General features: G+C 57.3%; 207 protein-coding genes and 6 pseudogenes (2 of these 213 only partly in view). 126 read left to right on the top strand and 87 right to left on the bottom strand.

Annotated features, from left to right (window positions below):
* The 3 genes from AB4P97_RS24410 to AB4P97_RS24400 all read left to right on the top strand — a co-directional run.
* Positions 1–438 carry the 3' end of a diguanylate cyclase gene (locus AB4P97_RS24410; protein ID WP_395601718.1) on the top strand. It extends 1626 nt beyond the left edge of the window, so only the last 438 of its 2064 coding nucleotides appear in the window; the start codon falls outside the window, past its left edge; the stop codon is at positions 436–438.
* Between the two features lie 99 nt (positions 439–537).
* Positions 538–1320, top strand: a complete 783-nt coding sequence (locus AB4P97_RS24405) for an N-acetylmuramoyl-L-alanine amidase (protein ID WP_042556948.1) — start codon at positions 538–540, stop codon at positions 1318–1320.
* A gap of 76 nt (positions 1321–1396) precedes the next feature.
* Positions 1397–3010 carry an EAL domain-containing protein gene (locus AB4P97_RS24400; protein WP_395602968.1) on the top strand — a complete coding sequence of 538 codons (1614 nt, stop codon included), beginning with the start codon at positions 1397–1399 and terminating at the stop codon, positions 3008–3010.
* On the opposite strand, the gene AB4P97_RS24395 is transcribed toward AB4P97_RS24400, so the two are convergent.
* Complete coding sequence (locus AB4P97_RS24395) at positions 3007–4797, bottom strand: KinB sensor domain-containing domain (protein ID WP_042556946.1); 1791 nt, start codon at positions 4795–4797, stop codon at positions 3007–3009. The two genes, AB4P97_RS24400 and AB4P97_RS24395, sit on opposite strands and share 4 nt — an antisense overlap.
* 10 nt (positions 4798–4807) lie before the next feature.
* Positions 4808–6154, bottom strand: a complete 1347-nt coding sequence (algB, locus tag AB4P97_RS24390) for a sigma-54-dependent response regulator transcription factor AlgB (RefSeq protein ID WP_042556945.1) — start codon at positions 6152–6154, stop codon at positions 4808–4810.
* Between the two features lie 427 nt (positions 6155–6581).
* Here algB and AB4P97_RS24385 point away from each other — a divergent pair, with 427 nt between their 5' ends.
* The 5 genes from AB4P97_RS24385 to AB4P97_RS24365 all read left to right on the top strand — a co-directional run bounded on the left by AB4P97_RS24385 (position 6582) and on the right by AB4P97_RS24365 (position 11038).
* On the top strand, positions 6582–6866 hold the full coding sequence (locus AB4P97_RS24385; RefSeq protein ID WP_042556944.1) for a hypothetical protein: 285 nt from the start codon (positions 6582–6584) through the stop codon (positions 6864–6866).
* Positions 6867–6940: 74 nt separating this feature from the next.
* The gene (locus AB4P97_RS24380; protein WP_042556943.1) at positions 6941–7105 is read left to right on the top strand and encodes a DUF1328 domain-containing protein; all 165 of its coding nucleotides are present in this window, start codon (positions 6941–6943) and stop codon (positions 7103–7105) included.
* Between the two features lie 2 nt (positions 7106–7107).
* Complete coding sequence (locus AB4P97_RS24375; RefSeq protein ID WP_042556942.1) at positions 7108–7572, top strand: inhibitor of vertebrate lysozyme family protein; 465 nt, start codon at positions 7108–7110, stop codon at positions 7570–7572.
* Between the two features lie 701 nt (positions 7573–8273).
* Positions 8274–9605 (top strand): glutamate/aspartate:proton symporter GltP, encoded by a 1332-nt coding sequence (gene gltP, locus AB4P97_RS24370; protein ID WP_042556941.1) that lies wholly within the window; start codon positions 8274–8276, stop codon positions 9603–9605.
* A gap of 203 nt (positions 9606–9808) precedes the next feature.
* Positions 9809–11038, top strand: a complete 1230-nt coding sequence (locus AB4P97_RS24365) for a nucleoside recognition domain-containing protein (RefSeq protein ID WP_042556940.1) — start codon at positions 9809–9811, stop codon at positions 11036–11038.
* 103 nt (positions 11039–11141) lie between these two features.
* On the opposite strand, the gene AB4P97_RS24360 is transcribed toward AB4P97_RS24365, so the two are convergent.
* From AB4P97_RS24360 to AB4P97_RS24315, 10 genes are all read right to left on the bottom strand, one after another.
* Positions 11142–11768 (bottom strand): ABC-type transport auxiliary lipoprotein family protein, encoded by a 627-nt coding sequence (locus AB4P97_RS24360; protein WP_261735434.1) that lies wholly within the window; start codon positions 11766–11768, stop codon positions 11142–11144.
* Positions 11765–12703 carry an MlaD family protein gene (locus AB4P97_RS24355; RefSeq protein WP_047299189.1) on the bottom strand — a complete coding sequence of 313 codons (939 nt, stop codon included), beginning with the start codon at positions 12701–12703 and terminating at the stop codon, positions 11765–11767. Before AB4P97_RS24355 ends, AB4P97_RS24360 begins: the two co-directional genes overlap by 4 nt.
* Position 12704: 1 nt before the next feature.
* Positions 12705–13508 carry an ABC transporter ATP-binding protein gene (locus AB4P97_RS24350; protein WP_042556937.1) on the bottom strand — a complete coding sequence of 268 codons (804 nt, stop codon included), beginning with the start codon at positions 13506–13508 and terminating at the stop codon, positions 12705–12707.
* Positions 13505–14653, bottom strand: coding sequence for an ABC transporter permease (locus AB4P97_RS24345; protein ID WP_042556936.1), 1149 nt, complete (start codon positions 14651–14653; stop codon positions 13505–13507). Before AB4P97_RS24345 ends, AB4P97_RS24350 begins: the two co-directional genes overlap by 4 nt.
* Positions 14654–14707: 54 nt before the next feature.
* On the bottom strand, positions 14708–15736 hold the full coding sequence (locus AB4P97_RS24340) for a DUF5924 family protein (RefSeq protein WP_042556935.1): 1029 nt from the start codon (positions 15734–15736) through the stop codon (positions 14708–14710).
* Between the two features lie 112 nt (positions 15737–15848).
* On the bottom strand, positions 15849–17228 hold the full coding sequence (locus AB4P97_RS24335; protein WP_042556934.1) for a pitrilysin family protein: 1380 nt from the start codon (positions 17226–17228) through the stop codon (positions 15849–15851).
* Positions 17229–17396: 168 nt separating this feature from the next.
* Positions 17397–19055 carry a Na/Pi cotransporter family protein gene (locus tag AB4P97_RS24330; protein WP_042556933.1) on the bottom strand — a complete coding sequence of 553 codons (1659 nt, stop codon included), beginning with the start codon at positions 19053–19055 and terminating at the stop codon, positions 17397–17399.
* A gap of 391 nt (positions 19056–19446) precedes the next feature.
* Positions 19447–20214 carry a TerC family protein gene (locus AB4P97_RS24325; protein ID WP_042556932.1) on the bottom strand — a complete coding sequence of 256 codons (768 nt, stop codon included), beginning with the start codon at positions 20212–20214 and terminating at the stop codon, positions 19447–19449.
* Between the two features lie 85 nt (positions 20215–20299).
* Complete coding sequence (locus AB4P97_RS24320; protein ID WP_042556931.1) at positions 20300–21607, bottom strand: CitMHS family transporter; 1308 nt, start codon at positions 21605–21607, stop codon at positions 20300–20302.
* A 370-nt stretch (positions 21608–21977) separates the two neighbouring features.
* A complete protein-coding gene (locus AB4P97_RS24315; RefSeq protein ID WP_115147892.1) occupies positions 21978–22304 on the bottom strand; it encodes a DOPA 4,5-dioxygenase family protein in 327 nt (108 codons plus the stop codon).
* An 82-nt stretch (positions 22305–22386) separates the two neighbouring features.
* Here AB4P97_RS24315 and AB4P97_RS24310 point away from each other — a divergent pair, with 82 nt between their 5' ends.
* Complete coding sequence (locus AB4P97_RS24310; RefSeq protein WP_047299187.1) at positions 22387–23049, top strand: NAD(P)-dependent oxidoreductase; 663 nt, start codon at positions 22387–22389, stop codon at positions 23047–23049.
* A gap of 4 nt (positions 23050–23053) precedes the next feature.
* Here the strand turns inward: AB4P97_RS24310 and AB4P97_RS24305 are convergent, their stop codons facing one another.
* Positions 23054–24004, bottom strand: coding sequence for a choline sulfate utilization transcriptional regulator (locus tag AB4P97_RS24305; RefSeq protein ID WP_395601717.1), 951 nt, complete (start codon positions 24002–24004; stop codon positions 23054–23056).
* Positions 24005–24118: 114 nt separating this feature from the next.
* Between AB4P97_RS24305 and betC the strand changes: the two genes are divergently transcribed.
* From betC to AB4P97_RS24290, 3 genes are all read left to right on the top strand, one after another.
* Complete coding sequence (gene betC, locus AB4P97_RS24300) at positions 24119–25633, top strand: choline-sulfatase (protein WP_395601716.1); 1515 nt, start codon at positions 24119–24121, stop codon at positions 25631–25633.
* Between the two features lie 16 nt (positions 25634–25649).
* Positions 25650–26570: a choline ABC transporter substrate-binding protein gene (gene choX, locus AB4P97_RS24295; RefSeq protein WP_047299184.1), complete on the top strand. Its 921-nt coding sequence runs from the start codon at positions 25650–25652 to the stop codon at positions 26568–26570.
* Positions 26571–26826: 256 nt separating this feature from the next.
* Positions 26827–28395, top strand: coding sequence for a SulP family inorganic anion transporter (locus tag AB4P97_RS24290; protein ID WP_042556925.1), 1569 nt, complete (start codon positions 26827–26829; stop codon positions 28393–28395).
* Positions 28396–28513: 118 nt separating this feature from the next.
* Here AB4P97_RS24290 and aroE read toward each other — a convergent pair whose 3' ends face one another.
* Both aroE and hemF read right to left on the bottom strand, forming a co-directional pair.
* Positions 28514–29335, bottom strand: coding sequence for a shikimate dehydrogenase (gene aroE / locus AB4P97_RS24285; protein ID WP_395601715.1), 822 nt, complete (start codon positions 29333–29335; stop codon positions 28514–28516).
* Positions 29336–29344: 9 nt separating this feature from the next.
* A complete protein-coding gene (hemF, locus tag AB4P97_RS24280) occupies positions 29345–30259 on the bottom strand; it encodes an oxygen-dependent coproporphyrinogen oxidase (protein ID WP_395601714.1) in 915 nt (304 codons plus the stop codon).
* A gap of 163 nt (positions 30260–30422) precedes the next feature.
* On the opposite strand from hemF, the gene AB4P97_RS24275 reads away from it, so the two are divergent.
* Positions 30423–31400, top strand: a complete 978-nt coding sequence (locus tag AB4P97_RS24275; protein WP_042556922.1) for a quinone oxidoreductase — start codon at positions 30423–30425, stop codon at positions 31398–31400.
* Positions 31401–31407: 7 nt separating this feature from the next.
* Here AB4P97_RS24275 and AB4P97_RS24270 read toward each other — a convergent pair whose 3' ends face one another.
* The 8 genes from AB4P97_RS24270 to AB4P97_RS24235 all read right to left on the bottom strand — a co-directional run bounded on the left by AB4P97_RS24270 (position 31408) and on the right by AB4P97_RS24235 (position 39577).
* Complete coding sequence (locus AB4P97_RS24270) at positions 31408–32706, bottom strand: phenylacetate--CoA ligase family protein (RefSeq protein WP_395601713.1); 1299 nt, start codon at positions 32704–32706, stop codon at positions 31408–31410.
* Positions 32696–33964 carry an aminotransferase class I/II-fold pyridoxal phosphate-dependent enzyme gene (locus tag AB4P97_RS24265; RefSeq protein ID WP_273877442.1) on the bottom strand — a complete coding sequence of 423 codons (1269 nt, stop codon included), beginning with the start codon at positions 33962–33964 and terminating at the stop codon, positions 32696–32698. The genes AB4P97_RS24270 and AB4P97_RS24265 overlap by 11 nt, the downstream gene beginning before the upstream one ends.
* Positions 33961–35055: a DUF3419 family protein gene (locus AB4P97_RS24260; protein WP_395601712.1), complete on the bottom strand. Its 1095-nt coding sequence runs from the start codon at positions 35053–35055 to the stop codon at positions 33961–33963. Before AB4P97_RS24260 ends, AB4P97_RS24265 begins: the two co-directional genes overlap by 4 nt.
* A gap of 42 nt (positions 35056–35097) precedes the next feature.
* The gene (locus AB4P97_RS24255) at positions 35098–35832 is read right to left on the bottom strand and encodes an iron-containing redox enzyme family protein (protein WP_395601711.1); all 735 of its coding nucleotides are present in this window, start codon (positions 35830–35832) and stop codon (positions 35098–35100) included.
* Positions 35810–36478: a hypothetical protein gene (locus tag AB4P97_RS24250; protein WP_042556919.1), complete on the bottom strand. Its 669-nt coding sequence runs from the start codon at positions 36476–36478 to the stop codon at positions 35810–35812. The genes AB4P97_RS24255 and AB4P97_RS24250 overlap by 23 nt, the downstream gene beginning before the upstream one ends.
* Positions 36479–36757: 279 nt before the next feature.
* Complete coding sequence (locus tag AB4P97_RS24245) at positions 36758–37315, bottom strand: L-threonylcarbamoyladenylate synthase (protein ID WP_042556918.1); 558 nt, start codon at positions 37313–37315, stop codon at positions 36758–36760.
* Between the two features lie 55 nt (positions 37316–37370).
* Positions 37371–38468: a DNA-processing protein DprA gene (gene dprA / locus AB4P97_RS24240; protein WP_395601710.1), complete on the bottom strand. Its 1098-nt coding sequence runs from the start codon at positions 38466–38468 to the stop codon at positions 37371–37373.
* A gap of 83 nt (positions 38469–38551) precedes the next feature.
* A complete protein-coding gene (locus AB4P97_RS24235) occupies positions 38552–39577 on the bottom strand; it encodes a LysM peptidoglycan-binding domain-containing protein (protein ID WP_042556916.1) in 1026 nt (341 codons plus the stop codon).
* Positions 39578–39736: 159 nt separating this feature from the next.
* Here AB4P97_RS24235 and def point away from each other — a divergent pair, with 159 nt between their 5' ends.
* The 5 genes from def (at position 39737) to AB4P97_RS24210 (ending at position 44462) form a co-directional block, all read left to right on the top strand.
* Positions 39737–40243: a peptide deformylase gene (gene def, locus AB4P97_RS24230; RefSeq protein WP_042556915.1), complete on the top strand. Its 507-nt coding sequence runs from the start codon at positions 39737–39739 to the stop codon at positions 40241–40243.
* Between the two features lie 71 nt (positions 40244–40314).
* Positions 40315–41274, top strand: a complete 960-nt coding sequence (fmt, locus tag AB4P97_RS24225) for a methionyl-tRNA formyltransferase (RefSeq protein ID WP_395601709.1) — start codon at positions 40315–40317, stop codon at positions 41272–41274.
* Complete coding sequence (rsmB, locus tag AB4P97_RS24220) at positions 41271–42581, top strand: 16S rRNA (cytosine(967)-C(5))-methyltransferase RsmB (protein WP_395601708.1); 1311 nt, start codon at positions 41271–41273, stop codon at positions 42579–42581. The genes fmt and rsmB overlap by 4 nt, the downstream gene beginning before the upstream one ends.
* A gap of 22 nt (positions 42582–42603) precedes the next feature.
* The gene (gene trkA / locus AB4P97_RS24215; protein ID WP_042556912.1) at positions 42604–43980 is read left to right on the top strand and encodes a Trk system potassium transporter TrkA; all 1377 of its coding nucleotides are present in this window, start codon (positions 42604–42606) and stop codon (positions 43978–43980) included.
* A 167-nt stretch (positions 43981–44147) separates the two neighbouring features.
* Positions 44148–44462 (top strand): tetratricopeptide repeat protein, encoded by a 315-nt coding sequence (locus AB4P97_RS24210; protein ID WP_042556911.1) that lies wholly within the window; start codon positions 44148–44150, stop codon positions 44460–44462.
* Between the two features lie 15 nt (positions 44463–44477).
* Here AB4P97_RS24210 and AB4P97_RS24205 read toward each other — a convergent pair whose 3' ends face one another.
* The 3 genes from AB4P97_RS24205 to tag form a co-directional block, all read right to left on the bottom strand.
* Positions 44478–44717: a PilZ domain-containing protein gene (locus AB4P97_RS24205; protein ID WP_042561928.1), complete on the bottom strand. Its 240-nt coding sequence runs from the start codon at positions 44715–44717 to the stop codon at positions 44478–44480.
* A gap of 121 nt (positions 44718–44838) precedes the next feature.
* Positions 44839–45726 carry a lysophospholipid acyltransferase gene (locus AB4P97_RS24200; RefSeq protein WP_064389687.1) on the bottom strand — a complete coding sequence of 296 codons (888 nt, stop codon included), beginning with the start codon at positions 45724–45726 and terminating at the stop codon, positions 44839–44841.
* A 40-nt stretch (positions 45727–45766) separates the two neighbouring features.
* A complete protein-coding gene (gene tag, locus AB4P97_RS24195) occupies positions 45767–46324 on the bottom strand; it encodes a DNA-3-methyladenine glycosylase I (RefSeq protein ID WP_261735449.1) in 558 nt (185 codons plus the stop codon).
* Between the two features lie 81 nt (positions 46325–46405).
* Between tag and glyQ the strand changes: the two genes are divergently transcribed.
* From glyQ to AB4P97_RS24175, 4 genes are all read left to right on the top strand, one after another.
* Complete coding sequence (gene glyQ, locus AB4P97_RS24190) at positions 46406–47359, top strand: glycine--tRNA ligase subunit alpha (protein ID WP_025112261.1); 954 nt, start codon at positions 46406–46408, stop codon at positions 47357–47359.
* Positions 47356–49410 (top strand): glycine--tRNA ligase subunit beta, encoded by a 2055-nt coding sequence (gene glyS / locus AB4P97_RS24185; protein WP_042556908.1) that lies wholly within the window; start codon positions 47356–47358, stop codon positions 49408–49410. Before glyQ ends, glyS begins: the two co-directional genes overlap by 4 nt.
* A 4-nt stretch (positions 49411–49414) precedes the next feature.
* Entirely contained in the window at positions 49415–49954 is a 540-nt protein-coding gene (gmhB, locus tag AB4P97_RS24180) for a D-glycero-beta-D-manno-heptose 1,7-bisphosphate 7-phosphatase (protein ID WP_164488102.1), read from the top strand.
* An 83-nt stretch (positions 49955–50037) separates the two neighbouring features.
* The gene (locus AB4P97_RS24175) at positions 50038–50817 is read left to right on the top strand and encodes a 1-acyl-sn-glycerol-3-phosphate acyltransferase (RefSeq protein WP_047303479.1); all 780 of its coding nucleotides are present in this window, start codon (positions 50038–50040) and stop codon (positions 50815–50817) included.
* A 168-nt stretch (positions 50818–50985) separates the two neighbouring features.
* Here the strand turns inward: AB4P97_RS24175 and AB4P97_RS24170 are convergent, their stop codons facing one another.
* Positions 50986–52518 carry a sensor histidine kinase gene (locus AB4P97_RS24170; RefSeq protein WP_395601707.1) on the bottom strand — a complete coding sequence of 511 codons (1533 nt, stop codon included), beginning with the start codon at positions 52516–52518 and terminating at the stop codon, positions 50986–50988.
* A 168-nt stretch (positions 52519–52686) separates the two neighbouring features.
* Between AB4P97_RS24170 and AB4P97_RS24165 the strand changes: the two genes are divergently transcribed.
* Positions 52687–53406, top strand: a complete 720-nt coding sequence (locus AB4P97_RS24165; protein WP_042556904.1) for a response regulator transcription factor — start codon at positions 52687–52689, stop codon at positions 53404–53406.
* Between the two features lie 63 nt (positions 53407–53469).
* On the opposite strand, the gene gyrB is transcribed toward AB4P97_RS24165, so the two are convergent.
* Genes gyrB through dnaA form a run of 4 tightly spaced genes read right to left on the bottom strand, consistent with a single transcriptional unit; the run spans position 53470 to position 59677 of the window.
* Positions 53470–55887, bottom strand: a complete 2418-nt coding sequence (gene gyrB / locus AB4P97_RS24160) for a DNA topoisomerase (ATP-hydrolyzing) subunit B (protein WP_042561927.1) — start codon at positions 55885–55887, stop codon at positions 53470–53472.
* Positions 55888–55892: 5 nt separating this feature from the next.
* A complete protein-coding gene (recF, locus tag AB4P97_RS24155) occupies positions 55893–56996 on the bottom strand; it encodes a DNA replication/repair protein RecF (protein ID WP_042556903.1) in 1104 nt (367 codons plus the stop codon).
* Between the two features lie 14 nt (positions 56997–57010).
* Entirely contained in the window at positions 57011–58114 is a 1104-nt protein-coding gene (gene dnaN, locus AB4P97_RS24150; RefSeq protein ID WP_042556902.1) for a DNA polymerase III subunit beta, read from the bottom strand.
* Between the two features lie 39 nt (positions 58115–58153).
* Positions 58154–59677 (bottom strand): chromosomal replication initiator protein DnaA, encoded by a 1524-nt coding sequence (gene dnaA / locus AB4P97_RS24145; protein ID WP_042556901.1) that lies wholly within the window; start codon positions 59675–59677, stop codon positions 58154–58156.
* 566 nt (positions 59678–60243) lie between these two features.
* On the opposite strand from dnaA, the gene rpmH reads away from it, so the two are divergent.
* The 27 genes from rpmH (at position 60244) to AB4P97_RS24010 (ending at position 89462) form a co-directional block, all read left to right on the top strand.
* Positions 60244–60378 carry a 50S ribosomal protein L34 gene (gene rpmH, locus AB4P97_RS24140; RefSeq protein ID WP_003213577.1) on the top strand — a complete coding sequence of 45 codons (135 nt, stop codon included), beginning with the start codon at positions 60244–60246 and terminating at the stop codon, positions 60376–60378.
* Positions 60379–60394: 16 nt separating this feature from the next.
* The gene (gene rnpA / locus AB4P97_RS24135) at positions 60395–60796 is read left to right on the top strand and encodes a ribonuclease P protein component (protein WP_042556900.1); all 402 of its coding nucleotides are present in this window, start codon (positions 60395–60397) and stop codon (positions 60794–60796) included.
* Positions 60789–61034: a membrane protein insertion efficiency factor YidD gene (gene yidD, locus AB4P97_RS24130; protein ID WP_010465488.1), complete on the top strand. Its 246-nt coding sequence runs from the start codon at positions 60789–60791 to the stop codon at positions 61032–61034. Before rnpA ends, yidD begins: the two co-directional genes overlap by 8 nt.
* A 2-nt stretch (positions 61035–61036) precedes the next feature.
* Positions 61037–62719 (top strand): membrane protein insertase YidC, encoded by a 1683-nt coding sequence (yidC, locus tag AB4P97_RS24125; protein WP_042556899.1) that lies wholly within the window; start codon positions 61037–61039, stop codon positions 62717–62719.
* Positions 62720–62800: 81 nt separating this feature from the next.
* Entirely contained in the window at positions 62801–64171 is a 1371-nt protein-coding gene (gene mnmE / locus AB4P97_RS24120) for a tRNA uridine-5-carboxymethylaminomethyl(34) synthesis GTPase MnmE (protein WP_261735451.1), read from the top strand.
* Positions 64172–64725: 554 nt separating this feature from the next.
* Positions 64726–66624 (top strand): tRNA uridine-5-carboxymethylaminomethyl(34) synthesis enzyme MnmG, encoded by a 1899-nt coding sequence (gene mnmG, locus AB4P97_RS24115; protein ID WP_042556897.1) that lies wholly within the window; start codon positions 64726–64728, stop codon positions 66622–66624.
* Entirely contained in the window at positions 66621–67265 is a 645-nt protein-coding gene (rsmG, locus tag AB4P97_RS24110; RefSeq protein WP_042556896.1) for a 16S rRNA (guanine(527)-N(7))-methyltransferase RsmG, read from the top strand. Before mnmG ends, rsmG begins: the two co-directional genes overlap by 4 nt.
* A gap of 18 nt (positions 67266–67283) precedes the next feature.
* Positions 67284–68081, top strand: a complete 798-nt coding sequence (locus AB4P97_RS24105; protein WP_007911909.1) for a ParA family protein — start codon at positions 67284–67286, stop codon at positions 68079–68081.
* A gap of 9 nt (positions 68082–68090) precedes the next feature.
* On the top strand, positions 68091–68963 hold the full coding sequence (locus tag AB4P97_RS24100) for a ParB/RepB/Spo0J family partition protein (RefSeq protein ID WP_047303468.1): 873 nt from the start codon (positions 68091–68093) through the stop codon (positions 68961–68963).
* 148 nt (positions 68964–69111) lie between these two features.
* Complete coding sequence (locus AB4P97_RS24095; RefSeq protein ID WP_008084411.1) at positions 69112–69519, top strand: F0F1 ATP synthase subunit I; 408 nt, start codon at positions 69112–69114, stop codon at positions 69517–69519.
* A 16-nt stretch (positions 69520–69535) separates the two neighbouring features.
* Entirely contained in the window at positions 69536–70405 is an 870-nt protein-coding gene (gene atpB, locus AB4P97_RS24090) for a F0F1 ATP synthase subunit A (protein ID WP_042556894.1), read from the top strand.
* Positions 70406–70538: 133 nt separating this feature from the next.
* A complete protein-coding gene (gene atpE, locus AB4P97_RS24085) occupies positions 70539–70796 on the top strand; it encodes a F0F1 ATP synthase subunit C (RefSeq protein ID WP_003097235.1) in 258 nt (85 codons plus the stop codon).
* Between the two features lie 59 nt (positions 70797–70855).
* The gene (locus AB4P97_RS24080) at positions 70856–71326 is read left to right on the top strand and encodes a F0F1 ATP synthase subunit B (protein WP_016772403.1); all 471 of its coding nucleotides are present in this window, start codon (positions 70856–70858) and stop codon (positions 71324–71326) included.
* Between the two features lie 12 nt (positions 71327–71338).
* Positions 71339–71875, top strand: coding sequence for a F0F1 ATP synthase subunit delta (locus AB4P97_RS24075; RefSeq protein WP_042556893.1), 537 nt, complete (start codon positions 71339–71341; stop codon positions 71873–71875).
* 21 nt (positions 71876–71896) lie between these two features.
* Positions 71897–73441: a F0F1 ATP synthase subunit alpha gene (atpA, locus tag AB4P97_RS24070; protein WP_042556892.1), complete on the top strand. Its 1545-nt coding sequence runs from the start codon at positions 71897–71899 to the stop codon at positions 73439–73441.
* 50 nt (positions 73442–73491) lie between these two features.
* On the top strand, positions 73492–74352 hold the full coding sequence (gene atpG, locus AB4P97_RS24065) for a F0F1 ATP synthase subunit gamma (RefSeq protein WP_042556891.1): 861 nt from the start codon (positions 73492–73494) through the stop codon (positions 74350–74352).
* A 27-nt stretch (positions 74353–74379) separates the two neighbouring features.
* The gene (atpD, locus tag AB4P97_RS24060; RefSeq protein ID WP_042556890.1) at positions 74380–75759 is read left to right on the top strand and encodes a F0F1 ATP synthase subunit beta; all 1380 of its coding nucleotides are present in this window, start codon (positions 74380–74382) and stop codon (positions 75757–75759) included.
* 45 nt (positions 75760–75804) lie between these two features.
* The gene (locus AB4P97_RS24055; RefSeq protein WP_042556889.1) at positions 75805–76230 is read left to right on the top strand and encodes a F0F1 ATP synthase subunit epsilon; all 426 of its coding nucleotides are present in this window, start codon (positions 75805–75807) and stop codon (positions 76228–76230) included.
* 117 nt (positions 76231–76347) lie between these two features.
* Positions 76348–77715 (top strand): bifunctional UDP-N-acetylglucosamine diphosphorylase/glucosamine-1-phosphate N-acetyltransferase GlmU, encoded by a 1368-nt coding sequence (gene glmU / locus AB4P97_RS24050; RefSeq protein ID WP_115147906.1) that lies wholly within the window; start codon positions 76348–76350, stop codon positions 77713–77715.
* A gap of 160 nt (positions 77716–77875) precedes the next feature.
* Positions 77876–78652 carry a DeoR/GlpR family DNA-binding transcription regulator gene (locus AB4P97_RS24045; RefSeq protein WP_042556887.1) on the top strand — a complete coding sequence of 259 codons (777 nt, stop codon included), beginning with the start codon at positions 77876–77878 and terminating at the stop codon, positions 78650–78652.
* Between the two features lie 2 nt (positions 78653–78654).
* Entirely contained in the window at positions 78655–80487 is a 1833-nt protein-coding gene (gene glmS / locus AB4P97_RS24040; RefSeq protein ID WP_042556886.1) for a glutamine--fructose-6-phosphate transaminase (isomerizing), read from the top strand.
* Positions 80488–80768: 281 nt separating this feature from the next.
* A complete protein-coding gene (locus AB4P97_RS24035; protein WP_024014928.1) occupies positions 80769–81623 on the top strand; it encodes a TnsA endonuclease N-terminal domain-containing protein in 855 nt (284 codons plus the stop codon).
* Positions 81620–83788, top strand: a complete 2169-nt coding sequence (locus AB4P97_RS24030) for a Mu transposase C-terminal domain-containing protein (RefSeq protein ID WP_158830528.1) — start codon at positions 81620–81622, stop codon at positions 83786–83788. The genes AB4P97_RS24035 and AB4P97_RS24030 overlap by 4 nt, the downstream gene beginning before the upstream one ends.
* Positions 83785–85245, top strand: a complete 1461-nt coding sequence (locus AB4P97_RS24025; protein WP_024014926.1) for an ATP-binding protein — start codon at positions 83785–83787, stop codon at positions 85243–85245. The genes AB4P97_RS24030 and AB4P97_RS24025 overlap by 4 nt, the downstream gene beginning before the upstream one ends.
* A 16-nt stretch (positions 85246–85261) precedes the next feature.
* Positions 85262–86929: a TnsD family Tn7-like transposition protein gene (locus AB4P97_RS24020; RefSeq protein ID WP_047292956.1), complete on the top strand. Its 1668-nt coding sequence runs from the start codon at positions 85262–85264 to the stop codon at positions 86927–86929.
* A gap of 381 nt (positions 86930–87310) precedes the next feature.
* Positions 87311–88942: a TniQ family protein gene (locus tag AB4P97_RS24015; RefSeq protein WP_024014924.1), complete on the top strand. Its 1632-nt coding sequence runs from the start codon at positions 87311–87313 to the stop codon at positions 88940–88942.
* A gap of 187 nt (positions 88943–89129) precedes the next feature.
* Positions 89130–89462, top strand: a complete 333-nt coding sequence (locus tag AB4P97_RS24010; RefSeq protein ID WP_034115581.1) for a DUF2790 domain-containing protein — start codon at positions 89130–89132, stop codon at positions 89460–89462.
* Positions 89463–89767: 305 nt separating this feature from the next.
* Here AB4P97_RS24010 and AB4P97_RS24005 read toward each other — a convergent pair whose 3' ends face one another.
* From AB4P97_RS24005 to AB4P97_RS23980, 6 genes are all read right to left on the bottom strand, one after another.
* The gene (locus AB4P97_RS24005) at positions 89768–90235 is read right to left on the bottom strand and encodes a DUF411 domain-containing protein (protein WP_212550281.1); all 468 of its coding nucleotides are present in this window, start codon (positions 90233–90235) and stop codon (positions 89768–89770) included.
* Positions 90225–91028 (bottom strand): cytochrome c, encoded by an 804-nt coding sequence (locus AB4P97_RS24000; RefSeq protein WP_034115532.1) that lies wholly within the window; start codon positions 91026–91028, stop codon positions 90225–90227. The genes AB4P97_RS24005 and AB4P97_RS24000 overlap by 11 nt, the downstream gene beginning before the upstream one ends.
* 9 nt (positions 91029–91037) lie before the next feature.
* Positions 91038–92012, bottom strand: a complete 975-nt coding sequence (locus tag AB4P97_RS23995) for a copper resistance protein B (protein WP_034115531.1) — start codon at positions 92010–92012, stop codon at positions 91038–91040.
* On the bottom strand, positions 91984–92232 hold the full coding sequence (locus tag AB4P97_RS23990) for a hypothetical protein (RefSeq protein WP_143024556.1): 249 nt from the start codon (positions 92230–92232) through the stop codon (positions 91984–91986). The genes AB4P97_RS23995 and AB4P97_RS23990 overlap by 29 nt, the downstream gene beginning before the upstream one ends.
* A gap of 12 nt (positions 92233–92244) precedes the next feature.
* Positions 92245–94221, bottom strand: a complete 1977-nt coding sequence (locus tag AB4P97_RS23985; RefSeq protein WP_158830531.1) for a copper resistance system multicopper oxidase — start codon at positions 94219–94221, stop codon at positions 92245–92247.
* 177 nt (positions 94222–94398) lie between these two features.
* Positions 94399–94605, bottom strand: coding sequence for a co-regulatory protein PtrA N-terminal domain-containing protein (locus AB4P97_RS23980; protein WP_034115528.1), 207 nt, complete (start codon positions 94603–94605; stop codon positions 94399–94401).
* Between the two features lie 383 nt (positions 94606–94988).
* Here AB4P97_RS23980 and flgB point away from each other — a divergent pair, with 383 nt between their 5' ends.
* Positions 94989–95402 carry a flagellar basal body rod protein FlgB gene (flgB, locus tag AB4P97_RS23975; RefSeq protein ID WP_034115527.1) on the top strand — a complete coding sequence of 138 codons (414 nt, stop codon included), beginning with the start codon at positions 94989–94991 and terminating at the stop codon, positions 95400–95402.
* Positions 95403–95512: 110 nt separating this feature from the next.
* Here the strand turns inward: flgB and AB4P97_RS23970 are convergent, their stop codons facing one another.
* Positions 95513–95713, bottom strand: a complete 201-nt coding sequence (locus tag AB4P97_RS23970; protein ID WP_047292961.1) for a heavy-metal-associated domain-containing protein — start codon at positions 95711–95713, stop codon at positions 95513–95515.
* A 363-nt stretch (positions 95714–96076) separates the two neighbouring features.
* Between AB4P97_RS23970 and AB4P97_RS23965 the strand changes: the two genes are divergently transcribed.
* The 4 genes from AB4P97_RS23965 to AB4P97_RS23950 are packed head-to-tail and all read left to right on the top strand — an operon-like array spanning position 96077 to position 97881.
* A complete protein-coding gene (locus AB4P97_RS23965) occupies positions 96077–96352 on the top strand; it encodes a metal/formaldehyde-sensitive transcriptional repressor (RefSeq protein WP_060480355.1) in 276 nt (91 codons plus the stop codon).
* An 18-nt stretch (positions 96353–96370) separates the two neighbouring features.
* Entirely contained in the window at positions 96371–97285 is a 915-nt protein-coding gene (gene dmeF, locus AB4P97_RS23960; protein ID WP_060480356.1) for a CDF family Co(II)/Ni(II) efflux transporter DmeF, read from the top strand.
* A 39-nt stretch (positions 97286–97324) separates the two neighbouring features.
* Positions 97325–97696 carry a hypothetical protein gene (locus tag AB4P97_RS23955; RefSeq protein ID WP_060480357.1) on the top strand — a complete coding sequence of 124 codons (372 nt, stop codon included), beginning with the start codon at positions 97325–97327 and terminating at the stop codon, positions 97694–97696.
* Positions 97697–97698: 2 nt separating this feature from the next.
* Positions 97699–97881 (top strand): DUF1289 domain-containing protein, encoded by a 183-nt coding sequence (locus AB4P97_RS23950; protein ID WP_081016709.1) that lies wholly within the window; start codon positions 97699–97701, stop codon positions 97879–97881.
* A 37-nt stretch (positions 97882–97918) separates the two neighbouring features.
* Here AB4P97_RS23950 and AB4P97_RS23945 read toward each other — a convergent pair whose 3' ends face one another.
* From AB4P97_RS23945 to AB4P97_RS23935, 3 genes are all read right to left on the bottom strand, one after another.
* Complete coding sequence (locus AB4P97_RS23945) at positions 97919–100276, bottom strand: heavy metal translocating P-type ATPase (RefSeq protein WP_395601706.1); 2358 nt, start codon at positions 100274–100276, stop codon at positions 97919–97921.
* 181 nt (positions 100277–100457) lie between these two features.
* A complete protein-coding gene (locus AB4P97_RS23940; RefSeq protein WP_019816982.1) occupies positions 100458–100991 on the bottom strand; it encodes a plastocyanin/azurin family copper-binding protein in 534 nt (177 codons plus the stop codon).
* 157 nt (positions 100992–101148) lie between these two features.
* Positions 101149–101502, bottom strand: coding sequence for a co-regulatory protein PtrA N-terminal domain-containing protein (locus AB4P97_RS23935; protein ID WP_024616841.1), 354 nt, complete (start codon positions 101500–101502; stop codon positions 101149–101151).
* Positions 101503–101706: 204 nt separating this feature from the next.
* Here AB4P97_RS23935 and AB4P97_RS23930 point away from each other — a divergent pair, with 204 nt between their 5' ends.
* From AB4P97_RS23930 to AB4P97_RS23875, 12 genes are all read left to right on the top strand, one after another.
* Positions 101707–102393, top strand: a complete 687-nt coding sequence (locus AB4P97_RS23930; protein ID WP_019816984.1) for a heavy metal response regulator transcription factor — start codon at positions 101707–101709, stop codon at positions 102391–102393.
* Positions 102393–103781 (top strand): heavy metal sensor histidine kinase, encoded by a 1389-nt coding sequence (locus AB4P97_RS23925; RefSeq protein ID WP_070411942.1) that lies wholly within the window; start codon positions 102393–102395, stop codon positions 103779–103781. Before AB4P97_RS23930 ends, AB4P97_RS23925 begins: the two co-directional genes overlap by 1 nt.
* A gap of 360 nt (positions 103782–104141) precedes the next feature.
* Positions 104142–104534, top strand: coding sequence for a copper homeostasis periplasmic binding protein CopC (copC, locus tag AB4P97_RS23920; protein WP_395601705.1), 393 nt, complete (start codon positions 104142–104144; stop codon positions 104532–104534).
* Positions 104535–104537: 3 nt separating this feature from the next.
* A complete protein-coding gene (copD, locus tag AB4P97_RS23915; RefSeq protein ID WP_158830534.1) occupies positions 104538–105476 on the top strand; it encodes a copper homeostasis membrane protein CopD in 939 nt (312 codons plus the stop codon).
* A gap of 73 nt (positions 105477–105549) precedes the next feature.
* On the top strand, positions 105550–105891 hold the full coding sequence (locus AB4P97_RS23910; RefSeq protein ID WP_074759366.1) for a hypothetical protein: 342 nt from the start codon (positions 105550–105552) through the stop codon (positions 105889–105891).
* Positions 105892–105991: 100 nt separating this feature from the next.
* Entirely contained in the window at positions 105992–107248 is a 1257-nt protein-coding gene (locus AB4P97_RS23905; RefSeq protein ID WP_034115515.1) for a TolC family protein, read from the top strand.
* On the top strand, positions 107245–108729 hold the full coding sequence (locus AB4P97_RS23900; protein WP_034115514.1) for an efflux RND transporter periplasmic adaptor subunit: 1485 nt from the start codon (positions 107245–107247) through the stop codon (positions 108727–108729). The genes AB4P97_RS23905 and AB4P97_RS23900 overlap by 4 nt, the downstream gene beginning before the upstream one ends.
* On the top strand, positions 108726–111869 hold the full coding sequence (locus AB4P97_RS23895; protein WP_034115513.1) for an efflux RND transporter permease subunit: 3144 nt from the start codon (positions 108726–108728) through the stop codon (positions 111867–111869). The genes AB4P97_RS23900 and AB4P97_RS23895 overlap by 4 nt, the downstream gene beginning before the upstream one ends.
* A 352-nt stretch (positions 111870–112221) precedes the next feature.
* A complete protein-coding gene (locus AB4P97_RS23890) occupies positions 112222–113388 on the top strand; it encodes an SAVED domain-containing protein (RefSeq protein WP_060480363.1) in 1167 nt (388 codons plus the stop codon).
* Positions 113389–114639, top strand: a complete 1251-nt coding sequence (locus tag AB4P97_RS23885) for a nucleotidyltransferase (protein WP_158830535.1) — start codon at positions 113389–113391, stop codon at positions 114637–114639.
* Positions 114623–116407 (top strand): ThiF family adenylyltransferase, encoded by a 1785-nt coding sequence (locus AB4P97_RS23880; RefSeq protein WP_086794037.1) that lies wholly within the window; start codon positions 114623–114625, stop codon positions 116405–116407. The genes AB4P97_RS23885 and AB4P97_RS23880 overlap by 17 nt, the downstream gene beginning before the upstream one ends.
* Positions 116404–116886: a Mov34/MPN/PAD-1 family protein gene (locus AB4P97_RS23875; protein WP_034115605.1), complete on the top strand. Its 483-nt coding sequence runs from the start codon at positions 116404–116406 to the stop codon at positions 116884–116886. Before AB4P97_RS23880 ends, AB4P97_RS23875 begins: the two co-directional genes overlap by 4 nt.
* Before the next feature lie 28 nt (positions 116887–116914).
* Here the strand turns inward: AB4P97_RS23875 and AB4P97_RS23870 are convergent, their stop codons facing one another.
* Positions 116915–117463 carry a 3'-5' exonuclease gene (locus AB4P97_RS23870; protein WP_158830536.1) on the bottom strand — a complete coding sequence of 183 codons (549 nt, stop codon included), beginning with the start codon at positions 117461–117463 and terminating at the stop codon, positions 116915–116917.
* Positions 117464–117690: 227 nt separating this feature from the next.
* Here AB4P97_RS23870 and AB4P97_RS23865 point away from each other — a divergent pair, with 227 nt between their 5' ends.
* Positions 117691–118323: an antitoxin Xre/MbcA/ParS toxin-binding domain-containing protein gene (locus tag AB4P97_RS23865; RefSeq protein ID WP_080963325.1), complete on the top strand. Its 633-nt coding sequence runs from the start codon at positions 117691–117693 to the stop codon at positions 118321–118323.
* A gap of 288 nt (positions 118324–118611) precedes the next feature.
* Here the strand turns inward: AB4P97_RS23865 and AB4P97_RS23860 are convergent, their stop codons facing one another.
* Complete coding sequence (locus AB4P97_RS23860; RefSeq protein WP_042562261.1) at positions 118612–119019, bottom strand: helix-turn-helix domain-containing protein; 408 nt, start codon at positions 119017–119019, stop codon at positions 118612–118614.
* 95 nt (positions 119020–119114) lie between these two features.
* Between AB4P97_RS23860 and AB4P97_RS23855 the strand changes: the two genes are divergently transcribed.
* Entirely contained in the window at positions 119115–119555 is a 441-nt protein-coding gene (locus tag AB4P97_RS23855) for a disulfide bond formation protein B (RefSeq protein WP_042561910.1), read from the top strand.
* Positions 119552–120196 carry a thioredoxin domain-containing protein gene (locus AB4P97_RS23850; protein ID WP_042561909.1) on the top strand — a complete coding sequence of 215 codons (645 nt, stop codon included), beginning with the start codon at positions 119552–119554 and terminating at the stop codon, positions 120194–120196. Before AB4P97_RS23855 ends, AB4P97_RS23850 begins: the two co-directional genes overlap by 4 nt.
* 81 nt (positions 120197–120277) lie before the next feature.
* Here AB4P97_RS23850 and AB4P97_RS23845 read toward each other — a convergent pair whose 3' ends face one another.
* Positions 120278–120802 (bottom strand): hypothetical protein, encoded by a 525-nt coding sequence (locus AB4P97_RS23845; RefSeq protein ID WP_162184570.1) that lies wholly within the window; start codon positions 120800–120802, stop codon positions 120278–120280.
* On the opposite strand from AB4P97_RS23845, the gene AB4P97_RS23840 reads away from it, so the two are divergent.
* The 4 genes from AB4P97_RS23840 to AB4P97_RS23825 all read left to right on the top strand — a co-directional run bounded on the left by AB4P97_RS23840 (position 120744) and on the right by AB4P97_RS23825 (position 125020).
* A complete protein-coding gene (locus AB4P97_RS23840) occupies positions 120744–122837 on the top strand; it encodes a heavy metal translocating P-type ATPase (RefSeq protein WP_395602967.1) in 2094 nt (697 codons plus the stop codon). The genes AB4P97_RS23845 and AB4P97_RS23840 overlap by 59 nt on opposite strands.
* Before the next feature lie 177 nt (positions 122838–123014).
* Positions 123015–123392, top strand: a complete 378-nt coding sequence (locus AB4P97_RS23835; RefSeq protein WP_208101337.1) for a zf-TFIIB domain-containing protein — start codon at positions 123015–123017, stop codon at positions 123390–123392.
* A 136-nt stretch (positions 123393–123528) separates the two neighbouring features.
* On the top strand, positions 123529–124443 hold the full coding sequence (locus AB4P97_RS23830) for a cation diffusion facilitator family transporter (protein ID WP_042561907.1): 915 nt from the start codon (positions 123529–123531) through the stop codon (positions 124441–124443).
* Positions 124444–124504: 61 nt separating this feature from the next.
* Positions 124505–125020, top strand: a complete 516-nt coding sequence (locus AB4P97_RS23825) for an ATP-dependent zinc protease (protein WP_395601704.1) — start codon at positions 124505–124507, stop codon at positions 125018–125020.
* Positions 125021–125259: 239 nt separating this feature from the next.
* Here AB4P97_RS23825 and AB4P97_RS23820 read toward each other — a convergent pair whose 3' ends face one another.
* Both AB4P97_RS23820 and AB4P97_RS23815 read right to left on the bottom strand, forming a co-directional pair.
* A complete protein-coding gene (locus AB4P97_RS23820; protein WP_158830538.1) occupies positions 125260–126945 on the bottom strand; it encodes a phosphoethanolamine transferase in 1686 nt (561 codons plus the stop codon).
* Positions 126946–127001: 56 nt separating this feature from the next.
* Positions 127002–127145: a hypothetical protein gene (locus AB4P97_RS23815; RefSeq protein WP_155401178.1), complete on the bottom strand. Its 144-nt coding sequence runs from the start codon at positions 127143–127145 to the stop codon at positions 127002–127004.
* 952 nt (positions 127146–128097) lie between these two features.
* On the opposite strand from AB4P97_RS23815, the gene AB4P97_RS23810 reads away from it, so the two are divergent.
* Positions 128098–128775, top strand: a complete 678-nt coding sequence (locus tag AB4P97_RS23810) for a heavy metal response regulator transcription factor (protein ID WP_047297377.1) — start codon at positions 128098–128100, stop codon at positions 128773–128775.
* A gap of 596 nt (positions 128776–129371) precedes the next feature.
* On the opposite strand, the gene AB4P97_RS23805 is transcribed toward AB4P97_RS23810, so the two are convergent.
* Positions 129372–130811 (bottom strand): heavy metal sensor histidine kinase, encoded by a 1440-nt coding sequence (locus tag AB4P97_RS23805; protein ID WP_042561904.1) that lies wholly within the window; start codon positions 130809–130811, stop codon positions 129372–129374.
* On the bottom strand, positions 130808–131482 hold the full coding sequence (locus AB4P97_RS23800) for a heavy metal response regulator transcription factor (protein WP_080896080.1): 675 nt from the start codon (positions 131480–131482) through the stop codon (positions 130808–130810). Before AB4P97_RS23800 ends, AB4P97_RS23805 begins: the two co-directional genes overlap by 4 nt.
* 352 nt (positions 131483–131834) lie before the next feature.
* Here AB4P97_RS23800 and AB4P97_RS23795 point away from each other — a divergent pair, with 352 nt between their 5' ends.
* The 5 genes from AB4P97_RS23795 (at position 131835) to AB4P97_RS23775 (ending at position 138451) form a co-directional block, all read left to right on the top strand.
* The gene (locus AB4P97_RS23795) at positions 131835–133121 is read left to right on the top strand and encodes a TolC family protein (protein ID WP_140396034.1); all 1287 of its coding nucleotides are present in this window, start codon (positions 131835–131837) and stop codon (positions 133119–133121) included.
* Positions 133122–133209: 88 nt separating this feature from the next.
* Positions 133210–134433, top strand: coding sequence for an efflux RND transporter periplasmic adaptor subunit (locus AB4P97_RS23790; protein WP_042561903.1), 1224 nt, complete (start codon positions 133210–133212; stop codon positions 134431–134433).
* Positions 134434–134459: 26 nt separating this feature from the next.
* On the top strand, positions 134460–137627 hold the full coding sequence (locus AB4P97_RS23785) for a CusA/CzcA family heavy metal efflux RND transporter (protein ID WP_158830539.1): 3168 nt from the start codon (positions 134460–134462) through the stop codon (positions 137625–137627).
* A gap of 142 nt (positions 137628–137769) precedes the next feature.
* Positions 137770–137967, top strand: coding sequence for a co-regulatory protein PtrA N-terminal domain-containing protein (locus AB4P97_RS23780; RefSeq protein ID WP_042561901.1), 198 nt, complete (start codon positions 137770–137772; stop codon positions 137965–137967).
* Positions 137968–138118: 151 nt separating this feature from the next.
* Positions 138119–138451 (top strand): DUF2790 domain-containing protein, encoded by a 333-nt coding sequence (locus AB4P97_RS23775; RefSeq protein WP_042561900.1) that lies wholly within the window; start codon positions 138119–138121, stop codon positions 138449–138451.
* Between the two features lie 373 nt (positions 138452–138824).
* Here the strand turns inward: AB4P97_RS23775 and AB4P97_RS23770 are convergent, their stop codons facing one another.
* Positions 138825–140150 (bottom strand): OprD family porin, encoded by a 1326-nt coding sequence (locus AB4P97_RS23770; protein WP_042561899.1) that lies wholly within the window; start codon positions 140148–140150, stop codon positions 138825–138827.
* A gap of 327 nt (positions 140151–140477) precedes the next feature.
* Here AB4P97_RS23770 and AB4P97_RS23765 point away from each other — a divergent pair, with 327 nt between their 5' ends.
* The 3 genes and pseudogenes from AB4P97_RS23765 to AB4P97_RS23755 all read left to right on the top strand — a co-directional run bounded on the left by AB4P97_RS23765 (position 140478) and on the right by AB4P97_RS23755 (position 141852).
* Positions 140478–140651 carry a hypothetical protein gene (locus AB4P97_RS23765; RefSeq protein ID WP_230679402.1) on the top strand — a complete coding sequence of 58 codons (174 nt, stop codon included), beginning with the start codon at positions 140478–140480 and terminating at the stop codon, positions 140649–140651.
* A gap of 141 nt (positions 140652–140792) precedes the next feature.
* Positions 140793–141352 (top strand): annotated as a pseudogene (locus AB4P97_RS23760) (arsinothricin resistance N-acetyltransferase ArsN1 family B).
* Positions 141353–141459: 107 nt separating this feature from the next.
* A complete protein-coding gene (locus AB4P97_RS23755; protein ID WP_140396033.1) occupies positions 141460–141852 on the top strand; it encodes a DUF6957 family protein in 393 nt (130 codons plus the stop codon).
* 545 nt (positions 141853–142397) lie between these two features.
* Here AB4P97_RS23755 and AB4P97_RS23750 read toward each other — a convergent pair.
* The 5 genes from AB4P97_RS23750 to AB4P97_RS23730 all read right to left on the bottom strand — a co-directional run bounded on the left by AB4P97_RS23750 (position 142398) and on the right by AB4P97_RS23730 (position 146981).
* Complete coding sequence (locus tag AB4P97_RS23750; protein WP_122543417.1) at positions 142398–142766, bottom strand: antibiotic biosynthesis monooxygenase; 369 nt, start codon at positions 142764–142766, stop codon at positions 142398–142400.
* 76 nt (positions 142767–142842) lie between these two features.
* Complete coding sequence (locus AB4P97_RS23745; RefSeq protein ID WP_395601703.1) at positions 142843–143553, bottom strand: glutamine amidotransferase; 711 nt, start codon at positions 143551–143553, stop codon at positions 142843–142845.
* 37 nt (positions 143554–143590) lie between these two features.
* Positions 143591–144652, bottom strand: coding sequence for a 2Fe-2S iron-sulfur cluster-binding protein (locus AB4P97_RS23740; RefSeq protein WP_395601702.1), 1062 nt, complete (start codon positions 144650–144652; stop codon positions 143591–143593).
* Positions 144649–145611, bottom strand: coding sequence for a diiron oxygenase (locus tag AB4P97_RS23735; protein ID WP_042561895.1), 963 nt, complete (start codon positions 145609–145611; stop codon positions 144649–144651). The genes AB4P97_RS23740 and AB4P97_RS23735 overlap by 4 nt, the downstream gene beginning before the upstream one ends.
* Before the next feature lie 155 nt (positions 145612–145766).
* Complete coding sequence (locus tag AB4P97_RS23730) at positions 145767–146981, bottom strand: MFS transporter (RefSeq protein WP_261735457.1); 1215 nt, start codon at positions 146979–146981, stop codon at positions 145767–145769.
* 260 nt (positions 146982–147241) lie between these two features.
* On the opposite strand from AB4P97_RS23730, the gene AB4P97_RS23725 reads away from it, so the two are divergent.
* Positions 147242–148540 carry a serine hydroxymethyltransferase gene (locus tag AB4P97_RS23725; protein ID WP_395601701.1) on the top strand — a complete coding sequence of 433 codons (1299 nt, stop codon included), beginning with the start codon at positions 147242–147244 and terminating at the stop codon, positions 148538–148540.
* A gap of 30 nt (positions 148541–148570) precedes the next feature.
* The gene (locus AB4P97_RS23720; RefSeq protein ID WP_395601700.1) at positions 148571–148747 is read left to right on the top strand and encodes a hypothetical protein; all 177 of its coding nucleotides are present in this window, start codon (positions 148571–148573) and stop codon (positions 148745–148747) included.
* Here the strand turns inward: AB4P97_RS23720 and AB4P97_RS23715 are convergent.
* Entirely contained in the window at positions 148744–150240 is a 1497-nt protein-coding gene (locus AB4P97_RS23715; protein WP_200612926.1) for a PLP-dependent aminotransferase family protein, read from the bottom strand. The genes AB4P97_RS23720 and AB4P97_RS23715 overlap by 4 nt on opposite strands.
* Before the next feature lie 136 nt (positions 150241–150376).
* Between AB4P97_RS23715 and serC the strand changes: the two genes are divergently transcribed.
* The 5 genes from serC to glyA all read left to right on the top strand — a co-directional run bounded on the left by serC (position 150377) and on the right by glyA (position 156177).
* Entirely contained in the window at positions 150377–151459 is a 1083-nt protein-coding gene (serC, locus tag AB4P97_RS23710; RefSeq protein ID WP_395601699.1) for a 3-phosphoserine/phosphohydroxythreonine transaminase, read from the top strand.
* A 123-nt stretch (positions 151460–151582) separates the two neighbouring features.
* A complete protein-coding gene (locus AB4P97_RS23705; protein WP_395601698.1) occupies positions 151583–152836 on the top strand; it encodes a benzoate/H(+) symporter BenE family transporter in 1254 nt (417 codons plus the stop codon).
* Positions 152836–153681, top strand: a complete 846-nt coding sequence (locus tag AB4P97_RS23700) for a YggS family pyridoxal phosphate-dependent enzyme (protein WP_395601697.1) — start codon at positions 152836–152838, stop codon at positions 153679–153681. The genes AB4P97_RS23705 and AB4P97_RS23700 overlap by 1 nt, the downstream gene beginning before the upstream one ends.
* A 23-nt stretch (positions 153682–153704) precedes the next feature.
* The gene (locus tag AB4P97_RS23695; RefSeq protein ID WP_261735458.1) at positions 153705–154886 is read left to right on the top strand and encodes an aspartate aminotransferase family protein; all 1182 of its coding nucleotides are present in this window, start codon (positions 153705–153707) and stop codon (positions 154884–154886) included.
* 25 nt (positions 154887–154911) lie between these two features.
* Positions 154912–156177 carry a serine hydroxymethyltransferase gene (glyA, locus tag AB4P97_RS23690; RefSeq protein ID WP_115146697.1) on the top strand — a complete coding sequence of 422 codons (1266 nt, stop codon included), beginning with the start codon at positions 154912–154914 and terminating at the stop codon, positions 156175–156177.
* Positions 156178–156259: 82 nt separating this feature from the next.
* Here glyA and AB4P97_RS23685 read toward each other — a convergent pair.
* Positions 156260–156495, bottom strand: a pseudogene (locus AB4P97_RS23685) (acyl-CoA dehydrogenase); the annotation flags it as partial.
* A gap of 262 nt (positions 156496–156757) precedes the next feature.
* Between AB4P97_RS23685 and AB4P97_RS23680 the strand changes: the two are divergent.
* From AB4P97_RS23680 to AB4P97_RS23645, 8 genes are all read left to right on the top strand, one after another.
* Positions 156758–158470, top strand: coding sequence for a copper resistance system multicopper oxidase (locus AB4P97_RS23680; RefSeq protein WP_395601696.1), 1713 nt, complete (start codon positions 156758–156760; stop codon positions 158468–158470).
* 10 nt (positions 158471–158480) lie between these two features.
* The gene (locus AB4P97_RS23675; protein WP_395601695.1) at positions 158481–159344 is read left to right on the top strand and encodes a copper resistance protein B; all 864 of its coding nucleotides are present in this window, start codon (positions 158481–158483) and stop codon (positions 159342–159344) included.
* A 56-nt stretch (positions 159345–159400) separates the two neighbouring features.
* A complete protein-coding gene (copC, locus tag AB4P97_RS23670) occupies positions 159401–159784 on the top strand; it encodes a copper homeostasis periplasmic binding protein CopC (protein ID WP_395601694.1) in 384 nt (127 codons plus the stop codon).
* Between the two features lie 3 nt (positions 159785–159787).
* A complete protein-coding gene (copD, locus tag AB4P97_RS23665; RefSeq protein WP_395601693.1) occupies positions 159788–160723 on the top strand; it encodes a copper homeostasis membrane protein CopD in 936 nt (311 codons plus the stop codon).
* A 311-nt stretch (positions 160724–161034) separates the two neighbouring features.
* Complete coding sequence (locus AB4P97_RS23660; protein ID WP_395601692.1) at positions 161035–162234, top strand: Fic family protein; 1200 nt, start codon at positions 161035–161037, stop codon at positions 162232–162234.
* A gap of 10 nt (positions 162235–162244) precedes the next feature.
* Positions 162245–163171, top strand: a complete 927-nt coding sequence (locus AB4P97_RS23655) for a LysR family transcriptional regulator (protein ID WP_047304336.1) — start codon at positions 162245–162247, stop codon at positions 163169–163171.
* 105 nt (positions 163172–163276) lie between these two features.
* Positions 163277–163903, top strand: coding sequence for a glutathione S-transferase family protein (locus AB4P97_RS23650; RefSeq protein ID WP_042561885.1), 627 nt, complete (start codon positions 163277–163279; stop codon positions 163901–163903).
* 45 nt (positions 163904–163948) lie between these two features.
* A complete protein-coding gene (locus tag AB4P97_RS23645) occupies positions 163949–165979 on the top strand; it encodes a pyridoxamine 5'-phosphate oxidase family protein (protein ID WP_395601691.1) in 2031 nt (676 codons plus the stop codon).
* Between the two features lie 39 nt (positions 165980–166018).
* On the opposite strand, the pseudogene AB4P97_RS23640 reads toward AB4P97_RS23645, so the two are convergent.
* The 8 genes and pseudogenes from AB4P97_RS23640 to AB4P97_RS23605 all read right to left on the bottom strand — a co-directional run.
* A pseudogene (locus AB4P97_RS23640) lies at positions 166019–166523 on the bottom strand (glycosyltransferase); the annotation flags it as partial.
* A 30-nt stretch (positions 166524–166553) separates the two neighbouring features.
* Positions 166554–167684, bottom strand: coding sequence for a glycosyltransferase family 4 protein (locus tag AB4P97_RS23635; RefSeq protein ID WP_395601690.1), 1131 nt, complete (start codon positions 167682–167684; stop codon positions 166554–166556).
* Complete coding sequence (locus AB4P97_RS23630; protein ID WP_042561883.1) at positions 167668–169044, bottom strand: glycosyltransferase family 1 protein; 1377 nt, start codon at positions 169042–169044, stop codon at positions 167668–167670. Before AB4P97_RS23630 ends, AB4P97_RS23635 begins: the two co-directional genes overlap by 17 nt.
* Positions 169041–170306, bottom strand: coding sequence for an ABC transporter ATP-binding protein (locus AB4P97_RS23625; protein ID WP_395601689.1), 1266 nt, complete (start codon positions 170304–170306; stop codon positions 169041–169043). The genes AB4P97_RS23630 and AB4P97_RS23625 overlap by 4 nt, the downstream gene beginning before the upstream one ends.
* A complete protein-coding gene (locus AB4P97_RS23620) occupies positions 170306–170863 on the bottom strand; it encodes an ABC transporter permease (RefSeq protein ID WP_115146688.1) in 558 nt (185 codons plus the stop codon). The genes AB4P97_RS23625 and AB4P97_RS23620 overlap by 1 nt, the downstream gene beginning before the upstream one ends.
* A pseudogene (locus AB4P97_RS23615) lies at positions 170864–171268 on the bottom strand (cupin domain-containing protein); the annotation flags it as partial.
* Positions 171253–171525 (bottom strand): annotated as a pseudogene (locus AB4P97_RS23610) (GDP-mannose 4,6-dehydratase); the annotation flags it as partial. The pseudogenes AB4P97_RS23615 and AB4P97_RS23610, both read right to left, overlap by 16 nt.
* A 54-nt stretch (positions 171526–171579) precedes the next feature.
* Positions 171580–171936: pseudogene (locus AB4P97_RS23605) on the bottom strand (NAD-dependent epimerase/dehydratase family protein); the annotation flags it as partial.
* 384 nt (positions 171937–172320) lie between these two features.
* Here AB4P97_RS23605 and AB4P97_RS23600 point away from each other — a divergent pair.
* The 6 genes from AB4P97_RS23600 to AB4P97_RS23575 all read left to right on the top strand — a co-directional run bounded on the left by AB4P97_RS23600 (position 172321) and on the right by AB4P97_RS23575 (position 180477).
* The gene (locus AB4P97_RS23600) at positions 172321–173949 is read left to right on the top strand and encodes a glycosyltransferase (protein ID WP_047304381.1); all 1629 of its coding nucleotides are present in this window, start codon (positions 172321–172323) and stop codon (positions 173947–173949) included.
* Entirely contained in the window at positions 173943–175247 is a 1305-nt protein-coding gene (locus AB4P97_RS23595) for a glycosyltransferase (protein WP_042561878.1), read from the top strand. Before AB4P97_RS23600 ends, AB4P97_RS23595 begins: the two co-directional genes overlap by 7 nt.
* Positions 175244–176131 carry a bifunctional 2-polyprenyl-6-hydroxyphenol methylase/3-demethylubiquinol 3-O-methyltransferase UbiG gene (locus AB4P97_RS23590; RefSeq protein ID WP_042561877.1) on the top strand — a complete coding sequence of 296 codons (888 nt, stop codon included), beginning with the start codon at positions 175244–175246 and terminating at the stop codon, positions 176129–176131. The genes AB4P97_RS23595 and AB4P97_RS23590 overlap by 4 nt, the downstream gene beginning before the upstream one ends.
* A 40-nt stretch (positions 176132–176171) precedes the next feature.
* Positions 176172–177005, top strand: coding sequence for a bifunctional 2-polyprenyl-6-hydroxyphenol methylase/3-demethylubiquinol 3-O-methyltransferase UbiG (locus AB4P97_RS23585; protein WP_042561876.1), 834 nt, complete (start codon positions 176172–176174; stop codon positions 177003–177005).
* Between the two features lie 162 nt (positions 177006–177167).
* Positions 177168–178355 (top strand): DUF3142 domain-containing protein, encoded by a 1188-nt coding sequence (locus AB4P97_RS23580; protein WP_395601688.1) that lies wholly within the window; start codon positions 177168–177170, stop codon positions 178353–178355.
* The gene (locus AB4P97_RS23575; protein WP_395601687.1) at positions 178342–180477 is read left to right on the top strand and encodes a hypothetical protein; all 2136 of its coding nucleotides are present in this window, start codon (positions 178342–178344) and stop codon (positions 180475–180477) included. The genes AB4P97_RS23580 and AB4P97_RS23575 overlap by 14 nt, the downstream gene beginning before the upstream one ends.
* Here the strand turns inward: AB4P97_RS23575 and AB4P97_RS23570 are convergent.
* Positions 180474–181103, bottom strand: coding sequence for a LysE family translocator (locus tag AB4P97_RS23570; protein WP_042561873.1), 630 nt, complete (start codon positions 181101–181103; stop codon positions 180474–180476). The two genes, AB4P97_RS23575 and AB4P97_RS23570, sit on opposite strands and share 4 nt — an antisense overlap.
* A 144-nt stretch (positions 181104–181247) precedes the next feature.
* Here AB4P97_RS23570 and AB4P97_RS23565 point away from each other — a divergent pair, with 144 nt between their 5' ends.
* A complete protein-coding gene (locus tag AB4P97_RS23565) occupies positions 181248–181721 on the top strand; it encodes an Lrp/AsnC family transcriptional regulator (RefSeq protein ID WP_042561872.1) in 474 nt (157 codons plus the stop codon).
* A 126-nt stretch (positions 181722–181847) separates the two neighbouring features.
* On the opposite strand, the gene lpdA is transcribed toward AB4P97_RS23565, so the two are convergent.
* A complete protein-coding gene (gene lpdA / locus AB4P97_RS23560; RefSeq protein WP_395601686.1) occupies positions 181848–183248 on the bottom strand; it encodes a dihydrolipoyl dehydrogenase in 1401 nt (466 codons plus the stop codon).
* Positions 183249–183460: 212 nt separating this feature from the next.
* Between lpdA and hflK (AB4P97_RS23555) the strand changes: the two genes are divergently transcribed.
* From hflK (AB4P97_RS23555) to cfaB, 8 genes are all read left to right on the top strand, one after another.
* The gene (gene hflK / locus AB4P97_RS23555; protein ID WP_395602966.1) at positions 183461–185422 is read left to right on the top strand and encodes a protease modulator HflK; all 1962 of its coding nucleotides are present in this window, start codon (positions 183461–183463) and stop codon (positions 185420–185422) included.
* Positions 185419–186459 carry a protease modulator HflC gene (gene hflC, locus AB4P97_RS23550; protein WP_115146681.1) on the top strand — a complete coding sequence of 347 codons (1041 nt, stop codon included), beginning with the start codon at positions 185419–185421 and terminating at the stop codon, positions 186457–186459. The genes hflK (AB4P97_RS23555) and hflC overlap by 4 nt, the downstream gene beginning before the upstream one ends.
* Positions 186456–187517: a protease modulator HflK gene (gene hflK, locus AB4P97_RS23545; protein WP_395601685.1), complete on the top strand. Its 1062-nt coding sequence runs from the start codon at positions 186456–186458 to the stop codon at positions 187515–187517. The genes hflC and hflK (AB4P97_RS23545) overlap by 4 nt, the downstream gene beginning before the upstream one ends.
* Positions 187514–189421 carry a heavy metal translocating P-type ATPase gene (locus AB4P97_RS23540; protein WP_395601684.1) on the top strand — a complete coding sequence of 636 codons (1908 nt, stop codon included), beginning with the start codon at positions 187514–187516 and terminating at the stop codon, positions 189419–189421. The genes hflK (AB4P97_RS23545) and AB4P97_RS23540 overlap by 4 nt, the downstream gene beginning before the upstream one ends.
* Before the next feature lie 110 nt (positions 189422–189531).
* Positions 189532–189783: a membrane protein gene (locus AB4P97_RS23535; RefSeq protein ID WP_042561866.1), complete on the top strand. Its 252-nt coding sequence runs from the start codon at positions 189532–189534 to the stop codon at positions 189781–189783.
* A 64-nt stretch (positions 189784–189847) separates the two neighbouring features.
* Positions 189848–190693 (top strand): DUF692 domain-containing protein, encoded by an 846-nt coding sequence (locus tag AB4P97_RS23530; RefSeq protein WP_200612865.1) that lies wholly within the window; start codon positions 189848–189850, stop codon positions 190691–190693.
* Positions 190684–191472 (top strand): DUF2063 domain-containing protein, encoded by a 789-nt coding sequence (locus tag AB4P97_RS23525; RefSeq protein ID WP_395601683.1) that lies wholly within the window; start codon positions 190684–190686, stop codon positions 191470–191472. The genes AB4P97_RS23530 and AB4P97_RS23525 overlap by 10 nt, the downstream gene beginning before the upstream one ends.
* 85 nt (positions 191473–191557) lie before the next feature.
* Entirely contained in the window at positions 191558–192745 is a 1188-nt protein-coding gene (gene cfaB, locus AB4P97_RS23520; protein WP_047304294.1) for a C17 cyclopropane fatty acid synthase CfaB, read from the top strand.
* A 40-nt stretch (positions 192746–192785) separates the two neighbouring features.
* On the opposite strand, the gene cls is transcribed toward cfaB, so the two are convergent.
* On the bottom strand, positions 192786–194225 hold the full coding sequence (gene cls, locus AB4P97_RS23515; protein ID WP_395601682.1) for a cardiolipin synthase: 1440 nt from the start codon (positions 194223–194225) through the stop codon (positions 192786–192788).
* Between the two features lie 131 nt (positions 194226–194356).
* Between cls and AB4P97_RS23510 the strand changes: the two genes are divergently transcribed.
* Complete coding sequence (locus AB4P97_RS23510; protein ID WP_047304291.1) at positions 194357–194875, top strand: DUF3617 domain-containing protein; 519 nt, start codon at positions 194357–194359, stop codon at positions 194873–194875.
* Between the two features lie 77 nt (positions 194876–194952).
* Here AB4P97_RS23510 and AB4P97_RS23505 read toward each other — a convergent pair whose 3' ends face one another.
* The 7 genes from AB4P97_RS23505 to AB4P97_RS23475 all read right to left on the bottom strand — a co-directional run bounded on the left by AB4P97_RS23505 (position 194953) and on the right by AB4P97_RS23475 (position 200733).
* Positions 194953–196284, bottom strand: a complete 1332-nt coding sequence (locus AB4P97_RS23505) for a dihydroorotase (protein WP_047304288.1) — start codon at positions 196282–196284, stop codon at positions 194953–194955.
* Positions 196285–196287: 3 nt separating this feature from the next.
* A complete protein-coding gene (locus tag AB4P97_RS23500) occupies positions 196288–196848 on the bottom strand; it encodes a DapH/DapD/GlmU-related protein (protein ID WP_047304287.1) in 561 nt (186 codons plus the stop codon).
* On the bottom strand, positions 196845–197720 hold the full coding sequence (locus AB4P97_RS23495; protein WP_210623250.1) for a metal ABC transporter substrate-binding protein: 876 nt from the start codon (positions 197718–197720) through the stop codon (positions 196845–196847). Before AB4P97_RS23495 ends, AB4P97_RS23500 begins: the two co-directional genes overlap by 4 nt.
* Before the next feature lie 11 nt (positions 197721–197731).
* Positions 197732–198598, bottom strand: a complete 867-nt coding sequence (locus AB4P97_RS23490; RefSeq protein WP_200612853.1) for a metal ABC transporter permease — start codon at positions 198596–198598, stop codon at positions 197732–197734.
* Positions 198598–199266, bottom strand: coding sequence for a metal ABC transporter ATP-binding protein (locus AB4P97_RS23485; RefSeq protein ID WP_042561856.1), 669 nt, complete (start codon positions 199264–199266; stop codon positions 198598–198600). The genes AB4P97_RS23490 and AB4P97_RS23485 overlap by 1 nt, the downstream gene beginning before the upstream one ends.
* Positions 199263–200159, bottom strand: coding sequence for a GTP cyclohydrolase FolE2 (gene folE2, locus AB4P97_RS23480; RefSeq protein WP_395601681.1), 897 nt, complete (start codon positions 200157–200159; stop codon positions 199263–199265). The genes AB4P97_RS23485 and folE2 overlap by 4 nt, the downstream gene beginning before the upstream one ends.
* A gap of 196 nt (positions 200160–200355) precedes the next feature.
* Positions 200356–200733 carry a hypothetical protein gene (locus AB4P97_RS23475; protein WP_042561855.1) on the bottom strand — a complete coding sequence of 126 codons (378 nt, stop codon included), beginning with the start codon at positions 200731–200733 and terminating at the stop codon, positions 200356–200358.
* A gap of 221 nt (positions 200734–200954) precedes the next feature.
* Between AB4P97_RS23475 and zigA the strand changes: the two genes are divergently transcribed.
* Complete coding sequence (gene zigA / locus AB4P97_RS23470; RefSeq protein ID WP_395601680.1) at positions 200955–202160, top strand: zinc metallochaperone GTPase ZigA; 1206 nt, start codon at positions 200955–200957, stop codon at positions 202158–202160.
* The gene (locus AB4P97_RS23465) at positions 202160–202810 is read left to right on the top strand and encodes a DUF1826 domain-containing protein (protein WP_395601679.1); all 651 of its coding nucleotides are present in this window, start codon (positions 202160–202162) and stop codon (positions 202808–202810) included. The genes zigA and AB4P97_RS23465 overlap by 1 nt, the downstream gene beginning before the upstream one ends.
* 4 nt (positions 202811–202814) lie before the next feature.
* Here the strand turns inward: AB4P97_RS23465 and AB4P97_RS23460 are convergent, their stop codons facing one another.
* Complete coding sequence (locus tag AB4P97_RS23460) at positions 202815–203171, bottom strand: hypothetical protein (protein WP_042561852.1); 357 nt, start codon at positions 203169–203171, stop codon at positions 202815–202817.
* Positions 203172–203212: 41 nt separating this feature from the next.
* On the opposite strand from AB4P97_RS23460, the gene AB4P97_RS23455 reads away from it, so the two are divergent.
* A complete protein-coding gene (locus AB4P97_RS23455; protein WP_395601678.1) occupies positions 203213–204178 on the top strand; it encodes a CobW family GTP-binding protein in 966 nt (321 codons plus the stop codon).
* Between the two features lie 87 nt (positions 204179–204265).
* Here AB4P97_RS23455 and AB4P97_RS23450 read toward each other — a convergent pair whose 3' ends face one another.
* Positions 204266–204679, bottom strand: coding sequence for a DUF3301 domain-containing protein (locus AB4P97_RS23450; protein WP_042561850.1), 414 nt, complete (start codon positions 204677–204679; stop codon positions 204266–204268).
* Positions 204680–204796: 117 nt separating this feature from the next.
* Between AB4P97_RS23450 and pdxY the strand changes: the two genes are divergently transcribed.
* Complete coding sequence (gene pdxY, locus AB4P97_RS23445) at positions 204797–205669, top strand: pyridoxal kinase PdxY (RefSeq protein WP_395601677.1); 873 nt, start codon at positions 204797–204799, stop codon at positions 205667–205669.
* A 102-nt stretch (positions 205670–205771) separates the two neighbouring features.
* Here pdxY and AB4P97_RS23440 read toward each other — a convergent pair whose 3' ends face one another.
* The gene (locus AB4P97_RS23440) at positions 205772–206254 is read right to left on the bottom strand and encodes an acyl-CoA thioesterase (RefSeq protein ID WP_003229693.1); all 483 of its coding nucleotides are present in this window, start codon (positions 206252–206254) and stop codon (positions 205772–205774) included.
* Positions 206255–206535: 281 nt separating this feature from the next.
* On the opposite strand from AB4P97_RS23440, the gene AB4P97_RS23435 reads away from it, so the two are divergent.
* Positions 206536–208299, top strand: coding sequence for a cation:proton antiporter (locus AB4P97_RS23435; protein WP_042561849.1), 1764 nt, complete (start codon positions 206536–206538; stop codon positions 208297–208299).
* A gap of 21 nt (positions 208300–208320) precedes the next feature.
* Here AB4P97_RS23435 and AB4P97_RS23430 read toward each other — a convergent pair whose 3' ends face one another.
* The 3 genes from AB4P97_RS23430 to uvrD all read right to left on the bottom strand — a co-directional run bounded on the left by AB4P97_RS23430 (position 208321) and on the right by uvrD (position 212218).
* The gene (locus AB4P97_RS23430; protein ID WP_003187120.1) at positions 208321–208728 is read right to left on the bottom strand and encodes an SMI1/KNR4 family protein; all 408 of its coding nucleotides are present in this window, start codon (positions 208726–208728) and stop codon (positions 208321–208323) included.
* Between the two features lie 138 nt (positions 208729–208866).
* The gene (locus AB4P97_RS23425) at positions 208867–209739 is read right to left on the bottom strand and encodes a Tim44 domain-containing protein (RefSeq protein WP_047304270.1); all 873 of its coding nucleotides are present in this window, start codon (positions 209737–209739) and stop codon (positions 208867–208869) included.
* Positions 209740–210034: 295 nt separating this feature from the next.
* Positions 210035–212218, bottom strand: a complete 2184-nt coding sequence (gene uvrD, locus AB4P97_RS23420; RefSeq protein WP_042561847.1) for a DNA helicase II — start codon at positions 212216–212218, stop codon at positions 210035–210037.
* A gap of 256 nt (positions 212219–212474) precedes the next feature.
* On the opposite strand from uvrD, the gene AB4P97_RS23415 reads away from it, so the two are divergent.
* The 3 genes from AB4P97_RS23415 (at position 212475) to AB4P97_RS23405 (ending at position 216738) form a co-directional block, all read left to right on the top strand.
* Positions 212475–215348, top strand: a complete 2874-nt coding sequence (locus AB4P97_RS23415; RefSeq protein WP_395601676.1) for a putative bifunctional diguanylate cyclase/phosphodiesterase — start codon at positions 212475–212477, stop codon at positions 215346–215348.
* A 127-nt stretch (positions 215349–215475) separates the two neighbouring features.
* Complete coding sequence (hexR, locus tag AB4P97_RS23410) at positions 215476–216342, top strand: transcriptional regulator HexR (RefSeq protein ID WP_042561845.1); 867 nt, start codon at positions 215476–215478, stop codon at positions 216340–216342.
* A 183-nt stretch (positions 216343–216525) separates the two neighbouring features.
* Entirely contained in the window at positions 216526–216738 is a 213-nt protein-coding gene (locus tag AB4P97_RS23405) for a PA3496 family putative envelope integrity protein (RefSeq protein WP_047304266.1), read from the top strand.
* Here AB4P97_RS23405 and AB4P97_RS23400 read toward each other — a convergent pair.
* A complete protein-coding gene (locus AB4P97_RS23400; protein WP_042561844.1) occupies positions 216680–217642 on the bottom strand; it encodes a LysR family transcriptional regulator in 963 nt (320 codons plus the stop codon). The genes AB4P97_RS23405 and AB4P97_RS23400 overlap by 59 nt on opposite strands.
* A gap of 190 nt (positions 217643–217832) precedes the next feature.
* Between AB4P97_RS23400 and AB4P97_RS23395 the strand changes: the two genes are divergently transcribed.
* Entirely contained in the window at positions 217833–219248 is a 1416-nt protein-coding gene (locus AB4P97_RS23395) for an acetyl-CoA carboxylase biotin carboxylase subunit (RefSeq protein ID WP_042561843.1), read from the top strand.
* Between the two features lie 101 nt (positions 219249–219349).
* On the top strand, positions 219350–221158 hold the full coding sequence (gene oadA, locus AB4P97_RS23390) for a sodium-extruding oxaloacetate decarboxylase subunit alpha (RefSeq protein WP_042561842.1): 1809 nt from the start codon (positions 219350–219352) through the stop codon (positions 221156–221158).
* Positions 221159–221321: 163 nt separating this feature from the next.
* On the opposite strand, the gene AB4P97_RS23385 is transcribed toward oadA, so the two are convergent.
* From AB4P97_RS23385 to AB4P97_RS23375, 3 genes are all read right to left on the bottom strand, one after another.
* Complete coding sequence (locus tag AB4P97_RS23385) at positions 221322–223682, bottom strand: autotransporter domain-containing protein (protein ID WP_395602965.1); 2361 nt, start codon at positions 223680–223682, stop codon at positions 221322–221324.
* A 252-nt stretch (positions 223683–223934) separates the two neighbouring features.
* Entirely contained in the window at positions 223935–224771 is an 837-nt protein-coding gene (locus tag AB4P97_RS23380; RefSeq protein WP_210623231.1) for an amino acid ABC transporter permease, read from the bottom strand.
* Positions 224768–225589 (bottom strand): ABC transporter substrate-binding protein, encoded by an 822-nt coding sequence (locus AB4P97_RS23375; RefSeq protein WP_273877389.1) that lies wholly within the window; start codon positions 225587–225589, stop codon positions 224768–224770. Before AB4P97_RS23375 ends, AB4P97_RS23380 begins: the two co-directional genes overlap by 4 nt.
* A gap of 113 nt (positions 225590–225702) precedes the next feature.
* Between AB4P97_RS23375 and AB4P97_RS23370 the strand changes: the two genes are divergently transcribed.
* Positions 225703–226602 carry a homocysteine S-methyltransferase family protein gene (locus AB4P97_RS23370; protein ID WP_395599677.1) on the top strand — a complete coding sequence of 300 codons (900 nt, stop codon included), beginning with the start codon at positions 225703–225705 and terminating at the stop codon, positions 226600–226602.
* Between the two features lie 93 nt (positions 226603–226695).
* Here the strand turns inward: AB4P97_RS23370 and AB4P97_RS23365 are convergent, their stop codons facing one another.
* The 3 genes from AB4P97_RS23365 to AB4P97_RS23355 are packed head-to-tail and all read right to left on the bottom strand — an operon-like array spanning position 226696 to position 228460.
* Positions 226696–227367: a GNAT family N-acetyltransferase gene (locus AB4P97_RS23365; RefSeq protein ID WP_395601675.1), complete on the bottom strand. Its 672-nt coding sequence runs from the start codon at positions 227365–227367 to the stop codon at positions 226696–226698.
* 12 nt (positions 227368–227379) lie between these two features.
* Entirely contained in the window at positions 227380–227826 is a 447-nt protein-coding gene (locus AB4P97_RS23360) for a GNAT family N-acetyltransferase (protein ID WP_047304252.1), read from the bottom strand.
* 10 nt (positions 227827–227836) lie between these two features.
* Positions 227837–228460 carry an FMN-binding negative transcriptional regulator gene (locus AB4P97_RS23355; RefSeq protein ID WP_042561835.1) on the bottom strand — a complete coding sequence of 208 codons (624 nt, stop codon included), beginning with the start codon at positions 228458–228460 and terminating at the stop codon, positions 227837–227839.
* A 91-nt stretch (positions 228461–228551) separates the two neighbouring features.
* Between AB4P97_RS23355 and AB4P97_RS23350 the strand changes: the two genes are divergently transcribed.
* A protein-coding gene (locus AB4P97_RS23350; RefSeq protein WP_200612775.1) for a PLP-dependent aminotransferase family protein crosses the window boundary here: on the top strand, positions 228552–229575 show its 5' portion. Its footprint extends 530 nt past the window's final position; 1024 of the gene's 1554 nt are visible here — the first part of the coding sequence; it begins with the start codon at positions 228552–228554; its stop codon lies off the right edge, out of view.

Genomic DNA, 229575 nt, shown 5'->3' with positions numbered 1-229575 from the left:
GAACGTCTCGAGCATGAGATCAAGCAATGGCAGCAGCACGGCAACACACTGAGCCTGGCAATGCTCGACCTTGATCACTTCAAGCGAATCAACGACAACTACGGCCACCTGGCCGGTGACAAAGTCCTGAAGATCATTGCCACGGTGTTGCGCAAACGCCTGCGCGGTTCCGATTTCATCGCACGTTTCGGCGGCGAAGAGTTCGTTCTGCTGATGCCGGCCACCCCGCCAGCGGTCGGTGCAAAACTGTTGGAAACCCTGCGCGCAGCGATCGAAGCGTGCCCGTTCCATTTCAAGGGTGAACGGGTGACGATCACGATTTCCATGGGGCTGGCATCGTTCAAGCCAGGAGAACACAGCGATCTGGTGCTTAAAAGAGCCGATCAGGCGCTATACCGGGCTAAAAATGGCGGGCGCAATCGAGTTGAGCTGGGCTGATAATTTGTTCCATTTTGTTTAAATCCGCTCGCTGACCGTCTGGACCCAAGGCAGTACGTTACACTGTTGCATTACTGTCTTGTGTAATTGCCCTCTGCCATGAAATTTTTTGCTCTCCTCGCGTCGCTACTCGTTCTGGCCGGTTGTGCCAGCGGTCCGCGTTATGACACCAGCCATCCTTCCGCCAACTACGACAGCCGTATCCAGTTCGTGGTCGTGCATTACACCTCGGCTTCCCTCGAGCGTTCGCTGCAGTTGCTGACCCACGGTGAAGTCAGCAGCCACTACCTGATCGGTGACGACCAGCGCGCCACTGTCTACAAGCTGATGGACGAAAACCAGCGCGCCTGGCACGCCGGTGAGAGCCAATGGCAGGGCCGCACCTGGCTCAACTCCAGCTCCATCGGTATCGAAATCGTCAACCCTGGTTTCACAGACACCCCAACCGGGCGCCTGTGGTATCCCTACAGCGAAGCGCAGATTCAAGCGCTGATCGTCCTGCTCAAAGACATCAGCAAGCGCAACGGCATCAGCCCGCAGCACATCATCGGTCATAGCGACATCGCGCCCCTGCGCAAGCTTGATCCAGGGCCACTGTTCCCGTGGAAGCGTCTCGCCGCCGAAGGTTTGGGCATGTGGCCGAACGAACAGGCCGTAGCGCGCCAGCAAGCGTTGTTCACCAGCGGCGAGCTGCCAAGCATCAGCTGGTTTCAGGCGCAGTTGGCCCATCTGGGCTATGAGACGCCGCAAACTGGCGAGCTGGACGTCGCGACGCGCCACGTCCTCGCCGCGTTCCAGATGCACTTCCGTCCTTCGCGGTTTGACGGCACCCCGGACGCGCAAACGGCGGCGTTGCTGCTGGTTCTAAATCAGACAAAATAATGACGCCCGCCCGACGGTCAGGGCGAACTTCCAATCAGCAGCTATAACTCATTGGTAATTCTTCGGATATTCCATGATGGTTGCTACCCGAGCGACGCTGCGTAGCTGGTTTTATCGCCCAGGGTTTTTGGCGATGATCGCGGCCGTCCTCAGTGCAGGCCTGTTATTCAGCGGCGCGATGTTCGTGGCGATGCGCCAGGTCGAACAAAGTGAAAGCCAGATAATGAACGCTCAGGGCGAGCGCTTTCTCGCCCGGCTCGAGCAGTTGTTCGGACAACTACGCGAAAGCCTCGACGACCTCGAAGCCCAGCCGTTGCGCAGTTGTGACGACGAGATGATCGCCACGCTGCGGCAAGTCACCTTCAACTATCGCTTCGTCTATGAAGCGGCTTATATGGACGCCTCGCGAGTCTGCTCCAATCGTCCGCGCGAAGAGGGTCTGTCGGTTAACCGCGCGCCGGACATCAAAGGCCCGACCTACAGCTACTGGCTGAACACCACAACCGAACCCGACGAAAACCGCGCAGCATTGATGCTGGGGCGCGGCAATTTTCGGGTGGCTACATCACGCGGGCATTTGACCGACATGGTCGACCTGTCGCCCGGCAGCAGCCTGCTGGTGGTGCTGGACCACGGCTCCCGCGCCATTCCGGTGCTCGGCACTGCGCAGACATGGCCACCAGCGGAACCCTGGCCGCCAAAAAGCCGCGACGCCCTGCAAGTCACCCAGAATCGGTTGATCTACCGCATGCCCACCGACAACCCGGAATATCAGTTGGTGCTGATCACGCCGCGCACCGGCATGCAGATCCCCACCATCTGGTGGTGGATAGTCCCGGCCTGCCTGGTGCTGGGCGCTGTCGTGGGGTTCTGCATATTTTTGCTGGTGCGCCAGCGCCAGTCACTGGATGCCGAACTGCACGGCGCCATCCGCCGCGGCGAACTGCAAGTGCTCTATCAACCGATCTTCGACCTCGACAGCCGCAACTGCGTCGGCGCTGAAGCCTTGCTGCGTTGGCGCCGTCCGGACGGCACATTGACCAGCCCGGACCTGTTTATCCCGATGGCGGAAAATACCGGGCAGATTCGCCAGATGACCGACTTTGTCCTTCAGCGCCTACTGGAGCAATTGGGGCCAGTGTTGCGCGCCAATCCGCAGCTGTATATCTCAGTCAACCTTGCCGCATGCGACGTGATGGTGCCGCGCATCGGCCCGGTCATGGCGCGGCTGCTGGCCCTGCACAGAGTGGCAGCCAAGCAGATTGCCTTCGAAGTCACCGAGCGCGGCTTGATTGATGTGGTGGTCGCCCGGGATAACCTGCAAGCGCTGCGCGATCTGGGCCATCAAGTGCTGATCGACGATTTCGGCACCGGCTATTGCAGCCTCGCCTACCTGCAAACCCTGCCGGTGGATTGCCTGAAAATCGACAAGGCGTTCATCGACGCGCTCGGCCATGACGCCGCCAGCAGCGGCGTCGCTCCGCACATCATTCACATGGCGCAGGCCCTGGATCTTAAGGTGATTGCCGAAGGGATCGAGCTGGAATCGCAAGCCGAACTGCTCAGCAGCGAAGGCGTGAAGTTCGGTCAGGGCTGGCTGTTCGCCCATGCCCTGAGTGCAGTGCAGTTCATCGAACTGATCACCCGCGGACGGCGAATTGCAGGGCGCCGGATGGATGACGAAGCCTAAACCGCCAAAGCCATATAAAACTGCGTGCCCTGCCCCGGCCGCGAATAAACGCCCATCCGTCCACCATGCAACTGAACAATCTCCTTGCACAGCGCCAGACCGAGCCCGGCCCCGCCCTTCTTGCGCCCGACCTGAACGAACGGCTCGAAGATCCGTCCTTGCTGGCCGTAGGCAATGCCTTCGCCATTATCTTCGACGCTGATGATCACCCGCTCGCCATGGCGACGTGCCTGCAAACGGATCTGGCCGTCCCGGGCGGTATGACGCAAGGCGTTATCGATAAGGTTGTCGAGCACCCGATCAAGCTGCGCCTGGTCAGCCTGCAAGCGCGGCAATGGTCCTTGTACTTCCACAGTCAAATCGATGCCTTTTTCCGCCGCCAAATCGGCAAAGCGTAATTGCGCCTGCGCCAGCAAATCTTCGATGGAACACGGCGCGAGCGTCAGTTTCTGCAAGCCATTCTGGTAGCGCGAGAAGTTGAGCAAGTCATTGATCAATTGCATCAGGCGCTGCATTTCTTCGTTGACGGTGTCGAGCAGGTCGGCCTCGCGAGATTCCGGCGCAAACTTCGCCCGCTCGCGGAACAGCCCGAACGCCATGTGCATGCCGGTGACCGGCGTTCGCAGTTCATGGGACGCGCGCAGCACAAACTCGCTGCGCACCCGCTCAAAGGCTCTTTGCTCGGTGACATCGTGCAACACCATCACCGCGCCAAGAATGTGACCTTGAGTGTGGCTGACCGGGGTCAGGCTATAAGTCAGCAGGCGCGACTCGCCATCGACCTCGATACTCAAATCTTCCGGCGCCCGCTCCAGCGTGCCGCCGCGCAACACCAGTTGCAGCTGCTCATCCAGTTCCGGCCGCTCAAGTGCGCTGCCCAAGCCCTGGCCGAGACGGTCGTCGTCCCAGCCCAATTGGCGCTGGGCGACCGGGTTGAGGTGCTCGAGATGGCCTTGGCGGTCGATCATCAACAAGCCGTCGTCGATGCTGTCGAGCACCGCCTGCAAGCGTTGCTGACCGGCCAGTAGCTCATCAACGTTAGTGGCCTGATGCTCGCGCAGCGCCTCAGCCATCAGCCCGAACCGGCGCGAGAGCAAATTCACTTCCATCGCCGAGGAGATCGGCAGCGTCACTTCGAAATTGCCCTGGCCGATGTTATCGGCCGCTTTGGCCAGCGCCTCGATGGGCGCACCAAAGCGCCGGGAAATCCCGTGCGCGGTAATGAACCCGATGATCAACACCGCCAGCCCGACCAACCCGAGCAGGCTCGCAATCAGCAACGCCCGGTCGCGGGCCGCGTGCTGTACAGAATTAATGTTGTCGAGCGCGTGCTTGTGCTCGGCGATCAAGCCATTTCGCAAGGTATTGAAACGCTCACGAAGGTCACTGTTGCCACTCAGGGCTGAACCCGGGTCACGGGACTGATCAAACACCTGGAGAAACTTCAGGTAATCGGATTTGGCCTGCGAGAACCCGTAATGACGGCCATCACCCTTCTCCTCCTGAGCAATGCCTTCGTCAAGCAACTGGAAATAATGTTGTTTGGACGCTTCGAACGCCTCCGGGTCAGGCTTCTCGGCAAGCATCATGATCAGCTGATCGCCGAGGGTCTGGCGCAGTTTCAGCCCCAGGTCGAGGGTGACAAAGTTGTTGCGGATCAATGTTTCCTGAGTGCCGGCCATCTGCATCACGCTGACCAGCCCGAGCAACAGCCCAAGCAGGGCCACGGTGATGAGCGCGGAAATGCTGAGGAACAACCGGGTCCGCAACTTCATCGCCAGTTTCATCGTCGGGCACTCACAGGTTGTACTGCTTGCGCTTGCGATACAGCGTCGAGGCGTCGATGCCCAGGGTTTTCGCGGCTTGATCCAGAGTACCGGCGGTGGCGAGTACTGCGCCGATGTGGGCTTTCTCCAACTCGTCCAGGCTCAGCGCGGCACCGACGCGTGGCGCATTGTTGGCCGGTTGCTCAGCCATGCCCAGGTGAGTGATCTCCACCCGTTCCTGCGGGCAGATGATGCTCGCCCGCTCGACCACGTTGCGCAGCTCGCGAATGTTGCCTGGCCAACGGTAGCCGAGCAGCGCTTCACGGGCCTCGTCACTGAAACCGCGCGCCGGGCGTGCGTACTCTTTGACGAAGCGCGCGAGGAAGCGATCGGCCAGCGTCAGAATGTCCTCGGCCCGCTCGCGCAGCGGTGGCAGGTGCAAGGTGATGACGTTGAGGCGATACAGCAAGTCTTCACGGAAGCGACCATCGCGCACCATGTCTTCGAGGTTGAGGTTGGTCGCCGCCAGAATCCGCACATCGGCGCGGCGAGTCACCGGGTCACCTACCCGCTCGTATTCCTTGTCCTGAATGAAGCGCAGCAACTTGGGTTGCAACGTCAGGGGAAAATCGCCGATCTCGTCGAGAAACAGTGTGCCGCCGTCTGCCTGGTTAACTCGACCCAAAGTACTTTCGCTGGCGCCGGTAAACGCCCCGCGACTGTGACCGAACAACTCGCTTTCCATCAACTCGGCGGTCAGCGACGGGCAGTTGATGGTCACACAGGATTTCTTCTCGCGTTTGCTCCAGCCGTGAATAGCTCGGGCCAACTCACCTTTACCGGTGCCGGATTCGCCAAGAATAAGAATGTTGGCATCGGTACCCGCCACTTGCCGCGCGGTTTCCAGGACGACTTTCATCGCCGGGCTATGGGAATCGAGGCCGTCCTTAGGCTTGCGGATTTCGCCTTCCAGCGCTTCAAGACGCGCCGAGAGTTGGCGCACTTCCAATTGCTTGGCAGTCGCCAGCCGCAATTGGTCCGGGCTGCACGGTTTGACCAGGTAGTCGGCGGCGCCGGCCTGGATCGCATCCACGGCCGTGTCTACCGCCGAGTGAGCGGTGACGATCACCACCCGCATCCACGGTGCCTGAATGCGCATCTGCGCCAATACATCGAGGCCGTTGTCTTCGCCCAGACGTAAATCAAGGAAGCACAGGTCGAAGACCTGACGTTGCAGCAGTGCCTCGGCCTGAGCCGCGCTGTTGGCGGTAGCCACCGTATAGCCTTCGTCTTCGAGGCAATAGCGGAAAGTTCGCAGGATGGCGGATTCATCGTCCACCAGCAGAATGCGGCCTTGTTGCTCAGTGGCAGATTCCATTTTTCCTACGCTCCATAGTGATTGATCTTGAGTTAGTCCCGGAAAAATCGGGCAAGTTGCATGGTTGATTCTGAACGATGCCAGCCATAGGAGGGTAGCCCTCTCCTGCCTTTACGGCTAATCCACTGATTTTGTTGAATTTTTAAACAATCACTGCCTTGCAGGCATTTACCTGCGTACTTTTCTGACATCTGCGCCCTGCTCTCAATTCCATAAGAATGAATTCTCCTACGAAAAAATCGTGCAATGCGCACGACCACAGATGCTGCATCGTGCAGGATGCGTCCCGTGGATTTTCTCAGTTCAATGTAAGCTATTGATTTTATTGATTATTTTTTAGATAAAAAACTGGCATGCAGGCTGCAATACCTTGTTCATCCCGGGCAGATCAGAACTGCCCCAACCGAATAAGCGTGAGGAACCCAGGATGACTCGCCAACGTGCCGCCCAAATGCGTATCTCGCCTCTGCATATCCAGCAAGGTCTGTTTGGCGTGCTCGCGCTGTTGATCACCCTGATCGCGTGTCAGCAATACCTGAGCTGGGAAAACAGCCAGAAGCCTGAGCCGCTGATCTCGATCCAGCACAGCACGCAGAAGCACTTCAGTGCCGTCAGCAACACTGCGGCCGAGAGCGCTTCGATGCGCATGATGGACGTCGACCAGGCGCAGCCAATGGATCAGCTGCCGCGTGAAGAGCGCTGGGTCTTTTAATTGAATTAACCGGATTCGGGCGCGATGCGCCTGAACACGCAACATCCCTAAATAGAGAAGTAAGGAGAATCACCATGTTGAGTTGGGCAATCACATTCTTGATCATTGCCATCATCGCTGCGGTACTGGGCTTCGGTGGTATCGCGGGCACCGCCACGGGTATCGCCAAGATTCTCTTCGTCGTGTTCCTGGTGATGTTCGTTGTGTCGTTCTTCATGGGCCGTCGCGGCCGAGGTTGACGATGAGCGTTTCGAAGACACTGGCAGCCGCCCTGATTCTGGGCGGTAGTGCCATGGCGATGGCGGCCAACGACGGCCAGGCGCGGGTCAACGAACTGTTGAGTTCAGACTCGCAGTACAGGGAAACCTGGCAAGGCGTGGTGAAGAAGGAAGAACGCCTGCCGGAATGGGTGATGAACCTGTCCGGCACTTCCGAACAGCAGATGAATGCCGTGGAAGAAGATGGCGACAAATACCTTGTTGGCCCGCTCTGCGAAAATGCAGACAAGTGCCTCAATCACCGCTTGATCGTTGCGTTCAGCTTCGACAAGGACGATGCCTACGGCATGCTGGTTGATGTGCCCGAAGGTCTGCCGTCCGACAAGTCGCCAACGCGACATGCCACTTACAGGTTCTTCGGCAAGCCTGATCAGGGCATGCAGGATCTGTTGATGGAAACATTGAAAAAAGATCCGAAGTGGTACTGAGTTTGAACATGAGGGCAGCGCCTGCGCTGCCCTCTATTGCGCCCACCCGATGAAGGTCGGCGCATGACCAGGGGGCCGGGACGTTCTGACTGCTACAGAGTCGGAGTGACCTACGGGTACAGGGAGTGCCTGCGCAAGGGCCGGGTCAGGGTAAAAGCTGCCGCAAGTTCGTCAATCCAAAGGGGTTCGACGGGCTTGCGCCAAGCTTTCATTCAAGCAAAACGTTGATCCAGAGCGTTCAGCCCCTTCTTTTTATCGCCCACACTGCGCGCGAAAACATTACGCGGTGTTTCCTGGCGACCGTATATCGAGAAAGAGACCTTTTAAACAGTCGGACTTCGGGTCTCGATATGTAGGCTTTTTCCTGAAATTTCCGTCGAAATTCCTCGCTCAAAAAATAATCAATTTACGCTGCGATGGCCGGTTCACGGCACTTATGCCGGCCGAAATGTCACAATCGAACCGGTTGGGACGCCAGTTTCATTTAAAAAAGCTCATGCCGATTCGGCATAGGGTAGGCGTTTACGGCATTAGACGGCGCAACCTTGCATCGGAATAGTTGCGCCTTTTTTCGCCTGCCGAAGAGCCGTCAATACGCGCTTCGGGGCACCTTATACGGAGGCAGATGCACAGACTTTTCCGCTAAAGAGCGTTCCAGTTCCTGCATGTGCCTGAGTCAAACGCAAGTAAGGGTAAAGATAATGAAGAAGGCAAGAATTAGCCTCGCCTGGCAGATCCTCATCGGTCTGGTTCTGGGGATTGCAATCGGCGCGTTGCTCAACCATTTCAGTGCCGAGAAGGCCTGGTGGATCAGCAACGTCCTGCAACCGGCAGGCGATATCTTTATCCGTCTGATCAAGATGATCGTGATCCCGATTGTCATCTCTTCCCTGATCGTTGGCATCGCCGGCGTGGGCGACGCCAAGAAACTCGGGCGTATCGGACTGAAGACGATCATCTATTTCGAAATCGTTACCACCATCGCCATCGTCGTCGGTCTGGTGCTGGCCAACCTGTTCCATCCGGGTACCGGCATCGACATGAGCACCTTGGGTACGGTGGACATTTCCAAGTACCAGGCGACTGCTGCCGAAGTACAGCATGAACACGCGTTCATCGAGACCATCCTCAACCTGATCCCGTCGAACATCTTTGCGGCCATGGCCCGCGGCGAAATGCTGCCGATCATCTTCTTCTCCGTGCTGTTCGGTCTCGGTCTGTCGAGCCTGCAGTCGGACCTGCGCGAGCCGCTGGTGAAGATGTTCCAGGGCGTCTCGGAAAGCATGTTCAAAGTCACCCACATGATCATGAACTACGCCCCGATCGGCGTATTCGCACTGATCGCGGTGACCGTGGCCAACTTCGGCTTCGCTTCCCTCGTACCGTTGGCCAAACTGGTGATCCTGGTTTACGTCGCCATCGCCTTCTTCGCCTTTGTGGTGCTGGGCCTGATCGCCAAGCTGTTTGGCTTCTCGGTGTTGAAGCTGATGCGCATCTTCAAGGATGAACTGGTACTGGCTTACTCCACCGCCTCCTCGGAAACTGTGCTCCCGCGCGTGATCGAGAAGATGGAAGCCTACGGCGCGCCGAAAGCCATCTGCAGTTTCGTGGTACCGACCGGTTACTCGTTCAACCTCGACGGTTCGACCCTGTACCAGTCCATTGCCGCGATCTTCATTGCCCAGCTGTACGGCATCGATTTGTCGATCAGCCAGCAACTGCTGTTGGTGCTGACTCTGATGGTCACCTCCAAAGGCATCGCCGGCGTACCGGGCGTGTCCTTCGTGGTGCTGCTGGCGACCTTGGGCAGCGTTGGTATTCCGCTCGAAGGCCTGGCGTTCATCGCCGGTGTCGACCGCATCATGGACATGGCCCGTACCGCGCTGAACGTGATCGGCAACGCTCTGGCCGTGCTGGTTATCTCCCGCTGGGAAGGCATGTACGACGACGCCAAGGGCGAGCGCTACTGGAACTCCCTGCCGCACTGGCGCAGCAAGGAAAAACTGCCGGCCGGCGAGATTTCCAAGCAGTAATCCAAGACCCTGTGGGAGCTGGCTTGCCAGCGATGAGGCCAGCACATTCAACATCTTTGTTGACTGACACACCGCCATCGCGGGCAAGCCCGCTCCCACAGGGATCACCGCCAGCCGTTATAAACAAACCCCGGAGAAATCCGGGGTTTGTCGTTTCTGGCGACCCCGTTATCATTCGCCGCATCTTCCGGGGGATTTGACTGATGCTTAATGGCCTGTGGCTTGGCTTCTTCATCGTGGCAGCCGTGTCGGCGCTGGTGCAGTGGCTGGTCGGCGGTAATGCCGGGATTTTTGCGGCGATGGTGGAAAGCATTTTTGCCATGGCCAAGCTCTCGGTCGAGGTCATGGTGCTGCTGTTCGGCACGCTCACCCTGTGGCTGGGTTTCCTGCGCATTGCCGAAAAGGCCGGGATCGTCGACTGGCTGGCCAAGGTGTTGGGGCCGTTGTTTCTGCGCCTGATGCCTGAGGTTCCGCCCGGCCACCCGGCCCTCGGCCTGATCACCCTGAACTTCGCCGCCAACGGTCTGGGTCTGGACAACGCCGCCACGCCGATCGGCCTCAAGGCCATGAAGGCGTTGCAGGAACTCAACCCCAGCGCGACCATCGCCAGCAACGCGCAAATCCTTTTCCTGGTGCTCAACGCTTCCTCCCTGACCCTGCTGCCGGTGACGATCTTCATGTACCGCGCCCAGCAAGGCGCGCCGGATCCGACCCTGGTGTTCCTGCCGATTCTGCTGGCGACCAGTTGCTCGACCATCGTCGGCTTCCTGTCGGTAGCCTTCATGCAGCGCCTGCGGATCTGGGACCCGGTGGTGCTGGCGTATCTGATTCCCGGCGCGCTGATCCTCGGCGCGTTCATGGCACTGCTGGGGACAATGTCGGCCACGGCGTTGGCGGGGCTTTCGTCGATCCTCGGCAATCTCACGTTGTTCGGGCTGATCATGCTGTTTCTGGTGATCGGTGCTTTACGCAAAGTGAAGGTTTACGAGGCGTTCGTTGAAGGCGCGAAGGAAGGCTTCGACGTTGCCAAGAACCTGCTGCCGTATCTGGTCGCAATGCTCTGCGCCGTTGGCGTATTGCGCGCATCCGGGGCGCTGGATTTTGGTCTCGACGGGATTCGCCATTTGGTCGAATGGGCCGGTTGGGACACGCGCTTCGTTGATGCGCTGCCCACAGCGATGGTCAAACCGTTCTCCGGCAGCGCTGCGCGGGCGATGCTGATCGAGACAATGCAGACCTCCGGCGTGGACAGCTTCCCGGCGCTCGTCGCGGCGACGGTGCAGGGCAGTACCGAGACGACGTTCTATGTGCTGGCGGTGTATTTCGGTGCGGTGGGGATTCAGCGCGCAAGGCATGCCGTGGGTTGCGCGCTGTTGGCGGAACTGGCCGGCGTGATCGGCGCCATCACCGTGTGCTACTGGTTCTTCGGCTGATAGAGACCCCTGTGGGCGCTGGCTTGCCAGTGATGAGGGCAGCACATCCAGAACCTCTGGTGACTGACTCACCGCCACCGCTCCCACAGGGATTGTGTCGAGCTCAGGGTCTTTGGGGGGCCAGTTTCTGACCTTGGTCCACGGCCCACGCGACGACTTTGGCGGTGAGACGATCACTGGCCTGGCCAAACCCGGCGACCACCGCCGGCACTTGCACATCGCTCAGCGGCTGACGTTCTTCAAACCGGCGACTGGCCAGGATTCGCTGGTCATAGCCGCGCACCAGTAACGCATCGAGGCGCACGACGACGCTGGCCTGGGTGCCCTGATACTCGGTCTGAAACGCCTGCAAATTCCCGCCCAGCTCCAGATCCGCCTGAAAGTTGCTGTCATCGGTGCTCAGCAACGTCACCCGGCCATCGCGCTGAAAACCATCGAGTAGCCGATTGCGCAGCAATACCGGCGCCGGATCGCTCCAGCGCGAAGCCTTGTAGCTGCTGATCACGTCACCCTGCGGGATCACTGCGATGGTCGGCCGGTTCAACACTTCGCTGGCCTGCAACTTGTTCAAGCGCAGCGACCACTGCTGTGTCGCCGCCGAACCGCGCGAGGCGGGCGCCTGTGCTGCCGGCAAGCGGTAGACGTCCAGCGGCTCGGATTCGGGGAAGATCGTGCACGCGCTGATCAGCGTAAGGCCAGTGGCGAGGAGGGCGAGGCGGGTCAGCTTCATGGCGTGAACTCCTTGTTCTTGTCACTGCCCAGCAGGTAACCGCTGGGGTTGGCCTCCAGACGTTGGGAAATGGCCCGCAGCGAAGACAGGGTTTCGCGCAGTTCGCGGATCGCCGGCGCCAGGCCGTTGAGGCCCTGCATGCCGCTGTCGAGGGAGTTCTGGTTCTTGTTCAGCAACGCATTGATGGTGACGCTGCTGTCTTCCAGCGACTTCATTGCCTGCTCGGCGCTGCCCAGCGCCTGTTTGCCCTGATCGTTGAGCAGGCCGTTGGCGTTACGCATCAACGCCGAGGTCTGTTCGAGCATGCTGCCGGCCTGTTTGCCGACGCTCGCCAGTTGCTGCATGGCCTGGCGAATGTCGCCGCGCTGATCGTTGATGGTGCCGGTGGTCTGTTCGAGATGGGCGAGGGTCCTGCTGACGCGTTCGACGTTATCCTCGGAGAACATCTGATTAGCATTGTGCAGCAGGGCACTGATGCCGCTCATCAAGTCGTTGCTGTCATTGAGCAACCGCGAGATAGGCGAGGGCGACGCGATGATCACCGGGAGCTTGCCGTCATGCCCCTTGAGGGTCGGGCTCTGCGGCGTGCCGCCGCTGAGCTGGATGATCGACGTGCCAGTGATCCCGGTCAGCGCCAGTTTGGCCTGGGTGTCTTCCTTCACCGGCGTGTCGCCGCCGAGACGGATCCGCGCCAGCACCCGCCGTGGGTCCTGCGGATCGAGGCGCAGGCTGACCACGTCGCCGACCTTGATCCCGCTGTACTGCACCGAACTGCCCTTGGACAGGCCACTGACCGCCTCGTTGAACACCACCTCGTAATCCTTGAACTCGGTGTCGACGCTGGATTTGGCCAGGAACAGGCCGAAGAGCAGGGCGCCGGCCACCACCAGCACGGTGCACAGGCCAATCAACACATGATGCGCTCGGGTTTCCATGTCAGACCTCGTTGAGCAGTTTGGCGGCGTCCAGCGCCGAGCGGCCGCGCGGGCCGTGGAAATATTCGTGAATCCACGCGTCATCGGTTTCCGAGACCACGTCGATGGCATCGGCCACCAGCACTTTCTTCTGCGCCAGCACCGCCACGCGGTCGGTGATGGTGTAGAGCGTGTCGAGGTCGTGGGTCACCAGAAACACACTCAGACCCAACGCATCACGCAGGGTCAGGATCAACTGATCGAACGCCGCAGCGCCAATCGGATCGAGACCGGCGGTGGGCTCGTCGAGAAAAAGAATGTCCGGATCCAGCGCCAAGGCCCGGGCCAGAGCGGCGCGCTTGATCATGCCGCCGGACAGCGACGCCGGGTATTTGTCTGCCGCCGACAGCGGTAACCCGGCCAGCGCCAGTTTGACGGCGGCCAGATGCTCGGCGTCTTCGCGGCTCAGGCCCGCGTGTTCGATCAGCGGCAGGGCGACGTTTTCGGTCACGGTGAGCGAAGAGAACAGCGCACCTTTCTGAAACAGCACGCCAAAACGTCGTTCGATCAACGAGCGCTCATGCTCCGCCAGGCTCGGCAGATTCTGGCCGAACACTTTGACGATGCCCTCGCTGGGCCGGCGCAGGCCGACAATGCTGCGCAGCAGTACCGATTTGCCGCTGCCGGAGCCGCCGACCACGGCGAGAATTTCGCCTTTGTACAAATCCAGATCGAGGTTCTCGTGCACGCTCTGCGTACCGAAGCGGTTGCACAGGTTACGGACTTCAATCACCGCCTCCGAGGGCGCACGGGGTAGACGACTCACCAGCCCATCTCCATGAAGAACAGCGCAGCCACCGCGTCGAGCACGATCACCACGAAAATCGACTGCACCACACTCGACGTGGTGTGTGCGCCGACCGATTCGGCGCTGCCACTGACCTTGAAGCCTTCCAGGCAGCCAATCGCCGCAATCAGAAACGCGAAGATCGGCGCCTTCACCAGGCCGACCAGAAAATGCTGAACGCCGATGTCGCTTTGCAGCAGCGAGAGGAACATCGCCGGCGAGATATCCAGCGACACCGCGCAGACCACGGCACCGCCGATGATTCCGCAGATCATCGCCAGAAAGGTCAGCAGCGGCAGCGCCACCAGCAACGCCAGCACGCGCGGCACCACCAGCAGCTCCATCGGGTCAAGGCCGAGGGTGCGAATCGCGTCGATTTCCTCGTTGGCCTTCATCGACCCGATTTGCGCGGTGAACGCACTGGCGGTGCGCCCGGCCATCAGGATCGCGGTGAGCAAAACACCGAACTCACGCAGGAAGGCAAAACCCACCAGATCGACGGTGAAGATGCTCGCGCCAAAACTGGCCAGCACCGTCGCGCCGAGAAACGCCACCACAGCCCCCACCAGAAAGGTCAGCAACGCCACGATCGGCGCGGCGTCGAGACCGGTCTGTTCGATGTGCGCGATCATCGGCGTGATACGCCAGCGCTTGGGCCGAAACAGGCCACGAGCGATGGTTTCCAGAATCAGGCCGACGAAGCCGAGCAGTTGCAGGGTGTCTTGCCAGACCGTGTCGACGGCGCGGCCGATGCGCGTCAGCAATTGCACGCTGACGCTGATTTCCGGTTCCTTGATCGGCACGCAGAAATCGGTCAACGACTGATACACGGTCTGCAGCAGCGCGCGGTCGGCGCTGGAGATTGTGCAATCGGGATGTTCGGCGGACTTGCCGAGGCGCTCGGAACCGAGCAGTTCCACCAGCAATGACGCGCCAGCAGTGTCGAGGGCGCCGAGGCCATTGAGGTCGATGGGCGTGTCGGTGTCGTACTGGCCGCGCAGGGTTTCGCTCAGATGTTTGAGCTCGGTGTAATGGGCAAGCGTCCAGTCTCCGCTGATCCGCAGGCGGGCAGGGGTGTTGGACGTGTCCAATTGGGCGCTGCCTGTCATCGAGCTGCTGGTCATAAGCTCCGTGCTTGTTCGGCTTCTAAGCGAACTAACGTAATAGCACGAACCGGATTACTTTTCTTTGACCGGTGTGCTGTCGGTGATTTCAAAGCGCAGCACACCGATCAGTTGGCCATCCTCGGTCAACACCCGCACTTGCCATTTGCCCGCCGGGTTGCCGGGGAAATTCTGTTTGTGCGTCCACGCCCGGTAGCCTTCCTTGCGCCCGCCGTGGATGTCGAGGGCGATGCGATCGACCTCTTTGCCGTTGAACTGCCAGACGTGATAAATCCGCTCATCGAGCCCGCGCGGTGCATTGATCGCGGTGTAGGCGTAGAGGCCGCCGTTGCGGATCTGCTCGGCGCTGACCTTATCGAGACTGGCGCCAGGGGTGCGATCCTGCATTTGCGTGCTGATTGCCACATCGGTCATCCATAGCGTCGCCGGCGGCACCCACGAACGCAATGCCCAGCCGACGCCACCGATGCCCACGGTGATGCACAGAATCGCCAGCGCGTTGCGTACGGTGCGGATCGGGAAGATCGACGCCAGGCTCGGGAACGACAGCAGCACGGCAATCCCCAGCGCCCATTTGAAACTTTGCGAGGTGGTCAGGTGCATGATCACCGGCAACGCCGTGAGCAGGGCGGCGAACAGGGTCAGGGTGTGCAACGCGAGAAACGCCCAGCGCCGTGGCGCCAGCCATTTGTAATAGAGCGGGTCGACGATGGAGATCAGCGCGGCGACGCTGAGCAGGCCGGTAAAGATCAGTTGGCTGCTGTTCCACGTCGTGGTGATGAAAAAGAACGGCAGGACAAAAAACAGGCTTTCCTGATGGATCATCTGCGTCGCATAACGCAGCAGCGGTTGAGGAATTTCCCGTTTGAACACCCGCGTGAAGAGGCCGGTGAGGGTGTTTTCCAACATCAGCCAGATCCAGCTGAGCAGCATGATCACCGTGATCCAGCTCGCCAGTCCCTGCTGGCGATCGACCAGCATGAAACTGCCGACCCCCGAGATGAAACCACCCAGCGCAATGACCCCGGGGTAACGCTTCATCAGCTCGATAATGCGCTGGATAAGGAGGGTCAGTCTGGACATTTTGGCGGTTCACAACGATAGGGGAAAAAACCTCGACAGAGTAGCGCCCACCGGGCCACGTGGCGAGGTTGGCAGTCAGTTATTCGGTGCATTGACTGCGATCTTTTGATCTTCACGCGCGCTTACGATGCAAGCGCCAGCCAATCAACATCAGCAGCACCAGACCCACTCCACCTGCAGCTACCCACAGCACCTGATCATCACTGATCAGCGGCTTCTCGATCCGCAGATACCCCGGTTGCAACATCAACTCACGCATCGCCTTGTTCGCCGTTTCCAGCGTCACGCCTTGCAGGTCCCGCGCAGGGTTGGCGAAGCGGCCGTCCTGATAATCGCTCAGCGCGCTCCAGTAATAATCGGCCATCGCACTGTTGCCTTGTACCGCCCAGGCCTGATGGGCGATGGCGGCCTGTTTGATCCGGGCGAAGGTGTCAGGGTCGAGACCGTTTTTCAGCAAGTCCGCCTTGAGGTCTTCCAGGACCTGAATGGCTTCGTCGACGTCATCGCGATCCAGGTCAGCGTTGAGGCTCATGAAGCCGACGCCGCCGAACACTTCGCGTTCGGCCCACGGCCCGTAGGACAAACCGTGGTTCAGGCGAATCTGCCGGTACAGCGCCCAGTCGAGGTAATCCTTGAGGATATCGAAGGTCTGGTCGTACTGATCGTCCAGCACCGGCTCCGGCACCAACCAGTGCAACTTGGCGCCGTCACCCATGAAGCCGCGGGTGAGGGTGCGCTCGTGGGCGGCGCTGGTGCTGATGTCCGGCAGCGGACGGTGCTCGCTGGGTTCGACCGGTTCGAGGGCGCCCCACGTGCGTTCCAGATAAGCCGGCAGCAGTTTGTCGAGTTCGCCGACGATGATCAGGGTCATGTTGTTCGGCGCGTACCAGGCCTGGCGCACCTTCTCTAACTGCTCTTGGGTCAGATGATCGACTTCGGCGCGTTGCGGGCATTTCAGGCCCAGTTCGACGGCCAATTGATTGCTCGCGGTGTGGCCCAGATCCTGACGATCAAGAAAACGTTGCAGGCGCGTGTAATGGCCGCCGTCTTCACGCTCGACCACGCGTTTGGCGGCGTTGATCGCGTTGTCGTCAATGCGGGTCTGGGTCAGCAGAGCCAGCAGCAGGTCGAGCACCTTGCGCTGGTTCTTGGCCGGGGCTTCGATGACGAAGGTGGTGTCGGCATTGCTGGTAAAGGCGTTCCATTCGCCGCCCAGGGCCTGCATGCGTTCTTCGAGACCACCTTCGCCAGTGGCGTCAATGCCGCTAAACAGCAGGTGTTCGAGCAGGTGCGGCAGCTCTTTTTCGTCGCAGTCAAAATCATCGAGACCGACGCCGACCACCAGGCGGATCGCCACATGCCCACGCTCGGTGCCGGGCTTGAGCATCAACTGCAAACCGTTGGGCAACGCATAGCCTTCGACCTGAAAACGATCCAGGGCGAAGGAGGGTAGAGAACCGAGCAACAGACAGGCGAACAACAGGCAACGCATAACAGGCTTCCATACGGCTGATTTGGAGATCCGTGTCGTCAGTCAGATCGCTTTCGCTAGCAGGCTAGCTCCCACATTTGAAATGCATTCCCCTGTGGGAGCTAGCCTGCTAGCGAGGAGGGCCTGAAAGCTGAATCAAAGTTACTGACTGACCACAACCGCAGACGTTCAAGGCGAATGCGTAATGTCGCTCATATCATCCGCCGCCAGCGCGCCGGTATCCGCCGTTTCCAGCACCACATACGCACTGCCGCAGAACAGCGAATTGAGCCGGCGCATGTCCGCAATCAACTCCAGATGCAGCGAACTGGTTTCAATACTCTGCACGATCTTGCGCTGCAATCGGCTGACATGCGCATGGGCCAAACGGCGTTCCTGTGCGCGGAAACGACGTTTTTCGCGCAACAACTGCCGGGCACTTTCCCGGTCGCCACTGAGAAACACCGACAGCCCCAACCGCAGGTTGGCAATGAGCTGCTGATGCAGCACGGCCAGATCCTCCAGGCCCTCTTCGGAAAACGAACGACGTTGCGAAGTCTTCTGCTGCTGGATCTTGCGTAGCATGCGTTCGATGACATCGCTGGACAGTTTCAGGTTGATCGCCAACTCGATGATCTCGGCCCAGCGTCGACTGTCCCGCTCGCCGAGATCCTCGCGGGGCATCTGCGCCAGATACAGCTTGATTGCGCTGTACAGCGCTTCGATGTCGTCGGTCAGCCTGCGCACCTCCTGAGTGACGGCGGTCTGCTTGCCGCGCAACACATCGAGAGTGGCATCGAGCATGTTGTCGAGCAGATCGCCCATGCGCAGGGTTTCCCGTGCGGCGTTGGCCAGCGCAAGGCTTGGCGTGACCAGTGCGGTCGCGTCGAGATGACGCGGTTTGGCGGTGCCGTTGACCTCCGGCCGTTCAGGCAGCAGCCAGGCACATAGCCGCGCCATCGGACCGACACTCGGCAGCAGAATCAGGCAACGCGCGGTGTTGTAGAGCAGATGGAAGCCGATGACCATTTCCTGCGGGCTGAAATCGAGGCTGTCGATCCAGTGCACCAGCGGATCAAGCACCGGGATGATCAGCAGCAGGCCGATCAGTTTGTACAACAAACTGCCCAGCGCCACTTGCCGGCCCGCCGCGTTCTGCATGCTGGTGCTCATGAACGCGAGAATGCCGCTGCCGATGTTGGCGCCGATCACCAGACCGATCGCCACCGGCAGACTGATCACCGCCGCCCCGGCCAGTGTGGCGGTGAGCAGTACGGCGGCGAGGCTGGAATAGGAAATCATCGCGAACAGCGCGCCGACCAAGGCGTCGAGAAGGATATCGCCAGTCAGCGAGGCAAAAATCACCTTCACCCCTTGCGCATGGGTGATCGGCGCAGCGGCCTCGACGATCAATTGCAGCGCAAGAATAATCAGCCCCAGACCGATGGATACGCGACCCATTTGCCCGAGCCGCGTCTGTTTGCGCGACAGAAAGAAAATCACCCCGACAAAAATCAGCAGCGGCGACAGCCAAGACAGGTCGAAGGTCAGCACCCGGGCCATCAACGCCGTACCGACGTCGGCGCCGAGCATGGTCGCCAGCGCCGGGGTCAGCGCCATGAGGCCCTGGCCGACAAAAGAGGTGACGAGCATGGCGGTGGCGTTGCTGCTCTGCACCATCGCGGTCACGACGATACCGGCGACAAAGGCCAGCCATTTTTTCGACATGTTCTGGCCAATCACATGGCGCAACTGGGTGCCGTACACCCGCAGGATGCCGGTTCGAACGATGTGCGTGCCCCAGATCAGCAGGGCGACGGCGGAAAGCAGATTGAGCAGGGTGAGCATGCAAACCCCCTGAAATAGCAGCGCTCCAGAGGAGCAAGTTGACGGTGCCGCGCGGTTTCTACGTTCTGATACTTAAGCTGTAGTTGGCTAACGGTCTGTGCGCCAGCATTGCACAGCCAAAGTGGGGATTGAAACAAAACTGTCATGAAAAGGCGTTCATTCACGTTCGCCACAAACACGGCAAAACCCTGTGGGAGCTGACTTGCCAGCGATGACGTCGGCACAGCGAACATTGATGTCGACTGACACCCCGTTATCGCTGGCAAGCCGGCTCCAACAGGTTCTTCTGTCTGCGTGAACTACGGTTTTTCAAGCATCAAAGACAAAAAAACCTGTGGGAGTCTGGCTTGCCAGCTCCCACAGGTTTTGTATTGACTGCTGGATTACCGGGTTACTGGCCCGGAATGTCCTTGCGCAGTTTCACCGGATCTTGCTGTTGTTTCTTCTTGGCCATCGCGCCACGCAGTTTGATATTGATCGCTTCCACTGCCAGCGAGAACGCCATCGCGAAGTAGACGTAGCCTTTTGGCACATGCACATCGAACGATTCTGCGATCAGCACAGTACCGACCACCAGCAGGAACGACAGCGCCAGCATCTTCAGCGACGGATGTTTGTCGATGAAATCGCTGATAGTCCCGGCCGCCAGCATCATCACCAGCACCGCAACGATGATCGCTGCAACCATGACGGGAACGTGCGAGACCATGCCGACAGCGGTGATCACCGAATCCAGCGAGAAGACGATGTCGATGATCGCGATCTGGATGATGGTGTAGAGGAAGTTGCCACCCTTGCCGCTTGGCGTTTCTTCGCTTTCATCTTCGCCTTCCAGTGCGTGGTACATCTCTTGCGAGCTTTTCCACAGCAGGAACAGACCACCGAAGAACAGGATCAGGTCGCGGCCGGAGATGCCTTGGCCGAACACGACGAACAGGTCGGCCGTCAGGCGCATGACCCAGGTAATCGACAGCAGCAACAGGATCCGCGTGATCATGGCCAGCGCCAGACCGAAAATCCGGGTGCGCTGCTGCATGTGTTTGGGCATGCGGCTGACCAGGATCGAAATCATGATGATGTTATCGATACCGAGGACGATTTCCAGGGCGGTCAGGGTAAAGAAGGCAACCCAGATTTCAGGGTTGGTCAGCCATTCCATGTGTATTCCTTTGAGCGATTGTTAAACCACAAAGAGTCCGGGCTTCAAACAGCGAAGCCGGGACTCTGTGCAGTGAGTCTTGGGCTTATAGAGTGCTGAAGAGCGGAAAAGTCCCCAACAGCAGTGCAGCAATCAGGATGCAGATACACACCAGGATCGCCCATTTCAGGGTGAAACGCTGATGGTCACCAAAATCGATCCCGGCCAACGCCACCAACAGATAAGTCGATGGCACCAACGGGCTCAGCAAGTGGACGGGCTGGCCGACGATCGAGGCACGGGCCATTTCCACCGCAGTAATCCCGTAGTGGCTGGCGGCTTCGGCCAACACCGGCAACACACCATAGTAGAACGCATCGTTGGACATGAAGAAGGTGAACGGCATGCTCACCAGCGCCGTGATTACCGCCAGGTACGGGCCGAGGAAATCAGGGATCACTGCCAACAGGCTCTTCGACATCGCATCGACCATACCGGTGCCGGTCAGGATACCGGTGAAGATGCCGGCCGCAAAGATCAGCCCGACCACTGCCAGCACACTACCGGCGTGCGCCGCGACGCGATCCTTCTGCTGTTGCAGGCAAGGGTAGTTGACGATCATGGCGATACTGAATGCAACCATGAACAACACCGGCAGCGGCAACAGGCCGGCGATCAGCGTGCACATCAGGCCGAAGGTCAGGGCGCCGTTGAACCAGATCAGCTTCGGACGACGGGCATCCGGGAACTGCGAAACGCTGATTTCGCTGTGATCGATCTCGTCGCCGATCAGGTGCAACTCGCCCAGACGCGCACGTTCGCGTTTGCCGTAGAAATAGGCAATCAGCAGGATCGCCACCACGCCAGCGGCCATGGCCGGGATCATCGGCACAAAAATGTCCGAAGGATCGACATGCAGCGCACTCGCCGCACGAGCGGTCGGACCGCCCCATGGGGTCATGTTCATCACGCCACCGGCGAGGATGATCAGGCCAGCCATGATCCGCGGGCTCATGCCAATGCGGCTGTACAGCGGCAGCATCGCGGCCACGCAGATCATATAAGTGGTCGCGCCGTCACCATCAAGGGAAACGACGAGCGCCAGTACGGCGGTGCCGACCGAAACTTTCAGTGGGTCGCCCTTGACCAGTTTGAGGATCTTGCGCACGGCCGGGTCGAACAGGCCGGAGTCGATCATCAGGGCGAAATAGAGAATGGCGAACATCAGCATCACGCCAGTCGGCGCCAGCTTGGTGATGCCTTCGAGCATCATCGGACCGATCTTCGGCGCGAAGCCACCGAACAGCGCAAACAGAATCGGGATGATGATCAGGGCGATCAGCGCGGACAGGCGCTTGGTCATGATCAGGAACATGAACGTGATGACCATGGCGAAGCCAAGGAAAGTCAGCATGGGATTACTCCAGGCGTAGCGCGGCTAGTTGAGTGAGCGGATCGGGCGAGATCAGCGCAGAACGGGAAGCACGAGACGTACGGGCGGAGTGGCAACAAGAAAACGCGGGAAGAGGCGGGCTACAGAGGACATCAGAATCACCATTGTTGTTGTTAATTGGGCCGGGCGAGCGAGAGATCACACGCGTTGGCCAACCGGTCTGTTGCCGGAAGTGAGGGCGATCCTAATCGGGGAAGCTTTCAGCTACCTTTCGCGGGCGAAACCTTTGAATGAACGGTCAACCGGTCGTCGGATGCGATTAAAGTCGATTTGCGCACGAGCAGCTGAGGTGCGAGCGCGAAGAAACGCGTCGGGCGTATCAACGACCTGATTAAAAAACAGACAAATCCAGCGTCCGCATCGCCCCCATCCAGATCGCATGCTCGGTGTGATCGACCCAGTCATCGCCGGTGTCCGGGTGCAGAAACACCACCAGGCCTTTGCGATTGAGGGCAAGCCACGGCAGCACCTCGCCGATCAGCTCGGGGCCGAAGGCCAACTGGCAGCTCCAGTCCGGGTGCGGGCCGACCGGTCGTTCGTGGACGCGGCCCATCTTCAATGGAAACAATTGCGCGGCCCGCTCGCACAGTGCCCGTGCCTGTTCAATCGTATTGGCGTCGAAATAGACGTGGGCGTGGTAGCCCTTGATCGCTTGCATCGCAAACCCTCTGAATCGGTTCGAACCCTCGACGTAGCCCGTATGTCACACGTCATACAAGGGATAACAAAAGGGATCAGCCATGAAAAATGCCGAAACCCCGGTGGTAAAAGTGGTGCTCTATGGTGCCATGAGTAGCCTGGGCGCTGCGTTGATGGCTGAACTGCTGCGCCGACAGCACGAAGTCATCGCCATTCTCGACGACCTGACCGCGCTCGCGCCGCGTCCAGGATTGCGCACCAAAAGCGGTGACCTGTTCGATTGCGAGCGGGTGAATCAAAGTGTCGCCGGCAGTTCGGCGGTGATCTGTTTGCTCGATGCCCCGGGGCTGCCGTTCAGTAGCGATCATGTTGAACGCTCGGTGGTGCTTGGCCCGGTCGAACAGGTACTAGCCGTTGATGCTCTGGTCGACGGGCTGCAAGCGGCCAATGTGTCGCGGCTGTTTCTGGTGGGGGAGTTTGCGGTACTCGACGAGCCGGAGCTGGATGAACGCTTACAACGTCACGCTGCCGAAGAAATTCGTGAAGCGGTGCAAAGCAGTCCACTGCACTGGACGCTGGTCAATGCGCCGCAAGGCGTGGCTGGGCTGACCATCGAGCATTTCAGTCAGGTCGGCGGCAATCTTGAGCCGGGTTTGGCAGAACCGCTGGAACGCTTGAATCGCGTGGCAGTGGGAATTGCCGATGAACTGCGACTGAATCTGCATGTGGGTCAGCATGTGAATTTTGTCGCGGCGTCCGGCTGATTGATCACACCGCAATCGAAGGCAACGCGAGCCCGGTAAGGGATTCGGCACTGCTGGCCTGCTCCTCCATCAGCCAATCGACAAACTGCTGAATCAACACTCCACGCCGTTTGCGCTGCGGCAACACCACGTAATAGCCAAGGCGCGACAGCGTGGTCTCGGCAATCGGTCGACACAGCAAGCCCTGACTGAGCAAGTTATCCACAAGGTGACGCCAGCCAATCGCCACGCCTTGGCCGCCGATCGCCGCTTGGATCAGCAGTGTGTAATTGTCGAAACGCAATTGCCCCGGCGCCGGCGGGGTAGTGATGCCCAGTTCGCGGAACAGTCCACTCCAGTCGAACCAATTGCTGCTGTTTTCCCCCCGCAGGTGCAGCAGCGGAAGTTCCAGTAGTGCCTGCGCGGTCAAGGGCAGGGGACGATCCTTGAGCAAGAGCGGACTGCACACCGGGAACACTTCTTCGCTGAACAGCCAATGGCTTTCACCTTGTTTGAAACGGCCATCGCCGAACAAGATCGCCACGTCGATATCGGTGCGCAGCATGTTGTGGTTGCGCTCACTGGTGACCAGGCTGACGTCGACGTGTGGATTGGCTTCATGGAAGCGATGCAGACGCGGCATCAACCAATACGCAGCGAAGGCAAAATCGGTAGCGACTTGCAGTACCTCATGTTGCTGCTGTGCGCTGATCGCACTCAAACCGGCGTCGATATTCTGCAAACCGAGGGTAACTTGCTCGAACAGAATGGTGCCGACTTCGGTGAGCTCAATGCCACGGTAGATTCGATCGAACAACCGTGAGCCCAGTTGCTCTTCCAGTCGTTTGATCTGCTGGCTGATCGCAGGTTGCGTGGTGCCAAGCTCCACTGCGGCGGCGGTAAAACTGCGATGCCGGGCAGCGGCCTCAAAGGCGCGCAACAGGTCGAGCGACAGATCACCAAGAGCTTCATACATAAGCTGTGCTTATCCTAGTCATTGCCCGGCGCGGGCTTTACCCGACAGAGCATGGACTCCATGCTCGATCGCAGCAATGTCGCATAAATATTCACTATGGAATGCCGCGATCACATGAAGCGCAAGAATATTCTTTTCATCATGGCCGATCAGATGGCCGCGCCAATGTTGCCGATCTACGGGCCTTCGCCGATCAAACTGCCCAATCTTTCCCGCCTGGCCGCCCAAGGCGTGGTGTTCGATGCCGCGTACTGCAACAGCCCGTTGTGCGCGCCGTCGCGTTTCACCCTGGTCAGCGGACAGTTGCCGAGCAAAATCGGCGCTTACGACAACGCTGCCGATTTCCCCGCCGATGTGCCGACTTACGCCCACTACCTGCGTCGCCTCGGCTATCGCACGGCGCTGTCGGGCAAGATGCATTTTTGCGGCCCGGATCAGTTGCATGGCTACGAAGAGCGGCTGACCAGCGATATCTATCCCGCCGATTATGGTTGGTCGGTGAATTGGGACGAGCCGGATGTGCGGCCGAGCTGGTATCACAACATGTCTTCGGTGCTGCAAGCCGGACCGTGCGTGCGCACCAATCAACTCGATTTCGATGAAGAGGTGGTGTTCAAGGCGCAGCAATATCTGTTCGATCACATTCGTGAAGATGGCGATCAGCCGTTCTGCCTGACCGTGTCGATGACACACCCACACGATCCGTACACGATTCCCAAGGCATTCTGGGATTTGTACGACGATGCCGATATCCCGTTGCCTACAACGCCGGCTCAACAAGAACTCGATCCGCACTCGCAACGGCTGCTCAAGGTTTATGACCTGTGGGATAAACCCTTGCCTGTGGATAAGATTCGCGACGCGCGCCGTGCGTACTTCGGCGCTTGCAGCTATATCGATGCCAACGTCGGCAAACTTCTGCAAACCCTCGAGGAAACAGGGCTGATCGATGACACCATCATCGTCTTCTCCGGCGACCACGGCGACATGCTTGGCGAGAAAGGCCTCTGGTACAAAATGCACTGGTACGAGATGGCGGCGCGCGTTCCCCTGTTGATAAGTGCGCCAGGCCAGTTTGGCGCGAGTCGGATCAGCGCTGCGGTGTCCACAGCAGACCTGCTGCCCACCTTCGTCGAACTGGCTGGCGGCACGCTGGAGCCGGGTCTGCCGCTGGATGGGCGGTCGCTGGTGCCGCACCTGCAAGGGCAGGGCGGCCATGACGAAGTGTTCGGCGAGTACATGGCCGAAGGCACGATCAGCCCGCTGATGATGATCCGCCGTGGCGCCTACAAATTTATCTACAGCGAAAGCGACCCTTGCCTACTCTTTGACGTAGACAACGATCCGCGTGAAATGGAAGAACTCAGCCTATCGCCACTGCATCGCCAGCTTTTCGACGATTTTCTCGTCGAGGCGCGGGCCAAGTGGGATATCCCGGCAATCCATCAGAACGTTCTCGCCAGCCAGCGCCGCCGCCGTTTTGTCGCCGATGCGTTAACCATCGGCAAGCTGAAGAGCTGGGATCACCAGCCATTGGTGGACGCCAGTCAGCAGTACATGCGCAACCACATCGACCTCGATGATCTGGAGCGCAAGGCCCGTTATCCACAACCCTGCCAAAACCAATAATGTGAAGGGGAAGTCCATGCGCAAGTTATCCACAGCAGTGACGTTTGGCCTGATAGCGCTGAGCAGTACGTCGGCATTCGCCGAGCAAAGCTGCGCCACGGTAAAAATGGCCGACCCCGGCTGGAGCGACATCGCCGCAACCAACGCCATTACCGGGTTTCTGCTGGATGGCATGGGCTACAAGGCCAAGGTCGACACCCTCGCGGTGCCGATCACCTTCGGCGGTTTGAAGGACGGTCAGGTGGATGTATTCCTCGGCAACTGGATGCCGGCGCAGCAGGGCTTCTACGATAAATTCGTGGCTACCGGCGATGTCACGCAACTGGCGAAGAACCTCGACGGCACCGAGTTCACCCTCGCCGTGCCGGACTACGTGTGGGATGCGGGTGTGCATAACTTTGCCGACCTGAACAAATTTGCCGACAAGTTCGACAAGAAGATCTACGGCATCGGCTCGGGCGCCCCGGCGAACATCTCGCTGCAGGAGATCATCAAGAAGAACGACTTCGACATGGGTCAGTGGAAACTGATCGAGTCCAGCGAACAGGCGATGCTCGCCGAAGTGTCACGGGCGGTGAAAAAGCAGAAATTTGTCACCTTCCTCGGCTGGACCCCGCACCCGATGAACGTGCAGTTGAAAATGCATTATCTGAAGGGCGGCGAGAAATACTTTGGCGACACCGGCAGCGTGTTCACCCTGACGCGCAAGGGTTACGCCGAAGCGTGTCCGAATGTGGGTAAATTGCTGACCAATCTTGCGTTCACTCAGGAGATGGAGAACAGCATCATGGCCGAGGTAGTGAACAAAAAGGTCAGCAATGCCGAGGCGGCGAAGGCGTGGATCAAGGCTAATCCGGCGGTGTTGGACAAGTGGCTGGAGGGGGTGAAGACGCTGGATGGCAAGGATGCGCTGGCGGCGGTTAAAGCCAAGCTCTGATCGTGGGGTTGCTGGAATTGTGCTCGGCTTGAGATTCTACCCCCTCACCCCAGCCCTCTCCCCCAGAGGGGGCGAGGGGAAAGGGAGCCGATCTCTGGTGTATTCAGCATTGAGTTCGACGCAGATTTTGCACGTGGGCGTAACTCGACCAGACACCTCGGTCAGTCCCCTCTCCCTTTGGGAGAGGGTTAGGGTGAGGGGCTTTCCCAACTGACACCCTGTTACCCTTGCAGCAAAACCCAAACCGCGAGGACCCATGGCCTTTCCCAGTCGCCGCTCACTGTTTCCCTTCCTCACCTGGCTACCCCGGCAAACCCGCGCCAGCGTCGGACGGGATCTGATCGTTGGCCTCAGCGGTGCGATTCTCGCGTTACCTCAGTCGATTGCCTACGCGCTGATCGCCGGTCTCCCACCTGAATACGGCCTCTACGCCGCGATCATCCCGGTGCTGATCGCCTGCCTGTGGGGTTCGTCGTGGCATCTGATCTGCGGCCCGACCGCGGCGATTTCGATCGTGCTTTACGCCAGCGTCAGTCCACTGGCCGTGCCGGCATCCCAGGACTACGTCACCCTGATCCTGTTGCTGACCTTCCTCGCCGGGGTATTTCAATGGTTGCTTGGCTTGCTCCGGTTTGGCGCGCTGGTGAACTTCGTCTCGCATTCGGTGGTGCTCGGTTTCACCCTTGGCGCGGCGGTGGTGATTGCCATTGGGCAATTACCGAATCTGCTGGGGCTGGATCTGCCCGCCAAAGCCACGGCGCTGGACAGTTTGATGGATCTGCTGCAACACCTTCGGGCTGTGGATAAACCTTCGTTGCTGCTCGGAGTGGCCACGGTGGCAGTCGGCGTTGTGCTGAAACAGTGGTTGCCGCGCTGGCCGACGTTGTTGATAACGTTGGTGCTGGCCAGTCTGCTGGTATGGCTGTGGCCGGCGATGTTCGGCCACGTGCATCTGGTCAGCGCATTTGTCGGGCGTTTGCCGCCGTTCAGCGGGTTGCCGCTGGATCTGGATTTGATCCTGCGCCTGCTACCCAGCGCGGTGGCGGTGGGCATGCTGGGGCTGGTCACCAGCCTGTCGATTGCCCGTTCGATATCTGCACGTTCGCAGCAGTTGCTCGATGCCAATCAGGAAGTGCGCGCGCAGGGCCTTTCGAACATTGTCGGGGCGTTCTTTTCCGGATCGCTGTCGGCGGGCTCGTTCACCCGCTCGGGTCTCAGTTATGAGGCCGGCGCTTGCTCACCGCTGGCAGGCGTGTTTTCGGCGATCTGGGTGGCATTGTTTGCGATTTTTGGTGCCGGGCTGATCGCGCACATCCCGATTCCTGCCATGGCTGGCAGCATTTTGCTGATCGCCTGGGGGTTGGTCGATCATCGCGGGATTCGATCGTTGCTCAGGGTCAGCCGCGCCGAATTCGTGGTGATGGCGCTGACCTGCCTGGCCACTCTGCTGCTGGAGTTGCAGACCGCGATTTACGCCGGCGTGCTGGCGTCGCTGTTCTTCTACCTCAAGCGCACTTCACAGCCGCGGGTGCAGCATTGGCGCGATGGCGAAGACGATGTGCTGGGGGTCGGCGGCTCGATCTTCTTCGGCGCCAGCCATTATCTGCAAGTGCGTTTGCAGCGCATGCACGGCGCGCGGGTGGTGATCGAGGCGCAGCAGATCAACTTCATCGACTATTCGGGGGTGGAGATGTTGCATCAGGAAGCGCGACGCCTGTTGGGCCAGGGTCGCAGCCTGACCTTGCGCGGTGCGCGGCCGCAGGTGGTGGAGGAACTGCGCAAGCTGGAAGGGCCAGAGAAATGCCCGATCCGGTTTGAGGATTGACCCGACAAGCACTGCAAAACCCTGTGGGAGCGAGCCTGCTCGCGAAAGCGGACTACCTGACACATCAATGTTGGATGTGCCGCCGTTTTCGCGAGCAGGCTCGCTCCCACATGAGTAATTACTGCGCCAACTGGCGGCGTAGTTCGGCCAGAACCGGCGCCGTGTCCGGGCGAACTCCGCGCCAAAGGAAAAAAGCCTCCGCCGCTTGCTCGGCGAGCATGCCCAAACCATCCATCGACACCGCCGCACCGTGCTCACTGGCCCAACGGCAGAACGCGGTCGGTTCTTTGCCGTACATCATGTCGTAGCACAGGGTTTGGCCCGGTTCGATCAGGCTCGGCGCAATCGGCGGTACATCGCCGGTGAGGCTGGCGGAAGTGGCGTTGATGATCACGTCCACCGGCTCGCGCAGCCAATCAAAGCCGCTGGCCGACACCGGCCCCAGATCGCAGAACAATTCCGCCAGCAACTCGGCCTTGTCTACCGTACGGTTGGCGATGATCACCGAGGCGGGTTTCTCCGCCAGCAACGGCTCCAGCGCTCCACGCACGGCGCCACCGGCACCGAGCAGCAAGATGCGTTTGCCGGTCAGACTGAACCCGGCGTTTACCGTCAGATCCCGCACCAGTCCGGCGCCGTCGGTGTTGTCGCCAAGCAGCGAACCGTCGGCCAGTTTGCTCAAGGTATTCACCGCACCAGCCCGTCGCGCGCGGGCCGTCAGGCTGTTAGCCAGGCGGTAGGCGTCTTCCTTGAACGGCACAGTGACATTGGCACCGCGACCTTCGCGGAAAAACGCCGTAGCGCAGCCGGAAAAGTCGTCGAGCGGCGCCAGCAACGTGGCGTATTCGAGGCTCTCGCCGGTCTGCTCGGCGAACAGCTTGTGGATCATCGGCGATTTGCTGTGGCCGATCGGGTTACCGAAAACGACGTAACGATCCATCAGATGTCCTCAGGCTTGAGTCAGCCAGTCGCGGTCTTGCAGGAAGTACTCGGTCAGGCGTGCTTCTTCGCTGCCAGGTTCAGCCTTCCAGTCGTAGCCCCAGCGTACTTGCGGCGGCAGCGACATCAGGATCGACTCGGTACGCCCGCCCGATTGCAGGCCGAACAGCGTGCCACGGTCGTAAACCAGGTTGAACTCGACGTAGCGGCCACGGCGGAATTCCTGGAACTCACGTTGCTGGGCGGTGAACGCATCGTGCTTGCGGCGCTGCACGATCGGCAGATAGGCGTCGATGTAGGCATCACCAATGGCGCGCATAAAGGCGAAACTGGTGTCGAAATCCCACTCGTTCAGGTCATCGAAAAACAAGCCGCCGATGCCGCGCGGTTCGTGGCGATGCTTGATGTGGAAGTAGGTGTCGCACCACGCCTTGTACCGCGGATAGACGTCAGCGCCGAATGGCGCGCAGGCCTGTTCGGCGACGCGGTGCCAATGGATGCAGTCTTCTTCGTTGCCGTAATACGGCGTCAGGTCGAAGCCGCCGCCGAACCACCAGACCGGCTCTTCACCTTCTTTCTCGGCGATGAAAAAACGCACGTTGGCGTGAGAGGTCGGCACGTGTGGGCTGTGCGGATGAATCACCAACGACACGCCGAGCGCCTCAAAACCGCGACCGGCCAATTCCGGGCGATGGGCGCTGGCCGACGGTGGCAGACCACTGCCGAAGACGTGGGAAAAGTTGACGCCACCCTTTTCGATCAGCGTGCCGTTTTCAATGACGCGAGTACGACCGCCACCGCCGGCAGGCCGTGTCCAGGCGTCTTCGACGAAGCGCGTGCCGCCATCCTCGATTTCGAGTGCGGCGCAGATGCGGTCTTGCAGGTCGAGCAGATAGGCCTTTACGGCGTCGGTGCGGGTCGTCATGGCTTCACCTTGAATCGGGGCATCACTACGCGGCAACCCGCAGGCGGGGGTCGGCGCAAATGGGCGCGTAGCATACCACCGCAGGCCAACGCGCCGCAGTTGACGAAGATCATGCATAAGCGTTGGATAGGGACCTTACAAAAGACCCAAGGAGAGCAGGCAGATGGCAAAGCGTATCCAGTTCCGCGCCCACGGCGGTCCCGAAGTGCTCGAGTTTGTTGATTACGAACCCGCCGCGCCCGGCCCGAATCAGGTGCGCGTAGCCAACAAGGCTATCGGCCTGAATTTCATCGACACCTATTTCCGCAGCGGCCTCTACGCACCGCCAGCCTTGCCGTCCGGCCTGGGCGCGGAAGGTGCAGGCATTGTTGAGGCGGTGGGCAGCGACGTTACACGGTTCAAGGTCGGAGACCGCGTCGCGTACGGCAGCGGCCCGCTGGGCGCCTACAGCGAATTGCACGTCCTGCCTGAAGCCAATCTGGTGAAGCTGCCGGACCAGATCAGCTTCGAAACCGCCGCCGGGGTGATGCTCAAGGGTTTGACCGTGCAGTACCTGCTGCGTCAGACCTATGAACTCAAGGGCGGCGAGACCATTTTGTTCCACGCCGCAGCGGGGGGCGTGGGTTCGCTGGCCTGCCAATGGGCCAAGGCGCTGGGCGTGAAACTGATCGGCACCGTCAGCTCGAAGGAAAAAGCCGAACTGGCCAAGGCCAACGGTGCCTGGGCGACCATCGACTACAGCCACGAAAATGTTGCCGAACGCGTGCTGGAATTGACCGACGGCAAGAAAGTCCCGGTGGTCTATGACGGGGTTGGCAAGGACACTTGGCTGACCTCGCTGGACAGCGTGTCGCCTCGTGGGTTGGTGGTGAGCTTCGGCAATGCTTCCGGCGCAGTCGACGGGGTGAATCTGGGCATCCTTTCCGCCAAGGGCTCGCTCTACGTCACCCGGCCTACATTGGCGACCTATGCCAACAATGCGCAGAACCTGCAGCGCATGGCCGATGAACTGTTCGAGATGATCATCAGCGGCAAGCTCAAGGTCGATATCAGCCAGCGCTATCCATTGGCTGAAGCGGCGAAGGCGCAGACCGAGTTGTCGGCTCGGCGCACCACCGGTTCGACCATCCTGCTGCCCTGAAAACACGCTACCCCGGTGAGTCCGGGGTAGCCTCCAACTCAATAAAGAACGGCGTCTTGCCCGCAGCAGTTGTTTCGAAACGGCTGCGAGCCAGACGCTGCACCTGCAATCCCAAAACACCGGGCAACCTGAGCAATGCGCTTGCCTGCGCCTCGTTGTGCAACGCCTGTTCGATGGCGGCTTCTGCGCCGGACGGCAGTTTGTCCTGAGCAATGACCAGACACATGCGCACACCGTTGGCCTGTCGATTGATCTGTACCTGAATGTCGTTAGAGGCCAACTCTGGCAACGCCTGTGCGAGCACGCTCATCACCTGTCGCTGCGTGATGATCGCGCCACCCAGCTTGATCGATGTCTCTGCCCGCCCCTCAAGTTGCAACACGGGCAAGGCGCTGCCACAGGCGCAATTCGCCGCATTGCGCAGGATTCGCCCACGATCACCAATCCGGTAACGCAACAGCGGCACGTGATCGGGCAGCAAGGATGTCAGCAGGAACTCACCGCTTTCGCCCACGGCCACTGCTTGCAAGGTGAGAGAGTCCACCACTTCGATGAACATCGCATCGGCGTGCAGATGATAAAAACCGTGTCCAAGGTGCGCGCATTGATAGCCGATGGGGCCGGTTTCCGTCGAGCTGTAGCCCAGCGACCGGAGCCTTATCGCCGGCCAGTCCCGGACAAGCTGTTCGCGCAATTGAGGAGCGCAGGGTTCCCCGATGTAGTAAAGCCATCTCAGGCTGACCAATTGCTGTGCGTCGATTTCATCGTGGTTGAACAGCGCCGCGGCGAAGGAAGGCGTGCAAATCAGCGCATCGGCCGCTTGCGACTGAATCAACCCGGCAATTCGCTGAACACCCATTAATGAACCTGCGGGCAGCAGACGTGCGCCGACATGCTGCACGATCGCCGCGGCGTACTGGAAAGCCCCCTGCATTTCGCCCGCGGTCAGGCAATTGATGACCACACCCGGGCGTTCGTCCGCCACGCCAAACATTCGCGCCCCCAGCGGCACGATGCTGGCGTTGAACGTCCAGGAATGGGTGATGTGTTTGCGGTTGCCGGTGCTGCCGCCCGACGTCAGGGTCAGGCCGCCACCCGGCGCACGGTGCGACGCTTCGCCAAGCGCGGAAAACAACACACCGCCATGTTCGTCCTCCACGGCCTGAACCGGCAGGCGCTGCAAATCCTTCAGGCTGTGCACCTGGAGGATCTGCGGACACAGCGCACAGAACCACGACAGTGACTGCGCATGGGCCAATTTGTGCGCAAAGGCCTGGTTGGCAGAGAGCACGGGATCATCGCTCATCGTCACGACCACCCTGGCGAATGCCCAACTCATCGAAACCGCCACGGACTGCATTGGCCAGGCTCTCCAATTGGGCCTGGTTGTGATTCGCGCTGACGGCCAGACGCAGAATCGCTTCGCCTTTGGCCACCACCGGAAACATGGCGGTGGTAACGGCTATGGCCTTTCGCCGCAGGTGTAACGCCAGACTGATGGCATCACGCTCGGCGCCGACGCGGACGAAACGAATGGGCGAGGCGACTTCATGGTTGCCCAGCACCGGCCCGAGCAGGTTGTCGATCAGGGCAACATTTCGCCACAGAGCCGCCTGCAACTGTCCCAGCTCCGACGAAAGGTGAATGTCCGCAGACGCTACCGCCGCACCGACACCGCCCATCGACAATGGCCCACCGAAGGTATAGGTCGACGCATGGCGGCGGATCATTTCAGCGTCGGCTTCGGTAAAGACCGTGATCGCTCCGCCCGTGGCACCAAATGCCTTGGACAGCGAGGACAGAAGAATCAGACGGTCGCGCCGTTGCTCACCAGCAGCAACGAGTGCATAACCTCCGCCTGTTACGCCGTGAATCGAGGTGCCGTGGGCGTCATCGGCATACAGATAGCCTTCAAAGCGCTCCGCCAGCTGCAACAGTCGATTGACCGGATACAAACCCCGCATCGAGCCAATGCTGTCCGTGAGGATGATGGGTGTATTGCCTGCCGCTACCGCCGTGGAGCAAGCCTGTTCGACTTGGTCCACGTCATTGCAGTCGCATCGCTGTACAGGGCCGAACTGCCACAGGATCCCTTGCAGCACCTGCATTGAGGCATGGGCCGCCCGGTCGACGATCCAGCCCGGGCCACGACGCAACGGATAGGACGGTAACTCGCCTGAGCCCAGTAACGGCAGGCAGCCCAGATGCGCACTGCCCACCGAGTTGAAGGTCACCGTGTAGCCCTGGAATATCTGGTTCAACTGCTCGTCGAGTTCGCGCATGGGCGGTAGCAGTACGCGGGTTCGTGCGGCGGCGAATTGCACGCCGAAGGATTTCACGGCGCTCACCGCGCTTTGAATCAGACGCGGGTCGCACTCCAGTCCCAGGTAAGAACATGAGAGAAACTCGGTCAGCCGCTCACCGCTGCTCAATTCGATGGTCTTGCCCTCACGGCTCACCAGTTTCAAGCCATTGAGGCCGGCATCAAACAGCTGCTGCTGATCGTCACGAGCCTGACGCACACGGTTTTTTACCCAGTTGACGGTTGGGTGCTGATTGTTCATCGGGATACCTGCAGAGGTGTCGTCTGGCGGTAGACCTGCACGCGCCAGAGCTGGGTTTTTTCTCGTGCGATCGCGTCCTGGTACTGGGCAGTGATATCGCAGAAGCCTGCACAATCGGGCTGGACGATGTGCAAATGTCCACGCATGACCAGCAACGCCTCTTCGGCAAGGGACGGCCGCAGCCGTTGCAAGACACTCGCTCCAGCGACCTGGGGCATGAAGGAAGGCACGTCCGAGAGCGATACGAAATCGACGTCCGTGTGTTTGGCGGCGCAATCGATAATGTCGGCCTGCACGATGCGCAACTCACACTGCTGAATGGCCTCTCGGGCACGCTTGAAGATCCGCGGATCGCACTCCAGCGGGAAACCTTCGGGGTAGCGCAGCTCACCAAAAAACAGCATTTGCACAAAGAAGCTCTCGCGCACGATCTGCGTGGTAAACAAGGTGTGGAAGATGTCCAGATACGCTGCGCGGGAGCTGATACCCAGGTTATTGGGTGGAAACGATCCTTTGTACAACAACGAATTGAGCACTGCTGCGTTGCCCAGCAGCGAGATCACAGCCCGCCAGCGCCTGAGGGGAAAACCGGTTCGGTAATAATCGCTTTGCTCGCCGAGATCGCAGCACTGAAAAATCTCTCTCCCCGCCCCGCCGGTAAACAGTCGATTGACCTTCGCCAATCGCTGCAAAGTCTGCTCAAAAGCCCCCATGTAGATCGGCGCCTGCCAATGACGTGTCTGGAAAAACTCCGCCAGCCAGTGGCGATCGACACGCGGCAGATCCAGTTGCTCAAGTATGGATTGGCGTCTCGACGGCAAAACCCCTGGGTGGTAACCCATGAAGTCCATAAACGATGTGTAATCGGTCTGTTCCAGCAGAGCAAAGCGCAGTCGCGTGAACGCCAGTTGCGGCGCACTTACATCGATGCAGGTCATGCGTGCGGGGTTGCGGGCCAGCAGCGGCAGCAGCCGTCCGCCACTTCCCGCGACGCCGACCACGTGCCTGGCCCGCGGGGGCAGGATGGCGAACTCCAGTGCGGTGTCTTCATCCCCCAGCGCATAGTTCAGTCGCTCGAAATAGTCAGCCATGCCTGCCCCCGTGCGTCATTCTGCAAAATCGCCGTGAAGGGCTCATGAGTTATCCAGAGCGTGCAAGAAGTCATAGCGCGGTGCGAGGCCGTTTTGCCAGGCCTCATACTGCTCATAGACGGCTTCAAGCATGTTGCCGGTCAAACGCAAACTGGTTTCCATCACGGTAGCAACGGCGTCCCAATCGGATTGATCTTTGCAAGTTCGCTGCAGGATGAGTTTGATTTCGTTGAAGTGTTCGATATCAATATCGGAGTGAGCGATAAAGAATGTCAGCTGAGCCGGTTTTAACGACAATGTTTCGCTCAAGCCATTAATGAGCGGATTAATAAATTGATAGGCGTTTTCTGCCCAGTAACTGTACCCCAGCCGTTGCAGTGGATTACCGGTAAAAGATATCCAGTATAAATAGGCGATTAACACTTCGGTGGCCGGTAGTGCCGTCGGTATATCGAAGACTTCATTCTTGAGGCCCAGACTCATGACGTCATGCAGTGCCATTTTTTCATGGCCGACCTCTTGCGCCGCATGCTCAAAACAAAATTTTGCATACACCGGATTGTCGGCATGGCGCACGCCCACCAAACCCTGGTTTCGCGCATTGTGTGCGGTGTAGTGGAAAGTCTCGATCATGTAAATCGCATACAAGGCCTTCGAAACGCTGCCGCCGCGGATGGCTTTAACCAGCCGCGAGTTATCGAGAATAGCGGCCCATACATTTTCGATTCGTTCGTCCAGCAGGCTCAGCTGTTGTTCAAAACTGACATGCGCGGTCATCGTGACTCTCCGGTGAATTGAGGGCGGTGTGGGCGGGTTGTTGAACGGCTGCGAGGATCTGCGGCCATTGCGCTGAGAGCAGCCAGTAATCACCGCGGGCGCGTTGTTCGATATGCAGGGAGTCGGTGGTGATTGATGTCAGGCCGAAGCGCTGGAACAGTCGCCGCTGGGGTGATCGGCACAGGGCTGTGACACCCTCATAACCGCGCTTGATCGCCCATTCGGTGGCCGATGCCAGCAGGCAGTTGACCGACACCGGCAGGTGACCCTGAGAGAGGGTGATCAACCGGCTGAACTCGACATGACGCGACAGCGCCTGGGTTGGCGAAAGATGCTGATGCGCCAGTGATGCCCATTCAAACGGTGAGGGCGTCACTCTCAATACCGCCATCAACTGGTCTTGTTGATAGAGCAGGAAGTGCGTGCTGCGGGCCGTTATCGCCAAGCTTGTTTCCAGCAAACGGGCTCTGGAGGTCAGCATGTAGTGTTGCAATCGCAGCCGAAACTGCCGACCAATAAACCGTTCAAACTCTCGCGTGTCTGATCCGGCTTCGAGAGTAACCACATGACAATTTTCATGCTGACGTTTTAATGTCGACTGAAGTGCCTGCAGATAATCCGTGAGTTGTAATTCCGTAGTATCCATTCCTTCTCCGCAGACGTTAACTTATCGAAGTTTTCTGAGCGCATTGAAATGATGGATGCTTTTAGAAATATCGCCACTGCGCGATTTCTGATAATGGCGTAGGAAAAATTACTGAAACTGGATGCTCGTCGATTAGTCCGACACATTAAAGACAGATATAAACAAACAGTTGTTGTATTTTAATAGTTACTTGAAGGAAAAATCGCAGCCATATGTAGTACTCCTCGCCTTTAAAGCCGAGGAGTACTACATATATCTATATAAGCTTGAAAGAGAACGTCAGTCAGGGCGAATGACGTTACCGCTGGCCAGGTCACGGATGACGCTGGGGTTTTTGCGCCCACCCAGTTGTCCACCCAATACCAGGTCAATCTGTCCGCGGAAATACTGCTCGACCCTCAAGCGCGTGCGCGCCGCCGGACGTCCTTGGGGGTTGGCCGATGTCGAAATCAGCGGCCCGACCATTGAGCACAAGTCACGCACCTGCGGGTGATCACTGACCCGCAACGCGACGGTGTCATGCACCCCGGTGACCCATTCCGGCAACAAGTTCTGATGCGGCACCAGCCAGGTGTTCGGCCCTGGCCAGGTGCTGGACATGCGGTCGATCCAGTCCTGCGGGAAGTCTTCAAACAGAAAGTCGAACTGGCGAATATTGTCGGCGACCAGAATCAGGCCCTTGTCGACCGAACGGTTCTTGATCGCCAGCAGTCGATCCACCGCTTCTTCATTCCACGGATCGCAACCCAGCCCCCAGACAGCTTCGGTTGGATAGGCAATCACCGCCCCGGCGCGAATCTCTCGCGCGGCTTGTTGCACACGCCAACTGTTGACCATGAAAAAACTCTCCACAAACAGGTTTCGCGCAGTTTACCGATCTTCCTTGTAAAACCTAGCTCGTCCTGGCCAGCCAGCGACCGTTTTCGCACACCGCACGGCCATCCATTTCCAGTTCCGTGAGGGCCGCCAACACTTTGGGCAAGGCCCAGCCACTGCTATCAGCCAAGCCTTCGCTGGTATGCGGTGCGGCGTGCAGCAGCGTGAGCAGTGGATGAGTCTCTTTGGGCGTGTCCATAGACATCGGTAAATGCTGCCAGCCGCGCAGGGCTTCGAGGATGTGCTCTATGGTTTCGACCAGCACTGCGCCATCTCGAATCAACTGGTGACAGCCGCGTGCACCGGGGTGATGAATCGAGCCGGGAATGGCGTAAACCTCCCGTCCCTGTTCCGCCGCCAACCGCGCGGTGATCAGCGAACCGCTGGCCACACTCGCCTCGACCACCAGCACGCCAAGGGACAAACCACTGATGATCCGGTTGCGCCGCGGGAAGTTGCTGGCGCTTGGGCCGGCATCCAGCGGAAACTCCGAAAGCACTGCGCTGCCCGAGGCAATCATCGCATCGGCCAGCCGCTGATTGCGCTGTGGATAAAAATTTTCCAGGCCGGTGCCCAGCACACCCACGGTTTGCCCGCCGACATCCAGCGCGGCCTGATGCGCGGCGGCATCAATGCCCAGCGCCAGACCACTGGTGATGACAAAACCGGCGCCCGCCAGGCAGCGAGAGAAGGCTGCGGCGGTGTCCATTCCCGGACGCGAAGCACGGCGGCTGCCAACCATCGCCAGTTGCGGTTTTTCAAGAATCAGTGGGTCACCCGCGACGAACAACAACGGCGGAGGATCCGGGATCTGTGCGAGCAGCGCCGGATAATCCGCTTGATCCCACATCAGTAAATGTTGATTGGGCCGCTCTAGCCAGCGCATTGCGTGGCTTGCGCCATCGCGCACTTTAGGACATCGCCGCGCCTCGGCACAGGCCGCCGGCAATCCCAGCGAACGCCAGGCACTGGCCGGGGCGCTGATGGCTTTGGACGCCGAGCCAAAGGCTTCGAGCAATTTGAGAAAGCGCTTCGGACCGATTGTCGGCAAGCGGTGCAGGCGCAGGCGCGCTTCCAGTTCCGCAGGGGAAACCGGTGTACAGACAGGCAGCATAAAGGATCAATCCTTGATCGTTATAAGCCCCGAACCATTCGGAGCAAGCTGTGGATAACTCTGTTGGTAACTTGTTAAGCACGCTACGGATTTCGCACCTTGTCGAGCACCGCCAATGAGCGCGATGCGTTAAGGACGAGGCCGTAGCTGAGTTTGTCGTAGGTGCGGAACACCATCAGTAATCCGGCGCGTTCGTCGGGGATTTTCAGTGGCTGACCGGTGATCCGGTCGCGCACGGTTTCGCCGGTTTTCATCACCACCAGCACATTGCCTTCAGCCAGGCCGTCACGCTTGCCCTTGTTCAGGGTGACCACGTCCATCGCGCCGATCTGGGTGACACCGCGCGGCACGTCGATGATGACGCCGTTGATGTTGCTGGTCGGCGCGCTGGGCATGAAGGTCGAGTTGATCGAGCGCTCTTCGCCGCTGAACAAGCGGTCGCCGAGGCGTACTTCCTGTGTGGTGCGTTGCAGGGCGAGGGTGGCGACATCGCCCTCGGTGGCAACGATTTCTCCACCACCAATGTCATCGGCGTTGATCCCGAGAAACTCCTTGGTCTGCGGATCGGTGTAAATCTTGCCCTGTCGGAAGATGCCGTACACCGGCTGATCCGGGTCGAAGTGGCCACGAGCGAAAATGCGGTCGCCGGTGCCGCTGAGCACCCGTTCGGCATCGCCGGCGACGATGTACGGCGCCTTGTCGAAGTCTTCGGCCTTGTCGACGATGCGATTGCTCAACAGAAAGCTGTTGATGGATTTGAGTGGAATGCTCGGAATCGCCTCGGCCACCGGACTGGTGCGAATGCGTGGAGAGAGCTTGATGGTGCCGCGCGACTCGCCGCGATTGAGGGTCAGGCGTGGCTGGCCGTTGACGTAACTGAACGTCAGCGTGTCGCCGGGGTAGATCAGGTTGGGGTTCTCGATCTGCGGATTGGCCCGCCACAGTTGTGGCCACTGCCAGGGCTCGCGCAGGTATTTGCCGGAAATATCCCAGAGTGTGTCCCCCGAAACCACCGTGTATTGCTGTGGAAAACCATCCCTGAGTTGCACTTGCCCCTGCGCCGCGCCAGCCGAAGCCAACAGCAGCAGGGCGAGTAGTGTTTTCCTCATGCAGTGAATCCCTTTATCATGTGCGCTCGCGTGAATCGTCAGAGCCCCCGTGGCTCGCTTGAGCAAAATGCACAAGCTACGCTTCACAACGGTAGCCTGCATCTTCGGACCTGCCAGGCCATCGACCCGACTTTACTCAACACGTGCAGCAATCAGCCTATGGCCATTTTAAACATCCTCGAATTTCCGGACCCGCGTCTGCGTACTATCGCCAAGCCTGTGGCTGTAGTGGACGACGAAGTGCGTCAGTTGGTCGATGACATGTTTGAAACAATGTATGAAGCGCCGGGCATCGGCCTCGCCGCGACCCAGGTCAACGTGCACAAACGTATCGTCGTGATGGACCTTTCCGAAGACCGCTCCGAGCCGCGGGTATTCATCAACCCCGAGTTCGAATCACTGACCGAGGAAATGGATCAGTATCAGGAAGGCTGCCTTTCGGTGCCCGGCTTCTACGAAAACGTCGACCGTCCGCAGAAGGTCAGGATCAAGGCGCTGGACCGCGACGGCAAGCCCTATGAACTGATTGCCGAAGGCCTGCTCGCCGTGTGCATCCAGCACGAATGCGACCACCTCAATGGCAAATTGTTCGTCGATTACCTGTCCACGCTCAAACGCGACCGGATCAAGAAGAAACTGGAAAAGCTCCATCGCCAGAACGCTTGATGCCCTCCTTCAAAGGCTTGCTGCGGCAAGCCTTTTTCTTTTTATGAAGCTTTGCCATAGAGAGCCATTCAATGACTGAGCCACTGCGCATCGTTTTTGCCGGTACTCCGGAATTCGCCGCCGAGCACCTCAAGGCCCTGCTGAGCAGCCCTTACGAGATCGTTGCGGTCTACACCCAACCGGATCGTCCAGCCGGTCGCGGGCAAAAACTGATGCCGAGCCCGGTTAAACAGCTGGCGCTGGAAAATAATATCCAGGTGTTGCAGCCGCCGACCCTGCGCAACGCTGACGCACAAGCCGAGCTCGCGGCGCTGAAGCCGGATTTGATGGTGGTGGTCGCCTACGGTCTGATCCTGCCGCAAGTGGTGCTCGATATTCCGCGTCTGGGCTGCATCAACAGCCATGCATCCTTGCTGCCACGCTGGCGCGGAGCGGCGCCGATTCAGCGCGCCGTCGAAGCGGGCGATGCCGAAAGTGGCGTGACCGTGATGCGCATGGAAGCCGGCCTCGACACCGGGCCGATGCTGCTCAAGGTCGTCACGCCGATCACCGGCGAAGACACCGGCGGCACGCTGCACGACCGTCTCGCCGAGATGGGCCCGCCGGCCGTGGTGCAGGCGATTGCCGGCCTGGCGGCTGGCACTCTTGAGGGCGAAGTGCAGAACGACGACCTCGCCACCTACGCGCACAAACTGAACAAGGACGAAGCACGCATCGACTGGAGCCGTCCGGCCATTGAGCTGGAACGACTGGTGCGCGCCTTCAACCCATGGCCGATCACCCACAGCACCCTCAACGGTGAAGCGCTGAAAGTGCTGGCGGCAAAACTTGCCGACGGTAAAGGCGCACCGGGTGAAATCCTCAGCGCCAGCAAGGACGGCCTGATCGTCGCCTGCGGCGAACAGGCGCTGTGCCTGACCCGTCTGCAATTGCCGGGCGGCAAGGCGCTGAATTTCAGCGACCTGTTCAACAGCCGTCGTGAGAAATTCGCCGTCGGCACCCTTCTTGGCGCAGCGGTGGACGCGCAATGAACCCTCGTCTGGCCGCCGCCAAGGCTCTCGCCGCCGTACTGAGCGGCAAAGCCTCGCTTAACAGCTCTCTGCCGACGCAATTGGACAAGGTCGAGGATCGCGATCGCGGTTTCACTCAGGATCTGGCGTTCGGCACCGCGCGCTGGCAGCCACGGCTGTCGGCACTGGCGGAAAAACTCCTGCAGAAGCCGTTCAAGGCTGCGGATGCCGATGTCGAGGCGTTGCTGTTGGTCGGCCTCTATCAGTTGCTCTACACCCGCGTTCCGGCCCACGCAGCCATCGGTGAAACCGTCGGTTGCGCCGAGAAGCTGAAAAAGCCTTGGGCCAAGGGCCTGCTCAATGCCGTATTGCGCAATGCCCAGCGTGAAAGCGAAACAATTTTCGCCGAGCTGGAGCGCGATCCAGTGGTACGCACTGCTCACCCGCGCTGGCTGCAAAAATCCCTGAAGGCCTTCTGGCCAGAGCAGTGGGAAGCGATCTGCGAAGTGAACAACGCGCATCCGCCGATGATCCTGCGGGTCAACCGTCGCCATCACAGCCGCGACGCCTATCTCGGTCTCCTGACTGCGGCCGGTATCGTGGCAACACCGTGTGTCTTCAGCCGCGACGGCATCATTCTTGAAGCCGCTGCCGATGTGCGCAGCCTACCGGGGTTCGCCGAAGGCTGGATCAGCGTGCAGGACGAAGCCGCTCAACTGGCCGCCGATCTGCTCGATCTGGCGCCGGGCCAACGCGTGCTCGACGCCTGCTGCGCACCCGGCGGCAAGACCTGCCACATCCTCGAAGCCGAGCCCGCACTGGCCGGCGTGGTGGCGGTGGATCTGGAAGCCAAGCGTCTGGTGCGCGTGCGAGAAAACCTCGAACGCCTCGGTTTGAGCGCAGAGCTGATCGCCGCTGACGGTCGTGATATCGAGAAGTGGTGGGATGGCAAACCGTTCCAGCGCATCCTGCTCGACGCACCGTGCTCGGCCACCGGCGTGATCCGCCGTCATCCGGACATCAAGCTGACCCGTCAGCCCGACGACATCGTCGCCCTCGCGCAACTGCAAGGCGAGTTGCTCGACGCGATGTGGAAAACCCTCGAAGTCGGCGGCATCCTGCTTTACGCCACCTGCTCTACCCTGCCGACCGAGAACACCGAAGTCATCGCCGCGTTCCTCGAGCGCACACCTGGCGCACGCGAGCTGGACCTGGCCACGACTGCCGGGATCAAGCAGCCCCATGGTCGCCAACTGCTGGCCCAGCAGGGCGGGCATGACGGGTTCTACTACGCCAAACTGATCAAGATCGCTGCCGCACGCGGCTAAACGGATTCATTGGAGTGACTGGATGAAAATCATCATCCTTGGTGCAGGACAGGTCGGCGGTTCGCTGGCTGAACACTTGGCGAGCGAAGCCAACGATATTACCGTGGTCGACACCGATGGCGAGCGCTTGCGCGACCTCGGTGATCGTCTCGACATCCGCACCGTGCAGGGCCGTGGCTCGCTGCCATCGGTGCTGCGCCAGGCCGGCGCCGACGACGCCGACATGCTCGTGGCCGTGACCAACAGCGACGAAACCAACATGGTCGCCTGTCAGGTCGCCCACACGTTGTTCCACACCCCGACCAAGATCGCCCGGGTGCGCGAAGCGTCCTATCTGAACCGCGAAGAGCAGCTGTTCCAGAACGAAGCCATTCCGGTCGACGTGCTGATCAGTCCCGAGCAAGTAGTGACCAACTACATCAAACGCCTGATCCAGCATCCCGGCGCTTTGCAGGTGATCGACTTCGCCGAAGGCAAGGCGCAATTGGTGGCCGTACGCGCTTACTACGGTGGGCCGTTGGTGGGTCAGCAATTGCGGCAATTGCGCGAGCACATGCCGAACGTCGAGACCCGCGTCGCAGCGATTTTCCGCCGCGACCGACCGATTTTGCCGCAAGGCAATACGGTGATCGAAGCCGATGACGAAGTCTTCTTCATCGCCGCGCGTGAGGATATTCGCGCAGTGATGAGCGAAATGCGCCGTCTCGACGAGACCTACAAGCGCATCGTCATCGCCGGCGGCGGGCAGATCGGCGAGCGTCTGGCCGAGGCCATCGAAAGCCGTTATCAGGTGAAGATCATCGAGATGAACCCGGCACGCTGCCGCTATCTCTCCGACACCCTCGACAGCACCGTGGTGCTGCAGGGCAGCGCGTCGGATCGCGATTTGCTGATGGAAGAGAACATCGCCGACGCGGATATTTTCCTCGCACTGACCAACGATGACGAAGCCAACATCATGTCGTCGCTGCTGGCCAAACGGCTGGGGGCGAAGAAGGTGATGACGATCATCAACAACCCGGCTTACGTCGACTTGATCCAGGGCGGCGACATCGACATTGCCATCAGCCCGCAACTGGCGACCATCGGCACGCTGCTGGCCCACGTGCGCCGTGGCGATATCGTCAGCGTGCATTCATTGCGTCGCGGTGCGGCGGAAGCGATCGAGGCGATTGCCCACGGCGATGCCAAGTCGAGCAAGGTCATTGGCAAGCCCATCGAGAAAATCGGCCTGCCGCCGGGCACCACCATCGGCGCGGTGATCCGCAATGATCAGGTGATCATTGCCCACGACGATACGGTGATCGAAGCGGGCGACCATGTAATTCTGTTCCTTGTGGATAAAAAGCATATTCGTGATGTGGAGAAGCTGTTCCATGTGGGGTTGAGCTTTTTCTGATCCGGATTATCTGGTGATCAGACTGGCCCCATCGCTGGCAAGCCAGCTCCCACAGGTTTTTGGTTGTTCACAAATGTGATGCCCACCAGAGATCCCTGTGGGAGCTGGCTTGCCAGCGATGGCGGCGCCACACATCTTCCCTGACAGACCCGAAAAGGAATCCACCCATGCTCGAATCCCTGGAAAAAATGCTCGCCAAGGGTGTGGATAACTCATTGCTGCGCTTCGGTCTGGGCAAGGGTTATCTGGATCTTGGGGAAAACGCCAAGGCCGCCGAGCATTTCCAGCGCTGTGTCGGCTTCGATCCAAAATACTCGGCAGCCTGGAAACTGTTGGGCAAGGCGCAATTGGCGCAGGGCGATCACGCCGCCGCGCGCCAGGCGTGGGAACACGGCCTGGAAGCCGCCCGCGCTCATGGCGACAAGCAGGCCGAGAAAGAGATGACGGTGTTTCTGAAGAAGCTCGATCGTCAGGCGCAGTAGATCAGCGGATCTTGTTCACAAGTAACGAAGACCGATGCCCTCGGCATCCACCGTCACCACTTCCATCCGCACTCGCGGCGCGCCTGTGGGTAAATCCTGCACCTGGCCATAGACCACCGCGCCTTTGGGCAACGATGCGAGGCGCGGATGCTGGACATAGACGCCGGTGGGCGACAGATTGCGGGTCTGGCCGAGGCAATCGCCGAAGCTGTCGTGGCTGATCTTGATGCGGAATGATTTGCGGTGTTCGGACATCTTCATGCGCCCTTCGCTGATCTTCTTTTGTGGATAACGGGAGGAAGATCAAACGATCGTCCGATCACGTCCCGAACCTGCGGCAACGCCTACACGTTATCCACAGAGTGTGCCAAATCGGTTAATACCAGCGTTCTTCGCCCGGTGGACGCTTCTTGAAGCGCTTCATGCTCCACATGTACTGGCTCGGATACGCCGCCACGTAACGCTCGACGACTTTGCTCATGGCAGCGCAGGACTCGGCGGTATCGGTGCTGTACATGGCCTCTGGCGCGGCTTCGAGGATCACTTTGTAGCCGGAGCCATCGGGCAGACGCAGCGCATGCAGAAACACGCCAACGGCTTTGCCACCGGCCAACATGTTCGGCACGAATTTGCTGGTCAGCGCCTGCGTGGCGAAGAAGGGCACGAAGATCCCCGCTGATTCGGCCGGTTCCGGGTCAGCGGGAATGCCCACTGCACCACCTTTGCGCACTTCCTTGATGACGCTGAGAATGCCTTCCTTGGTTGACGCCGCGACTTTGTTGCCCAGTTGTACGCGCTGCTTGCGCAGCAATTCATCCACAGCCTTGAGCTTGGGTGGACGGTAGAAAATGATCGGTTTGCACTGGCTGCAATAGAAGTGGTTGAGCACTTCCCAGTTGCCCAGATGACTGGTGATGCCGACCACGCCTTTGCCCGAGGCCAGTGCGTCCTTGAGGATGTCCAGACCTTCGACTTCGCGCACCAGGTCGATGGAACGCTGGGCCGGCCAGATCCACGCGCAGGCGCTTTCGGTCAGGGACTTGCCGATGTCTTTCAGACTCTGCCCGACCAGACGCTCGCGCTCGGCCGGGTCCATCTGTGGAAAACATTTAGCGAGGTTGATCCGCACTACATCGCGGGAGCGGTTGGGGGTTTTCCACATGATCCAGCCAATTGCCGAGCCCACGGCCTGCACCGCCCGCCATGGCAGAAGGGCAAACAGCCGCAGAGCGCCTACCAGCAAGGCGCCTTTAAACTTTTCCACAGGTCACTCCTGATCTTGTGCTGTGCGCGAGGCGGCCATTCTAACCGCCGTTGACCAGCTGCGCGTAGCGGTCGCAGTCGCGGGTGTGATCCATGACCATGCCCGAGGCCTGCATCAGCGCGTAGCAAATGGTCGGACCGACGAACGTGAAGCCAGCCTTTTTCAGGCCTTTGCTCATCGCCAGCGCTTCGGGGGTGATCGCCGGGACTTCGCTGCGATCCTTGAAATGATTGATGATCGGCTGGCCGCCGACGAACGACCAGAGAAACGCCACCGGATCTTCCAGCGCCAGCCAGGCCTGGGCATTACGCCGGGCGGCATTGAGTTTGAGGCGGTTGCGGATGATCCCAGGATCGAGCATCAATTCTTCGATTTCGGCGTCACTCATCTGCGCCACACGTTGCACATCGAAGTCGAACAACACCTCACGATAGCGCTCGCGTTTGCGCAACACGGTGATCCAGGAAAGCCCGGCCTGGAACCCTTCGAGCAAAAGCAACTCGAACAAACCCTGCGCATCGCGTAGCGGCGTGCCCCACTCCTGATCGTGATAAGCCATGTACAGCGGATCTTCGGTACACCAAAAGCAGCGTGGCATAAGGCTCCAGGGGGTGGAGGTGCGACTGAATCGGGTATACTCCCGCTCTTTAAATCGCAGCCCAAGAAACAGGTGAATTTCGTGAGCCAGCCTACGCCAGCCGTGCGTACCTTCCAAGACTTGATCCTCGCGCTCCAGCAATACTGGGCCGAGCAAGGTTGTGTGGTACTTCAGCCCTACGATATGGAAGTAGGCGCCGGCACTTTCCACACCGCGACCTTCCTGCGCGCCATCGGCCCGGAAACCTGGAACGCCGCCTACGTGCAGCCAAGCCGCCGTCCGACTGACGGCCGTTACGGCGAAAACCCGAACCGTCTGCAGCACTACTATCAGTTTCAGGTAGTCCTGAAGCCGAACCCGGACAACTTCCAGGAACTGTACCTGGGCTCCCTCAAGCATGTCGGCCTGGACCCGTTGGTTCACGACATTCGCTTCGTCGAAGACAACTGGGAATCGCCGACCCTCGGCGCCTGGGGTCTGGGCTGGGAAGTCTGGCTGAACGGCATGGAAGTGACTCAGTTCACTTACTTCCAGCAAGCGGGCGGCATCGAGTGCTACCCGGTGACCGGCGAAATCACCTACGGTCTCGAGCGTCTGGCCATGTACCTGCAGGGCGTGGATTCGGTCTACGACCTGGTCTGGGCTGACGGCCCGATGGGCAAAGTCACCTACGGCGATGTGTTCCACCAGAACGAAGTGGAGCAATCCACCTATAACTTCGAACACGCCAACGTCGACAAACTGTTCGAACTGTTCGACTTCTATGAAAGCGAAGCCAAGCGCCTGATCGAACTCGACCAGCCGTTGCCGCTGCCGAGCTACGAAATGGTCCTGAAGGCCTCGCACACCTTCAACCTGCTGGATGCGCGCCGGGCAATCTCGGTGACCGCCCGTCAGCAATACATCCTGCGCGTACGCACCCTGGCGCGTTCCGTTGCGCAAGCCTACCTGCTGGCGCGCGCCAAGCTGGGCTTCCCGATGGCGACCCCGGACCTGCGTGACGAAGTACTGGCCAAGCTGGAGGCTGCACAATGAGTGCGCAAGATTTTCTGGTTGAACTGGGCACCGAAGAACTGCCACCCAAAGCGCTGAACACTTTGGCTGACGCGTTCCTCGCCGGTATCGACAAGGGCCTGCAAGCTGCCGGCCTGAGCTATGAAGCAAAAACCGTCTACGCCGCGCCGCGTCGTCTGGCTGTGTTGATTACCGCGCTGGCCACCCAGCAACCGGATCGCAGCATCAACCTCGACGGCCCGCCACGTCAGGCGGCTTTCGATGCCGAAGGCAATCCGACCCAGGCAGCGTTGGGCTTCGCCAAGAAGTGCGGCGTCGACCTGAGCGAAATCGATCAGAGCGGCCCGAAACTGCGTTACAGCCAAAGCATCGCCGGCAAGCCGACCGCGAGCCTGCTGCCGACCATCGTCGAAGATTCGCTGAACGACCTGCCGATCCCGAAACGCATGCGTTGGGGTGCGCGCAAAGAAGAATTCGTGCGTCCGACCCAATGGCTGGTGATGCTGCTCGGTGACCAGGTCATCGACTGCACCATCCTCGCGCAGAAGGCTGGCCGTGACTCCCGTGGCCACCGCTTCCACCATCCGGAAAACGTGCGCATCGGTTCGCCGGCAAGCTACCTGTCCGACCTGCGTGCCGCTTATGTTCTGGCCGACGCCAACGAGCGTCGCGAGATCATCAGCAAGCGCACCGAAGAGCTGGCGACCCGTCAGGAAGGCACCGCAATCGTTCCGCCGGCGCTGCTCGACGAAGTGACCGCGCTGGTCGAATGGCCGGTGCCGCTGGTGTGCTCGTTCGAGGAACGTTTCCTCGACGTGCCGCAAGAAGCACTGATCACCACCATGCAGGACAACCAGAAGTACTTCTGCCTGCTGGATGCCGACGGCAAGTTGCTGCCTCGTTTCATTACCGTGGCCAACATCGAAAGCAAAGACCCGCAGCAGATCATCGCCGGTAACGAGAAAGTGGTTCGCCCACGCCTGACCGACGCCGAGTTCTTCTTCAAGCAAGACAAGAAGCAGAAGCTCGAAGTGTTCAACGATCGCCTGAAGAACGTGGTGTTCCAGGAAAAACTCGGCAGCGTCTATGACAAGGCCGAGCGCGTATCGAAACTGGCGGCTTACATCGCCGCACGCATCGGCGGCAACGCTTCGTGGGCTGCCCGCGCAGGCTTGCTGTCGAAGTGCGACCTGTCCACCGAAATGGTCGGCGAGTTCCCGGAGATGCAAGGTGTCGCCGGCTACTACTACGCCCTCAATGACGGCGAGCCGCAAGACGTCGCGCTGGCGCTGAACGAGCAGTACATGCCGCGCGGTGCCGGTGCTGAACTGCCTGCGACCCTGACCGGTGCAGCCGTCGCCATTGCCGACAAGCTCGACACACTGGTCGGCATCTTCGGTATCGGCATGCTGCCAACAGGCAGCAAAGACCCGTATGCCCTGCGCCGTGCGGCACTGGGCGTGCTGCGTATCCTGATCGAGAAAAAACTCGATCTCGATCTGAACGACGCCGTGGCTTTCGCTGTGAATGCGTTCGGTCCCAAGGTCAAGGCTGCTGGTCTTAACGAAGCGGTGCTGGAATTCATCTTCGACCGTCTGCGTGCGCGTTACGAAGACGAAGGCGTCGATGTTGCCACTTACCTGTCGGTACGTGCCCTGAAGCCGGGTTCGGCGCTGGACTTCGACCAGCGTGTGCAAGCGGTGCAGGCCTTCCGCAAACTGCCGGAAGCGGCAGCGTTGGCGGCGGTGAACAAGCGGGTTTCCAACCTGCTGAGCAAAGTTGAAGGCGCCGTGCCAAGCGTGGTTGAAGCCAAGTACTTCGACAATGCCAACGAGTTCTCGCTGTACTCGGCGATCCAGCAAGCGGATCAGGCTGTACAGCCAATGGCTGCGGCGCGTCAGTACAACGAATCGCTGGCACGCCTTGCAGCATTGCGCGAGCCGGTAGATGCGTTCTTCGACGCGGTAATGGTCAATGCCGAAGACGCCAAAGTGCGGGCCAACCGTTACGCGCTGCTGGCGCGTCTGCGTGGCCTGTTCCTGGGTGTTGCCGACATTTCGTTGCTGGGTTGAGGGATTGCTGTTGAAACTGCTGATTCTCGATCGGGACGGAGTGATCAATTACGACTCCGACGCTTACATCAAGTCGGTGGCGGAGTGGATTCCTTTGCCCGGCTCGATCGAGGCGATTGCGCAGTTGAGCAAGGCCGGCTGGACGGTGGCGGTTGCCACTAACCAGTCGGGCATTGCTCGCGGCTATTACGACCTCGCCACCCTCGACGCCATGCACGCGCGTTTGCGCGCATTAGTGGCGGAGCAGGGCGGTGAAGTCGGGCTGATCGTGTACTGCCCGCATGGGCCGGACGAGGGTTGCGATTGCCGTAAACCGAAACCGGGCATGTTGAAAACCATCGCGGCGCATTACCACGTAGAACTGAACAATGTCTGGTTCGTCGGCGACAGCCTTGGTGACCTGGAGGCCGCCAAAGCCGTCGATTCACAGCCAGTTTTGGTAAAGACCGGAAAAGGCGAAAAGACTCAGGGCAAAACCCTGCCGGTTGGCACTCTGATTTTTGACGATCTGGCGGCGATTGCCGCAGAACTTATCCACAACTAGAGTACTTCTGAAATTCCTGACCAGGGATTGATCGGGAGTGCGCTTGAACAGACGGGCATTGCCCCGTAACGGTAAACGTCGCCATGTCGATACTGCGGGCCATCAGAATCTTTCTCTTTTACCTGCTGCTGGGCACTACGTCCTTACTGTGGTGCAGCCTGAGCTTTTTTATCGCGCCCTTTTTGCCATTCAAGGCGCGCTATCGCTTCATCAACGTGTACTGGTGCCGTTGCGCCTTGTGGTTGAGCAAGGTGTTCCTGGGTATCCGTTACGAAATCAAAGGCGCGGAAAATGTGCCTGACCGGCCCTGCGTGATTCAATCGAACCACCAGAGCACTTGGGAGACGTTTTTCCTCTCCGCTTATTTCTCGCCTTTGAGCCAGGTGCTCAAGCGCGAATTGCTGTTCGTGCCATTCTTCGGCTGGGCCATGGCCATGCTGCGCCCGATCGCGATTGATCGCGACAATCCGAAAGCTGCGCTCAAGCAAGTCGCGGCGAAAGGCGATGAGCTGCTCAAAGACAATGTCTGGGTGCTGATCTTTCCGGAAGGCACTCGCGTCCCCTACGGCACTGTCGGAAAATTCTCCCGCAGTGGCAGCGCTTTGGCGGTGAATGCCGAGCTTCCGGTACTGCCGATTGCACACAATGCCGGCAAATTCTGGCCGAAAACCGGTTGGGCCAAAAAGCCTGGAGTGATCACTGTGGTCATTGGCGAACCGATGTACGCCGAAGGTACTGGGCCGCGGGCCATTGCAGCATTGAACGACCGGGTACAAGCCTGGAACGAGCAGACGCAACGGGAAATGGGTTCGTTGCCACCTGCGCCACAGGCACCCGTTGAAAGTGGTCAGATCGCTGTCTGAAATTTTGTGGATAACCTGTGTACGCTTTTGTTGAAAAAGCTTGAATATTAGATATAACCTACTGATTTACTTATATATTTCTCAAGCTCATAAAACACCGTAAAAGGTGCATAAGTTTTTTTTGGATGTAAAAAAACCGGCTGATATAGCCGGTTTTTTTGTGCCTGTTCATTCAATGATCAGCGGTAACTCAAGCCTGAACGTCGTACCTTGATCGACCACACTGCGGCATTCGATTCTGCCGCCATGGTGATCGACCACGGCTTTAACCATCGACAGGCCCAGACCAACGCCATCAATGCCCTGAGCCGAGGAAAAGCGCCGGTATTGGCTGAACAGGTCGGGCAGTTCCTCGGCGGCAATGCCTTTGCCCTGATCAACAAGCTCGCAACGGAGCCAATCGTCCTGACACGTGACACGCAAATGAATCGTGGTGTCAGCCGGGCTGTACTTGATGGCGTTTTCCAGCAGATTGAACAACGCACGGGTCAGCAGGCCTTGGTCAGCAGACACCAACCGTTCCTGGGACTGCTCGTCCATGTCGTGCAGCAGTTCGATGCGTTTCTGCTGGGCGATCGGCAAGGCCTGATCAAGCACGTCCAGCACCAGCATCCCAAACAACGTCGGCTGGAACTGATACGTTTCGGATTCAGCCCTCGCCAACAACACAAAGCCATCGGTCAGATCCAGAGCGCGGTGAACCTGACGCTCGATCTGTTCGAACAATGGCGCATCCGCCCCGGCCTGATGACGATGAACATCAAGCAGAGCGAGGATCGCCGAGTGCGGTGCACGGAGATCATGGGAGAGGAAGCGCAGCAAGACGCCGCGTTGCTCCTCGGCGGCGCGCTCGGCACTCAGGTCGGTCAAACTCAGCAACCAGCCGATTGGGGTGTCACCATCTACAGGCAGCAACGCAGCGCGCTCAAGGCGCAGGCTGCGCTCCTTGTGATCGCGAAATTCCAACAACGGCAGTGCGGATAACAGAGGACGCGGGGCTGTGGACAACTCTGGATATCCGAGCAGCGCCAACTGATCGAGAACGTCGTTACCCACCAAAGCATGATCGAACAGCTGGCGAGCCTTGCGATTGCCCAAAAGGATCTGGCCCTTGGGATCGCTGATGAGCGTGGCGACGGGTAAATATTCCAGACCGTCAGCGATAAAGCGCCGGGTATCGCGGGTACGACTCATGGCTTGTTCGAGCGCCATGATCTGGCGCTGCAAGTGATCAGCGCCAGTGAACTGTGCGCGGCGGCGTTCGGGAAAGACTTTCGGTTCGCTCTCCAGCCGCGCCAGCTCCCAACCGAAGTACGTCAGCACCACACTCAGGCGTCGCCAGTTCCAGATCAGATAGCCGAACAACATGCCCAGCATCGCTGGTGTTGGTGACCACCACTCGCGGATTTCCGCCAGCCCGACGCTGGTCAGCAGTACGCCGGCCATGCCGATCAACGTCATCCAAAGGGCCAGACGTGGACGCCATAACAACAGCCCAAGAACGCAAACCACCAGTCCCACCGAGAGCAATGCGCCAAGACCCGGGGATGCATCATTGAGATTGACCTGCGCTCGATACGATAACAGCGCAGTCAGTGGCAACAGCACTAGACTTATCCACAACCACTCGCGCACCAACTGGCGAAACAGTCGCTGCACCTGGCTCGGCTCTCGGCTTTCATGCCGTCTGCGGTCATTCATGGGAAAAAGGGCAGGGGGGGTGTGAATGGTTTCATAGGTCACAGGTCTGATACTCGACCCGAAGAATCATAGCGGACGTCGACCAACGGCGGGCCGCTTACTTTAATAGCGAAGGTCGAGCGACTAAGGTTGACGGCCAACTGCCCCAGCAACAAGGAACCCTCGCGTATGCGCGTTGCGATACTGGACGACGAACCCGCCGAACTGCGCCGGGTCGAGCAGACCCTGCAGCAAATGGCCGAAGCCGGAGAACAGCCTTGGTCGCTGCACAGCTTCGAGCACGGTGAAGACCTGTTGCGACAGCTGCGCCGGGAAACCTTCGACCTGTTGATCCTCGACTGGCAACTTCCCGACATCACCGGGCTGGCCTTGTTGCGCTGGACCCGTGAACACATGGAGGCGCCACCGGCGGCGATCATGCTCACCAGCCGCGATGGCGAAAGCGATATCGTCCAGGCCCTGAATGCCGGTGCCGACGACTACGTCAGCAAACCGTTCCGGCCTAATGAACTGAAAGCCCGAGTCACCGCAGTATTGCGCCGGCACAGCCAGCCACGCAGCGCTGCAACCGAAGTGCTGAGTTTTAATGATCTGACCTTCGATGACGCCGAGTTGACGGTCACCCGTGAGGGCAAACCGATCGTCATGACCGAACGCGAATACCGCCTCGCACGATGCCTGTTCAGCAACCTCGGCCGACCGCTGTCGCGGGATTACCTGTATGAGCGCTTCTGGCCCCATGAAGAAGTCGCTTCATCGCGGCCCTTGGACACGCACATCTATCGACTGCGCAACAAGCTGGGGCTGACGGCGGATCGCGGCTGGCAGTTGTTGACGATTTATGGGTATGGGTATCGGCTGGAAAGTGTGGCGACGGCGCAAGAATAAGATCAAGGAGCCAAAAAAAAGGCCAACGCAAATGCGTTGGCCTTTTTTTGGTGCTGACCGGGATCAGAAATCCAGGTTGGATACTGCCAGCGCATTGCTCTCGATGAACTCACGGCGTGGTTCGACCGCATCACCCATCAGGGTGTTGAAGATCTGGTCCGCGCCAATGGCGTCTTCGATAGTGACCTTCAGCATGCGACGCGAGCTTGGGTCCATGGTGGTTTCCCACAGCTGATCCGGGTTCATTTCGCCCAGACCTTTGTATCGCTGGATGGTGTGGCGCTTGGTGCTTTCGGCCATCAGCCAGTCCAGAGCTTCCTTGAACTCGGTGACCGCTTTCTTGCGTTCGCCGCGCTGGATGTACGCGCCTTCGTCGAGCAGGGTACTCAGTTGAGCGCCGAGAGTGACGACAGTTTTGTAGTCGTTACTGCCGAAGAAGTCGCGGTTGAACGTCACGTAGTTCGACAGGCCGTGGGAGATCAATTCGACCTCCGGCAGCCACACGCCACGTTCACGATCTTCACGCAGGCTGGCCTTGTAGACCAGACCGGACTTCTCGACAGTACGCAGACGGACTTCGTACTGGGCCAGCCAGTCTTGCATCGCAGCGTGGTCGCCGAGCTTTTCAAGGCTGACGGCCGGCAGATAGATGAAGTGCTCGGTCAGCTCCTGTGGGTACAGGCGCGACAGACGCTTGAGGGTCTTCATCACCATGCGGAAGTCATTCACCAGACGTTCCAGCGCCGGGCCGGAAATGCCTGGTGCTTCTTCGTTCAAGTGCAGGCTCGCATCTTCCAGGGCCGACTGCGTCATGTACTCTTCCATGGCGTCGTCGTCTTTGATGTATTGCTCCTGCTTGCCTTTCTTGACCTTGTACAGCGGCGGCTGAGCGATGTAGATGTAGCCACGCTCAATCAGCTCCGGCAACTGACGGAAGAAGAAGGTCAGCAGCAGCGTACGGATGTGCGAACCGTCGACGTCAGCATCGGTCATGATGATGATGTTGTGATAGCGCAACTTGTCGATGTTGTACTCGTCGCGACCGATGCCGCAGCCAAGCGCGGTGATCAAGGTGCCCACTTCCTGGGAAGAGATCATCTTGTCAAAGCGCGCCTTCTCGACGTTGAGGATCTTACCCTTCAACGGCAGGATGGCCTGGGTCCTGCGGTTACGCCCCTGCTTGGCAGAGCCGCCCGCGGAGTCACCTTCCACGAGGTACAGTTCGGACAGCGCCGGGTCTTTTTCCTGGCAGTCGGCCAGTTTGCCCGGCAGGCCGGCGATGTCCAGCGCGCCTTTGCGGCGGGTCATCTCGCGGGCCTTGCGCGCGGCTTCACGGGCACGTGCTGCATCGATCATCTTGCCGACAACGAGCTTGGCTTCGTTCGGGTTTTCCAGCAGGAAGTCGGAGAAGTACTTACCCATTTCCTGTTCGACGGCGGTCTTCACTTCGGAAGAAACCAGCTTGTCTTTGGTCTGGGAGCTGAACTTCGGATCCGGCACTTTCACCGAAATGATCGCGGTCAGGCCTTCACGCGCATCGTCACCCGTGGTGGCGACTTTGTGCTTCTTCGCCAGGCCTTCAGCTTCGATGTAGGTGTTCAGGTTACGCGTCAGTGCGGAACGGAAGCCCACCAGGTGAGTGCCGCCGTCGCGCTGCGGAATGTTGTTGGTGAAACACAACAGGTTCTCGTTGAAGCTGTCGTTCCACTGCAAGGCGATTTCCACGCCGATGCCGTCTTCACGCTGGATGTTGAAGTGGAACACCTGGTTGACCGGAGTCTTGTTGGTGTTCAGGTATTCAACGAACGCACGCAGGCCACCTTCGTATTTGAACAGCTCTTCCTTGCCGCTGCGCTCGTCTTTAAGGACGATACCGACACCGGAGTTGAGGAAGGACAGTTCACGAATGCGCTTGGCCAGGATGTCCCAGCTGAAGTGAATGTTCTTGAAGGTTTCATCGGAAGGGCGGAAGTGAATCTGCGTACCCGTAGTCTCGCTGTCGCCAACGATTTTCATCGGCTCTTGCGGAACGCCGTGCACGTAAGTCTGTTCCCAGATCTTGCCGCTACGGCGCACGGTCAGAATCAGCTCTTCGGACAGTGCGTTCACCACGGAAACACCTACACCGTGCAGACCACCGGATACCTTGTAGGAGTTGTCGTCGAACTTACCGCCAGCGTGGAGGACGGTCATGATGACCTCGGCGGCGGAAACACCTTCCTCTTTGTGCACGTCTACCGGGATGCCACGGCCGTTATCGCGAACGGTGATGGACTCATCCGGGTGGATGATGATGCTGATGTCATCGCAATGGCCGGCGAGGGCCTCGTCGATCGAGTTGTCGACCACTTCGAACACCATGTGGTGCAGACCGCTGCCATCGTCGGTGTCACCAATGTACATACCGGGACGTTTGCGTACGGCATCCAGGCCTTTCAGCACTTTAATGCTCGTTGAGTCGTACGTATTTTCTTCGCTCAATGCCTTCACTCCCGATGGTCGTGGGTCTGGGTGATACGGCCCTGTTCCACGTGGAACAAAGCGACTGGCGTTTCCGTCTGCCAGCCTTCCCTCAATAATTCGTGATCTACACAGGTAATGAAAACCTGGCAGCGTAAGTCTTCCAACAAGCGGCACAGCGCACGACGGTGGTTCTCGTCCAGCTCGGACGGCAAGTCATCCACCAGATAAATACACTGACCGCGACGGGCCTGGCTCACCAGATGCCCTTGGGCAATCCGCAATGCACAGACCACTAGCTTCTGCTGACCCCGGGACAAGATGTCCGCGGCGTTGTGTGCGCCCAATCTAAGACGCAAATCAGCTCGTTGTGGCCCAGCCTGGGTATGGCCCACCTGCTGATCCCGTTGCAGGGATCCAGCAAGTACGGCACTCAATTCCCGGTCTTTGTCCCAACCTCGGTAATAGCTGAGCGTCAAACCTTCGAGCTCAACCAGTTCGCTCAAGGTTTGTTCAAAGACTGGTTTCAAGGCTTTGATGTAAGCGCGGCGGTATTCATCGATTTCAGCGCTGGCCTGGCACAGTTCCCTGTCCCAAACCGCTTGTGAAACGGCGTCAAGTGTACCATGCCGCAGCCAAGAGTTTCTCTGGCGCAGGGCCTTCTGCAAGCGCTGCCAAGTGGCCATGAACCGAGGCTCGACGTGGAACACGCCCCAATCGAGAAACTGTCGGCGAATCTTCGGCGCACCTTCCAACAAGCGGAAGCTGTCCGGGTTGATCAGCTGCAGCGGAAGGATTTCCGCGAGTTGCGCCGCGCTACGGGCATTCTGGCCGTCGATGCGAATCTGGAACTCGCCCTGACGGTCGCGTGAAATTCCCAAAGCGCTGTGGCCACCCTCGGCCAGTTCGACCTGCCCAAACACCGTGCAGGCGAGTTGCTCGTACTGGATGACTGGTAATAGCCGCGTGCTGCGAAACGAACGGGCAAGCCCCAGCAGGTGAATGGCTTCCAGAACACTGGTTTTGCCGCTGCCGTTGGCGCCGTAAAGGATGTTGATGCGAGGGGAGGGAGAGAAGGTCACCGGGTGCAGATTACGCACCGCGGTGACCGAAACACGACTTAAGGACATCCAGGATCAGCTGTTTACAGGCGCATCGGCATGACAACGTAAGCCGAATCGTCGTTGTCAGACTCTTGCACCAGCGCACTGCTGTTGGAGTCGGACAGAATCAGACGAACCTGCTCGGTGGTCATCACGCCCAGCACATCGAGCAAATAGCTCACGTTGAAGCCGATCTCCAGAGAGCCGCCGTTGTATTCAACGCCCACTTCCTCTTCCGCTTCTTCCTGCTCCGGGTTGTTGGCCTGGATCTTCAACTGACCACTGGCCAGTTGCAGACGGATACCGCGGTATTTCTCGTTGGACAGAATCGCGGTACGGCTGAAGGCTTCACGCAGTGCCTGACGATCGCCAAGCACCAGCTTGTCGCCGCCCTTCGGCAGAACGCGCTCGTAGTCGGGGAACTTGCCGTCGACCAGTTTCGAGGTGAAGGTGAATTCACCCGTGGTGGCGCGAATGTGATGCTGACCCAAGACGATGCTGACAATGCCGTCCGGCTCGGTGAGCAGACGCGCCAGTTCAAGAATGCCTTTACGCGGCACGATCACCTGATGACGATCCGGCTGACCGATATCGGCCTTCATCGAGCACATCGCCAGACGGTGACCATCGGTGGCCACTGCGCGAATGATGCCTTCCGAGACTTCCAGCAGCATACCGTTGAGGTAGTAGCGCACGTCCTGTTGGGCCATGGCGAAGCTGGTGCGTTCGATCAAACGACGCAGTCTGCTCTGCTCCAGGCTGCAGGTCAGCGAGCCCGGGCCTTCTTCCACAGTCGGGAAATCATTGGCGGGCAGGGTCGACAGGGTGAAGCGGCTACGACCGGCCTTCACCACCAGCTTCTGCTCGTCGACCTTGATATCGATCAGCGCATCGTTGGGCAGGCTCTTGCAGATATCCATCAGTTTGCGCGCAGGCACGGTGATGGAACCTGTTTCAGCCGGCTCTTCGAGTTGCACACGACCAACCAGCTCGACTTCCAGGTCGGTACCGGTCAGCGACAATTGCTGGCCTTCGACAACCAGCAGCACGTTAGAGAGTACCGGCAAGGTCTGTCGGCGCTCAACGACGCCTGCGACCAGTTGCAGGGGTTTCAACAGGGCTTCGCGTTGAATGGTGAAATGCATGGTCTAGTCCCTTGCCTTAATAAGCTGCGCTGGTGTTCATCAAGTGGTCAGTGTACGCAGCAGGTTCTTGTAGTCCTCGCGGATGTCCGCGTCGGATTCCTTAAGTTCGTTGATCTTGCGGCAGGCGTGCAAAACAGTCGTGTGGTCGCGGCCGCCAAACACATCACCGATTTCCGGCAGGCTGTGGTTGGTCAGTTCTTTGGACAGCGCCATGGCGACCTGACGCGGACGTGCCACCGAGCGCGAACGGCGCTTGGACAGCAGATCGGAAATCTTGATCTTGTAGTACTCGGCGACGGTACGCTGAATGTTATCCACAGAGACCAGTTTGTCTTGCAACGCCAACAGGTCTTTCAGGGATTCGCGAATCAGCTCGATGGTGATGTCGCGGCCCATGAAGTGCGAATGGGCAATCACGCGTTTCAGCGCGCCTTCCAGCTCACGGACGTTGGAGCGAATGCGCTGGGCAATGAAGAACGCTGCATCGTGTGGCAAGTCGACTTTGGCCTGGTCGGCCTTCTTCATCAGGATTGCTACGCGGGTTTCCAGTTCCGGCGGCTCGACGGCAACGGTCAGGCCCCAGCCAAAACGGGATTTCAGGCGTTCTTCAAGGCCTTCGATTTCTTTCGGGTAGCGGTCACTGGTGAGAATGACCTGCTGGCCACCTTCAAGCAGGGCATTGAAGGTGTGGAAAAACTCTTCCTGGGAACGTTCCTTGCGGGCGAAGAACTGAATATCGTCGATCAGCAAGGCATCCACCGAACGGTAGAAGCGCTTGAACTCGTTGATGGCGTTCAGTTGCAGCGCCTTGACCATGTCGGCCACGAAACGCTCGGAATGCAGGTACACGACCTTGGCATTCGGGTTCTTCTTTAATAGATGGTTACCCACCGCGTGCATCAAGTGAGTTTTACCCAGGCCAACGCCACCATATAGGAAGAGTGGGTTGTAGCCATGCTTTGGGTTGTCCGCCACTTGCCAGGCCGCCGCGCGGGCGAGTTGGTTGGACTTACCTTCGACGAAGTTTTCGAAGGTGAACGTGCGGTTCAGGTAACTGGTGTGCTTGAGCGCACCTTCGACCTGCACAGTGCGCTGTTCGGCGCGAACCGGAGCCTGCTGCGACGCGGCACCGGCCATCGGGTCGAAGCTGTCGCGAGAAGGCTCTTCGCTGACTTCCACAGTTTTCTGCGTCGAACGTTTGGCCTGAGTTGGCGCTGCGGCCGGCGCCTGCTGGCTTGCCGGTGCGTTGTTGGCATGGGCCAAAGACGCTTGCGCGGCGGCTAACGGGGCATTCGGGGCCGCACGCGGTGCCGAGCTACGTTTGCTGCCTATTAATAAGGAAAGCGCCGGCGCCATACCGTTGCCGTGCTCATCCAGCAGTTCGAGGACGCGCCCAAGGTACTTTTCGTTGACCCAGTCCAGTACAAAACGGTTCGGTGCGTAGACGCGCAACTCGTCGCCTTCGGCTTCGACCTGTAGTGGACGGATCCAGGTGTTGAATTGTTGGGCAGGCAGCTCCTCGCGCAAAAGCTCCACGCACTGCTGCCAAAGTTCCACTGACACGGATATCCCCTAAGTTGAAAGCCGGTGAGGCAAAAACAAGCGGCCATTGTAGCGGCGAGCTGTCCACTTATCCACATGCAGGTTGTTCCCCGTCCATGATTTATCAATGCGTTAAACGGAAAAAAGGCGACCAACGGTGTGTGAATAAGCTCTGTGGATAACCGCCTCTAAGGGCATTGGACAAGTGGGGGCTAAACTCGGTGGATAACCTGCCTGTGGATAACAGCCAATTCCACACACAGGTTATCCGACAGTGCAGCACAGGCTGACCACGGTTTTCCACTGTAGTTGTCATTCTCTGTACATCAGGTTAAACATGGCCTCAAGGCAGTTATCCACAGAAGATCGTGGCCCTAGCTTTTATAAGCTTTACAGAAAAGCTTTAAATAATTCCCTTCTTTATTTTTATGTATGGCGAACAGGGTTTCAGCCAAAGAAGGTCCTGAGATCTATTTATAAGGAAACGTTGGTTGGAAATTGACCTGAAGCCTTGCTTTCTCTAGAATCCCCGGTCTCTTAAAACGGGGGCCATTCCGGCCCGTTGTGGACGAACCAGGTAACACGACATGAAACGTACTTTCCAACCAAGCACCATCAAACGCGCTCGTACCCACGGTTTCCGTGCTCGCATGGCTACCAAGAACGGTCGCGCAGTCCTGTCGCGTCGCCGCGCCAAAGGTCGTGCGCGTCTGGCAGTTTGATAATCCGGTACTGGAGGTGAGTCAGGACTTCAGTCGGGAAAAGCGTCTGCTTACCCCCCGGCATTTCAAGGCAGTCTTTGACTCCCCTACCGGCAAGGTTCCGGGGAAAAATCTCCTGCTCCTTGCGCGCAACAACGATCTTGATCACCCCCGTCTCGGGCTGGTTATCGGGAAAAAGAGCGTAAAGCTCTCCGTTGAGCGCAATCGCCTCAAACGTCTGATGCGCGAATCGTTCCGTCTGCACCAGGATTCACTGGTCGGCTGGGACATTGTTATCGTCGCGCGCAAAGGTTTGGGTGATGTAGAAAACCCCGAATTGATTCAGCATTTCGGCAAACTCTGGAAGCGTCTGGCCCGTAACAATCCAGTTCCAGCAGTCAAAACCGAAACTGTAGGGGTAGACAGTCCAGATGCGTAAACTGGCCCTCGTTCCGATCCAGTTTTATCGCTATGCCATTAGTCCTTTGATGGCCAGCCACTGTCGTTTCTACCCCAGTTGTTCCTGCTACGCGTATGAAGCCATTGAAAATCATGGCCTTCTGCGCGGTGGCTGGCTGACCTTTCGTCGTTTAGGTCGCTGTCATCCGTGGAATCCCGGTGGTTATGACCCGGTTCCACCTATCCCTACCTCCCGTTCTTCTTCGATGGCCGAGTAATCATGGATATCAAACGCACGATCCTGATCGTCGCCCTGGCAATCGTGTCCTACGTTATGGTTCTTAAATGGAACCAGGACTATGGCCAGGCTGCCCTGCCGACTCAGAATGTTGCTGCCAGTACGACTACATCCGGTTTGCCGGACACCGCCACTGGCAATAATGCTGCCGCCAGTGACGATATTCCGCGCTCCGCTAGCGATACCAGCGCACCTGCTGAAATTCCGGTGGCTGCCAGCAAGGATCTGATCCAGATTAAAACCGACGTGCTCGATCTTGCGATCGATCCACAAGGTGGCGACGTTGCTCAACTGACCTTGCCTCTGTATCCACGTCGTCAGGATCGTCCAGATGTTCCGTTCCAGCTGTTCGACAACGGCGGCGAACGTATTTATCTGGCGCAAAGCGGTCTGATCGGCACCAATGGCCCGGACGCAAATCCGGCTGGTCGCCCTCTTTACTCCGCCGAGAAGAAGACTTATCAACTGGCTGACGGTCAGGACCAACTGGTCGTTGATTTGAAGTTCAGCAAGGACGGCGTCAATTACATCAAGCGTTTCACTGTGAAACGCGGCCTGTATGACGTAACCGTTTCCTACATTGTGGATAACCAGAGCGCTCAGCCCTGGAATGGCGCAATGTTTGCCCAGTTGAAGCGCGACGACAGCGGCGATCCTTCGTCCACAACTGCTACCGGCACCGCGACTTACCTGGGCGCTGCCCTGTGGACAAGTTCGGAGCCGTACAAGAAAGTGTCCATGAAGGACATGGACAAGGCGCAACTCAAGGAAACCGTCACCGGTGGTTGGGTAGCCTGGCTGCAACACTACTTCGTGACCGCATGGATTCCGGCCAAGGGCGAAAACAACATCGTCCAGACCCGTAAAGACAGCAAAGGCAACTACATCATCGGTTACACCGGTCCAACAATGACCGCTGCACCAGGTGCCAAAGTTGAAACCAGTGCTGTTCTGTACGCCGGTCCGAAAAGCCAAGCCGTGCTGAAAGAGTTGTCCCCAGGTCTGGAACTGACTGTCGACTACGGCATCCTGTGGTTCATTGCCCAGCCGATTTTCTGGCTGTTGCAACACATCCACGCGATTGTGGGTAACTGGGGCTGGTCGATCATCTTCCTGACCATGCTGATCAAGGGTATTTTCTTCCCTCTGTCGGCTGCCAGCTACAAATCGATGGCGCGCATGCGTGCCGTAGCGCCGAAACTGGCCGCATTGAAAGAGCAGCATGGCGATGACCGGCAGAAAATGTCGCAAGCCATGATGGAGCTGTACAAGAAAGAGAAGATCAATCCGCTGGGTGGCTGCTTGCCAATCCTCGTGCAGATGCCGGTTTTCCTTTCGCTGTACTGGGTTCTGCTCGAAAGCGTGGAAATGCGCCAAGCGCCATTCATGCTGTGGATCACTGACCTGTCGATCAAGGATCCGTTCTTCATTCTGCCGATCATCATGGGCGCAACCATGTTCATCCAGCAGCAGTTGAACCCGACTCCTCCGGATCCGATGCAGGCGAAGGTCATGAAAATGATGCCAATCATCTTCACCTTCTTCTTCCTGTGGTTCCCGGCTGGTCTGGTGCTGTACTGGGTAGTGAACAACTGCCTGTCCATTGCACAACAGTGGTACATCACGCGTAAGATCGAAGCGGCGGCGAAAAAAGCCGAGGCGTAACTTGCTCTGTGGATAACACCACTCAAAACGCCCCCTAGTGGGGCGTTTTGCTATCTGCCACTTTTGTCTGGATTACGGTTTATGAGCGCACCTCGTGAAACCATCGCAGCTGTCGCCACCGCTCAAGGTCGCGGTGGTGTGGGCATTGTTCGAATTTCCGGTCCACTGGCCAGTGTTGCGGCCAAAGCTATCGCCGGCCGCGAACTGAAACCGCGGTACGCCCATTACGGCCCGTTTTACAGTGACGACCAACAGGTGCTCGACGAAGGTCTGGCGCTTTATTTCCCGGGGCCGAACTCATTCACTGGCGAAGATGTGCTGGAATTGCAGGGCCACGGCGGCCCGATCGTTCTGGACATGTTGCTCAAGCGTTGCCTGGAACTGGGTTGCCGTTTGGCTCGCCCAGGTGAATTCAGCGAACGCGCGTTTCTCAACGACAAACTCGACCTGGCCCAGGCCGAGGCGATTGCCGACCTGATCGAGGCCAGTTCTGCACAGGCGGCGCGTAATGCCCTGCGCTCGTTGCAAGGCGCATTCTCCCAGCGTGTGCATAACCTCACTGAACAGCTGATAGGCCTGCGTATCTACGTCGAGGCCGCCATCGACTTCCCGGAAGAAGAAATCGACTTCCTCGCCGATGGCCACGTATTGAGCATGCTCGACAAAGTGCGCGACGAATTATCCACAGTACTGCGCGAAGCCGGCCAGGGTGCCTTGCTTCGTGATGGTATGACCGTGGTGATTGCCGGCCGTCCAAATGCCGGCAAGTCCAGTCTGCTGAATGCCTTGGCCGGCCGCGAGGCAGCGATCGTGACCGAGATTGCCGGTACCACTCGGGATATCCTGCGTGAACATATCCACATCGACGGTATGCCGCTGCACGTTGTGGATACCGCAGGTCTGCGCGATACCGACGATCAGGTGGAAAAAATCGGTGTCGAGCGCGCATTGAAAGCCATTTCTGAAGCGGATCGGGTGCTGTTGGTCGTAGACGCGTCGGCGCCTGAAGCGTTGGACCCGTTCGCCTTGTGGCCGGAATTTCTCGAGATCCGCCCGGACCCGGCGAAAGTCACTCTGATCCGTAATAAAGCAGATCTGACGGGCGAAGCAATTGCTCTGGAAACAAGCGACGACGGTCATGTGACCATCAGTCTGAGTGCCAAATCTGCAGGTGAAGGCCTGGAGTTGCTGCGCGAACATCTCAAGGCCTGCATGGGCTACGAGCAAACCTCGGAAAGCAGCTTCAGCGCCCGTCGCCGGCATCTGGAGGCCTTGCGCCACGCAAGCGCGGCGCTGGAACACGGTCGAGCCCAACTGACACTGGCGGGGGCTGGTGAGTTGCTGGCTGAAGATTTGCGCCAGGCCCAGCACTCTCTGGGTGAAATTACCGGTGCATTCAGCTCCGATGATCTGCTCGGACGAATCTTTTCCAGCTTCTGCATCGGTAAATAATCCCTCCTGCTGTTCACAGGCGGGCCCGTTCGCGGCCCGTCTGTTTCCCTCATCATTGAATTGATTCCAGAAATGCCGGGCAGATTTATGCGCCCAGGGCGACTTTCGCCTGCGCGCGAGTGGTTCATTCGTCAATTTTCTGTGGTTTAAGCCCTGTGAATAACTGCCACTGAGATCAGTTGATAACAGGGCCTGAAAACTGGATATAACTCGCTCTGTGGATAACCACCCCTTTCATCCACAGGCTTAAACCGGTTATCCAAGTCGCTCATGGCCACATGGCCACAGGGTTTTGAATCTCTGTACACTTTGAAAAATAAGGCCTGTAGAGATCTATCCACAGAAATCATGCCCAGTAAGAATAAGCATTAAAACAAAGGTTTTATAAATTTCTTTCTTTTTTATTCTTTTAAGCTCGAGTTCTCCACAGCTGGTTAATTTTTGTGCAGAGGGTTCTTTAGGAAGGGCGAAGTCCCTATACTTGTCGACCGGGTTCAGAAACCTGATCTCAAACTATTCCTGAATTACCTACTTAAGCAGGCACGAGGTGCGTGGTGGATTTCCCTTCCCGTTTTGAAGTGATCGTCATCGGCGGCGGTCATGCCGGTACCGAGGCAGCACTGGCGTCAGCACGTATGGGGGCAAAAACCCTGTTGCTGACGCATAACGTGGAAACCCTCGGCGCCATGAGCTGTAACCCCGCCATCGGTGGCATTGGCAAAAGCCATCTGGTCAAGGAAATCGACGCCCTTGGCGGCGCGATGGCCATGGCTACCGATAAGGGCGGCATCCAGTTTCGCGTGTTGAACAGCCGCAAAGGCCCGGCCGTACGGGCAACTCGTGCGCAAGCCGACCGGGTTTTGTATAAAGCCGCTGTCCGCGAAATTCTGGAAAACCAGCCCAACCTGTGGATATTTCAACAAGCTGCCGATGACCTGATCGTTGAACAGGAACAGGTACGCGGTGTTGTCACACAAATGGGTCTGCGTTTCTTCGCCGACTCCGTGGTATTGACCACCGGTACGTTCCTCGGTGGACTTATCCACATCGGTTTGCAGAATTTCTCCGGCGGTCGTGCCGGTGATCCGCCATCGATTGCTCTGGCACATCGTCTGCGTGAAATGCCGCTGCGTGTGGGTCGATTGAAAACCGGCACGCCGCCGCGTATCGATGGCCGATCTGTGGATTTCTCGGTGATGGCCGAACAACCGGGCGATACGCCGATCCCGGTGATGTCGTTCATGGGCAACAAGGAACAGCATCCGCGGCAAGTCAGTTGCTGGATTACCCACACCAACGCTCGTACTCACGAAATCATTGCCGCCAACCTCGACCGTTCGCCGATGTATTCCGCTGCCGGCGAGATCGAAGGCATCGGCCCGCGTTACTGCCCGTCGATTGAAGACAAGATTCACCGCTTTGCCGACAAGGAAAGCCATCAGGTGTTCATCGAACCGGAAGGTTTGACCACCCATGAGCTGTATCCGAACGGGATATCCACAAGCTTGCCGTTCGACGTGCAATTGCAAATCGTGCAATCGATTCGCGGCATGGAAAACGCGCACATCGTGCGTCCCGGTTATGCGATTGAGTACGACTACTTCGATCCGCGTGACCTGAAGTACAGCCTGGAAACCAAAGTCATCGGCGGTCTGTTCTTCGCCGGGCAGATCAACGGCACCACCGGTTACGAAGAAGCCGGTGCCCAGGGTTTGTTGGCCGGGGCCAACGCAGCACTGCGTGCGAAGGGCAAAGAAGCCTGGTGCCCGCGCCGCGATGAAGCGTATATCGGGGTTCTGGTCGATGACCTGATCACACTGGGTACCCAAGAGCCGTACCGCATGTTCACTTCCCGTGCCGAGTACCGTCTGATCCTGCGCGAGGACAACGCCGACCTGCGCCTGACTGAAAAAGGTCGCGAGCTGGGTCTGGTCGATGACGCGCGTTGGGCGGCTTTCTGCAAGAAACGCGAAAGCATCGAACTCGAAGAGCAGCGCCTGAAAAGCACCTGGGTACGCCCGGGCACGCAACAGGGCGATGCCATTGCGGAAAAATTCGGTACTCCGCTGACTCACGAATACAACTTGCTCAACCTCTTGAGTCGTCCGGAAATCGACTACGCTGGTCTGGTCGAAGTGACCGGGCACGGCGCCGAAGATCCACAGGTCGCCGAACAGGTCGAGATCAAGACCAAATACGCCGGTTACATTGATCGTCAACAGGATGAAATCGCCCGTCTGCGCGCCAGTGAAGACACGAAACTGCCTGTGGATATCGATTACACCAACATTTCCGGTCTCTCCAAGGAGATCCAGAGCAAGCTCGGCGCGACTCGTCCAGAGACGCTGGGTCAGGCTTCACGGATCCCGGGCGTGACCCCGGCAGCGATTTCGCTGTTGATGATTCATTTGAAAAAACGCGGCGCGGGCCGTCAGTTGGAGCAAAGCGCTTGAGTTCTAAGGTCACTTCGCAACACGCCGAAGAGTTATCCACAGGAGCCCGCGAGCTCGGGATCAATCTCACTGAAACCCAGCACGAATTGCTGTTGGGTTATCTGGCCTTGTTGATCAAATGGAACCAGGCCTACAACCTCACGGCTGTGCGCGATCCGGACGAAATGGTTTCGCGTCACTTGCTCGATAGTCTGAGCGTGATGTCGTTCATCGAAAACGGCCGCTGGCTCGACGTCGGCAGTGGTGGCGGTATGCCGGGGATCCCTTTGGCGATCCTGTATCCGGACTCGCAAGTGACCTGCCTGGACAGCAACGGCAAGAAAACCCGCTTCCTGACTCAGGTCAAACTCGAACTCAAACTGGATAACCTGCAAGTTATCCACAGTCGCGTCGAAGCCTTTCAACCTGCTCAGCCTTTCAACGGGATCATTTCCCGGGCGTTCAGCAGCATGGAAAACTTCAGCAACTGGACTCGCCATCTCGGCGATGCCGATACACGCTGGCTGGCAATGAAGGGCGTTCATCCGGCCGATGAGCTGGTAGCATTGCCGGCAGACTTCAAACTCGATAGCGAACACGCCTTGGCCGTACCCGGTTGCCAAGGCCAACGCCATCTGCTGATACTGCGCCGCACGGCATGATTGGGAACACAAGCAAGAATGGCTAAGGTATTCGCGATAGCGAACCAAAAGGGTGGTGTGGGCAAGACCACCACCTGCATCAACCTCGCAGCATCCCTGGTCGCGACCAAGCGCCGGGTGCTGTTGATCGATCTCGATCCACAGGGCAACGCCACCATGGGTAGCGGTGTGGATAAACACGGTCTGGAAAACTCGGTCTATGACTTGCTGATCGGTGAATGCGATCTGGCTCAGGCCATGCACTATTCCGAGCACGGCGGTTATCAACTGCTGCCGGCCAACCGCGACCTGACAGCCGCTGAAGTGGTTCTGCTGGAAATGCAGATGAAGGAGAGCCGCCTGCGCAGCGCGTTGGCGCCGATCCGGGAAAATTACGATTACATTTTGATCGACTGCCCACCGTCGCTGTCGATGCTCACTCTCAACGCACTGGTAGCCGCTGACGGGGTGATTATCCCCATGCAGTGCGAGTACTTTGCGCTCGAAGGTTTGAGCGACCTTGTGGATAACATCAAGCGTATCGCCGAACTGCTGAACCCGAACCTGAAAGTCGAAGGTTTGTTGCGCACCATGTACGACCCGCGCCTGAGCCTGATGAACGATGTCTCGGCGCAGCTCAAGGAACACTTTGGCGAGCAACTGTACGACACGGTCATTCCGCGCAATATCCGTCTCGCCGAAGCTCCGAGCTACGGCATGCCGGCTCTGGCGTACGACAAGCAATCGCGCGGCGCACTGGCCTACCTGGCCCTGGCAGGCGAGATGGTTCGTCGTCAGCGCAAAAATTCACGCATTGCCGCCGCTCAGGCAACTTAAGGAATCCCCATGGCCGTCAAGAAACGAGGTCTCGGACGTGGACTGGATGCACTGCTGAGTGGTCCGACTGTCAGCTCGCTGGAAGAACAAGCCGCACAAGCTGACACGCGTGAGCTGCAACACCTGCCGCTGGACTTGCTCCAGCGGGGCAAATACCAGCCTCGCCGCGACATGGACCCGCAGGCGCTGGAAGAACTGGCGCAGTCGATCAAGGCGCAAGGCGTGATGCAACCGATCGTTGTTCGACCGATTGGTGATGGGCGCTTTGAAATTATCGCGGGTGAGCGTCGCTGGCGCGCGAGCCAGCAGGCCGGTCAGGAAACCATCCCGGCGATGGTCCGCGATGTGCCGGATGAGACCGCGATCGCTATCGCCCTGATCGAGAACATCCAGCGCGAAGACCTCAACCCGATTGAGGAGGCGGTCGCGCTGCAGCGCTTGCAGCAGGAATTCCAGCTGACTCAGCAACAAGTTGCCGAGGCTGTGGGTAAGTCACGCGTGACTGTGGCTAACCTGTTACGGCTTATTGCGTTGCCGGAAGTCATCAAGACCATGCTGTCTCACGGCGACCTGGAAATGGGTCATGCCCGTGCTTTGCTCGGTCTGCCGGACAATCAACAGGTAGAAGGGGCGCGACATGTTGTCGCACGAGGCCTCACCGTGCGCCAGACTGAAGCACTGGTTCGCCAGTGGTTGAGTGGCAAACCGGAGCCTGTGGAAGCGACGAAACCCGACCCCGATATCGCTCGTCTCGAACAGCGTCTGGCCGAGCGCCTAGGCTCTGCGGTGCAGATTCGCCACGGGAAGAAGGGAAAAGGCCAGTTGGTGATCGGTTACAACTCGCTCGATGAGCTTCAAGGTGTGCTCGCTCACATCCGCTGAAACATTTCCTCATGTAGCGGGCAGTCGGAAATCACTACCTGACAGTTGAATAGGGGCAGAACCGCCCCTATACTCTGCGCGCATTTTGTCGGCACAAATTATGCCAAGTTATTGAATTCTGGCAGCCGACCATTGGAGAGCAAATGTGATGGAAACCCGCAAGCCAAACCGCCTGCCGTTCCATCGCCTGGCGGTTTTTCCGGTGTTAATGGCTCAATTTGTCATTTTGCTCATTGCCGCTTTGGCGCTCTGGCAATGGCACGGAGTCGTTGCCGGATACTCGGGACTTTGCGGAGGCCTGATAGCCTTGCTGCCCAATGTATATTTCGCTCACAAGGCATTTCGGTTTTCCGGCGCCCGAGCAGCCCAGTCCATCGTCCGGTCATTTTATGCCGGCGAGGCAGGCAAACTGATTTTGACGGCAGTGCTCTTTGCACTGGTGTTTGCAGGTGTGAAGCCGCTGGCGCCGATAGCAGTATTCGGCGTGTTCGTGCTGACTCAGTCGGTCAGCTGGTTCGCTCCCCTGCTGATGAGAACAAGACTTTCGAGACCTTAGGGCGTTTGAGGCAACCATGGCAGAAACAACCGCTTCGGGCTATATCCAGCACCACTTGCAGAACCTGACCTTCGGTCAGCTACCCAACGGCGGCTGGGGCTTTGCCCACACCGCAGCAGAAGCCAAAGAAATGGGCTTCTGGGCTTTCCACGTCGATACTCTCGGCTGGTCGGTTGCGCTGGGTCTGATCTTCGTTCTTCTTTTCCGCATGGCGGCAAAGAAGGCGACTTCGGGTCAGCCAGGTGCTTTGCAGAACTTCGTTGAAGTATTGGTCGAATTCGTCGATGGCAGCGTGAAAGACAGCTTCCATGGCCGTAGCCCGGTGATTGCACCGCTGGCACTGACCATCTTCGTCTGGGTGTTCCTGATGAACGCCGTCGACCTGATACCGGTCGACTGGATTCCTCAGTTGGCCATCCTGATCTCCGGTGACCCTCATATCCCGTTCCGCGCCGTGTCGACTACCGACCCGAACGCGACTCTGGGCATGGCGTTGTCGGTTTTCGCACTGATCATTTTCTATAGCATCAAGGTCAAGGGCATCGGCGGCTTCATCGGCGAACTGACCCTGCACCCGTTCGGCAGCAAGAACATCTTCGTTCAAGCCCTGCTGATCCCGGTGAACTTCCTGCTGGAATTCGTGACCCTGATCGCTAAACCGATCTCTCTGGCTCTGCGTCTGTTCGGCAACATGTATGCCGGCGAGCTGGTGTTCATTCTGATCGCTGTGATGTTCGGCAGCGGTCTGCTCTGGCTGAGCGGCCTGGGCGTTGTTCTGCAGTGGGCGTGGGCTGTGTTCCACATCCTGATCATCACGCTGCAGGCGTTCATCTTCATGATGCTGACCATCGTCTACCTGTCGATGGCGCACGAAGAAAACCATTAAGACCAGTCTCGACTAGTCTGATGTCCTTCCCGGTCAAACGGGAAGGGGCTCTTCACAGGGCACCTGAAACGATTTGTTTTACCGCTTTAATCTAAAAAACCTAAACCATACGACGTAAAAGTCGGGAGGAAAGATGGAAACTGTAGTTGGTCTAACCGCTATCGCTGTTGCACTGTTGATCGGCCTGGGCGCACTGGGTACCGCAATTGGTTTCGGCCTGCTGGGCGGCAAGTTCCTGGAAGGCGCAGCGCGTCAGCCAGAAATGGTTCCAATGCTGCAAGTTAAGATGTTCATCGTTGCCGGTCTGCTCGACGCCGTAACCATGATCGGTGTTGGTATCGCTCTGTTCTTCACCTTTGCGAACCCGTTCGTTGGTCAGATCGCTGGCTAATTACCCGGATTCTTCCGAGTAATTTGATGTGATGGACAACGTAACTGCGAGGTGTTGGCGTGAACATTAATGCGACCCTGATTGGCCAGTCCGTTGCGTTCCTGATTTTTGTACTGTTCTGCATGAAGTATGTTTGGCCTCCGGTCATTGCTGCTCTGCACGAACGTCAAAAGAAGATCGCTGATGGTCTGGACGCTGCCAGCCGTGCAGCTCGCGACCTGGAGTTGGCCCAAGAAAAAGCGGGTCAGCAACTGCGCGAAGCGAAGGCTCAAGCAGCTGAAATCATCGAGCAAGCCAAGAAACGCGGTAACCAGATTGTCGAAGAGGCCGTTGAAAAGGCCCGTATCGACGCTGACCGTGTGAAGGTTCAGGCTCAAGCCGAGATCGAACAGGAACTGAACAGTGTCAAAGACAAGCTGCGCGCCCAAGTGGGTTTGCTGGCTGTCGGCGGCGCCGAGAAGATCCTGGGTGCCACAATCGATCAAAACGCGCACGCAGAGCTGGTTAACCAACTGGCTGCTGAAATCTAAGCGAGGGCGATCATGGCAGAACTGACCACGTTGGCCCGACCTTACGCTAAGGCGGCCTTCGAGCACGCTCAGGCCCACCAGCAACTGGCCAATTGGTCAGCCATGCTCGGCCTGGCTGCAGCGGTGTCGCAAGACGACACCATGCAGCGCGTGCTCAAGGCCCCGCGACTGACGAGCGCAGAAAAGGCCGCCACGTTTATTGACGTGTGCGGCGACAAGTTTGATGTGAAGGCACAGAACTTCATCAATGTCGTTGCCGAAAACGACCGTCTCCCGCTTCTGCCGGAGATAGCCGCTCTTTTCGACCTGTACAAGGCCGAGCAAGAGAAGTCGGTAGACGTTGAAGTGACCAGTGCTTTTGCATTGAACCAAGAACAGCAAGACAAACTCGCCAAGGTTCTCAGTGCACGACTCAACCGGGAAGTGCGCCTGCAAGTCGAGGAAGATAAAGCCCTTATTGGGGGTGTTGTCATCCGCGCCGGCGACCTGGTTATCGATGGCTCGATTCGCGGCAAAATCGCGAAACTTGCCGAAGCATTGAAATCTTGAGTTTGAAGGGGCAGCAGAGCAATGCAGCAACTCAATCCTTCCGAAATAAGTGAAATTATCAAGGGCCGCATCGATAAGCTCGATGTGACCTCCCAAGCCCGTAACGAAGGCACTGTCGTCAGCGTATCTGACGGCATCGTGCGGATTCACGGTCTGGCCGACGTAATGTACGGCGAGATGATCGAGTTTCCGGGCGGCGTCTACGGTATGGCCCTCAACCTGGAGCAAGACTCCGTAGGTGCCGTTGTATTGGGCGCTTACCAGTCTCTTGCCGAAGGCATGAGCGCCAAGTGCACCGGCCGCATCCTCGAGGTTCCTGTTGGTAAGGAACTGCTGGGTCGCGTAGTCGACGCACTGGGTAACCCTGTTGATGGCAAGGGTCCACTGGGCAACACTCAGACCGACGCGGTCGAGAAAGTTGCTCCAGGCGTGATCTGGCGTAAGTCGGTAGACCAGCCTGTACAGACTGGCTACAAGGCTGTCGATGCCATGATTCCTGTCGGCCGTGGCCAGCGTGAGCTGATCATCGGTGACCGTCAGATCGGTAAAACCGCTCTGGCGATCGACGCGATCATCAATCAGAAAGACAGCGGCATTTTCTGCGTCTACGTAGCGATCGGTCAGAAACAATCGACCATCGCCAACGTGGTTCGCAAGCTGGAAGAGAACGGCGCCCTGGCCAACACGATCATCGTGGCTGCCAGTGCTTCGGAATCTCCTGCGCTGCAGTTCCTGGCACCGTACTCCGGTTGCACCATGGGTGAATTCTTCCGCGACCGCGGTGAAGACGCGCTGATCGTTTATGACGATCTGTCCAAGCAAGCAGTGGCTTACCGCCAGATTTCCCTGCTGCTGCGCCGTCCACCAGGCCGTGAAGCTTACCCAGGCGACGTGTTCTATCTCCACTCCCGTCTGCTGGAGCGCGCATCCCGCGTTTCGGAAGAATACGTAGAGAAGTTCACCAACGGCGCAGTGACCGGCAAAACCGGTTCCCTGACCGCACTGCCGATCATCGAAACCCAGGCTGGCGACGTTTCCGCGTTCGTTCCGACCAACGTGATCTCGATCACCGACGGTCAGATCTTCCTGGAATCGGCCATGTTCAACTCGGGCATCCGCCCTGCAGTGAACGCCGGTGTTTCGGTATCCCGTGTGGGTGGTGCCGCTCAGACCAAGATCATCAAGAAGCTTTCCGGTGGTATCCGTACCGCTCTGGCTCAGTACCGTGAACTGGCGGCATTCGCCCAGTTCGCTTCTGACCTGGACGAAGCGACCCGTAAGCAACTTGAGCATGGTCAGCGCGTTACCGAGCTGATGAAGCAGAAGCAATACGCACCAATGTCGATCGCTGACATGGCGCTGTCGCTGTATGCCGCTGAGCGTGGGTTCCTGACTGACATTGAAATCGCCAAGATCGGCAGCTTCGAACAAGCGCTGATTGCTTACTTCAACCGCGATCACGCCGATTTGATGGCCAAGATCAACGTTAAAGGTGACTTCAATGACGAAATCGACGCTGGCATGAAAGCCGGTATCGAGAAGTTCAAGGCCACCCAAACCTGGTAAGCCGCAGCGGGAGCCGCGAGGCTCCCGCTTGCTAACCTGATAGGTGTTACATGGCAGGCGCAAAAGAGATTCGCAGTAAGATTGCGAGCATCAAAAGCACGCAAAAGATTACCAGCGCCATGGAAAAAGTGGCGGTCAGCAAAATGCGCAAGGCACAAATGCGCATGGCTGCTAGCCGTCCTTATGCGGAGCGTATCCGCCAGGTAATTGGGCATCTGGCCAACGCCAACCCGGAATACCGCCACCCGTTCATGATCGACCGCGAAATCAAGCGTGTTGGTTATGTTGTGGTGAGCAGTGACCGTGGTTTGTGCGGCGGCTTGAACACCAACCTGTTCAAGGCCCTGGTCAAGGACATGGCGGTAAACCGCGAAAACGGCGTCGAGATTGATCTGTGTGTCGTTGGTAGCAAGGGTGCGGCCTTTTTCCGCAACTTCGGCGGTAACGTCGTTGCAGCTATCAGCCACCTGGGTGAAGAGCCGTCGATCAATGATCTGATCGGCAGCGTCAAGGTGATGCTGGACGCCTACCTGGACGGCCGTATTGATCGCCTGTCCGTGGTGTCCAACAAGTTCATCAACACCATGACGCAGCAGCCTACCGTGGAGCAGTTGATTCCATTGGTGGCAACCCCGGATCAGGGTCTCAAGCACCACTGGGACTATCTCTACGAACCGGACGCCAAAGAGCTGCTTGATGGCTTGATGGTCCGTTACGTCGAGTCGCAGGTCTACCAGGCGGTGGTCGAGAACAACGCGGCTGAACAAGCTGCGCGGATGATCGCGATGAAGAACGCTACCGACAACGCCGGTGATTTGATCAGCGATTTGCAGCTGATCTACAACAAGGCGCGTCAGGCTGCGATCACCCAAGAGATCTCGGAAATCGTCGGCGGCGCTGCCGCGGTTTAACGGTTCAAATATTCAGAGGATCCAGCTATGAGTAGCGGACGTATCGTTCAAATCATCGGCGCCGTTATCGACGTGGAATTTCCACGCGACAGCGTACCGAGCATCTACAACGCTTTGAAAGTACAAAGCGATGCCGGCACCACTCTGGAAGTTCAGCAGCAGCTGGGCGACGGCGTGGTTCGTACCATTGCGATGGGTTCCACCGAGGGCTTGAAGCGCGGTCTGGAAGTTACCGACTCTGGCGCAGCCATCTCCGTACCGGTCGGTAAAGCGACCCTGGGCCGGATCATGGACGTCCTCGGTAACCCGATCGACGAAGCCGGTCCAATCGACACCGAAGAGCGTTGGGGCATTCACCGTCCAGCACCTTCGTTCGCTGAACAGGCAGGCGGCAACGACCTGCTGGAAACCGGCATCAAGGTTATCGACCTGGTTTGCCCGTTTGCCAAAGGCGGTAAAGTCGGTCTGTTCGGTGGTGCCGGTGTAGGCAAAACCGTAAACATGATGGAACTGATCCGTAACATCGCCATCGAGCACAGCGGTTATTCCGTGTTCGCCGGTGTGGGTGAGCGTACTCGTGAGGGTAACGACTTCTACCACGAGATGAAGGACTCCAACGTTCTGGACAAAGTGGCACTGGTTTACGGTCAGATGAACGAGCCGCCGGGTAACCGTCTGCGCGTAGCACTGACCGGCCTGACCATGGCCGAGAAGTTCCGTGACGAAGGTAACGACGTTCTGCTGTTCGTCGACAACATCTATCGTTACACCCTGGCCGGTACTGAAGTATCCGCACTGCTGGGCCGTATGCCTTCTGCAGTAGGTTACCAGCCGACCCTGGCTGAAGAGATGGGCGTTCTGCAAGAACGTATCACTTCGACCAAGGAAGGTTCGATCACTTCGATCCAAGCGGTATACGTACCTGCGGATGACTTGACCGACCCGTCGCCAGCGACCACCTTCGCCCACTTGGACGCCACCGTCGTTCTGTCCCGTGACATCGCCTCCCTGGGTATCTACCCAGCGGTAGATCCACTGGATTCGACTTCGCGCCAGCTGGACCCGAACGTAATCGGCCAGGACCACTACGACACCGCTCGCGGCGTTCAGTACGTTCTGCAACGTTACAAAGAGCTGAAAGACATCATCGCGATCCTGGGTATGGACGAACTCTCGGAAGCCGACAAGCAGTTGGTTAACCGTGCTCGTAAGATCCAGCGCTTCTTGTCCCAGCCGTTCTTCGTGGCTGAAGTCTTCACCGGTGCTTCGGGTAAATACGTTTCCCTGAAAGACACCATTGCTGGCTTCAAAGGCATCCTCAACGGTGACTACGACCACCTGCCAGAACAAGCGTTCTACATGGTTGGCGGCATCGAAGAAGCGATCGAGAAAGCCAAGAAACTGTAATCCCGGCGCCCGGCAACGGGCGCTCATTTAGGTTGAGGCAATCAGATGGCTATGACAGTCCATTGCGATATCGTCAGCGCGGAAGGAGAAATCTTTTCCGGCCTGGTCGAGATGGTGATTGCGCACGGTGCACTGGGTGATCTTGGTATCGCTCTGGGTCACGCGCCGCTGATCACTAATCTGAAGCCAGGTCCGATCCGCCTGATCAAGCAAGGCGGGGAAGCCGAGGTGTTCTACATCTCCGGTGGTTTCCTCGAGGTTCAGCCGAACATGGTCAAGGTGCTTGCCGATACCGTGCAACGTGCCGCCGACCTGGATGAAGCTCAGGCTCAAGCAGCTCTCAAGGCTGCCGAGGCTGCCTTGCATGAGCGTGGCGCAGAGTTCGATTACGGCGCTGCGTCCGTACGTCTGGCCGAGGCTGCAGCTCAGCTGCGCACCGTCCAGCAGATCCGCAAGAAGTTTGGCGGTTAATCCGTCATCCGCTTGTTGTGCGATTGATAAAAAAGGGTAGCCTCGGCTACCCTTTTTTCTTTTCCGAATTCTAGAACCCCGGTCGCAGTTGCTGACCTCCAGGATTGGTAGCCAGTCATGTCTCTCGAAATCGTCATCCTCGCGGCCGGTCAAGGCACTCGCATGCGCTCGGCTCTGCCGAAAGTGCTGCACCCGATTGCCGGCAATTCCATGTTGGGCCATGTTATCCACAGCGCCCGGCAACTCGACCCGCAGCGTATCCACGTAGTAATCGGCCACGGTGCCGACGTGGTGCGCGAGCGTCTCGCGGCCGACGATCTGAACTTCGTGTTGCAGGACAAGCAACTGGGCACTGGTCACGCGACTGCCCAAGCCGTGCCATTCATTACTGCCGACACTGTGCTGATTCTTTACGGTGACGTGCCGTTGATCGAAGTCGAAACCCTGCAACGCTTGCTCAAGCATGTCGTTCCAGGGCAGATGGGTTTGCTGACCGTGGAGCTCGACGACCCAACCGGCTACGGCCGCATTGTTCGCAACGCTGACGGCAAAGTTGCCGCCATCGTCGAGCACAAAGATGCCAGCGAAGCGCAGCGCGCGATCACCGAAGGCAACACTGGCATTCTCGCAGTGCCGGCCAATCGGCTGGCTGACTGGATGAGCCGACTCTCGAACAACAACGCACAGGGCGAGTATTACCTGACCGACGTTATCGAAATGGCCGTCAGCGATGGTCTGGTCGTCGCCACTGAGCAACCGCTGGATCCGATGGAAGTGCAGGGCGCCAATGACCGTAAGCAACTAGCCGAACTGGAGCGTCATTACCAGCTGCGCGCCGGTCGTCGTCTGATGGCTCAAGGTGTGACCCTGCGTGATCCGGCCCGGTTCGACGTACGCGGAGAGGTCACGGTGGGTCGCGATGTGCTGATCGACGTTAACGTGATCCTCGAGGGCAATGTTGTAATCGAAGACGACGTGGTCATCGGTCCGAACTGTGTGATCAAGGACAGTACCCTGCGCAAAGGCGTGGTGATCAAGGCCAACAGCCACATCGAAGGTGCAATTCTCGGCGAGGGCAGCGATGCCGGTCCGTTTGCTCGTCTGCGACCGGGCACCGTGCTCGAAGCCCGGGCGCATGTGGGTAACTTTGTCGAATTGAAAAATGCCCACATGGGCGAAGGCGCCAAGGCAGGTCATTTGACTTACCTGGGCGATGCCGAGATTGGCGCACGCACCAACATTGGTGCTGGCACCATCACCTGCAACTATGACGGCGCCAACAAGTGGAAAACCGTGTTGGGCGCGGACGTGTTCATCGGCTCCAACAACTCATTGGTGGCGCCTGTGGATATCTCCAATGGTGCGACCACTGCGGCGGGTTCTACGATTACGCAGAATGTGGATAACGCTCAGTTGGCAGTAGGCCGCGCACGGCAGAAGAACATTGATGGCTGGAAGCGGCCAGAGAAGATCAAAAAGGACTGAGTTATCCACAGTCTTTTTTGAGATCTGGAAATCGCAGCCTTCGGCAGCTCCTACACAGGACTGCTGGGGTCTGCGATTTTTTTTGTTTGCCGGGTTGACGATTTATGGTCAATAGGTTTTTATTGCTTCCGTTATCTTTCGAATCGAAACTTAAGCCGCCATGTCGAAACGCAACACGCCTCAACGCCGCCATAACATTCTCGCCTTGCTCAACGAGCAGGGGGAGGTGAGTGTGGATGAATTGGCCAAGCGCTTCGAAACCTCAGAAGTTACGATCCGTAAGGACCTGGCTGCGCTGGAGAGCCACGGTTTATTGCTGCGCCGCTACGGTGGAGCGATCACCATGCCTCAAGAACTTGTCGCGGAAACCGCGCAGAGCGTTTCCAAGTACAAGCAGGCAATCGCCCGCGCGGCGGTAAAACGCATCCGCGAGCACGCGCGCATCATCATCGACAGTGGCAGCACTACCGCCGCGATGATCCCTGAACTGGGTCAGCAACCGGGTCTGGTGGTGATGACCAACTCCCTGCACGTCGCCAACGCTTTAAGTGAACTTGAGCACGAACCGGTGTTGTTGATGACCGGCGGCACTTGGGATCCGCACTCGGAGTCCTTCCAGGGCCAGGTGGCTGAGCAAGTACTACGCTCTTACGACTTTGACCAATTGTTTATCGGTGCCGATGGCATCGATCTGGCGCGCGGTACGACCACGTTCAACGAACTGCTCGGTCTGAGCCGGGTCATGGCTGAAGTGACGCGTGAAGTGATCGTGATGGTCGAGGCCGACAAGATCGGTCGCAAGATTCCCAACCTGGAGCTGCCCTGGAGCAGCGTCCATACCCTCATTACCGATGATCGCCTGCCTGTTGATGCACGCGATCAGATTCAGGCCCGCGGTATCACCGTGATTTGCGCGGCTGTCAGTCAGGAGAAATAAGCATGTGTGGAATTGTCGGCGCAGTTGCTGAACGTAATATCACCGCCATCCTGCTCGAAGGTCTCAAACGCCTGGAATACCGTGGCTATGACAGCGCCGGTGTGGCGGTGTACACCAATGAGCAAACCCTTGAGCGCATGCGCCGTCCGGGCAAAGTCAGCGAACTGGAAGTCGCGCTGGCCGAGCACCCGCTGGTTGGCCGCCTCGGTATTGCGCACACACGTTGGGCTACCCACGGCGCCCCGTGCGAGCGCAATGCTCACCCGCATTTCTCCGGCGACATCGCGGTGGTGCACAACGGCATCATCGAAAACCACGAAGCCCTGCGTGAACAGCTGAAAGCGCTGGGTTACGTGTTTACTTCGGATACCGATACCGAAGTCATCGCTCACCTGCTGAATCACAAACTCAAGGATCAGCCAGATCTGACTGTCGCCCTCAAGGCCACCGTCAAGGAACTGCACGGTGCATACGGTCTGGCCGTGATCAATGGCAAACAACCGGATCGTCTGGTTGCCGCGCGCAGTGGCAGTCCATTGGTGATTGGTCTGGGTCTGGGTGAGAACTTCCTCGCCTCTGATCAACTGGCTCTGCGTCAGGTTACTGACCGCTTCATGTACCTGGAAGAAGGCGATATCGCCGAAATTCGCCGCGATAACGTGCAGATCTGGGATGTGAGCGGAGCCGCTGTCGAGCGCCAGACCGTGCAGTACACCGACGGCGCCGAAGCTGCCGACAAGGGTGAATTTCGCCACTACATGCTCAAGGAAATCCACGAGCAACCGACTGTGGTGCAGCGTACGCTGGAAGGTCGCCTGAGCAACAACCAAGTGCTGGTGCAAGCTTTCGGCCCACAAGCGGCAGAGCTGTTCGCCAAGGTGCGTAATGTACAGATCGTTGCCTGCGGCACCAGTTATCACGCCGGCATGGTTGCCCGTTACTGGCTCGAAGAGCTGGCAGGGATCCCGTGCCAGGTCGAAGTTGCCAGCGAATTCCGCTATCGCAAAGTGGTTGTACAGCCGGACACATTGTTCGTCACCATCTCGCAGTCCGGCGAAACTGCCGACACCCTGGCCGCATTGCGCAACGCCAAAGAGCTTGGCTTCCTCGCCAGTCTGGCGATCTGCAACGTGGGCATCAGCTCGCTGGTGCGCGAATCCGACATGACTTTGCTGACCCAGGCCGGTCGCGAAATCGGTGTCGCCTCGACCAAAGCGTTCACGACGCAGCTGGTTGGTCTGTTGCTACTCACCCTGTCTCTGGGCCAGGTGCGCGGCAGCCTGGCGGCGGACGTTGAAGCCACGCTGGTGGAAGAATTGCGTCGCCTGCCGGCTCGCTTGGGCGAAGCGCTGGCGATGGACAGTACTGTGGAAAAAGTCGCCGAGCTGTTCGCCGAGAAAAACCACACCCTGTTCCTCGGTCGCGGCGCGCAATTCCCGGTAGCGATGGAAGGTGCCTTGAAACTCAAGGAAATCTCCTATATCCACGCCGAAGCCTACCCGGCCGGCGAACTGAAACACGGCCCTCTCGCGCTTGTGGATAACGACATGCCGGTGGTCACCGTTGCGCCGAACAACGAACTGCTGGAGAAGCTCAAGTCCAACCTGCAGGAAGTCCGCGCACGCGGCGGCGAACTGGTCGTCTTCGCCGATGAAAAGGCCGGGATGACCAATGGCGAAGGCACCCACGTGGTACAGATGCCGCACATCCACGACATTCTCTCGCCGATCCTCTACACCATCCCGCTGCAGTTGCTGTCCTATTACGTCGCTGTGCTGAAGGGCACGGACGTTGACCAGCCGCGGAATCTGGCGAAGTCGGTGACGGTGGAATAAGTTATCCACAATTGATGTGGACGATGGTTTTCAACAATAAAGATTGACACAAAACAATAAAGTTTGACACGCATGAACATAGATTGACACAAGGCTCAAACCCCCGTATCTACGGGGGTTTTCCTTTCCAGGCTTTCCCTTTGGTCTGGATTCATCGCTTCAACTTTCAGCGGGTGTAGTCTGGAAAATGTTTTGAATGCGGCCGCTTTGGCGGTCGTGTCCTTCTACGACTTTTTCTCGACGCGAGGTGAAGCGGTCCGCATCGACTGAGGAGGCGTGGGTTGCGAGGTCGTAAATTTGCATCACAGCAGGACATTGAACGGCACATTGCAAATGGATTTGGCGAAGGCGCCGGGGCAAGCTACGTGCCTTGGCTGCGGGTACAAGATGTCCCGTCGATAGGTCGTTCGCACAAGATTCAAGGTGTGAAGATCGAGAGGATTCATCACCTCCTGTCAGATCTCGAGCGTTCCTACTTCCTTGTGTGTGAATTTTCTGAAGACGTCGTGGATATCCGGGAGCAATACCCTTTACTACCCACAGAGCGTGCGCAAGCGATAGCGTCGGCGATCGATGTACGCTATCCAAGATACCCTAGAACAACACTGCCTTATGTGATGACAACAGACTTCCTGTTAACTGTTAAGGACCCGAGCGGAAACTTCAAATCGGTAGCTAGGACGGTGAAGTATCGTTCAGATTTAATTGGCAACGGAAGTAAAAGAACGCTTGAAAAACTTGAAATTGAAAAGCGTTTTTGGGAAAGCCAAGGTGTTGATTGGAAAATCGTAACAGACGAGTTTTTTACACGAGATTTGATTAAAAATCTTGGACTAATCAGGAGGTACTCGAAGCTCTCTCGTGATTTAATGAAAGCGCCGTTGCATTCGAATTTTATCGAGTGCCTTGTAAACAGCCGGGAATATTCGTGGACCTTGGCCACCTGTCTAAGAAAAATAGCATCACTTCTGTCCATTTCCTATATAGACGCTCAAGCAATTTTCTTTCATCTGGTTTGGAACAAGATACTGAAAATCGATTTGGTTAACACTCCTCTCCACCTTACTGGTCTAGTTCCTGGCTTCGAAGTTTCACCGAGCCCTGTCCAAGTATCGTTGAAGGAGAAAATGTCATGACTGTTCTCGTTAATGACGTTTTCGAGCCTGTAACCGATCTGTCGGTCATCGCTACGATAGCCAGGCTCCTTTACCAAGATGAAACGCATGACTTAGCAGTTGTGATGGATCTATCTGACCCACCCCGGCAGCCATACGCTGTGGGTCTGGAGGAGCTTCGTCGATCGTTAGCGTCTGGTCACACCAAACCAGCAGCCATTGCCACGCCCGAGTTCATGCTTGTGCTTGAGGAACAGTTGGATGAGAGAGCCAAGCAAGGCCGGGACGAAAAGTGGGCCGTCATCGCCCCTCTGCTAGATCCTGAATACCCAGGACAAATATTTGTACGAGGTGAGTTAGGCCGACTTGTTAGCAAACGGGCGTCAGAGCTCGGAATCCAGCGGAAAACGATCTATCGACTTCTTTACCGCTATTGGTTTTATGGTCAAGTTCGCAACTCATTGCTTAACAATTATACGGCAGTAGGGGTTGCCGATAGAAAATATGATCCGAGCAGGCCACCAGGGCGAAAGCCTAAATTTCAAGGCGTTCTTACTTCGCCTTCCAAGATGCTCAGTGCAGTTGATAAACGATGCATCCGTGTTGGATATGCTCTTTATGTAAGAGATAAGAAATCATCTATTTCGAGCGCATATGACGAAATGTTGAGACGATTCTACTCTGTTCGAGACATCTCTAAAAACAGTGAAGAAGAGCTTCGTTTGTTGCCTGGTTCAGAACTCCCCAGCTTGAGGCAGTTCCAATATTGGGGACAGATTTTTTTCGACGAGATTGCAACCGAGCGTGGCCGTAAAGGATTGAGGAGATGGTTAAAGGACTGCCGTCCGCTTTCAGGTACCGTTCGCGATTGGCTGCGTGGACCCTGTCATCAGTTCGAGATCGACGCGACTATTGCCGATATTTATTTGGTCAACAGCTACTCCAGGCGGATGCTCATTGGCCGGCCCGTAGTTTATATCGTTGTGGATAGCTTCTCCGGAATGATTGCTGGTCTCTATGTAGGATTGGAGGGCCCTAGTTGGAATGGGGCCAGGCAAGCGCTGTTCAACGCGTTTACCTCCAAAGTCGAGTTCTGCGCTCAGAACGGCGTCGAAATCAATGCAGATGATTGGAATTGTCACCACCTGCCCCACCAGATTTACGCCGACCGAGGAGAGATGCTGTCACTCGCAGCAGAGGGGCTATCGTCAGGATTGGGAATTGAGATGGGCACTGCTCCGCCTTATCGGCCGGATTGGAAGCCTATGGTGGAAAGTCGGTTTGGCATTTTGAATGATTTGACGGGTATCAGATGGCTACCTGGCGGGGTAGCAGCGCGAGACAAAGAGCGAGGCGAGCGAGATTACCGGCTCGATGCCACGCTGAATCTCAAAGAGTTCACCCAAATCCTCATCAAGTGCGTACTCCACTATAACGGGCACCATCGACAGCCTGAACGACTGACGCAGGCGATGATGAATGACGGCGTTGAACCTACACCCAACGGGATATGGAATTGGGCCTGCGACAACGACCTGATCGAATCCAACAAACGTCCTGACGAGCTGGTTTACCTCCATCTCTTGCCTCGCGAGCGCGCGACCGTTCAAAAGGGTGGGGTTATGTTTCGCGGCATGCACTACGTGTGTGATATGGCCATAGAGAAAGATTGGTTTGCCAAGGCTCGCAAAGGGGGCGTTTGGTCAATAGAGTGTTGGTTCGATCCGAACTCGGCGGCACACATTTGGATTCAGGGAGAGGCCAAGCAGTTTATCCGTTGTGATCTTCGACGATCGGATGCCGGTTACGCGAATTACCGCTCGGACGAGATTTTTGATCTGCTCGAAGCCTATCGCCAAAAACCGCCTACTCGCCGGCGAGCCGAGCTGGAAAGCCGTGTGCAGCTTAGCGATCAGGTCCACCAGATCATCAGTCATGCACTCGCAGAACGAAAACTGGAACCTGCTCCGCCCACCAAGGCAGAGGCCACTGGAAACATCCGCGAGAACCGCGCAGAAGAACGTCTCCGTGAGCGTGAAAATGCGGTTGTTCCTGAAGGCGTTAGGGCGGAGCCAGCTTCACTTCAATCTGAATTGACACCGAAAGCGCATGATTCATATGCCGGCGAGCGGACTGCGCAGGTTATCGATTTGCTCAAAAGAATTCGGCCAGGACAGGCAAAATGAAAGGTGCACAGACGTTCGCCAATTACGTCAGACAGGACATTAGTGAGTATGCGGGTAACCCGCTTATCGAAGCTTTGCCTCCGATATTGTCGGAGGCCGCGGCTGTTGAGCTGATCTCGAATTTTCCTCAGCCGGTGGATCCGAAAGAGCTGACGCTCGAAGGAGCCACTCGAATTCACTGTATCGACCGGCTAAGAACCGTGGTACAACCGTTTTTGCTACATCTGGAACTGGAGGCCCTGTTCTCACTGCTCATTCGTCGAGGGTATGTTGGGCGTAACCCGATGTCGCCCGCTACCGTCCGGCATTTGCATTCTTTATCGGGAGCTCAGCGTTACCACGATGCGTTCAAGTCCACTGCAGAAACGTTTACCGTCGTCGGCCTGAGCGGCATTGGCAAGTCGACAGCGCTCCACGCCATCTTGAGCCTTTATCCACAGACAATCCGTCATGAGCGCTATGAGGGAAAGCAGTTTGTTCATACCCAAATCACATGGCTGAAGCTTGACTGCCCTCGGGATGGATCGCTGGCTGGGTTTTGCCAGCAGTTTTTTTATGCGGTTGGTGACGCTCTAGGAGATAAGGACTACCACAAGCGCTACAGGCATCGAAACATCAATGATGCGCTGCAACAGATGGAGCAGGTGGCCAGCACGTTTTTCATCGGCGCCTTGTTGATCGACGAGCTGCAAAACCTCCACCTGGCGAAAACCGGTGGTAAAGAGAGCATGCTGAATTTTTTCCTGCACTTGGTAAACAACATCGGTATCCCGGTGGTTTTCAGTGGCACGAACTCGACAATTAGCCTGTTCTCAGAAGCCATGCGGACTGCCCGCCGAGTCTGTGGTGCCGGCACGCTCGAATTCAAACGATTCGAAAAGGATGATGAGGAGTGGCGGTTGTTGGTCGAAAATCTATGGAGCTATCAGTGGTGCAAGCAGACTGCAGAGCTGACCGACGAGATTTTTGACACGCTGTATGAACACACTCAAGGCGTGACAGATTTCCTGGTCAAGCTTCTGGTATTGAGTCAGCGTTATGCGGTCCAGAGCGGTTCGGAGTGTTTGACTGCTGAGGTCATGGTGAAGGTAAGCAACTCAAAAATGCAGATTCTAAAGCCAGCCCTTTCAGCCCTGCGTAGCCGTGATCCGAAGCGGATGAGACAGTTTGACGATTTGCTGCCGATTGAGGATCAACTGAGCGAAATGATGGTCTTCGATGGATTGGCACGAGAGGATCGCCTCACCTTGCTTCGAAGCGTTGTATCCCGTGAGAAACCGGCAGACCCATCTCCAACCATTCTTGCGAAAGATCAACCATCGCCGATTGCTACTGCTGTGGAAAACTCAGAGGCTAAAGCGCTTAGCGAACATGACGCTCCCCTCGACGCTCTGCGCGCTGCGGGCTGGCTCAACGAGGACCTGTTTGAGTTCTCACCGATCTATCACAAAGCGTGAGTAGGAGGGGGGTGAAGTGCAGCTTAAACTCCATTTCTTCCCCGCCGCGTTTCCCGACGAGACGCTGCACAGCGTGATTTCTCGTTATGCCCGTCTTTGCGGTGTTCGTAATTGCCAAGCAGCATTTGCCGGACTGAAATCGGCGGCAGCATTTTCGCAAAATGTGGCATTCCCGAGCCATCTAGGGGATTTTGTCGACGCGCTACCCAGCGGTACCGAGCTATCGGTAGCCGAGGTCCTCATGCGCCACACATTATTACCCTACTATGCGCCGTTTTTGAGGATGAGCCAGGTTGAACAAGCTCGGACACTGATGACCGCTGATGGGAAAGGCTTGATGTTAAAGCTGGGCGTCAACGCGAGCCGTATTGGATTCGCCTCCCGAGTGCGGTTATGCCCAGAATGTATTGCCCAAGATCAGGCTCAACGGGGAGTTGCTTACTGGCACAGGGTCCACATGCTTCCAGGCGTGCTGGTATGTCCGCATCACGGTACGTCACTCAGGATCCTTGATCCTCGCTGGTTAAGCCGCAGCTCTCGACAACTTAATCTGCCGAGTGATGAGAATGTGCAAGCACACACGGTACATCTCGACACCCCGTTGCGGTGCATGCCACCGCTTCACGAAATAGCGTTGCGCTCACTTCAGGTCCTCGAGTCTGAAGTCACTGCTTTGTCGGCGGAGGCGGTGCGCTACACGCTTTTACAAAGGGCAACGCAGCTCAACCTTGCTTCTGATAACCATCGCTTGCACCTGCACATGCTGGCGCAGCACATGGCCGATTTTTTTGCCACACTCCCGCGAGAATGGGAATTTTCTATACTCGGAGATGTTCGTGCAGGTACACCCGCCTCATGGGTCACGAAGCTGCTTCGTACGCCTATAACCTCTCACCATCCGCTCAAATACATCTTATTGGCCGGTGCTCTGGGCGTTGAAATGGTGAGCTTGCTGCATGGTCAATGCCCTGTGAAACAGGCGGTGGCATGTGATCCGAAAGCTCACATTCGGCTTCACGCGCGCCTTTCTCAGGTGATGCCAGGTGAAGGCCTGGACTGTTCGTCAGCCGCTGTGTGGGAACATGCTCTTGAAGGAGCTGATGCCAAAAAGATCGCTGTCGTTCTAGGCGTTTCATCAGCGTATGTCTATCGTCACATCCGAAATGTACCCGGCGGGCAAGATGCTTGGAGGGAGGCGCGATTTCACATTGAGCTATGCGCAAGACGCGCGGCTTTCGAGGCTGATTATCGATTGTACAAAGCACATGCATGCAGGGGGTATGCGTGGCTGTATCGTCACGACAGACAGTGGCTTTCGGAGTCAACTGCAAACCCAAGCCCCCATCGTACGCCCCGTCTGAATAGCGCCGAAATGTTCGCTGCCCTCGATGCGAGACTGTCCGGCGAAGTCCGTCAGTGTGCCGACACGCTTTATGCTCTCGCGGGTAAGCCTGTCCGCATTTCGCGTACCAGGATTGGTCGGGAGCTTCATGTTCTTTCTCGCTTCGAAAAGCAGCTCTGCAAGCTTCCTCTCTGTGCAGCAATGCTCGAAAAAGTATGTGAACCAATCGAAGGCTTTCACGATAGGCGTCTGCAATGGGCTAGACGCCAATTGTTCTCGGAGGGCATGCCTATATCACGTTCTTCGCTCTACAGAGTCGCGAGCATTCGGCCCCTGCTGTAATCCAGCCGGGCATTCTCTCCATCTAAAAAAGTTCTAAATCAATTCACCGTGAACACATTGTTTTTCTGTTAATGAAAATTTGCACCCACCAGAATAGCGTCGGCATACGCTGGATCATCACAATCATCATCTAAAACGTACTAACCCGCGATCACCCGAAATAGTTTTGCAATCGCCATTGGCTGACCTACACGGGTTATCGATACGTGTTCTGTATTTCAAGGAGTACGGGCGCGGCGGGGTTTAGATGAATTTACTACGATTCAAAGTTGAGCGGCTGTGTCATTTCCAAATCCAGACCGGATACAGAATTTTACGGGTTGCATATATACTGCCCCCGGATGCACGTTCTCTTCGACCCCTACCTTTAATTGGTAAATGATGTCTGATCTATTATTTTTTCCCGTGTCGATGCCGGATGAAATGCTGCACTCTCGTGTCACCCGCTATCACTATCTGTCAGGCAATAGAACCGCGACAGAAACCTACCGCGATTTGTTCGCATCGAAACCCTTTTGCATTGGTGGCATCGTACCCAAGCAGATCGAGAGGCTCGCACACAGGCTGCCGGGGCAATCGGAGAGCAATCTCGCAGAGCTGATCAGTAGCAATACTACTTTTCCTGCTTACCGGCCGTTTCTTGGGGTTAAGCAGGGGCCGGAGAACAACGAAGGACCGCTGGGTTATGACGGGGTGGTACGGGTGCCCCGCAGAGAAGAGTCCACCCATGGCAAGGCTAAGCTTTGTCCTACCTGCGTTCAGGAAGATTTGATTGAGCGGGGTTCTGCCTACTGGCATCGATCTCACCAGATACCCGGTGTTGCCGTCTGTTGGCGTCATGGCGACGCATTGATCCATGCCTGCCCCGAGTGCTCTCGCCCGTTCTACCGTAAATTGAAGCTGCTTCCCAATCTGACTGAGCCATGCGCATGCGGCTGGAGCCCGTTAAACAGCGCAGCAATACACAAGGGTTCAAAGATGGAACAGAAAGTCGCTCTGTTCGCACACGATATCTTGCAACGCAATATTCCTCCGATAGGCAGTACGGTATTGAGTTCGTGCTACGTCCGCCAATGCAAGAAGCGCGGATTCATTTTCGGAAAAAATGCGGGTATTGCGAAACTATTCGACAGCATCCAAAGCGCTTACGGCGATGAACTTTTGGCGCAGATTGATCCAGCCTACAACAACGGAAAGCATGAGCAATGGATCCGGCTCAAATCAGATAAAGGTCAGCTAAATATGCCGCTCGCGCGGCATTTGATCATTGCTCTTCATTTGTTTTCCAGTGCAGATGGCTTTGAAGAGGCTCTGAAGAATGAGTCTATCCTGCTGAGTGCCGCTGTTTCTCCGCGAGCGCCCAAAGTCGAAGAATCGCGTCTTAGCCAAAAAACTAGATATCGCCAAAAAATCGAGTTGCTTTTAGCGCTACGTACCGATGCCAATATCGAGTACCTCTGGAAGAAGGCGTACAAACCTACGCAATGGATTCTAGAAAATGATAACGCATGGTTAATGGCAAAACTCCATGCCCCTAAAAAAGCTACAGTTAAGGTCGAAAAGTCCGTCGACTCAAGAGACGACGCCTATGCAGCCCTTATCGAAGCGGGCGTAGATGAGCTGTATAAAGTTACGAAAGATCCGAAGAGAGTGAACATTCGGAATTTGCAATCGCTACTCCCAGGTTCGTTGCCTCATGAGCTGGATCTACGCAAGCAGAGGTTCCCCCTTACTTATCAACAGATCAAGATTCATCAGGAGTCAGTATGGCATTTCCGTCTAAGAACTTTGGTCTGGACTGTCTCTGAACTCATCAGGATGAAGCTCCCCGTGAATTACTCGACGGTAAGATTGACCTCAGCGGTATCAAGCAAGGTTTTCCTGGTTTTTTCCAGTTTCTTCGAGTGGGATCTGGAAAGCCTGGCCAGAACCGGGGTCGACGCAGAGGCCTTGCTCAGATCTACCGGCGTATCGAGGAATTGGGAGGGGCCACCAGTTTCAATAAGCTTTTGAGGGCATCTGTGTTCCGTCAGCGTCTGCCAACCTTTGGGGATAACAAAAATGCCATCTCGCTTGAAAGCTTAAACGCGGACTAGGGTCTACCTTTCAAATTAGTAACCTTCGCGGCAGCTTTCTGAAAGCTTTCACTTGTTACTCTTTAACTCAGAAAATTGAGCTTTAGGAGAAAATCATGAAAGCAATGACAGCAGTGAAAGCGTTTTGCGCCGCTTGGATTTTGACCTTATCTTCATTAGCCATGGCTGAAGGAGGCGGTGACCGCGTGTATGGTCGAATGATGCAAGAGAACCAACAGGCAATGGAACAATATGCCTCAAGGAACGGTAAGACTCCTCCTGAAATTGTTCATTATGAATATGGTATGAACCTCGATATCCAGAAGGTCGTCAGTGTCACACGAGCCAATAAAACCTGTGGGGTTGCTCCTTCGCGCATGACCTATGAAGACTCTACGGGCAAGCTTAACACCGTGGAATATAAGGTCATGGCCGACAACTGCCCCCATGGAAGCTAGACAATGAAAATTATTTAAGAACTGCATAATTCTCCTTTGTCCGAAACTAGCTTACTGCTCGCTGACGTAGAAGTAATTTTCAGGAAAGGCTGAAGTTATCCATTTTATGAAATCATGTCCGTCAGTTGAAGTGTTTCTAACGTACAGTAAACAATTGCTCGACCACCTGATACATCCCGCCTCCTTGTTTTTCCTTTGGTTTGGGAGGTGGTTTAGGCGCCCTAGTGGCGCCTTTTTTACGTTCGAAATGAGCTATGTCCTCTGCACGGCCATGACCCTCACCATGCAGGAGCAAGATTAGAAGATCAGTTTTCGGGGTATTCAGCAACGACGTGGTCTGTGCCTGCCTTTGACAAGCCGATTACCTTATACGCGTCATGTTTCCCGTCCACTTCCATTCCTGGGGAGCCGGCCGGCATGCCTGGAACGGCAATCCCGAGCAGGTCATCACGTTTGCTCATCGCAATGATTTGCTCGGCGGGCACGTGACCTTCAACAAACTTTCCGTTGATGGTTGCTGTGTGACAGGACGAGAGCTCAGGGGAAATCCCGAGACCGCGCTTGATCGCGCTCATGTTGGCTTCCACGTGATCAATGACGGTCAAGCCGCTGGCTTCAAGGTGCTGGATCCATTTCTTGCAACACCCGCAATTAGCGTCGCGATGGACGTCGATCGACAATGGCTCTGCTGCGTGACTGGCTGAACTGATGAACAGAGCCACGAAAGCAGCGAGACGAAGTGCCCGTATGCAACGATGAGAGTTATTTCGCATGGGTATGTTCCTTCCCATCAGTATGTGTATGTGATTTGGGCTGTACGGTTGGAGTCGGGGCCGCATCATCTGAAGCTTCCCTACCCTTATGATCGGCGTGGTCAGCAGGCTCATTTGCAGACGGCGCTGCGGCGGGGCCATGGGCATGTGCCGTGTTTTTCTCGTCATCATGGGCGCGGACTTCCGCCCTTTGGTTGGCAGCACCTGCGCCACTTTCCCCCTGGGTCGTTCCATGCTGACCCTCATGGTTGTGCATCACGCTTTCGCCACCACCGTGTTGATGGCCATCGCTACTCGTGATCAGAGCTTTGTATTGCTCTGCATCCAGTGACGGAAGCTGCTGGAGAAATGCGACCATCCCCCATATGTAGGGATCGGCCATGCTTTTGCCCCACGCGGGCATGCCGGTGGATTTGATGCCGTGCTTGATGATCCAAAAAGCTGCGGCTGGGTGCCCATCGACGCCCAGTTTCGAAAGGTTCGGAGGTACAGGGTAAAGGCTATTGCTCAGTTCGGTGCCTGCAAGCCCCGGAGCCAAATGGCAACCGACACACATCGAGTTGTAGTTGCCAGCACCTTCACGGATGAGGGCTTCTTGGCTCAGGTCGGGGACCTGAATGTCGCGCGAGCGCACGTGTATCGAGCGATCCCGAGCAATAGAAAGTAGCGCGTAGACGGGGGCGGAGTGCGGATCATCCGCCCCGACATTGATCACGCCGAAATACACCACGCCGGCAGCCGATGATACGGTGGCCAGACCAGCAGCAATCAGTGCCTTCAGCGTTGTTTTCATACTCGGTTCTCAGAACCACATCCGAATACCGGCGACAAAGCGTGCCTCGCTGGCGTCTTCACCTTCCTCACGTGCAAAGTCTGCCGTATTGCCATAGGAACGGCTCCAACTCACCCCGATATAAGGGGCAAATTGGCGGACAATCTCATAACGCAATCGGAGCCCCACTTCGGTGTTGGCTAATCCGGACCCGATGCCGCGCTGAGGGTCATTCTTTCCGTAAAAATTGACCTCGGCCGTCGGCTGCAAAATCAATCGATTCGTCAGCAGAATGTCGTAATCGCCTTCCAGCCGAGCAGCCGACTGACCGTTCTCACCGATGTAGGCAGTCGCTTCGGCCTCGAAGTTGTAGAGGGCCATCCCCTGAATGCCGAGTGCGGCCCAGGTTTGAGGAGACCCTGGTTTGAAATCCTGTCGTACACCGGTGACGACGTCCCACCACGGTCCGATGGAGTGCCCCCAGAGCGCGGATAATTCAGCGCTTTCCGTCACGCCATTGGTACGTTCGCCTTCCGAGCGCAACCACAGTCGATCAATGTCACCGCCGATCCATCCTTTCGCATCCCAGGCCAACGCACTACCGTTGTCAGCATCCTGGTATTCAAACTTATCCAGCAGCATGAAAGAGTTGATTGTTTTGTCGTGGACACCATGACCAGCGACATCTGGAAAGGCGGCTGCACGGTCAGCATCGGTAAGTACGGGGACAGGGGTTCGACTGGTTGTCGTCGTCCCTTCATCCATACTTTCCATGCCGGTCATTTGACCGTCGTCCATTTTCATCTTGCTGTGGTCCATAGCCCCCATGTTGCTATGGTCCATCGCTCCCATGGAGCCATGGTTCATCTTGGAGTGATCCATCTCTTCAGCGGCGTGAGCCACGGCAAAGAAGACAGGACTCGTAGAAACTGCCAATACCATCAACGTTGGGCGTAAAAAATTCCTGGTCATGATCTCAATCCGCCTTCTTGTTTTCTTGGTCATGATCCATCGACTCATGGCGCATCTTGGTATGAGGCATCGTCGCGTGATTCGGCGTTGCCTGGTTTGACGTGGTCGCAGTCTTGTTCGGCGCATCCGCAGAAGTAGCAGGTGAATGATCACCACGTTCTTCGACTGCCAATGCTACGCAGGAGAATCCAACCATCAGGCCAAAAGCAAAGAGGCAACCGACCAGCGATTTACGATTTAGGTGTGTGCTCACAGATCGTCTCCTTTACTCATCAACCCGTACTTCACGGAACATGCCCATTTCCATATGGAAAAGCAGGTGGCAGTGATAGGCCCAGCGACCTAAAGCATCGGCGGTTACTCGATAGCTGCGCTTGGTACCCGGTGGCATGTCGATTGTGTGCTTACGTACCATGAACTTGCCGTTTTCATCTTCAAGGTCGCTCCACATTCCATGAAGGTGGATGGGGTGCGTCATCATGGTGTCGTTTACCAAGGTGATGCGAAGACGCTCCCCGTACTTGAGACGAAGGGGCTCAGCATCAGAAAATTTGATGCCGTTGAAGGACCAGGAAAACTTTTCCATGTGACCGGTCAGATGCAGCTCAATGGTGCGATTGGGCTCTCGGCCATCAGGGTCCTGGAAAGTGCTCTTCAGATCTGAGTAAGTGAGCACCCGTCGACCGTTGTTCCGCAAACCGATACCTGGATCGTTCAGTTTTGGCGTTGGGTTCATGGCCTGCATGTCAACCAACGGGTTGTTGGTTTCGGACGCTGGGTGAGATTGCATCTCGCCTCCCATACCGCCCATCCCTGCCATCTGGCTGTGGTCCATGCCGGCCATGTCGGACATGTCGCCTTTGTCCATCCCCGCCATCTTGCTGTGGTCCATGCCGGCCATGTTGGACATGTCACCTTTGTCCATCCCTGCCATCTTGCTATGGTCCATGCCGGCCATGTTGGTCATGTCACCGCTGCCCATGCCGGTCATCCCGGTCATGTCACCTTGGTCCATTCCCTGCATCTTGCTGTGATCCATGCCAGCCATACCTGACATGTCACCCTGTTTCATATCGCCGCCGCCCATGCCAGCCATGCTGCCATGGTCCATGCCAGCCATACCGCCCATGCCCATGTCATCCATGGTCAACAGCGGACGCGGATCGATCGCCGGTACCGGTGTTTTCAGTCCTTCACGAACTGCCAAGGTCCCCCGCGCATAGCCGGTTCTATCCATGGACTGGGCAAAGATTGTGTAAGCCTCCTCGGTGGCAGGCTCAACAATCACATCATAGGTTTCTGCCACGGCGATTCGGAATTCATCGACACTGACTGGTTGGACATATTGGCCGTCGGCCGCCACCACGGTCATTTTCAAACCAGGAATGCGAACATCGAAATAGCTCATCGCTGAGCCATTGATAAAGCGCAGGCGTAGCTTCTCGCCAGGCTTAAAAATACCGGTCCAGTTGCCGTTCGGCGCTTGGCCATTCATGAGGTAGGTGTAGGTATCCCCGCTGACGTCTGCCAGATCAGTTGGGTTCATTTTCATTTCGGCCCACATTTTCCGGTCGGCGACGGCAGCAGACCAGCCTTGCTTGCTGACGTCGTCGATGAAGTCGCCCACGGTACGTTTGTGGTGGTTGTAGTAGTCCGATTGTTTCTTGAGTTTGGCCATGACGCGACCAGGATCCTCATCGGTCCAGTCAGTCAGCATCACCACATAGTCGCGATTGTATTGAAACGGTTCAGGCTCTTTCGAATCGATGACTATTGGCCCGTAAACACCTGCCTGCTCTTGCAACCCAGAATGGCTGTGGTACCAGTACGTGCCGTTTTGATGCACCTTGAACTTGTATTCGTACATGCCGTCGGGCGCGATGCCGTGGAAGCTCAAACCCGGTACGCCATCCATGTTGGCAGGCAAAATAATGCCGTGCCAGTGGATGGAGGTGTCTTGATCCAGACGGTTCTTCACGCGCAGAGTGACCGTCTCCCCTTCGCGCCAACGCAGCAAAGGCCCCGGCAACGAGCCATTGATGGTCATGGCTGTGCGCGGCGAGCCAGTGATGTTTACCGGCGTTTCACCAATAAACAGATCAAATTCGTTGCCGGTGAGGACGCTCGGCAGGCCGGGACTGGTCACTGCCCATACAGGAGTGCGCCACAGACCAAGGCCGCCAAGGATGCCGCCGGCGGCCAGGCCTTTAACGAATGTCCGTCTAGAGGTTTTGGAATGCATGCCGTTTATTTCCAATCAGTCAAAAGGGAGCCGTTCAAATCAACCCGTGAGTTGGCAAGATGAGCTTCGCGTACCGAAAAAAGGACGAATTTTTCATTGCAAGCGAGCTCAGAAATTGCCACATCTAAACCACCTTCGTGATTACATTTCTGTCAGCTTGGCCGCGTGCCTGATCGTTCAGCAGTTTTTATGGTCCATCGCTTTGGCTTTGCTTTCAGCGACAGGTGGTTGAGCGCTCTGCGTTTGAGCTACCTGGTACGATTCCATCGAATTCGTCTTGGCCACTTCCATACGTGCGAAAGTCCGGTCACCACCGCCTTCAGCCATGGCCAGAGTGGAAACAGTCAGCGCTGCGACGACGAACAAGGTTTTGATGGTGTTCATATGGGCTACCTCAGATGTGTGAAAATATCCCCTCTGAATCACATCATGGATTGGACTCTTTGGGGGTGAGCAAAAGACTCAGTTGGACTATAAGAGACACCCCCTGTCAGGAAGCTTAGGCCAATATTACAGTTGTGTCAGTTTGGGATATTTTTCTTGAAGTACACGCTATTTAATACGTATGGTCTCCATATTTTCGCATTGCGCGACTTTTATTGAATATAAGATTGAAGTGTAATCATTGCTTTGGGTTCCATTAATTCTCACGGAAGCGATGTTCTAGGTCTCTCCATTAAAATTAATAGGAGACTTGAATGCGCTGCTGCAACAGCTGAGTGTTCAATGATCAAAGAAGATAGTAATGCCACCGAGGGTGATTAATTGTGAGTATTAATTTTGAGAAAGCATTAGGCTCCGCAGAAAGAGCGTTAGTTTATCGTGGCCAAAGAGCTGAGATCTTGAGTAACAATATCGCGAACGCTGACACTCCGAACTTCAAAGCCCAAGACTTGGATTTTTCTACTGTGCTCGCCAGCCAAACCAAAGAACCTGCTACCACTGCGTTTTCTTTGAAAACAACAAACGCAAAGCATTTTCTTAAGAAAGAATCGGCGGTGGCTATATACGGGCGCGACTTGCTTTACAGCACGCCGGCTCAGCCTGCCTTGGACCAAAATACTGTCGATCAGCAGGTCGAGGTTGCCAAATACACAGAAAACGCAATACGTTTCAACGCGGCTTTTACTCGGTTGAATGGAGCATTCAAGGGTTTGCTCAAAGCTCTGCGCGGTGACTAGCAGCGCAGGCGCATGCGAGCCCATTTTGACCGACACAGCAGCTTAAGTACTCCTAGATTCAGAGGTATTCTCCTCCAGACGGCGCTCTACTCAAGAGCAGGAGTCTCCGTTCAATGGCTGATCTTGGAAGGAAAGCCAACCGCCTCCACAGCTTTACGAAGCTGTTCCGCGTTTTCGCTACTTTCAACACTCACCTTACCGGTTGATCGATCGACTGAGACCGTAGCGTTGCCGTCCAGTGCCTGGATCGCTCTGGTGATTTTGCCGACGCAGCTGCCGCAACCAATGCCTGATACATCTAAGACGACCATGTAAATTACCCTCGTGCTGAGCGGTGTCTTTTCCCCGCAGCGACAGCATCGACGTTGACACCATGGCAAGGTCAACGATTATCTAATCAAAGCCGTGAGCGCAGATTTCGAGAAGTTTTACGGGACTTGACCACTCGGCTGCTAATTAGCTCGCTACCGTTTGAACGGTTTCCAGGAGTGCGCCCTATTGTTCTCGTCGGTAAAGGTCGGCTAACGGCAACATTGCGGCTCTCTTGCTTGATCCCTCGATTTTGTAAGCCTCTCGTTTCGTCAACGGCTTTTTGATCTGTCCTCCATGGCATCTTGCATAGGGATAGGGGGGACGCCTATGATGCGACCTTGTATAGGTAGGGGGGGTATAACGTGGGCCATATCGCATCACACAAAGACGATCTTCTTAAACGTGTAAAACGTATTGCCGGACAAATTCAAGCTGTTGAACGAGCATTAGAATCGGATCTCGACTGCGCCAAGACACTACATCTTGTTGCGGCCACTCGAGGTGCCATCAACGGGCTAATGGAGGAGATCATCGAGGATCACGCACGAGCGCATGTCGCGAACCCTGCGCTCAGCGAAGAAGAGCGTAACAAGGGCGTCGAAGAGCTTCTTGAAGCTATCCGCCGATACTCCAAGTGAACCTCCAGGTAAACACGTATGAGCAGCACCGACATCGATTACACACACGACCACGTGTTTCTAGGCTCAGCGCACGATGAGAATGCCAAGCGTACGCTTTGGGTTGTAGCACTCACGGTGGCAATGATGATCGGGGAGATCACCGCCGGCTATATCACGGGTTCGATGGCGTTACTGGCCGATGGCTTCCACATGGCAACCCATGCGGGCGCATTGGGCATCGCGGCGGCCGCTTACGGATACGCAAAACGCCACGCTACCAGCCAGCGCTACAGTTTCGGTACAGGAAAGGTTGGAGACTTGGGCGGGTTCGCCTCGGCGCTGATTCTTGGCATGGTTTCGTTGGGCATTGGCGTTGAATCGGTCATGCGTTTGTTGCAGCCAACACCGGTTCAGTTTGGCACCGCGACCCTCATCGCCGTTGTCGGTTTGCTCGTCAACATTGTCAGTGCCCTGCTGCTGGGTCATGGGCATGGACATGGACACGACCACGATCACCCTCATGCCTACAACGGAAACGACAACAACTTGAGGTCCGCCTATGTCCACGTCATTGCAGACGCGCTGACGTCGATTCTGGCCATCGCTGCCTTGCTTGCCGGTCGATATCTGGGTTGGGTGTGGCTCGACCCGGTCATGGGTATCGTCGGCGCTATCGTTATCGCGCGTTGGGCCTGGACCTTGATGGGGGTAACTGCGGGCGTGTTGCTCGATCAGACCGACGCGCACGTTGCCGAGGAAATCCGCGAACTCGTTGAGAAACCGGGTGGCGCTACCATTACAGACTTGCACGTTTGGAGGGTGGGACCTCAAGCGCGCGCGGCGATTGTCAGCGTTCTGGGTGAAGCAACTGTGAACGCCGAGAGCATTCGTGAACGTCTCAAAACGGTTCACGAAGTCAGCCACCTGACCGTCGAGTTCCGGCAGACATGACTCAGCGCCTGTCCAGCACAACCTCTATAGGACACACCGATGCCGCCCGGTAAACGTGAACTGGCTCGGATCGAGCGCCAGTTGATCGTCACGCTCACCGACGCGTGCGAAACAGCAAAGGACGAGATAAAGGGGTTTATTTGGCTCACTCACACCGTTGACCTAAGTGCGTTGGCTGAAACCCTGAAGGTCATCTGGGTGTTCGAAACCCTGGCTGACAGGAAGCGGGCCGAGATTGACGCGAAGGCCCGCATCTTTGAGTTGACGGCGATTGCCTTGAAAGAGGCCAATCTTGACCTGCCTGTTTCAGACCGCAATGTCCGCTTTGACTCGGAGCAAGAGTGCCAACGCACGCACCTAGGCGACTGGAAACGTCGCGTGGCTCAACTACATAAAGCTAAGGGGGACTGACCATGGCAAAAGAAATCGAGAATCCTTGTATCTCGGTTTGCCAACTCAGTGGTGATCTGTGTGTGAGCTGCGGGCGGAATAAGGAAGACATCAGAAAGTGGAAGCGCATGAAGCGGCCTGAAAAAATGGCCGCTGTGCAACGGGCGAATGCGCGCTTAAAGGGATTGAAGAAAGCACATGGATAGCCATTCCCCCCGAGTTAAAACGCTGCAATTTTGAAGGTCAGTCAACTCGGGTATTCCTCAGCCTCAATGCATTGAAAACTACCGACGCGGAACTGACGCTCATGGCTATGGCAGCGATCATTGGCGACAGGAGGTGCCCCGTCAATGGATAGAGCAAACCAGCGGCAAGAGGTATACCCATTGAGTTGTAGAGAAAAGCAAAGCCCAAATTCTGGCGCATGTTTTTAACTGTGGCGACCGAAAGAGCTCGTGCTCGTAAGATCCCCATCAGGTCACCTTTTACCAGCGTGAGTTGCGCGCTATTCATCGCCACGTCTGTCCCCGTTCCCATGGCTATCCCCACATCTGCTCGCGCTAGGGCCGGAGCATCGTTGATACCGTCACCCGCCATGGCCACTTTTCGCCCGTATTGCTGTAGGTCTGCCACCAGGCGCTCCTTGTCTTGGGGTTTGACTTCACCGTGGACTTCTTCAATCCCCATTTCCTTAGCGACAGCCCGAGCGGTAGTAAGCCCGTCCCCAGTAGCCATGATGATTTTAACGTTGTGAGCCTTAAGCTTGGTGACGGCCTCTTTTGAGGTCGGCTTGATCGGATCTGAGACGGCCAACAAACCTGCCAATGCGCCGTCGACGGCGAGGTAGACAATACTGATGCCGTCAAGTCGCAATACCTCAGCGCGCTCTTGTAGGGGGCTGGTGGTCACGCCTGCGGCTTCCATCAACGCGGTGTTCCCCAGCTGGAGCTTTTTGCCATCGACAACGCCACTGACGCCGATACCCAAATCAGACTCAAAGGATTCCGGCTTGGTCAGCTTGATGTTCTCGGATCTGGCGTGATCGACGATCGCATGTGCTAAAGGATGCTCGCTGCCCTGATCAAGGCTGGCAGCCAGGTGAAGGACGTCGTCGCGATTGAAGGTGGGAGTGGCCTCCACGCTGTGAAACACGGGCCGTCCCTCTGTCAGGGTGCCTGTCTTGTCGACAACCAGCGTGTCGATTCTGCAAAGGCTCTCAATCGCACTGGCATCTCTGAACAAAACACCCATGCTTGCTGCTTTACCTGTCGACACCATGATCGACATAGGCGTAGCAAGTCCCAACGCACAGGGACAAGCGATGATCAGCACGGCGACAGCGTTGATTAGACCAAACACCCAGCTGGGCTCAGGGCCGAAAAGCCCCCAACCGATAAATGTCATTATCGCAATCGTGATAACACCCATCACGAAGTAGCCGGCAATCGAGTCGGCCATTCGTTGCATCGGAGCCTTGGAACGCTGAGCTCTCGCGACCATCTGTACGATCTGGGACAGCATGGTTTCGGCACCGACCTTCTGCGCCTCCATTACCAGGCTTCCATGCGTATTCAGCGTGGCACCGATCAGGCTATCTCCAGCTTTCTTCATTACCGGGACTGGCTCGCCAGTGAGCATCGACTCATCCACCGCACTTTCACCCTCAAGTACCGAACCATCAACTGGCACCTTTTCACCTGGTCTGACCCGTAAGTGGTCTCCCAGGTGCACATGGGTGAGAGGAATATCTTCCTCCTGGCCATCGGCATTGATCCGACGTGCAGTTTTGGGCGAAAGGCCGAGAAGAGATTTAATGGCGGCGGAAGTTTGTGATCGGGCTTTGAGCTCAAGGATCTGCCCAAGCAACGTGAGCGAGATGATGACCGCTGCCGCTTCGAAGTAAACGCCGATACGTCCATCTTGCATGAAATTGGCGGGAAAACTTTGGGGGAAGAGCGTTGCTATGACGCTGTACAGATAAGCTGCGGCGGTGCCCAACCCAATCAGAGTCCACATGTTGGGACTGCGATTTTTAACCGAGGCCAGTCCCCTTACAAAAAAAGGCCATCCTGCCCATAAGGTCACGGGTGTCGCCAGAGCGAACTCGATCCAGTTTTGAGCTGAACCATGAAGAAGTTGTAACGAGTGACCCGCCATCGCGAGCACGGTTACGACCACGGTTAAGGGCAGCGACCACCAGAAGCGGCGATTGAAATCCCGGAGTTCAGGATTTTCTTCTTCATCAAGCGCCGGCATGACAGGCTCTAGTGCCATGCCACATTTAGGACAGTTACCGGGTCCGGTCTGCCGTATTTCAGGATGCATCGGGCACGTAAATTCAGCGCCCGTTTGTACCGCAGACTCCGGCGTTGTGCTGCCTGACTCGTCGCGCACCACGTGGCCACTGTAGCGCTCAGGGTCCGCTCGAAACTTCTCCTGGCATTTCAGGCTACAGAACCGATACGTCTGTCCCTGGTAAGTCTCAGCAAATTTACTCGACGAAGTGACTGCCATTCCACACACCGGGTCATGTAGATCAGCATCATCCCGGGAAGCAGCATGGGTGTGATTATGGTCGTGATGGCCAGAGGTGGTAGGCATGTCTATTCCCCTTGTAAGGTGCTACTAGAAATGAGCATATTCAGTACAACGATTATTTGCGGCTCCACAGTGGTGCGGTGATGTTTCCGCACGGACCCCGGCTGAGTAAGCGTTGCTATGTTACTTGCGACTTAGCGTAGCCAACTCTTGCGTCGGGCCGGCAGAAATAGCCGACTCCGGTTTATTTCAGATCAAACTCGCCGACCATTCCCGATTGGTAATGCCCCGGCACGTTGCAGGCAAACTGAAGCCCTGCACTGTCGTTGAAGGTCCAGATCAGCTCTTGGGTTGAGCCAGGCTCAATCAGGACACTGTTAGGGTCGTCATGCTCCATTGCGACCATCTTCATTCCGCCCATGCCGTGGCTCATGCCGCTCATCTTCCCGGTACCGGTAGGGCTTAGTGTTCCGTTCTTGAACATGCTTGCCATTTCTTTCTGGTGTGCTGCATGAGCAGCGGCTTTGCCGATGTTGAACTCATGCAGCAGCGAACCCTCGTTGCGAAGGACAAAGCGGATTGTTTCACCAGGTTTTACGTCGATGCTTTTAGGCTTGAAAAAAATGTCGCCCATCTCGACCTCAACCGTGCGGGTAACGTCAGAGGCCACACCAGGCTGGCCTATGTCGTCTTGTCCATGCCCTGCATTAGCCATAGCCGTGGCAGCGAAAAACAGGGTCATTGCTGCGATGAACGGAGTAGCGAGCGTAGTTTTCATGGTGACCTCAGGAATACGTGGGAACATTGGCTATGCTAATGATGCTCAGCTGCCAGCTAACTGACTTGGGCATTACTTCTTTGTCAGTTTTCTAAATAGATACGGCGTCCAATTGACGCCGCAACAAGATGCTGACAAGAACTTATCCAGGGGGCGTTTATTGATGGTTTTCTGAAAGCATCAATTTGTGCTCGCGCTGCATCTGGCGCAAAACGTCATCAACGATTTTGTCGTGCTTCTCCATCCAGGCTAGATGCTCTTGGGGTGACATTGAGGCATCTGGGTGATCGTTGTGGAGCTGGCTCATGATGTCCCCAAGCATCTTCATGTGTTCTGCCATGTGGACGTGACGCTCTCCTTCAGGGGCTTGTTCAGCTTTCATCAACGTGGCTTCGGCCTTGTCGCGCAAACCTTCCATACGCTCAATGACTCGATCTCCGCCGCTTTCAGCCCACACAGAAGCCGAGACCAGTATCGAGCTTACAAAAAACAGCATTTTCAGGCGGTTCATAGGGGTAGCTCCTCATGAGGGAATCCGACTTCCATACGATTCATCGCTCAGAGGTCGGTCGAGCACCAATAAAGTACTCATGTCTGAACCCTAGCCAGCACTCGCTGACATCTACCTGAAGCCAAGATTACTTTTCTGTCAGTTGCTGGTTGGCTGCCAGTTTTCGTTGCAGACTCCGCTTAACCATTATCTGAGAACGACCTCATGAGACTTCTTGTCGCTGAAGACGAACCAAAAATAGGTATCTATTTGCAGCAAGGGCTCAACGAGGCCGGGTTCAATGTCGACCGTTTCACGAATGGAAAAGAGGCGCTTCAGCACGCTTTGAGCGAAGCCTATGATCTGCTGATTCTCGACGTCATGATGCCGGGTTTGGATGGCTGGGAAGTCCTGCAGAAGGTTCGCGCTTCCGGGAAAGACGTCCCGGTGCTTTTTCTCACCGCCAGAGACCGCGTTGAAGACCGAGTGAAGGGACTTGAACTCGGTGCGGATGACTATCTGATCAAACCCTTCGCGTTTTCTGAATTGCTTGCTCGAGTCAGAACGTTGCTGCGTCGCGGTAGCAGCGCACCTTCGCAAACCTTTATGAAACTGGCTGACCTTGAAGTGGACCTGCTCAAGCGTCGAGCCATCCGAGGAGGCAAACGCATAGACCTTACGGCCAAAGAGTTTGCGTTGCTTGAGCTTCTGCTGCGTCGTCGAGGGGAGGTGCTGCCAAAGTCTCTTATCGCCTCCCAGGTTTGGGATATGAACTTCGACAGCGATACCAACGTTATCGAGGTTGCAGTGAGACGGCTCAGGGCCAAGATAGACGACGATTTTGAGGTCAAGTTGATTCATACCTCAAGGGGAATGGGTTACATGCTCGATGCACCAGATTCGGAGTCGTGATGAACCGGATGTCCCTGACGACTCGTATGAGTCTGATGTTTATGCTCGCGGTAACGGCTGTGCTCACGGTCGCCGGACTCAGTTTCAATAACCTCAGCCGGCATCATTTTAAGATGCTGGATCAGCAGGCATTGTACGAAAAACTCCACTCGACTCAGCGGATCTTGTCCGGGCTGAGCAACATCGATCAATTCAGCGAGGCTAAACCGGAGTTAGAAGCGCTGCTGGGCGCACACCGTGATTTGACTGCGCTTATCATCGATGGCGACGGCAAGGTGCTGTTTGCGGATCCCGGCCCGGTCGACGTTCCGAAGGCGTTTCGCACAACCACAAACACAACCGTCTGGGAATGGCGGGAGCAAGAGCAGATGTTCCGTGGTGTGACTGCCCAATCCGTAGTGACGGGACAAGAAAGGCCATTAACTGTCATGTTGATTTTTGACGTTACTCAGCATATGTCCTTTTTCGAGACGCTCGAACGATGGTTTTGGATAGGGTTGGTGATCAGCGCATTGGTCAGTGCTGCACTCGGCTGGATGGTAGCTAGCAGTGGCATGCGGCCTATCCGCCAGGTCACACGGGTAGCTGCCTCCATGTCAGCAAAATCACTCAAGGAGCGTATTCCCCTGGCACCCGTTCCGAAAGAGCTTCAACAGATGGTGTTGTCGTTCAACGCCATGTTATCCAGGCTCGACGATGCATTTGTCCGGTTATCCAACTTTTCGGCAGACATTGCCCACGAACTACGGACCCCCGTGAGCAACTTGATGACCCACACTGAAGTGGTGCTTTCGAGAAAAAGAAACATCGAGGACTACGAAGACAATTTGTACTCCAATCTTGATGACTTGAAGCGCATGAGCCGGATGATTGATGACATGCTTTTTCTGGCGAAATCTGACAATGGTCTAATTACGCACGAGAACAAGCCAATAGACCTGGTGGCTGTCGTGGAAAAATTGCTTGAGTACTACCGCCTGTTGGCTGATGAACGAGGGATCGAGCTTAAGGTTTCAGGACGGGGGAGCGTGCGAGGTGATGTCCTTATGCTCCACCGAGCGATTTCCAATCTACTCTCAAATGCGCTGCGCTACACCTATGAAGGGACGTCAATCAGTGTCGATATTCAGCACAAGGACGCGTCGGTAACGGTTGTCGTGGAAAACCATGGTGAGCCCATTGCCCCCGAACATCTTGAAAAGCTGTTTGATCGTTTTTATCGCGTGGACCCAGCGCGGCGAGAAGGAAGTCCGAGCAACGCAGGGCTAGGTCTGTCGATTACCCGATCAATTGTCGAAGCGCACAATGGCAAGATCTGGTGTACGTCAGGCGACGGGAAAACGGCTTTTCATCTTGAGTTTCCGGCCGTCGATTCCACGGTTAGCTGAGCGAGGAAACATTTGTGATCAACGGCGTCTTGGCGTTCTGCGGTTAGCTACGCCTCTGCGAATTTGCGGAGTGATTGAACTCCCCGGTCCTGCGGTACGCCGTCTCTTCTCCAGGCCTTGCTACGCTCAACGATTAGATGCCAAACATCGTATCAAGCTGACTGAAATGTAATCGAACAGTTTGTGATCGTGTGGCATCGTGTTCTCGCACTGTGACGTTAGGGCTAGCGAGTTTCTCCTGTTCAACTTGGCGAAGAGGACGGGGGCTCCGAGTTAATCAACAGTGGTTTTTAACGAAATTAAAAACTAGTTCCTCCCAAAAAACCTCGAATCAACAGCGCTTGCTGTGAGGAGTCTTGCATGTCATTCCTTAAAACTACGTCCGTGGCGGTTGCAATCACTGCTGGTTTGCTTCTGAGTGCAGTGGCCCAGGCACATCCAAAACTTCTTGCTTCCACTCCGGCAGAAGGCTCGGATGCGGCGGCTCCGTCGAAAATCGAACTGCATTTTTCTGAGAATCTCACCACTCAGTTCTCCGGTGCAAAGCTGATCATGACCGACATGACCGACATGCCTGGCATGCCTAACTCACCAATGGGTGTAAAGGCCGCCGTCGCTGCTGGTGGTGATCCGAAAACTATGGTGATTACGCCGGCTGCACCGCTGACCACCGGCACCTACAAAGTTGAATGGCGTGCAGTGTCCTCGGATACTCACCCGATCACCGGCAACTTTTCATTCAAAGTGAAATGATCCATGAGCGACTCATTAAATATCGTGGTTCGCTTTACTCTCTATTTTGACCTGATGTTGTTATTTGGACTGGCCATATTTGGCTTGTACAGCCTCAAGGGAAAGGAAAGGGTATCGGGCACGGTCTTGAACTTTGAGTCGCTTCTTTACGGTACCTCTGTTGCAGGTGTAGCTCTGTCCCTTGCTGCGATGTTGTTGCTTGCAAAAGCAATGAGCGGTGTATCGGAGCTTATGGAGCTACATCATCACATTTTTGAAATGGTCATCATGGGCACCGATGTTGGGTTGACCTGGATGGTTCGGATAGCCGCCTTGGTGGGGGCAATTCTGGGCGTCGCGTTGAATAAACGATTTCCGACACCCAGCCTCTGGATCGTCACCGTCTGTGGAGCAATCGCGTTGGCCACGCTAGCCTGGACAGGGCATGGTGCCATGGACGAAGGCAGCCGCCGCTACTGGCATTTTCTCAGCGATATTTTCCATTTATTAGCGGCGGGTGGCTGGTTGGGTGCTCTAGCGGCCTTCGCCCTACTGCTGCGGTTGAAATCACTGAAGGGTGAAGAGGAAGCACGAATTCTTGCCCGCGTGCTGACTGGCTTTGAGTCGGCCGGCGGTGTGGTCGTTGCGATCATAAGCGTAACGGGAGTAGTAAATTACCTTTTCATCGTCGGTCCCAACCTTGATGAGGTCATGCTGAGTACCTATGGTCAGTTGCTGTTTTTGAAGATCCTGCTCTTTGCTGGAATGATCGTTTTAGCCACGCTGAACCGCTTTCACTTAAGCCCGCTATTGGAGCGCTCAGTTCGCAATGGTCAATACTCTGTAGCGGTCAATGCCTTGCGCCGCAGCATGAAATTCGAATTCCTGATGGCAATCCTCATCATCTGTCTTGTCGCATGGTTAGGCACGCTAAGTCCTGAAATGGAAATGAGCGCGGAATAGAGGTGTCTGGCACCTAACCAAGAAGCCTGGAACGTGATTGTTAGCACCATTTCTACTGGCTACACTTCAGCACATGACACGCTATCTACGGCTTTGCCTGATTTTACTGATTAGCCTTGCGCTTCCCCTCAGCGGGATGGCGGGTGTTCAGGCGCCGACAGAGCCGTGCCCCATGCAAACCATGGGCATGGCAATGATGGACGGCATGGGCCAAGACTGCTGCCATGACATGAAAAGTCCCACCGAGCACGGAAAACCCTGTAAGCCGGGCCAGGAGTGCAAGACCGGCGGCATGCTGCAAGTCTCCATCGTCAAGCCTCCGGTGACCCTATCTAGCCCCCTCGAAGCGTCCATCTCCATAGATTCCCATCCTGTGCAAACCCCATCAGGGGTATGGCGACCTCCCCGCATTTGATTCCTGTACCACACTGAGCCTCATTCCGCGTCATGCGGGATGGCATATCTGCGCGCATGTCTCATGAGGCGCGCGGTGGATCATCACAGGAATCGTGACCATGAAATCCAAGTGCTATTGCACAGGGTGGCCCCTCGTGACCATCTTGGCGGCAAGCGTACTGGCCTTGCCGAGTCTCGCTGCTGCATTGACACTCGATGAAGCTTTGCAGCTGGCTGAAAACAATGCGCCGTCGCTGACTGCACAAGACGCGAAAATTCAGGCTGCCAGTAGTGCGGCCATCCCCGCTGGTGAACTACCCGATCCCAAGTTGCTGCTAGGCGTACAGAACTACCCCATTGGGGGCCCGGATCGTTGGAGCATCGACCAGGACTTCATGACTATGCGAATGGTCGGAGTCAGTCAGGAGATGCCCAACAGCGCCAAGCGCAAAGCCCGAGTCGAGGTCGCTGATGCGGCCATTGACCGCGCAGCCGCTGAGCGCCGGGTCGAACGTCTAAAGGTTCGTCAGGCCACGGCGTTGGCCTGGATCAACAGCTACTCGGTTGAGCGCAAAGACACGCTGTTTCAGGACTTCTACAAAGAAAACCGTCTGCTGGCCGATACCGTCCGGGCACAAATTGCCGGCGGCGGCGCTCAACCTGCTGATGCAGTAACGCCCAAACAGGAAGCGGCACAACTGGAAGAGCAGCAGGACGATCTGATTCGCCAGAGAGCGCAGGCCCGAGCGGCCCTGAAGCGCTGGATTGGACCGGCCGCCAACGACAAACCTGTGGGTAGCTTGCCTGAATGGCCTGTCGACGCATCTGGTTACTCTCATAAGCTGCAACATCACCCAGAATTGGCAGCGTTTGAACCAATGACCCGCGAAGCGCAAGCCAAGGTCCGTGAAGCCGAAGCGGAAAAACAGTCGGATTGGAGCTGGGAAGTCGACTATCAGAATCGCGGCCGAGAGTTCGGCGACATGGTCAGCGTGCAATTTTCATGGGATCTACCGCTGTTTCCTGACTCACGACAAAACCCCAAAATTGCAGCCAAGCACGCGGAACTCAACCAGCTTGAGGCTGAGCGTGAAGTCCTTTCACGCGAGCACACCCAGCAACTAGAAGATCAGGTGGCCGACTATGAGCGCCTGAATCGCGCCGTCCATCGATCCCAGAGCAGTCTGCTCCCTTTGGCTAAAGAAAAGGTCGAGCTCACTATGGCTAGCTATCGCGCCGGCAAGGGCGATTTGAACTCCGTCGTGGCCGCTCGGCGCGAGCTTATCGAAGCCCGACTCAAGCAGATTGATGTTGAAGAGCAGCGTGCTCTCACCAGCGCTCGCCTGTATTTCGCCTATGGGGAGTCCGCTCAATGATCTCTCGAACATGGAAAGGGGTTTTTGTTGTCAGCATCTCAATTGCTTTGGGAGTCGCCGGTGGTTACTGGTTGGCCCAACCGAGGGTGAGCGCAGTACCGGATGCAGCATCGGAGCAGAAGCCGAAGCCATCAGTCGATCGCAAGGTTCTGTATTGGTACGACCCCATGTACCCACAACAGAAATTCGATAAGCCGGGTAAGTCGCCCTTCATGGACATGGAGATGGTCCCTCAGTACGCGGATAGCAAGGGGGACAGCGCCACTGTTCGCATTGATCCAAGCCTGACCCAGAATCTTGGCGTGCGACTGGCTACTGTCAGTCGAGGTGTGTTTGATTCGAGTCTGGATGTTGTGGGTGTATTGACCTTCAACGAGCGCGACGTTGCCGTCATCCAGGCCCGTACGGCGGGTTTCGTCGAGCGTGTGTATGCCCGCGCTCCTGGCGATGTGATTAAAGCCAACGCCGCTTTGGCGGATATTCTTGTCCCGGAGTGGTCTGCGGCTCAGGAGGAGTTTCTCGCACTCAAGCGTAGTGGAGATGCGGGCTTGCTGGCAGCGGCTCGCCAGCGTTTGCGGCTCACCGGGATGCCGGCGGCATCGATTGCTCAAGTAGAGCGCAGTGGCAAAGTCCAACCAAACCTGACCCTCACCAGCCCCATCAGTGGGGTGTTGCAAGAACTCGATGTGCGCGAAGGTATGACAGTTGCTGCCGGCGAAACACTGGCACGCGTGAATGGTTTGAGTAACGTCTGGCTGGCTCTGGCGGTCCCGGAGACTGAATCGGGGTCGATTCAGCTGGGGCAAGTGGCTGAGGCGCGTTTGCCCGCGTTCCCAGGCGTCGTGCTCAATGGCGTGGTAAGCGCGATTCTTCCAGAAACCAATCCCGATAGTCGCACCCTTCGCGTGCGCGTCGAATTACCTAACCCAGAAGGCCGTCTAAGGCCGGGTATGACTGCACGAGTGAGCCTCAATCGCTCAACGGAGCAAAGTGTGCTGTGGGTGCCGAGCGAGGCGGTCATTCGCACCGGTCGACGTGCCCTAGTGATGCTCGCTGAAGGCGCCGGTCGCTATCGTCCCGTGGAGGTGCAACTTGGGCAGGAAGGCGATGGCAAGACGGCCATATTGAAAGGGTTGGAAGAGGGCCAGAAAGTGGTTAGCTCTGGCCAGTTCCTGCTCGACTCGGAGGCCAGTCTTAAGGGCATCGTGGCCAAATCAGAGGAACCTTCACCCACCAGTGCAGCTGCCGCGGGTTTGCATGAAGCGGATGGGCAAATCGTTGAGATCAACGATAAGGAAGTCACTCTCGCTCACGGCCCTTTCAAGACGCTGGGCATGCCTGGCATGACGATGACGTTCCCGCTCGCCAATCCCGCTCTGATGCAGGGCCTTAAAACGGGCGACAAGGTCCGGATAGGCGTGAATCAGACCGACGACGGATTGCGTGTTGAGCGTCTGGACAAATCAGGGGGCCAGCCATGATTGCTGCCCTTATTCGTTGGTCAGTAACCAACCGATTCCTGGTGCTACTGGCGACGCTGTTTATCACGGCCTGGGGCCTTTGGTCGGTGCAGAGCACGCCCATTGATGCGCTACCAGACTTGTCCGATGTGCAGGTGATCATCCGCACCCCTTATCCGGGACAAGCACCCCAGATTGTCGAGAACCAGGTCACCTATCCGTTGGCCACCACCATGCTCTCAGTACCAGGTGCCAAGACGGTGCGTGGTTATTCCTTTTTCGGTGACAGCTTTGTCTATGTGCTTTTCGAAGACGGCACTGACTTGTACTGGGCTCGCTCGCGGGTGTTGGAGTATTTGAGCCAAGTACAAAGCCGCTTGCCGGCCAGCGCCAAGCCGGCGTTGGGGCCAGATGCGACAGGCGTAGGATGGATCTTCCAGTACGCGCTGGTGGATCGCAGTGGCGGGCATGATCTGGCACAGCTACGCGCCCTTCAGGACTGGTTTCTCAAGTTTGAACTCAAGACCCTGCCCAATGTGGCGGAAGTGGCCACTGTGGGCGGCATGGTCAAGCAGTACCAGGTACAGCTAGATCCGCTCAAATTGGCCAGCCTTCGTATTACGCAGGCCGAGGTGAGCGAAGCGATCGGCAAGGCTAACCAGGAAACTGGTGGTGCAGTGCTGGAGATGGCAGAGACCGAGTTCATTGTGCGGGCTTCCGGCTACTTGAAAACGCTCAATGATTTTCGGGCGATCCCACTCAAGCTGGGATCGGGCGGTGTGCCGGTGAACTTGGGCGATGTCGCCACGATCCAGTTGGGGCCGGAGATGCGCCGTGGCATCACCGAACTCGACGGCGAAGGCGAGACGGTTGGCGGCGTGGTGATTTTGCGCAGCGGTAAGAATGCTCGCGAGACCATTGCGGCGGTCAAAACCAAACTCGACGAACTGAAAAGCAGCCTGCCGGCCGGGGTGGAAATCGTCACCACCTACGATCGCAGCAAGCTGATCGACCGTGCTGTGGAAAATCTCAGCCACAAGCTCATCGAAGAGTTCATCGTTGTCGCATTGGTTTGCGGGATCTTTCTTTGGCACCTGCGCTCGTCCCTGGTGGCGATCATTTCCCTGCCGGTCGGTGTGCTGATGGCCTTTATTGTCATGCGCTACCAAGGGATTAACGCGAACATCATGTCCTTGGGCGGGATAGCCATCGCCATCGGCGCCATGGTCGATGCTGCTGTGGTAATGATCGAAAACGCACACAAGAAGATTGAGGCCTGGCACGTCGCCAATCCTGGTGAGGAACTGAAGGGTGAGCGTCATTGGCATGTAATGACCGAAGCAGCGGCTGAAGTTGGACCAGCTCTATTCTTCTGTTTGTTGATCATCACCCTTTCGTTCATTCCGGTGTTCACCCTGCAAGCGCAAGAGGGGCGGTTGTTCGGCCCGCTGGCTTTCACAAAAACCTACGCCATGGCCGCCGCAGCAGGATTGTCAGTGACCTTGGTGCCGGTATTGATGGGCTATTGGATTCGAGGACGGATTCCTAGTGAAAAAAACAATCCGCTGAACCGCTGGCTCATTCGGATCTACCAGCCGGCTCTGGATGCAGTGCTGCGGCGACCGAGGATCACGCTGCTGGTGGCAGCGTTGGTGTTTTTTAGTGCGCTTTGGCCAATGTCGCGCTTAGGTGGCGAGTTTCTTCCGCCTTTGAATGAAGGCGACCTGCTCTATATGCCTTCGGCTCTGCCTGGATTGTCCGCACAGAAAGCGGCCCAACTGCTGCAACAGACCGACCGCCTCATCAAAACCGTGCCGGAGGTCGAACATGTCTTCGGTAAAGCGGGACGTGCCGAAACTGCCACCGACCCGGCGCCGCTGGAGATGTTCGAAACCACTATCCAGTTCAAGCCACAGGAGCAATGGCGCCCAGGCATGACTCAGGAAAAACTGGTGGAAGAGCTGGACCGAGTCGTGCGAGTTCCTGGGTTGACCAATATCTGGATACCACCGATTCGCAACCGAATCGATATGCTGGCTACGGGGATCAAAAGCCCCATTGGTGTAAAGATTGCCGGCACCAATCTGACGGAGATTGATTCCGCGACTCAGGCGGTCGAGCGAGTGGCCAAGAGCGTACCCGGTGTCAGTTCGGCGCTGGCCGAGCGATTGACCGGTGGACGTTACATCGACGTGGATATCGACCGAAAAGCCGCCGCCCGATATGGACTGAATATCGCCGATGTGCAGTCGATCGTGTCCGGCGCTATCGGCGGTGAAAATGTCGGCGAGACCATTGAAGGGCTTGCACGCTTCCCAATCAACGTCCGTTACCCTCGGGAATGGCGGGATTCGCTTGGCGCTTTGGAGCAGTTGCCAATCTACACCCCGCTAGGCAGCCAGATCACCCTTGGCACAGTGGCGAAGATCAAGGTCAACGACGGGCCGCCGATGCTCAAAAGTGAAAACGCACGGCCTTCAGGCTGGGTGTACATCGACGTGCGCGGCCGGGATATTGCCTCCGTAGTCGCCGATTTGCGCCGGCTCGTCAGCGAGCAGGTCAAGTTGCAGCCCGGCATGAGCCTGAGCTACTCAGGTCAGTTCGAATTTCTTGAGAGGGCCAACGCACGACTAAAACTGGTGGTCCCTGCCACGCTGCTGATCATCTTCGTCCTGCTTTACCTGACATTTGCCCGCTTCGACGAGGCCCTGCTGATTATGGCCACGCTGCCATTTGCCCTCACGGGCGGTGCATGGTTTCTTTATCTGTTGGGATTCAACCTGTCGGTTGCCACCGGGGTTGGCTTTATCGCCTTGGCCGGCGTTTCTGCCGAATTTGGCGTGATCATGCTGCTCTACCTGAAAAATGCCTGGGCCGAGCGTCAAGACCTCGGTGACAACACAGAACGCGGGTTAATGGCCGCGATTCGTGAAGGCGCTGTGCAGCGCGTTCGCCCCAAGGCCATGACCGTGGCGGTGATTATCGCTGGTTTGTTACCTATACTTTTGGGAAGCGGTACCGGCAGCGAGGTAATGAGCCGCATTGCCGCCCCGATGATTGGCGGTATGGTCACGGCGCCTTTGCTGTCGCTGTTTGTGATTCCGGCTGCCTATCAGCTCATGCGCCGTCGAAACCTATCCGCTGAGCTTGGCAGGGACTGACGCGGAGAAAATGCACAAAAGGGGCTGCTCTTGCAGCCTCGTTTGAGCTGCACAGCTCGTTTTCATCAGGCCTGTGCGCGATGTGTATTGAAATTAGCGAGTTTATGTCTTTTGCATAAACTCGCTAATTTCGATACATACGCTGTGGTCAGTGCCATTAACCCACCAGCACTTGCCAGAAAACGAACGCTGCCACCACTGCGTTTCGATGGGCCAAGAGCATTCTGGCTCAAAGCCGACTCAGCATTCGTCACCCTCATATCTCTCTTGAAATTGAGGCAAATGACCTTAATATGATCTTATCTTGCCATCATCGTTTTCAATCATGGATGTTTCTCGGGGGTAGGTCGGAATGGCAGAACAAGAAGACGCTAAGCCCGCAAGCGGGCGCTTCAACACAAATGATGAGACGAAGCGGATCGTATGGACACAGACCGCTGGTCATTGTGAACTGTGCGGTACGGATCTGACGTTCGACTATCGTGCCGGCAAGCCAATGAGATGGGGCGAAGTGGCGCATATTCTGCCCGCCAGTCCCAAAGGCCCTCGGGGACGCGCGGATCATGATGCTGAGGCGCACACAAACGATACCGCTAATCTGATGCTCCTGTGCCCAGGTTGTCATGACAAAATTGATCGTGACGCAGATGGGTATCCTGAAAATGATTTGAGTGGTTTACACCAAGCGTACCTGGAACGCATCCGACTCGCCGCAACGACCCCCGATGGTGGTAGAGCCATTCCTCTCATCGTCCAAAGTCAGCATTTTCAGACAATCAACGATATTCCCGTTCGCGATCTGTTGACTGCGATGTCCGCCGAGGGATTAACCGCCTTCGATCAAGGCATCAAAATCACTTTCCCTGCGCCAGGACCACGCGGCCGCGACACTACCTATTGGCTGAACGTCAAAGACAGCATCCAGTATGAGCTGGAACAGCAACTCAAGCGTCGCGGCGGTACCTACGGCGACTCGCCCGCGCTGGCAGTAGTCGGCTTGGCCGACATCCCGGCTTTGATGATGCTGGGCCAGAGTATCGGCGACCGTTCCAAGCGCTTGATCTTCTCCTTTCACCGCGAACATCGTTTGCGCTGGCCCGATCAGTCCGCTGAGCCGCCCGTTTTTTTGTTTACACCTCCCCCCGAAGGCGACGGGCCACTGGCGCTGGTGCTCTCCATTTCTGCGCAAGTCCCAGTTCGCGACGTGACCGACGCTCTGCCGGGTGCACGTATTGCAGAGCTGTCGATCCCAGAACCAAGCTATGCGATGGTACAGAACCGTCGAGTGATTCATGCCTTTCGCGACGCACTTCAAATACGACTGAGTCAGCTTGAAGCTCTGACTCCTGACCCTATCCACGTCTTCGCCGCTATTCCTGCGGCATTGGCCATCGAGTTTGGCGCGTTGCTCACAACGCAGCATCAACATACGTACCTGATCTTCGATCGGGACAAAGAAAACCAGGATCGGTTTACGCAAACACTGCAATTGGGCTCGGTGGCCCAGGAGGCTAGGTAAATGCTATTGAGCAACGAACAGACCAAGCGCAGCAGTTGGGAATATTTTCTGCTTCGCGCCGCGCGGGAAATCTCGCTGTCGGAAGCGCAGTACGAAAAAATAAATGACCGCTACTCCCAACTGGAAAAAATCCTCTCGGCTTCCGACAACCCGCTGCTCGCTGAGGCCCATATCTTCGTTCAAGGCTCGATGCGGCTGAAAACGACCATCAAGCCAATCCCCGGCGCGCCTGCGGATCTGGACACCATTGATGCGGACGCGATTATCTGGCTCCCTCACGCTCAAGGCGCTAGTGCGAAGGAAGTTCTAGAGGCGATTGAGCAGCGTTTTAGGGAAGGCTCCCGCGTTCAGGAAGAAGTTAAACAATTACGTCGGGGCATCCGCATCGTTTATGCCGACGAAAATCCAGGCTTCCACATCGACGTCACACCTGCACGCGCGATCAACGGAAATGGCGAAGCAAACGGCGAGGGTAAGCTGGAGGTTCCGGATCGGGTCACAGGGTGGAAAGCAAGCAGCCCTATTCCTTACTCGAATTGGTTGCAGGTCGCTTCCGCCCAGGAAATCTTTCTGGAAAGCTTGGTGATTGCCAAAAGCCAGAGAATGCTTGATGCCGCGACACAAGATCCTTTGCCGCACTATCAGGATTACATCGATCAAGATCCCCTGCGCGCGACCATAAAGCTGCTGAAGCGGCATCGCGATGAATGGGCTATCAAGACAAAAAGCGCTGATACTCGCCCAATTTCTGCGGTCATTACGACCCTGGCCACTCACGCATACCTGGATGTCGTGAAAGAGTCCCAGTCAAAGCCATTGGCACCGCTCGATGCAATTTTGGAAATCGTTCGCAGAATACCGCAGCACATTGCGTATAGAGGTAGCGATTGCTTTGTCTGCAACCCTGCCGATAACGGCGAAAACTTTGCAGAGAAGTGGAATCGACCGGGTGAGGGGCAAGGCTATCGTCAAGCATTTTCCAAATGGCATGCGGACGCCAGTGCTTCTGTGTCATTAGGTTTGGAAAGTTTTGAATCCAATGATTCTTTTGCCGAGGCAGTGAAAAAGAACTTCGGTATTGCGCCGGCGTTCATCACAACAGTAAACAATGAAATCCCTGCGAATTGGACGATGCCTGGCCGACCGGATGGCACTACTCGAAACTCTGCTTCGATGGGTTCGCTCTTCGGAGGGGCCAGCGGTGGCGGAACCTCTCAGTCGAGCGTAAAGCCAGTTGGACGCCTTGGCTGATCCTCTTAAGACGCCATTGCAGCGCGGAATCGCCGCACTGCGAGATACCCTAGGTCAGGATGCAGCTGATGCATTGCTCCAGCCCGCACCCATGCGGGCTGACGAAGCGGCGTGCTTTCACTTCCCCTTGCCCATCGATTACACGGGGCAGGAGCGGCGACTGCGTATTGGTTTCCCCTCCAACTTTCCCCGTGGGCTCTTGCGGCTGAACGTCGAACCTTCTCCATGGCTGGTTTGGCCGCATGCCACTAAGTCGGGGCTTTGCCTTCATGGCTTTCAGGAACGCCCCATTATGGGCTCCCCGGAGGTCGTGGTAGAGGACAGCCTTGCTCGCTTGGCCCAGATCGTTTCGTTGTCCAAGATGGGATCAAGTCAGGCAGCGCGCGATATCGAATTTCAGAATGAGATCACTACCTACTGGTCTTTTCAGCACGGACAGTCGTACCAGAACCTTTTACTTTTGGATCGACCTCAGGCTGCCTCGCAGTTGTTTGCTCTCAGCGATCCGCGCCGGGCTGTGCCATCCGGTCAGGAAACGGTTTGGCTAGCATCGAACATAGCTGCACTCAAAGGGCATTACCGACGGGTTGTCGGGCGCTCCGCTGTCATTCGCGCGGCCGAAACTCCTGGTTTTTACGTTAAGCTTCAGACTTATCCGGATATCCGCACCCCGGATCCAGAAGATTTATTGCTGTGGCTCACGCCACACCTTCAACCAGACGATGCCGAGCAATTGCTGGCATGGTTTGAGCTGCATGGAACGTTGGCGAGTCGATGGATTGTCCTGGAGCTTCCTGGGGGGACGGATGCTCCAACTTATTGCCTCAATGTGCGCTCGCTTGGCGTACAGCAAGAGCGGGGGGCAAAGTTTGGCTTGCGCACAGCGCGCCGCCGGCCAGCCATCGCAAATGCACATCCTCCGGCACTTGTCCGCGCAACTGCCCTAGACGTGCTTGATCGTGCGTCCATTCTGTCCCGCGATATAAGCGGCACTGCAAAGCACCTTGAAAATGCTCGGGTCGTTTGTGTTGGCGTTGGCTCGTTAGGCAGTGCGGTGGCAATACAACTGGCACGCTCCGGTGTCGGCCACCTTACCCTCATCGACCCTGACACTCTGGTGTCAGCCAATCTGGGTAGGCACGTTCTGGGAGCGGATAGCCTAGGGAGGCTGAAAGCCTCAGCGTTGAGGGACAAGATTCTGTTAGATCTTCCGACTACAGAATGCACCGCTTATTCGACTTTCGCCGAAGTAGTTATGAGCAGCAAACCAGAAGTGTTCGATAACGCAGATCTTGTGGTGATTACGACAGCGGACTGGCAGTCGGAGGTCACTGTATGGCGAGCCAAATCCAGCGGCGTTTCTTGGGGACTTTTACAAGCCTGGAGCGAACCGTATACCCAGGTAGGCCACGCGCTATTCGCACCAGCCGGTACCTTTGATGGCCGTCATTTATTCACGGACATCGGCGATTTTCTTCATAAGTTTACCGAGTGGCCGGGAGGAGGTGTGGTTCCACTGCCCGCTTGTGGGGAGAGCTTTATTCCAGGCGGATCGCTGGGGATGACCAATATCGCCTCTATGGTGTCGCACACGGCTTTACGTGCATTGACCTGCAACATCACCACTGCATCTTGGGTCAGCAGTATCTACAGGCCTGAAGATGTGCCGAGCCTAGGAGGCCAATACCATGGGCCCAAACTTCCAGAGGGGGCGCAGCAACTCCTACTCGAGCGCGGATGGCCGGAACATAAGGATGAAATGGTATGACGGATATCGCATGGCGCTGGCGATGGCCGGAGGTGAATACCGAGCTATTGGTGTCCCAAGCTGTCGCGAACATCTTCGATAGTCATCGGCAGGGCCTTTTTGGCGTGGAGCGAGGGGGACAGTTATTCGTCAATCCGGTTGATCCGAAAGGTCTGCTGTTGGCCTTGGCCACGGTGCCTCATCGCGCCGATCGGTCAGGTTGGTCTTGGCTAGAGTTGGATGCGGAGCGGTGCCGTCAGGAGATCAGGGCTGCCAACGAACAAGGGTTACGTCTGGTGGGCTACTGGCATACACACCCCCAATCCGTTCCGGTGATCTCTCCGGCAGATATCGGAAGTTTCTCCAAATTTGCTGCACGTTACACGCAGGATTTGCCGCACCCGATAGCCGTTATTGTCGGCAAGTCCGAAAAACCTGAAGGTATCAAGGCGTGGTCGTTCAGGGACGGCCGATATGTTGAGGCAGCCTGGGTCAGATGAGCTTTAAGTCCGTGAGGTGGAAGGCAGGTCAGCGTTTATCTTTACCCGCTAGCATCAGGGCGAAGAGCTCTGCCTGAAAGCGGGCATCATCCAATGCGTTATGGTTCGGCTCGCTGAGTGGCTTCAGCGCAGCGGTCATCTTGGATGATTTTGTTTCCTGCCAGCTGCAACCTAAAGCGCCCATAAAGTAGGCCTTCATGTCGATGGCGGTAAAACCAAAGGGGTTGGTTTCCAGGTATTTGTGGAAGTAGTAATTGACGAATGACCAGTCAAACGGCGCATTGAGTCCTACGAAAATGACCTTTTGCCCCGTTTGGCAGGACGATTTCAGCCATTCACCAAATGTCAGCATCGCCTGTTGCGGAGTGAGTCCTTCGCGCTCCAGCTTCTCCAGACTCAGCCCCGATACTGCCAGTGCTTCTGGGTCGTGTTTTGGACTGTCAGGTCGTAGTTCAAGATAGATGGACGTGGCAGGTTGATCTACAAGGCAAGCTCCAATGGAAAGCAGGCTGTATTCGCCTGGTATAGGTCCAGAAGTCTCGACGTCGACGGAAACATAAAGCTCATCAGGGTTCATGTCATATCCTTTTCGTGTAGTTGCCAGATCACGCTCAAGCTCGTAACCATGTGACGGTGGAAAGGCGGCAAAGCCATTGCCCCATTTTTTGCTGTTGCACTCGCTATCCGGCGTTCGAGCAGCGGCAGTGCATGTCTACTGGAGGAGTGCACGTTCCTTTGGTCAGCTCTGCGCCCGAGCATAATGATGTGTGTCATTCTCTAGTCGCGGATGAGGGCCGGACAATCATGAGCGAGCATTGGATAGTCAAGTGCCAGAATACTGAGGACGGTACTGGCGACATCATCATTGACCTACCTCCAGAGTTGCTTGACCAAATGGGGTTAGGTGTTGGTGATCATTTAGAGCTAACGATAGCGAATGGCACATTAGTGCTGACGCCCATGAACAGTGCAATATCAGTACGGCCGATGTTTGCTGGAGTCCTGCGTGAGGATGCCTATCATGCTTACCGCAAGCGGTTGGCTGCGTATCTCCATATCCCTTCCAACGCTTCGGATCAAGACATTCACGACATGATAGTAGCTGGCTTTTCGGCCGGCCTGATTTCATCGCTTTGTGCTGATGGCACCGTAAATCCGCAAGAACGCGACATAATCATTCACCCCAAAACGCTCAAAACAAAATTGGCAAGCGATCAGCTTTTAACGTCGGATGAGAGCGATCGCCTGTTCCGGTTCGCACACATTACCGCCATGGCCGAGATCATGTTCGGGGACGAAGGGAAGGCCAAACAATGGCTTTCCAAACCCAAAGCCCGTTTTTTGGGAAAAAGCCCACTGGCAATGGTCACTACGTCTCACGGCACACATCTAGTTGAAGAAATGCTGATTCAGGTGTCTGAAGGCATGTCATTTTAATCCTGCCACAGTTAACAGTGTGGACGGAAATAACGGGCAGCAGCATGCCCACTTCTATGACTATCACTGAATCTGAGAGTCAATCACTATGATCAACGCAAACGCTCTAGCCGGTATAGGCATCAAAGCCCAAGCGTTGGTTCATCCCTCAACGGCGTGCGTTACGTCATTGCACCTGCGACTCTTGATACCGCCAAGACGGAGTCGAAACCACCACATAGTCGATATAAATGATCAGTTCATTCAACAGGACTCCCGCCAAAATTGTGGGGTGGCCGGTTAGCATCCTTAACGGGGATTGGACATCGACTCGATAATACGGCACTGCTCGATCACGCCGCCCTCGCAACAAGCAATCAAACGCTCCAACTCCACCTCCAAGCCTTGCAGGTCTCGGATGCGCATTCGAACCTGCTCTAACTGCCCCTCGATTTTTGCGTCCACCCTGGCGCAGGAAGCGTCGCGGTTATCCGCAAAGCCCAGCAACTCTCGAACATCGTCAAGGCTGAAGCCCAGTGTGCGGCTACGTCGGATGAACAATAGACGGTCGCGCTCCTCGTCGGTGTAGAAGCGATAGCCTGATGCTGAACGCCCTGCAGAAGGCAGGAGGCCGACCTGCTCGTAATAGCGGATGGTCACCGCTTTGGTATCAGTCGCCTTCGCCAGATCACCGACTGTGTATTTGGTCGAACTCATTTCGCTTGACCTTATAGTTGCTAGAATCTTCATTCTACGCGCCTTAGGCGATAAGCAAATCTGCGTGCGCTCAATAGAAAAGTGGACTGAATCCTATGGAAGCCCCCTTAAAACAACATCAATCCGGAGCTTGGGCGCTGTTGCTCTGTGCCTGGTTGCTTGCTCTGGTATCAACAATCGCCGTGCTATTCGTTGGTGAAGTCATGGGGCAACTGCCCTGTGTGCTCTGTTGGTTTCAACGAGCCTTCATGTTTCCACTCGTCCTGGTATTGGGCGTCGCCTGCTGTTTATCGGACACCGGTGTTTGGCGCTATGCACTGCCATTAGCAGTCATGGGTTGGCTCATCGCTCTGTATCACAACCTGCTTTATTTCGGACTGATTCCTGAAAGCATCAAACCTTGCGGGGCCGGCCCTTCCTGCTCCGGTGCCGACATGACCATCCTCAGTGGTGTTCCGCTGCCACTTTTATCGCTGGGCGTGTTCAGCCTGCTGATCATTTTTCTCGTTCTTATCCGTCGGAGATTTACCGTATGAGCAGACGCGCCGTCGTCCTCTCCATCAGCGTGCTAGCCATCGTAGGCTTTGCCGTCGCAGCATTTTTCTACAATCGTGCTGCCACTGTGCCCCAGGCTACAGCACCTGTACCGCAAACCAGCGCGCTAGTGCGGTTTAACTCACCAAGCTTCGGCCCTGCCGACGCCCCGGTGACAATCGTAGAATTCTTCGATCCATCTTGTGAAAGCTGCCGTGCCTTCTACCCTATCGTCAAAAAGATGATGTCACAACACCCAGGCGATGTTCGCTTAGTGCTGCGCTATGTGAAGCTTCACGTAGGGTCTGAAGAAGCCATACGTCTGCTCGAGGCTTCACGTAAGCAGGGTGTTTTTGTGCCGGTACTTGAAGCTGTCCTCGCTGCTCAACCGCAGTGGCATGACGATGCGAAAGCATCAGCAGCTTGGGACGTAGCGGCCCAAGCGGGCTTGGACGTGGCTAAGGCTCGTGAGGACATGATGTCGCCGGAGATCACCGCCACGATAGAAAGAGATGCCGCTGATGCCAAAACTGTAGGTGTGAAGGGAACACCGACATTTTTCGTTAACGGTAAACCCCTGACTAACTTCGGCGCTCAACAGCTCTACGATCTGATTTGGAGCGAAATCAACCAAGCTCGTTAATAAGGGCGCGTGCGGAATGCGGAATGAAAAAAGCTCACCGGGCTCGACAATCCGCTTGACCTTATAGTGGCTATAGGGTGTTCACTCTTCACAATAAATTGTGGAGAGTGCCTTTATGAAAAGCTGTTGCGGTGATGAACAAACACCGAAAAGTGACGCCGCCGTTGAGGTATTTGACCCGGCAGCACCGACCGGCTGCTGTGCACCTGCCGCGACTATGTGTAATACAACTACAGCACAGTCCAACAGTAGTTGCTGCTCCGCGAAAACTTTGGACGTCAGCTCAGCGCCTTCTTCAGTAAAGGGCGCGGGTTGCTGCTCCCCCGGCTCCGATATCAGTAAATCGAACTGCGCTGTCGTAGCACCGCCATCTGCCCTGTACAGCCTTGCCGAGCCGAGCCAGCCTGCTGCTACGGTTGATAATGACCTTTTTATCGATGCTTGCTGCCCACCATCTGCTGCGGGTAGTCCCAAAGTCGGCATCGAAAACGTGTCTCCCACCAATACCGACGAAGCGACTCGTTTCAGCAGTTTCAGGATTGGGCAGATGTGCTGTCCTTCCGAGCAGACCATGATCGAGGACAAGCTCGCGAAGATGAGCGGCATTCAAAAGCTCGAGTTCAACATGATGAACCGCACGATGGCTGTCTGGCACGAGCTATCCGACACCTTGGGTATCGAGGCAGCAGTGCTATCGCTGGGCATGCACGCCGAACCTTTGACGGCTAATGGCAATGCAACCAGCGCAGATACGCCAGAAGTCCTTCCCCAGGCGGAATCACCTAAGAGCACATGGTGGCCATTAGCGCTTTCCGGTGTCGCTGCCGTGGGTGCTGAAGTCCTGCACTTCACTAACTCCGCGCCTGAATGGGTGATAGCGGTCATAGCCTTGTTCGCCATCGTGCTCTGCGGGCCTACGACCTACAAGAAGGGTTTGATCTCGATCAAACACCTCAACCTGAACATCAACGCGCTGATGAGCATCGCGGTTACCGGAGCGGTGTTGATCGGACAGTGGCCAGAAGCCGCGATGGTCATGTTTCTCTTCACCGTTGCGGAAATGGTCGAAGCGAAATCGCTGGATCGTGCGCGCAATGCGATCAAGGGGCTGATGGACTTGACCCCTGAACGAGCTACCGTGCGCCAACCCAACGGTAGTTGGCTGGAAGTCGATGTAAAAACGGTCGAGATTGGGGCCTTGGTTCGTGTCCGCCCCGGCGAACGAATTGGCCTGGATGGTAAAGTCTCTTCTGGTAACTCTACTGTTAACCAAGCGCCCATCACGGGCGAGAGCTTGCCCATCGAAAAAGATGTCGATGATCCTGTCTATGCCGGCTCCATTAACGAATCCGGCTCCTTCGAGTATCGAGTGACAGCTGAGGCCAACAATACGACCCTTGCTCGAATCATTCACGCGGTTGAAGAAGCCCAAAGTTCGCGAGCTCCAACCCAGCGGTTCGTTGATAAGTTTGCCAAAATTTATACGCCAGGGGTGTTCTTTTTCGCCGTCGCGATTGCGGTATTCCCACCACTGTTTATGGGCGGATTGTGGACTGACTGGATCTATCGTGCACTGGTGCTTCTGGTGGTTGCTTGCCCTTGTGCGCTGGTCATTTCCACTCCGGTGTCCATCGTCAGTGGTCTGGCGGCAGCGGCTCGCAAAGGCATTTTGGTTAAAGGCGGCATCTACCTGGAAATAGGCGCCAAGCTGAGTTTCGTCGCGCTCGATAAAACCGGCACCATTACCCATGGGAAACCGGTTCAGACAGACTACATTCCGGTAGCCGAAGACTCAGAGGTACATCCTCAGATTGTTGCCGCCAGCCTCAGTGCACGCTCGGATCACCCCGTATCACAGGCAATTGCCAAGTACGAAGGCTCGGACGCATCAACGTTCCTGCAAGTGGAGAGTTTTGAGGCCCTTCCCGGTCGCGGGGTAAAGGGGATGATTGAAGGCCAGCTCTTCTACCTGGGCAATCACCGACTGATCCAGGAGTTGGGGCTCGGTACTTCGCAGTTGGACGAATCTCTGACTAGCCTGGAGCGCCAAGGCAAAACAGTCGTAGCCTTGACCAGCGCCAGTCAGGTTTTTGCGTTGTTTGCTGTAGCCGATACCGTAAAGGACTCAAGCCAGACAGCGATCAAGGAGCTGCATGCATTGGGTATCAAGACCATGATGCTTACAGGCGACAATTCGTACACGGCTGATGCGATTGCCAAACGAGTTGGGATAGATGAGGCGCGGGGAAACTTGTTGCCCAGCGACAAGCTTTCAGTAATTGATCAATTGAAGGGCCGTAAGCACGTGGTGGGGATGGTCGGTGATGGGATAAACGATGCACCTGCATTGGCCAAGTCTCAGATCGGATTCGCCATGGCCGCGGCTGGCACGGGAACCGCTATTGAAACGGCTGACGTTGCTTTAATGGATGATGATCTGCGCAAGATTCCGGCCTTCGTCCGCCTGTCACGCGAGACAGCTGTGATTCTTAAGCAAAACATTTTGTTCGCCTTAGGTATTAAGGCCATTTTCCTTGTGTTCACCCTCATGGGTTTGGCCACCATGTGGATGGCTGTTTTTGCAGACGTTGGAGTGAGCATACTTGTCGTGCTCAATGGACTTCGATTGCTAAAGAAGTAGATCGCGAGGTGAGGATGAAAGATAAAAGCGTCTTCGCCCGGCCAAGCAACTTTGTGGATGGCTCTTTTCGCCGATATGGGGACGAGCCCGCTTGTGGTATTCAATGGACCACAACTATTGCGGTATTGATTCGAAAGCTACATTGTCAAAATTGATTACTCACATAAGGAATTAAATATGCAATGTCCTATCTGCAAAGATATAGCTTTAGTAATGACTGAGCGCCAGAGCATAGAAATTGACTATTGCCGCAATGCCGCGGTGTCTGGCTTGACCGAGGTGAACTCGACAAGATTATTGAGCGTAGTCAGCGACAAGAGACCGTTAGATTGCTTCCACAGAACCTCACATCACCTGTCCAAAGTTCGACGCCAGCAGAACAACCTGGTTACAACCAGTACGGGAATAAGCATGGTCATGGAGATCGAGGGAGCCACAGCGGTGGATGGAAAGAAGGTGGCCATCAAAGTCAAAGTGGGCATCAGGGACAACCGAGTCGCAAAAAATCGTTTTTGCAGGAACTATTTGATTAAGATGGCGATTTCTCGCTTATGATCTGAATACTACATCAAACCAGTATCCACCTTTGAATGATTGGTTTGATGATATGGAACGGTTTGGGTGCTAGTAGGTCTTTATATTCTACAGTCCACTCGTTGGATCTTCATTAGGCTACATTTGGGGAAAAATCATGAGTTCAGGGCACAGTCACGGTCAAGTACGTGCGGGTCATGAAAAGATGTTATGGATCGCACTCGCCCTGACGACAAGTTTTATGATTGCTGAGGTCATCGGAGCCTTTGTCACGGGCAGCCTAGCCTTACTGTCGGATGCTGCGCATATGCTGACAGACGTTGTGGCTTTGGCAATATCCTTGCTGGCTATTCATATTGCCAAACGCTCTGCTGACAGGAAGCGCACGTTCGGGTATGCACGATTCGAAATACTTGCAGCCACATTCAATGCTGTCTTGTTGTTTTTAGTCGCTATATACATTGTCTATGAAGCGTATCTTCGACTTAACGCCCCCGCAGAAATTCAGTCGACGGGCATGTTAGTAATTGCAGTGATGGGACTGATAGTTAACCTCATTTCAATGCGTCTGTTGAGTGCCGCTAGTGGGGAAAGTCTCAATGTGAAGGGCGCTTATTTAGAGGTTTGGAGCGATATGGTGGGGTCTATTGGCGTCATCATTGCAGCGCTTGTAATCCGCTTCACCGGTTGGAGTTGGGTTGATTCACTTGTTGCAGCAGGTATCGGATTCTGGGTGCTGCCTAGGACTTGGTCACTGCTCAAGGAAAGCATGAATATATTACTGCAGGGCGTTCCAGAGGGCATCGATATTCAAAAGGTGGAGGCGAAAATATACGGAATCGTAGGAGTAAAAAATGTGCACGATTTGCATATATGGGCTTTAACCAGTGGTAAGAGTGTAATGAGCGTTCACCTGGTCGCTGACTATACCTCCCGCAGTGAACAAGATATTTTAACTGAAGTCACGTCGCTTATGAGTGAAGAGTTTCAGATCAGTCATACTACTGTACAAATGGAAAAAGCAGATTTCCATAGCCAATTAGTTGACGATTATGAAGGCAAGGTCCACTAATTGAGTTCCATTTTTAAGACAAGTTGTTATTTCGGGGATCCACCCCAGAGGGCTAGTTAAAATGAAAAAAATTATTTTAAATTGTGCTCTGCTGATAATGCTTTTGTCTCTAACAGTAGAGCCGGTTTTGTCGAGCCCGGCTAGACCAGAAAAGGTATTCGGGTGGATTGAAGAAGGGATACTTTTACCAGAAAATATCGCCGTGAAAATAAAGTTGGATACTGGGGCTCTTACGTCATCCATGGATGCGAAGGACTTAAAAAGATTCCAAAAAGATGGAGAAGAATGGATTCGGTTTAACGTTAAAGTCAAAGACACCAAAACTAAGAAGGTGAGTAGCGCACTCTTCGAACGACGGATTGAACGAAATGTAAAAGTTAGAGGTGCCGGCGGCGTTGAACATCGTCCAGTCGTCATGATGACGATGTGCATAGGAGATAAAATTTATAAAGAGGAATTTTCTCTGAAAGATCGAGGCGAGATGAACTATCCCGTACTGATAGGACGCCGAACATTGGAAGCTTTGGGAGCGGTCGATGTTTCGCGCAAATTCACCGAGGAACCCCACTGCAGTTAATTTTAAATATATTTATATTATAGTTTTAGAGTTACTTTATTTGCAAAGCACCTGGAAGGCATACTCGTATTGAGTGTTGCAAAGGCCGACTGAATCGTCAAATAAAAAGACGGACAGTCGGTCGCAGTTTTTTTAGATGCTTGAAAACTTACCATTCTAATATGAATGGCTCTGAGTGGAGTGTGCGTTAATTTTAATGATGATCTTTAGACTTCATTCTTGCCACTAGTTGGCTGCTATTACTGCTGCTGGCCAGTCATTGAAGTAAGTTTTAATGAGGCCAAGGCTTTGGATTGACATGCGCTAAACAGATCAAGCTCAGGTCGATATGCCGAAGTTTGGATATTCATCAATCCTAATATCGAATGGAATAAGTTGTCATGGGATAGTGATGCGCCTCGCTGTTCCCTCAAGCATTGAACGTCTAGTTTTTGACGAGATTGCATGTTTTTGGAGATCCAGAGAACCATGGGAATGCTAGTCTGCTCTTTGGGCGCCATAGCATAAGGCAGTCCGTGCAAGTATATCCCGTTCTCGCCGAGAGACTCACCGTGATCAGAGACGTAAAGCATAGCCGTATCAAAGCGCTCAGCGTTGCGCTTTAGCAAGTCAATCGTTTGTCCAAGTACATAGTCTGTATAGACGATACTGTTATCATAGGCACTGACTATGCTCTCGCGCGTACATCGCTCTAGTTGGTTATTATCACAAACGGGACCAAATCGCTCGAATTCGCGTGGGTAGCGCTTGTAGTAGGATGGGCCGTGACTACCTTTCATGTGGAGAACCACGACTGAATCACCCTGTTGTTGATCCAAGTAAGCTTGCAGGTCTTGCAATAAGACTTCGTCGTAACACTCGCCTGCTCTGCATAATCCTGATGTTTTCTGATTGTTCAATTTCTCATTTTTTACTCGGTCACAAATACCTTTACAACCCGAATTGTTATCTCTCCAAAGTACCGATACTCCGGCCCGCTGCAACACGTCTAATAAGCCTTCTCTCCGTAACGCCATACCGTCTTTATAGCCTTGTTTACCCGCATCCAAGAACATGCAAGGTAAGGAGATTGCCGTAGCTGTTCCACATGAACTGACATTGGCAAAACTTAAGACACCACGCCGAGTCAATTCCGGATTGGTATCGCGTGTGTAGCCATTAAGCGAGAAGTTCGCGGACCTAGCGGTTTCACCCACAATTAACAACGTCAGGCGTGATTTTTTTACACTCGCAGTAGTTTCTCCTTGGCGGGCATCAGCACCAATGATTTTTAGTTCTGTGGGCTGTGCTAGCTGGCGACGCATATACCCATGGATTGCCGAAACCACATTCGAAGGAACTAACATCAATCTGAGTTCGCGATGGTTACGTACGAGCGATGCATAAGATTGGTAAAGCGTAAATACGATGATTGCCAAACAGGTAAGTGCTACCGCCAGCCCCATCAATCGATGAGCAAGCGCGCGGGTGCGCGATCGTTGTATCAAACGGACTCGGGTGATAAGCAGCACCGGTAGAACACCAAAACCCAGCATCCATCGCAGTAACTCCCAGTTCAGCAGGTCCGTGGTCTCAGAGATGTCTGTTTGAATAACATTCGTTAGCATGCTGTAGTCAATTACAATGCCGTAGCTATTCATAAAGTAACTCGCTGCTGCCGCAACCAACAGAACAATGGCTAGCACAGGCTTTATGAAGCGTCCCCAAGCCATCGCGCTGAGTAACACGTACAGCCACATCAACACGAACCAAGGCAGGCTAAGCACAAATAAGATGCTTCCGTCTTGTAGGCCTCCCACGCTTTTCCAAACAACTCGCCAAAATGGCCAGTTACTGAACAACAGAAGCCAAGTTGAAACTGCAATAATTAATTGATTGCTACTGAGTATAATTTTCGTACTCAGAATTGGTATTTTTTTATTCATGGGTATCTCGGAATATCTCGACATGATCGTGCGCGCAAACTGTCACTGGACTGCCGCTACGTTTTAGGGAAGAAAAAATCAGCAACAGAGCGATGTAATTCATGGATGCACCAGTGACCCTCAACGCTTTCCTCGGTTGGTTGAAGCTCCACGATTAGCCAAACCGCCAAAACGCCAAAACCGATGAGGATTTTTTTCATGAGATGCCCCCCAAGTAAGTGTTGTACTGATAGATCCGCTCGACTTGACTTAAAAAACAATTTTTTTTGGAGCGAAATGATGGTGGTTGGGTCGCGGGGGTATGGTTTTCTTGCTGACGTTGCGCATCTGTCTTAGTATCGAAGGCATAGGTGATGACGTTGTTTAGATCACTATTCTGATAGGCGCGACTAGTTGTCTAAAAAGGAATTCTAGTTGCGGATGAGAGACCAAAGCGGTCTTGATGCGCTTACCAAGTTCACCACTTTCGAATGCCGATAATCCTCATTGCGCGAAACATCGCCGTACTCGCATAACGCACACTCCTCGGAGTCAGGCGACGCCTTGCAGTTGATTTCAAATATTCGTTGAAAGCTTTGGCAGCCGTTTTTAGTACGGCATCGGGGTTCAAACTCTGTTAAAGCCTGGCTGCGCTATTCTGTATTTCCCGCTCGGCGTCTGCGAGTCTTGGCTCATTTGATAATACGGGTTGGTGACTGTTCCTCGTCTTACATTGGCTGGCTCATGCGCGGTCGTCATCAATGATTCCCGAGGCAGGGAATCAGCCGACCACAACATTTTTCTAATGCGAGATGGCATCACAAAATTTTCGCCCCCAAGGCGCGCCGTTTTCATCGTTTAACAGTAGGGACATCTGCAGCGTCTAGAGTGTTTAGATATATTGCATGCTCAATGTACTGCATAAGAGTTATCGCGAGGGTGACTGAAGAATTACAAATTTGTAATAAGACCATCTATCGTCATCAAGTAGTCTAAAATCTATTTGCCGTATGGTCGTGTGTCTCAATTCACTCATTTAACAGAAACTGAAAAAATGCGCGATATTCTGTAATGGCTTAACTCATCCAGTTGAGATGCTAAAGTGAACCGGTGAGTAAAGTTGCCTAAATGAGTGTGGTGGTATTTTCAATTAGTATCGAGACTTTATAATAAATGCGTATCTTGATAATAGAAGACGATCCGAAAACCGCTCATTATTTGCGCCAGGGTCTGACTGAAAGCGGCTTTATCGTTGATTGCATACAAAACGGAATCGATGGCATAAACTTAGTCTCCCAACAGGCTTATGACCTTGTAGTACTAGACGTAAACCCCCCGCAAAGTGACGACTGGGATCTACTTGTAAGTATTCGCGAGGTAATTATTACCCCGATCATGATGCTTACCGAGAAAGGTAGTGTTGAGGATAAAGTCTTGGGTTTTGATCTAGGCGCTGACGATTACATGGTCAAACCAATTGAGTTTCCTGAGTTGTTAGCTAGAGTCCGTACTTTAATGCGTCGAACTGGGTCGTCGGCATCGCTAAATGTGCTTCGCGTTGGCGATTTGGAGCTCGATCTGGGTAGGCACAGGACCTTTCGCGCTAACCAGCGAATTGACCTGACTAACAAGGAGTTCGCCTTGCTACACTTTTTGATGTGTCAATCAGGCACGACGCTATCGCGCACGCAGATTAAGTCTTCTGTCTGGGGTCTGAGTAGTGATTGCGACACGAACGTTGTTCAAGTAGCAATGAGGAGGCTTCGAGCTAAAATTGATGATCCTTTTGACGACAAGCTTATCCATACATTGCGAGGTGCTGGATATGTCCTTGAGTCGCGTGCCCATTAACCCCGTTTAGCCATTCTTATTTTGATATTGTGCGAAATAATTGGATTGCACTAAATTAAACGCGCTGAAAATATTGATTATAGAAAGGCAGTTATGTAATCTCTAAAATTGTCTCAGGAGGCGGAATGGTTCTGCAGTAGGGATTTAATTTTGCACCAAGCGCTTAAGATAACGTTAAAATCTAGATTGCACGAAAGTCTATACGATTTGCAGTTTAGAATAAACATGCTGAATTTAGCTTAATTCCGAAGTAGGGGGTTGCGACGCTATATCTGCAAGACCACACACTCTCGAGTGATTATCCATGAAGGCATGATCAACCTGCGTAATAGGTGGGTGTCACAAAGATCGGTACCAATAGATGTTCACGTTGGATTGCTCTTGGGCACTAGTAATGTATCTTGACGAAGGTTATATTTTGCACAGGGCTATTAAATCTTCACTATCCATTGGTGAGTCATCGGTTTCATCTCTGGCTGAGCAAAAAGAGTAATGTTGTCTTTGGATTTTTAAGCATCGATCCCCACTCATATATTACCTAGTGATCTGACTCGTGCAGCCAAGCTGTTTTATATTGCTTTTGATTAAATTAAATCCTAACTAAAAACCTCCCCTGGTCTTTGAGAGTTTAAGTTACTAGTTGAAATGTTCTTCGGGAATGTAATTCTGAAGGTTGTCGGATGCCCTGGTATACTAAAGACATCTGCTGTTCCATGATGGAGGCTCATGATAGATCGGACAATAGCCAATCCTAATCCAGTGCCACCTTCAGCTCGTGAGCGACTATTATCCACTCGATAGAAACGATCGAAGATATTAAGCAAGTGATGGCGTTCAATTCCCACTCCGGGATTGCTTATTGAAAGGGAGACTTCTTCGGTTCGCGTTTCAATGGAAATAACAACCGACTCTTCTATCGGGCAGTGACGAATGGCGTTTGATAAAAGATTCGAAATGGCGCGCTGAATCATGAGTCGATCGCCTGAAACTTTGCCCTGACCACTGACGGTTATGCCGACGCACTTTTCTTCAGCCGAAAGAGAAAAAAGATCAATTACTTTTAAAGCTTCGTCTTCCAGCAAAATGTTTTCGAATGGTACAAGTGCGGCTGGGTGACTTACTTGGGCTAAAAAAAGCATATCAGATATAATTCTAGTGACTCGCCCCAACTCTTCGGTGCAAGACTCTAGTACAGACTTATACTCCTTTACTGAGCGATCACGAGAAAGAGTTACCTGTGCTTTCCCCATAAGGTTCGTAATCGGTGACCGCAACTCATGCGCCAAATCATCTGAAAACTGAGTGAGTTGTTGGACTCCGCTATCAAGTCGGTGAAGCATGAAATTTATGCCATGAGCTAGCTCACTGATCTCTTGGGGCATATTGACAACGGAGAGTCGGTGACTGAGATCTTGGGTTGATACCATTCCCGCAACTTCACAGAATTCCCGGAGTGGGGACAATCCGCGTTGCACTATCGCCCAAGCACTGATACCAATAAGGATCAACAACAGCGGAACCGCTACGATGGTTGAACTCAAATAAGAGCTTAACAGTGATTCATCATTCGAGCGGTCCATAGTCAGCAAGACTGATACGAATTCACCATCTTTTAGCCTCATGAGTTTCGCTGCTGTGAGGATGTGATTTTCGCTTTCCTGTGCCGAGGAGTAGTAAGAAATCTTAGTGCTATCGGTTGCTCCGATTTTGCTCCTAGAAACTACGGTTATATCTGCTCCAAAACTCAGGACAGGGACACTCAGATTTTCATCATCAAAAATAGTGAGATTAAGATTGTCATGCCCTAGCACTTGATCTAATAGTGCGTGTGGCTTTAGGCTCATGTTGCTAGTACTGATATCCATCAGTAAACTGTGCTCAATTTGATTCATTTTCTTTTCTAAGCTGTTTTTTGCACGCAAATCAAGCTCGTGGGTAAGCGCTAAATAGGCCAGAATCGCTAAAGAAACTACTAGTACTGCTCCCATTATACTTACTGTCAAACCCAATCGCATTGACAGGCTGACTTGCTTCATTTTCTCTCCTCCAGTACATAACCTACGCCGCGGAGCGTATGGATTAATTTAGTTTCAAATGGGTCATCTATTTTAGCTCTGAGCCTACGTATCGAAACTTCGACAACATTGGTGTCGCAATCAAAATTCATGTCCCAAACCAATGAAATGATCTGAGTACGAGATAACACCTCTCCAGATTGACGCATTAATAGATGGAGCAGTGCGAATTCTTTCGTCGTCAAATCTATGCGTTGTTTTCCGCGAAATGCGCGATGCCTTCCTTGATCAAGTTCAAGATCAGCAACTTTTAACACTTCTTGAATTGGTATGTGTTCGCTACGACGCATTAGAGTGCGTACTCTTGCCAGCAACTCTGGAAATTCAAATGGCTTGACAAGATAGTCATCAGCCCCCAGATCCAATCCTCTAATTTTATCTTCTAAGCGTCCTCTTGCAGTAAGCATCATTACCCTAGTACTGCTAGACCGCCGAATATTTTCAAGAACGTCCCATCCGTGCATTTCAGGAAGATTTACGTCAAGTAATACCAGATCATAAGCTTGCTGCCGTGCCAGATGGAGTCCATCAGCTCCTGTCGATGCGCAATCTACAATATAGCCACTTTCAGTTAGACCCTGATGTAAGTATTCAGCAGTCTTTGGCTCGTCCTCTATCACAAGAATACGCATAGGAATTAACCCTTCTTAAAGTGGTTCGTAATGGCTCTTTTCGTTGAATCTGTTTAAAGTTAACCATCTGTTTAAATGTTGGATTCTGGTTGCATTTTTAATTTTCTGGGATCATAGAGTTTAAAACTAACAAGGTTTCGTGCGACCCTCGTCACCTTGTAGTACAAGAGCCGCCTCCCGTTTTTGTCTAGGGATGTCGCTTGGTGCGAGCACTTATTGCCCTAATCCTAATGCATTAAGTGAGGCTTATTCGTTAGATAACGTATTTGTAATTCTTCAGTCACCTTGTTGATAGGTGTGCGGAATTATATTTGCCTCATGGGAAATTCTTTTTGTATAAAGGTTTTGGGGAATGATGGAATTACTTCGGTTTAGAAAGTTTATTGCTCACCCAATCACGCATAAAACCATGCTACAAGCAGGTCTTATTTCGATCCTTGCTCTTTTGAATGCTCCTTTGTTAGCCGCAAACGCTCAAATGCTCACAATGGATCAAGCGCTTGAAACTGCATTTTCCAACAACCCAGACCTAGCGGCCGCTCAATGGGAGACAGGTATTGCTCAGGGAGAGCGACAGCAGGCTGGATTGATTCCAAACCCTGAGGTTTCCTGGGAGGCTGAAGATACTCGGCGAAACTCGCGCACCACGACGGTAATGATCAGCCAGCCGATAGAGCTTGGCGGTAAGCGTGGAGCTAGGATTGAAGTGGCCAATAGAGCTCAGGACGCAGCGGGGATTGAGTTGGAGCGCAAGCGTAACGTTCTGCGTGCCGATGTCATTCAGGCTTTTTATAGTTCCTCAACGGCTCAGCAAAGACTGCTGCTGTCACGTCAATCACTTGAGCTCGCCGAGCGCGGTTTGCGTGCAGCGCAAGGTCGCATCAAGAGTGGCAAATCCTCACCCGTTGAAGGTACGCGCGCAGAGGTTCAGCTATCAGAAGTGCGCCTAGAGTTGAGGCGGGCTGAGCGGGATGAGGCCAGTGCCTACCAGAGACTCGCTCAGGTCATGGGGGCGCCTTTGCCTGCATTTGTGTCCGTGGGTGATCCAAATCGGTCGATGCCAACCGTGCCCGATTCGTCGCTGCTGTTTAGCCGAATTGGTGAAACTGCAGAGCTACGATTAGCAAAACTGCAAATAGATCAGCGGGAAGCCTCTCTTGGTCTTGAGAAGGCTCGTCGAATTCCGGACCTGACCGTGAGTATCGGGAGTCAATACGACGAGCGTGAGCGCGAGCGGGTGAATGTCGTAGGGCTATCTATGCCCATCCCGTTGTTTAACCGTAACCAAGGCAACGTACTGGCCGCAGCCCGCCGTGCCGATCAATCTCGCGACCTTCGGAATGCCAGTGAGTTACGACTGCGCACAGAGATCCAAACCACCTTAGATCAGTGGCTGACTGCTAACACTGAAGTGGCGTCGTTCAATCAAACCATCCTGCCTGCAGCGCAAAGTGCCGTCGATACCGCTACCCGAGGTTTCGAAATGGGTAAGTTTAACTTTCTCGACGTGCTCGATGCTCAGCGCACATTGATTAGCGCTCGCACGCAATACATCCAAGCCATCGCCGAGGCGACAGACGCCTGGGTGCGTATCGAGCGAATTTTCGGTGATGTTGCCATTCTCACTCGTACCCCGTGAATTTCATATAACGCTTTTTTTACCGCTGCTCAGTATCGCAATACCACGTTAATCCGTGAATGCCGACTGGGTTGCGCAGGGAGTCTCCATGGATAAAAAACTAATCCTCGTCTCGGCACTAACCTTGGCAATAGGTATAGGCATCGGTTCGTTTTGGATGACAAGCCCATCGGTGCCTTCAGCTGAAGCTCAGACTCAGGAGGGCAAAGGCTATGACGATCACGGCGATGAAACTGCTGACGGAAAACCGGCCGAGGGCGAACACGCAGAAGGCGAAGCTGAAGAGGGTCATTTGACTCTGAGCGAAGAGCAGATCAGCTCTGCCGGCATCCAACTGGTTGAAGCGAAAGCGCAGAGCATCAGCCTTTCATTGCCCTTTCCTGGAGAAATCCGTTTTGATGAAGACCGCACTGCGCACGTGGTGCCCCGCGTACCTGGTGTCGTTGAGTCGGTTCATGCCAATCTTGGTCAACCAGTGAAAAAAGGTCAGTTGCTGGCCGTAATCGCTAGCCAACAAATTTCTGATCAGCGCAGTGAACAAGCCGCTGCGCAACGTCGTCTTGAGTTGGCGCGTACTACCTACGAGCGAGAGCGACAGTTATGGCAGGACAAAATCTCTGCAGAACAGGACTTCCTGCAAGCCCGCCAGGCTTTGCAAGAAGCTGAAATTGCTCTCAGCAATGCTCGGCAAAAAATTAGCGTACTGAGTGGTAGCTCGGTCGCCAGCGGGGGTAATCGATATGAATTGCGTGCGCCGTTTGACGGGGTTGTAGTCGAGAAACATTTGGCCCTCGGTGAAGTTGTCAGCGAAACCACCAATGCCTTTACGCTCTCCGACTTGTCGCGTGTGTGGGTGACCTTTGGAGTCTCACCAAAGGATTTGAACAAGGTACTCGTAGGCAAATCGGTCAAGGTCAGTGCGCCGGAGTTGAATGCTGAAGTCACTGGAACCGTGGCCTATGTCGGCAGTTTGTTGGGCGAGCAAACCCGTACAGCCACGGTCCGCGTGACATTGGAAAATCCACAAGGTGCATGGCGTCCGGGGCTATTTGTGACCGTGCAGGTTGACACCGGTACTCGGCAGACAAAGGTCGCTGTACCTGAGGCGGCTCTTCAGACGGTCGAGGACAAGCAAACTGTTTTCGTTCGAACGGAGGACGGGTTTAGAGCTCAGCCAGTGGAGACAGGTGGTCGTTCGGCGGGTCTGGTCGAGATCAAGGAAGGCCTGGAGCCCGGAGCTCAAATCGCCGCCGCCGGTAGTTTCATTTTGAAATCAGAATTGGGTAAAGCCTCGGCTGAACACGCCCACTGATCCGCCATTTCCACGAGAAGGTTCTCATGTTCGAACGCCTGATCCAATTTGCCATCGAGCAGCGCATTATCGTACTGCTCGCGGTTTTCCTCATGGCCGGCCTCGGTATAGCAAGCTATCAGAAGCTGCCGATCGACGCGGTTCCCGATATCACCAACGTCCAGGTGCAAATCAACACGGGGGCAGCAGGTTTTTCACCACTGGAAACCGAACAACGCATCACGTTCCCCATCGAAACAGCAATGGCTGGTTTACCGGCTCTAGAACAAACTCGTTCGCTGTCACGCTCGGGTTTGTCGCAAGTTACTGTTATTTTCAAAGAGGGCACGGACCTCTTCTTCGCTCGGCAATTGGTCAACGAACGATTACAGGTGGCCAAAGAGCAACTGCCAGAAGGTGTGGAAGCTGTCATGGGACCGATCTCAACCGGTCTTGGTGAGATTTTCCTGTGGACGGTCGAGGCTGAAGAGGGGGCTGTCAAGGAGGACGGCAGTCCCTATACGCCGACCGACCTGAGGGTGATTCAAGACTGGATCATCAAGCCTCAACTGCGCAATGTTCCTGGGGTCGCCGAAATCAATACCATTGGCGGGTTTGCCAAGGAGTATCAGATTGCGCCCGATCCAAAACGCTTGGCCGCTTACAAGCTCACGCTGACTGACCTTGTTACAGCGCTGGAGCGCAACAACGCTAACGTCGGTGCCGGTTACATCGAGCACAGCGGCGAACAGTTACTGATTCGTGCACCTGGTCAAGTAGCAACCACCGACGATATCGCCAATATCGTCATGGCCAATGTCGACGGTACGCCAATACGTGTGAAGAATGTTGCAACCGTGGATATCGGCCGTGAATTGCGCACGGGAGCAGCGACCGAAAACGGTCGTGAAGTGGTGCTCGGCACAGTGTTCATGCTAATCGGCGAGAACAGCCGCACCGTGGCGCAGGCCGTTGCCAACAAGCTTGAGCAAATCAACCGTTCACTGCCAAAAGGGGTTGTAGCAGTCACTGTCTATGACCGTACCAATCTTGTGGACAAGGCGATTGCCACGGTAAAAAAGAACCTGATCGAAGGTGCAATCCTAGTGATTGCGATTCTATTCCTGTTCTTGGGAAATATACGTGCAGCGCTGATCACTGCCATGGTTATCCCGCTCGCTATGTTGTTCACATTCACCGGCATGTTTACCAATAAAGTTAGCGCCAACCTGATGAGCCTTGGGGCTTTGGACTTTGGCATCATCGTCGACGGTGCGGTGGTAATTGTTGAAAACGCCATCAGGCGTTTGGCCCATGCGCAGCAACACCACGGGCGCATCCTCACTCGCTCTGAACGTTTTCACGAAGTATTCGCTGCTGCCAAGGAAGCACGCCGACCATTAATTTTCGGTCAGTTGATCATTATGGTCGTGTACCTACCGATTTTTGCGCTTACTGGCGTCGAAGGAAAAATGTTCCACCCGATGGCCTTCACCGTAGTGATCGCCTTACTGGGGGCGATGTTGTTGTCAGTAACTTTTGTCCCTGCTGCGATTGCGATGTTCGTGACCGGCAAGGTCAAGGAAGAAGAAAACGTCATCATGCGTGGCGCCCGCCGGATGTATGCTCCAGCTTTGGACTGGGTCATGGGCCATCGATCGTTGGCATTCGCCATGGCATTAGGCGTGATCACAATATGCGGTGTGGTCGCAAGTCGGATGGGTAGTGAGTTTGTGCCGAGTCTCAGCGAAGGCGATTTCGCGTTGCAAGCATTGCGTGTCCCAGGTACCAGCCTGACGCAATCGGTAGAGATGCAGCAACGCCTGGAAACCCTGGTATTGGCAAAAGTACCGGAGGTCAAACGGATGTTTGGTCGTACAGGTACTGCCGAAATTGCCTCCGATCCAATGCCTCCAAACATTTCTGACAGCTATGTGATGCTCAAGCCGAAGAGTCAATGGCCTGATCCGAATAAATCAAGGGAGGCATTGATAGACGATATTCAAAAAGCTGCAGCTGCGATGCCCGGAAGCAACTATGAGCTTTCTCAGCCTATTCAACTGCGTTTCAACGAGTTGATTTCAGGCGTACGTAGTGATGTGGCGGTCAAGGTATTCGGTGATGACATGGCGGTGCTCAACGGCACCGCTGCAAAAATCGCCGCATCAATGCAGAAGATCAATGGTGCCTCCGAGGTCAAAGTTGAGCAAACGTCGGGACTGCCGGTACTGACCATCAACATCGACCGCGACAAAGCCGCCCGTTACGGACTCAACGTAGGCGACGTGCAAGACACCATTGCGGTGGCAGTTGGCGGTCGACAAGCCGGTACGATGTATGAGGGAGACCGCCGATTTGACATGGTGGTGCGTTTATCCGACGCGATGCGTAAGGATCTCGAGGGATTGTCCACATTGCTAATCCCGGTACCGGCGTTGCTCAACACCAATGCTGACCAGATCGGATTCATAGCTCTTTCAGAGGTGGCGACCCTCGATCTAGTGTTGGGACCTAACCAGGTCAGCCGAGAAAACGGCAAGCGTCTGGTGATCGTCAGCGCCAACGTGCGTGGGCGTGATATCGGCTCTTTTGTACAGGAGGCCAGTAGCGCCATTGATAAGGAAGTGCAAATCCCATCCGGTTACTGGACCACTTGGGGAGGGCAGTTCGAGCAGCTCCAATCCGCTGCCAAGCGACTACAGATTGTAGTGCCGGTTGCCCTGCTTCTGGTGTTCGCACTCTTGTTCATGATGTTCAACAACCTCAAGGATGGCCTACTGGTGTTTACTGGTATTCCGTTCGCATTGACAGGGGGTGTCATGGCTTTATGGCTGAGAGACATCCCGCTATCGATCTCGGCAGGTGTTGGTTTCATCGCGTTGTCGGGAGTGGCGGTGCTAAACGGTCTGGTGATGATCGCTTTCATACGTAATCTACGCGAGGAAGGACATTCTTTAAGTTCCGCAATTAATGAAGGGGCTCTCACACGTTTACGTCCGGTGTTGATGACAGCTCTCGTGGCCTCTCTTGGGTTTATTCCGATGGCACTGGCAACCGGAACGGGGGCAGAGGTTCAAAGACCTCTAGCTACCGTAGTAATCGGGGGAATCCTATCCTCAACTGTGTTGACTCTGCTGATACTGCCTGCTCTTTATCAATGGGTGCACCGCCGAGACGAGGAAGAAACCAAAGACGACAAAATAGCATCCATATAATTTAGTTTTCTCAAAGCCTCCTATCGAGATTCGATGGGGGGCTTTTTTATGTGCGCAACATAACGAATCTGTAATCTAGGCGCCACCGTGTTGATAGGTTCGAATTGATACCCTAAGAGTGTCAACTAGATGAGGTGTCAGTATGAAAATTGCTCAAATTTTTGCTCTAGCGAGTGCTTTAGTCCTTTCTTCAGTTGCTTTAGCCGAAGGTGGCGGAGACAGAACCTTTGAGAAAATGATGGTCGCAAATGATCTAGCAATGGAGAAGTACGTGGCTAAAGAAGGAAAAATCGAGCCAGTAGTGTCAAGTGATGCTAAAGATGAGACTGATGAAATGTAAATGTAGCAGTACGCTGAATAAAAAAAACCGCTTCCGGTTTCCGGTTGCGGTTTTTTTTGGATGGCAGATTGGACATCGGTAATCCTGGCGCCACACCTACGCAATGTTCTAGTTGATATTCTGGTAACTGTTAATATATGAGGTACTCAATATGAAATTCATGAGCATTATTACTCTCGCTGGAACTCTGGCGTTATCCTCTCTTGTCTCTGCTGAAGGGGGAGGAGACAAAACCTTTGAGAAAATGATGGCGGCTAATGCTAAAGCTATGGAGCAGTATGCTATTAGCCAAGGGAAAAGCGCACCTGTAGCGAAACAATACGAGTACGGAATGAAGATGGATGTTGTGAAAGTGATCAGTGTGGTGCGGCCTGCAAAAGTCTGCGCGGTGGTGCCAGCCGCCATGACTTATGAAGATTCAAATGGGCAGCTAAATACGATTAGGTACACTGTGGCTGGAGAGTGTCGCAAACGTGGTGGCTAGTAGCTATCCTACTATCTGAACAATCTATAACGCTCGACTGATATGAAAAATAGGAATCGGGCGTTTTTTAGATTCGCTTCGAACAGGTATAAAAAAGACGTCCCGAGGGACGTCTTAAAAATTCACCCTTTTCCGAAGGAGCTTCTAAAGGTGAAATTGTAGCTTTAACTGAACAACAATGAGTTTCCAGATTTTCACAGGCTTGCTACTTGTCTGTAGAGATCTAACCAGATGCGCTAGCTAGATTCCTAATAACTCCCACTCACTATAAGCAATCCTAGTTAACGTGGAGATGATTGAAAAATTACAATTTTGAAATTTTCAATCAAAAATGGGACAATTTAGAAGAACCGAGAATTTTCCCGTTTAGGTATTACAGAATGGCGAGTGGGTACTCAACAATCACACGGACCTCATCCAGATCCGATTCAAAAGCGGTTGCGCGAGTATTCGCTTGCCGCAAGCGGAAAGACATATCTTTCAAGGAACCTGTCTGAACGACGTACTTCACCTCAATGTCGCGCTCCCAACGTTTCTGATCTGTCAACGGGTTCCCGTCTGCATCGCGCCTCATGTATGTTGCGTTAGCGTTGGAATAGTCAGCGTCGGTGCCGCGACCATAACGTGTCATAAACGACAGGCCTGGTACGCCGTACGAGCTCATGTCGAGGTCGTAGCGAACCATCCACGAACGTTCTTTTGGCGAGTTAAAATCGCTGTATTGGATCGAGTTGTCGAGAAAGATAGAGTCCGACTGACGCAGATAGTCGAAGTCGTCATTACCATTATTTCGCTGGTGAGAAAGTGCAAGTGAGTGCGCACCATACTTCACGCCAACTTTAGCGCTCCAAATATTGTTGTCGAATTCTCCCAGCAGTTTCTTTCCTTCATCAACGGCCTTGTAGTAATTCACGCCACCGAATACAGAAAGCTGATCAGACAGTGAGTAATTCAATCCCGTGCCCGCATAGTATTGATTCCAAGCGTCTTTGAGGCGACTGGAATAGAGACTAACGATGATATTTTTGTTAACGTTGTAGTCGCCGCCGAAATAGCCTACCCAAGGTGAATTAACAGGCCCTGCATAGAATGTCGCGAAGTTGTCGCGCATATTGCTGGAGACTGGTTGGCTCATGGCGTGCAGGCGACCACCTTGAACAGTCAGTCCTTCAATGCTGGTATTGGTCGCGGTTACACCGCGGAAACTTTCGGGTAGTAGTCTTGAGTCGCCAGAAGCCACGACGGGGTTCGCTGGAAAAACATCACCAACTTTCACTACTGTGTCAAAAGCGCGAACCTTTGCTGCCCCACCGACTTTTGTGTACTCATCTCGAGCCTCACCATCGCCATTGACAGGCAGTACATCGAACGAACTACGACCACCATTTCGACCGTCACCCGTATCAAGCTTCAACCCAATCATCGCGAAAGCATCGACGCCCACACCGACAGTGCCTTGAGTAAAACCGGATTCAAATTTACTGATGATCGCGTGCGACCAAGTCTCTGAATAACCATTGCCTGTGGGGCTTGATTGCCCGTTACGATGGTCACGATTGAAGTAGAAATTTCGATTTAGCACGGAAAGACTACTATCTTCGATAAATCCCCCAGTCTTTTCCTCTGCGAATGCCATGGAAGGCCCAGAACTGACAACCAACGCTAAAGCGGCCATTGAGAATTTTGTATTGTTATCCATTAATCACTCCTTAGGTTTGGCAGAACTAGTAAGTTCTTCGGCTGGAATTATTGTTTACGGAAAGCGCGTTGCGCTTTCGTATCGTCGCCGACTTGTATCGTTGCAATTTGAAGATAACAGGGAGATGATTGAAGAATTACAATTCTGTAATGTCTGTATTTTTTTTTCAAAAAAATATTTCTGCGGCACATACCCACCGATGAGTGGCTCCTATTTACAACGAATCTTCGCATGTGTCTCCTGACGGGCGGCATGATTTAAACTTGAAGCGCATGCGTAGGGTCCGACTGGTTTTTAAGTGCGAATCCGGCGGTGACGATTGCTCGCGTGTTCACCAATACATTCTCGGGGATACGGATGTCAGACGTAGCGCTGTTCATCATCGCGCAGTTTTTCGGTGGGTTAACGGCGCTGTTCCTGGCGAAGGTTCTCGGTGCTAAAGACGTTGTCGTGGATATCCCGCAGCCTAGTCCCCATGAGCAAAAGCTCACAATTCACTGAACGGTGCTCTCTACGGTTCGTGGATGCGGTAAGCCCGCTCAAGGCGTAGTTCACGTTCCTATCGCGACATCCTGAAGGGCTAGGCCTTAAGGTGGTTCAGCCTTTCAAACGCGATTTTTTAAAGGGGCAGTAAGGAAAGACATGAATTACAAAGTGAGGGTTGCTACACCATCTGATGCCCCTGCCATCCAGACTATCTATGCTCCAATGGTTTGAACTCAGTCATCTCGTTCGAGCTGATACCACCGACTGTTGATGAGATGGCATCAAGAATAACCGCAACACTACCGCCGCATCCCTATCTGGTAGCCGAGGTGGAGGGCAACGTCGTTGGATACGCTTACGCAAGCGAGCATCGAGCGAGAGAAGCCTATCGATGGTCGGCGGATGTCACCGTGTATGTTGATCCGGCTGTGCACCGAAAAGGGGTTGGTCGTGCGCTTTATCAGCAGCTTCTACCAGTTCTAGAGAAACAGGGGATTCATGCAGCCTATGCCGGCATTGCCTTACCCAACGCAGGAAGTATAGGTATCCATGAAGCACTCGGGTTCACCCACATCGGCACCTACCCAGAGGTTGGGTTCAAGCACGGCCAATGGCATAGCGTGGATTATTGGCGTAAACCGCTTTGTGCTGTGACGCCGCCAATAGAAATCATCCCGTTCAGTGAGATAAAGGGAGAGTTGAGAAACCAGGTGTGAGGCGACCTGGCTACTATTCGTCGCCATCGGTACCAGGCTGTTCGCTGAGAGCTATGCTTATGGATGATTCACGTTCGAGTCAGTTTACCGACCGGCTGGAGGGATGAATGAATTTGGCGGCGTTTACCTCGCTGCTTTCCGCAGGCGAAAACATAAACGGGTGCCCACTCCCCGATTTAGATGCAGTGACATTCGCAGGTCTGCATTTTCCTTCCCGTGCATATTGCCTTGTTGCTGATTGGGTAATCTTGGATCTCGAAGTTACAACACGTCAACGAATAGCCATCACCGATAGAGGGCTTATCCCTGCCTTGGTTTACGCATTGACGGTTATCCAAGATAGAAAAGGTCGTTTTGCGCCTGGTGATTGGGTCAGATCAACGTTGGGGGTTTCCTTCACTCACAACTGCTTGTTTGAGACGAAAAATACGGTTTATGTGCTTATGGGAGCCGGCCGTAGGTTGCGCACAGATTTAGACATCGCACTGAGCTTGTGCTGAAGACCGCAGATTATGCTGCTCCCCTCCTGACCGCTTACTTCAGTTGTTGGTGTCACACTATGTTGGGAGCAGCCCGGCCCTGTATTTGAAGCGCAGCCCATCTGTGTCAATCTATGTTGCTGTTGTCTTTATCGCGAATCATCCTACAGACCCCGATTTACGCGATGGGTTGTGTCAAACTATGTTGTTGGTACCCAGACGAATGGTTTTAGACAACAGCTTTTGAAGCAATGCCAAAGCCCCTGATTTCAGGGGCTTTTTTATTTAAGGGCCTCCACCAGATGTCCGATTTTGGTGGGTGATCTTGCTGGAGGTTTAGCCTGGTACCGGTGATCAGACTTATTCACAGGGCTGATATTTTTCCAGGACTTTTTGTGCACATTCCATTTTCAGGAGTATGTGGCGGCCGCAGAAGGCATGGGAGGTTGGCTTGCGTGAATAGGCGTTGCGGGATTACCAGTGTGGAAGAGGGGTTGTGGTGAGCCCGCTCACCACAACCACCGACATTAATCTCTCGCCCCTGTGCAGGTGACCAGAATACGCCGTTAAACCACCGCCGCAGCCGTGGCGGGTTCACCGTCGACGACTACGTTGTACGGCGCCTGTTCGCGATCACGCAGACCGTAATCACGAATCACCGATGTCACGCGCACGCGATAGTCATCGAAGATTTTGTCGCGTCCGGCGCGCTGTGCCGACAGGTGGGCTGTCACGTTGCGCCACTGCACCACGGCTTCCTCATCGCGCCAGGTGGTGACCGACATCACCTTCTTGGGGTTCAGCGTGCTTTGAAAGCACTCGACGGAGATAAACCCGTCCATGGGTTCAAGCAGCGGGGTCAGCTTGTTGACCAGGTCAACATAAGTCTCGCCCTGGCCTGGCAGTGCCTGTAACTCAAACAATACGACGATCATTCTTGATTCCTCATCCTTGATATTTTTCAGGTGGTTTTACACGGTGCAAATGCGGTGGGCGGTTGCCCGACCGCTATTAGTGTTTTATCGGGGTGCCCAAATTGTTCAGCCAGGCCCGCATGACGTTGCTCGCGGCGCGGGTCAGGCGGTCGCCGAGGTTTATGGCCTCGCTGCGCAACGCAACAGGATCGATGCCGGTTTGTGCCAGTTCGCTGGCATGGCCAACCAGCCATTGCTCGATGTTGGCGGTATCGGCTTCGAGGTGAAATTGCAGGCCGAGAATCGTGTTGCCCACGGCGAACGCCTGATGAGCACCCACCTGAGTACTGGCCAACAGCACAGCGCCTTCTGGTACATCGAACTGGTCGCCGTGCCAGTGCAGCACGGGGGTGTCCATCAGCGCGGCGAGCGGCGAGTCTTGACCGGCCGCAGTCAGGGTCAGCGGTGAAAAACCGATCTCCTTGACCCCCATCGGGTAGACGTCGGCGTGCATGGCCCGGGCGATCAATTGCGCACCGAGGCAGATGCCCAGCAGGGGATTTCCGGACGCAACGCGCTGGCGCACCAGTTTCAATTCGTCGTGCAAAAACGGATACAGCTGCTCGTCATAAGCTCCAATAGGGCCGCCGAGTATGATCAACAAGTCGGCCTGCAGCACCGGCTCGCTGTAGATGGCGTCGACCGTGGGGTCCAGGTAAATCAGCGTATAGCCTTCTTCGGCCAGAACGGCATCGAGGGTGCCAACGTCTTCGAAGTGAATGTGGCGCAATGCAATGGCAGTTTTCATGGAAAAAACCAGTTGTTGAAGTAAGGACGGTAAATGTTCATACCGTGGTGGAGAGGTCGACCTTGATCGTCCCGGATTGCGGGAAGGTGCAGCAGGCGAGGGCGTAGCCGTCGTCTTTGTCCTTGTCGGTCAGGCAAAAGTCGGGCTCAAGGGTGTAGTGACCCTCCGATACCTTCAGCCGGCAGTGACCGCAGATGCCGGCGCGGCAAAGGCTGCGCACCGCGATGCCGCTGGTTTCGAGCATCTCCAGCAAGCTCTTGCCGGCGGGCGGCTCCAGCACCTGATCGTTGTGGTTCAAGTGCAGGCGCAGCGTCGCGTTGGCCTGAGCCTCAGGCTGTGCGGCGGAGGCCGGCGCGGCCGGTGGCGTGAATGACTCGATGAGCAAGCGGCTCGTGGGGAACATGGCCAGAGTGTGTTCGCGCATGCCTTGGGCGAAGCCATAGCTGCCGCAAATCACCACGCAGTCGGGGTTACCCAGCCGGCTCAGGTCCTGGACATGGGGACGACCGGCGCTGAAGTGTCCGTTGTTGTTGACCGCTTCGCGGGTTACGAACACCTGCAAGGAGAACCACGATGTGGTCAGCTCAAGCTCCAGCAACTCATGTAGAAACGAAATCTCGGCGATGGACGGCACACACAGCAGCAGGCTCACATCGGGCACCGCCAATCCGCGTCGCGCGCGCTCGGCCAGGCCGCGCAGCAATGCAATCGGCAAGGTGATGCCGATGCCGCCGGCGAGCATGCCGACCTGTCGGCAACCCAGAACCGACTCCAGCGAAATATCACCTGCCACAAACTGCATCGCGGTGGTTGAGCCGGCTTGCAGCGTGGCGTGCAACTGGTCCGAAACCCCGCCACGGCCTTCGCGTTTGACCGCAATGTCGAACCGGTCGGCGCCGTGCTTGCGCGTGATCGAATACAACCGCTGGTGATGGGTGCCCGCCATGTCAGCGGCGTGCAGGGCCACGTGTTTGCCTGCCTCCAGGCTGTCGAGGAATTCGACGGGTGCGTCTACCGCGCGCAGGGTGAAAACTTTTACGTTGGCCGTTTCAATGCTGACGTGTTCGCACAGGGCCTTGAGGGATGCCATGCCGTTCATGCGCGGGCCTTCTCGCCTAAGGTTTCAATGGCATGCTCGGCACTGCTGAGGCCGTTGCCGGTCAAGCCGATCCGGTCTATCAGGGCTTCGAGCGAGTCGGTGTAGACGCTGATTTCGTTGTTGTCGCCCACGTCATGCACGATCTCGCCGGCATGGGGGAAATCCAACATCGAAAACACGGTGGCCCATGCGCCCATTTCGTTATTGGCGAACATCTGCACCGTGCGCAGGATGATCGAGCGCAAGTACTCGCGTTCCTTGCGGCTCAGGCCATTGACGATGTCGGAAGCGACGAAGCTGAAGACGCTGGAATGGCTCCACTCGTCCATGGCATGGGTGCGCGTGACCTCATGGCACACCGCCTGAATGCTGGCGTCCTCGGCCATGGTCTTGAGGTAGTCGGTGATCAGCGTTTCGCTGGCACACGCGACGCCGAAGCGGGTCAGGCGTCGCTCCCATTCGGCGGTGCAGTTGGCCAGGAGGGCCTCGCGCCAGGTCACCAGGTTGAACGCGCTGAAGTCCAGCGGGGTGAGTTTGCGCATGTCATAGATATAGTTGCAGGCCATGATGGACATGCGCGTGTGCAGGGCTTCGTCGAGCAGTGCCTGAGACATCACGTCTTGCAGCAGGGCGCGGTTGTTGCTCGGCGGCGGGGTCTTGATAATGTCCTCGCAGGCAGGCACGACCACATTGCATTCGATGTAAATGGTCTTGAGGTTGTAGATGCCCCACGCATACGACAGGCATTTGGATTGCAGGTCCTGAGGGGCTTCGAGCCAGGCCTGGTGATGACGAAACGGTAGCAGCGACAGACTGAAGTCTTGCTTGCCGGCATCGAAGGCGAGGCCCCAGTAGTTCGGTTGCGGGTTGTTGACGGCCGCGCGGGTTTTCCAGAGCGTGGAGAGTTTGGCCAGCATGTTTTTTACTACGTCATCGGTACCACAATTCAAACGTTCCATGTTTTAACTCCAAGGAAATCGGCTATTGGTGTTAGGGTTTACCGTGCAGTCCTTGCAAAAATAACGGGTCCGCACAAGCGAGGGTGCAGCGCAATAAATGCGGGACGGCGCCCTTCAAGTCTGCGGCAAAAACACGTTGCGGCTATTGATTCAGGTCACTTGAATGCCACTTGGAGTGCCGCCGTTTTTCGGGCCCTGGCCATGGACCGCTCCTGCATCAGAGTCAGTACAACGGTCAAGCACATGAAGGCGGCGCTGGCCCAGAAAATTGCGTTGGGCTGACCTTGGTCGAGCAGCCAGCCGAACCCGACGGGCCCGATGGCGCCACCGATGTTGAAACCGGTAGAGACGATGCCGAAGGTTTTGCCTTCGGCACCCTTCGGGGCCGCCGCTCGTACCAGCATGTCGCGGGACGGTGCGATCACCCCGGTCAGGAAACCCGCAGCCCCCAGCACGACCAGCAGCGCCGGCTCGCTCAAGCGTGCCGTGGCGACCAGCAGCATCAGCACGGTGGCCAAGGCAAACGCGCTGGCTGCGACGACGCCATGGCGGCGGGTCCGGTCGGCCAAGGCTCCCCCTGCCAGCACGCCGAAAGCGCTGGCAAAGAGGAAGGCGGTCAACGCCGAGTTGGCCCAGGTCAAGGCCACGCCCTGGCCTTGCATCAGGGCGGCGACGGAGAACTTCTCAATCGCGCCGGTGCTCAGGTTCAGCAGCACGAACAACAGGGTCAGGCTGAGCACCATAGGCGAGAGCAGTGACAGGCGACTGGCGCCGATGGGTGTCGGGTCGGCGGCGAGAGACACGCGACTGACTCTGGCCAGTGCGGAGCCAGGGATCAACAACAGCGCCAGCACGAAAAAGCCAACCAATGCCGCCGCCGCGAAGGCCATGGGCAGGTTGCTCGCCACCGCGATGCCCAGCAAAAACGCCGGGGCCACGGCCGCGCCAAGGAATCCGGCAAAGGTATGCACGGAGAACGCCTTACCGATGTGGGCGGGGTCAATATGGCGGGACAGCAGGGCGTAGTCGGCCGGGTGATAAACCGCGTTGGCGACGCCGGCCAGTACCATGCCGATCAACAAACAGGTGTAGCCGGGCAGGAGTGCAATCAGCAGGAAACTGCTGCTGCCCAGTGCCAGCGCGACCAACAGCAAGCGCTTGGCACCGTAGCGGTCCACGGCAAATCCCATGGGTGCCTGTACCAGCGCTGTGACGATATTGAACAGACTCAACGCCAGGCCCAGTTCCACATACTCCACCTTGAAAAAAGCCGGAAGCAGAGGGAATAGCGCCGCCAGCACCATGATGTGCAAATGACTGACAAAGTGTGCGGCGGCGACCTGTGGCAGTAACCCGATACGAATCGTCATGGCGAAACCTGTGTAGTGAGCATGGCAAATTCGGCGCAGAGCTTAATGAGGCGATGGTCTTGCGCGATAGTCCATTACCGATGAGGCCACCAGACCACTTTAAATGGCGGCGATTTCACCGCGCCTGCCCCTGCGTAGACGTGTGGCAAGGGCTTTGAGGGCGGTGGTCTGCAACATCTGAGCGAACTGGTATGGCTGGCCGGCCCGTGGGCGGATAGGGTAGTGCGGCGTGTTACCGGGCGTTTAGAAAGGGAGTGACCATGCCGCATTTCGCTTATCGGGAGGGCCACGCGCTGCCAGGGGTCAGCGGCGTTGCGCTGCCTCAGGTGGACGGGGAGGTGTGGCGCGCCATTGACGCCGAGCGTCAGCGCCAAGTGCAGTCAATCGAGCTGATCGCCGCAGAGAACGTGGTCAGTCGTGCGGTGCTCGAGGCCCAAGGATCGGTGCTGACCAACAAATATGCCGAGGGCTACCCAGGGCGTCGCTATTACGCCAGTTGCTGCAATGTCGATGCAATTGAAGAGCTCGCCATCGAGCGGGCCAGGCAGCTGTTCAGCTGTGCCTATGCCAACCTGCAACCCCATTCGGGCAGCCAGGCCAACCAGGCGGTGTTTCTGGCTCTGCTGGCGCCGGGGGACAAGATCCTGGGCCTGGACCTCAAGTCCGGAGGGCATGTGTCCCATGGTGCTGCGTTCAACTTGTCCGGTCGCTGGTTTCAGGCCCTCAGCTATGGCGTGCACCCGGTGACCCACAGGGTCGACATGGATCAGGTCGAGCAGATCGCCCGACAAGAACGTCCACGCCTGATCATCGCAGGGGCCTCGGCGTACTCACGGGCGCTGGATTTCGCCCGGTTTCGTGCGATTGCCGACGAGGTGGGTGCGTACCTGATGGCCGATATCGCCCACGTCGCAGGGCTGGTCGCGGGTGGTGCGTATCCGTCTCCTGTGCCGTTCGCCCATGTCACCACCCTCAGTACCCATGCCACATTGCGCGGCCCGCGTGGCGGGATGATCCTGTGCAATGAGCAGGGCATTGCGCAGAAGATCAATGCGGCGGTGTACCCCGGCCTGCAGGGCGCAGCACTGATGCATATCGTTGCAGCCAAGGCCGTGGCACTGGGCGAGGCATTGCAACCGGCCTTCGGCGCTTATGCCCACGCCGTGGTCGCCAATGCCCAGGCCTTGTGCGGCCGATTGGCTGAAGGTGGGCTGTTGGTCGTGTCGGGCGGGACCGACTGTCACTTGGGCGTGATTGACCTGCGGCCGTGGGGCCTGGTGGGGAATGTCGCCGAGCGTGCGTTGGAGGCAATCGGCATTACCGTGAACAAAAATGTCGTGCCCGGCGATGAGGTCAAGCCCACCGTGACGTCCGGCATTCGTCTCGGCAGTGCGGCGTGCACTTCGCGTGGCATGGGGGTCGATGAATTCAGGGAGATCGGCGACATGATTCTGGCCATGCTCGGTGGCGTGCGCAGCGGTGCCCTTGACGGCCGCACTGAACGTTCGATTCGTGAAGGTATCAGCGACCTGACCAAGCGTTTCAGGCTGCCGTATTAACCTTCTGCGCTTTTTTGAAAAGGAATTCCGATGCCCGGCATCATCCCCACCGGCCGCCTGGCGGCTACCCGCACGTCACGATTCAGGTTGTTCAACACCGCCAAGCCTCAACCCGTCATCACGGTTGAATACTCAAAGTTGTCCCCGCGTGCGCGGATGGCCGTCCAGGCCCAGCAGCTGCTGATGAACTATGCGCTAGGCCATTAGATTTTCAGGGCGTTGGCCAGGCGCAACATGGCGGCTTCTATTTCATACGCGGTCAGGGAGGAGTAGCCCAGCAGCCAGCCCTGTTGCTTCGGTTCGCCCGCGTACAAACCGCTGAGGCCGGACAATTGCACGCCGGCAGTGGCGGCCTGGCGGATGGTTTTTTCCTCGGACCACCCGGCTTTCAGCAAGCAGGGGATTTGCAGCCCGCCCGGCGGCAGTTCGGCGGTGACCACCGTGCTCAAGTACTTGCCGATGGCGTCGTGCATGATCGACCGGCGTCCGGCATACAGCTTGCGCATGGCCCGGACATGCGCGTTGTAATGGCCGTCCTCCATAAAGCGCGCCAGCGTCAGTTGCAGCGTTTGCGGAGTGTGGCCGTCCATCATGCTGCGCGCATAGGCAAAGGGCTTTACCAGTTCGGAGGGCAGCACCATGTACCCCATGCGCAGTCCGGGGTAGAGGGTCTTGCTGAAGGTGCCGATGTAGAGCGTGCGCTGATACTTGTCCAGGCCTTGCACGCACGCCGTGGGTTGCCCGTCGTAATGGAACTCGCTGTCGTAGTCATCCTCGATGATCCACTTGCCTTTTTGCGCCGCCCAATTGATCAACTCAAGACGCCGCTCCAGCGGCAACGTTGCGCCGGTGGGGTATTGGTGAGAGGGCGTGACATACACGCAATTGGCGCCGCTGCGGTCGGCGTATAACAGGTCGGTGCGGATGCCCTGTTCATCGACATCAATGGGCATCACCTTGGTTTCGGCGATCTGGAAGGCCTTGCGGGCGCCGTAGTAGCCGGGGTTTTCCATCAGAATCGGCTTGCCTGCATCCACCAGCAGTTGCGCGCACAGATACAACGCCTGGCGCGTACTGCTCAAGACCAGTACCTGGTCTGGGGAGCATTTCGCGCCGCGTTCGAGGTTCAGGTAGGTGGCAATCGCTTTGCGCAGGGGCTCAGCCCCTTGTGGATCGCCATGCAGCAGCACGCTCGCGCGATAGTCCTTCATGACCTGGCGCTGCAAACGCTCCCAGACATCCGTCGGGAAGCTGCGGGTTTCCGGCAAACCGGTGGCGAATGCCTTGATGACTTGCTGATCGCGCACGCCGCCGGTGTCGAAGATCATCCGCCCGCGCTGGCTGAGTTCGGCGCCCGGTGCGGCGACGCTGCTCCTGATTTCCTGAGCCCTGAGGCGTCGGCGGCCAGTACCGCGCAATTCGACGCCCACCGTGTCGCAGACGTAACTGCCGGCGCCTTCGCGGCGCACGATAAACCCGTCCCGATGCAACTGCACATAGGCGTTCTCGACGGTGTCGCGGGCGCACCCCAATGACTTGGACAGCACCCGCGTGGCGGGCAGTTTCAAGCCGGGGCCAAGGGCGCCGTCGAGAATCAGCGCACGCAATGCACGTTGAATCCGCTGATGCAGATCCAGCAGCCGAAATTCAGCGTCGTTGAGGCGCATCTTCAGGGTTTCCAGCTCGAAGGTCTTCGCCATGTGGTCTGCTCTCTTTCCATGAACTGGCAGGTAAAGGCAGGCCAGTTTATCCGTAGACTCTGGCCCTCGCCACCCTTCGGCTTTACCTCGGTGATGACGCGCAGGGCGAGCGTTCTTGAACAGGAGTTACTCAACCATGGCTCGGTCACACAACTTCAGCGCAGGCCCCACCGCGGTGCCGTTGGACGTCCTCACACAGGCGCACGAGGAGTTTTTCGATTTTGCCGGCACCGGCATGTCCGTGATGGAAATCAGCCATCGTTCGCAGGTATTCATGGCGGTGGCCAGTGAAGCCGAACAGGACCTGCGCGATATCCTCGGGGTGCCGCCCGCCTACAAAGTGCTGTTCCTGCAAGGCGGCGCCTCGTTGCAGTTCGCTCAAGTGCCGATGAACCTGATAGGCGATAAAGGCACGGCGGATTACCTGCACACCGGCCTCTGGTCGGGCAAGGCGATCGAGGCTGCCCGGCGCTACTGCGATGTGCGCGTGGTTGCCAGCGCCCACGCGTCCGGTTTCGACCATGTCCCCCCTGCCTCGGACTGGCGCCTTAACGCCGACGCCGCCTACCTGCATTACACCGAGAATGAGACGGTGCACGGCGTGCAGTTCATCGACACGCCCGCGAGCGACGCGCCGCTGGTGTGCGATGCCTGTTCAAGCCTGCTGTCCAAGCCGATCGACATCGCCAGGCATGGGCTGGTGTATGCCGCCGCGCAGAAAAACATGGGCGTGGCCGGGTTGACGGTGGTCATCGTGGACCCGGCGTTGCTGGAGCGTTCCCATGCCTTTACCCCGGACATTCTCAACTACGCGCGCATCAGTGAAGCGCAGTCGATGCTCAATACCCCTGCGACTTTCCCCTGGTACCTCACAGGCCTGACGCTCAAGTGGATCAAGCACAGTGGCGGTCTGCAGGCCCTGCATCAACGTAACCAGGCCAAGGCGCGAATGCTTTATCACGCCATCGATGGAAGTGACGGGTTTTATCGCAACTCAGTGCAGGCACCGTATCGCTCCATCAATAACGTGCCCTTTCGATTGGCCGAGGTAGCGCTGGAGAAGACCTTTTTGCGGCACGCGGAGCAGGCCGGTCTCAATGGCCTCAAAGGCCACGCCAGCGTCGGCGGCCTGCGCGCCAGCCTCTACAACGCCGTTTCGGTGCCGGCGGTCGAGGCTCTGTGCGACTTCATGAACGCCTTTGCGCGTGAGCATGGCTGAGCCGACCACAGAAAGTGGTCTGGTCTGCTGCGTTAAAGCGTAGGGGTAAAACCTGCCATTCAACCGCTATAAATGACCGCTTACCAGCGGCCGGATGCATCGTCCAGCAAGGAGCCAAGACCTATGTCATCTACTCAATCCCTCTCGTCCCTGCGTCTGCGGGACCTGCTGCACCCGGTGGTTGCCGGGTTGATTTCGGTGATCGTCAATTACGGCGGCACCTTCATCCTGGTGTTTCAGGCCGCCAAGGTCGCAGGGCTCAGCCCTGAGTTGACGGCATCGTGGGTTTGGTCTGTGTCGATCGGGGTAGGGGTGACCGGGCTGTTCCTCAGTTGGGTGAGCCGCGAGCCGATCATCACCGCCTGGTCGACCCCGGCGGCGGCGTTTTTGATCGTCGCCTTGGCGACCACACCCTATGCCGAGGCCATTGGGGCGTACATGATTTCGGCTGCAGCGTTCGTGCTGCTGGGCGTATCCGGTTACTTTGAAAAAGCCGTTCGCCTGATCCCGCCGGGTGTGGCAGCGGGCCTGTTGGGCGGCATCCTGCTGCAGTTCGGTATCGGTGCTTTCGCCAGCATGAGCGTCGACCCGCTATTGGTCGGGGTGTTGATCGGCGCCTACATCCTGTTCAAGCGCTTGAGTGCGCGCTACGCGGTGGTCGGCATTCTGGTGCTGGGGCTTGGCTTTCTGCTGATGCAGGGACGCGTGGACTTCACGGGGCTGACGCTGGAGTTTGCGACACCGGTGTTCACCCGCCCGGAGTTCTCGCTCAATGCGTTGTTGAGCGTGGCGTTGCCGCTGTTTCTGATCACCCTCACGGGGCAGTACATGCCGGGCATGCTGGTGCTGCGCAGTGACGGCTTCAACACCAGTGCCAACCCGATCCTCAGCGTGACCGGGCTGGGTTCTCTGCTGATGGCGCCGTTCGGTTCCCATGCCTTCAACATCGCGGCCATCACCGCCGCCATCTGCACGGGCAAGGAAGCCTCGGAAGATCCGTCCAAGCGCTGGATCGCAGGCGTGGCCGCGGGCATCTTCTACATTCTGGTGGGGATCTTCGGCGTGACCCTGGCGGCGGTGTTCATGGCCTTCCCGGCGACCTTCATCACTACCCTGGCCGGGCTGGCCCTGTTGGGCACACTCGGCGCGAGCCTGGCCAATGCCATGGCGGACGTGAAATCGCGGGAAGCGTCGCTGATCACTTTCCTGGCCTGCGCGGCCAATATCACCCTGCTGGGCATCGGCGGCGCGTTCTGGGGCCTGGTCATCGGCCTGGCGGCCTACGCCGTGCTCAATGGGCAGTTGCCGCGTCGTGAGAAGACTGCAGTCCCCCAGGCCGAACCGGTTGCAGTGCCCACCAAGGGAGCGGCCAACTGATGCCTGATCAAACCGAAGACCTCAACATCCTGCATGCGCGCCATGGTCGTTACCCACAGGCCGACAGTGTCGAAGACTTTCGCCGCAACCTGGCCGCCGTGCAGCAACGCATTGTCGAGGCGTGCAGTCGGGTAGGGCGCGACCCTGCCGGTGTGCGCTTGCTGCCGGTCAGCAAAACCTTTGATGAAGCTCATCTGCGTCTGGCCTATGCCGCCGGTTGCCGCCTGTTGGGCGAGAACAAGGTGCAGGAAGCACAGCGCAAGTGGGAAGCCATGACCGATCTGCAAGACCTGCAATGGTCGGTGATCGGCCACTTGCAGACCAACAAGGCCAAGCAGGTCGCACGCTTCGCCAGTGAGTTCCAGGCCCTGGACAGCCTGCGGGTGGCCGAGGCGCTGGACCGTCGCCTGCGCATTTTAGATCGGCAGATGGACGTGTTCGTCCAGGTCAATACCTCCGGCGAAGCCAGCAAGTACGGGCTAGCGCCCGATGACGTGGCGGCTTTCCTGGAGACAATGCCAGCGTTCCCGACACTGCGGGTTCGCGGGTTGATGACGCTGGCGCTGTTCTCGGCCGACGCGGTGCGGGTGCGCCCTTGCTTCGTCCGGCTGCGTGAATTGCGCGACCGCTTGCGTCATTGCGCCCCTGACGGGGTGTCGCTGCAAGAGCTGTCGATGGGCATGTCGGGTGACTTTGAAGTCGCCATTGAGGAGGGCGCGACCGTGGTGCGCGTCGGGCAGGCGATCTTCGGTGCCCGAGCCATGCCGGATGCGTACTACTGGCCGACCGCCGATGCCCGCCCCCTCATTGAAGACACGTTGTTGTCGATCACACCCAGCCGTTGATCCCCCTCTACAGGAGGCCTGCAATGTCCGCTGCACCCGCTTACCTCATGCACACCTCAGCCCGACAACCGGTTTCGTTCAGCCGAGGCCAGGGCGCCTCGTTGTGGGACACCGAGGGTGTTGAATACCTGGATGCCATCGCCGGTGTGGCGGTGACGAGCCTGGGGCATGCCAACCCCGAAATTGCCGCGGCCATCGCCGAGCAAGCTACGGTGTTACTGCACACGACCAACATGTTTCGCATCCCATGGCAGGAGCAATTGGGCGAACGACTGTGCCTGCTATCGGGCATGCAACGGGCGTTTTTCTGCAACTCCGGAGCGGAGGCCAACGAAGCGGCGCTCAAACTGGCCCGCCTGCACGCCAACGCTCGGCAGGTGGCCCACCCCCAAGTGTTGGTGATGGAGAACAGTTTTCACGGGCGCACCATGGCCACACTCGCCGCCACCGGCAATCCCGCCGTGCATCGCGGCTTCGAGCCTCTGATGCCGGGCTTTGTGCGGGTGCCTTTCGACGACATCGAGGCGATTCGCCAGGTCGCGGCGCAGTCACCCGATATCGTCGCGGTGCTCGTCGAGCCGGTGCAGGGTGAGGGGGGCGTGCACGCCGCTTCTGCCGGCTACCTGCAGGCGCTGCGCCAACTGTGTGATGAACACGACTGGCTGATGATGATCGATGAAGTGCAGACCGGACTGGGCCGCACCGGTACCTGGTTTGGCTTTGAGCACGCGGGCATCAAGCCGGACGTCATTACCCTGGCCAAAGCGCTGGGCAACGGTTTCCCCATCGGCGCATGCCTGGCGCGGGGCAAGGCCGCCCAGCTGTTTTCCCCCGGCCACCATGCGTCCACGTTCGGCGGTAACCCGCTGGCGTGCCGCGTGGGCTGCACAGTGCTCGACATCATGCAGCGCGATCACATCCCGCAACGCGCTGCCGCCTCGGGCCGCCGCTTGTTGGCAGCCCTGAAGCTGGCGCTGGGCAACCATCCTGAGGTGGTGTCCGTTCGCGGCATCGGCTTGATGATCGGCATTGAACTCAATGGCCCGTGCGCCGAACTGGTCGGCCGGGCCCGTGAAGAACAACGTCTGCTGATCACCGTCACACGGGGCAACACCGTGCGGCTGTTGCCGCCGCTGATTTGCGATGACACACAGATCGACGACATCGCCGCGCGTATCACCCGCCTGCTGTCACCCGCCGCTTGAATTCTTGACCAAGGACACTTTGCACATGTACGACTCGACGCTGACCCTCAACGCTTTCGACCCTGAGCTGTATGAATCGATTCACAATGAAGAGCATCGCCAGGAAGACCATATCGAGCTGATCGCCTCGGAAAACTATGCCAGCCCGCTGGTGATGAAAACCCAGAGCACGGTGCTCACCAACAAGTACGCCGAAGGCTACCCCGGCAAGCGCTATTACAGCGGCTGCGAATACGTCGATGTGGCCGAGCGGCTGGCCATCAAGCGGGTCAAGGCCCTGTTCGACTGCGACTACGCCAACGTGCAACCCCATGCGGGCGCCCAGGCCAACGCGGCGGTCTTCCTGGCACTGATCAACCCCGGTGATACGGTGATGGGCATGAACCTGGCCCAGGGCGGTCACCTGACCCACGGCAACCCGGCCAACTTTTCGGGGCGTCACTACACCATCGTGCCTTACGGACTGGACCCGAAAACCGGCTTTCTCGACTATGACGAGATGGAGCGAATCGCACTGCAGACTCGCCCAAAAATGTTGATCGGTGGTTTTTCCGCATATTCGCGGTACAAGGACTGGGCACGCATGCGCAGCATTGCCGACAAGGTTGGGGCTATTTTCTGGGTCGATATGGCCCACGTCGCCGGGCTGGTCGCCGCGGGCGAATACCCGGATCCGCTTCCCCATGCGCATGTGGTGACCAGCACCACGCACAAAACCCTGCGTGGGCCACGCGGCGGTTTGATTTTGTCCAAGGGACAGGATGAAGCCTTCTACAAAAAGCTCGATTCCGCTGTGTTTCCGGGCGTGCAGGGCGGGCCGCTGATGCACCAGATCGCGGCCAAGGCCGTGGCGTTCAAGGAAGCGCTTTCGCCTGAGTTCAGCATCTACCAGACCCAAGTGGTCATCAACGCCCGGGCCATGGCCGGGGTGTTGCAAAAGCGCGGGTACAAGATCGTCTCGGGCGGCACCGACAACCACATGATGCTGATCGACCTGTCCGACAAACCCTACACCGGCAAGGAGGCCGACGCGGCCCTGAGCAGTGCCTATATCACCGCCAACAAAAACTCGGTGCCGAATGATCCGCGCTCACCGTTTGTGACATCCGGCCTTCGTATCGGTACCCCGGCGGTGACCACCCGCGGGTTTGGTGTGGAGGCTTGCGAGCAAGTGGCCGGCTGGTTGTGCGACGTACTGGATGCCCTGGAAAACGGAAGCAGCGAGAAGGTCGGGCACCACGTGCGCGAACAAGTTGTAGCGCTGTGCCGTCGTTTTCCGGTCTATCGCTGAGTCTGGCCCGGCCATTGCCTGATCGGGTGGTGGCCGGGTATTCAACTGTTTTATCAGGCGATCCCTTTGGCCGCACCCGCGTGCCATTGAGCAGGTAATTGCCCGCAATCCGCGACTTGTACACTCGCGGATTGGGGTTCGCCAACGTGCGTGCATTCCGCCACAATTGATCCAGTGCCTTGTTGCTCCCCGTGGCACTCGCCCCAAACGCATCGAACAATGGCGTCGTCGCTGCCAACGTGGCGTCCACCACCGAATTCACGCCAGGCAAACTTCCAGCTCCGCCAATGTCAGCTGCGGGTCGTCGTGCCACGGCTGCGTTTAAAAACTATCTGGTGTTGGAGCCTTTCGGGGCTCCAAGCGACTTTATCGCTTCTAGACATTCCTGCCTTATTCCAGGGCACTCGCCTTTGCTCCTGATCATCCAACCCGACAGACCCTGCGCTCAGCGGCGGGTGAAGCTGACAAAACCGTAATCTTTTGCTCAGCCTTCTGAAAGCTTGTACCCATCAATATCCTCATCGAACTTGGCAGTATCTCCTGTCTGCCGTGTCATCCGACTGACTGGGAGCGAAGTGCCATGCAACCTGACCCATCAAGACGAACCTTTGTGAAGGGACTCGCCGCCGCCGGAATTCTCGGTGGCCTCGGAATCTGGCGCACACCTGTCTGGGCGATCACCAGTCCCGGCGAGCCGAATGTCCTGGCCGGGACTGATTTCGACCTGTTCGTCGGCGAAACCCCGGTCAACATCACCGGCAACCCGCGCATCGCGATGACCGTCAATGGCGGCATTCCCGGCCCCCTGCTGCGCTGGCGCGAAGGCGACACCGTGACGTTGCGGGTGAGGAACAAACTCAACGCTGACACTTCCATTCACTGGCACGGCATTCTGCTACCGGCCAACATGGACGGCGTGCCGGGGCTGAGTTTTCACGGCATTGAACCGGGCGGGATGTACGTCTATCAATTCAAGGTCCGGCAGAACGGCACTTACTGGTATCACAGTCATTCGGGGCTTCAGGAACAATCCGGTGTTTACGGCCCGTTGGTGATCGATGCCAAGGAGCCAGAGCCGTTCGAGTACGACCGCGATTACGTGGTGATGCTGACCGACTGGACCGACGAAGACGCGGCCGGCCTCATGAAGACGTTGAAAAAACAGTCGGATTACTACAACTACAACAAGCGCACCGTGGGCGATTTCATCCACGACGTCAGTGAAAAAGGTTGGGGTTCCACGGTCGCAGATCGAAAGATGTGGGCTGAAATGAAGATGAACCCCACGGACCTGGCCGACGTAAGCGGCTCGACATACACCTACTTGATGAACGGCCAGGCGCCTGGCATGAACTGGACGGGGGTATTCCGCCCCGGCGAAAAACTGCGCCTGCGCTTTATCAACGGCTCGGCCATGACCTACTTCGACGTACGCATTCCCGGTCTGAAAATGACGGTGGTCGCCGCCGACGGTCTGCACGTCAAACCGGTGAGCGTCGACGAGTTTCGCATTGCGGTGGCAGAGACGTTCGATGTGATTGTCGAGCCGACTCAGGATGCGTACACCGTGTTCGCCCAGTCGATGGATCGCACGGGCTATGCCTGTGGCTCGCTGGCGGTGAAGATGGGTGTGTCCGCGCCGATACCACCGCTGGACCCGAGGCCGATGGTGACCATGGATGACATGGGAATGGGCGGGATGGACCACGTCAGTATGGGCGGCGACATGGCGGGCATGGATCACAGCGCCATGGCTGGAATGGGCGATATGCAGTCCCACCCCGCGACGGAAAGCAACAATCCGCTGGTGGACATGCAAGCCATGACCACCTCCCCCAAACTCAATGACCCTGGCCTCGGCCTGCGTGACAACGGTCGTCGCGTCCTGACTTATTCCGACCTGCGCAGCACTTTCGAAGACCCGGATGGCCGCGACCCCGGCCGCACCATTGAACTGCACCTCACGGGCCACATGGAAAAGTTCGCCTGGTCATTTAACGGTGTGAAGTTCTCCGATGCCGAACCGCTGCGCCTCAAGTACGGCGAGCGAATCCGCATCGTACTGGTCAATGACACGATGATGACTCACCCCATCCATCTGCACGGCATGTGGAGCGATCTCGAGGACGAAAACGGCCAGTTCATGGTGCGCAAACACACCATCGACATGCCGCCCGGCTCCCGGCGCAGTTATCGCGTAACCGCCGACGCACTCGGCCGCTGGGCCTATCACTGCCACCTCCTGTATCACATGGAAATGGGCATGTTCCGTGAAGTTCGCGTGGAAGAATGAGGCGCTACCCATGATCAGGATCACTCCAGTTTCTTTAACGCTCGTGACCGCGAGCCTGACACTGTCCTCGGCGATGGCGGCCACGGACGGCATGCAGAACATGGACCACAGCCAGATGCAAAGCATGGACGACGGCCAAATGCAGCCCGCTGCGCCGACCGAAAGTCGCACGCCGATTCCGGCGTTGACCGATGCCGATCGCGCCGCTGTGTTTGTCAGTCCGGGTGGGCATAAGGTGCACGACGCCGCGCTCAACACGTTCTTTCTCGCAGAAAAACTTGATTGGCAGGACGCCGATGACGTCAGCGCCCTGGCCTGGGATCTCTCCGGCTGGATCGGCGGCGACGTCGACCGTTTGTGGCTGCGCTCCGAAGGCGAACGCACCAACGGCAAGATCGAAGATGCAGAAATTCAGGCACTGTGGGGCCACGCAATCTCTCCGTGGTGGGACGTGGTAACCGGCGTTCGCCAGGATTTCAAACCCGGCGCCCCGCAAACCTGGGCGGCGTTTGGCGTGCAAGGCATGGCGCTGTACAACTTTGAAGCAGAGGCCACGGCGTTTATCGGCGAGGGTGGCCAAGCCGCCGCACGACTGGAAGGCGACTACGACATCCTTCTGACTAATCGACTGATTTTGCAGCCAACCGCAGAACTTAATGTTTACAGCAAAAACGACCCGCAACGCGGCATCGGTTCTGGCCTGTCCAACACTGAAGCGGGCCTGCGTCTGCGTTATGAAATTCGTCGTGAGTTTGCGCCCTACATCGGCGTGACCTGGAATCGCACCTACGGCAAAACAGCTGATTATGCCAACGACGAAGGCGAGGATCGCAGCGAAGCACGTCTGGTCCTGGGGGTCCGGCTGTGGTTCTAGAACGCGTCAACTTAACAATCACAATAATTACCGCTTGAAGCGGTCAGAGGTCTTGTATGCGCCCGATCAAAACCACCGTTGTTGCCATCGCACTTTCCACCGGGCTGCTGCTGAGCACATTCGCTCAGGCACACCCGAAACTGCTCTCCTCTACCCCGCAGGAAGGCGCGGACGGCGCGGCCCCCAGCAAGATCGAACTGCACTTTTCCGAAAATCTCGTGACCCAGTTCTCCGGCGCGAAACTGGTCATGACCGAAATGTCCGGCATGGCCCACGCCCCGATGCCCATGAAGGCCAAAGTCTCTGGCGGCAGCGACCCGAAAACCATGGTTATCACGCCGCTCTCTCCTTTGCCCGTCGGCAGCTACAAAGTCGAATGGCGCGCGGTGTCATCGGACACTCATCCGATCACCGGCAACGTTACGTTCAAAGTGAAGTAATTGATGAGCGATTGGGTCAGCATTGCCCTGCGCTTCGGCGTGTACCTGGATTTGATGCTGCTCTTTGGCGTGGCACTTTTCGGCTTGTACAGTTTTAAAGGACCAGAGCGAGTGTCGGGTGCCGTGTTGCCGTTTCGGTCTATCGTGGCGGGTACGGCGGTACTCGGTGTGCTGGTGTCTGGCGCCAGCATGGTGATGATGGCAAGTGCCATGAGTGGGGAGTTGGACCTCGCTCAGCTGCGTCCGCATATTGAGATGATGGTAGTCGAGATGGATGTCGGGCGGGCCTGGGTCGTGCGCATCGTTGTGCTGGTCTTTGCCGGTTTGGCTATGATGTTGAACCAGCGTGCGCCTGGCTTTAGCTTGTTGGTCGCCGCTATTGCTGGCGGGATCGCCCTTGGAAGTCTGGCCTGGAACGGTCATGGGGCAATGGACGAAGGCAGTCGTCGTTTTTGGCATTTTACAACGGACATACTGCACTTGCTGGCGGCAGGGGCCTGGCTCGGCGCTTTAGTCGCATTTGCCTGGATGGCAAGACGGGACACGCTGCAAACCGAAGAGAGCATCAAATTGCTGGCCCGGACCGTCACCCGATTCGAATCGGTGGGAGCCTTAATCGTCGTCGCCATCACCGTCACAGGCGTTGTGAACTACCTGTTCATCGTGGGCCCAAAATTCGATGTCTTGCTTCCAAGCACTTACGGGAAGTTACTGATCATTAAAGTGATGTTGTTTGCCGGGATGCTGATGCTGGCCGCACGGAACCGATTTCACCTTGGTCCCCTTTTGGAGCGGTCGTTTAGGGAGGGGAAGTATCGAGTGGCGGCGAGTGCGTTACGGCGCAGTGTGTTAGTCGAATTGTCGACAGCGTTTTTTATTGTGGGACTAGTGGCTTGGTTGGGAACCTTGAGTCCCGAAATGGGGATAGCATCGAGTTAGCATTGCCAAAAGTTGTACTTCATAGTTATTGCGTGTGAGCTATAGCCACATCAACGCCCCAAGGCGAAGCGCACGGATTACGTGCACTGCCTGAGACAGTTTTTAATCCTTAAGATCACCAGCTTTCGCGCTCTTGTGTAGGAAACTGGATTCCTGTCTCCAGTAATGCATTTATTTCTTTCAAGAAATCCGCAATAAAATCCGCTAACTACCTCTACTTCAGAAATCTCCTACGTAACGCTAGGCTATGTAATTAGAGGCTTTGAGCGTACTCTTGAATCCGCAATAAAATCCGCGGTTCTGGAGATACGATGAGTACTGAGTCGACTATTGGGACCCACTGGCTTGAGCCGCTGATGCCGGTATTTCCGAGTGAAATATTGCAGTTGGCTGAGCAGGTGCCGTTCCAGGCAGGAAAGCTCAGTGCAATGGTCGCTCCGCCAATGTTGCAACGCGTAGGCGGTTTGCTGCGCGTGACCAGCAGCTTCTACAGCAACTTGATCGAAGGCCAATTCACTGAGCCGGTGACACTCGCTCCGACTGCTCCCAAACGCCATCGCAAGGAGCTGACAGAGCTTGCAATGACCCACATCGGTACTCAGCAGGCCTTTGAAAGAATGTTGGCTGTGTATAAGGATCTAACCTGGGAAACGATGTTCAGCCCTGCATTTGTTGCGCGCCTGCACAGACGTCTTTTCCATTGTGCCAGTGATGAACAGTTGGGCCTGAGCGACGGTACTCGGTTGGTGCCAGGGCAATTGCGTGATATTGCGAGTCGAGAGGTTCTGGTCGGTAATCACGCAGCACCACCGAGCCAATCCGTCGGCCCCATGTTGACCCGTATGCAGCAGGTTTACGGTCGACTACCGGATGCGCGGAGCCGGTTACTTTCCGTCATGGCTTATCACCACCGCTTGGCATGGGTGCATCCTTTCGTCGATGGAAACGGCCGCACAGTCAGGCTGCTCACTCACCTGCAGTTGCAAAAGCTGGGGTTGGTTTCGCCGCTATGGTCTTTATCTCGTGGACTGGCTCGCGAGCAGGAGGCCTATTACGCACGATTGGCCAATGCTGACAAACCGAGACGAGGGGATCTGGATGGCCGTGGGCAACTGACTCAGGCAGGTTTGTTCGAGTTTGTTGGATTCATGCTGGAAACTTGCCTGGACCAGATGAAATACACCGAGCGCGCACTGAACATTTCAAACATGCGCGAAAGGCTGCATACCATTTTCGTGTGGGAAGAGCGGATCAAGAAGGCGGGGGTTAAGCCGGAAGTTGCCCGCGCACTGCATGTTCTGCTGACTCAGGGGACACTGAGCCGCGCCGACTTCAAAATATTCACCGGACTGTCTGATCGAGTGGCAACTGACCAGTTGAAAAGTCTGGTACAGCTCGGGTTGGTCGAGAGTGCAACACCAAAGGCGCGCGACCTGTATCCCGGGTTACCGATCTGGTTTGCCCAACTTCTGTTCCCTGATTTGCATCAGCGGAAGACTGCAGCGGTATAGGAGTTGAGTCATGGATCGCTTTCAGGAAATGCAGGTCTTCGCCGCCGTCGCTCAAGACCAGGGCTTCTCCGCCGCCGCGCGGCGCCTCGGTTTGTCGGCTGCGAGCGTCACCCGCGCCGTTGCTGCATTGGAGCAGCGAATCGGCACGCAATTGCTGATCCGTACCACGCGCAGCGTGCACCTTAGCGAAGCGGGTCAGCGGTACCTGGAGGACTGTCGGAGAATTCTCGCCGAGGTGCAGGAAGCGGAGGATTCGGCCGCAGGCAGTCACGCCCAGCCTCGTGGGCAACTGACAGTGACAGCGCCGGTGTTGTTCGGTGAATTGTTTGTCACACCGGTGATGGCCGGGTATCTCACGCAGTATCCGGACGTTTCGATAAACGCGTTGTTGGTGGATCGGGTGGTGAGCATGGTCGAGGAGGGGGTCGATGTGGCGGTGCGCATCGGTGAGCTGCCGGACAGTAATCAGCATGCGATTCGGGTGGGTGAGGTCAGGCGCGTGGTCTGTGGTTCGCCGCAATATCTGGCCGAGCACGGTCGACCGCAGCATCCACAAGCGTTGAATGGCTTGCCCGTCGTCGCTACTACGGCCACCGGCCAGATGCGCAACTGGCCATTTCTTGAGGGGGGCGAATCGCTGATCGTGCGTCCGGAGCCGCGGCTGGTGGTCACCGCCAATCAGGCGGCGATCAGAGCGGCGTGCCTCGGTCTCGGGCTGACGCGGGTGCTTTCCTATCAGGTGGCGAACAAAGTGGCGGCAGGTGAGCTGGAAATCGTCCTTGCCGACTTCGAACTGCCGCCGCTGCCCATTCATGTGGTGTATCAGGGCGGGCGCAAAGCGCCGACGCGGGTGCGCAGCTTTGTTGATTTCACGGTGAACGCTCTGCGTGAGCATCCATCGCTGAAAAACGCCGCGTTATTGCATGAGATGAAATGATCGATTGCGAATACTGGTGATTCTGTTGCTTTGCAGATAGGTGGAAGATGGCTCCCATCAGCGCTGCCAACCCTCGGGCGGTGCGATCATCCAGTGGAGTCGACCATGCAACCGATCAAGTTTTACAACTTCCCGCGTTCCGGCCACGCCCATCGGGTGGAACTGATGCTGTCGCTGCTGCAATTGCCGACCGAGACCATTCTGGTCGATCTGGCGAAGGGCGAGCACAAGCAGCCTGCATATCTGGCAATCAACAGTTTTGGCCAGGTCCCGGCCATTGATGACAATGGCGTGGTGCTGGCTGATTCCAATGCGATTCTGGTGTATCTGGCGCAGAAGTACGGCAACGGTCGGTGGTTGCCGAGCGATCCGGTCGGTGCGGCACGGGTGCAGCGCTGGTTGTCGGTCGCGGCCGGGCCGATTGCATTTGGCCCGGCGGCAGCGCGGCTGATCACAGTGTTCGGGGCCAAACTGAACGCTGAAGAACTGATCACTCGCGCACACAACCTGCTCACGGTCATGGAGACTGAGCTGGGGAAAACCGCGTATCTGGCAGGTGATGAGCCGACCATCGCCGACATTTCGGCGTACAGCTATATCGCCCACGCCCCGGAGGGCAATGTCTCGCTGGACGACTACGGCAATGTCCGCGCCTGGCTGGCCCGGGTCGAAGCGCTGCCCGGTTTCGTCGGCATGCCGCGCACCGTCGCCGGTCTGCAAACCGCAGTCTGATTCCCGCAATCCACGTTGCGCCGAGGGCGCAGGGGAGAGGTCGTGATGGAACGTTCACCGTGGCACGCTGGCGAGCAACAGTTACAGGCCCATGTAGGCGTTGCCGAACGCATGGAGGCTTTCGGGCGTAAGGTGATTCGCACCTGGATGCCGGACCAGCACCGCGAGTTCTATCAGCAACTTCCCTTCATGCTGTACGGCGCGGTCGATGCCCAGGGTCGTCCGTGGGCCAGCGTGCTCGAAGGCGCGCCGGGGTTTGCCCATTCGCCTGATGCCGAGCATCTGCGTTTCAGCACGTTGCCCGCCGGCGATGATCCGGCGCAATTGCGTAACGGCGAGCCCATCGGTTTGCTCGGGATTGAACTGCATACGCGGCGGCGCAATCGCCTCAACGGCCATGTCGGCGATCTAGGCGATAACGGTTTCGATGTGAGTGTCGATCAAGCCTTCGGCAACTGTCCGCAATACATTCAACTGCGCCAGTTTCAGCGCGTGCCACTGAGTGATCCGCAGACGCGCCCACCTCAGCATCTCGACACCCTTGATGACGCAGCCAAAGCGCTGATCGAAGGCGCCGATACGTTCTTTGTCGCCAGTTATGTCGATGTCGATGGTCAGCGTGCGGTGGACGTTTCCCATCGTGGCGGCCAGCCCGGGTTCGTTCGGGTGGAAGGCAATCGTCTGACCATCCCGGATTTTGCCGGCAATCTGCACTTCAACACCCTCGGCAATCTACTGCTCAACCCCCAGGCTGGCTTGCTGTTCATCGACTTTTCCACAGGCGATCTGCTGCAACTCAGCGGGCGTACCGAAATCATCCTGGAAGGGCCGCAGATCGAGGCGTTTCAAGGCGCCGAACGGTTTTGGACATTCGAGGTGGAGAAACTGGTTCGCCGGCCAGCAGCGCTGGCCTTGCGCTGGCGCTTCGACGGCATGTCGCCCACCAGTCTGTTGACTGGAAACTGGGCACAAGCCGATACGCGTTTGCAGGCGCAAGCGTTGGGCAACCAATGGCGACCGCTGCGGGTGGCGAAGATCGAACGGGAAAGCCACAGCATCCGCTCGATTTATCTGGAGCCAGACGATGGCGCCGGTTTGCCGGTGTTTCTCGCGGGCCAGCATTTGCCTGTGAGATTTACCCTCGACGGCGAGGTGCACATCCGCACGTATAGCCTGTCGAGTGCGCCATCGGATGGTTTCTATCGGATCAGTGTGAAGCGCGAAGGACGCGTGTCGACCCATCTGCACGAGCAGATCCAGGTGGGTGATGTAGTGGAGGCGCGAGCGCCTCAGGGGCATTTCACCGTGGCGCCGCTGGAGCGACGGCCACTGGTGTTGTTAGCCGCGGGGGTTGGAATTACGCCACTGCTGTCGATGCTGCGCGAGGTGGTTTATCAAGGCCTGCGCACGCGCCGGATTCGTCCAACATGGTTGCTGCAGAGTTCACGCAGCCTGGCCGATCAACCTTTTCGAAGGGAGCTGGATCACTTGTTGGAAAGCGCTGGCGACGCGGTGCGGGTCCTGCGGTTGCTCAGTCAGCCGGAAGCGGACGCGCACGAGGGCGAGGACTTCGACCGGCGCGGGCGGATCGATGGCGCGGTATTAAGGGATCTGTTGGAGGTCGAGGACTACGATCAAATTGATTTTGTGGTCTGTGGCCCCGGCGGTTTTACCCAAGGGCTTTACGACGGCTTGCGTGAGCTGGATGTGCGCGATGCGCAGATTCACGCCGAAACGTTCGGCCCTTCGACGCTCAAGCGTCGCGCCGATCCGGATGCGATTGTCATTGAACAACCGCCCGCAGCCACCACATCCGTGCCGGTGGTGTTCGAGCGTTCGGCAAAGGAAGCGCGCTGGCAGCCGGACGGCAGCAGTTTGCTTGAACTGGCGGAAAGTCGCGGATTGCGCCCCGAGTTCAGTTGCCGCGGCGGTTCGTGCGGCACCTGCAAGACACGGCTGGTCAGCGGCGCAGTCAATTATCCACAGCCCCCGGCCGAAGTGCCGGAGGCGGGGCATGTGTTGATTTGTTGTGCGGTGCCGGCGCAAAGCGATCAGCCGCTGGTGCTGGATTTGTAATGCTAGCGCCCGTGTAGGAGCTGCCGCGGCCCATCTCATCGGCTGTGGATAACCTGCTTGTTCAAGCCATAGGGAAGCTCCCGGGTCTTGTCTTGAAACTGCTGCAACCCATCACTGGTATGCAGGTAATTCGGCGACGCGGCGACAATCCGGTCGGCACTGGCGAGAAAGGGGTTCATCAGCGGCCGATAGAGTTTGAGCAGGGTTTCTGGCGGATGATGTCGGAGTGGTAGGTGACCACGCTCGGTTTGTTCATGCCGCTGGCAAAATGCACCAGGTCCATGAAGGGCCACGCAAAGTGGTAATTGACCACGTCGGCCTCGGCCGCCATCTCGCGAAACTGTTTGAACAGGCTCCAGGAAAATCCCGTGGAGGCGAACTGCATATCGAGTTTTGCCCGGTGCACTTCGTGTTGACCCAGCTTCACCACGGGTGGGTTCGAATCAGCGCTGAGGGTCAGCGTCTGCCCATTGATGCCATGCTGGGCGCCGCGTTCGCGCAGTTGGAAGATCACTTGTTCGATGCCGCCGACCGAGTCGGACAGGTACGTTTTGAAGAAATGAAGAACTCGCCTTCAACTTCCCATGGCCTGGCGGTAGGCACCGGCCGTGGCCTGTGCGCAACGCTGCCAGGAAAAAAAACGCGCCTGCTGCAAGCCGGCTTCTCGGCATGCCTGCCAATGTGTTTGATCGTCGATCAGTCGGCTCATCGCATCGCGCAAGCCGTCTGCATCGTCGGCGTCGATATAGTTGCCAGCAGCCCCCGCCACTTCCGGCATTGCCGAAGAGCGAGTGACCACCACCGGCGTGCCGCTGGCCATCGCCTCCAGTACCGGCAGGCCGAAGCCTTCATACAGCGAAGGAAAAATCAGTGCCCGAGCGCCGGCCAGCAGTTGCGCCACTTGTTCATCAGGCAGGTAGCCGAGCAGGCAAACATTTCCACTGGCCAACGCCCGGCGCAGCTCGTCACTGAGCTGCTCACGCTGCCAACCGGCCATGCCGACGATCAACAGCGGAAAGCGTTCGCGCACCGCTTCCGGCAGCAGGGCATGGGCGCGCAACGCCAGGCTCAGGTTCTTGCGTGGCTCCAGCGTACCGACACACAGGAAATACTCGCGAGCCTGCACGGCATGAGCCTTGAGTACCGCGCTGATCATGTCGGCTTCGCGTGGATGAAACCGCTCGGCGACGCCCAGTGGCGCCACCACAAAACGCTCCGCGGGCAGTCCGAAATAGTCTTGCGCCTCGTCGGCAATTGCCTGTGAGTCAGTCAGAATCACCTGCGCTTGCTCGATGCCAAGGGCCAGCCGCCGCTCGATTTCCCTGAGCCGAGCCGACGGCTGAGTCTCGGGAAAATGCAGATGCGTCAGATCGTGCAGGGTGATCACCGTCGGGCCGTCGAAAGCCAGCGGCCACAGACTGGGCTCGTGATACAGGTCGATGCCTTGCGCGCGGCCCTGATCGAAGCGCTTTTGCTCCATCCAGCGCCGTGCCTGATAGGCTCCGGGAATCTGCCGCAGCAGTGGCGTCAAACGCGAATAGCCGGGCATTGCCGCTTCCGGTAGCGCCGAACTCCAGCCCCAACCATGAAACAGCGTCATTTCGACGTCGGGCTCGCTGCGCAAGGCGTTGACCAGTTCGGCGACGTAGTGGCCGATGCCGGTGCGCGGCGCCTGCAGAATCCGGGCGTTAAGAGCAATGCGCATGCTGGCTCTCCGGGATTGCCGGCGAAGGATGCAAATTGTGCTCGATGCGTTCAATCAGTTGCGCACTCGCTTCGCGCCAGCTCAGCCAGCGCCACTGTTCCAGGCTCAGCGGTGCTGGAAAGACCTGGCTGCGTTCCATGTCGGTGATCAGGTGGGTCAGGCTCTGCGGGTTGGCCAGATCGAAATACGCCATGTAATCGCCGCCGATCTCGCGAAACACCGGGATATCACTGGCCATCGCCGGTAAACCACGTTGCATCGCTTCTACCAGTGGCAGACCGAACCCTTCTACGTAGGACGGGAATACCAGCGCCGTCGCATGGGAGTAGGCGTGTTCGAGGCTTTTGTCCGAGAGTGTGTTGTACATGAACAAGCGGCGGTTCAGCTCGGGATGCAGGCGGATGCGTTCGATCAACGCTTCGCACTTCCAGCCGATCTTGCCGACGATGCATAACCGCGCTTTGGACCCCGTGGCCCAGGCGCGCTCGAATGCATCGAGCAGGTAAGCGTGGTTTTTGCGCGGCTCGATGGTGCTGACCATGAGGAACACCGGTTCCACTGTTTTGAACATATGCAACAAGTATTGATCGACCTTGGTATCGATGTCGCTCAAGTCCAGTTCCGAACCGAGGTGGAAATAATCGAACCAGCGCTGTGCGACCTGTTGCGAACCGATGCGCCGCAGCATTTCTTCTCGCACCTGATCGCGGATGGTCGTCGAAATTGCCACATAGCCGTCGGCTGCGCGGGCGATCCAGTCGAACCAGTCGTTGAACACTTTGACCAGCCCGGCATCGCAGAATTGCGGGTGGGTCAGCGGGATCAGGTCGTAGATCACCGAAACGATACCGACCCCGTCACGCTTGAGTTGCTCGGCCAGGGGGAAAACATTGGCGTGCCAGGACGAGTCGAGCAGTACCAGTTGATCGCCGGCCCGATGCTGTAACGGCACGCAGCGCTCGGGAATTTGCTTGCCTTTGAGGGCTCGCTGCAGCAGGCGCATCGGCAGGCTGAAACAGGCGAAAGCGCTCAGCCGGCACCCGACGTACAACACGCGGCGAGCGAAATGCGACTGGCTGAATGGACGGCGGCGCTCCAATGCACGGTGGCGCAGCCAGAAACCATTGGCCCATTGCTCGAGTTTCACTCGCAGGCCGGTCAAATCCAGCGTTGCCGATTTCAGGGGCGCCAGGCTCTTAACTTGATACAGAGCACCACCGATCATCACCACCGGGATGCATTCAACGTTCTCGTCGGCGGCCGGCAATTGCTGGATGACGTTGCGGACCACGCGCTGAATGCCCGAGTTGGCGCTTGGGTGTTCGAATACGTAAGTGCATTCCACCAACAATCGTGTCATCGCGAGATCTCCGTATCAGGCGTTGGCGTGAGGTTGCCACTGGACCGAGTGATTTCTGTGTGCGCTTGCAGCCAGGCGCAGCCGACGAAGTCTTCCTGACGGCTGTTGATCACATGGAAGATCAAGCCGTAGTCGCGCCACTCAAAGTTGCGGTCCAGGTGCGAATCCAGCCGCGACAGGCTCAGCGCCACCGAATAACTGCCCTTGCCCAGACGCATGTCAAAGGCGAAGCGGAACGTTACGCGATCACCTGCACTGAGCTCGACGACCGGTTTGTCGAGGCGATGGGTATTGATTCCGTAAATCGCCTGGCCCAGGCGATCCTTGATCATGAAGCCGAGAATCAGCCGTTCGATGTCTTCACGTACTTCTGTCTGAACTTCCAGCACCACTGGCTGGCCGACTTCCGTCACTTCGAGGCTGCGCCCCTGCGCATCGAGCAGGCGCACGCTGATGATTCCGGCTTCGCCGGTGCCGGAAATGGTTTGTATCTGGCCGTTGGCGAGCATCTCCTGACGCACGATCTGGCCTTCACGCTGGGCAAGCGTGGCGTTGTAGTAGTCCATGACTTCTTCGGGCTTGCCGCGCATGGCCAGGTGACCGTTTTCCAGAAGGATCGCGGTATCGCAGATCGACTGGATGGCCGAGCGGTCGTGGGAAACAATCAGCAGCGTGGTGCCGGCCTTGCGGAAGCTGCGGATGCGCTCGAAGCTTTTGTGCTGGAAATAGGCATCGCCGACCGACAGCGCTTCGTCGACGATCAGGATGTCCGGGCGCCGCGCAGTGGCGACACTGAACGCCAGACGCATCTGCATGCCGCTGGAATAGGTGCGCACGGGCTGATCGATGGCTTCGCCGATTTCAGCAAAACTTTCGATTTGCGGCATTAACGCGTCGATCTCTTCACCCTGCATCCCCAGCAACTGGCCGGCCATGAAAGCGTTCTGGCGACCGGTGAAGTCGGGGTGGAAGCCCATGCCCAGTTCCAGCAGCGCGGCGACCCGGCCTTGCAACTGGATCTGTCCGCAGGTCGGTTGAGTGGTGCCGGTGATCATCTTCAGCAGGGTGCTTTTGCCCGCGCCGTTGACGCCGACAATGCCCACGGCTTCGCCGGGCTGAATCTCGAAATCAACACCCTGCAAGACCCAGTGCAAGTGATGCCGGGGCCGGGAAAACGGCACCAGCCATTCAAACAACCGGCTCCAGCGATTGGGGTACTGTTTGTAAGCCTTGGCCAGGCCACTGACGCGTATATGCCCCATCAGAGTTCATCCACCATTTTACCCACCCGTTGGCGGAACAGGTGCAGCGCCATGGCGCAGAGCACGAGTCCGATGATCAGCAACGGCGTCAGGGAGGACCTGTCCGGCCATTGGTTGTAGAGGAATACATTCTGGTAATTGGTCATCAACGCAGTCATCGGGTTGAGGCTGATCACGTGCTGGATGCCCGGCGGCAGGATCGACAACGGATACACGATCGGTGTCAGCCAGAACCAGAATTGCAGGCAGATGCCGAACATTTGCCCGACATCGCGAAAGAACACATTGAGAATGCCCGGCAGCATGCCGAGTCCGGCGGCGAAGACCACTTGCAGGATCAGCAGCGGTATCAGCGCCAGCAATGCCATGCCGGGCAGGCGGGCGCGCATGATCTGGGAAAAGATCACCGTGTAGATGATGATCATCGACAGCGAATTGAGTACGGCCCACAGCGCACCAAACAGCGAGTTGCGATACCGCGCTTGAAACTCTCGCTTGACGTTACCGAGGATGAATCCACGGTAGCTGCGCAGCGAGCGGTACAGGGAAAGCAGCATTCAAACCGTCCTGCCGTATTGGTCTTCGAAGCGGACGATGTCGTCCTCTCCCAAATATTCGCCGCTTTGCACTTCGATGATCACCAGGTCGATCACGCCGGAGTTTTCCAGACGATGTTTGTGGCCTGCGGCAATGAACGTCGATTCATTCTTGGCCACAAGATGCGTGCCGTCGCCATTGATGGTGACCTTGGCCATGCCTTCGACCCCCACCCAGTTTTCGTTGCGTTGATGGTGCATTTGCAGGGACAGTTTGGCGCCGGGTTTAACCACGATGCGCTTGATCTTGAAGCGCGGGCCTTCCTCGAGCACGGTGTAGGTGCCGCAGGGGCAGCTGACCGTACGATGCAGGCGATAGGTTTCGTGGGATTTGTTCTTGAGTTGCTTGGCGACGCGCCGTACATCATGCGCGGGTAGAACGGCGTGTTCTCGTCCTGCTGCTCAGCCTGGATCAGACCGAACATTTCGCTCGTTGAGGCCTGATAGAACCGGGTGTGCGGGCTGAACTGGAGGATCGCTTCGAGCAAGTGGGTGATGCCCAGGCCATCGACGATGCCGGTGGTCACCGGTTGATCCCAGGAGGCGGCAACGAAGCTTTGCGCCGCCAGGTTGTACACCTCGTCCGGGGGCGACTTGGTCACGGCGCGCTGTACCGAGCAGACGTTGTAGACCTGCCCCGATTGGCCTTTTTCAAGCAGCGCGAGGTAGGCCGAAATCACATCGGCGACATCAAGGAAGTCGCGGGTCACGTCGATGTCGCCGACTTCCAGTTGTGGCGCTTGCAGGCCTTGTTTGATGCGACTGATCTGGCGGGCGGCACTGGCGATGACGAAGCTGTCTCTCTGCCCGGCCAGATGGATGACCGCGTCGGGTACTTGAGGCCAGAGATCGACGAGGCTGCCCGCGTCCGTGAGGTCGTAGGGCGTTGCGGCAGACAGAAGCTCCCACGGCGAATCGGGTAGCGCCAATCGTGACTGAATATGTTGTCCCACGAAGCCACTGAGGCCCGTAATGAACAGACGCTTTTTCAAACCGCGACCCCTTGGTCTTGAACTTGCGCCGCTTTCCCACATGCTTTGAGGGGAAGTCTGTCAGACCGATGGAGAAAAACGGCAAGACGGCAGGCGAAGTCAGTTGTTGTAGTTGTTTGGTGCCAATCTGTGCCAATTGCGCGGCAATTTCAACAGGCAAACCGTGACTGGTCAGTTCTCGTTAGCGTAGTCAGATTTTTCTCATCGTGCGGTTCACGAATCCTCGACGGATGTGTTTAGAATGCCCTTCGTCGCGATTGCCCAAAGTTCACCGTGGGTGTTGCGCAACAGGGTGAAACCAACCACTAAAACAAGAACGAAGACGTGCCTGTAGATGAAGTTCAAGCCCCGGTGATGCCGACTTGATCCGACGTCGGGCCGTCATAGCATGAAGCGGTCGGGATGGCGGCTTCATCGTGGGATGCCATGAATTTCATTCTTTACTCGGACGTCAACGACAGTTCCATCAGCCAGAGTCTCGGGCGTCCCGAATACAGTTACTACTTCGTGCTCAAGGCTTATCGGCCGGTGCTGGAAAGCCTTGGCCGCGTGCATGTGGTGGCGTCGGTCGACGAGGTCGATCCGCTGTACCGGCAGTTGAGCGAGGCCGGTCAGGAATGCCTGTTCCTTTCGTTTTCGCCACCGCACAAAACCCCGATCGATCTGCAGTGCCCGATGGTCTGCGTGATTGCCTGGGAGTATGACTCGATCCCGTCCGAGTGCTGCGACGACGATCCTCGTCAGGACTGGAGCCAGACCCTGGCACGTCATGGCCGGGTGATTACCTTGTCCACCCATACCGCGCAGGCGATCCGCCGGACTTTGGGTGAAGACTTCCCCGTGCTGGTACTACCCACACCGTTGTGGGAGCGCTTTGCGCACGTGCGCAGAGACTTTCCAAGTGTCCCGGTAAACCCGGGCACCACGCTGCAGATCAAGGGCTGCATCATCGACAGCCGAGTACTGGGGCTGTCCGCCGATGGCTTGATCGCGCCGATATTCAATGAGCAGGAGCTGGAAACTCGCGGCCTGGTGGAACCAGAGCCGGAACCCGAAGTACCTGTGCCACTGACCTTGCGCCGACGCGTCTTCATTTCCAAACACTACTTGCGCGAAAGCTTCCGGGCGCTGACGGCGCCAGCTGAACACCCGCCGCTTTTTTTACTCAAGCACAACCTGCTGCTGTGGTATCGCGAAGCCTTGTGCGATGTAGTGCCAAATGCCATCCGCCAGCAACTGACGAAATTGCGCACGCCGGCCGCGCCAGCAGCACCCTTGCCGGTGCCCACCACCGTGAGCGAGGCGATGCAACCTGACGCCCATCCGCAAGCGGCGTTGCCCGACACCAACGAGCAGGTACAGATCGACGTCAGTGGCGTGGTCTATGTCAGCGTGTTCAATCCCGCCGACGGTCGCAAGAACTGGCATCACCTGATCACCGCCTTCTGCTGGGCCATGCGTGACAACGAAGACGCCACGCTGGTGTTGAAAATCACCCAGAACGACTTGTCGAGCTACTACGTTCACTTGATCACCTTGCTCTCGCAACTCTCGCCGTTTGCCTGTCGGGTGGTGGTCATGCACGGCTATCTGGACGACGAGGAGTTCGCCAGGCTTTACGGTGCCGCGAGTTTCTACGTCAACGCTTCGCGCTGCGAAGGTTTGTGCCTGCCGTTGATGGAATTCATGTCCTGCGCCAAACCGGTGATTGCCCCGAACCACACGGCGATGCACGACTATATCGATGAGCGGGTCGGATTCGTCGTCAAGTCCAGCCATGAGCCGACGATCTGGCCGGAGGATGTGCGCATCCTCTACCGTACCCTGCGCCATCGCCCGGACTGGGGCTCGCTGAAAGCCGCCTATGAGGACAGTTACGCCATGGCCAAAAACCATCCGGATGCGTATCAGGCGATGGCCGCGGCAGCCAATGAACGCATGCGCGATTACTGCGGCTTCGCCCCGGTTCAGCAGCGCGTGATGCAGTTTTTCGAGCTCAAGGCGCAGAGCGCAACCACGCCGCTGACAGCCGAGTCGAGGACTGCCTCATGTTGATCATCATTCATTCGGAAACCAACAAGAGCAACATCCAGCAAAACCTCGGACGGCCCGAGTACAGCTACTACTTTGTGCTCAAGGAGTTCCGCCCGGTGCTGGAGCGCATTGGTCAGGTCATCGAAGTCAGCAACCCCGACGAACTGGTGGATCGCCTGTATTTCGACTGTCTGAGCCGGGGTGAAGAGTGCATCTACCTGTCGTTCTCTCCACCGCACCGTACGCCGATTCATTACGCCTGCCCGACCATCCCGGTGTTTGCCTGGGAGTTCAGCACCATTCCCACCGAGAGCTGGCAGGGCGAACCGCGCCACGACTGGCGTGTGGTGCTTGAAGCATGTGGCCGGGCGATTACCCATTCGACATTCACGGTCAACACCGTGCGCGATGTGATGGGCGAAGACTATCCGGTCTGTGCGATCCCCGCGCCGGTGTGGGATCGCTTCGCCGCCCGCGGTGAGCATCTGGAACGACACCCTGTGGTCGAGCCGGTCACGCTGAACCTGCGCGGGCTGCTGATTGACAGTCGCACCGTCGACTTGCGGCCTTACGGGCCACCCGGACGCTGCGAAGGCACCCCGATGTCCTTTGCCGCGCCGGCGCAGGATTGCCCGTTGCAGCTGGAGGGCGTGGTCTACACCTCGGTGTTCAATCCTTACGACGGGCGCAAGAACTGGCAGGACATGATCAGCGCGTTCTGCACGACATTCCGTGACACTGCCGATGCGACGCTGGTGCTGAAACTCACGCACCACGACATCGCCAATGCGCTCACCGACATGCTCCACCACTTGTACAAGAACCAGTCCTACCAATGCCGGATCGTGCTGATTCACGGTTATCTGGCGGACGGTGATTACGAACGGCTGGTGCAAGCCACCAGCTTCGTGGTCAACAGTTCATACGGTGAAGGCCAGTGCCTGCCGCTGATGGAATTCATGTCATGCGGCAAACCGGCCATTGCGCCACTGAACACGGCGATGGCTGACTACGTGAACAGCGACAACGCGTTCATCGTCGACTTCACCGAAGAGCTGACGGCCTGGCCGCATGACCCACGCGCCGCCTACCGCACGATGCGTTACATGACCAATTGGGATTCGCTGTGTGCGGCCTATCGCGCCAGTTATGAGGTGGCGAAAGCCGATCAGCCGCGTTACGCCGCAATGTCGGCCGAAGCCGTGCGCAGCCTGCAGCGGTTTTGTAGCCAGACCACCGCCGAACAGCGTTTGCGGGCATTTTTTGCCCAGCGCTCAGCCACCGCCGAGGCGGTATCCGTGGAAGCCTCGGGCGCATGATCCGGCGTCTGCTCGCCCGCTTTCGCCCGGCACCTGTAGCGGTCTCCTTGCCAGAGCCGACGCCGGCTCCGCGCGATACGGTGTCGCCGCGCGACGTCGGTTTGCGTGACGCCGTCCTCGACGGTTGGTTTTTGGGTGACAGCGGCGAGTTGCTCAAGGGCTTTGCAATCACGGCTTACGATACGTTGCTCGATGTGGGTTGCGGCGAAGGTGTAGCGACACTGTTTGCGGTCCGCCAAGGCGCCTCGGTGATCTTCACCGACAGTGAACTGGACAAGGTGCGCGACCTTGCTCGTCAGGTCGAAGCGCAAAGTCGCCAGTCGAATCTCGGGCTGGTCAGCAACAGTTTGCCGTTACCGCTGGCCGATGGTTGCGCGAGCAAAGTGGTGTGCATGGAAGTGCTGGAGCATATCGACCAGCCTGAGCCGTTCATGGCCGAACTGGTGCGCATGGGCCGTCCCGGCGCGCAATACCTGCTCAGCGTGCCGGCGCCGATTGGCGAACACCTGCAAAAAGGCATTGCTCCGGCCAGTTACTACCAGTCACCCAATCATGTGCAGATTTACACCGCGGAGCGCTTCGCCGCGCTGGTAGAGGACGCGGGTCTGGTGATCGAGCATCGTCAGGCCAACGGTTTTTTCTGGGTGATGGGCATGATCTTTTTCTGGGCCGGCGAACGTGCGGCCGGTCGGGACCCCGCCGGTGCGGTACGGGATCGAATCCAGGAGCCGTTCATGCCTTTGATGGAGAGCTGGGCCAGAACCTGGCAGGACTTGCTCGATCAACCCGAAGGCCTCGCCATCAAGCAGACGCTTGACCGTTTCATGCCCAAGAGTCAGGTGATCATCGCCCGCAAACCGCTGGACGCGGGACAGACGTCATGAGCGGCGAACCGATCATGAATATCAATTTTGGAGCCACCTCATGCTGAGCTTTTTGAGAAAACTCACAGCGGCGACCCCCGCCCCGGTTGCTGCGCCCGTCGCGGCGGTCACGCCGGTCGCCGAGAAGGTCGATCCGTTCATGCTCGGTCTGCACGATGCCCAGCTCAGTGGCTGGTTCAACGAGGAGACGGGAGAGCTCTATAAAGGCTTCCCGGTATCGGCGGATGACATCGTGATCGATGTCGGCTGCGGTGACGGCGGCAACATGCAGTTTTGTGGCAGGCGTGGGGCGCGGCTCATTGTCGCCGACATTGACGGCGACAAGATCGAACAGGCCCGCCAGCGTTTGAGCGAGACCCCGGCGCGCAGTGTCGAGTGCCACGTCACCGACGGCAATCCACTGCCGATTGCCGATGGCACCGCCACCCGCGTGGTCTCCACCGAAGTCCTCGAGCATGTCGACGATCCGGCGCAGTTCCTCGCCGAGCTGGTGCGCGTCGGCCAGTCGGGGGCGTTGTATCTGTTAAGCGTGCCGCACCCGAGCTCCGAAGACCTGCAAAAAGACATTGCTGCACCGGCGTATTACGAGAAGCCCAATCACGTTCGCATCATCAGCGAAGAACAGTTCAAGACCATGGTCAGTGAAGCCGGTCTTGAGGTCATCAGCCACAGTCAGTACGGCTTTTACTGGTCGATGTGGATGCTGCTGTTCTGGGAGGCGAAGGTCGACCTGAGCAACCCCGATCACCCTTTGCTCAATCACTGGGCCAATACCTGGCAAGCCTTGCTCTCGTCACCCCGCGGCGCACAGATCAAAGATGCGCTGGAAACGGTGGTGGCGAAGAGTCAGGTGATCATTGCCCGCAAGCCTTGAGCCGCTTACCTCAAGGCATCGCTGGATCTCACTGTAGGCGCTGCGATCTTTTGATCTGATTTCCAAAAATCATCATCAAAAGATCGCAGCCTCGTTTCACTCGACAGCTCCTACAGGATGTTGTGTACCCTGCATTTTTCGTCGGCAGGGATTAGCGACTTCATGCGGTTTGGTTATTCGATTCTGATCACGTTGCTGTTGCTTGTGGGGTGCGATCAGCAGACCGCACCGCCACTCGACCAGCAACTCTACGTCTGGCAACGCCAATGGACGCCAGCCCATGAGGCGGCATTGCGCGACAGCCGAAGTGATTTTTCCACCCTGCGCGTGTTGGCGTTGCAGGCCTTCCCCCATGAAGGATGGAGCCGGGCGCGCATCGATGCGCCGCTGCTGAAAAACGATGGTCGTCCGTTGATCGCGGTGATCCGCCTCGACGGCCAGCTCCAGGCGCTGGATCAGCAACAGGTCACGGCGCAGATTCTTCAGGTCGTTGCAGATTGGCAGGCGCAAGGTCTGACCCTGAGCGGCGTGGAGATCGACCACGACGCTGGCAATGCGCGGCTGCCGGCCTACGCACAATTCCTCACTCATCTGCGCTCCGCGTTGCCGCCGACGTTGCCGCTGAGCATCACCGCGCTGCCGGCGTGGCTCGACAGTTCGCAGCTGCCCGCGCTGCTGGCCACGGTCGACAGCAGCGTGCTGCAAGTGCATGCGGTCAGCGATCCGCGGCGAGGCTTGTTTGACCCTGATCAAGCGTTGAAGTGGGCCAAGGCTTGGGCGCGGCTCACCGACAAACCGTTCTACCTGGCGCTACCGGCCTATGGCGTGGCGCTGTTGCCGGATGTCGGCGGCGCACCGGTTGTGGAAAGCGAGGTTCAGCTTGAACGTGGCGGAGAGCGCCGCGAATTGCTGGCCGATCCGCTGCAACTGAACCGACTGGGTAAAACGCTGCGTGACGATCCGCCGCAACATCTGGCCGGCCTGATCTGGTTTCGCCTGCCGCTGGTCAACGACCGTCGCGCCTGGAGTTTGACCACGCTGCGCGCCGTAGCGCGGGGCGATACGCTGTACAGCCAACTCGACGTGACGTTCAGCGAGCAGAGCGGCCTCTACGACATCAAGCTCAACAATACCGGCAACCTCGACAGCGCCTGGCCCGCACAGATCACCCTGAAGGCCCGGGATTGCGAAGGCGCTGACGCGCTCGCCGGTTACTCGTTGCAACAAAGCCCGGATCTGCTTACCTTCACCCGCCTTCGCGACGGCCGATTGCCAGCGAACGGGCAGCGCGCCATTGGTTGGGCGCGTTGCGCAAATATTGATCAAGGAGGTTCGCATGTTGACCCGTAACTGGCCCCGCCATCTGCTCTGCCTGAGCCTCAGCCTGCCGCTGGGTTCGGCGCTGGCCTGCGGCCCGGACTTCCCGATGCGCCTGCTCGATAATCGCGGGCAGACGATGTCGGAGCTACCTGAGGGCAACTTCAACTTTGAGCTGAGTCGCCTGGGTAAAACCATCGCCGGGCTGAAGAACGTCACTGCCGCGACCTACAACCCGAACGAATCCTATGCCGAGTCGACTGAAACGGTCGAACAGCGTGAAAAGGCCGAGCAGGTCGGGCTCAAGCCAGAACAACAGGCGCTGGTCAAACAACTGCGCGGTTTGACGGATGCGCGTCAGGTCGAGGTGCAGGGTGCCAGTCTGCCAGCGGAAATTCGTCTTTACGTGGCAGGCGCGGTGGCGTTCGCGACGGGCGATCATCAGCTGGCGGTCGAGTATTTCGACAGGTTACTGGCGCTGCCGTCGGATCAGCGCTCCTTGCGCAGCACGTGGGCCGCGTACTCCCTGGGGCGCGCCTGGTTTGCCATCAGCACTGAGGCGAACAACGGGGTCGAGACGCTGGAAAAATCGCGCGAAGCATTTCGTCAGACTCGCCAACTGAGCATCGACGGTTTCAGCGATCCGCTGGAGCTCGGCGTCGCCAGTCTCGGGGAAGAAGCGCGGATATTGCGCACCACTGGCGATTGGGCCGGCGCGATTGAACTGTATGAGGCGCAGAACCTGCACGGTTCTGCGGTAGGCAACACCTCGCTGAAGCAGTTGATGAATGAGCTGGCGGAGCTGCCCGAGGTTGAGCTGGCACGATTGCTGGAACACAAACCGGTGCAGCAACTAGTCACCGCATCGTTGCTCAGTCGTCAGGGCTGGTCGTTCGGCGATGAACCGCCGAACGAGAAAAAACTGGTAAGGCTTCTGCAAAACAGCACCCGTGGCAGCCTCGAAAACGCTGATCGGCTGGCGGCTGTGAATTATCAACAGGGTGACTATGCCAGCGCCAAAGCCTTCCTCGAAAATGCCGGCGACGGCGGACTCGCATGGTGGTTGCGGGCGAAACTGGCGCTGCGCGACGGTGATAAAAATGCCGCTGCGGCAGCCTACGCCAAAGCCGCACAGGCCTTCCCGCAGACCGAGGATTGGGGCTATCGGCGTACGACAGACTGGGCCTATGAAACGGTCCAGCCTAAATGTCGGGTCGAGGGGGAAAGCGCAATTCTCGCACTGCAACGCGGTGAATACCTGCAGGCCTTCGTGCAGTTGTTTCGCAGCAATGACGTCTACTGGTTCGATGCCGCAGCAGTCGCCGAGCGGGTGCTGACGGTCGACGAACTCAAGCAGTATGTCGACGAAGCGGTTCCGGCTCCCGCGGTGTTGACCCAAGAGGAGCGCGACAACTACGTGCCGCTGTCAGTGGCGGCGAAACTGCGCAATCTGTTAGGCCGACGTTTGTTGCGCGAAGGGCATTACGAGGCGGCTATCAGCTATTTCGACAACCCCGATCTGCAACACAAGGCTCGCCTTTATGCCGAGCAGCGGCTCAAGGCTGATGCCGCGTGGTGGCCAACCACACGCGCCAGCGCGTTGTATAACGCGGCGTGGACCGCCCGCGAGTGGGGCATGGACATTCTCGGTTATGAAATGGCGCCGGATTACGCGGTGTTTGGTGGCGGCTTCAGCCTGGAAAACACTGAGTTGAAAGTCGGGCCGCTGGTGAGCGAAGCCGAGGTGCAACGCCAGAAAATCAGCGAAGCTCAGCCGGATCAGCGTTTCCACTATCGGTTTGTCGCCACCGCTCTGGCCAGTCGTGCTGCCGATAATTTGCCCCACACCAGTCAGGCGTTCGCCGCCGTGTTGTGTAACGCCGCTGGTTTCAACAGCAGCCTGGAAGAACAAAGCGCGCTGTATCAACGCTACGTGAAGGAAGGGCCTTACGTGCCGTGGGCGGTGGATTTTGGCAATCAATGCCCATATCCGGATTTTGAAAACGCTGACAAGCGTTATGTCACCCAAGTGACCGATTCGGTGCGCGCCACGTTGAGGCCGTATAAGTGGCCGGTACAGATCGCTGCGTTCCTGCTGGTGGTTGGCACGTCGTTGCTGGTGTTCAGCCGCCGGCGCAAGGCACGTAAAAGCTAAGCCTGCTGGATGAACGTCAGGCGCAGCGCAAAGCCAATCAACAGGCTGCCGAACAGCCATTGTTGAACCCGTTGGGCCGTTGGACTGTGTTGCAGCCAACGGCCCAGCGCCGCGCCGGTCAAGGCGTAGGCGCTGTCGAACAGCAAGCCGACGCCGACCAGCAGCATGCCGAGCATGGCGAACTGGGTCAGCACGGGTGCACCGTCGGCGACGATGAATTGTGGCAACAGCACCGAGCAGAACAACAGCGCCTTGGGATTGAGCAGATTGGTCAGCAAGCCGCGCCGTACCGCTTCACGCCATTGGCCCTGAGTCTGGGCAACATCCCCGCCATTCAGGATCGGCACCAGCGTGCTGCGCAGACATTGAATGCCGATCCACAGCAGATACGCCGCCCCGGCCAGCCGTACCACTTCGAACGTCCACGGCGCAGCCTTGAACAACGCGGCCAGCCCCAGCGCCGCCAACGCGACATGACAACCCCTGGCAATCCCAAGACCGATGGCGGTGGCCAGCGCCGCACCGCGACCCTGACGGGCGCCGGTTTGCAGCAACAGGATCATGTCCGGCCCAGGCAAAAGAAAAACCACAGCCAATGCCAGGAAAAACAGCCAGAGACTCGCCATGCCACACCCCTTTCGTTGTCGATTTGGTGAGGTCAGTCTAGGGCCGAAGGGCGGGGCAGGTGCTTGCGTAGTCCGCTTCAAAATCCATCGTGATTGGCATAACCTGCTTCTTTTTTCTGCTGAAACAATCAGGATCTGCCAATCATGAAACTCGACGCTTTTGATCGCAAGATTCTCGCCGCACTGCAGCGGGACGGACGCCTGAGCAATGTCGAGCTGGCGGACGAGATCGGCCTGTCGGCGTCGCCGTGCTTGCGGCGCGTGCGAATGCTGGAGGAGGCCGGGGTGATTCGTGGGTACCAGGCCAATCTGGATCGCGATGAAGTGGGGCTGGGATTGACGGTGTTTGTCGGGGTCAAGGTCGAGCGGCACAACGATGAACAGGCTGAAGCCTTTTACAAAGCGGTCACTGCATTGCCGGAGGTGATTTCAGCGTTTCTGGTATCGGGGGAGTCGGATTTCTTGCTGCAAGTGGTGGTGCCAGACCTTCGTGCGTACGACCGTTTTCTCAGCGGTTACCTGCTCAAACTGCCGGGGGTAAGTGATATCCGCAGCAACTTTGCGATTCATACGGTAAAGACCCCGGGAGCGTTGCCGTTGGGGCATCTGCCTTCCTAGACCGAGTTGAGCCGATCGCGAGCAGGCTCGCTCCCACAGTGGATTTTCGTCGAACACGAATTATGTGAACACCCGAGAACCCTGTGGGAGCGAGCCTGCTCGCGGAAGCGGTAGTCCAGACGACACCTACATCTGCGTCGCCATCCCCTCGACATTCATCGCCGCCTGGCGCAATGCCTCGGAGCGCGTCGGATGCGGATGGCACGTCAGGGCAATGTCCTCGGCCGAAGCGCTGAACTCCATCGCCACACAAAACTCACCAATCATCTCACTCACGTTCGGCCCGACCAGGTGCACGCCAAGCACTTCGTCCGTGCGCTCATCGGCGAGGACTTTGGCAAACCCTTCGGTCTCGTGATTGATCTTCGCCCGACTGTTGGCGGTGAAAGGAAACTTGCCGACCTTGTAGGCGCGTCCCTCGGCCTTGAGCTGCTCTTCGGTCTTGCCAACGCTGGCCAGCTCCGGCTTGGTGTAGATCACGTTGGGGATCAAATCGTAATTGACCTCGCCCGCTTTGCCGTGGATCTGCTCGACGCAGGCCATGGCTTCGTCTTCAGCCTTGTGCGCGAGCATCGGCCCGGACGTCACGTCGCCGATCACCCAGACCCCGGCGGCTTCGGTGCGATGCTGCTGGTTGGCGAGCATGCCGCGCTTGTCGGTGCTCAACCCGACGTTTTCCAAGCCCAGGCCTTGGGTGTATGGGCGGCGGCCGATGGCAACCAGCACGTAACCGGCCTCCAGCAATTCGGCGCTGCCGCCCGCCGCAGGCTCGACGCTGAGCTGCACGCCGCTGGCCGAGGTGGTGGCGCTGGTCACTTTCGAACTCAATTTGAAGGCAATGCCTTGCTTGCTCAGCGAACGCTGCAGGGTTTTGCCGGCCTCGCCATCGACACCGGGGCAGATACGATCAAGGTATTCGACCACGGTGACCTGCGCGCCGAGTCGCCGCCACACCGATCCGAGTTCGAGGCCGATCACGCCAGCACCAATCACCACCAGATGTTTGGGCACTTCGCTCAGCGACAACGCGCCGGTGGAGTCGAGGATGCGCTGGTTGTCGATCTCGACACCGGGCAGGGGAGTGGGCTCGGAACCGGTGGCGATGATGATGTCCTTGGCGGTCAGTTCGGTCTTGCTGCCCTGATCGTCGGTCACGGTGACCCTGCCCGGGCCGTCGATGTGGCCCCAGCCCTTGATCCAGTCGACCTTGTTCTTGCGAAACAGGAACTCGATGCCCTTGGTCAGGCCGGTCACGCTCTCGTCTTTCTGCTTCATCATCTGCGCGAGATTCAGGGTCGGTTTGACCTCGATTCCGAGGTTGGCGAACTCCGCGCCCATGGCTGCCTCGTACAGTTCCGAAGCATGCAGCAAGGCTTTCGAGGGCATGCAACCGACGTTCAGGCAGGTGCCACCGAGGGTTGCCCGGCCTTCGACACAGGCAGCCTTGAGGCCCAACTGACCGGCGCGGATTGCCGCGTTATAGCCACCGGGGCCGCCGCCCAGAATCACCACGTCATAGTTGCTCATGCGCTTGCTCCTGATGGATGGATGCAGATCGTTAAAAGTAGTCATCGCACAAAATTACGAACGTAATATGTGCGTTTGCAGACATTTCGGTCAAGGCTTCAGGCAGGCGACAGGTCAAGCGGCTTTATATAAGCGCAATTTGTGCACAAATATTTCACGGTTTTCGTTATATCGTAACGATATGAGCAGTGAGCCGATGGCTTTGGGGTGATATGCAAGTCGATCTGGAGGTTGAAGGCACGCAAGTGACCGGACTCCCGCGCTTTCAGCAGGCGGCCACGCAGGGCCGAAGGTTACGCTGTTTGGCGAGCGGCCTCGGTGGGTTGGCCGGGGCAGGGTGGGTGCTGGCGCTTTTTGTCGGGTTGTTTGCGCCGCAGTCGTTGTGGCTGCCGCTTCTGATCAACCAGAGCGCGGCATTGCTGATAGTAGTTGTCGGGCTGCAATCGGCCTGGTGGGTGACGCAGTGGCGCGCGCGGGTGATGAGTCCACTGGCAGCCGTGTCATTAACTGTTGATGAGCAGCCCGCGGCGCAGGGCTGGTATGAACGCCTGCTCGATCGCTTGAGCCGACGCAGCGTACATTTGCTTGGACTGATCGGCGCACCGACATTGTGGCTGGGCGGTTGGGCGTTGCTGATTGCGCTCAGCATCGAGCAGGTATGGAACCTGACATTGCCGCCCTCGGTTGTCGGTGTCTCGGCCACACTCGGCGCCGCGCTGGCGTTGTTATTGGCGTTCGGCTTGTTGGTGCTGGAGCGGCAACTGGCTCAGGAAACCCCCGCGCAATGGCCCGAAGCGAGTTCGCTTGCACAACTGACTCGCGTGGCGATTATCAGTCTGGTGTTGGGCGCTCTGTGTTTGTTGTTCGCCGCCGAAACCTCCGTTTGGCCGGTGCGTCTGGCGGTACTGGTCGGGATCTTGCCGGGTCTGGTTGCGATTGAGCTGCTATTGCGCGCCGTTCTGTCGGTGTTCAGCCCTCAACGCGAACAGCTTGAACCGACGTTGCTAGCGCGCAGTTTTGTCGCTGACATGCTGCGCTGGCCGCCCCAGCCATTGCTGGCGCTGCAGCACGAATTACACAATCGCTTTGGTATCGATCTACGCCAGATCTGGGCGTTCAGCTACATGCGGCGGGCGTTTTTGCCGGTGTTGGCGTTGGTCGTGGCAGTCGGCTGGTTGCTGACCGGTCTGCATGAAATCCCCTTGCAGGGTCGAGGCATTTACGAACGTTTCGGCAAACCGGTGCAGGTGTTCGGCCCAGGTTTGCACGCAGGACTGCCGTGGCCGCTGGGCCGGGTGTTGAGCGTGGAAAACGGCGTGGTGCATGAACTGGCGACCAGCGTTGGCGAGAATCCGGTGCCGGTCCAACCTGTTTCCGCTGAAGGCCCGGCGCCGTCCACGGCCAACCGCTTGTGGGACGCCAGCCATGTAAATGATAAATCTCAAGTCATCGCCAGCCGCCGTGGCGCGCAGCAGAGCTTTCAGATCGTCAACATGGATGTGCGTTTCGTCTATCGCATCGGTCTCACCAACCAGGCAGCGCTGGCGGCTACCTACAACAGCGCCGATGTGCCGACGCTGATCCGCAGCACTGCCAGCCGAATTCTGGTCCACGATTTTGCCTCGCGTACCCTCGACGGTTTGCTCGGTGCGGACAGGGCAGGGCTGGGTGAAGAAATCGGCCGTGCGGTGCAAAGCGATCTGCAACAGCTCGACAGCGGCGTGGAAATTCTCGCCACGGTCGTCGAAGCCATTCACCCGCCGGCTGGCGCTGCCAATGCTTATCACAGCGTGCAAGCGGCGCAGATCGGGGCGCAAGCCTTGATCTCCCACGAACGTGGCGCCGCCGCTGAGGCGAGTAATCAGGCGCAATTGCAGGCCAGTCTTGCTCGCGATCAGGCCAGCGCCAACGCTGGTGAAATCAGCGCTGCCGCGCAGGCAGCGGATCTGAAATTCAGTGCCGAACAAAAAGCCTACGCCAGTGCGGGTCAGGCGTTCGTCCTTGAGCAATACCTCAGTCAGCTCAGCCAGGGCCTGAGCAACGCCAAATTGCTGGTACTTGACCATCGACTGGGCGGGAGCAGTAACGCGCCGACTATCGATTTGCGTACGTTCACGCTGCCGGGTGATCCGACGCCCGCACGTTCTACCGCTCAACCAGGAGTCGCCCATTGAGCCAGTCGCACCCTCACGATCATCATGACCACAGCGGCCACGATCACGGCCACGGCGGACATCACCATCATCATGGGCATCATCACCACGGCGCGCCGCAAGAGGCGGGGCCTTTTCCATGGCGACGCATGGGTTGGGCGGCGTTGCTGGTGGCGTTCGCCATCGCTGCGGCGAGCCTGGTGCAAGTGCGCTCCGGCGAAGCCACAGTCATTACCCGTTTTGGTAATCCGTCGAGGGTGTTGCTCGATCCGGGTTTGAGCTGGCGCTGGCCTGCGCCATTCGAAGCGGCGATCCCGGTGGATCTGCGCTTGCGTACCACCTCCAGCGGTTTGCAGGATGTCGGCACCCGGGATGGTTTGCGCATCATCGTCCAGGCTTATGTCGCGTGGCAGGTGCAGGGCGATCCGGACAATGTGCAACGCTTCATGCGCGCCGTGCAGAATCAGCCGGACGAAGCAGCACGGCAGATTCGCACGTTTGTTGGCTCCGCTCTGGAAACCACCGCCAGCAGTTTTGATCTGGCGAACCTGGTAAACACCGACGCCAATCAGGTGCACATCGCCGAATTCGAGGCGCAGCTGCGTCAGCAAATCGAACAGCAACTCCTCGCGACTTACGGCGTGCGAGTGGTGCAGGTGGGTATCGAGCGGTTGACCTTACCGTCAGTGACACTCACCGCCACGGTCGATCGGATGCGCGCCGAGCGTGAAACAATTGCCACCGAACGCACGGCCATCGGCAAGCGTGAAGCTGCACAAATTCGCTCTGCCGCCGAGCGTGATGCGCGGATTGTTCAAGCGGATGCCACGGTGAAAGCCGCGGATATCGAAGCCCAATCTCGGGTTGAGGCCGCGCAGATCTACGGCCGCGCCTACGCCAGTTCACCGCAGTTGTATAACTTGCTGCGCTCGCTGGACACCCTCGGCACCATCGTTACGCCAGACACCAAGCTGATTTTGCGCACTGATGCCGCGCCGTTCCGCGTGCTGGTCGACGGCCCGCCGAATCTCGACAGCAAAGCCGGATCGCAACCATGAGTGAAGAAGTTCCACGTGGAACATATTCGCTGAACAGTCCGTGGATTCAGGCCGGGCGTTTGGCGTTTTTTGCCCTGTACGCCGTGACAGTGCTGGCCGCGGTGGCTTGGGCATTCTCGAATGTCCGGCAGATTGATCCGCAGAACCGTGCTGTGGTTTTGCACTTTGGTGCGCTGGATCGCATCCAGAATGCCGGTTTGCTGTTGGCTTGGCCGCAGCCGTTCGAGCAGGTGGTTTTACTCCCGGCAGCAGATCGAGTGATAGAGCGTCGCGTTGAAAATCTGCTGCGCAGCGATGAGGCATTGAAGGCTGATCGGGTAGCCACGTTTGCCACGCCGCTCAGTGATGCACTGGCGGGATCTGGTTATTTATTGACCGGTGACGCCGGCGTCGTGCAACTGGATGTGCGAGTGTTTTACAAAGTGACCGATCCCTATGACTTCGTGCTGCAGGGCGATCATGTGCTGCCAGCGCTTGATCGGCTGGTCACTCGCAGCGCCGTGGCACTGACCGCCGCGCGAGATCTCGACACTATTCTGGTGGCCCGACCGGAATTGATCGGCGCCGATAATCAGGCTGCCGAACGTCGCGAGCGCTTGCGCGGTGATCTGGTGCAAGGCATCAACCAACGCTTGGCTGAACTGAAAACCAGCGGGCAGGGCATCGGCATCGAGGTGGCACGGGTTGATGTGCAGTCCAGTCTGCCCGGTCCCGCCGTCAGCGCGTTCAATGCGGTTCTGACCTCCAGCCAACAAGCCGACAAAGCCGTGGCCAATGCCCGCACTGATGCCGAGAAACTCACCCAGACCGCCAACGAACAAGCCGACCGCACGCTGCAGGTCGCTCACGCTCAGGCGGGTGAGCGCCTGGCCAAAGCGTCTGCGGACACCGCTACGGTGTCGAGTCTGGCCAAGGCCCAATTGCAAGGCACTGACCCACAAATGCTCCTGCGTCTGTACCGCGAGCGCATACCGAAAATTCTTGGTCAGGCCGGATCAGTGACCACGGTCGATCCGAAAGACGATTCCCGCCTGATCATTCAGGGAGCCAGTCAATGAGCGCGACCACCGCTGCACCGGGCCTGTTGTCTTCGGCCGAACAACGTCGCGCCGCGCGCCAACTGACGCTGGCCATGCTCGCGCTTGGTCTGCTCGGCCTCGGTCTGATCTGGCGTTGGCTGCTGCCAGCACAAACCGGTGTCAGTCAGTTGCTGCTGGGCGTTGCTTCTTTATTGGTCGCCGTTCCGGTGATGCGTTCGGCGTGGTTCAGCCTGCGTTATCCAAGTCTGCATGGCATCACCGACCAACTGATTGCCCTGGCGATGCTCGGGGCATGGGCGACTGGCGATCTGCTGACCGCCGCGTTGCTGCCGATCATCATGATCTTCGGCCACGTGTTGGAGGAGCGCAGTGTCATTGGCTCGCAGGAAGCGATTCACGCACTCGGTCAATTGACCCGCAGTCATGCACGCAAGATTCAGGCTGACGGCTCGATCGTTGAAGTCGACAACGGCACGCTCAAATCCGGAGACATGGTCGAGGTCCGCGCGGGTGATCGAGTGCCGGCGGACGGTCGGGTTTTGTCCGGCCAGGCCAGCCTCGACACCGCGTCGATTACCGGTGAATCCGTGCCGGTGGAAGCGAGCATCGGTATGACGGTGTTTGGCGGCGCGATCAATCTCGACGGTTTGCTGCGTATCGAAGTGACCCGCACCGGCGATGAGTCGACGTTGGGCAAAGTCATCGCGCTGATGCAAAACGCCGAGCGTTCGAAACCGCCGATCACCCGGTTGCTTGAGCGCTATGCCGGTAGTTACATGGTGCTGGTGTTGCTGTTGGCGGCCGTCACCTGGTTCATAACCAATGATGCGCAAGCGATGCTCGCGGTGTTGGTCGCCGCATGCCCTTGCGCCTTGGTGCTTTCGGCACCGGCCACGGCGATTGCCGGCGTGGCGGTGGCGGCGCGTCACGGGATTCTGATCCGCAGCTCGGCGTTCCTCGAAGAGCTGGCCGATCTCACCTCGCTGGTCGTCGACAAGACCGGCACCCTGACTTACGGCACCTTGCGCTTGCAGTCGATCAACAGCTCGCATGCGGATCAGTCGACGGTGTTGGCGCTCGCCGCCAGTCTGGGTGCGGCGAGCAGTCATCCGGTCAGTCGTGCGCTGGCGGGGTTGGTCAGTCAGGACGACTGTTTGCCTCTGTCCGATATTCACGAACGGCAGGGTCTCGGCGTAGTCGCCATGACCGGTCAAGGCGAAGCGGCGTTAGGCCGCCCGGAGTTGTTCGCACAACTGGGCATCACTCCTACGACCATCCCTGAACACGATGGACCGATTGCCGGCCTGGCCTTGAACGGTGAGTTTCTCGCCTGGCTGCTGTTGGCTGACAGTGTCAAACCGGAAGCCCGATTTGCCCTCAGTGAACTGCGTGAGCTGGGCCTCGGGCGGCAACTGTTGCTGACCGGCGATCGCCAAAGCGTGGCCCAGACGATGGCCCGCGAAGTCGGTCTCAAAGAAGTTGAAGCCCAGGCGTTGCCCGAGGACAAACTCAATCGTGTGCTGAAAGAAATCAACGACGGTTTCCGGCCGATGGTGGTGGGCGACGGCATCAACGATTCGCTGGCGCTCAAGGCTGGCGTGGTCGGTGTGGCGATGGGGGCGGGCGGGGCAGACATCGCCTTGGCCTCCGCCGATATCGTGTTGATCGGCAGCGATCTGCGTCGGCTCGGTACTTGTGTGCGGCTCAGTCGTCAGTGTCGGCGAACCTTGCAGGTCAACGTGATCATCGGGCTGGGCTGGACGCTGGCCATTGTCGTGTTCGCCGCGTTCGGCTGGCTCGGAGCCGCCGGGGCGATGATCGCCGCGTTGCTGCACAACCTCAGCACGTTACTGGTGCTGGGCAATGCCGGGCGATTGCTGCGCTTTCAAGAGCCGCTGCTCAAGCTCAAGGAAGAAATCTGAAATTATTTTTAGCCTCGCTGTAACGCCATCAGGGCAGCGATCTCTAGTGCTATGTCGGGACTGAACAACCGTCCAGCCGACACCCCTGATGCTTACCGAGGATAAGAAAAATGACCATCAAGACCGCTGCTGCTGGTGCCGCTCTCGCTTTGGCCGCCGCTACTATGTTTGCCGGTGTAGCCACCAATGTGGTCGCCGCCGATGCCAACGTGCACTGTTACGGCGTGACCTCCTGCAAAGGCCAGAACGATTGCAAAACCAAAGACCACGCTTGCAAAGGCATGGGCGCCTGCAAAGGCCAGGGCTTCAAAGCAATGACTCAAGCGGCTTGCGAAAAAGCAGGTGGCAAGGTCGGCGAATAACTGACCGGTAAGTGCCGCCGCAGTGGTTCACGCCACTGCGGCCACTTTTATCAGGAGCCCGCACATGTCCGCCTCACTTCCTTTCCTCGGCTACGGCCTGGGATTGCGCAGCGCTTATTACCAGCAGATCCTTGAACAGTCGCCCGACGTGGACTGGTTCGAAGTGGTCTCGGAAAATTTCATGGTGCAGGGCGGCAAGGCTCTGTATTACCTGGACGCCATCGCCGAGCGCTATCCGCTGGTGATGCATGGCGTCTCCCTGTCCATCGGCGGGCCGCATGCCCTCGACCCGGACTATCTCAAGCAACTCAAGCAATTGGCCGATCGGGTCAAACCGGCGTGGATCTCCGACCATCTGTGCTGGAGCCGTGGTAACGCTCATCAGTTGCATGATCTGCTGCCGCTGCCGTACACCGCTGAGAGCCTCGAATACATCGCTGGGCGAGTGGCCCAGGTTCAAGATGTGTTGCAGCGTCCATTGGTGCTGGAAAACGTCTCCAGTTATGTTCGCGCCGCCTCGGATGATTTCACCGAATGGGAATTTCTCGCCGCACTGAGTCGGGTGAGCGGTTGCGAGTTGCTGCTGGACGTCAACAACGTCTACGTCAGTTCGCGTAATCACGGCTTCGATCCGTGGACCTTTATTGAAAGCCTGCCCAAGGACAAAGTGCGCCAGTTGCACTTGGCAGGGCACAGCGATTACGGCGACTACGTGATCGACACCCACGACCATCCGGTGAGTGATCCGGTCTGGGCGCTGTATCAACGCACACTGGAACACTTCGGCCCGGTGGCGACATTGCTGGAACGTGACGATCACTTTCCGCCCTTTGAAGAGCTGCTCGATGAATTGCAAAAGGCTCGCGAGCTGGGTAGCCATGTCTTGGCCGGGAGGCAGCAATGCGCCTGAGAGAATGGCAATTGGCGTTCGAGTCGTTTCTGCTGGATGACACAGCGACAGCCAACCTGGCATTGGGAAAGAGTCTGATCGGCGGCCCGACGCTGGATATCGACACCGGCCTGGCGATTTATCACAACGCCTACAAGGCGCGTTTGCTGGAAGTTTTACGTACCGACTACCCGACAATCTGGCACTGGATGGGCGACGAAGAATTCGATCAGTTGGCCACCGCGTATATCCGCCAATGCCCGTCGGCGCATTACAGCCTGCGCTGGTTGGGCAAGGGGTTCGCCGATTTTCTCCGAGAGCACCTGGTGCCGGAGCAGGGCGCACCACTGGCCGAATTGGCTGCGCTGGAATGGGCGTTCACGCTGGCCTTTGATGCGCCCGCAGGTTCACCGTTAACCCTCGAAACGATGGCGGCGCTTGCTCCGGACGAATGGCCCGGATTGCAGTTTAGATCCACACCGTCGTTGCAAAGGTTGGAGTGCCAATTCAACAGTCTCTCGCTGTGGCGGGCGGTGAAGGAAGCATGCGATTTCCCTGAAAGCATGGCGCTTGCTGCTCCTCAGGTCTGCCTGATCTGGCGTAATGATCTGATCTGTCATTACCGCAGCCTGGAAGCTCCCGAAGCCTCGGCCCTGAACGGGCTGCTCGACGAAGGCTGGAGTTTCGCCGAACTGTGTGAGGCGTTGGCAGTCATTTATGGTGAGGGCGCTGCACTCCAAGCCGTCACCTGGCTGAAACAGTGGGTGCAGGATGGCTTGTTGGAGCGTCTGGAGCGGTAGATTCGGTCTATCAAATCGATAGCCTGCTATTTTTCGAGGATGGTCTACCCTCAGATCAGACGTCTGAAACAAGGGGGGATTTTCCATGCTCGCGCAACTTCCACCGGCCTTACAGAATCTGCAGCTACCGCTTCGCCTGCGACTCTGGGACGGCCATGAATTCAATCTGGGCCCGACGCCCAGCGTCACCATCGTGGTCAAGGATCCCAAGATGGTCAGCCAGTTCACCCATCCAAGTCTGGATGCGCTAGGGGCGGCGTTCGTCGAAGGCAAGCTTGAACTGGAGGGCTCGATCAGCGAGGTCATCCGGCTCTGCGACGAATTGAGCAATGCCTTGCTCGGTGCAGATGACGACAGTCATCCCGTGCGTTCGGTGCATGACAAGGAAACCGACGCCAAAGCCATTTCCTACCATTACGACCTGTCCAACGCGTTCTACCAGCTGTGGCTGGACAGCGACATGGCGTATTCCTGCGCGTATTTCGAAACCGGCAGTGAAACGCTGGAACAGGCGCAACAAGCCAAATTCCGTCATCTGTGCCGCAAGCTGCGTTTGCAGCCGGGCGACTATCTGCTGGATGTCGGCTGTGGCTGGGGAGGGTTGGCGCGGTACGCGGCGCGGGAATTCGGTGCGAAAGTGTTCGGCATCACCTTGAGCAAGGCACAGCTGGAACTGGCCCGCGAACGTGTCAAAAACGAAGGACTGGAAGACCAGATCGAACTGCAACTGCTGGACTACCGTGATCTTCCCCAGGACGGTCGCTTCGACAAAGTGGTCAGTGTCGGCATGTTCGAGCACGTCGGTCACGCCAACCTGGCCGAGTACTGCAAAACCCTGTTTGGTGCGGTGAAGGAGGGGGGGCTGGTGATGAACCACGGCATCACGGCCAGGCACACCGATGGCCGCCCGGTAGGACGTGGTGCCGGCGAGTTCATCGAAAAATATGTATTCCCCAATGGTGAGTTGCCGCATTTGTCGATGATCTCGGCCGAGATCAGTGAAGCCGGGCTGGAGATTGTCGACGTCGAAAGTCTGCGCCTGCACTACGCACGGACCCTCGATCACTGGAGCGAGCGTCTGGAAGACAATCTCGAAACAGCTGCGAAGCTAGTGCCGGAGCAGGCGCTGCGCATCTGGCGGTTGTACCTGGCCGGTTGTGCTTACGCCTTCGCGCGCGGCTGGATCAATCTGCACCAGATCCTCGCGGTAAAAGCGCACGCCGATGGCAGCCATGAACTGCCGTGGACTCGCGACGACATCTACCATCCCTAATTTCCTGTATCCCCTTGCCCTCCGCAGAGGGTGGGGAATGTCAGAGAATCGGCGAAATAAGCCGGGCGATCCGCATGCCGACCTGTTGCAGGCGGTGGATCTCCCGGCTTTCTTCTTTGGCGATCTCGTAAGATTGCTCGAAATCCTCGATCAGCATCTGTTCGACGCTAGCGGCGAAGTCGCTGTCGACCGTCAGCAGCATCACTTCGAAGTTCAAGCGGAACGAACGGTTGTCCAGATTGGCGCTGCCAATGGCGCTGATCTCGCTGTCGATCAACACCACTTTCTGATGCAGGAATCCGGGTTCGTAACGAAATACACGGACCCCGGCGCGCACGGCTTCGAAGGCGTACAGGCTGGATGCCGCGTAGACAATGCGGTGATCGGGGCGTGAAGGCAGCAGCAAGCGCACGTCGACACCGCGCAACACGGCCAAACGCAGGGCAGCGAACACGGCTTCATCGGGAATGAAGTAGGGGCTGGTGATCCACACCCGTTCCGTCGCCGCGTGGATAGCTTCAACGAAGAACAGCGAACAGGTTTCGTAGGCATCTGCCGGGCCACTGGCAAGCAACTGGCACAGCACGCCGTCGTCCGGGTAAGTGTCCGGCAGGATCAGCGGCGGTAAAGTGCGCGCGGCCCAGAACCAGTCTTCGGCAAAGGATTCCTGCATGCACGCCACCACCGGACCACGCACTCTTACATGCGTATCGCGCCACGGCGCCAGCGGCGGCTTTTCGCCCATGTATTCATCGCCGACGTTGTGCCCGCCGACAAACCCGACCACGCCGTCGACCACGACGATTTTGCGATGGTTGCGGAAGTTGACCTGAAAGCGATTGAGCCAGCCGCTGCGTGTGGCGAACGCCTTGACCTCGACACCGCCATCGCGCAGTGCCTGAACATAATTATGGGGCAGGGCGTGACTGCCGATACGGTCGTAGAGCAGATGAATCGCTACGCCCTCGTCGGCCTTCTTCAGTAGCAGATCACGCAAGCGTTGACCGAGCCGATCATCGTGGATGATGAAGAACTGGATCAGCACGGCTTCCTTCGCTTGATCGATAGCGCGGAAGATCGCTTCAAAGGTCGCTTTGCCATTTACCAGCAACTGCACCTGATTATTCGCCAGACACGGCATTCGCCCCAGTTTCGGCATGGCGCGCAGGGATGCGTAGGCGTTCGAGGCGCGGGCGGTCAGGGCTTCTTCCACCCACGGCCGCCAGTTCAATTCGGAAATGGCCTGGCGCATCTGTTCGTTGGCCTGGCGCCGAGCTTTGATGTAGCCGTCGAATGTGCTGCGGCCGAACACCAGGTACGGAATAAGCGTGAGGTAGGGAATGAAGATCAGCGACAATGCCCATGCGATCGAGCCTTGAGCCGTGCGCACGGTGAGCACCGCGTGAACGGCGGCGATCAAGCCGAGGGTGTGTATCAGGGCGATCAGATAACCGAAAATATGCGGTCCAAAATAATCCATGGGGCAGCCTTGCTCCGGAAGATTCAATGCTTAACAGACCATGTTCCGCCGCGAATGTCGCTAATTAATTGGTGCATGAACCGAAGCAATTGGCCGACGTCTAACGGCCACTACTGATCAGGAGTTTTTCGATGAACATTCGTCTGCTGGGTTTGGCGCTGGGCCTGGGTTTGGCATTGCCGGTGGTTGCTCAGGCGCAGATGCTGCAGCCGGGGTTGTGGGAAATGACGTCGAGCAACGTCAAAGTCGATGATCAGCCGATGGACGTGCAATCGATCCTCGGCCAGCTGCAAGGCCAGATGACCCCGCAGCAGCGGGCGGCGCTGGAGAAAAACGGCATCAATATCGGCGGCAAGGGGATCCGCGCGTGCCTGACGCCTGAGCAAGTGGCGACCAATGATATTCCGTTGGCTGACCCGCAATCGGGCTGCAAACAGCAGATCACCGAACGCAACGGCAACCAATGGAAATTTCGTTTCAGCTGCCCGAAAGCGCAGGGCACCGGTGTTGCAACTTTCCTCAGTGATCGGGAATTCAACACGGTCGCCAACGGCACGTTCAATGCCATCGGCATCAACCAGAAGGGCAGTCTGGAAACCCGCGCCGTGTGGCTGGGTCAGGACTGCGGCGCCGTGAAACCTCGCGCCTAAAAGCAACGCCGGCAGGCTGGCTCCCACAGTCGAATAATCGAAATGTGGGAGCCAGCCTCACTATAGCGTCATCAATATCAGCGCATAAACCGCAACGGCAAACCGCGACAGCCTTCATTCACCCGACCATCGCGCCAGGCGATCTGCCCTGACACCAGCGTCGTACTGACCCGATGTCGAAAGCTTCTCCCGGCAAACGGCGTCCACCCGCACTGCGACAGAATCGGTTGCCGAGACACCTCGACAGTCTGCCGCTCAACCAACACCAGATCCGCCCAGTACCCTTCACGCAAATAGCCCCGATCCGGAATCGCAAACAGATCCGCCACGCGATGGCTGGTCTTCGCCACCAGAGTGCTGATCGGCAGTACGCCGTCCGCGACCAGTTCAAGTAACGCCGGTAATGCATGCTGCACCAGCGGTAAACCCGAAGGTGCCTCTATGTAAGGTCTTTGCTTTTCCGCCCAGGTATGCGGCGCGTGATCGCTGCCGATGACGTCCAGCCGATTGGAGTTCAACGCTTCGCGCAAGGCATCGCGGTCAGCCTGAGTCTTGATCGCCGGATTGCATTTGATCAGGTTGCCGAGCGCCGGATAGTCGCGATCATCAAACAGCAAATGATGCAGGCAGACTTCTGCCGTGATGCGTTTTTGCGCCAGTGGTTTGTCTTCGAACAGATCCAGTTCCCGGGCGGTGGTGAGGTGTAAAACGTGCAGTCGTGTGCCATGACGCTTGGCCAGTTCAACAGCCAACGAAGACGAGCGATAGCAAGTTTCGGCATTACGAATCAGCGCATGAGCCGCGGGCGGTAGACGCTCACCAAACAGGTCGCTCAGGTTGGCCGCATTCGCGTTGATGCTTGGCGTGTGTTCACAGTGAGCCAGCAAGATCGTCGGCACATCAGCAAACAACCGCTCAAGAATCTTCGGATCATCCACCAGCATATTGCCGGTGGAGGCGCCCATGAATACTTTGACGCCGGCCACTTCGCTGGGATTGAGCGCAGCGACGGTGTCGAGATTGTCCCGGCTGACCCCGAAGTGAAAGCCGTAATTGGCCACAGAGCTGAGCGCCGCCCGGCGTTTTTTATCCGCCAGCGCCTCGAGGCTGAGGGTGGCGGGTTGGGTGTTGGGCATGTCCATGAAACTGGTAATGCCTCCCGCAACCGCCGCGCGGGATTCGGTGTGGATGCTGCCCTTGGCCGGCGCACCGGGTTCGCGGAAATGCACCTGGTCATCGATCATCCCAGGCAACAACCACTGTCCGGCCGCGTCGATTTCGACGCTCGCGTTTTCACCTTCGATGCTGCGCGCAATCTTGACGATACGACCGTTGCTGACCAACAGATCGCCATCAAACTCACGTCCTTCGTTGATCATTCTTGCATTGCGAATCAGCACACTGCTCATGGTCTAAAACTCGTTCTGCAAGGCTTTGTAGCCGCGCACCAAATCGACATTGGTACGCGCTACGTCTTCGGAAAACTCCGAGGCGCTGACACTCACCGGTGGGAATTGCGAGAGGTCAGTGTTCGGGCCGATGCGGGTGGTGGAGGGCACATAGAACGCGTCTGGCAAGTCGCGTCCGTCGACCACCGAGTTGTGGCGCACCACGCAGCCATCGCCAACCACGCAATTGAACAGCACGCTGTTGAAGCCAATGAACACCCGGTCGCCGACCACGCAGGGACCATGCACGATCGAACGATGGGCGATGGAGCTGAACTCACCGATGGTCACTGCCGCGCCGGATTTGGAATGAATCACCACACCGTCCTGGATGTTCGAATTGGCACCGATGGTGATCGGTTCCATCTCGCCTGAAGCATCCACTTCGTCGGCGCGAATGACGGCATAGGGGCCGACGAACACGTTTTCACCAATCACCACTTTGCCGCAAATGATCGCGGTTTTATCGACGTAGGCCGACTCGGCGATCTGTGGCAGATCGCCTGAAGGATTCTTGCGGATCATGGTTGGCTCAGCGCGTTGTAAAGGGTATTGAGGTTGTATTCGAACAGCCCGGTAAAGGTGCTGGCCGGACCGCTGGCGGCGAGGGCGTCCGAGTAGAGCGTGCCGCCAATGTGTGCGCCGCTCTCATCGGCAATCTGCTTGAGCAGTCGCGCGTCCTTGATGTTTTCCATGAACACCGCTTTGACTTTCGCCTGGCGGATCTGGGTAATCAACGCCGCGACTTCGGCGGCCGAGGGGTCACGCTCGGTGGACAGTCCTTGTGGGGCCATGAAGTCGATGCTGTACGCCTGGCCCAGGTAACCGAAGGCATCGTGGCTGGTGACGATTTTGCGATTGCCCGGTGGCAGTGAACCGAGTTTGGCTTTGGCTTCGGCGAGCAGGGCGTAGATCTGTTTCAGATAGGTCTGGCTGTTGCGCTCGTAGTCGGCCTTGTTCGTCGGATCGGCGGCGATCAGCGCTTTGGTGATGTTGGCGACGTACAACTCGGCGTTGGCCAGATTGTGCCAGGCGTGCGGATCGGGAACGGTTTCACCATCCTCATCCAGTGAGCGCGGGATCACTCCGTGACTGGCGCTGACTACCGTGGCTTTGGTTTCGGTGCTGGTCACCATGCGATCCAGCCACGGTTCGAAACCCAAACCGTTTTTGATGATCAGTCTTGCTTTGAGCAGTGCTTTGGCATCGTCCGGGGTCGGCTCATAGGTGTGCGCGTCAGCGTCGGGGCCGACCATGTTGGTGATCTGAATATGCTCGCCACCGACCTGATGAACCATGTCGGCGAGAATGCTGAAGCTGGTCACCACCGGCAATTTTTCTGCCGCCGACAATGACATCGACAGCATCAGGCTGAACAGCACAAATAGAACGCGCATCGGGAAACACCTCATTGGGATGTAAGCAACGGTGGGCGGCGCAGCAAACCGTGAACCGGTCCGAACACCACGGAGAGCAAATATCCGGCCCCCGCGACCAGCACGATGGCCGGCCCGCTGGGCAGCGAGAAGTAGAACGACAGCAGCAGTCCGAGCCACACCGACAGGCAGCCGAGAAGGGCGGCGATAGCAATCAGGACCGGCAGACGGCGACTCCAGAATCGCGAGCTGGCGGCGGGCAGCATCATCAGTCCAACGACCATCAGTGCGCCGATCGCCTGAAATCCGATCACCAGATTCAGCACCACCAGGGTCAGGAACACGCCATGGGCAAGAGGGCCAAGTCGGCTGACGGTTCTCAGGAACAATGGGTCGAGGGTGTCGAGCAGCAACGGTTTATAGATGAGTGCCATGGCGATCAGGCTGAAGGTCGATACCCACAGCATGCCGTTGAGAGTCGGACCGTCGACCGCCAATGCCGACCCGAAGAGCAGGTGCAAAAGGTCGAGGCGTTTTCCCGCGATGCCAAGGATCAGCACACCGGCTGCCAACGATATTGGATAGATAGCGGCGAGGCTGGCGTCCTCTCGCAAACCCGTTTTGCGAGTGATCCAGGCGGCGAGTCCGGCCATGCTCAAACCTGCGCCGAGCCCCCCGATGGTGAGCGCAGGCAGACTGAGTCCGGCGAACCAGAAGCCCAATGCGGCACCGGGCAGGATGCCGTGGGCAACGGCATCACCGATCAGACTCATGCGCCGCAAGATCAAAAAAACGCCGAGGGGAGCGGTGCTGCAGGCGAGCACCAAACCACCGAGCAGGGCGCGGCGCATGAAGACGAACTCGTTGAACGGTTCCCAGAGGTGCGCGATGGTGAGCATCACGCCACCTGCGTATGCGGTGTTTGCCGGATGAGCTCTTTGCTCGTGCCAAATACGCAGGCACTGTTTTTGATCAGCAGCGTTTTTGGAATGTGTTCGCGAACGGCGCAGAGGTCGTGGCACACCACGATCAGTGTTCGACCTTCGGCGTGCCAGGCGTGGATGTGTTGCCACAGCAACTGTTGGCCCAGTTCATCGAGAGCAGCATGCGGTTCGTCGAGTAGCAAAACAGGTGCATCAGTCAGACTCAATCGAGCGAGCAAGGCGCGTTGTAATTCGCCGCCGGACAAGGCCATCAAGGGGCGTTGATCGAGTCCGTTCAGGTGCCAGTTTTCCAAGGCAGCGGCGAGGCGCTGTGCACGCAGTTGTGTGGACAATCTACGTCCCCAGAATCCGGCGGCCACCAACTCTTCGAGGCTGATCGGGAACTGGCGATCCAGATGCTGTTGTTGGGGGAGGAAGGAGACGCCGCTTTGCCGTGGAACGCTCAATGAGACCTTTCCTGCCAAAGGCCTTTGCAGTCCTGCAATGACTTTCAGCAGGCTGCTTTTGCCACAACCATTGGCGCCGATGATTGCCGTCAGGCTGCCGCTTTCGAATTCGAGGGTCAGGGGCGAGGTGAGCGGTTGGCCGGGTGCGCCCCAGCTCAAGGCTTGGCAACGGATCATGCCTGCTCCCGGTGCCAATGACTTTCGGCGACGGCATCGTGGGCATGCAGGCTTTCGGCGTGGGTCACTCGCAGGTGGAACGCGCTGACTCCAGGTGAGCGACGTAGCGCAATATTCAGCCTGCGTGCGGCGTCTTCACAAAACATCAGGTTCTGCCCGTTGGCGAGGGCAAAGGCTTGTTCATCCGCTCGTTTGACCGCGGTTTGTACGGCGGTGCCGAGGGCGGCTTCGGCATCGTTGATGATCGCGCTCAGCGGTAGTTCGTCGACGAATTCGTCGAGATGAACATGTAGTTGCGCGGTGCTACGTTGGCTGTGTGGCGTTGCGACGATGCCTTGGGGCGTACCCAGCCACGCCAAAACCTCTGCGTGATTCAGTTGTGTGTTGGCGAAGTCTTCAATGAATTGTTGCTGGATAAGCTGTCTCGCCAGCGCTGCCGAGCAAGGACATGTCGAGGAGTAAGGCACTTCAATTTGTAGTTCCACGTGGAACATTCTGTTTTTCAGGCTGGCCGAAATGGTTACTGGATAGGATTTCCATCCGGACAAAGGACTGATCAATGCGGGTCGCTTGAGCAGTAGATCCGTGTGGATTTTCAGATAAGCGTTGTTGGACAAACCTGAGTGGCTATCGAGGAAATGCTCAAGAATCTGGTGAAGCAACGTTGGGCTAATGTTGCGCTGTTCCAGGGTTTCGAGTGCCAGATACAAGCGCGACATATGAATACCGCGCGCCTCGCCATCATCGAGACTTACACCTGCATCAGCTTTCGCACTCAGGCGTTGGCCGTCCAGCAAAACAGGCAACGCAATGCCGTGCATGCCCACCCATTCGAGTGGCAAGGCTTGGCGAGCGGCTTGCGCGGCGATATCCGGAAGTGTCAGCGAATTCATGATCGGGACCATCGTGTTGATTAAATCCGATGTTACATTATAACAATTCGAATCACGATGTCTTTTTCATGAACAGGTTTTCATATGTGCACGCCAACTCCGTCTAGGGTTCCACGTGAAACACTCGCGAAAATCGCCCCTTCCAAGCGAGACATCATCGGGGTTATATCCTCGACATGTCGATGACTTGGGCGAACTAGCAACCGGTCAATCGGCTGCAGGTGAATTTCGCGCTGCTGCCACCTGAACTGGAGAAGCGATTGATGGTGGTCCATCCCACCCGACGGGTGTAGCCGACCCAGGCTTCACCGTCGGAAGCGATGCCAGTGAAGAACGTCATTTGCCCGAACCGACTGTTGGTCTGCGCCCAATACCGCTTGCTGTTCTTTTCAAAGCCGCGCACATAGAGCGTGTTTCCGACCGTGTTGACGCTGTAAGCGTTGCCATCGGCATCCACGCAGGCCAGCAGATTGGCGCTGCGCGTGCAGGAGGCGAGCGCCGGGGTTTTTCCCCAGGCGGTAACCGCAGTTAACAGCATGACGCTCAAAACCGAGCATTTCAGCGCACTTTTCATCACATTTTCCGAGCCTGAACTTAAAGGCAGCTTCCGGCTGTTTGTAGATAAGGGTAAGAGCAGGGCTGGCCATTCTCTATTGTTATACTATAACATCAGTTTGAACTGAGCCTGAGCCGGCCGATTTCAAACGTTTACCTTCTGCGAACTCCGTATGAAGCCCAGAACGTCACGCGCTACGTAAAAGCGCTAATCGGCTGCCATCTAAAGAGGATTACCCAATGTCAGCCGCACTGCCTGTGACCGTTCTTTCAGGATTTCTTGGCGCTGGAAAAAGTACACTTTTGAATTACGTACTACGTAATCGCAAGGGTCTACGCGTGGCGGTCATCGTCAATGATATGAGCGAGATCAACATTGATGGCAGCGAAGTCCAGCGCGATGTCAGCCTGAACCGCGCTGAAGAGAAACTCGTGGAAATGAGCAACGGCTGTATCTGCTGTACGTTACGCGAAGACTTGCTCGAAGAAGTCAGCAAACTCGCGCGAGAAGGGCGGTTTGATTATTTGCTGATCGAATCCACCGGTATCTCGGAGCCATTACCCGTCGCAGAGACTTTCACCTTCCGCGATGAGCAAGGCCAAAGCCTCGCCGACATCGCCCGTCTGGACACCATGGTGACTGTAGTCGACGGCGTGAATTTCCTGCTCGACTACCAGGCCGCCGAAAGTCTTGCCTCTCGTGGTGAAACACTAGGCGAAGAGGACGAGCGCTCCATCACCGACTTGCTGATCGAGCAGATCGAGTTTGCCGACGTGCTGCTGATCAGCAAAATCGATCTGATCAGCCAGCACGAGCGCGAGGAATTGACCGCCATCCTCAAGCGGCTCAACGCACAAGCCGAAATCATCCCGATGGTGATGGGCGAAGTACCGTTGGAGAAGATTCTCAACACCGGCTGCTTCGACTTCGAGAAAGCTGCGCAAGCACCCGGCTGGTTAAAGGAGTTGCGCGGTGAGCACGTCGCGGAAACCGAAGAGTACGGGATTGCCTCCTCCGCCTACCGGGCGCGCCGACCGTTTCATCCGCAACGCTTTTTCAGCTTCATCGATCGTCCATGGCTCAACGGCAAGCTGCTGCGCTCCAAAGGGTTTTTCTGGCTGGCGAGCAAGCCCAACGATGCCGGCAGTTGGTCGCAGGCCGGTGGCTTGATGCGCCATGGTTTTGCCGGGCGCTGGTGGCGTTTCGTGCCGAAAAGCCAATGGCCGCAGGATCAGGAAAGTACCGTCGCGATCATGGAAAACTGGACACCGAGTGTCGGAGATTGCCGTCAGGAGTTGGTATTTATCGGTCAGAACATCAATTTCGTACAGCTATCTGCCGAGCTCGATGCGTGTCTGCTGACCGACGATGAAATGGCACTGGGTGCGGAAGGCTGGCGATTGCTGCCAGATCCATTCGGCCCTTGGCACGAAGAGGCCGCCTGATGCTTGCGATGACGCTGCTGCGAGACCGTACGCGCTCACAGCATCAGGGCCCGACCCCCAAGGCGCTGAGCCGAATTCTTGACGATGAAATAAACCTCGCCGTATGGCAGCGACATATGCCGCTGCACATCGCCGAATTCGCAAGGTTATTACTCTCGCTAAACGAACCGTTGGCAGAGTCGTTATGTCTGGAATTGGCCGACGAAGACGCCGAGCCTGATCTCAGCGGACTGGCCTCAGGCTTCCGCGATCTGGAAGGCTACGAAGGCTTCATCGCCGATCTGAAATGGCTGGTCAGTGCCTTCGCTTGCCTGCTCGGTGCGCGGCGTATCGGTTTGCGCCTGCGGGTGCTGGATAAAGCCATGTGCCCGCGGTTCCACGTCGATCATGTGCCGGTGCGCTTGATCACAACTTATGCTGGCGTCGGCAGTGAATGGCTGCGGGAGGGCGCCATGGATCGGCGCCAACTGGGCCAGGCCAACGCCGAGCCGACGGACACAACGCAGATCCAGCAACTCAAAAGCGGCGAGGTGGCGCTACTAAAAGGTGAAAAATGGCACGGCAATGAAGGTTTCGGCTTGATCCACCGCTCGCCGCAACCGGCACCGGGCGAGCGCCGTTTGATCCTGACCCTCGACTGGCTTGGCTAACGCTTCATGGCTTGAGCCATGTGCCCTGGCTCTGGCCTTCGCAGTAAGGCTTTAGATAAGCGGCATCAGTGGCGACGCCGTAATAGTGGATGTCCTGGCGATAGGGCATATTGGCAACTTGCGCGTTGTTGCACACGCCGAAAGCGCCGCTGGGGCATTGATCGACGTACTGCACGTCGACTTTCTGCCCGGCCAGCGCGGGTTGGCAAAAACCGTCGTTGAACAGTTTTGCCGGGATGTTGCGGTTCTGCTGGCAGACTTTAACGTCCAGCCGCTCGCCCTGACTGTGCACCACGCAGGCCTGAGCCAACACCTTGCTGGACACCAGCAGCAACAGCAACGACCATCCCATCCAACGCATTTTCAATCTCCTCAGAAACTTTCCTTAGAAAATCCCCGGCCATGTTGCAGAACATTCCTGTCCACGTCATCGCAGGCCCACTCGGCGCCGGCAAGACCAGCCTGATCCGCCAGCTCATGGCGCAACGCCCTGAAGGCGAGCGCTGGGCGGTGCTGATCAACGAGTTCGGTCAGATCGGCCTCGACGCCGCTCTACTGACCCGCGATGGCGATGGTATCGCACTGGGGGAAGTGGCCGGGGGCTGTTTGTGTTGCGTCAATGGGGCGCCGTTTCAGATTGGCCTTGGGCGTTTATTGCGCAAGGCGAAACCGGATCGGCTGTTTATCGAGCCCTCCGGACTGGGCCATCCTGCGCAGTTGCTCAAGCAATTGAGTGAAGCGCCATGGCTGGGTGTGCTGGCGGTTCAGCCGTGCGTTCTGGTGCTGGATGCCCAGGCACTCAATGCGGGGAAAGCGCTGCCGGCAGCGCAGCAGGATGCGTTGGCCAGTGCGGGTTTGCTGGTGTTGAACAAGGCCGAAAACCTTTCTGAAACTGGCAGGCAGAAGATTGCCAGTCAGTTGCCGCCAGTCAGACTCGTCTGGACGCAACAAGCGCAATTGCCCTTGAGCGAATTGCCGGGTCTGGCCGCGCGAGCGGTGGAGGGTGTGGATAACCTGATCGTACCCAAAGGATTGGCGCAGATGCCGGCGGTCTGGAGCGATCCGACACTGCCGATTTGCCTGAGCCAGGCCCAGGACGGGAGTTGGAGTATCGGTTGGCGTTGGCATCCGAGTCAGACGTTCGACTCACAAAAGGTCGCAGCCTGGCTGCAAAGCCTTGTCTGGAAAAGGGCAAAACTGGTTATCCACAGCACCAATGGCTGGGCTTCAGCGAATGCCCTGGAGAACGCTGATCTGCATTGGCAGCCCAGTGAATGGCGGCGCGATTCGCGGATCGAGCTGATTTTCGCTCAGGTGCAGGATGTTGGCGTGTTGCAGAACGCGTTAGCGGGTTGTCGAGTCGATTGAGATCAAAAGATCGCAGCCTTCGGCAGCTCCTACAGTGGATTTATGTGCACTGTGTAGGAGATGCCAAAGGATGAGATCTTTTGATTTCTACGGCTTCCACTTGGTGTGTTCCTGCCGCCACTGACTCAGCTCGATCACTTCAGCCCGTGGCTTGTGCACCTCGACAACCGGCGGCGTGTCATCGAACGGTGCCGGGTAGGGCGCCAATTCGATCTGCGCACTGTGGGCGCCGAACTGGGTGATGGTGCCGTTGTGGCGGCTTTCGCCAGTCACGGTGAACTCGAAGTTGTACACCCGCGCCAGTCGCCGGCGACCGCTGGCATCCTTGATAAAACCAATCTTCTTCAACGCGACGTTGCCGTCCAGCAGCTCCACACCGACGTTGATGCAATGCTGTTTGACCCGCTCCAGCGCCCGCTCGCGCAAGCCGTGGTTGTGCCATAGCCACGCGCCAGCGGCGGCGAACAGTATCAGCACGAAGATGTTTTCGAGGGTCAGCATCAACAATGAACTCCAAAAGTTAGCGCCAGCTTAACTGTGTCGCCGGTCTGTCGTACAGGCTGCGTTTCGTCGCATACTGCGCGGCTTGAATTTCAATCGTTTTACGGAAAAACCCGAATGAAACGTACGCCTCATCTGCTCGCCATTCAGTCTCATGTGGTGTTCGGCCACGCCGGCAATAGCGCCGCAGTATTTCCGATGCAGCGGGTCGGGGTGAATGTCTGGCCGCTCAACACGGTGCAGTTTTCCAATCACACCCAGTACGGCCAGTGGGCGGGCGAAGTGCTGGCGCCGCAACAGATTCCCGAACTGGTCGAAGGCATTGCGGCCATTGGCGAACTGGGCAATTGCGATGCGGTGCTGTCCGGCTATCTCGGCAGCGCAGCGCAGGGCCGGGCTATTCTCAGTGGCGTGGCGCGCATCAAATCGGTCAATCCGAAAGCGCTGTACCTGTGCGACCCGGTGATGGGCCATCCGGAGAAAGGTTGCAGCGTGCCAACGGAGGTCAGCGATTTCCTGCTGGAAGAAGCGGCGGCTGTGGCAGACATCATGTGTCCGAACCAGTTGGAGCTGGACAGTTTTTCCGGGCGCAAGCCGCAATCGCTGTTCGATTGCCTGGCAATGGCGAGGGCGCTTTTGGCTCGCGGGCCGAAAGCCATTCTGGTCAAGCATCTGGATTACCCGGGTAAACCGGCGGAGGGTTTCGAGATGTTGTTGGTGACCACCGAGGGCAGTTGGCACCTGCGCCGTCCGCTGCTGGCGTTTCCGCGTCAGCCGGTGGGCGTGGGCGATCTGACGTCCGGCCTGTTCCTGGCGCGCGTGCTGCTGGGCGACAGTCTGGTGGCAGCGTTCGAGTTCACGGCGGCAGCGGTGCATGAGGTGCTGCTGGAAACGCAGGCGTGCGCCAGTTACGAGCTGCAACTGGTGCGGGCGCAGGATCGCATTGCGCATCCGCGGGTGAAATTCGAGGCGACGGCAATCAGTTTGTAAGACTGCGTCGCCCCATTCGCGAGCAGGCTCGCTCCCACAGGTACCGCGTGAACCCTGTGGGAGCGAGCCTGCTCGCGAAAGCGGTCGTCAGATCGCTACCAATCAAGCGTCGCCCTTGATCTCCTGATAACGCTTTTCCAGCTCCTGGCGAATCTGCCGGCGTTGCTGCGCCTGCATGTAGCGGCGCTTGTCTTCGCTGTTCTGCGGCTGCAGCGGCGGCACAGCGGCCGGTTTGCGCTGGTCATCTACCGCGACCATGGTGAAGAAGCAGCTGTTGGTGTGGCGCACCGAGCGCTCGCGGATGTTTTCGGTGACGACTTTGATGCCGACTTCCATCGAGGTGTTGCCGGTGTAGTTGACCGACGCCAGGAAGGTCACCAGTTCGCCGACATGGATCGGCTCGCGGAAAATCACCTGATCCACAGACAGTGTCACCACGTAACGGCCGGCGTAGCGGCTCGCGCAGGCATAGGCCACTTCGTCGAGATATTTGAGCAGGGTGCCGCCGTGGACATTGCCAGAGAAATTGGCCATGTCGGGGGTCATCAGTACCGTCATCGACAGCTGGGCGTTTCCGGGTTCCATAACGTTCTCACGGATCAAGGCTGGTTTGCTGGAAGCACCTCTGCGGGTGCCTGGTCACTTTTCAAAAGCACCGTTATCGGGACGCCGGGCGACTGGCTTCCGTCACGCCGGGATCGATCTGTTTCCTAATATTGCACCGCCTTCCAGTGGGAAGTCGCGGTGTTAACCTGCAAAAGCCCTACCCAAGGGCAATTCCCACAAGAAAAGCGGATTTTTACCCTGGCTTGCTCAGATCTTTCTGATGTCTGACGACGAGCCTCGTCATTCAAGGAGCCCACGCCATGCATGCCATCAGTTTTATTCAGGACCTGGCAGTGATCATGTTGGTCGCGGGCGTGGTGACGGTGTTGTTCCATCGTTTCAAGCAGCCGGTGGTGCTCGGTTATATCGTCGCCGGCTTCATTATCGGCCCGCACACCCCACCGTTCGGCCTGATCCACGATGAAGAAACCATCAAGACACTTGCCGAGCTGGGGGTGATTTTCCTGATGTTCTGCCTCGGGCTGGAGTTCAGCCTGCGCAAGCTGTTCAAGGTGGGCGCCACGGCGTTCATCGCAGCGTTCCTCGAAATCGTCCTGATGATCTGGATCGGCTACGAAATCGGCCGCTGGTTCGACTGGAACACCATGGATTCGCTGTTCCTCGGCGCGATCCTGGCGATCTCTTCGACCACCATCATCGTCAAGGCGCTCAACGATCTGAAGATGAAGAACGAGCGCTTCGCACAGTTGATCTTCGGCGTCCTGATCGTTGAGGACATCCTCGGTATCGGCATCATTGCCTTGCTGTCGAGCATCGCGGTCAGCGGTACGGTGAGCTCCGGCGAAGTGTTTTCCACGGTCGGCAAATTGTCGCTATTCATGATCGTCGCGCTGGTAATCGGCATTCTGCTGGTGCCGCGTTTGCTGGCTTACGTCGCCAAATTCGAAAGCAACGAGATGCTGCTGATCACCGTGCTGGGCTTGTGTTTCGGCTTTTGCCTGCTGGTGGTCAAACTTGAATACAGCATGGTACTCGGCGCATTTCTGATCGGCGCGATCATGGCCGAGTCGCGGCAATTGCTGAAAATCGAGCGACTGATCGAACCGGTTCGCGACCTGTTCAGCGCAATCTTCTTCGTCGCCATCGGCCTGATGCTCGACCCGATGATTCTGCTGCAATACGCCTGGCCGATTGCCGTGATTACGGTAGCCGTGGTGCTCGGCAAGATGTTGTCCTGCGGGCTCGGTGCGTTTATCGCTGGCAATGACGGACGCACCTCACTGCGGGTAGGGATGGGACTTTCACAGATCGGCGAATTTTCCTTCATCATCGCCGCGCTGGGCATGACGCTGCAGGTCACCAGCAACTTCCTCTATCCGGTGGCCGTGGCCGTCTCGGTGATTACCACGCTCCTGACGCCGTACCTGATTCGCTCCGCCGATCCACTGTCGATCAAACTGGCCGCCGCGATGCCGCAGCGTTTAGGGCGGGTGCTGGGGATGTATGGCGAATGGCTGCGCAGCATTCAGCCGCAGGGCGAGGGGGCGATGCTGGCGTCGATTATCCGGCGAATCCTGTTGCAGGTCGGGGTCAATCTGGCGCTGGTCATCGCGATCTTCTTCTCGGGTGCGTTCTTCGCCGAGCGTATCTCGATGTATCTGCAAGACTGGATCAGCGATCCGAGCTGGCAGAAAGCGTTGATCTGGGGTGGGGCTTTGCTGGTGTCGTTGCCGTTTCTGATCGCGGCCTATCGCAAGCTCAAGGCGCTATCGATGCTGTTGGCCGAGATGGGCGTGAAGCCGGAGATGGCGGGGCGGCACACGCAGCGAGTGCGCCGGGTGATCTCCGAGGTGATCCCGATTCTCTCGCTGCTGGTGATTTTCCTGCTGCTGGCAGCCTTGTCGGCCAGTATTCTGCCGACCAACAAGTTGCTGGTGCTGATCGCCGTGGTCGCGGCCGCCGTGGCGGCGCTGCTCTGGCGCTGGTTTATCCGCGTGCACACGCGGATGCAGGTGGCCTTGCTGGAAACCCTCGACAACCACAAGGAGTCGTCGGGGCACTGACCACCCGGGGCGTTTGGCCGATCAGCTTTCCAGCCAGACGTCCCGCGCCCAATGCCAGACCGATTCCCAGGTTTCTTCGGCAATCAGCTCTTCCTCGGCTTGCCACAACACCACAGTGCCGTCTTCTTCGACACAGTAGTAGTCGTCGCCGTCCTGGCAGATTGGAATCAGGCTGCGATCCACGCCGGCATCCCAAGCGTTGGCGGCGACATCCGGCAAGTAGGTGTGCGATTGCGGGTCGGTGACAGTTACCGGCTCCAGGCTACCGTAAACCACGTCGCTGACCGTCAGCAAAAACTCCCTGAAGACAAACGGAATATCGATGAACAGTTGTTCTTCGATTTCAACCAGCAGGTCTTCGTCAGGCAACTCCAAAGGAACCGGTACCGGTTCGTTGGCTTCGCGCAGTTGTTCGATAATTTCTTCCACGTCCGGGATCCTCTTGCTTGTATGGCGCGGTTTATATGGGCCGGTTTATACAGTAGCTTGCTATAGATGCAACCGCGAAATAGAAAAACCCCGGACAAGTCCGGGGTTTTTGTTACCGCATGCTTAACGCAGAGGGGATCAGCCGTTCTGGCGGATACCGGCCACCAGCCAAGGCTGGTTCTCGCCCTGCGGACGTTCCATGTTCCAGCTTTCGCTGAACACTTCGCCCTGGTCGAAACGCGAGGTCTTCGACACACCGCTGAAGGTCAGGGTGGCGATGGTCTTGTCGGCACGGTCATCTACGCCGTCCAGTTGAACCTGGAGGTTGTCGATGTAGGTCGACTGGAAGGCGTCGCCCAGATCCGCACGCTCACGCTTGAGGAACTCGAGCATCTGCGGGGTCACGAACTCGGCGATCTTGTCCATTTCGTTAGCGTCCCAGTGCTGCTGCAGCGACTGGAAGTGGCTGCGTGCAGCTTCAAGGAAGCTCTGCTCATTGAACCAGGCAGGTGCGTTGATTACCGGACGGGCGGCAGCAGGTGCAGCCGAACCACCGAAGATCGAACCCATGCCGGCAGGCTTCTGCTCGAACACTTCACGCTGCATTGGCGCGCCAGCTGGAGCCAGGTGCTCCTGCTGCTTGCGGCGACGAGCGGCGATGAAGCGGAAGATCACAAACGCGATCACGGCCATGATCAGGATGTCGAAGATCTGCATGCCCTGGAAGCCGCCGCCCATGAACATGGAAGCGAGCAGACCACCGGCGGCGATACCGGCCAGAGGGCCGAGCCATTTCGAAGCACCGCCGGCCTTGGCAGCAGCGCCAGCGGCACCGGCAGCACCAGCGGTCGCAGCAGCGCCGCCAGCTGCGGAAGAAGGAGCCATTTGGCTGGTCTGGTGCGACGGCGCAGCGCCGGCGCTTTTGCCACCACCAAAGCGCTTGGCGTTGGCGTCGAGGCTCATCGTCAGGCCGATGCACAACGCCATGGCGATGCTAAGAAAACGTTTCATAAAGGGAATTCCCGTTTGTGGAGACACGCGCGCCATGTTGCACAGCTGAAGTGTTACTGGCTAGCGAGAGAGTGTTTCGGGCTTTTGCCTGACAGGTTACGTTCAGCTCCGTCGGGGCAATCAGCGGATGTACTTTTGGCTGTAGGAAAAGGCGATTGGTTCAGAGCGATTGGGGGTTACAGCGCAGAATCCTGTGGGAGCGAGCCCGCTCGCGAAAGCCACACCGAGGTTTATCAGATAAACCGTAGTGATTTCCTTCGCGAGCAGGCTCGCACCCACAGAAAAGCGATCGGTGTCAGATAGCTTCCAGCTTCGCGTAACCGAGCATCAGCCACTTGCTGCCTTCGCCGAAGTTCACCTGCACCCGCGCCTGTGCACCCGCGCCTTCGAAGTTGAGGATCACGCCGTCGCCAAAGACCGAATGGCGCACCGCCTGACCCAGGCTGAAGCCGGTTTCCGGAATCTCGCTGCCGCTAAACAGATTGCTGCCACTCATCGACTGGTTGCCGCCGAACGGACGGCTGACGCTGTTCGACAAACGGACTTCCTGAATCAGACCTTTCGGCACTTCTCGTACGAAACGCGAGACCTTGTTGTAGGTTTCGCTGCCGTACAGGCGTCGGGTTTCAGCGTAGGTCATCACCAGGTTTTGCATCGCCCGGGTGATACCGACGTAGGCCAAGCGTCGTTCTTCTTCAAGACGCCCCGGTTCTTCCAGGCTCATCTTGTGCGGGAACAGGCCTTCTTCCATGCCCACGAGGAACACGTAAGGGAATTCCAGGCCTTTGGCGCTGTGCAGGGTCATCAACTGAATGCTGTCTTCGTGCTCGTCGGCCTGAGTGTCGCCGGCCTCCAGCGAAGCGTGGCCAAGGAATGCTGCCAGTGGCGTCAGTTCTTCGTCTTCTTCAGTGTTCTCGAAGTTGCGCGCGGCGCTGACCAGTTCCTCAAGGTTTTCTACCCGAGCCTGGCCTTTCTCGCCTTTTTCCGCTTCGTGATAGGCGATCAGACCGGATTGCTCGATGACGGTTTGGGTCATCAAGTGAAGCGGCATCTCCGCGCATTTGGCAGCGAGGTTCTCGATCAGCTCGATGAACGCACCCAGCGCACCCGCAGCACGACCGGTCAGGCCTTTATTGGCGACCAACAGGCGCATGCCTTCCCACATCGACACATCGCTGTGGCGCGCATGCTCGCGAATCGCTTCAACGGTTTTCTCGCCGATGCCGCGAGCCGGGACGTTGATCACTCGTTCCAGCGCAGCATCGTTGCCCCGACCTTCGAGCAAACGCAGATACGCCATGGCGTTCTTGATTTCCGCACGCTCGAAGAAGCGCTGGCCGCCATAGATGCGGTACGGAATGCGTTCACGTAGCAATGCTTCTTCCAAAACGCGTGATTGGGCGTTGGAACGGTACAGAATCGCGATATCGCTGCGAGCCAGGCCGGTTTTGAGCGCACTTTCGATGGTTTCGACAACGTAGCGTGCTTCGTCGTGTTCGTTGAACGCGGCGTACAGATTGATCGCCTCGCCGTCGCCGCCGTCCGTCCACAGCTCTTTGCCCAGGCGTCCGGTGTTGTTGGCGATCAGGGCGTTGGCCGCTTTCAGGATGCCGGCAGTGGAGCGGTAGTTCTGCTCCAGGCGAATGGTCACGGCGTCCGGGAAGTCGGCGGAGTATTGATGGATGTTTTCGATCTTCGCCCCGCGCCAGCCGTAAATCGACTGGTCGTCGTCGCCGACCACCATCAGGCTGTCGCCACCCTTGCCGAGCAGGCGCAACCAGGCGTACTGCACGGCGTTGGTGTCCTGGAACTCATCCACCAGAATGTGCCGGAAGCGCTTCTGATAATGCGCCAGCAAGCCGGGGTGGTCGCGCCACAAGTCGAGAGCGCGCAGCAGCAGTTCGGAGAAGTCGATAACACCGGCGCGCAGGCAGGCAGCCTCGTAGGCCTCGTAAATGCCGCGCATGGTGGCCAGATACAAGTCGCCGCTGGCCTGAATGTGTTGCGGACGCAGACCTTCGTCTTTCTGTCCATTAATGAACCATTGGGCCTGACGGGCCGGCCAGCGTTGCTCGTCCAGGCCCAGCTCGCGGATTACCCGCTTGACCAGCCGTTGCTGGTCGTCGCTGTCGAGAATCTGGAAGGTCTGGCTCAGCCCGGCTTCCTGCCAGTGCGCCCGCAACAAGCGGTGCGCGAGGCCGTGGAAGGTGCCGACCCACATGCCAGCCGGGTTGATACCCAGCAACTGCTCGATGCGGTGACGCATCTCGGCAGCGGCCTTGTTGGTGAAGGTCACCGACAGGATGGAGTGGGGCGAGGCGTTTTCGACCTGGATCAACCAGGCGATACGGTGCACCAGCACTCGGGTTTTACCGGAGCCGGCACCGGCCAGGACCAACTGACGGCCAACGGGGGCTGCTACGGCCTGGCGTTGGGCATCGTTGAGGGAGTTCAGCAGAAGGGAGAGGTCATCGCGCATCGGGGCATTCTAGGGTGCGCCGCAGGCCCGGGCAAACCGAGCTTTGCATTAGCCGATGAAAGTGCCGTCAATGACGACCGGTCGGTCACTGGCTACAGGCGTCAGCCCGCCTCACTCTGCGGGTTCTGCCGGCACCGAGGGAGGGAAAAGTTTCGATGAAATTGTGGTCCGGAGCAGTTTGGCAACGGGATCGGCTTGTGTATGCTCCGTCCACGTTTCGGGCGCACGCCCCCTTATAAGAACAAGAACGTTGCCCATGACCCTCAGCGCCGAACTGTCGGGCCCCTCTGTGGAACCCCGGGTTATCCGCAAGCACTACGCCGTCGAGATGGCGGTCGAGCGCACGCGTCTGCTGTATCAGGGCTCTTTATTGCCTACGCTGTTCATGTTGATCAATGGTCTGGTCTGCGCCGGTTTGCTCTGGAGCCCGCAGCGCTATTTCGTGGTCAGCGTCTGGCTGGTGTGGTTGTTGTCGCTGGTGGCTTTACGTGTGATTCAGGTGGCCGCGTTCGACTCCGCCATCCCCAGTCGCCAGGCCCAGCCGATCTGGCGCCGGATGTTCCTGCTCGGTTCGACCATGACCGGCCTGACCCTGGCCGGTGCGGGCATCGCGCTGGTACCCGCCGACAACTTCATGCAGCAAGCCTGGGTTTTCGGCCTGATCGGCGCCGCGACCCTGTCGGCCAGTGTCGCCTACGCGGTGAGTCTGCCGGCATTTCTGTCGTTTACCTTGCCCTGTCTGCTGCCGGCGATCGGTTATCTGTTTTGGGGCGGTGACGAGCAGGCGCGCGGTTGGGGCTGGCTCGGGCTGATTCTGTTGGGATCGCTGAGCGTGGTGGCGTGGCAGGTCAATCGTCTGATCGATCGTGGTTTGCTGCGGCGCTTCCAGAATCAGCACCTGATCGAACATCTGCAGCAGACACAGGCGCGCAGCGAGCAGCTCAATCAAGAACTGGCGACTGAAATAGACCATCGGCGCTGCGCCGAGGGCAAGTTGCGCGAAGCTCAGGTCGAGCTGGAAGACCGCGTCGCCCTGCGCAGCCGCGAGCTGGACGCTGCCAATCAGGCCTTGAGCAAAAGCGAAACACGTCTGGCGCTGGCGTTGAAGGCCAGTGAGTTGGGGCTGTGGGACTGGAATCTGCAAACCGACGAAGTCCACCACACGCAGATCCAGGAACTGTTCGGTCTGGCCCCGGAATATGTCACCGCCATCCTGCGCGACCTCAAACCGCGGCTGCACCCTGAAGACGTGCCACCACTCAAACAGGCGTTGATCGAGCATCTGAAGGGCCGCAGCGAGGACTATCAGATCGAGTACCGCGTGCGTCACGGCGATGGCCATTGGGTCTGGATCGAGGACCGGGGCCGCGCCGTAGAGCGCAGTGAAAGTGGGCGAGTGATCCGCATGGTCGGCACTCGCCGGGATATCAGCGCCAGCAAGAGCCTCGAAGAGCAGCAGCGCCTGGCGGCAACGGTGTTCGAAGCGGCCAGCGAAGGCATTGTGATTTTCGACCCGAATTACACACTGATCGCGATCAATCAGGCGTTCAGCCGGGTCACCGGTTACGGCATTGATGAAATGCTCGGGCGTAATGTGGTCGAGCTGCCATGCAGTCGCGATGCCCGCCGCCACTACGTCGCCATCCGCACCGCCCTTGAGCAGTACGGCAGTTGGCAGGGCGAATTGGTGGAGACCCGCAAGAACGGTGAACTGTATCCGCAATGGCTCCAACTCAACGCAGTACGCGATAGTCGGGGAAATGTCGGTCATATCGTGGGCTTCTTCGCCGATCTTTCCGCGCGGCGTGAATCCGAAGAGCGCATGCGTTATTTGACGCACTACGACGAACTTACCGGTCTGGCCAACCGCTCGCTGTTTCGCGAACGGCTGCATGAAGCCCACCAACGGTTTCGGCAGGGCGGACGGCGCAGTCTGGCGCTGCTGCACATCAATCTGGATCGCTTCAAACTGCTCAACGACAGCCTGGGTCATGAAATCGCTGACCAGATGCTGCAGAAGATGGCTCGCCGGTTGGTCAACGCCTTGCCGGAAGCCGACACGATCGCCCGCTTATCTGGCGACGAGTTCGCTGTGCTGTTCGATGCCTACGGCAACCTGTCGAGTCTGGCGCGGGTCGCCACACGGCTGTCGGCCAAGCTGCGCCTGCCGCTGACCGTTGACGGGCACGAATTGGTGGTCAGCGCCTCGATGGGCATCAGCATGCTGCCGGACAACGCACGGGAGATCTCCGCGCTGGTCAGCCAGTCGAACATGGCCATGCAACATGCCAAACATCTGGGCGGCAATAATTTCCAGTTCTACACCGAAAGCCTGCAAGCCAGCACCCTTGAGCGATTGCAGCTGGAAAACCAGTTGCGCAAAGCTATCGATGAGAAGCAGTTACAGGTGTTCTATCAGCCCAAGCTGTGCCTGGAGTCGGGGCGCTTGAATGCGGCGGAAGCCCTGGTGCGCTGGGATCATCCGAGCATGGGTCAGGTGCCGCCGGGGGACTTCATCGGGCTGGCCGAGGAAACCGGATTGATCGGGCCGATCGGCGAATTCGTGCTGCGCCAGGCTTGCTGGCAGGCGTGCGAATGGCAGCGTCAGGGGCTGGCGCCGATTCGCGTTTCGGTGAACCTGTCGGTGCACCAGTTGCGCCAAGGCAAGCTGGTCAGTCTGGTGCGACAAGTGCTGGAAGAAACCGGGCTGGCGCCGCACTACCTCGAACTCGAACTGACTGAAAGTCAGCTGCTCGACAGCGTTGAGCACATCATCGCGACGTTCCAGCAACTGCGCGATCTGGGGGTGAAACTGGCCATCGATGATTTCGGCACCGGGTATTCGTCGCTGAGTTATCTCAAGCGCATCCCGGTGGACTACGTGAAGATCGATCAAGCGTTCATTCGTGGTTTGGGCGAGAGCAGTGAAGATGCGGCAATCACCCGGGCGATCATCGCCATGGCCCATGGGCTGTCGCTGAAAGTGGTGGCTGAGGGGGTAGAGCGCGAGGAGCAGCTGGAATTTTTGCGCGCCGAGCGCTGTGATGAAGTGCAGGGTTATCTGATCAGCCGACCCGTTGAAGCTGCCGCTCTGGCCGGGCTTTTGCGTGCGCAGGAAAACCCGCTTTAAGGGCTACATGCACGCCATCGCGCCTGATATGGGGACATGGAGTTACGCATTGAGCAGGCAAAAAGCCAATTCATGTAGTATAACTACAAGCTTGCTACATCCCCGACCATAACAAGAGTCCAGCCCCTTGAATCTGCTGCAACACATCGCCCAGTCACGTCACCTGTTACGCAAGTCGGAGCTCAAGGTCGCCGACCACGTGCTGCTTGACCCTGCGGCAGTGATGCACAGTTCCATGGCCGACCTGGCCCACAACGTCGGCATCAGTGAGCCGACCATCGTGCGCTTTTGTCGCGCCATCGGTTGTTCCGGCTTTCAGGATCTGAAACTGAAACTGGCGCAGAGTCTGGCCGCCGGTGCCAGTTTCGGCCAGTTCGCGATCCATGAAGACGACTCGGTCGCTGATTACAGCCTGAAGATTTTCGACACCACGCTGCACACGTTGATGGAGGTTCGCGAGAAGCTCGATCCGGTGGAATTGCAGCGTGCGGTGACCTTGATGTCGCAGGCGCAGCGCGTCGAGTTCTATGGCTTTGGCGCGTCGGGCGCGGTGGCAGCGGATGCGCAACACAAGTTCTTCCGCCTGCTGCTGACGGCGGCGGCCTACTCCGATCCGCACATGCAGGCGATGTCGGCGGTAACGTTGAAGCCGACTGACGTGGCGATCTGCATTTCCCAGTCCGGGCGCTCCAAGGATTTGCTGATCACCGCCAACCTGGTGCGCGAGAGCGGCGCTTCGCTGATCACGCTGTGCCCGAGCCAGACGCCATTGGCGGAACTGTCGACGGTCAATCTGGCGATCGATGTGCATGAAGACACCGAAATCTATACGCCGCTGACTTCGCGCATTGCTCACCTGGTGGTAATCGACGTGCTGGCCATGGGCGTGGCCATGGCGCGGGGGCCGAGCCTGGTCAACCACCTCAAGAGCGTGAAGCGCAGTCTGCGTAGCTTGCGTTTGTCTCCGAAAGCAGTGAAAGCACTGGATGACTAAGATCAAAAGATCGCAGCCTTCGGCAGTTCCTACGGGTGTGCGCATTCCCTTGTAGGAGCTGCCGAAGGCCGCGATCTTTTGCTGTTTGATGCAAACCTTCATCAGTCTGTAACCATGACGCAGCCAAACCGTCATCCCCCGCGCCTATCGTGAAACTCCCGTAATCGCCTTGGGAGACTCGAAATGGCTCAGCCCTACGAAGAACGCAACAGCGCAGCGAAAACCCGTCGTCAGCAGGAAGACCAGCGCCGCATGGAGTTCCGTCGCGCAATCGAAGATCGCTATGAACTTCGTCAGCTTCAGGCCGAAATCGGCGGTTTTCCCGAGGAAGTCGAACTCAATTATTGGCAGGCGGCACCGGCAGCTTCCCGTCGAAGCGCTCAACCAGCGCGCTGATCTGCACGCGTTCGCTGCGGATAAACGCCAGGAAGGCGTGCGCCACTGGTGACAAGCGCTTGGCTTTGGCTTGTACCAGGCACCAGCTTCGCAACAGCGGTAACTCCTCGACCGGCAACTCGACCAGGCCGCCGGTCGCCAGCTCCAGGTTCAGGGCGTGGCGCGTCAACAGCGCCAGGCCCAGACCCGCCGCCACGCATTCACGTTGTGCTTCGGCCGAGGCCACCTCTTGAGTCTGGGTGAAGTGCACGCGCTTCTCTTTGAAATACTCTTCGCACGCCAGTCGCGTGCCCGAGCCGGGTTCGCGGATCAATAGCGTGTACGGCTCAAGATCCTGCAAACGCAGCGGCCCCATATGCGCCAGTGGATGATCCGGGCGAGCCGCGGCGACAATCGGATTATTGAGAAATGGAAGGAATTCCAGCCCCATGTCCTGCGGCACCATCGACATGATCACCAGATCATCGCGGTTGTCGGAAAGACGTCGGATCACCTGGCCACGATTGACCACGGTCAGTTGCAGGTTCACTTCCGGATGCTGGCGTTTAAACGCCGCGAACAGATGTGGCACGAAATACTTGGCGCTCGACTCCACCGCCAGCTTTAGTTGGCCCTGCAGCGAGCCCTGCATGTCCGACAGCTGCATGTCGAGGTTCTCCAGGCGGCCGAAGATGTCTCGACTGGCACGCTGAAGGGCTTCGGCGGCCTCGGTCATGTAGAGTTTTTTGCCGACATAATCGAATAATGGCTGCCCGATCAGCTCTTCGAGCTGACGAATCTGTAGGCTGACGGCCGGTTGTGTGAGCGACATTTCCTCGGCTGCGCGGCTGTAAGAGCGTAAATCACACACTTCATTGAAGATCTGTAACTGGCGTAATGTCATACGCATCAGTGACTTACGCATTTTATTCAGGCTCAGGGTTCGGGTGGATTTTTCAACTATAAGTGTTTACTTATGCCTAACCCAATAATTATTCATTTTTGTTAATCCCTTGCGAGCGCTAGTGTGGAGACGCGACCAAATTGAAACATTTGGTCACGCGTCGACCTGGGTCTAGCAGGTCGTGGTGCCACCGGCTCAAGGGAACCTCCAAGTGATAAAAAAGATCCTGATCGCCAACCGTGGTGAGATTGCCGTACGAATCGTGCGAGCCTGCGCCGAGATGGGCATTCGCTCGGTTGCGATTTTTTCCGACGCCGACCGGCATGCGCTGCATGTGAAGCGTGCGGACGAGGCCCACAGCATTGGTGCCGAACCACTGGCCGGTTACCTCAACCCGCGCAAGCTGGTGAACCTCGCGGTGGAAACTGGCTGCGATGCACTGCATCCCGGTTACGGTTTCCTGTCGGAAAACGCCGAACTGGCAGACATCTGCGCCGAGCGCGGAATCAAATTCATCGGCCCGTCGGCAGAAGTCATTCGCCGCATGGGCGACAAGACCGAAGCGCGCCGCAGCATGATCAAGGCTGGCGTGCCGGTTACGCCAGGCACCGAGGGCAACGTGGCGGACATCGCCGAAGCCCTGACCGAAGGTGACCGCATCGGCTATCCGGTGATGCTCAAGGCCACCTCCGGTGGTGGCGGTCGCGGTATCCGACGCTGCAACAGTCGCGAAGAACTCGAACAGAATTTCCCCCGCGTTATCTCCGAGGCCACCAAGGCCTTCGGTTCGGCGGAAGTGTTCCTGGAAAAATGCATCGTCAATCCCAAACACATCGAAGCGCAGATCCTCGGCGACAGCTTCGGCAACGTCGTGCATCTGTTCGAGCGTGACTGCTCGATCCAGCGTCGCAACCAGAAGCTGATTGAAATCGCCCCAAGCCCGCAACTGACCCCGGAACAGCGCGCCTACATCGGCGACCTGTCGGTGCGTGCAGCCAAAGCCGTGGGCTACGAGAATGCCGGTACCGTGGAGTTCCTGCTCGCCGAGGGCGAGGTGTACTTCATGGAGATGAACACCCGGGTGCAGGTCGAACACACCATCACCGAAGAAATCACCGGGATCGACATCGTCCGCGAGCAGATCCGGATTGCTTCCGGCCTGCCGCTGTCGGTCAAGCAGGAAGACATCCAGCACCGTGGTTTCGCGTTGCAGTTCCGCATCAACGCTGAAGACCCGAAAAACAACTTCCTGCCGAGCTTCGGCAAGATCACCCGTTACTACGCCCCCGGCGGGCCGGGTGTGCGCACCGACACGGCGATCTACACCGGTTACACCATCCCGCCGTTCTACGACTCGATGTGCCTGAAACTGGTGGTCTGGGCATTGACCTGGGAAGAGGCGATGGACCGTGGCCTTCGCGCCCTCGACGACATGCGCCTGCAAGGCGTGAAGACCACCGCCGCGTACTACCAGGAAATCCTGCGCAACCCGGAATTCCGTAGCGGCCAGTTCAATACCAGCTTCGTTGAAAGCCACCCTGAACTGACCAACTACTCGATCAAGCGCAAACCCGAAGAGCTGGCCTTGGCCATCGCTGCCGCCATCGCCGCCCACGCAGGCCTATGAATGAAGCAGCTGCGAGCTTTTAGCTGCAAGCGGCAAGTAAAAGCAGATTGGCTTTTTCTTGCAGCTCTTAGCTTGAAGCTTGCCGCTATGAGGAGATACCAATGACTAAAAAGATCTTCGTTACCGACACCATCCTGCGCGACGCTCACCAATCGCTGCTCGCCACCCGCATGCGCACCGAAGACATGCTGCCGATCTGCGACAAGCTCGACAAAGTCGGCTACTGGTCGCTGGAATGCTGGGGCGGCGCGACCTTCGACGCCTGCGTACGTTTCCTCAAGGAAGATCCGTGGGAGCGTCTGCGCCAACTGCGCGCCGCGTTGCCTAACACGCGTCTGCAAATGCTCCTGCGTGGCCAGAACCTGTTGGGCTATCGCCATTACAGCGATGACGTGGTCAAAGCGTTTGTCGCCAAGGCAGCTGTTAATGGCATCGACGTGTTCCGCATCTTCGACGCGATGAACGACGTGCGTAACCTGCGCGTGGCCATCGAAGCGGTGAAAGCTGCCGGTAAGCACGCCCAGGGCACCATTGCCTACACCACCAGCCCCGTGCACACGATTGACGCTTTCGTGGCGCAAGCAAAACAAATGGAAGCCATGGGTTGCGACTCGGTAGCGATCAAGGACATGGCCGGTCTGCTGACGCCCTACGCGACCGGTGAGCTGGTCCGGGCATTGAAAGCCGAGCAGTCGCTTCCAGTGTTCATTCACTCGCATGACACCGCCGGTCTGGCGACGATGTGCCAACTCAAGGCAATCGAAAACGGTGCTGACCACATCGATACCGCGATCTCCAGCTTCGCCTCGGGCACCAGCCATCCAGGCACCGAGTCGATGGTGGCTGCGCTCAAGGGCAGCGAATTCGATACCGGTCTGAACCTTGAACTGCTGCAAGAGATCGGCCTGTACTTCTACGCCGTGCGCAAGAAGTACCACCAGTTCGAAAGCGAATTCACTGCTGTCGACACCCGTGTGCAGGTGAATCAGGTGCCGGGCGGGATGATTTCCAACCTGGCCAACCAGTTGAAAGAGCAGGGCGCGTTGAACCGCATGGCTGAAGTGCTGGCGGAAATCCCGCGCGTGCGTGAAGACCTCGGCTTCCCGCCGCTGGTCACCCCGACTTCGCAGATCGTCGGCACCCAGGCGTTCTTCAACGTGCTGGCCGGCGAGCGCTACAAAACCATCACCAACGAAGTGAAACTCTACCTGCAGGGCGGCTACGGCAAAGCGCCGGGCGTGGTGAACGAGAAGCTGCGTCGTCAGGCCATCGGCAGCGAAGAAGTCATCGACGTGCGTCCGGCCGATCTGCTCAAACCGGAAATGACCAAGCTGCGTGCCGATATCGGTGCATTGGCCAAGTCGGAAGAAGACGTGCTGACCTTCGCCATGTTCCCGGACATCGGTCGCAAGTTCCTCGAAGAGCGTGCCGCCGGCACTCTCGTGCCGGAAGTGCTGCTTCCTATTCCAGAGGCTGGCGCCGTGACGTCGGCGAGTGGCGAAGGTGTGCCGACCGAGTTCGTCATTGACGTCCACGGCGAGACTTACCGCGTCGATATCACGGGTGTCGGTGTGAAGGCTGAAGGCAAGCGTCACTTCTACCTGTCCATCGACGGCATGCCGGAAGAAGTGGTGTTCGAACCGCTTAACGAATTCGTCGGCGGGGGCAGCAGCAAGCGCAAGCAAGCGTCGGCTCCAGGCCACGTCAGCACCACCATGCCCGGCAACATCGTCGATGTGCTGGTCAAGGAAGGCGACACCGTCAAGGCGGGCCAGGCTGTGCTGATCACCGAAGCCATGAAGATGGAAACCGAAGTTCAGGCCGCCATCGCCGGCAAGGTTACGGCGATTCATGTGGCCAAGGGCGACCGGGTGAACCCGGGCGAAATCCTGATCGAGATCGAAGGCTGAGATAACCGCCGCGATCAAACGCTTTAAACCTCGGGGGGGCATGTGCTCCCCTTTTTTTTGTCCGTTTTTTCACCTGTAGGAGCTGCCGCAGGCTGAAATCTTGTGATCTTTTAAAACGAAGATCAAAAAATCGCAGCCTGCGGCAGCTCTTACAGGAAGCGATTTAGAACGCCATTCGCCACTGACCCATCACGCCGTGATTTCGGCTTTCGCTGCCGAACTCTCCAGTGACGGCCACGCCCAGCGTGTGGTTGGTCGACAGTCCGAGGTCCAGACCCGCATCGACGCCCAGGCTGTTGCGATCCAGTTCTGCACCGTTCACGGTGAAGCGTTTGCCGCCCTTGACCAGTTGCTGGCGGGTGTCGCTGTCGAGTTCACCAAAGGTGTGTTTCCACCCGGCGCTCAATCGCGGCGTCAGGCTCATGCCGTTGTCCAGTGTGTGGATTTTTGCCGTACGCAGGCCGAAGGTACTGCTGAGATTGTCGCGGGTTTGCCCAAAGACCTTCAGCGCCGCATCACCACCTTTTTCACTGTGGCTGTCACGTTGATAACGTTGGTAGCCGAGGCTGGCGAACGGTTCGAGTGTCACGTCGTTGCGGCCGAAGTTGAAGCCCAGTTCGGCGAAGGCTTGCTGGGTGTTGGCGTCGTAATTGCCTTTTAGGCGATCGCTGAATCCGTTGAACGCAACCCGACGTTTGCTGCTGCCGTCATGGCTGGCGTAAGTGGCACCCAGGCGCAGCGCTATTGGTCCATCCTGACGCACGGCGTAGGCGCCAACGTGCCAGCTGTCGAGGTCGCCTTCGTATTGGCGGGCATTGAGTCTGGTTTGGGATTTGCCGCCCAGCAAACCGATATGCCATTGCTCATTGAGCCGCCAGTCAGCGCCCATGACCAGGCCTTGGGTGGCGTGTTTCAGGGTGCTGTCGTACTCGCGATCAACCTTGCCGCCATGGCCCAATGCCTGAACCCAGACTCGCCCGGAATCTGCACCGCCGGCAGCTTCGCGAGGTGAATTGCCCGAGCCGTAAGCTGCGCCCGTGCGATGGTCGAGTTGGCGCATGGCCGACAGCATGCTCGCGCTCACGGGGGTAACGCTGCTTAACGTGGCTTTGGCTAGGTTGGCGTTGCTGCCGGCGGCGAGTTGTTCCAGGGCGACGGGGGCTGTTTGCTTGTCGCTGGCCAGTAACGCGGCGACGGCCGCACTTGCGGGTCTTTGAGCCGGAGGGGGTGGCGTATCAGCAGCTTCGCTCGCAGGTGCAACAGCGATGTCGTCCTGTACAGGTGATGAAACTGGCGCTGGTGCCGCCACTGCGATCAAACCCGGACCCGAATCGGCAACCGACGCAGGAACTGAAGTCGGAGCTGAAGCTGAAGCTGAAGCTGTAATCGAATCTGAAGCTGAAGTTGAAGTTGTAATCGAATCTGGAGCTGAAGTTGAAGTTGTGATCGAATCTGGAGCTGATGTTGATGTTGATGTTGGTGCTGTCAGCGGTGCTGGCGCAGGTACAGTGGGTTGCAACGGCGCTTGTGGCTCGACGATGCTTTCGGCGATCGAAGCGGCATTGTTCGTAGTGGCAGCGCTCGTTAGTGGATTCTCATTTCGGCTGTAAGTCAGGCCGACGGATTTTTTGTTGTATAGCGGTTTAGCTGTCATGAAAGCGAGGTCGTTCAAGATCGTGCCGAATTCACCTTCGACTTTCGCGGCCTCGATGATTTTGTACGAGCCGGTTGGCGGATACTCGCCTGGAGCGGCCACGACTCTAAGGGTGGCGCCGTCTAACATGGCAGTGCCGTCGACTTTGATCGTTTGGCCACGACCTTCAGGCGTGACCTCGTAGGCCAGTTCCGCTGTCGGCGATAGGCTCAAGTCGCCTTTGACCCGTGGGCTACCAAGCAATCCGTTAACCGTGAGCACACCGTTAACGTGCAAGTTTCCTACTGTGCCCTTACCTGCGAAGCTGCCGTTCTTATCGACATACACATCCCCTTTGATGCTCCCTTTGTTGAAGAGCTTGCCGGCGGTAATCGCGCCACCTTCAATGGTGCCCAGGTTGGTCAGGGCACCATTATTTTGTACCAATACGCCTTCCTTGAAGTCTCCCTTGCTACTCAACGTCCAGTCTCCCTTGACGAGAAACAGTCCATTGAAATTACGGGTGTCTTTAAGCGTGCCTCCTTCAGAAACATCCACTAGCAAGAAGTTATCTCCTGCGCCGCCATCGATCCGGCCGGAAAAGCTGGCGCCGTCTTTCAGAAGGATTAGGTCGTTGGCATCGATCCCCTGAAAAGTACTTTCGGCTGCAACGAAAGGATGGGCAACAGTAGCTTTATCGGTGAAAACAGCCTGAAGCCTTCCGAGAGCGTCTTCATAGGGACTGGCTTGCGACAGTTCCGGCACGTTCATGATTACAGGTGACTCCGCGGCTTCAGGCAGTTGCTGAGCGCTCGCGAGTTCCATGCAGCCAAGCGCCAGCGCAATAGCCAAAGACAGACGTTGTGGTTTGTACCGGTGTTGAGTGGGCATCAAGTAGGGCCTTGTTGAACGGAAGCCCCAACTCTATTGATCCGCCCCAAAATCCGATGTCGGCTGCTTCCCGAAGCGTTGCAGGCGACGTCGCATCATTTTGTGGAAAATTTCCACCAGATCCGCAGCCGGTGGTTTTACCCGAATCCAGCGCTTCCTTTTCCTACAATCAAGCGGGACGTCGCCGACTGTTCAGCGGTGCAAAACTCATCTGTCACTGCCCAATCAACCCGTGACGCGTTACGGATCACCTTAAGTACGGCGAACGTACGCCCTGCCGTAATGCCGCTCCATCCGCGCCTGAATCAGCTCCAGCCCAATCGACATCAACCAGTAAATGATGGCCGCCGTGGTCAGCATTTCGATGTAGCGATAGCTTGAACGTCCATACGACTGCGCGAGAAACATCACTTCCCAGACGCCCATCACCGAGATCAACGACGAATCTTTCAGCATCGAAATGAATTGATTGGTCGTGGGCGGAATGATGGTGCGCATGGCCTGAGGCAGCGTAATGCGCCAAAGAATGACTGAGTCGCGCATGCCCAGCGCCAGCGATGCTTCTCGCTGGCCGTACGGGACGCCAAGAATGCCTGCGCGGAAGATCTCGCTGAGGTACGCGCCATAGTTGAGTGACAGGGCGATGATCCCGGCGACGATGGCGCCCGGCACGATGCCCAGTTGCGGCAAACCGAGATAGATCAGCAGGATCTGGATCAGCAGCGGCGTGCCGCGAAAGAACGAGGCGTAGAAACTGGCGATGCCGAAGGCCACCGCACTTTTCGAAAGTCGCGCCAGTGCAGTCACGAAACCCAGCAGCACCGAAGCAACGATTGAGCACACGCACAGAAACAGCGTCAGTGCTGCTCCCTGCAAGAAACCATTAGGTGCCAGTTTCAAGCCGACCAGGTTAGGCAGTTTGTCGAGGATGATCGAAAACTTCAGGTCGAAGCTCAGGAAGAACCCCGCGAACAGGCAGAACATCACCGCCCAGGTCAGGTACAGCCTTGTCCGGAAACCGAACAGCCGGCGCAGGCGTGATTCAGCCACCGGTTGCGGTGGCTTGGGAGGTACCGGGAAAGAAGTCATTGGCTGATGTCGGCACCGATCCATTTTTGCGAAAGCTTGCTCAGGGTGCCGTCCTGTTTGAGTTGGGCAAAGACCTCGCGCACCTTGGCGTCCCACTGTGCATCACCCTTCTCGATGGCGACCGAGTTCGGCTCCGAGTACAGCGGCTCGCCAGCGAGCTTGAAGCGTTTGTCTTCATTCAAGCGTGGCTGCGCAGTGACGAGGTTAGTGAGGATCGCATCCAGGCGCACGCCCGCACCGAGGCCAAGGTCCTGGAACGCGACGTTGTCGGTATCGTACGGCGCGATCTGTACATCTTCGAATGGATACTGGAGCTGTGTGTCCTCAGCGCCCTCAATGACCAGATTCTTGTTCAGATAACTTTCATAACTGGATGCGCTGGTAAGGCCGACCTTCTTGCCGCTCAGATCCTTGGCGCTGTGGATGCGATCGTCCTTGGTGTTGACCACGATCACTGCCGGTGAGGCGTAGTACTCGACCGGGAAATCGAACACTTCGGCGCGGGCCTTGCTCGGCGTCATCGAGCAGATGCAGATGTCGTAGCGCCCACTCCAGCGGCCGGCAGCGATGACGTCCCAGGACGGTGTTTCGAGACGCAGCTTGACCCCCAGTTTCTCCGCCACGGCTTTGGCGACATCGACGTCGAAGCCGTCGAGCTGGTTCTGATCGTTGAGAAATGAGAAGGGCGGATAGCTTTCCATCAACACGCCGACCAGCTCTTTCTTTTGCTCGACGCGATCCAGTGTGGTGCCACCGAAGGCTTGGGTCGAGGCGGCCAGAATCGTCAGGCCCAGGGCCAGTAGTGGTTGGAATTTCACAGGCGATCCCTGAATAAAAAAGAGGTTGTTATTAACCGAATGGTGCGTATTAAATAGTTATAAGAACGACTCTGATAGTGAGTTATTTTCATAAGCATATGAGTGAAAAGCATATGGGCGCAGCGAGCACGGTTATTCTTGATGGCGGCATGGGCCGTGAGTTGCAACGAGCCGGGGCGCCATTTCGGCAGCCAGAATGGTCGGCACTGGCGCTGAGCGAAGCACCGCAAGCGGTCGAGGCTGTACACGCTGCCTATATCGCCAGTGGTGCCGACGTGATCACTAGCAACAGCTATGCAGTGGTGCCGTTTCATATCGGCGAAACGCGTTTCGCCGCTGAAGGTCAGGCTTTGGCAGCGTTGGCCGGCGAACTGGCGCGGCGTGCGGTGCAGGCATCGGGTAAAAACGTGCGGGTAGCCGGCTCCTTGCCTCCGTTGTTCGGCTCTTATCGTCCTGATCTGTTCGACGCGTCTCGAGTAACGGAATTGCTGAATCCGTTGGTCAACGGACTGGCACCGCACGTTGACCTGTGGCTGGCGGAAACACAGAGTTCGATTATCGAGGCACGGGCCATCCACGCCGGACTCCCGCAGGACGGCAAGCCGTTCTGGCTGTCGTTTACCTTGCAGGATGAAGACACTGACGACGTACCGCGTTTGCGTTCTGGCGAGCCGGTCGCCGAGGCGGCTACGGTGGCAGCGGAGTTGGGCGTTGAAACGTTGCTATTCAATTGCAGCCAGCCGGAAGTGATTGGCGCGGCGATTGATGCGGCACGCGCTACCTTCGAGCGTCTGGGGGTGAAGATTCACATCGGCGCCTATGCCAATGCGTTTCCGCCGCAGCCCAAGGAGGCAACGGCCAATGACGGACTGGATCCGCTGCGCGACGATCTCGATCCGCCAGGTTATTTGCATTGGGCGAGAGATTGGCAGCAACGCGGCGCCAGTCACTTGGGCGGTTGCTGCGGTATCGGACCAGAACACATTGCAGTGCTGGCGCAGAAACTGGCTTAAGAAAGCGGATCAAAAGATCGCAGCCTGCGGCAGCGCCTACATTTTGTCCCGTGTAGGAGCTGCCGAAGGCTGCGATCTTTTGCTTTTGCGGTTTTAACCACGGCACTCGACCAACCCTTTCACCTGACCGTCAGGCGTCTGGTTTTCATCGGACAGCCACTGCTCAAACCCCGCCGCAATCGCCGGCCATTCCGAATCCACAATCGAGTACCACGCGGTGTCGCGGTTCTGGCCCTTGACCACCATGTGCTGGCGGAAAACGCCTTCGAAGCTGAAGCCCAGGCGTTCAGCGGCGTATTTGGAGCGGGCGTTAGCGTTGTTGCACTTCCATTCCAGGCGACGGTAGCCCAGGTCAAAGGAGTGTTTGGCCAACAGGTAAACCGCCTCGGTGCTTTTTGGCGAGCGCTGCATTGGTGCGCCGAAAGTCACGTGGCCGATTTCGATACGGCCGTGGGCCGGGACAATCGACATCAGGCTGAGCATGCCTTGCACCTGGCCGCTGGCGCGGTCGATGATGCTGAAGAAATACGGATCGCTGCTGGCCGCGTGATTGTTCAGCCAGTCATTGAACACGTGGCGCTCGGGAAACGGGCCGTAGGGCAGGAAGTCCCAGAGTTTCGGGTCGGCGCCGGGGCCTTCGAGGGCGTTGAACAGCTCGTCACCGTGGCGCGCCGGGTCGAGCCTTTCCAGGCGGATGAAGCGGCCTTCGAGCAGCGTGGTCGTGGGGGCGGGCACGCCTTTCCAATCGGCAGGTGAGGTGATCATGAGCGCGTCTCCTTAAAGGGCTTTGCGAAACTGGATGAAGCCTGGGCGCTCGGCGATGCGCTCGTAGAGCTGGATCGCCGTAGCGTTGGATTCGTGGGTCAGCCAATGGACTTTGCAGCAGCCGTCGGCTTTGGCCGTTGCATAGACGTGCTCGATCAACTGGCGACCGACGCCGGTGCCGCGGGTTTCAGGCGCCACCAGCAAGTCTTGCAGGTAACAGGAGTTTTCGATGCTCCAGTTCGAGCGATGGTAGATGTAATGCACCATGCCCAGCGCTTTACCGTCAGCCCAGGCGAGGGCGGCGTGCGTCGGTTCGCTCGGGTCGAGGAAGCGCTGCCAGGTACTGTTCGTCACCGCCTCCGGCAGTTCGGTGTTGTAGAAGCGCAGGTAAGCCTGCCACAGCGCCAGCCAGGCGGCGTGGTCGTCGGCGCTGACCTGACGGATCTCGATCTGACTCATGGTGAGTTCCTTAACGCATCAATTGGGCGAGGGTTTGATCGTTGAATTCGGAGCTGGCGGCCAGCCCTTCGCGCACGCCGGCGATATCTTCGGCGCTGCGGTTCTGACTGAGCTTGCGCTTGCCTTCCAGGCGGTCGATGGGAATGGCGAAACCGACGATGGCTTTGAGCATGCTGTCGATGTAATCGGCGGGTGCGTCGGCGACCGACCAAGGCTGTGCGCGGCCGGCCTCATGGCGGTCGGTGAGGGTGCTGACGATGTCGAGCAGCCGCCCGCCGTCGCTGAAGGTCTCGGCGTGGCCGTAGGCGTGTACGGCGATGTAGTTCCAGGTCGGCACGACTTTGCCATGCTCGGCCTTGCTCGGATAAAACCCCGGGCTGACGTAGGCATCCGGTCCGGCAAAAATCAGCATCGCTTCGGCGCCGTCGCGCAGGTCCTTCCACTGCGGATTGGCCCTGGCCAGATGCCCGTAGAGCGTGCCGTATTCACCTTGCTCGCAATGCAGCAGCACCGGCACATGGCTGGCTTGCAGACCGTTTTCGCCGTGGGTTACCAGAATGGCGAGGCGAGTGGCGAGGATCAGTTCGTGGAGTTGGGACAGCTCATCGATGGCAAAGGCACGCGGCGTGTACATAAGAGATTTTCCTTGGCGAATACATACATCCTAGGCAGGCTATTGGTCTGATGTAAGAGCCATTGATGGCCAATTTCATAGATCCATTACCATGCCTGATTTGTCCACGTTGTCCATGCCGTTCAACCCGGCGGGCATCGAACTTGATCGCCGTCAGGGCTTGAGCCGTCAGCTCTATCAGGCGTTGCGACTGCGTGTGCTCGACGGGCGGCTAGCCAGTGGCACGCGCCTGCCAGCCAGCCGTGATCTGGCCGCCGCGCTGGCGATTTCCCGCAACAGTGTGGTTCGGGCCTACGATCAACTCTATGCCGAAGGCTTCATTGAAGGGCGGGTGGGGGATGGCACTTACGTGGCCCAACTGCCCCGTGACCCGCTCAAGGCGAAAAAACTATCCACAAAAGTATCCACAGGGTTTTCAACAGGCTTACCCACAGCCTTATCCACAAATTCCGCAAATTCCACTGTGCTTTCATCCAGTAAAGTTATCCACAGCGGGGTTTTACAGCGGTTGGAAAACAACCATTTACCCCATCCCCCCAGTGGCCCGCCGCGCGCATTTCGGGTTGGTGTACCGGCATTCGATCTGTTTCCGTTTGACGTCTGGGCCAAGCTCAACGGGGCTTTCTGGCGCAAACCGGATCTTCAGCAGATGTGTTACGGCGACCCGGCCGGCGATGCGCGTCTGCGCAGCCTGATTGCGGCCTATCTGCGCAGTTCGCGAGGGATGCAGTGCTCGGCTGAGCAAATTGTGATCACCAGTGGCGCACAGCAGGCCATTAGTCTTTGTGCACAGCTGCTAGTGGAGCCGGGCGATGGCGTTGCGATCGAAAATCCGGGCTACCGTGCGGCCGGTCATGCATTCGCCTTGGCGGGAGGCATTCTGCGCGGGATTGGCGTGGACGAGGAGGGCATGGATTGCTCGGCACTGTCGGGTGCCAGTGATTGTCGCGTGGCCTACGTGACGCCCTCGCATCAATACCCGACAGGCGTGGTGATGAGCCTGGCGCGGCGTCTTGAACTGCTCGCCTGGGCCGAACGCACGCAAGGCTGGATCGTTGAGGATGACTACGACGGCGAGTACCGTTACACCGGCGCGCCATTGGCCCCCTTGGCGG

Origin of the sequence: Pseudomonas sp. A1230 (assembly GCF_044218825.1) — a bacterium.
In the GTDB taxonomy this organism is placed as follows: Bacteria; Pseudomonadota; Gammaproteobacteria; order Pseudomonadales; family Pseudomonadaceae; genus Aquipseudomonas; species Aquipseudomonas iridis.
This window is presented reverse-complemented; position numbering and strand designations above follow the sequence as displayed.

What these genes read in the sequence shown, in the direction of transcription:
- AB4P97_RS23745 (WP_395601703.1), bottom strand. Translation starts at nt 143,553, where the DNA reads ATGAAAACTGCCATTGCATTGCGCCACATTCACTTCGAAGACGTTGGC.
- AB4P97_RS23925 (WP_070411942.1), top strand. Translation starts at nt 102,393, where the DNA reads ATGAACCGGATGTCCCTGACGACTCGTATGAGTCTGATGTTTATGCTC.
- uvrD (WP_042561847.1), bottom strand. Translation starts at nt 212,218, where the DNA reads ATGCGCGATGACCTCTCCCTTCTGCTGAACTCCCTCAACGATGCCCAA.
- AB4P97_RS23495 (WP_210623250.1), bottom strand. Translation starts at nt 197,720, where the DNA reads ATGCGCGTTCTATTTGTGCTGTTCAGCCTGATGCTGTCGATGTCATTG.
- AB4P97_RS24385 (WP_042556944.1), top strand. Translation starts at nt 6,582, where the DNA reads ATGACTCGCCAACGTGCCGCCCAAATGCGTATCTCGCCTCTGCATATC.
- folE2 (WP_395601681.1), bottom strand. Translation starts at nt 200,159, where the DNA reads ATGAATTCGCTGACACTTCCGGATATCGCCGCGCAAGCCGCTCGCCAA.
- mnmE (WP_261735451.1), top strand. Translation starts at nt 62,801, where the DNA reads ATGAGCGCACCTCGTGAAACCATCGCAGCTGTCGCCACCGCTCAAGGT.
- AB4P97_RS24075 (WP_042556893.1), top strand. Translation starts at nt 71,339, where the DNA reads ATGGCAGAACTGACCACGTTGGCCCGACCTTACGCTAAGGCGGCCTTC.
- AB4P97_RS23455 (WP_395601678.1), top strand. Translation starts at nt 203,213, where the DNA reads ATGTTGCAGAACATTCCTGTCCACGTCATCGCAGGCCCACTCGGCGCC.
- AB4P97_RS23785 (WP_158830539.1), top strand. Translation starts at nt 134,460, where the DNA reads ATGTTCGAACGCCTGATCCAATTTGCCATCGAGCAGCGCATTATCGTA.
- hemF (WP_395601714.1), bottom strand. Translation starts at nt 30,259, where the DNA reads ATGACGACCCGCACCGACGCCGTAAAGGCCTATCTGCTCGACCTGCAA.
- AB4P97_RS23835 (WP_208101337.1), top strand. Translation starts at nt 123,015, where the DNA reads ATGCAATGTCCTATCTGCAAAGATATAGCTTTAGTAATGACTGAGCGC.
- glyA (WP_115146697.1), top strand. Translation starts at nt 154,912, where the DNA reads ATGTACGACTCGACGCTGACCCTCAACGCTTTCGACCCTGAGCTGTAT.
- AB4P97_RS23680 (WP_395601696.1), top strand. Translation starts at nt 156,758, where the DNA reads ATGCAACCTGACCCATCAAGACGAACCTTTGTGAAGGGACTCGCCGCC.
- AB4P97_RS24255 (WP_395601711.1), bottom strand. Translation starts at nt 35,832, where the DNA reads ATGACCGCGCATGTCAGTTTTGAACAACAGCTGAGCCTGCTGGACGAA.
- zigA (WP_395601680.1), top strand. Translation starts at nt 200,955, where the DNA reads ATGTCAGCCGCACTGCCTGTGACCGTTCTTTCAGGATTTCTTGGCGCT.
- AB4P97_RS23380 (WP_210623231.1), bottom strand. Translation starts at nt 224,771, where the DNA reads ATGACTTCTTTCCCGGTACCTCCCAAGCCACCGCAACCGGTGGCTGAA.
- tag (WP_261735449.1), bottom strand. Translation starts at nt 46,324, where the DNA reads ATGCCACGCTGCTTTTGGTGTACCGAAGATCCGCTGTACATGGCTTAT.
- AB4P97_RS23780 (WP_042561901.1), top strand. Translation starts at nt 137,770, where the DNA reads ATGAAAATTGCTCAAATTTTTGCTCTAGCGAGTGCTTTAGTCCTTTCT.
- AB4P97_RS23370 (WP_395599677.1), top strand. Translation starts at nt 225,703, where the DNA reads ATGGGCGCAGCGAGCACGGTTATTCTTGATGGCGGCATGGGCCGTGAG.
- AB4P97_RS24290 (WP_042556925.1), top strand. Translation starts at nt 26,827, where the DNA reads ATGGCCTTTCCCAGTCGCCGCTCACTGTTTCCCTTCCTCACCTGGCTA.
- AB4P97_RS23955 (WP_060480357.1), top strand. Translation starts at nt 97,325, where the DNA reads ATGCCGCCCGGTAAACGTGAACTGGCTCGGATCGAGCGCCAGTTGATC.
- AB4P97_RS23645 (WP_395601691.1), top strand. Translation starts at nt 163,949, where the DNA reads ATGGAACGTTCACCGTGGCACGCTGGCGAGCAACAGTTACAGGCCCAT.
- AB4P97_RS24205 (WP_042561928.1), bottom strand. Translation starts at nt 44,717, where the DNA reads ATGTCCGAACACCGCAAATCATTCCGCATCAAGATCAGCCACGACAGC.
- AB4P97_RS23895 (WP_034115513.1), top strand. Translation starts at nt 108,726, where the DNA reads ATGATTGCTGCCCTTATTCGTTGGTCAGTAACCAACCGATTCCTGGTG.
- AB4P97_RS24010 (WP_034115581.1), top strand. Translation starts at nt 89,130, where the DNA reads ATGACAGCAGTGAAAGCGTTTTGCGCCGCTTGGATTTTGACCTTATCT.
- AB4P97_RS24235 (WP_042556916.1), bottom strand. Translation starts at nt 39,577, where the DNA reads ATGAGGAAAACACTACTCGCCCTGCTGCTGTTGGCTTCGGCTGGCGCG.
- AB4P97_RS24405 (WP_042556948.1), top strand. Translation starts at nt 538, where the DNA reads ATGAAATTTTTTGCTCTCCTCGCGTCGCTACTCGTTCTGGCCGGTTGT.
- AB4P97_RS24025 (WP_024014926.1), top strand. Translation starts at nt 83,785, where the DNA reads ATGAAAGGTGCACAGACGTTCGCCAATTACGTCAGACAGGACATTAGT.
- yidC (WP_042556899.1), top strand. Translation starts at nt 61,037, where the DNA reads ATGGATATCAAACGCACGATCCTGATCGTCGCCCTGGCAATCGTGTCC.
- AB4P97_RS23725 (WP_395601701.1), top strand. Translation starts at nt 147,242, where the DNA reads ATGCCGCATTTCGCTTATCGGGAGGGCCACGCGCTGCCAGGGGTCAGC.
- oadA (WP_042561842.1), top strand. Translation starts at nt 219,350, where the DNA reads ATGACTAAAAAGATCTTCGTTACCGACACCATCCTGCGCGACGCTCAC.
- dmeF (WP_060480356.1), top strand. Translation starts at nt 96,371, where the DNA reads ATGAGCAGCACCGACATCGATTACACACACGACCACGTGTTTCTAGGC.
- AB4P97_RS23465 (WP_395601679.1), top strand. Translation starts at nt 202,160, where the DNA reads ATGCTTGCGATGACGCTGCTGCGAGACCGTACGCGCTCACAGCATCAG.
- copD (WP_158830534.1), top strand. Translation starts at nt 104,538, where the DNA reads ATGAGCGACTCATTAAATATCGTGGTTCGCTTTACTCTCTATTTTGAC.
- AB4P97_RS24055 (WP_042556889.1), top strand. Translation starts at nt 75,805, where the DNA reads ATGGCTATGACAGTCCATTGCGATATCGTCAGCGCGGAAGGAGAAATC.
- betC (WP_395601716.1), top strand. Translation starts at nt 24,119, where the DNA reads ATGAAGCGCAAGAATATTCTTTTCATCATGGCCGATCAGATGGCCGCG.
- AB4P97_RS23630 (WP_042561883.1), bottom strand. Translation starts at nt 169,044, where the DNA reads ATGACACGATTGTTGGTGGAATGCACTTACGTATTCGAACACCCAAGC.
- AB4P97_RS23885 (WP_158830535.1), top strand. Translation starts at nt 113,389, where the DNA reads ATGCTATTGAGCAACGAACAGACCAAGCGCAGCAGTTGGGAATATTTT.
- AB4P97_RS23735 (WP_042561895.1), bottom strand. Translation starts at nt 145,611, where the DNA reads ATGGAACGTTTGAATTGTGGTACCGATGACGTAGTAAAAAACATGCTG.
- AB4P97_RS24315 (WP_115147892.1), bottom strand. Translation starts at nt 22,304, where the DNA reads ATGCAAGCGATCAAGGGCTACCACGCCCACGTCTATTTCGACGCCAAT.
- AB4P97_RS23580 (WP_395601688.1), top strand. Translation starts at nt 177,168, where the DNA reads ATGCGGTTTGGTTATTCGATTCTGATCACGTTGCTGTTGCTTGTGGGG.
- AB4P97_RS23930 (WP_019816984.1), top strand. Translation starts at nt 101,707, where the DNA reads ATGAGACTTCTTGTCGCTGAAGACGAACCAAAAATAGGTATCTATTTG.
- AB4P97_RS24400 (WP_395602968.1), top strand. Translation starts at nt 1,397, where the DNA reads ATGGTTGCTACCCGAGCGACGCTGCGTAGCTGGTTTTATCGCCCAGGG.
- AB4P97_RS23510 (WP_047304291.1), top strand. Translation starts at nt 194,357, where the DNA reads ATGAACATTCGTCTGCTGGGTTTGGCGCTGGGCCTGGGTTTGGCATTG.
- AB4P97_RS23940 (WP_019816982.1), bottom strand. Translation starts at nt 100,991, where the DNA reads ATGAAAACTACGCTCGCTACTCCGTTCATCGCAGCAATGACCCTGTTT.
- AB4P97_RS23460 (WP_042561852.1), bottom strand. Translation starts at nt 203,171, where the DNA reads ATGCGTTGGATGGGATGGTCGTTGCTGTTGCTGCTGGTGTCCAGCAAG.
- cls (WP_395601682.1), bottom strand. Translation starts at nt 194,225, where the DNA reads ATGGATTATTTTGGACCGCATATTTTCGGTTATCTGATCGCCCTGATA.
- AB4P97_RS23905 (WP_034115515.1), top strand. Translation starts at nt 105,992, where the DNA reads ATGAAATCCAAGTGCTATTGCACAGGGTGGCCCCTCGTGACCATCTTG.
- AB4P97_RS24260 (WP_395601712.1), bottom strand. Translation starts at nt 35,055, where the DNA reads ATGGCTGACTATTTCGAGCGACTGAACTATGCGCTGGGGGATGAAGAC.
- glmU (WP_115147906.1), top strand. Translation starts at nt 76,348, where the DNA reads ATGTCTCTCGAAATCGTCATCCTCGCGGCCGGTCAAGGCACTCGCATG.
- AB4P97_RS23845 (WP_162184570.1), bottom strand. Translation starts at nt 120,802, where the DNA reads ATGCCGCTCATCTTCGCGAGCTTGTCCTCGATCATGGTCTGCTCGGAA.
- AB4P97_RS24095 (WP_008084411.1), top strand. Translation starts at nt 69,112, where the DNA reads ATGGAAACCCGCAAGCCAAACCGCCTGCCGTTCCATCGCCTGGCGGTT.
- trkA (WP_042556912.1), top strand. Translation starts at nt 42,604, where the DNA reads ATGAAAATCATCATCCTTGGTGCAGGACAGGTCGGCGGTTCGCTGGCT.
- AB4P97_RS23590 (WP_042561877.1), top strand. Translation starts at nt 175,244, where the DNA reads ATGATCCGGCGTCTGCTCGCCCGCTTTCGCCCGGCACCTGTAGCGGTC.
- AB4P97_RS23660 (WP_395601692.1), top strand. Translation starts at nt 161,035, where the DNA reads ATGAGTACTGAGTCGACTATTGGGACCCACTGGCTTGAGCCGCTGATG.
- AB4P97_RS24375 (WP_042556942.1), top strand. Translation starts at nt 7,108, where the DNA reads ATGAGCGTTTCGAAGACACTGGCAGCCGCCCTGATTCTGGGCGGTAGT.
- AB4P97_RS23950 (WP_081016709.1), top strand. Translation starts at nt 97,699, where the DNA reads ATGGCAAAAGAAATCGAGAATCCTTGTATCTCGGTTTGCCAACTCAGT.
- AB4P97_RS24170 (WP_395601707.1), bottom strand. Translation starts at nt 52,518, where the DNA reads ATGAATGACCGCAGACGGCATGAAAGCCGAGAGCCGAGCCAGGTGCAG.
- glyS (WP_042556908.1), top strand. Translation starts at nt 47,356, where the DNA reads ATGAGTGCGCAAGATTTTCTGGTTGAACTGGGCACCGAAGAACTGCCA.
- AB4P97_RS23365 (WP_395601675.1), bottom strand. Translation starts at nt 227,367, where the DNA reads ATGATCACCTCACCTGCCGATTGGAAAGGCGTGCCCGCCCCCACGACC.
- atpB (WP_042556894.1), top strand. Translation starts at nt 69,536, where the DNA reads ATGGCAGAAACAACCGCTTCGGGCTATATCCAGCACCACTTGCAGAAC.
- copD (WP_395601693.1), top strand. Translation starts at nt 159,788, where the DNA reads ATGAGCGATTGGGTCAGCATTGCCCTGCGCTTCGGCGTGTACCTGGAT.
- AB4P97_RS23715 (WP_200612926.1), bottom strand. Translation starts at nt 150,240, where the DNA reads ATGGCGAAGACCTTCGAGCTGGAAACCCTGAAGATGCGCCTCAACGAC.
- AB4P97_RS23980 (WP_034115528.1), bottom strand. Translation starts at nt 94,605, where the DNA reads ATGAACACCATCAAAACCTTGTTCGTCGTCGCAGCGCTGACTGTTTCC.
- AB4P97_RS24030 (WP_158830528.1), top strand. Translation starts at nt 81,620, where the DNA reads ATGACTGTTCTCGTTAATGACGTTTTCGAGCCTGTAACCGATCTGTCG.
- glmS (WP_042556886.1), top strand. Translation starts at nt 78,655, where the DNA reads ATGTGTGGAATTGTCGGCGCAGTTGCTGAACGTAATATCACCGCCATC.
- AB4P97_RS23595 (WP_042561878.1), top strand. Translation starts at nt 173,943, where the DNA reads ATGTTGATCATCATTCATTCGGAAACCAACAAGAGCAACATCCAGCAA.
- AB4P97_RS23505 (WP_047304288.1), bottom strand. Translation starts at nt 196,284, where the DNA reads ATGAGCAGTGTGCTGATTCGCAATGCAAGAATGATCAACGAAGGACGT.
- AB4P97_RS23625 (WP_395601689.1), bottom strand. Translation starts at nt 170,306, where the DNA reads ATGGGGCATATACGCGTCAGTGGCCTGGCCAAGGCTTACAAACAGTAC.
- AB4P97_RS23730 (WP_261735457.1), bottom strand. Translation starts at nt 146,981, where the DNA reads ATGACGATTCGTATCGGGTTACTGCCACAGGTCGCCGCCGCACACTTT.
- AB4P97_RS23450 (WP_042561850.1), bottom strand. Translation starts at nt 204,679, where the DNA reads ATGCTGACCCTCGAAAACATCTTCGTGCTGATACTGTTCGCCGCCGCT.
- AB4P97_RS24175 (WP_047303479.1), top strand. Translation starts at nt 50,038, where the DNA reads ATGTCGATACTGCGGGCCATCAGAATCTTTCTCTTTTACCTGCTGCTG.
- yidD (WP_010465488.1), top strand. Translation starts at nt 60,789, where the DNA reads ATGCGTAAACTGGCCCTCGTTCCGATCCAGTTTTATCGCTATGCCATT.
- AB4P97_RS23825 (WP_395601704.1), top strand. Translation starts at nt 124,505, where the DNA reads ATGAAAAAAATTATTTTAAATTGTGCTCTGCTGATAATGCTTTTGTCT.
- AB4P97_RS23830 (WP_042561907.1), top strand. Translation starts at nt 123,529, where the DNA reads ATGAGTTCAGGGCACAGTCACGGTCAAGTACGTGCGGGTCATGAAAAG.
- AB4P97_RS24265 (WP_273877442.1), bottom strand. Translation starts at nt 33,964, where the DNA reads ATGAACAATCAGCACCCAACCGTCAACTGGGTAAAAAACCGTGTGCGT.
- AB4P97_RS23360 (WP_047304252.1), bottom strand. Translation starts at nt 227,826, where the DNA reads ATGAGTCAGATCGAGATCCGTCAGGTCAGCGCCGACGACCACGCCGCC.
- AB4P97_RS24330 (WP_042556933.1), bottom strand. Translation starts at nt 19,055, where the DNA reads ATGCTCACCCTGCTCAATCTGCTTTCCGCCGTCGCCCTGCTGATCTGG.
- atpD (WP_042556890.1), top strand. Translation starts at nt 74,380, where the DNA reads ATGAGTAGCGGACGTATCGTTCAAATCATCGGCGCCGTTATCGACGTG.
- AB4P97_RS24245 (WP_042556918.1), bottom strand. Translation starts at nt 37,315, where the DNA reads ATGGTCAACAGTTGGCGTGTGCAACAAGCCGCGCGAGAGATTCGCGCC.
- AB4P97_RS23500 (WP_047304287.1), bottom strand. Translation starts at nt 196,848, where the DNA reads ATGATCCGCAAGAATCCTTCAGGCGATCTGCCACAGATCGCCGAGTCG.
- AB4P97_RS23815 (WP_155401178.1), bottom strand. Translation starts at nt 127,145, where the DNA reads ATGAAAAAAATCCTCATCGGTTTTGGCGTTTTGGCGGTTTGGCTAATC.
- AB4P97_RS24320 (WP_042556931.1), bottom strand. Translation starts at nt 21,607, where the DNA reads ATGCTGACTTTCCTTGGCTTCGCCATGGTCATCACGTTCATGTTCCTG.
- AB4P97_RS24305 (WP_395601717.1), bottom strand. Translation starts at nt 24,004, where the DNA reads ATGTATGAAGCTCTTGGTGATCTGTCGCTCGACCTGTTGCGCGCCTTT.
- AB4P97_RS23385 (WP_395602965.1), bottom strand. Translation starts at nt 223,682, where the DNA reads ATGCCCACTCAACACCGGTACAAACCACAACGTCTGTCTTTGGCTATT.
- AB4P97_RS23805 (WP_042561904.1), bottom strand. Translation starts at nt 130,811, where the DNA reads ATGAAGCAAGTCAGCCTGTCAATGCGATTGGGTTTGACAGTAAGTATA.
- AB4P97_RS23850 (WP_042561909.1), top strand. Translation starts at nt 119,552, where the DNA reads ATGAGCAGACGCGCCGTCGTCCTCTCCATCAGCGTGCTAGCCATCGTA.
- AB4P97_RS23795 (WP_140396034.1), top strand. Translation starts at nt 131,835, where the DNA reads ATGATGGAATTACTTCGGTTTAGAAAGTTTATTGCTCACCCAATCACG.
- AB4P97_RS23935 (WP_024616841.1), bottom strand. Translation starts at nt 101,502, where the DNA reads ATGAACCGCCTGAAAATGCTGTTTTTTGTAAGCTCGATACTGGTCTCG.
- AB4P97_RS24335 (WP_042556934.1), bottom strand. Translation starts at nt 17,228, where the DNA reads ATGCGTTGCCTGTTGTTCGCCTGTCTGTTGCTCGGTTCTCTACCCTCC.
- AB4P97_RS23875 (WP_034115605.1), top strand. Translation starts at nt 116,404, where the DNA reads ATGACGGATATCGCATGGCGCTGGCGATGGCCGGAGGTGAATACCGAG.
- lpdA (WP_395601686.1), bottom strand. Translation starts at nt 183,248, where the DNA reads ATGAGCAACTATGACGTGGTGATTCTGGGCGGCGGCCCCGGTGGCTAT.
- AB4P97_RS23635 (WP_395601690.1), bottom strand. Translation starts at nt 167,684, where the DNA reads ATGCGCATTGCTCTTAACGCCCGGATTCTGCAGGCGCCGCGCACCGGC.
- AB4P97_RS23740 (WP_395601702.1), bottom strand. Translation starts at nt 144,652, where the DNA reads ATGAACGGCATGGCATCCCTCAAGGCCCTGTGCGAACACGTCAGCATT.
- AB4P97_RS23400 (WP_042561844.1), bottom strand. Translation starts at nt 217,642, where the DNA reads ATGCGTAAGTCACTGATGCGTATGACATTACGCCAGTTACAGATCTTC.
- AB4P97_RS24045 (WP_042556887.1), top strand. Translation starts at nt 77,876, where the DNA reads ATGTCGAAACGCAACACGCCTCAACGCCGCCATAACATTCTCGCCTTG.
- AB4P97_RS23870 (WP_158830536.1), bottom strand. Translation starts at nt 117,463, where the DNA reads ATGAACCCTGATGAGCTTTATGTTTCCGTCGACGTCGAGACTTCTGGA.
- AB4P97_RS24270 (WP_395601713.1), bottom strand. Translation starts at nt 32,706, where the DNA reads ATGAGCGATGATCCCGTGCTCTCTGCCAACCAGGCCTTTGCGCACAAA.
- AB4P97_RS23355 (WP_042561835.1), bottom strand. Translation starts at nt 228,460, where the DNA reads ATGTACACGCCGCGTGCCTTTGCCATCGATGAGCTGTCCCAACTCCAC.
- AB4P97_RS24165 (WP_042556904.1), top strand. Translation starts at nt 52,687, where the DNA reads ATGCGCGTTGCGATACTGGACGACGAACCCGCCGAACTGCGCCGGGTC.
- AB4P97_RS24380 (WP_042556943.1), top strand. Translation starts at nt 6,941, where the DNA reads ATGTTGAGTTGGGCAATCACATTCTTGATCATTGCCATCATCGCTGCG.
- AB4P97_RS24250 (WP_042556919.1), bottom strand. Translation starts at nt 36,478, where the DNA reads ATGGATACTACGGAATTACAACTCACGGATTATCTGCAGGCACTTCAG.
- AB4P97_RS23535 (WP_042561866.1), top strand. Translation starts at nt 189,532, where the DNA reads ATGACCATCAAGACCGCTGCTGCTGGTGCCGCTCTCGCTTTGGCCGCC.
- gltP (WP_042556941.1), top strand. Translation starts at nt 8,274, where the DNA reads ATGAAGAAGGCAAGAATTAGCCTCGCCTGGCAGATCCTCATCGGTCTG.
- rpmH (WP_003213577.1), top strand. Translation starts at nt 60,244, where the DNA reads ATGAAACGTACTTTCCAACCAAGCACCATCAAACGCGCTCGTACCCAC.
- dprA (WP_395601710.1), bottom strand. Translation starts at nt 38,468, where the DNA reads ATGCTGCCTGTCTGTACACCGGTTTCCCCTGCGGAACTGGAAGCGCGC.
- dnaN (WP_042556902.1), bottom strand. Translation starts at nt 58,114, where the DNA reads ATGCATTTCACCATTCAACGCGAAGCCCTGTTGAAACCCCTGCAACTG.
- AB4P97_RS23700 (WP_395601697.1), top strand. Translation starts at nt 152,836, where the DNA reads ATGCCTGATCAAACCGAAGACCTCAACATCCTGCATGCGCGCCATGGT.
- AB4P97_RS24210 (WP_042556911.1), top strand. Translation starts at nt 44,148, where the DNA reads ATGCTCGAATCCCTGGAAAAAATGCTCGCCAAGGGTGTGGATAACTCA.
- AB4P97_RS23900 (WP_034115514.1), top strand. Translation starts at nt 107,245, where the DNA reads ATGATCTCTCGAACATGGAAAGGGGTTTTTGTTGTCAGCATCTCAATT.
- AB4P97_RS23440 (WP_003229693.1), bottom strand. Translation starts at nt 206,254, where the DNA reads ATGGAACCCGGAAACGCCCAGCTGTCGATGACGGTACTGATGACCCCC.
- AB4P97_RS23860 (WP_042562261.1), bottom strand. Translation starts at nt 119,019, where the DNA reads ATGAGTTCGACCAAATACACAGTCGGTGATCTGGCGAAGGCGACTGAT.
- AB4P97_RS23810 (WP_047297377.1), top strand. Translation starts at nt 128,098, where the DNA reads ATGCGTATCTTGATAATAGAAGACGATCCGAAAACCGCTCATTATTTG.
- def (WP_042556915.1), top strand. Translation starts at nt 39,737, where the DNA reads ATGGCCATTTTAAACATCCTCGAATTTCCGGACCCGCGTCTGCGTACT.
- AB4P97_RS23585 (WP_042561876.1), top strand. Translation starts at nt 176,172, where the DNA reads ATGCTGAGCTTTTTGAGAAAACTCACAGCGGCGACCCCCGCCCCGGTT.
- AB4P97_RS24340 (WP_042556935.1), bottom strand. Translation starts at nt 15,736, where the DNA reads ATGTCCAGACTGACCCTCCTTATCCAGCGCATTATCGAGCTGATGAAG.
- hflK (WP_395601685.1), top strand. Translation starts at nt 186,456, where the DNA reads ATGAGTGAAGAAGTTCCACGTGGAACATATTCGCTGAACAGTCCGTGG.
- AB4P97_RS24015 (WP_024014924.1), top strand. Translation starts at nt 87,311, where the DNA reads ATGTCTGATCTATTATTTTTTCCCGTGTCGATGCCGGATGAAATGCTG.
- AB4P97_RS24000 (WP_034115532.1), bottom strand. Translation starts at nt 91,028, where the DNA reads ATGAAAACAACGCTGAAGGCACTGATTGCTGCTGGTCTGGCCACCGTA.
- AB4P97_RS23490 (WP_200612853.1), bottom strand. Translation starts at nt 198,598, where the DNA reads ATGCTCACCATCGCGCACCTCTGGGAACCGTTCAACGAGTTCGTCTTC.
- AB4P97_RS23970 (WP_047292961.1), bottom strand. Translation starts at nt 95,713, where the DNA reads ATGGTCGTCTTAGATGTATCAGGCATTGGTTGCGGCAGCTGCGTCGGC.
- AB4P97_RS24325 (WP_042556932.1), bottom strand. Translation starts at nt 20,214, where the DNA reads ATGGAATGGCTGACCAACCCTGAAATCTGGGTTGCCTTCTTTACCCTG.
- AB4P97_RS23985 (WP_158830531.1), bottom strand. Translation starts at nt 94,221, where the DNA reads ATGCATTCCAAAACCTCTAGACGGACATTCGTTAAAGGCCTGGCCGCC.
- AB4P97_RS23770 (WP_042561899.1), bottom strand. Translation starts at nt 140,150, where the DNA reads ATGGATAACAATACAAAATTCTCAATGGCCGCTTTAGCGTTGGTTGTC.
- AB4P97_RS23755 (WP_140396033.1), top strand. Translation starts at nt 141,460, where the DNA reads ATGAATTTGGCGGCGTTTACCTCGCTGCTTTCCGCAGGCGAAAACATA.
- AB4P97_RS23415 (WP_395601676.1), top strand. Translation starts at nt 212,475, where the DNA reads ATGACCCTCAGCGCCGAACTGTCGGGCCCCTCTGTGGAACCCCGGGTT.
- AB4P97_RS24105 (WP_007911909.1), top strand. Translation starts at nt 67,284, where the DNA reads ATGGCTAAGGTATTCGCGATAGCGAACCAAAAGGGTGGTGTGGGCAAG.
- algB (WP_042556945.1), bottom strand. Translation starts at nt 6,154, where the DNA reads ATGGAATCTGCCACTGAGCAACAAGGCCGCATTCTGCTGGTGGACGAT.
- fmt (WP_395601709.1), top strand. Translation starts at nt 40,315, where the DNA reads ATGACTGAGCCACTGCGCATCGTTTTTGCCGGTACTCCGGAATTCGCC.
- AB4P97_RS23800 (WP_080896080.1), bottom strand. Translation starts at nt 131,482, where the DNA reads ATGCGTATTCTTGTGATAGAGGACGAGCCAAAGACTGCTGAATACTTA.
- AB4P97_RS24275 (WP_042556922.1), top strand. Translation starts at nt 30,423, where the DNA reads ATGGCAAAGCGTATCCAGTTCCGCGCCCACGGCGGTCCCGAAGTGCTC.
- AB4P97_RS24395 (WP_042556946.1), bottom strand. Translation starts at nt 4,797, where the DNA reads ATGAAACTGGCGATGAAGTTGCGGACCCGGTTGTTCCTCAGCATTTCC.
- hflK (WP_395602966.1), top strand. Translation starts at nt 183,461, where the DNA reads ATGCAAGTCGATCTGGAGGTTGAAGGCACGCAAGTGACCGGACTCCCG.
- AB4P97_RS23840 (WP_395602967.1), top strand. Translation starts at nt 120,744, where the DNA reads ATGTGCTGTCCTTCCGAGCAGACCATGATCGAGGACAAGCTCGCGAAG.
- AB4P97_RS23620 (WP_115146688.1), bottom strand. Translation starts at nt 170,863, where the DNA reads ATGCTGCTTTCCCTGTACCGCTCGCTGCGCAGCTACCGTGGATTCATC.
- AB4P97_RS23820 (WP_158830538.1), bottom strand. Translation starts at nt 126,945, where the DNA reads ATGAATAAAAAAATACCAATTCTGAGTACGAAAATTATACTCAGTAGC.
- AB4P97_RS23575 (WP_395601687.1), top strand. Translation starts at nt 178,342, where the DNA reads ATGTTGACCCGTAACTGGCCCCGCCATCTGCTCTGCCTGAGCCTCAGC.
- AB4P97_RS23600 (WP_047304381.1), top strand. Translation starts at nt 172,321, where the DNA reads ATGAATTTCATTCTTTACTCGGACGTCAACGACAGTTCCATCAGCCAG.
- AB4P97_RS24005 (WP_212550281.1), bottom strand. Translation starts at nt 90,235, where the DNA reads ATGCGAAATAACTCTCATCGTTGCATACGGGCACTTCGTCTCGCTGCT.
- AB4P97_RS23405 (WP_047304266.1), top strand. Translation starts at nt 216,526, where the DNA reads ATGGCTCAGCCCTACGAAGAACGCAACAGCGCAGCGAAAACCCGTCGT.
- AB4P97_RS23565 (WP_042561872.1), top strand. Translation starts at nt 181,248, where the DNA reads ATGAAACTCGACGCTTTTGATCGCAAGATTCTCGCCGCACTGCAGCGG.
- AB4P97_RS23750 (WP_122543417.1), bottom strand. Translation starts at nt 142,766, where the DNA reads ATGATCGTCGTATTGTTTGAGTTACAGGCACTGCCAGGCCAGGGCGAG.
- AB4P97_RS24365 (WP_042556940.1), top strand. Translation starts at nt 9,809, where the DNA reads ATGCTTAATGGCCTGTGGCTTGGCTTCTTCATCGTGGCAGCCGTGTCG.
- AB4P97_RS24360 (WP_261735434.1), bottom strand. Translation starts at nt 11,768, where the DNA reads ATGAAGCTGACCCGCCTCGCCCTCCTCGCCACTGGCCTTACGCTGATC.
- AB4P97_RS23890 (WP_060480363.1), top strand. Translation starts at nt 112,222, where the DNA reads ATGGCAGAACAAGAAGACGCTAAGCCCGCAAGCGGGCGCTTCAACACA.
- copC (WP_395601705.1), top strand. Translation starts at nt 104,142, where the DNA reads ATGTCATTCCTTAAAACTACGTCCGTGGCGGTTGCAATCACTGCTGGT.
- pdxY (WP_395601677.1), top strand. Translation starts at nt 204,797, where the DNA reads ATGAAACGTACGCCTCATCTGCTCGCCATTCAGTCTCATGTGGTGTTC.
- AB4P97_RS23530 (WP_200612865.1), top strand. Translation starts at nt 189,848, where the DNA reads ATGTCCGCCTCACTTCCTTTCCTCGGCTACGGCCTGGGATTGCGCAGC.
- AB4P97_RS23650 (WP_042561885.1), top strand. Translation starts at nt 163,277, where the DNA reads ATGCAACCGATCAAGTTTTACAACTTCCCGCGTTCCGGCCACGCCCAT.
- AB4P97_RS23995 (WP_034115531.1), bottom strand. Translation starts at nt 92,012, where the DNA reads ATGACCAAGAAAACAAGAAGGCGGATTGAGATCATGACCAGGAATTTT.
- cfaB (WP_047304294.1), top strand. Translation starts at nt 191,558, where the DNA reads ATGCTCGCGCAACTTCCACCGGCCTTACAGAATCTGCAGCTACCGCTT.
- AB4P97_RS23485 (WP_042561856.1), bottom strand. Translation starts at nt 199,266, where the DNA reads ATGATCCGTTGCCAAGCCTTGAGCTGGGGCGCACCCGGCCAACCGCTC.
- AB4P97_RS24355 (WP_047299189.1), bottom strand. Translation starts at nt 12,703, where the DNA reads ATGGAAACCCGAGCGCATCATGTGTTGATTGGCCTGTGCACCGTGCTG.
- AB4P97_RS23570 (WP_042561873.1), bottom strand. Translation starts at nt 181,103, where the DNA reads ATGGCGAGTCTCTGGCTGTTTTTCCTGGCATTGGCTGTGGTTTTTCTT.
- atpE (WP_003097235.1), top strand. Translation starts at nt 70,539, where the DNA reads ATGGAAACTGTAGTTGGTCTAACCGCTATCGCTGTTGCACTGTTGATC.
- AB4P97_RS23675 (WP_395601695.1), top strand. Translation starts at nt 158,481, where the DNA reads ATGATCAGGATCACTCCAGTTTCTTTAACGCTCGTGACCGCGAGCCTG.
- rsmB (WP_395601708.1), top strand. Translation starts at nt 41,271, where the DNA reads ATGAACCCTCGTCTGGCCGCCGCCAAGGCTCTCGCCGCCGTACTGAGC.
- AB4P97_RS24100 (WP_047303468.1), top strand. Translation starts at nt 68,091, where the DNA reads ATGGCCGTCAAGAAACGAGGTCTCGGACGTGGACTGGATGCACTGCTG.
- AB4P97_RS23720 (WP_395601700.1), top strand. Translation starts at nt 148,571, where the DNA reads ATGCCCGGCATCATCCCCACCGGCCGCCTGGCGGCTACCCGCACGTCA.
- AB4P97_RS24345 (WP_042556936.1), bottom strand. Translation starts at nt 14,653, where the DNA reads ATGACCAGCAGCTCGATGACAGGCAGCGCCCAATTGGACACGTCCAAC.
- AB4P97_RS23775 (WP_042561900.1), top strand. Translation starts at nt 138,119, where the DNA reads ATGAAATTCATGAGCATTATTACTCTCGCTGGAACTCTGGCGTTATCC.
- aroE (WP_395601715.1), bottom strand. Translation starts at nt 29,335, where the DNA reads ATGGATCGTTACGTCGTTTTCGGTAACCCGATCGGCCACAGCAAATCG.
- AB4P97_RS23865 (WP_080963325.1), top strand. Translation starts at nt 117,691, where the DNA reads ATGAGCGAGCATTGGATAGTCAAGTGCCAGAATACTGAGGACGGTACT.
- AB4P97_RS24310 (WP_047299187.1), top strand. Translation starts at nt 22,387, where the DNA reads ATGAAAAATGCCGAAACCCCGGTGGTAAAAGTGGTGCTCTATGGTGCC.
- AB4P97_RS23855 (WP_042561910.1), top strand. Translation starts at nt 119,115, where the DNA reads ATGGAAGCCCCCTTAAAACAACATCAATCCGGAGCTTGGGCGCTGTTG.
- AB4P97_RS23525 (WP_395601683.1), top strand. Translation starts at nt 190,684, where the DNA reads ATGCGCCTGAGAGAATGGCAATTGGCGTTCGAGTCGTTTCTGCTGGAT.
- choX (WP_047299184.1), top strand. Translation starts at nt 25,650, where the DNA reads ATGCGCAAGTTATCCACAGCAGTGACGTTTGGCCTGATAGCGCTGAGC.
- AB4P97_RS23910 (WP_074759366.1), top strand. Translation starts at nt 105,550, where the DNA reads ATGACACGCTATCTACGGCTTTGCCTGATTTTACTGATTAGCCTTGCG.
- AB4P97_RS23655 (WP_047304336.1), top strand. Translation starts at nt 162,245, where the DNA reads ATGGATCGCTTTCAGGAAATGCAGGTCTTCGCCGCCGTCGCTCAAGAC.
- recF (WP_042556903.1), bottom strand. Translation starts at nt 56,996, where the DNA reads ATGTCCTTAAGTCGTGTTTCGGTCACCGCGGTGCGTAATCTGCACCCG.
- AB4P97_RS23475 (WP_042561855.1), bottom strand. Translation starts at nt 200,733, where the DNA reads ATGAAAAGTGCGCTGAAATGCTCGGTTTTGAGCGTCATGCTGTTAACT.
- serC (WP_395601699.1), top strand. Translation starts at nt 150,377, where the DNA reads ATGGCTCGGTCACACAACTTCAGCGCAGGCCCCACCGCGGTGCCGTTG.
- AB4P97_RS23540 (WP_395601684.1), top strand. Translation starts at nt 187,514, where the DNA reads ATGAGCGCGACCACCGCTGCACCGGGCCTGTTGTCTTCGGCCGAACAA.
- atpG (WP_042556891.1), top strand. Translation starts at nt 73,492, where the DNA reads ATGGCAGGCGCAAAAGAGATTCGCAGTAAGATTGCGAGCATCAAAAGC.
- AB4P97_RS23790 (WP_042561903.1), top strand. Translation starts at nt 133,210, where the DNA reads ATGGATAAAAAACTAATCCTCGTCTCGGCACTAACCTTGGCAATAGGT.
- AB4P97_RS23435 (WP_042561849.1), top strand. Translation starts at nt 206,536, where the DNA reads ATGCATGCCATCAGTTTTATTCAGGACCTGGCAGTGATCATGTTGGTC.
- AB4P97_RS23425 (WP_047304270.1), bottom strand. Translation starts at nt 209,739, where the DNA reads ATGAAACGTTTTCTTAGCATCGCCATGGCGTTGTGCATCGGCCTGACG.
- AB4P97_RS23695 (WP_261735458.1), top strand. Translation starts at nt 153,705, where the DNA reads ATGTCCGCTGCACCCGCTTACCTCATGCACACCTCAGCCCGACAACCG.
- copC (WP_395601694.1), top strand. Translation starts at nt 159,401, where the DNA reads ATGCGCCCGATCAAAACCACCGTTGTTGCCATCGCACTTTCCACCGGG.
- atpA (WP_042556892.1), top strand. Translation starts at nt 71,897, where the DNA reads ATGCAGCAACTCAATCCTTCCGAAATAAGTGAAATTATCAAGGGCCGC.
- AB4P97_RS23705 (WP_395601698.1), top strand. Translation starts at nt 151,583, where the DNA reads ATGTCATCTACTCAATCCCTCTCGTCCCTGCGTCTGCGGGACCTGCTG.
- AB4P97_RS23945 (WP_395601706.1), bottom strand. Translation starts at nt 100,276, where the DNA reads ATGCCTACCACCTCTGGCCATCACGACCATAATCACACCCATGCTGCT.